Source organism: Butyrivibrio sp. XB500-5, from assembly GCF_003625505.1.
GTDB lineage: Bacteria > Bacillota > Clostridia > Lachnospirales > Lachnospiraceae > Butyrivibrio.
Genome location: NZ_RAIS01000001.1, coordinates 1 through 230,686, shown reverse-complemented (window position 1 = coordinate 230,686; position 230,686 = coordinate 1). Strand labels below are relative to the sequence as shown.

The 230,686-nt window shown below is 40.9% G+C and carries 209 protein-coding genes, 1 tRNA gene, 1 riboswitch and 1 other annotated feature (1 of these 212 cut by a window edge); of the genes, 151 read left to right on the top strand and 59 right to left on the bottom strand.

Annotation, left to right across the window (positions count from 1 at the left end; genetic code table 11):
• On the top strand, nt 1-1,054 hold the 3' portion of the coding sequence (locus tag D6856_RS01050; protein ID WP_243113981.1) for a peptidoglycan D,D-transpeptidase FtsI family protein. The gene continues 449 nt to the left of window position 1, outside the view; 1,054 of the gene's 1,503 nt are visible here — the last part of the coding sequence; the start codon falls outside the window, past its left edge; its stop codon occupies nt 1,052-1,054.
• Nucleotides 1,055-1,059: 5 nt separating this feature from the next.
• Here D6856_RS01050 and D6856_RS01045 read toward each other — a convergent pair whose 3' ends face one another.
• On the bottom strand, nt 1,060-2,124 hold the full coding sequence (locus D6856_RS01045) for an HD-GYP domain-containing protein (protein ID WP_158588788.1): 1,065 nt from the start codon (nt 2,122-2,124) through the stop codon (nt 1,060-1,062).
• A 158-nt stretch (nt 2,125-2,282) separates the two neighbouring features.
• Here D6856_RS01045 and D6856_RS01040 point away from each other — a divergent pair, with 158 nt between their 5' ends.
• The 17 genes from D6856_RS01040 (at nt 2,283) to D6856_RS00960 (ending at nt 20,025) form a co-directional block, all read left to right on the top strand.
• Nucleotides 2,283-2,612 carry a hypothetical protein gene (locus D6856_RS01040; protein WP_120685370.1) on the top strand — a complete coding sequence of 110 codons (330 nt, stop codon included), beginning with the start codon at nt 2,283-2,285 and terminating at the stop codon, nt 2,610-2,612.
• Between the two features lie 24 nt (nt 2,613-2,636).
• Nucleotides 2,637-3,596, top strand: a complete 960-nt coding sequence (locus D6856_RS01035) for a hypothetical protein (RefSeq protein WP_120685369.1) — start codon at nt 2,637-2,639, stop codon at nt 3,594-3,596.
• Nucleotides 3,597-3,616: 20 nt separating this feature from the next.
• The gene (locus D6856_RS01030) at nt 3,617-4,015 is read left to right on the top strand and encodes a GerW family sporulation protein (RefSeq protein ID WP_120685368.1); all 399 of its coding nucleotides are present in this window, start codon (nt 3,617-3,619) and stop codon (nt 4,013-4,015) included.
• A 24-nt stretch (nt 4,016-4,039) separates the two neighbouring features.
• Entirely contained in the window at nt 4,040-4,576 is a 537-nt protein-coding gene (locus D6856_RS01025; protein WP_092243523.1) for a hypothetical protein, read from the top strand.
• 232 nt (nt 4,577-4,808) lie between these two features.
• Nucleotides 4,809-5,873, top strand: coding sequence for a recombinase RecA (gene recA / locus D6856_RS01020; protein ID WP_120685367.1), 1,065 nt, complete (start codon nt 4,809-4,811; stop codon nt 5,871-5,873).
• Entirely contained in the window at nt 5,870-6,493 is a 624-nt protein-coding gene (locus D6856_RS01015) for a regulatory protein RecX (RefSeq protein WP_120685366.1), read from the top strand. Before recA ends, D6856_RS01015 begins: the two co-directional genes overlap by 4 nt.
• A gap of 204 nt (nt 6,494-6,697) precedes the next feature.
• Nucleotides 6,698-7,390, top strand: a complete 693-nt coding sequence (locus tag D6856_RS01010) for a hypothetical protein (RefSeq protein WP_120685365.1) — start codon at nt 6,698-6,700, stop codon at nt 7,388-7,390.
• A gap of 26 nt (nt 7,391-7,416) precedes the next feature.
• Nucleotides 7,417-7,971, top strand: a complete 555-nt coding sequence (locus tag D6856_RS01005) for a hypothetical protein (protein WP_120685364.1) — start codon at nt 7,417-7,419, stop codon at nt 7,969-7,971.
• 232 nt (nt 7,972-8,203) lie between these two features.
• The gene (gene rny / locus D6856_RS01000; RefSeq protein WP_120685363.1) at nt 8,204-9,751 is read left to right on the top strand and encodes a ribonuclease Y; all 1,548 of its coding nucleotides are present in this window, start codon (nt 8,204-8,206) and stop codon (nt 9,749-9,751) included.
• An 80-nt stretch (nt 9,752-9,831) separates the two neighbouring features.
• Nucleotides 9,832-10,215, top strand: coding sequence for a metal-dependent transcriptional regulator (locus tag D6856_RS00995; protein WP_330392936.1), 384 nt, complete (start codon nt 9,832-9,834; stop codon nt 10,213-10,215).
• A gap of 81 nt (nt 10,216-10,296) precedes the next feature.
• Nucleotides 10,297-11,628 (top strand): RsmF rRNA methyltransferase first C-terminal domain-containing protein, encoded by a 1,332-nt coding sequence (locus D6856_RS00990; RefSeq protein WP_199704097.1) that lies wholly within the window; start codon nt 10,297-10,299, stop codon nt 11,626-11,628.
• A gap of 14 nt (nt 11,629-11,642) precedes the next feature.
• Nucleotides 11,643-13,367: an ABC transporter ATP-binding protein gene (locus D6856_RS00985; RefSeq protein ID WP_120685362.1), complete on the top strand. Its 1,725-nt coding sequence runs from the start codon at nt 11,643-11,645 to the stop codon at nt 13,365-13,367.
• Nucleotides 13,364-15,094, top strand: a complete 1,731-nt coding sequence (locus D6856_RS00980) for an ABC transporter ATP-binding protein (protein ID WP_120685361.1) — start codon at nt 13,364-13,366, stop codon at nt 15,092-15,094. The genes D6856_RS00985 and D6856_RS00980 overlap by 4 nt, the downstream gene beginning before the upstream one ends.
• Before the next feature lie 137 nt (nt 15,095-15,231).
• Nucleotides 15,232-16,473, top strand: a complete 1,242-nt coding sequence (locus tag D6856_RS00975) for a hypothetical protein (RefSeq protein WP_120685360.1) — start codon at nt 15,232-15,234, stop codon at nt 16,471-16,473.
• 107 nt (nt 16,474-16,580) lie between these two features.
• Nucleotides 16,581-18,227, top strand: coding sequence for a putative manganese-dependent inorganic diphosphatase (locus tag D6856_RS00970; RefSeq protein ID WP_120685359.1), 1,647 nt, complete (start codon nt 16,581-16,583; stop codon nt 18,225-18,227).
• A gap of 15 nt (nt 18,228-18,242) precedes the next feature.
• Nucleotides 18,243-18,548, top strand: coding sequence for a hypothetical protein (locus D6856_RS00965; protein WP_120685358.1), 306 nt, complete (start codon nt 18,243-18,245; stop codon nt 18,546-18,548).
• Nucleotides 18,549-18,585: 37 nt separating this feature from the next.
• Complete coding sequence (locus D6856_RS00960; protein ID WP_120685357.1) at nt 18,586-20,025, top strand: hypothetical protein; 1,440 nt, start codon at nt 18,586-18,588, stop codon at nt 20,023-20,025.
• 49 nt (nt 20,026-20,074) lie between these two features.
• Here the strand turns inward: D6856_RS00960 and D6856_RS00955 are convergent.
• Nucleotides 20,075-20,157, bottom strand: a tRNA-Leu gene (locus D6856_RS00955).
• 106 nt (nt 20,158-20,263) lie between these two features.
• Nucleotides 20,264-20,869, bottom strand: a complete 606-nt coding sequence (locus D6856_RS00950) for an NUDIX hydrolase (protein WP_120685356.1) — start codon at nt 20,867-20,869, stop codon at nt 20,264-20,266.
• Nucleotides 20,870-21,018: 149 nt separating this feature from the next.
• Here D6856_RS00950 and D6856_RS00945 point away from each other — a divergent pair, with 149 nt between their 5' ends.
• From D6856_RS00945 to mnmA, 21 genes are all read left to right on the top strand, one after another.
• Nucleotides 21,019-22,110 (top strand): HD-GYP domain-containing protein, encoded by a 1,092-nt coding sequence (locus D6856_RS00945; RefSeq protein WP_120685355.1) that lies wholly within the window; start codon nt 21,019-21,021, stop codon nt 22,108-22,110.
• A gap of 141 nt (nt 22,111-22,251) precedes the next feature.
• Entirely contained in the window at nt 22,252-22,575 is a 324-nt protein-coding gene (locus D6856_RS00940; protein WP_092243479.1) for a zf-HC2 domain-containing protein, read from the top strand.
• A 26-nt stretch (nt 22,576-22,601) separates the two neighbouring features.
• Complete coding sequence (gene polA / locus D6856_RS00935) at nt 22,602-24,791, top strand: DNA polymerase I (protein WP_243113980.1); 2,190 nt, start codon at nt 22,602-22,604, stop codon at nt 24,789-24,791.
• Nucleotides 24,778-25,407 (top strand): dephospho-CoA kinase, encoded by a 630-nt coding sequence (coaE, locus tag D6856_RS00930; RefSeq protein ID WP_120685354.1) that lies wholly within the window; start codon nt 24,778-24,780, stop codon nt 25,405-25,407. The genes polA and coaE overlap by 14 nt, the downstream gene beginning before the upstream one ends.
• On the top strand, nt 25,407-27,578 hold the full coding sequence (locus D6856_RS00925) for a cell division protein FtsA (protein WP_120685353.1): 2,172 nt from the start codon (nt 25,407-25,409) through the stop codon (nt 27,576-27,578). Before coaE ends, D6856_RS00925 begins: the two co-directional genes overlap by 1 nt.
• 15 nt (nt 27,579-27,593) lie before the next feature.
• On the top strand, nt 27,594-28,391 hold the full coding sequence (locus tag D6856_RS00920) for an MBL fold metallo-hydrolase (RefSeq protein WP_092243470.1): 798 nt from the start codon (nt 27,594-27,596) through the stop codon (nt 28,389-28,391).
• 18 nt (nt 28,392-28,409) lie between these two features.
• On the top strand, nt 28,410-28,682 hold the full coding sequence (locus D6856_RS00915) for an ACT domain-containing protein (protein ID WP_092243467.1): 273 nt from the start codon (nt 28,410-28,412) through the stop codon (nt 28,680-28,682).
• A gap of 24 nt (nt 28,683-28,706) precedes the next feature.
• Nucleotides 28,707-30,071, top strand: coding sequence for a PFL family protein (locus tag D6856_RS00910; RefSeq protein ID WP_092243464.1), 1,365 nt, complete (start codon nt 28,707-28,709; stop codon nt 30,069-30,071).
• Nucleotides 30,072-30,195: 124 nt separating this feature from the next.
• Complete coding sequence (locus tag D6856_RS00905; RefSeq protein ID WP_092243460.1) at nt 30,196-30,582, top strand: GntR family transcriptional regulator; 387 nt, start codon at nt 30,196-30,198, stop codon at nt 30,580-30,582.
• On the top strand, nt 30,579-31,484 hold the full coding sequence (locus tag D6856_RS00900) for an ABC transporter ATP-binding protein (protein WP_092243457.1): 906 nt from the start codon (nt 30,579-30,581) through the stop codon (nt 31,482-31,484). Before D6856_RS00905 ends, D6856_RS00900 begins: the two co-directional genes overlap by 4 nt.
• On the top strand, nt 31,456-33,639 hold the full coding sequence (locus D6856_RS00895; RefSeq protein WP_120685352.1) for a DUF6449 domain-containing protein: 2,184 nt from the start codon (nt 31,456-31,458) through the stop codon (nt 33,637-33,639). Before D6856_RS00900 ends, D6856_RS00895 begins: the two co-directional genes overlap by 29 nt.
• The gene (locus tag D6856_RS00890; RefSeq protein WP_243113979.1) at nt 33,636-34,568 is read left to right on the top strand and encodes a carbohydrate ABC transporter permease; all 933 of its coding nucleotides are present in this window, start codon (nt 33,636-33,638) and stop codon (nt 34,566-34,568) included. The genes D6856_RS00895 and D6856_RS00890 overlap by 4 nt, the downstream gene beginning before the upstream one ends.
• A gap of 4 nt (nt 34,569-34,572) precedes the next feature.
• Entirely contained in the window at nt 34,573-35,505 is a 933-nt protein-coding gene (locus D6856_RS00885; protein WP_243113978.1) for a carbohydrate ABC transporter permease, read from the top strand.
• Nucleotides 35,502-37,025: an efflux RND transporter periplasmic adaptor subunit gene (locus tag D6856_RS00880; protein WP_092243452.1), complete on the top strand. Its 1,524-nt coding sequence runs from the start codon at nt 35,502-35,504 to the stop codon at nt 37,023-37,025. Before D6856_RS00885 ends, D6856_RS00880 begins: the two co-directional genes overlap by 4 nt.
• Nucleotides 37,026-37,030: 5 nt before the next feature.
• Nucleotides 37,031-38,308, top strand: a complete 1,278-nt coding sequence (locus tag D6856_RS00875; RefSeq protein ID WP_120685351.1) for an ABC transporter permease — start codon at nt 37,031-37,033, stop codon at nt 38,306-38,308.
• Between the two features lie 4 nt (nt 38,309-38,312).
• Nucleotides 38,313-40,889, top strand: coding sequence for an ABC transporter substrate-binding protein (locus tag D6856_RS00870; protein WP_120685350.1), 2,577 nt, complete (start codon nt 38,313-38,315; stop codon nt 40,887-40,889).
• A gap of 93 nt (nt 40,890-40,982) precedes the next feature.
• On the top strand, nt 40,983-43,331 hold the full coding sequence (locus tag D6856_RS00865) for a hypothetical protein (protein ID WP_120685349.1): 2,349 nt from the start codon (nt 40,983-40,985) through the stop codon (nt 43,329-43,331).
• A gap of 57 nt (nt 43,332-43,388) precedes the next feature.
• The gene (locus D6856_RS00860; protein WP_147367789.1) at nt 43,389-45,653 is read left to right on the top strand and encodes an ABC transporter substrate-binding protein; all 2,265 of its coding nucleotides are present in this window, start codon (nt 43,389-43,391) and stop codon (nt 45,651-45,653) included.
• A gap of 117 nt (nt 45,654-45,770) precedes the next feature.
• Entirely contained in the window at nt 45,771-46,259 is a 489-nt protein-coding gene (gene mscL / locus D6856_RS00855; RefSeq protein WP_092243439.1) for a large conductance mechanosensitive channel protein MscL, read from the top strand.
• 58 nt (nt 46,260-46,317) lie between these two features.
• A complete protein-coding gene (locus D6856_RS00850; RefSeq protein ID WP_120685347.1) occupies nt 46,318-47,784 on the top strand; it encodes a cobyric acid synthase in 1,467 nt (488 codons plus the stop codon).
• A gap of 60 nt (nt 47,785-47,844) precedes the next feature.
• The gene (gene mnmA, locus D6856_RS00845) at nt 47,845-48,930 is read left to right on the top strand and encodes a tRNA 2-thiouridine(34) synthase MnmA (RefSeq protein ID WP_120685346.1); all 1,086 of its coding nucleotides are present in this window, start codon (nt 47,845-47,847) and stop codon (nt 48,928-48,930) included.
• Nucleotides 48,931-48,997: 67 nt separating this feature from the next.
• Here mnmA and D6856_RS00840 read toward each other — a convergent pair whose 3' ends face one another.
• Together D6856_RS00840 and uxaC are read right to left on the bottom strand one after the other, a co-directional pair.
• Entirely contained in the window at nt 48,998-50,008 is a 1,011-nt protein-coding gene (locus tag D6856_RS00840; protein WP_120685948.1) for a LacI family DNA-binding transcriptional regulator, read from the bottom strand.
• A gap of 11 nt (nt 50,009-50,019) precedes the next feature.
• Nucleotides 50,020-51,438, bottom strand: coding sequence for a glucuronate isomerase (uxaC, locus tag D6856_RS00835; RefSeq protein WP_120685345.1), 1,419 nt, complete (start codon nt 51,436-51,438; stop codon nt 50,020-50,022).
• 187 nt (nt 51,439-51,625) lie between these two features.
• Between uxaC and D6856_RS00830 the strand changes: the two genes are divergently transcribed.
• The gene (locus D6856_RS00830) at nt 51,626-53,128 is read left to right on the top strand and encodes a UxaA family hydrolase (RefSeq protein ID WP_120685344.1); all 1,503 of its coding nucleotides are present in this window, start codon (nt 51,626-51,628) and stop codon (nt 53,126-53,128) included.
• Between the two features lie 56 nt (nt 53,129-53,184).
• Here D6856_RS00830 and D6856_RS00825 read toward each other — a convergent pair whose 3' ends face one another.
• Entirely contained in the window at nt 53,185-54,864 is a 1,680-nt protein-coding gene (locus D6856_RS00825; protein WP_120685343.1) for an alpha-glucosidase, read from the bottom strand.
• 114 nt (nt 54,865-54,978) lie between these two features.
• On the opposite strand from D6856_RS00825, the gene D6856_RS00820 reads away from it, so the two are divergent.
• The 5 genes from D6856_RS00820 (at nt 54,979) to D6856_RS00800 (ending at nt 61,198) form a co-directional block, all read left to right on the top strand.
• The gene (locus D6856_RS00820) at nt 54,979-55,986 is read left to right on the top strand and encodes a LacI family DNA-binding transcriptional regulator (protein WP_158588787.1); all 1,008 of its coding nucleotides are present in this window, start codon (nt 54,979-54,981) and stop codon (nt 55,984-55,986) included.
• Nucleotides 55,987-56,125: 139 nt separating this feature from the next.
• Complete coding sequence (locus tag D6856_RS00815) at nt 56,126-57,805, top strand: glycoside hydrolase family 13 protein (protein WP_120685341.1); 1,680 nt, start codon at nt 56,126-56,128, stop codon at nt 57,803-57,805.
• Nucleotides 57,806-57,861: 56 nt separating this feature from the next.
• The gene (locus D6856_RS00810) at nt 57,862-59,187 is read left to right on the top strand and encodes an ABC transporter substrate-binding protein (RefSeq protein WP_120685340.1); all 1,326 of its coding nucleotides are present in this window, start codon (nt 57,862-57,864) and stop codon (nt 59,185-59,187) included.
• Between the two features lie 77 nt (nt 59,188-59,264).
• Nucleotides 59,265-60,332 (top strand): carbohydrate ABC transporter permease, encoded by a 1,068-nt coding sequence (locus D6856_RS00805; RefSeq protein WP_120685339.1) that lies wholly within the window; start codon nt 59,265-59,267, stop codon nt 60,330-60,332.
• Nucleotides 60,332-61,198 carry a carbohydrate ABC transporter permease gene (locus tag D6856_RS00800; protein ID WP_120685338.1) on the top strand — a complete coding sequence of 289 codons (867 nt, stop codon included), beginning with the start codon at nt 60,332-60,334 and terminating at the stop codon, nt 61,196-61,198. Before D6856_RS00805 ends, D6856_RS00800 begins: the two co-directional genes overlap by 1 nt.
• A 92-nt stretch (nt 61,199-61,290) precedes the next feature.
• Here D6856_RS00800 and D6856_RS00795 read toward each other — a convergent pair whose 3' ends face one another.
• Both D6856_RS00795 and D6856_RS00790 read right to left on the bottom strand, forming a co-directional pair.
• Nucleotides 61,291-63,408 carry a Crp/Fnr family transcriptional regulator gene (locus tag D6856_RS00795; RefSeq protein ID WP_120685337.1) on the bottom strand — a complete coding sequence of 706 codons (2,118 nt, stop codon included), beginning with the start codon at nt 63,406-63,408 and terminating at the stop codon, nt 61,291-61,293.
• Between the two features lie 70 nt (nt 63,409-63,478).
• Complete coding sequence (locus D6856_RS00790) at nt 63,479-64,744, bottom strand: nucleotidyltransferase (RefSeq protein ID WP_120685336.1); 1,266 nt, start codon at nt 64,742-64,744, stop codon at nt 63,479-63,481.
• 93 nt (nt 64,745-64,837) lie between these two features.
• Here D6856_RS00790 and D6856_RS00785 point away from each other — a divergent pair, with 93 nt between their 5' ends.
• From D6856_RS00785 to D6856_RS00610, 36 genes are all read left to right on the top strand, one after another.
• On the top strand, nt 64,838-66,031 hold the full coding sequence (locus D6856_RS00785; protein WP_120685335.1) for an acetate/propionate family kinase: 1,194 nt from the start codon (nt 64,838-64,840) through the stop codon (nt 66,029-66,031).
• A gap of 12 nt (nt 66,032-66,043) precedes the next feature.
• Nucleotides 66,044-67,744, top strand: coding sequence for a hypothetical protein (locus D6856_RS00780; RefSeq protein ID WP_120685334.1), 1,701 nt, complete (start codon nt 66,044-66,046; stop codon nt 67,742-67,744).
• Nucleotides 67,745-67,770: 26 nt separating this feature from the next.
• Nucleotides 67,771-68,631, top strand: a complete 861-nt coding sequence (locus D6856_RS00775; protein ID WP_120685947.1) for an AraC family transcriptional regulator — start codon at nt 67,771-67,773, stop codon at nt 68,629-68,631.
• A 132-nt stretch (nt 68,632-68,763) separates the two neighbouring features.
• On the top strand, nt 68,764-68,946 hold the full coding sequence (gene rpmF / locus D6856_RS00770; RefSeq protein ID WP_092243392.1) for a 50S ribosomal protein L32: 183 nt from the start codon (nt 68,764-68,766) through the stop codon (nt 68,944-68,946).
• A gap of 125 nt (nt 68,947-69,071) precedes the next feature.
• Entirely contained in the window at nt 69,072-70,082 is a 1,011-nt protein-coding gene (plsX, locus tag D6856_RS00765) for a phosphate acyltransferase PlsX (protein WP_092243389.1), read from the top strand.
• A 59-nt stretch (nt 70,083-70,141) separates the two neighbouring features.
• Nucleotides 70,142-70,378 carry an acyl carrier protein gene (acpP, locus tag D6856_RS00760; RefSeq protein ID WP_092243386.1) on the top strand — a complete coding sequence of 79 codons (237 nt, stop codon included), beginning with the start codon at nt 70,142-70,144 and terminating at the stop codon, nt 70,376-70,378.
• A 74-nt stretch (nt 70,379-70,452) separates the two neighbouring features.
• On the top strand, nt 70,453-71,148 hold the full coding sequence (gene rnc, locus D6856_RS00755; RefSeq protein ID WP_120685333.1) for a ribonuclease III: 696 nt from the start codon (nt 70,453-70,455) through the stop codon (nt 71,146-71,148).
• Nucleotides 71,148-74,705, top strand: coding sequence for a chromosome segregation protein SMC (gene smc, locus D6856_RS00750; RefSeq protein ID WP_120685332.1), 3,558 nt, complete (start codon nt 71,148-71,150; stop codon nt 74,703-74,705). The genes rnc and smc overlap by 1 nt, the downstream gene beginning before the upstream one ends.
• A complete protein-coding gene (gene ftsY / locus D6856_RS00745; protein ID WP_120685331.1) occupies nt 74,705-75,619 on the top strand; it encodes a signal recognition particle-docking protein FtsY in 915 nt (304 codons plus the stop codon). The genes smc and ftsY overlap by 1 nt, the downstream gene beginning before the upstream one ends.
• A gap of 47 nt (nt 75,620-75,666) precedes the next feature.
• Nucleotides 75,667-76,893 (top strand): threonine ammonia-lyase, encoded by a 1,227-nt coding sequence (gene ilvA, locus D6856_RS00740; RefSeq protein WP_199704095.1) that lies wholly within the window; start codon nt 75,667-75,669, stop codon nt 76,891-76,893.
• A 7-nt stretch (nt 76,894-76,900) separates the two neighbouring features.
• The gene (locus D6856_RS00735) at nt 76,901-77,776 is read left to right on the top strand and encodes a YitT family protein (RefSeq protein WP_092243373.1); all 876 of its coding nucleotides are present in this window, start codon (nt 76,901-76,903) and stop codon (nt 77,774-77,776) included.
• Between the two features lie 2 nt (nt 77,777-77,778).
• The gene (locus D6856_RS00730) at nt 77,779-78,864 is read left to right on the top strand and encodes a glycoside hydrolase family 25 protein (protein WP_120685330.1); all 1,086 of its coding nucleotides are present in this window, start codon (nt 77,779-77,781) and stop codon (nt 78,862-78,864) included.
• 2 nt (nt 78,865-78,866) lie between these two features.
• Complete coding sequence (locus D6856_RS00725; RefSeq protein ID WP_092243368.1) at nt 78,867-79,715, top strand: AraC family transcriptional regulator; 849 nt, start codon at nt 78,867-78,869, stop codon at nt 79,713-79,715.
• A gap of 87 nt (nt 79,716-79,802) precedes the next feature.
• A complete protein-coding gene (gene ylxM / locus D6856_RS00720) occupies nt 79,803-80,150 on the top strand; it encodes a YlxM family DNA-binding protein (protein WP_120685329.1) in 348 nt (115 codons plus the stop codon).
• A 3-nt stretch (nt 80,151-80,153) separates the two neighbouring features.
• The gene (ffh, locus tag D6856_RS00715) at nt 80,154-81,530 is read left to right on the top strand and encodes a signal recognition particle protein (protein ID WP_092243362.1); all 1,377 of its coding nucleotides are present in this window, start codon (nt 80,154-80,156) and stop codon (nt 81,528-81,530) included.
• Nucleotides 81,531-81,627: 97 nt separating this feature from the next.
• A complete protein-coding gene (rpsP, locus tag D6856_RS00710) occupies nt 81,628-81,873 on the top strand; it encodes a 30S ribosomal protein S16 (RefSeq protein WP_092243359.1) in 246 nt (81 codons plus the stop codon).
• Between the two features lie 197 nt (nt 81,874-82,070).
• Nucleotides 82,071-82,298: a KH domain-containing protein gene (locus D6856_RS00705; RefSeq protein WP_092243356.1), complete on the top strand. Its 228-nt coding sequence runs from the start codon at nt 82,071-82,073 to the stop codon at nt 82,296-82,298.
• A gap of 81 nt (nt 82,299-82,379) precedes the next feature.
• A complete protein-coding gene (gene trmD, locus D6856_RS00700; protein WP_092243353.1) occupies nt 82,380-83,162 on the top strand; it encodes a tRNA (guanosine(37)-N1)-methyltransferase TrmD in 783 nt (260 codons plus the stop codon).
• An 11-nt stretch (nt 83,163-83,173) separates the two neighbouring features.
• On the top strand, nt 83,174-83,683 hold the full coding sequence (gene rimM, locus D6856_RS00695; RefSeq protein WP_120685328.1) for a ribosome maturation factor RimM: 510 nt from the start codon (nt 83,174-83,176) through the stop codon (nt 83,681-83,683).
• A 69-nt stretch (nt 83,684-83,752) separates the two neighbouring features.
• Nucleotides 83,753-84,529, top strand: a complete 777-nt coding sequence (gene udp / locus D6856_RS00690) for a uridine phosphorylase (RefSeq protein ID WP_092243842.1) — start codon at nt 83,753-83,755, stop codon at nt 84,527-84,529.
• A 47-nt stretch (nt 84,530-84,576) separates the two neighbouring features.
• Nucleotides 84,577-85,797 carry a BMP family lipoprotein gene (locus tag D6856_RS00685; RefSeq protein ID WP_120685327.1) on the top strand — a complete coding sequence of 407 codons (1,221 nt, stop codon included), beginning with the start codon at nt 84,577-84,579 and terminating at the stop codon, nt 85,795-85,797.
• Between the two features lie 131 nt (nt 85,798-85,928).
• The gene (locus tag D6856_RS00680; protein ID WP_120685945.1) at nt 85,929-87,443 is read left to right on the top strand and encodes an ABC transporter ATP-binding protein; all 1,515 of its coding nucleotides are present in this window, start codon (nt 85,929-85,931) and stop codon (nt 87,441-87,443) included.
• Nucleotides 87,443-88,573 carry an ABC transporter permease gene (locus D6856_RS00675; RefSeq protein WP_120685326.1) on the top strand — a complete coding sequence of 377 codons (1,131 nt, stop codon included), beginning with the start codon at nt 87,443-87,445 and terminating at the stop codon, nt 88,571-88,573. The genes D6856_RS00680 and D6856_RS00675 overlap by 1 nt, the downstream gene beginning before the upstream one ends.
• Nucleotides 88,573-89,514 (top strand): ABC transporter permease, encoded by a 942-nt coding sequence (locus tag D6856_RS00670; protein WP_092243342.1) that lies wholly within the window; start codon nt 88,573-88,575, stop codon nt 89,512-89,514. Before D6856_RS00675 ends, D6856_RS00670 begins: the two co-directional genes overlap by 1 nt.
• Before the next feature lie 14 nt (nt 89,515-89,528).
• Nucleotides 89,529-89,951 carry a cytidine deaminase gene (locus D6856_RS00665; RefSeq protein WP_120685325.1) on the top strand — a complete coding sequence of 141 codons (423 nt, stop codon included), beginning with the start codon at nt 89,529-89,531 and terminating at the stop codon, nt 89,949-89,951.
• A gap of 104 nt (nt 89,952-90,055) precedes the next feature.
• Entirely contained in the window at nt 90,056-90,406 is a 351-nt protein-coding gene (gene rplS, locus D6856_RS00660; protein ID WP_092243338.1) for a 50S ribosomal protein L19, read from the top strand.
• A gap of 94 nt (nt 90,407-90,500) precedes the next feature.
• Nucleotides 90,501-91,106 carry a signal peptidase I gene (gene lepB, locus D6856_RS00655; protein WP_120685324.1) on the top strand — a complete coding sequence of 202 codons (606 nt, stop codon included), beginning with the start codon at nt 90,501-90,503 and terminating at the stop codon, nt 91,104-91,106.
• Between the two features lie 11 nt (nt 91,107-91,117).
• A complete protein-coding gene (gene ylqF / locus D6856_RS00650; protein WP_092243333.1) occupies nt 91,118-91,996 on the top strand; it encodes a ribosome biogenesis GTPase YlqF in 879 nt (292 codons plus the stop codon).
• Between the two features lie 41 nt (nt 91,997-92,037).
• Nucleotides 92,038-92,586 carry a signal peptidase I gene (lepB, locus tag D6856_RS00645; RefSeq protein ID WP_092243330.1) on the top strand — a complete coding sequence of 183 codons (549 nt, stop codon included), beginning with the start codon at nt 92,038-92,040 and terminating at the stop codon, nt 92,584-92,586.
• Complete coding sequence (locus tag D6856_RS00640; RefSeq protein WP_092243327.1) at nt 92,586-93,347, top strand: ribonuclease HII; 762 nt, start codon at nt 92,586-92,588, stop codon at nt 93,345-93,347. The genes lepB (D6856_RS00645) and D6856_RS00640 overlap by 1 nt, the downstream gene beginning before the upstream one ends.
• A complete protein-coding gene (locus D6856_RS00635; RefSeq protein ID WP_120685323.1) occupies nt 93,344-95,188 on the top strand; it encodes a flagellar hook-length control protein FliK in 1,845 nt (614 codons plus the stop codon). The genes D6856_RS00640 and D6856_RS00635 overlap by 4 nt, the downstream gene beginning before the upstream one ends.
• A 45-nt stretch (nt 95,189-95,233) precedes the next feature.
• Nucleotides 95,234-95,542 carry an EscU/YscU/HrcU family type III secretion system export apparatus switch protein gene (locus D6856_RS00630; protein ID WP_092243321.1) on the top strand — a complete coding sequence of 103 codons (309 nt, stop codon included), beginning with the start codon at nt 95,234-95,236 and terminating at the stop codon, nt 95,540-95,542.
• Between the two features lie 33 nt (nt 95,543-95,575).
• Nucleotides 95,576-95,947 (top strand): YraN family protein, encoded by a 372-nt coding sequence (locus tag D6856_RS00625; protein ID WP_120685322.1) that lies wholly within the window; start codon nt 95,576-95,578, stop codon nt 95,945-95,947.
• Between the two features lie 59 nt (nt 95,948-96,006).
• Nucleotides 96,007-96,840, top strand: a complete 834-nt coding sequence (gene pgeF / locus D6856_RS00620; protein ID WP_120685944.1) for a peptidoglycan editing factor PgeF — start codon at nt 96,007-96,009, stop codon at nt 96,838-96,840.
• Nucleotides 96,841-96,915: 75 nt separating this feature from the next.
• On the top strand, nt 96,916-97,611 hold the full coding sequence (locus tag D6856_RS00615; protein WP_092243313.1) for a response regulator transcription factor: 696 nt from the start codon (nt 96,916-96,918) through the stop codon (nt 97,609-97,611).
• Nucleotides 97,608-100,058: a sensor histidine kinase gene (locus tag D6856_RS00610; protein ID WP_120685321.1), complete on the top strand. Its 2,451-nt coding sequence runs from the start codon at nt 97,608-97,610 to the stop codon at nt 100,056-100,058. Before D6856_RS00615 ends, D6856_RS00610 begins: the two co-directional genes overlap by 4 nt.
• A 90-nt stretch (nt 100,059-100,148) precedes the next feature.
• Here D6856_RS00610 and D6856_RS00605 read toward each other — a convergent pair whose 3' ends face one another.
• Entirely contained in the window at nt 100,149-101,348 is a 1,200-nt protein-coding gene (locus tag D6856_RS00605; protein WP_120685943.1) for a ribose-phosphate pyrophosphokinase, read from the bottom strand.
• A gap of 128 nt (nt 101,349-101,476) precedes the next feature.
• Between D6856_RS00605 and D6856_RS00600 the strand changes: the two genes are divergently transcribed.
• The 24 genes from D6856_RS00600 (at nt 101,477) to D6856_RS00485 (ending at nt 124,652) form a co-directional block, all read left to right on the top strand.
• On the top strand, nt 101,477-102,835 hold the full coding sequence (locus tag D6856_RS00600; RefSeq protein WP_120685320.1) for a DUF512 domain-containing protein: 1,359 nt from the start codon (nt 101,477-101,479) through the stop codon (nt 102,833-102,835).
• 26 nt (nt 102,836-102,861) lie between these two features.
• Complete coding sequence (gene der / locus D6856_RS00595; RefSeq protein ID WP_092243302.1) at nt 102,862-104,190, top strand: ribosome biogenesis GTPase Der; 1,329 nt, start codon at nt 102,862-102,864, stop codon at nt 104,188-104,190.
• Complete coding sequence (gene plsY / locus D6856_RS00590; protein ID WP_120685319.1) at nt 104,190-104,846, top strand: glycerol-3-phosphate 1-O-acyltransferase PlsY; 657 nt, start codon at nt 104,190-104,192, stop codon at nt 104,844-104,846. Before der ends, plsY begins: the two co-directional genes overlap by 1 nt.
• Nucleotides 104,847-104,869: 23 nt before the next feature.
• Nucleotides 104,870-105,892, top strand: coding sequence for an NAD(P)H-dependent glycerol-3-phosphate dehydrogenase (locus tag D6856_RS00585; protein ID WP_120685318.1), 1,023 nt, complete (start codon nt 104,870-104,872; stop codon nt 105,890-105,892).
• Between the two features lie 205 nt (nt 105,893-106,097).
• Nucleotides 106,098-107,168, top strand: a complete 1,071-nt coding sequence (locus D6856_RS00580; protein ID WP_120685317.1) for an SseB family protein — start codon at nt 106,098-106,100, stop codon at nt 107,166-107,168.
• Between the two features lie 23 nt (nt 107,169-107,191).
• The gene (locus D6856_RS00575) at nt 107,192-107,470 is read left to right on the top strand and encodes a hypothetical protein (protein WP_120685316.1); all 279 of its coding nucleotides are present in this window, start codon (nt 107,192-107,194) and stop codon (nt 107,468-107,470) included.
• Between the two features lie 15 nt (nt 107,471-107,485).
• Nucleotides 107,486-108,169: a hypothetical protein gene (locus D6856_RS00570; RefSeq protein WP_120685315.1), complete on the top strand. Its 684-nt coding sequence runs from the start codon at nt 107,486-107,488 to the stop codon at nt 108,167-108,169.
• A 255-nt stretch (nt 108,170-108,424) separates the two neighbouring features.
• The gene (locus D6856_RS00565; protein ID WP_120685314.1) at nt 108,425-109,132 is read left to right on the top strand and encodes a hypothetical protein; all 708 of its coding nucleotides are present in this window, start codon (nt 108,425-108,427) and stop codon (nt 109,130-109,132) included.
• A gap of 28 nt (nt 109,133-109,160) precedes the next feature.
• Nucleotides 109,161-109,667 (top strand): DUF4309 domain-containing protein, encoded by a 507-nt coding sequence (locus D6856_RS00560; protein WP_120685313.1) that lies wholly within the window; start codon nt 109,161-109,163, stop codon nt 109,665-109,667.
• A gap of 93 nt (nt 109,668-109,760) precedes the next feature.
• Nucleotides 109,761-109,973, top strand: coding sequence for a hypothetical protein (locus D6856_RS00555; RefSeq protein ID WP_120685312.1), 213 nt, complete (start codon nt 109,761-109,763; stop codon nt 109,971-109,973).
• Between the two features lie 57 nt (nt 109,974-110,030).
• Nucleotides 110,031-110,135: riboswitch (THF riboswitch) on the top strand.
• Between the two features lie 63 nt (nt 110,136-110,198).
• A complete protein-coding gene (locus tag D6856_RS00550; protein ID WP_120685311.1) occupies nt 110,199-110,765 on the top strand; it encodes a folate family ECF transporter S component in 567 nt (188 codons plus the stop codon).
• An 88-nt stretch (nt 110,766-110,853) separates the two neighbouring features.
• Nucleotides 110,854-111,117 (top strand) — a binding site (T-box leader).
• Nucleotides 111,118-111,202: 85 nt separating this feature from the next.
• Nucleotides 111,203-112,423, top strand: coding sequence for a tyrosine--tRNA ligase (tyrS, locus tag D6856_RS00545; RefSeq protein WP_120685310.1), 1,221 nt, complete (start codon nt 111,203-111,205; stop codon nt 112,421-112,423).
• Between the two features lie 26 nt (nt 112,424-112,449).
• Entirely contained in the window at nt 112,450-113,967 is a 1,518-nt protein-coding gene (locus D6856_RS00540) for a glucosyltransferase domain-containing protein (RefSeq protein ID WP_120685309.1), read from the top strand.
• Between the two features lie 38 nt (nt 113,968-114,005).
• Nucleotides 114,006-114,971 (top strand): LacI family DNA-binding transcriptional regulator, encoded by a 966-nt coding sequence (locus tag D6856_RS00535; protein ID WP_120685308.1) that lies wholly within the window; start codon nt 114,006-114,008, stop codon nt 114,969-114,971.
• Nucleotides 114,972-115,195: 224 nt separating this feature from the next.
• The gene (locus D6856_RS00530; protein WP_120685307.1) at nt 115,196-116,416 is read left to right on the top strand and encodes an ABC transporter substrate-binding protein; all 1,221 of its coding nucleotides are present in this window, start codon (nt 115,196-115,198) and stop codon (nt 116,414-116,416) included.
• Between the two features lie 29 nt (nt 116,417-116,445).
• Complete coding sequence (locus tag D6856_RS00525; RefSeq protein ID WP_120685306.1) at nt 116,446-117,291, top strand: carbohydrate ABC transporter permease; 846 nt, start codon at nt 116,446-116,448, stop codon at nt 117,289-117,291.
• A complete protein-coding gene (locus D6856_RS00520; protein ID WP_243113976.1) occupies nt 117,291-118,139 on the top strand; it encodes a carbohydrate ABC transporter permease in 849 nt (282 codons plus the stop codon). The genes D6856_RS00525 and D6856_RS00520 overlap by 1 nt, the downstream gene beginning before the upstream one ends.
• Nucleotides 118,140-118,144: 5 nt before the next feature.
• Nucleotides 118,145-120,424 (top strand): glycoside hydrolase family 65 protein, encoded by a 2,280-nt coding sequence (locus D6856_RS00515; RefSeq protein ID WP_120685305.1) that lies wholly within the window; start codon nt 118,145-118,147, stop codon nt 120,422-120,424.
• 12 nt (nt 120,425-120,436) lie between these two features.
• The gene (pgmB, locus tag D6856_RS00510) at nt 120,437-121,093 is read left to right on the top strand and encodes a beta-phosphoglucomutase (protein ID WP_120685304.1); all 657 of its coding nucleotides are present in this window, start codon (nt 120,437-120,439) and stop codon (nt 121,091-121,093) included.
• A gap of 127 nt (nt 121,094-121,220) precedes the next feature.
• Nucleotides 121,221-121,976, top strand: coding sequence for a hypothetical protein (locus tag D6856_RS00505; protein WP_120685303.1), 756 nt, complete (start codon nt 121,221-121,223; stop codon nt 121,974-121,976).
• Between the two features lie 18 nt (nt 121,977-121,994).
• Nucleotides 121,995-122,372 (top strand): hypothetical protein, encoded by a 378-nt coding sequence (locus tag D6856_RS00500; protein WP_120685302.1) that lies wholly within the window; start codon nt 121,995-121,997, stop codon nt 122,370-122,372.
• 37 nt (nt 122,373-122,409) lie between these two features.
• Nucleotides 122,410-122,586 carry a homocysteine S-methyltransferase family protein gene (locus D6856_RS00495; RefSeq protein ID WP_120685301.1) on the top strand — a complete coding sequence of 59 codons (177 nt, stop codon included), beginning with the start codon at nt 122,410-122,412 and terminating at the stop codon, nt 122,584-122,586.
• Nucleotides 122,587-122,632: 46 nt separating this feature from the next.
• Nucleotides 122,633-123,733, top strand: coding sequence for a 16S rRNA (cytosine(1402)-N(4))-methyltransferase RsmH (gene rsmH / locus D6856_RS00490; protein ID WP_120685300.1), 1,101 nt, complete (start codon nt 122,633-122,635; stop codon nt 123,731-123,733).
• Between the two features lie 31 nt (nt 123,734-123,764).
• Nucleotides 123,765-124,652, top strand: coding sequence for a hypothetical protein (locus tag D6856_RS00485; protein ID WP_120685299.1), 888 nt, complete (start codon nt 123,765-123,767; stop codon nt 124,650-124,652).
• 7 nt (nt 124,653-124,659) lie between these two features.
• Here the strand turns inward: D6856_RS00485 and D6856_RS00480 are convergent, their stop codons facing one another.
• Both D6856_RS00480 and D6856_RS00475 read right to left on the bottom strand, forming a co-directional pair.
• The gene (locus D6856_RS00480) at nt 124,660-125,970 is read right to left on the bottom strand and encodes an MFS transporter (RefSeq protein ID WP_120685298.1); all 1,311 of its coding nucleotides are present in this window, start codon (nt 125,968-125,970) and stop codon (nt 124,660-124,662) included.
• Nucleotide 125,971: 1 nt separating this feature from the next.
• Nucleotides 125,972-127,036: a helix-turn-helix domain-containing protein gene (locus D6856_RS00475; protein ID WP_120685297.1), complete on the bottom strand. Its 1,065-nt coding sequence runs from the start codon at nt 127,034-127,036 to the stop codon at nt 125,972-125,974.
• A 210-nt stretch (nt 127,037-127,246) separates the two neighbouring features.
• On the opposite strand from D6856_RS00475, the gene D6856_RS00470 reads away from it, so the two are divergent.
• The 10 genes from D6856_RS00470 (at nt 127,247) to D6856_RS00425 (ending at nt 137,790) form a co-directional block, all read left to right on the top strand.
• Nucleotides 127,247-127,606 carry an ArsR/SmtB family transcription factor gene (locus D6856_RS00470; protein WP_120685296.1) on the top strand — a complete coding sequence of 120 codons (360 nt, stop codon included), beginning with the start codon at nt 127,247-127,249 and terminating at the stop codon, nt 127,604-127,606.
• Between the two features lie 20 nt (nt 127,607-127,626).
• A complete protein-coding gene (locus tag D6856_RS00465; protein ID WP_092249940.1) occupies nt 127,627-127,842 on the top strand; it encodes a cation transporter in 216 nt (71 codons plus the stop codon).
• A 66-nt stretch (nt 127,843-127,908) separates the two neighbouring features.
• The gene (locus D6856_RS00460; RefSeq protein ID WP_120685295.1) at nt 127,909-129,804 is read left to right on the top strand and encodes a heavy metal translocating P-type ATPase; all 1,896 of its coding nucleotides are present in this window, start codon (nt 127,909-127,911) and stop codon (nt 129,802-129,804) included.
• Nucleotides 129,805-129,844: 40 nt separating this feature from the next.
• Entirely contained in the window at nt 129,845-131,776 is a 1,932-nt protein-coding gene (locus D6856_RS00455; RefSeq protein WP_120685294.1) for a serine hydrolase domain-containing protein, read from the top strand.
• Between the two features lie 22 nt (nt 131,777-131,798).
• A complete protein-coding gene (locus D6856_RS00450; protein ID WP_092249949.1) occupies nt 131,799-132,629 on the top strand; it encodes a purine-nucleoside phosphorylase in 831 nt (276 codons plus the stop codon).
• 42 nt (nt 132,630-132,671) lie between these two features.
• Nucleotides 132,672-134,369, top strand: coding sequence for a MutS-related protein (locus D6856_RS00445; RefSeq protein ID WP_120685293.1), 1,698 nt, complete (start codon nt 132,672-132,674; stop codon nt 134,367-134,369).
• Nucleotides 134,369-134,857: a ribonuclease HI gene (gene rnhA / locus D6856_RS00440; RefSeq protein WP_092249956.1), complete on the top strand. Its 489-nt coding sequence runs from the start codon at nt 134,369-134,371 to the stop codon at nt 134,855-134,857. The genes D6856_RS00445 and rnhA overlap by 1 nt, the downstream gene beginning before the upstream one ends.
• Nucleotides 134,854-135,450 (top strand): metallophosphoesterase, encoded by a 597-nt coding sequence (locus D6856_RS00435; protein ID WP_120685292.1) that lies wholly within the window; start codon nt 134,854-134,856, stop codon nt 135,448-135,450. Before rnhA ends, D6856_RS00435 begins: the two co-directional genes overlap by 4 nt.
• Nucleotides 135,451-135,546: 96 nt before the next feature.
• A complete protein-coding gene (locus D6856_RS00430) occupies nt 135,547-136,860 on the top strand; it encodes a transglutaminase domain-containing protein (protein ID WP_120685291.1) in 1,314 nt (437 codons plus the stop codon).
• A gap of 120 nt (nt 136,861-136,980) precedes the next feature.
• A complete protein-coding gene (locus D6856_RS00425) occupies nt 136,981-137,790 on the top strand; it encodes a hypothetical protein (protein ID WP_120685290.1) in 810 nt (269 codons plus the stop codon).
• A gap of 164 nt (nt 137,791-137,954) precedes the next feature.
• Here D6856_RS00425 and fsa read toward each other — a convergent pair whose 3' ends face one another.
• Nucleotides 137,955-138,608 (bottom strand): fructose-6-phosphate aldolase, encoded by a 654-nt coding sequence (gene fsa, locus D6856_RS00420; protein WP_092249968.1) that lies wholly within the window; start codon nt 138,606-138,608, stop codon nt 137,955-137,957.
• 195 nt (nt 138,609-138,803) lie between these two features.
• Here fsa and D6856_RS00415 point away from each other — a divergent pair, with 195 nt between their 5' ends.
• From D6856_RS00415 to D6856_RS15280, 4 genes are read left to right on the top strand one after another with little or no spacing between them, the layout of a single operon-like run.
• Complete coding sequence (locus tag D6856_RS00415) at nt 138,804-140,351, top strand: sodium:solute symporter family protein (protein WP_120656512.1); 1,548 nt, start codon at nt 138,804-138,806, stop codon at nt 140,349-140,351.
• Nucleotides 140,352-140,372: 21 nt separating this feature from the next.
• Entirely contained in the window at nt 140,373-141,251 is an 879-nt protein-coding gene (locus tag D6856_RS00410) for an aldose 1-epimerase family protein (protein ID WP_120685289.1), read from the top strand.
• A 12-nt stretch (nt 141,252-141,263) separates the two neighbouring features.
• Entirely contained in the window at nt 141,264-142,109 is an 846-nt protein-coding gene (locus D6856_RS00405; protein WP_120685288.1) for an amidohydrolase family protein, read from the top strand.
• 12 nt (nt 142,110-142,121) lie between these two features.
• Nucleotides 142,122-143,009 (top strand): GNAT family N-acetyltransferase, encoded by an 888-nt coding sequence (locus tag D6856_RS15280; RefSeq protein ID WP_243113975.1) that lies wholly within the window; start codon nt 142,122-142,124, stop codon nt 143,007-143,009.
• A 78-nt stretch (nt 143,010-143,087) separates the two neighbouring features.
• Here D6856_RS15280 and D6856_RS00395 read toward each other — a convergent pair whose 3' ends face one another.
• The 4 genes from D6856_RS00395 to iorA all read right to left on the bottom strand — a co-directional run bounded on the left by D6856_RS00395 (nt 143,088) and on the right by iorA (nt 147,269).
• Nucleotides 143,088-143,525, bottom strand: coding sequence for an acetolactate synthase (locus D6856_RS00395; protein WP_092247129.1), 438 nt, complete (start codon nt 143,523-143,525; stop codon nt 143,088-143,090).
• Nucleotides 143,526-143,601: 76 nt separating this feature from the next.
• Nucleotides 143,602-144,903, bottom strand: a complete 1,302-nt coding sequence (locus tag D6856_RS00390) for a phenylacetate--CoA ligase family protein (RefSeq protein WP_120685287.1) — start codon at nt 144,901-144,903, stop codon at nt 143,602-143,604.
• A gap of 33 nt (nt 144,904-144,936) precedes the next feature.
• Nucleotides 144,937-145,509: an indolepyruvate oxidoreductase subunit beta gene (locus D6856_RS00385; RefSeq protein WP_120685286.1), complete on the bottom strand. Its 573-nt coding sequence runs from the start codon at nt 145,507-145,509 to the stop codon at nt 144,937-144,939.
• A 2-nt stretch (nt 145,510-145,511) separates the two neighbouring features.
• Nucleotides 145,512-147,269, bottom strand: a complete 1,758-nt coding sequence (gene iorA, locus D6856_RS00380) for an indolepyruvate ferredoxin oxidoreductase subunit alpha (RefSeq protein ID WP_120685285.1) — start codon at nt 147,267-147,269, stop codon at nt 145,512-145,514.
• A 124-nt stretch (nt 147,270-147,393) separates the two neighbouring features.
• On the opposite strand from iorA, the gene D6856_RS00375 reads away from it, so the two are divergent.
• The 5 genes from D6856_RS00375 to D6856_RS00355 all read left to right on the top strand — a co-directional run bounded on the left by D6856_RS00375 (nt 147,394) and on the right by D6856_RS00355 (nt 154,581).
• Nucleotides 147,394-149,028, top strand: a complete 1,635-nt coding sequence (locus D6856_RS00375) for a class I adenylate-forming enzyme family protein (RefSeq protein ID WP_120685284.1) — start codon at nt 147,394-147,396, stop codon at nt 149,026-149,028.
• A gap of 52 nt (nt 149,029-149,080) precedes the next feature.
• On the top strand, nt 149,081-150,646 hold the full coding sequence (locus D6856_RS00370) for a heavy metal translocating P-type ATPase (RefSeq protein WP_120685283.1): 1,566 nt from the start codon (nt 149,081-149,083) through the stop codon (nt 150,644-150,646).
• Nucleotides 150,595-151,032 carry a dUTP diphosphatase gene (locus D6856_RS00365; RefSeq protein ID WP_120685282.1) on the top strand — a complete coding sequence of 146 codons (438 nt, stop codon included), beginning with the start codon at nt 150,595-150,597 and terminating at the stop codon, nt 151,030-151,032. The genes D6856_RS00370 and D6856_RS00365 overlap by 52 nt, the downstream gene beginning before the upstream one ends.
• A gap of 104 nt (nt 151,033-151,136) precedes the next feature.
• Complete coding sequence (gene gltX / locus D6856_RS00360; protein WP_120685281.1) at nt 151,137-152,621, top strand: glutamate--tRNA ligase; 1,485 nt, start codon at nt 151,137-151,139, stop codon at nt 152,619-152,621.
• A complete protein-coding gene (locus tag D6856_RS00355) occupies nt 152,611-154,581 on the top strand; it encodes an ATP-dependent helicase (protein WP_120685280.1) in 1,971 nt (656 codons plus the stop codon). The genes gltX and D6856_RS00355 overlap by 11 nt, the downstream gene beginning before the upstream one ends.
• Here the strand turns inward: D6856_RS00355 and D6856_RS00350 are convergent.
• Entirely contained in the window at nt 154,515-154,874 is a 360-nt protein-coding gene (locus D6856_RS00350; protein WP_120685279.1) for a DUF1292 domain-containing protein, read from the bottom strand. The two genes, D6856_RS00355 and D6856_RS00350, sit on opposite strands and share 67 nt — an antisense overlap.
• A 157-nt stretch (nt 154,875-155,031) precedes the next feature.
• On the opposite strand from D6856_RS00350, the gene D6856_RS00345 reads away from it, so the two are divergent.
• From D6856_RS00345 to D6856_RS00235, 23 genes are all read left to right on the top strand, one after another.
• A complete protein-coding gene (locus tag D6856_RS00345; protein WP_120685278.1) occupies nt 155,032-157,017 on the top strand; it encodes an alpha-amylase family glycosyl hydrolase in 1,986 nt (661 codons plus the stop codon).
• Nucleotides 157,014-158,258 (top strand): peptidase T, encoded by a 1,245-nt coding sequence (pepT, locus tag D6856_RS00340; protein WP_120685277.1) that lies wholly within the window; start codon nt 157,014-157,016, stop codon nt 158,256-158,258. Before D6856_RS00345 ends, pepT begins: the two co-directional genes overlap by 4 nt.
• A gap of 2 nt (nt 158,259-158,260) precedes the next feature.
• On the top strand, nt 158,261-159,730 hold the full coding sequence (gene miaB / locus D6856_RS00335; protein WP_120685276.1) for a tRNA (N6-isopentenyl adenosine(37)-C2)-methylthiotransferase MiaB: 1,470 nt from the start codon (nt 158,261-158,263) through the stop codon (nt 159,728-159,730).
• A 78-nt stretch (nt 159,731-159,808) separates the two neighbouring features.
• The gene (gene mutS / locus D6856_RS00330; RefSeq protein ID WP_120685940.1) at nt 159,809-162,451 is read left to right on the top strand and encodes a DNA mismatch repair protein MutS; all 2,643 of its coding nucleotides are present in this window, start codon (nt 159,809-159,811) and stop codon (nt 162,449-162,451) included.
• Nucleotides 162,452-164,446, top strand: a complete 1,995-nt coding sequence (mutL, locus tag D6856_RS00325; RefSeq protein ID WP_120685275.1) for a DNA mismatch repair endonuclease MutL — start codon at nt 162,452-162,454, stop codon at nt 164,444-164,446.
• Nucleotides 164,443-165,381 (top strand): tRNA (adenosine(37)-N6)-dimethylallyltransferase MiaA, encoded by a 939-nt coding sequence (miaA, locus tag D6856_RS00320; RefSeq protein WP_092247082.1) that lies wholly within the window; start codon nt 164,443-164,445, stop codon nt 165,379-165,381. Before mutL ends, miaA begins: the two co-directional genes overlap by 4 nt.
• Entirely contained in the window at nt 165,374-166,669 is a 1,296-nt protein-coding gene (locus D6856_RS00315; protein WP_120685274.1) for a methionine gamma-lyase family protein, read from the top strand. Before miaA ends, D6856_RS00315 begins: the two co-directional genes overlap by 8 nt.
• 92 nt (nt 166,670-166,761) lie before the next feature.
• Complete coding sequence (gene radC, locus D6856_RS00310; RefSeq protein WP_120685273.1) at nt 166,762-167,475, top strand: RadC family protein; 714 nt, start codon at nt 166,762-166,764, stop codon at nt 167,473-167,475.
• 10 nt (nt 167,476-167,485) lie between these two features.
• Complete coding sequence (locus tag D6856_RS00305) at nt 167,486-168,490, top strand: rod shape-determining protein (protein WP_092247073.1); 1,005 nt, start codon at nt 167,486-167,488, stop codon at nt 168,488-168,490.
• Nucleotides 168,491-168,492: 2 nt separating this feature from the next.
• Nucleotides 168,493-169,359: a rod shape-determining protein MreC gene (mreC, locus tag D6856_RS00300; RefSeq protein WP_092247070.1), complete on the top strand. Its 867-nt coding sequence runs from the start codon at nt 168,493-168,495 to the stop codon at nt 169,357-169,359.
• Nucleotides 169,360-169,369: 10 nt separating this feature from the next.
• Nucleotides 169,370-169,894: a rod shape-determining protein MreD gene (mreD, locus tag D6856_RS00295; RefSeq protein WP_120685272.1), complete on the top strand. Its 525-nt coding sequence runs from the start codon at nt 169,370-169,372 to the stop codon at nt 169,892-169,894.
• On the top strand, nt 169,887-172,787 hold the full coding sequence (locus D6856_RS00290) for a penicillin-binding transpeptidase domain-containing protein (RefSeq protein WP_120685271.1): 2,901 nt from the start codon (nt 169,887-169,889) through the stop codon (nt 172,785-172,787). Before mreD ends, D6856_RS00290 begins: the two co-directional genes overlap by 8 nt.
• A gap of 12 nt (nt 172,788-172,799) precedes the next feature.
• Entirely contained in the window at nt 172,800-173,909 is a 1,110-nt protein-coding gene (locus D6856_RS00285; protein WP_120685270.1) for an FtsW/RodA/SpoVE family cell cycle protein, read from the top strand.
• A gap of 19 nt (nt 173,910-173,928) precedes the next feature.
• Nucleotides 173,929-174,324: a methylglyoxal synthase gene (gene mgsA / locus D6856_RS00280; RefSeq protein WP_092247058.1), complete on the top strand. Its 396-nt coding sequence runs from the start codon at nt 173,929-173,931 to the stop codon at nt 174,322-174,324.
• Nucleotides 174,308-175,276 carry a D-alanyl-D-alanine carboxypeptidase family protein gene (locus D6856_RS00275; protein WP_120685269.1) on the top strand — a complete coding sequence of 323 codons (969 nt, stop codon included), beginning with the start codon at nt 174,308-174,310 and terminating at the stop codon, nt 175,274-175,276. The genes mgsA and D6856_RS00275 overlap by 17 nt, the downstream gene beginning before the upstream one ends.
• Nucleotides 175,277-175,348: 72 nt before the next feature.
• Nucleotides 175,349-175,768 carry a twitching motility protein PilT gene (locus D6856_RS00270; RefSeq protein ID WP_120685268.1) on the top strand — a complete coding sequence of 140 codons (420 nt, stop codon included), beginning with the start codon at nt 175,349-175,351 and terminating at the stop codon, nt 175,766-175,768.
• An 87-nt stretch (nt 175,769-175,855) separates the two neighbouring features.
• The gene (locus D6856_RS00265; protein WP_158588785.1) at nt 175,856-177,535 is read left to right on the top strand and encodes an HlyD family efflux transporter periplasmic adaptor subunit; all 1,680 of its coding nucleotides are present in this window, start codon (nt 175,856-175,858) and stop codon (nt 177,533-177,535) included.
• A gap of 80 nt (nt 177,536-177,615) precedes the next feature.
• Nucleotides 177,616-178,140, top strand: coding sequence for a cell division protein SepF (locus D6856_RS00260; RefSeq protein ID WP_092247049.1), 525 nt, complete (start codon nt 177,616-177,618; stop codon nt 178,138-178,140).
• A gap of 77 nt (nt 178,141-178,217) precedes the next feature.
• Nucleotides 178,218-179,321, top strand: a complete 1,104-nt coding sequence (aroB, locus tag D6856_RS00255) for a 3-dehydroquinate synthase (RefSeq protein WP_120685267.1) — start codon at nt 178,218-178,220, stop codon at nt 179,319-179,321.
• 12 nt (nt 179,322-179,333) lie between these two features.
• On the top strand, nt 179,334-179,876 hold the full coding sequence (lspA, locus tag D6856_RS00250) for a signal peptidase II (protein WP_120685266.1): 543 nt from the start codon (nt 179,334-179,336) through the stop codon (nt 179,874-179,876).
• Between the two features lie 5 nt (nt 179,877-179,881).
• A complete protein-coding gene (locus D6856_RS00245) occupies nt 179,882-180,811 on the top strand; it encodes an RluA family pseudouridine synthase (protein WP_120685939.1) in 930 nt (309 codons plus the stop codon).
• A gap of 55 nt (nt 180,812-180,866) precedes the next feature.
• Nucleotides 180,867-181,508 (top strand): cytidylate kinase-like family protein, encoded by a 642-nt coding sequence (locus D6856_RS00240; RefSeq protein ID WP_120685265.1) that lies wholly within the window; start codon nt 180,867-180,869, stop codon nt 181,506-181,508.
• 199 nt (nt 181,509-181,707) lie between these two features.
• Nucleotides 181,708-182,724 carry a tyrosine-type recombinase/integrase gene (locus D6856_RS00235; RefSeq protein WP_120685264.1) on the top strand — a complete coding sequence of 339 codons (1,017 nt, stop codon included), beginning with the start codon at nt 181,708-181,710 and terminating at the stop codon, nt 182,722-182,724.
• Here D6856_RS00235 and D6856_RS00230 read toward each other — a convergent pair.
• From D6856_RS00230 to D6856_RS00220, 3 genes are all read right to left on the bottom strand, one after another.
• Nucleotides 182,721-183,839 (bottom strand): D-alanyl-D-alanine carboxypeptidase family protein, encoded by a 1,119-nt coding sequence (locus D6856_RS00230; RefSeq protein WP_158588784.1) that lies wholly within the window; start codon nt 183,837-183,839, stop codon nt 182,721-182,723. The two genes, D6856_RS00235 and D6856_RS00230, sit on opposite strands and share 4 nt — an antisense overlap.
• 136 nt (nt 183,840-183,975) lie before the next feature.
• Nucleotides 183,976-185,766 (bottom strand): methyl-accepting chemotaxis protein, encoded by a 1,791-nt coding sequence (locus tag D6856_RS00225; protein ID WP_120685262.1) that lies wholly within the window; start codon nt 185,764-185,766, stop codon nt 183,976-183,978.
• 108 nt (nt 185,767-185,874) lie between these two features.
• Nucleotides 185,875-186,294: a LysM peptidoglycan-binding domain-containing protein gene (locus D6856_RS00220; protein WP_158588783.1), complete on the bottom strand. Its 420-nt coding sequence runs from the start codon at nt 186,292-186,294 to the stop codon at nt 185,875-185,877.
• Nucleotides 186,295-186,460: 166 nt separating this feature from the next.
• On the opposite strand from D6856_RS00220, the gene lexA reads away from it, so the two are divergent.
• Nucleotides 186,461-187,078 carry a transcriptional repressor LexA gene (gene lexA / locus D6856_RS00215; protein ID WP_092247022.1) on the top strand — a complete coding sequence of 206 codons (618 nt, stop codon included), beginning with the start codon at nt 186,461-186,463 and terminating at the stop codon, nt 187,076-187,078.
• 85 nt (nt 187,079-187,163) lie between these two features.
• Here lexA and rsfS read toward each other — a convergent pair whose 3' ends face one another.
• The 30 genes from rsfS to D6856_RS00065 all read right to left on the bottom strand — a co-directional run bounded on the left by rsfS (nt 187,164) and on the right by D6856_RS00065 (nt 215,912).
• Nucleotides 187,164-187,529, bottom strand: coding sequence for a ribosome silencing factor (gene rsfS, locus D6856_RS00210; RefSeq protein ID WP_120685260.1), 366 nt, complete (start codon nt 187,527-187,529; stop codon nt 187,164-187,166).
• Between the two features lie 10 nt (nt 187,530-187,539).
• Nucleotides 187,540-188,127, bottom strand: a complete 588-nt coding sequence (gene yqeK / locus D6856_RS00205; protein ID WP_092247017.1) for a bis(5'-nucleosyl)-tetraphosphatase (symmetrical) YqeK — start codon at nt 188,125-188,127, stop codon at nt 187,540-187,542.
• The gene (gene nadD, locus D6856_RS00200; protein ID WP_092247012.1) at nt 188,124-188,732 is read right to left on the bottom strand and encodes a nicotinate-nucleotide adenylyltransferase; all 609 of its coding nucleotides are present in this window, start codon (nt 188,730-188,732) and stop codon (nt 188,124-188,126) included. Before nadD ends, yqeK begins: the two co-directional genes overlap by 4 nt.
• A 59-nt stretch (nt 188,733-188,791) precedes the next feature.
• On the bottom strand, nt 188,792-189,106 hold the full coding sequence (gene yhbY / locus D6856_RS00195; protein WP_092247005.1) for a ribosome assembly RNA-binding protein YhbY: 315 nt from the start codon (nt 189,104-189,106) through the stop codon (nt 188,792-188,794).
• Nucleotides 189,107-190,459, bottom strand: coding sequence for a GTPase ObgE (gene obgE / locus D6856_RS00190; protein ID WP_120685259.1), 1,353 nt, complete (start codon nt 190,457-190,459; stop codon nt 189,107-189,109).
• An 89-nt stretch (nt 190,460-190,548) separates the two neighbouring features.
• Nucleotides 190,549-190,836 carry a 50S ribosomal protein L27 gene (rpmA, locus tag D6856_RS00185; protein WP_092246998.1) on the bottom strand — a complete coding sequence of 96 codons (288 nt, stop codon included), beginning with the start codon at nt 190,834-190,836 and terminating at the stop codon, nt 190,549-190,551.
• 3 nt (nt 190,837-190,839) lie between these two features.
• Nucleotides 190,840-191,169, bottom strand: a complete 330-nt coding sequence (locus D6856_RS00180; RefSeq protein ID WP_120685258.1) for a ribosomal-processing cysteine protease Prp — start codon at nt 191,167-191,169, stop codon at nt 190,840-190,842.
• 20 nt (nt 191,170-191,189) lie between these two features.
• Nucleotides 191,190-191,498: a 50S ribosomal protein L21 gene (gene rplU / locus D6856_RS00175; protein ID WP_092246992.1), complete on the bottom strand. Its 309-nt coding sequence runs from the start codon at nt 191,496-191,498 to the stop codon at nt 191,190-191,192.
• 84 nt (nt 191,499-191,582) lie between these two features.
• Nucleotides 191,583-192,755 carry a ribonuclease E/G gene (locus tag D6856_RS00170; RefSeq protein WP_120685257.1) on the bottom strand — a complete coding sequence of 391 codons (1,173 nt, stop codon included), beginning with the start codon at nt 192,753-192,755 and terminating at the stop codon, nt 191,583-191,585.
• A complete protein-coding gene (locus D6856_RS00165; RefSeq protein WP_120685256.1) occupies nt 192,748-193,476 on the bottom strand; it encodes a TIGR03936 family radical SAM-associated protein in 729 nt (242 codons plus the stop codon). The genes D6856_RS00170 and D6856_RS00165 overlap by 8 nt, the downstream gene beginning before the upstream one ends.
• Entirely contained in the window at nt 193,476-195,350 is a 1,875-nt protein-coding gene (locus tag D6856_RS00160; RefSeq protein WP_120685255.1) for a TIGR03960 family B12-binding radical SAM protein, read from the bottom strand. The genes D6856_RS00165 and D6856_RS00160 overlap by 1 nt, the downstream gene beginning before the upstream one ends.
• A gap of 9 nt (nt 195,351-195,359) precedes the next feature.
• Nucleotides 195,360-196,649 carry a bifunctional phosphoribosyl-AMP cyclohydrolase/phosphoribosyl-ATP diphosphatase HisIE gene (gene hisIE, locus D6856_RS00155; RefSeq protein ID WP_120685254.1) on the bottom strand — a complete coding sequence of 430 codons (1,290 nt, stop codon included), beginning with the start codon at nt 196,647-196,649 and terminating at the stop codon, nt 195,360-195,362.
• A gap of 2 nt (nt 196,650-196,651) precedes the next feature.
• Nucleotides 196,652-197,242: an imidazoleglycerol-phosphate dehydratase HisB gene (gene hisB / locus D6856_RS00150; protein WP_120685253.1), complete on the bottom strand. Its 591-nt coding sequence runs from the start codon at nt 197,240-197,242 to the stop codon at nt 196,652-196,654.
• Between the two features lie 157 nt (nt 197,243-197,399).
• Nucleotides 197,400-198,689 carry a histidinol dehydrogenase gene (hisD, locus tag D6856_RS00145; RefSeq protein ID WP_120685252.1) on the bottom strand — a complete coding sequence of 430 codons (1,290 nt, stop codon included), beginning with the start codon at nt 198,687-198,689 and terminating at the stop codon, nt 197,400-197,402.
• Nucleotides 198,690-199,325, bottom strand: coding sequence for an ATP phosphoribosyltransferase (hisG, locus tag D6856_RS00140; protein ID WP_092246972.1), 636 nt, complete (start codon nt 199,323-199,325; stop codon nt 198,690-198,692).
• Between the two features lie 11 nt (nt 199,326-199,336).
• Entirely contained in the window at nt 199,337-200,446 is a 1,110-nt protein-coding gene (gene hisZ / locus D6856_RS00135) for an ATP phosphoribosyltransferase regulatory subunit (RefSeq protein ID WP_120685251.1), read from the bottom strand.
• 127 nt (nt 200,447-200,573) lie between these two features.
• Nucleotides 200,574-201,110 carry a Holliday junction resolvase RecU gene (locus D6856_RS00130; RefSeq protein WP_120685250.1) on the bottom strand — a complete coding sequence of 179 codons (537 nt, stop codon included), beginning with the start codon at nt 201,108-201,110 and terminating at the stop codon, nt 200,574-200,576.
• Nucleotides 201,083-202,105 carry an RluA family pseudouridine synthase gene (locus tag D6856_RS00125; protein ID WP_120685249.1) on the bottom strand — a complete coding sequence of 341 codons (1,023 nt, stop codon included), beginning with the start codon at nt 202,103-202,105 and terminating at the stop codon, nt 201,083-201,085. Before D6856_RS00125 ends, D6856_RS00130 begins: the two co-directional genes overlap by 28 nt.
• 8 nt (nt 202,106-202,113) lie before the next feature.
• On the bottom strand, nt 202,114-202,719 hold the full coding sequence (locus D6856_RS00120) for a hypothetical protein (RefSeq protein ID WP_120685248.1): 606 nt from the start codon (nt 202,717-202,719) through the stop codon (nt 202,114-202,116).
• 24 nt (nt 202,720-202,743) lie between these two features.
• Entirely contained in the window at nt 202,744-203,484 is a 741-nt protein-coding gene (locus tag D6856_RS00115; protein ID WP_120685247.1) for a pseudouridine synthase, read from the bottom strand.
• 3 nt (nt 203,485-203,487) lie between these two features.
• Nucleotides 203,488-204,540 carry an N-acetylmuramoyl-L-alanine amidase family protein gene (locus D6856_RS00110; protein ID WP_120685246.1) on the bottom strand — a complete coding sequence of 351 codons (1,053 nt, stop codon included), beginning with the start codon at nt 204,538-204,540 and terminating at the stop codon, nt 203,488-203,490.
• Nucleotides 204,541-204,650: 110 nt separating this feature from the next.
• Nucleotides 204,651-205,343, bottom strand: coding sequence for an ATPase (locus D6856_RS00105; protein ID WP_120685245.1), 693 nt, complete (start codon nt 205,341-205,343; stop codon nt 204,651-204,653).
• A gap of 18 nt (nt 205,344-205,361) precedes the next feature.
• Complete coding sequence (gene coaD, locus D6856_RS00100) at nt 205,362-205,847, bottom strand: pantetheine-phosphate adenylyltransferase (protein WP_092246949.1); 486 nt, start codon at nt 205,845-205,847, stop codon at nt 205,362-205,364.
• Entirely contained in the window at nt 205,844-206,401 is a 558-nt protein-coding gene (rsmD, locus tag D6856_RS00095; RefSeq protein WP_120685244.1) for a 16S rRNA (guanine(966)-N(2))-methyltransferase RsmD, read from the bottom strand. The genes coaD and rsmD overlap by 4 nt, the downstream gene beginning before the upstream one ends.
• Nucleotides 206,398-208,635 (bottom strand): DNA gyrase/topoisomerase IV subunit A, encoded by a 2,238-nt coding sequence (locus D6856_RS00090; protein ID WP_120685243.1) that lies wholly within the window; start codon nt 208,633-208,635, stop codon nt 206,398-206,400. Before D6856_RS00090 ends, rsmD begins: the two co-directional genes overlap by 4 nt.
• Before the next feature lie 30 nt (nt 208,636-208,665).
• The gene (locus tag D6856_RS00085) at nt 208,666-210,588 is read right to left on the bottom strand and encodes a DNA gyrase/topoisomerase IV subunit B (protein ID WP_120685242.1); all 1,923 of its coding nucleotides are present in this window, start codon (nt 210,586-210,588) and stop codon (nt 208,666-208,668) included.
• Between the two features lie 51 nt (nt 210,589-210,639).
• A complete protein-coding gene (locus D6856_RS00080) occupies nt 210,640-211,509 on the bottom strand; it encodes a DegV family protein (RefSeq protein ID WP_120685241.1) in 870 nt (289 codons plus the stop codon).
• A gap of 69 nt (nt 211,510-211,578) precedes the next feature.
• Entirely contained in the window at nt 211,579-213,648 is a 2,070-nt protein-coding gene (gene recG / locus D6856_RS00075) for an ATP-dependent DNA helicase RecG (RefSeq protein WP_120685240.1), read from the bottom strand.
• Nucleotides 213,649-213,738: 90 nt separating this feature from the next.
• On the bottom strand, nt 213,739-215,514 hold the full coding sequence (locus tag D6856_RS00070; protein WP_120685239.1) for a DAK2 domain-containing protein: 1,776 nt from the start codon (nt 215,512-215,514) through the stop codon (nt 213,739-213,741).
• 35 nt (nt 215,515-215,549) lie between these two features.
• Nucleotides 215,550-215,912, bottom strand: coding sequence for an Asp23/Gls24 family envelope stress response protein (locus tag D6856_RS00065; RefSeq protein ID WP_092246928.1), 363 nt, complete (start codon nt 215,910-215,912; stop codon nt 215,550-215,552).
• 209 nt (nt 215,913-216,121) lie between these two features.
• On the opposite strand from D6856_RS00065, the gene rpmB reads away from it, so the two are divergent.
• The gene (rpmB, locus tag D6856_RS00060; RefSeq protein WP_092246925.1) at nt 216,122-216,307 is read left to right on the top strand and encodes a 50S ribosomal protein L28; all 186 of its coding nucleotides are present in this window, start codon (nt 216,122-216,124) and stop codon (nt 216,305-216,307) included.
• 83 nt (nt 216,308-216,390) lie between these two features.
• Here the strand turns inward: rpmB and D6856_RS00055 are convergent, their stop codons facing one another.
• From D6856_RS00055 to D6856_RS00040, 4 genes are all read right to left on the bottom strand, one after another.
• On the bottom strand, nt 216,391-218,403 hold the full coding sequence (locus D6856_RS00055) for a right-handed parallel beta-helix repeat-containing protein (RefSeq protein WP_120685238.1): 2,013 nt from the start codon (nt 218,401-218,403) through the stop codon (nt 216,391-216,393).
• Between the two features lie 22 nt (nt 218,404-218,425).
• Entirely contained in the window at nt 218,426-219,295 is an 870-nt protein-coding gene (locus D6856_RS00050; RefSeq protein WP_120685237.1) for a carbohydrate ABC transporter permease, read from the bottom strand.
• 2 nt (nt 219,296-219,297) lie between these two features.
• Nucleotides 219,298-220,209, bottom strand: coding sequence for a carbohydrate ABC transporter permease (locus D6856_RS00045; RefSeq protein ID WP_120656632.1), 912 nt, complete (start codon nt 220,207-220,209; stop codon nt 219,298-219,300).
• A gap of 121 nt (nt 220,210-220,330) precedes the next feature.
• The gene (locus D6856_RS00040) at nt 220,331-221,773 is read right to left on the bottom strand and encodes an extracellular solute-binding protein (protein WP_158588782.1); all 1,443 of its coding nucleotides are present in this window, start codon (nt 221,771-221,773) and stop codon (nt 220,331-220,333) included.
• Nucleotides 221,774-222,139: 366 nt separating this feature from the next.
• Between D6856_RS00040 and D6856_RS00035 the strand changes: the two genes are divergently transcribed.
• Nucleotides 222,140-223,135, top strand: a complete 996-nt coding sequence (locus D6856_RS00035; protein WP_120685235.1) for an AraC family transcriptional regulator — start codon at nt 222,140-222,142, stop codon at nt 223,133-223,135.
• Here the strand turns inward: D6856_RS00035 and D6856_RS00030 are convergent.
• From D6856_RS00030 to D6856_RS00020, 3 genes are read right to left on the bottom strand one after another with little or no spacing between them, the layout of a single operon-like run.
• A complete protein-coding gene (locus D6856_RS00030; RefSeq protein WP_120685234.1) occupies nt 223,098-223,514 on the bottom strand; it encodes a hypothetical protein in 417 nt (138 codons plus the stop codon). The two genes, D6856_RS00035 and D6856_RS00030, sit on opposite strands and share 38 nt — an antisense overlap.
• Nucleotides 223,511-224,281 (bottom strand): hypothetical protein, encoded by a 771-nt coding sequence (locus tag D6856_RS00025; RefSeq protein ID WP_120685233.1) that lies wholly within the window; start codon nt 224,279-224,281, stop codon nt 223,511-223,513. The genes D6856_RS00030 and D6856_RS00025 overlap by 4 nt, the downstream gene beginning before the upstream one ends.
• Before the next feature lie 18 nt (nt 224,282-224,299).
• A complete protein-coding gene (locus D6856_RS00020; RefSeq protein ID WP_120685232.1) occupies nt 224,300-225,178 on the bottom strand; it encodes a hypothetical protein in 879 nt (292 codons plus the stop codon).
• A gap of 182 nt (nt 225,179-225,360) precedes the next feature.
• Here D6856_RS00020 and D6856_RS00015 point away from each other — a divergent pair, with 182 nt between their 5' ends.
• Entirely contained in the window at nt 225,361-229,611 is a 4,251-nt protein-coding gene (locus tag D6856_RS00015; RefSeq protein WP_120685231.1) for a 2-hydroxyacyl-CoA dehydratase, read from the top strand.
• Between the two features lie 99 nt (nt 229,612-229,710).
• Here the strand turns inward: D6856_RS00015 and D6856_RS00010 are convergent, their stop codons facing one another.
• Entirely contained in the window at nt 229,711-230,127 is a 417-nt protein-coding gene (locus D6856_RS00010) for an immunity 70 family protein (RefSeq protein WP_120685230.1), read from the bottom strand.
• A gap of 16 nt (nt 230,128-230,143) precedes the next feature.
• Nucleotides 230,144-230,686: hypothetical protein (locus D6856_RS15110; RefSeq protein ID WP_199704093.1), on the bottom strand; the 543-nt coding region annotated here is incomplete at its 5' end.

The window sequence follows — 230,686 nt, the reverse complement described above, 5'->3', positions numbered from 1 at the left end:
TTATGATACAAAGGGAATGAAGTACCCTGCTGACAACGTGACAACAACGCTCGATGTTCATCTTCAGGAGATTGCATATTCAGCGCTTTCTTCAAGAAAGGGTGCGGTTGTTGTTTCTGATCCAAAGACGGGTGAGATCCTTGCAATGGTCTCAAAGCCAGATTTTGACCCTAATACTCTGGAACAAGAGTGGGATCAGCTTATTCAGGATAAATCACCTGATGCTAAGCTCCTTAACAGAGCGACTCAGGGAAAATATCCGCCGGGATCGACTTTTAAGATAGTGACGGCACTTTCTTATTTGAAGGAGCATCCGACCGATTACATGAATTACAGTTTTAGCTGTGGCGGAAGATTCGACTATGAAGGAAACACGATTTCTTGTTATCATGGCGAAAAACACGGAACTCTCGATCTTGAGACCTCTTTTGCCAAGTCATGTAATTCATCGTTTGCCAATATCGGTGTGGGCTTAAAAGGAGAGACTGTTGACGCTGTACTTGACGATCTTATGTTTAATCAGGATCTACCTCTTGATTTTTGCAGATTTGCGGTGAGTTCTTCGTCTTATCCCAAGAATCACGATCCCAATGCTGTGATGCAGTTGTCCATCGGACAGGGTAAAACTTCAATTTCTCCCGAACACCTCAACATGATCACATGTGCGATCGCAAACGACGGTATGCTTATGAAGCCTTATGTTGTGAGCAATGTAAAGAGTGAGGACGGCAAGGAAATAAAGACATATTCTCCTGAGGAATACAAGAGGTTTATGAGCAGTGAGGAAGCAAGGATACTTCGCTCAATGATGGAACAGGTTGTTCAAAAGGGTACTGCGAGCAAATTAAAAGGCCTTTCCTACACTGCGGCAGGAAAGACCGGTTCTGCTGAATTTAATGATGTCAAAGATTCTCATGCTTGGTTTACGGGCTATGCCCCCGCTGAAGATCCGCAGATCTGCGTGACCATAATAGTTGAAGAAGCGGGAAGCGGCGGAAGCTATGCCGTTCCGATAGCAAAGAGAATATTCGATGCATATTTCGGAGAGGAATAAAGAGCTTAAAAGACCTGAGTGATCCTGATGTTTCTTTCTTTTGATAGGTCTATAAGCGTATTATCTTCGTTTAATTTGATGAGAGGGCGTGAGAGCGCCTTCTCATTTATTAATATTACGGTTCCGAGTCTCTCATTGCTGAGCTGCACATTAAAGCCAAGCTGTGAAGCTGCGATATGAGAAAGAATGGATTTTAGGGCCTGAACATCATATCTTTCAAAGCCTTCGTTTTCGTAGTTGGCAATGATCTGGAACGGGTGCAGCTTATTTCTGTAGGTTCTCGGTGAAGTCATGGCTTCATATGTGTCGATGATCGCAATATACTTGGCGAATTTATCGATCTCAGAGGAGGTCAATGAAGCAGGATAGCCTGTTCCGTTACATCTTTCATGGTGCTGAAGCGTTGCTCTTAATATGTGATGGTTAAAAGAGCCGACCTGCTTTAGGAAATCATAGCCTATTCTTGTGTGCTCCTGTACAAGAGCGTACTCTTCGGGAGTGAGTCTCTGAGGTTTCCATAGTATCTGATAAGGAATGCTGAATTTACCTATATCATATAAAAACGCACACTCGATAAGAAGAGTGCTGTCTTTGTTTGAAAGACCGAGCCATGTGGCAAATACACCCGCGATAAGTGCGGAGTTAAGACAATGGCAAAGTGTCATATCGTTTTCATCCGGAATAAGATTGTACAGATAGTCAAGAAGCTGTTCTCCGCTCTTAACACCGGCGATTATACTCTTATAGATCTCCATTAACTGCGAGAGGTTGATCTGCTGGCTTTTATCTACTGCACCCAGCATACATGTTTTGAAAACAGGGAAATATATGTTGTAGATTGATTCAAAGTTCTTGAATCCGTCTGTCATTCGCACTTTTTCAAAGTGAGTGGTGGAATAATCGATCTCTTCCTTGATCGGAACGGCGATGATGGACTGTCTTGCAAGCTTTTTGATGATATTGTCTGTGACTTTTGTGCCGGCCATAACAATGATCTCGTTTTTATAATTGAGAATGTCTTCTGCGATCACCATTCCCGGCTTTAATTCAATACGTGCAACTACCTTCATGTTAAGGACCTCCCAATTTGCGTCCCGTCGCAATTCCATAAACTTTTTTCATGTGTTAAAATGTTTGTTGAAGAAGTTTTGTATAACCCCTATATATCCTACTATACATAAACAGGAGCATGTAGGTCAATTCGATAATTGGGGAGAATTGTATTTTTATGAAAAAAAATGGATTCTGCACATTTTATAAGAATCTGTACTTTGGAAAAACAGTAAAAAGACATTCTCTTGTTAAGTGGAAGTTATACCATGGGAGCGGGCAGTTCACCATTTTTTGCCTTGTCAGGGCGATGAATGAGAATGATCAGCTTGAGATCATTCATTCCGCATTCCTTAAGCAAGCGTATTACAGAGAGCATCCTGCATATATATACGGAATTGCGGGAAGCTATGAAGAGGCGCTCGATATGGTCGTTGATATTTCCAACAGAGCTTGCGAGGCCGGAATGGAAGGGCAGCTCATTGAATATCTCGATAAGAATGCGTGATAAAGACTTAACTTGGGAGTATATATGTTGGCAGTGATTTTATCGGTACTTAAAATAGTTGGGATCACGATACTTGTTATTCTTGCCGTACTTCTTTTTCTCATCTTGCTATTGTTGTTTGTACCCATCAGATACAAGATTGACGGTGATGTTCCGACAATGAGATTCGGAGAAGATTTCGACAGCGACAGAATAGAGTTTGCGATCAGATTCCACTGGCTTTTACATATCCTTAGCGGCAAATATATTCATCATAAAGATGACACGTTTGTCATAAGGACTTTCGGTATCAAGGTCTTTCCGAGAAAAGAAAAACCTGAAAAAAAGAAAAACAAAGATCGAAAGAAAGATGAAGAGCCAAATTTCGAAGCATCGGAAGCAAAAATAGAAGATAAAGACGATCTTTCTTTTGAAATTAAAGAAAAAAAAGAGGACAAAAAGAGATCCGAGGAAGAAAATGACACAAGTGTCGCAGAAATCTCTTATTCGGAAGTAGTAGATGAAGAAAAAACAATCTTCGACATAGTGGAACACGTTATTTCTTTTATCATAAAGCTTATAAAAACGCCACAAAATGTGTTCCGAAAAATAAAATATACAATATCTAGAGTTTGTGGTAAGATAAATATGATTAAGTCCACCCTTGAGAGTGAAGTTTTCAAGAGGGCTTACAGCCTGGTTAAAGGCAAGCTTATAAGGCTTCTTAAGATGATAATGCCGGATAAAAGTAATTCAAGACTTTATCTCGGAGTCGGAGATCCCGCGTGGGAAGCCGATATCATGGCCGTATACGGAATGATGTATTCGTTTTTTCAGAATAAGCTTGTGTTTGTCCCTGATTTTAATGAAAAGATAATCGAAGCCGATATACATCTAAAGGGACACATAACATTATTTACTGTTTTATATTGTGTTTGCGTTTGCTATTTCAACAAGGATGTCAAAAAGGTTATTGCCAGATTTAAGAAGATATCCGAAAGATAGATTTAATCTTGGAGGTTTTTATGGGAGAGAGTAATTTTAACAGCGTAGTTGAGTCTTTACTTCATGGTATGAATTCAATCCTTGCTACCAAGACAGTTGTCGGAGAACCTACCAAAATAGAAGATACCATAGTGTTACCGCTTGTTGATGTATCATTTGGTGTCGGTGCAGGTTCCAACGACAGTGATAAAAAGAATGGCGGAGCAGGCGGATTCGGTGCCAGGATGTCACCGAGCGCTGTTCTTGTTATAAAGAATGGTTCTACCAAACTAGTTAATATCAAGAATCAGGATGTTGTAAACAAGGTTCTTGATCTCGTGCCCGATATTATGGACCGTTTTTCAGCCAAAAAAGAAAATTTTATGGATGATGACGATGCAGTAGAGATTGCTTTTCCCGATGAGGGTGAGGAGAAGTAAGTCGTCCAGAAGGTGAGGGGCCCAATGGAAGAAAAGAGAAACCTTGAAGAAATTATCTTAAACGGTACCGAGGATGAACTTAACGAGCTGAGGCTATGGCTCTTTAAGGAGAGTGTGAGACTCGAGAACCAGGAGAGTGCTCTTTCCGAGCGTTACGCCAAACTTGAAGCCGATGAGAGATCCTTTAAGGACCGTGTTGACGAAGCCGAGAAGAAGCTTGATACCGAGAGTAGAAAGCTTAATAACGACAAGGCTTTGTTTGATCAAAGACTCAAGATTCTCAACAATGGATTTGATCAGCTCAACAGCGACAAGAAAAAGCTCGAAGGAGAATATGTCAGACTGGAGCGTGAGAAAGCATATCAGAGAGAAAATGAGTATGATGCTCTGGATCTTCTGTTTAGAGGGGTAAACAGCGCTCTGACGCTTAAGAAACGCTACAAGGATCTTATGAAGATGTTCCATCCGGACAATGTCAGCGGTGATGCGGAGATGGTTCAGCTTATCAACGCCGAATACAGCTCTCTTTGCAGAGTGTATGACGTTACGATGATCAATTGATGAGATTTCGTCTTAAGAAAATCTTAAGTTGTTTATTTAAAACATATATGATAAGGTTATCAAGTCATTGTTCTTCATGAGCAATGACTTGTATGTTATCGGGGCGATTCTTACGGCGTTTCAGCCGAAGTTTCATTTATTTGTAAATTTATAAAAAAATATGTTGACATAATCGAACGTTTGTTTTAGTATAATTTATATACAGAACGGATGTTCTAAGAAGGAGATGTGTATGGAAAGAGAAGATAAGCAGAAAGCACTCGATGCGGCACTCGGACAGATTGAGAAGCAGTTTGGTAAGGGAGCTGTTATGAAGCTCGGTGATTCTACCGACACAATGAATATAGAGACTATCCCTACAGGTTCACTCAGCCTTGATATTGCTCTCGGCCTCGGTGGTATTCCCAAGGGAAGAATTATTGAGATATACGGACCCGAGTCCAGCGGTAAGACAACCGTTACTCTTCATATGATCGCAGAAGTTCAGAAGAGAGGCGGAATTGCAGGATTCATTGATGCAGAGCATGCTCTTGATCCCGTATATGCCAAGAATATCGGTGTAGATATTGATAACCTTTATATTTCACAGCCGGACAGCGGTGAGCAGGCCCTTGAGATCACTGAGACAATGGTTCGCTCCGGCGCTATCGATATAGTAGTCGTTGACTCTGTTGCAGCTCTTGTTCCCAAGGCTGAGATTGACGGAGACATGGGAGATTCTCATGTTGGTCTTCAGGCAAGACTTATGTCACAGGCTCTTCGTAAACTTACAGCAGTTATCAGTAAGTCTAATTGTACGGTTGTATTTATCAACCAGCTCCGTGAGAAGGTTGGAATTATGTTCGGTAATCCCGAGACAACCACAGGCGGACGTGCGCTTAAATTCTATTCATCGGTTCGTATGGATGTTCGTCGTATTGAGGCTATCAAGCAGAACGGCGAGAACATCGGTAACAGAACAAGAGTTAAGGTCGTTAAGAACAAGATCGCTCCTCCTTTCAAAGAGGCAGAGTTTGATATCATGTTCGGTAAGGGAATCTCTTCAACAGGTGATATTCTCGATCTTGCTGCCAATGTTGATATCGTTAACAAGAGCGGTGCTTGGTATCAGTATGAAAACGAGAAGATCGGACAGGGTAGAGAGAATGCTAAGTTGTATCTTGAGAACAATCCTCAGATCAAGGATGAGATCGAGGCTAAGGTAAGAGCACACTACGGACTTCAGTCAGACGTTAAGACCACTGCTCCCAAAGCAGATGACGCGGAGACACCTAAGAAAACGAAGGCTTCAAAGTGATAATATCAAGTATTGTAGAATTCGATAAAAAGAGAAATAAAATATTTATTGACGGTGAGTTCGCCTTTGTATTATACAAGGGCGAACTTCGTAGTTTTGGGATTAAAGAAGGTGAGGAAATTTCGGAAGAAACATACAATGAAATTACCGGATCTCTTTTACCCAAAAGGGCCACCAAGAGAGCTATGGAACTTCTTGTAAAGAAGGACTATACGGAGAAGAAGCTTAGGGATAAGCTTGCTGATGGCCTGTATTCCGATGATATCATTGATGCTGCGATAGAATACATTAAGTCATACAAATATCTTGATGATGAGAGATATGCGCGTGACTATGTTGCTTATAATATAGAGCTTCGCAGCAGAAATAGGATCAAACAGGATCTTATTTCGAGAGGAGTGCCCAAGGACATTATTCAAAATGTTCTTGATGAGTTTACATATGAAGAGGGCTGTGAAGCTGAGTTGGATCAGATTAAGAAGCTTCTCGTTAAGAAACATTATGACCCATCCATGGATTATAAAGATAAACAGAAGATAATAGCATTTTTGTTAAGGAAAGGCTATCCCATGGATGCCATCAGAGGTGCTATTAATAACGACGATATTTATTTTGAATAAGAATGTTGTTACGATTTGCGGGATGAATCGTTACGTGTTATAATACCGTAAGTTAACATGTTGTTGTTTTTGGGGAAGGACTATAGGTTGATTTACATAACTTATGGCCAATGAATAATAATTCGGATAAAAGTATGGGGCTTGTATATGCATACCCCATGCCTTTTTATATAACGCTTTATAAATGAAAGGAGAAATTTAAAAATGAAGAGAAGAGGAGTACAGATTGCTACAGGTCTTATTTTTGCAGGTATGCTTGCAATGACAGGATGTGGTAGCACACAGTCAACAGGAGATAATACAGCTCCCGATACAGTGGGGACTGAGACAGTTCAGGAAGTAGAAGTTCCTATGGAACAGAATGATTCATCTTTGTCTGATAGCGATTACAATGGAGAAATTGGTTATGTTTCTAATTATAAAAGTCTTGAGGAGGTAAGAAAGGCTTACAAAGAAAACGGCTTTAATCATTCTACATATGTTAATGTTCAGGGATGTAATATTATGGTTCTGGCAATAGCAATGGATGGAATCGCTAAAGATGGAAATGGTGGTTTTACCGCTGAAGATGTGCGATTCTTCACTCAGAAAGAGGATAGTGATAAGGTGTATCTTGCCGGCACGCTTGATGCACATGATCCAATAGCTATAACAAGTAATGGTGTTATTGTTGCTAATTCTACCCAGTTCACTTTTGAGACATATTTCTTATCGAAGGATGGAACAATGCTTGAGCACAAGGACTATATCGAGATTGACAACGGACAGAGCGGTAAAGTAATCCATTCATACAGAAGAAGTTCAAACAAGGATAATAGAGAGTATTATGATGGTACTCAGGAGGATTTACAGAATTATTATAATAATACCCGCGCTAAGGACATAATTTTTAAATGATGATAAAGTAAAGGCGGAAAAATGCTATGAGAAAGAGGCTTTTAACGGCAGGACTTACATGTGTTATATTGATCGCCGGCTGTTCATCTAATGATGGGGGAAATAGTAGTACACTTTCTTCTGATGATTCTATGTATGAGATTACGGAGGAAAGTTCGAATGATTCTACAAGTGAGTCTGACGTGGATATAATGGATTATACTGATAAGCTTACTTCTGAGTATGGAGGTGATCTTGAACAGGAACTTGCCAATGCTCTTAATACAACGGTTGTAGACTCTGATCAAGATGCCGGAACGTGCTTCTATCTTTGTGACGGCGCTGTAGAGATTTTAGGATCGGCTTACGGAGACGGTTTTTTTGTTACCCAGTTAAAGGAAACGGATAACTTTTCAATTTTCGGAGCTAGCGTGGGAATGTCTTATGAGGAAGCGGTAAAGGCTCTTATTGACAATGGTTTAAAGGAAAATACCCGTGTGTATTCAACTTATTATGCTATTAACCCTGAGGATTTCTATGTGGAATTAAAGAAGGAGGGTGGCAAAGTAACAGAAGTTATATATATAAAAATTGTCAGCTAAGCGGAAGATAAAATTATGAAAAAAAAGCACAATATTCATTTTCATTGATTAAACGTTTTATCAAATAGCAAGAAAATACTTAAAGATTCAGTTGGCAAGGCGTTTGACCTTGACACTGTTATTTATAAAATGTAAAATTTAAGTGTTGTAAAATTGTATATTAGTGCGAGTTTTTTATACCCACTATACAAAATATTGTACAATGAAAATTGAATAAGGAGGTGCTCCTGTAATGACCTATGTTGTTATTACTGCAGTAGTGACTCTTGTTCTTTCAGCTATTTTAACTTGGTTTTTGGCAACCGGTTATCACAAAAAGGTTACTGAGGGGAAGATCGGTAGCGCTGAAGAAAGGGCAAGAAAAATTATTGACGAAGCACTCAAAACTGCCGAAGAAACGAAGCGTGAGAAACTTCTTGAAGTAAAGGAAGAGGCACTGAAAACACGTAATGATCTCGAAAAGGAAGTCAGGGACCGAAGAAATGAGGTTCAGCGTACTGAGAGACGTATTCAGCAGAAAGAGGAAAACGTCGAGAAAAGGTCCGAAGCGATCGAAAGGAAAGAGCAAAGCTTAAACGCCCGCGAAGAGGCTTTGAGTAAGAAGAACGAAGAGGTTACGAAGCTTAACGAACAGAGGATACAGGAACTTGAAAAAATCTCTGGCTTAACCTCCGAGCAAGCAAAAGAGTATCTTTTAAAGATTGTTGAAGATGATGTAAAGCATGAATCAGCTGTCATGATCAAGACTATGGAAGCTGAGGCTAAGGAAGAAGCAGATAAGAGAGCTAAGGAAATTGTTGTAAATGCTATTCAGCGTTGTTCAGCAGATCATGTTTCCGAGACTACCATTTCTGTTGTTCAGTTGCCCAATGATGAGATGAAGGGCAGAATCATCGGTAGAGAGGGTAGAAATATCAGAACTCTCGAGACTATGACCGGTGTAGATCTTATTATTGATGATACACCTGAAGCTGTAGTTATTTCAGGATTTGATCCTATTCGTCGTGAAGTTGCACGTATAGCTCTTGAGAAGCTTATCGTGGACGGACGTATCCATCCCGCAAGAATTGAGGAGATGGTTGAGAAGGCACAGAAAGAAGTTGCTGCCAAGATCAAAGAAGAAGGTGAGAATGCCGCTATCGAGGCGGGAGTTCACGGCCTTCATCCCGAAGTTATCAAGATTCTTGGACGTATGAAGTTCAGAACCAGCTATGGACAGAACTGCCTTAAGCATTCTGTTGAAGTAGCACAGCTCTGCGGACTGTTGGCATCCGAGCTTGGACTCGATGTCAGAGTTGCTAAGAGAGCAGGACTTTTGCATGATATCGGTAAAGCTGTCGATCATGAGCTTGAAGGCTCACATATCCAGCTTGGTGTTGATATCTGTAAGAAGTATAAAGAATCTCAGGTTGTTATCAACGCCGTTGAGGCTCACCACGGTGACGTAGAACCGCAGTCACTTATCGCTGTACTTGTACAGGCTGCTGATACTATTTCTTCAGCAAGACCCGGTGCAAGAAGAGAAACATTAGAGACTTACACATCAAGACTTAAAGAACTCGAAGACATAACCAATAGCTTTAAGGGTGTTGATCACTCATTTGCTATTCAGGCAGGTAGAGAAGTCAGAGTAATGGTTGTTCCTGAGCAGGTTTCAGATTCAGACATGGTGCTCATGGCTCGTGATATCGCCAAGAAGATCGAGGACGAGATGGAATATCCCGGACAGATCAAAGTTAATATCATAAGAGAGAGCAGAGCAACAGACTTTGCTAAATAATAATGCTTAGCATTATATTTGGCCATCAATTTTGAAAATGTAGTGGAGAGGCCACTTTGCGATAAGCAAAGTGGCCTCTTTTGGAAAGGGTTAACAATATGCATGAATCCGGTGAAGATTATATCGAGACAATATACATTTTGAAGAAACGTAACGGCACAGTACGTTCTATAGATGTTGCCAATGAGCTTAACTATTCAAGGCCAAGCGTATCCAGAGCTGTCGGAATACTCAAGGATAACGGTCTTATTACAGTAGAAAACGATGGTGAGCTTGTTCTTACCGAAGAAGGTATGAAGACTGCCAAGGCTGTCTACGAGAAGCATACCAATCTTACCAAGTTTCTTATGCTTACAGCCGGTGTTGATGCTGAGACTGCCGAGACAGATGCTTGTAGGATTGAGCATATAATCAGTCCCGAGACTTTTAAGGGGATCAAGAAATATATTAAAGAGCACAAATAATAATGATATACGGGCTGCCTTTTTACGGGCAGCTTTTTTATCTTTTTGGAAATAAGCTTATTATTCTTTGGAGGTTGTTTATTGTTACCTGATAAGTTTAAAGAGAGGATGAAACAGTTCCTTGGTGAAGAAGAATATAATGCCTTTATTACGGCTTTTGAAGAGGATAGAAGATATTATGCGTTAAGAGCCAATACTCTTAAGTGCGATGTTTCTTTTATTAAGAACCTGCCCTATATAACAGGAAATATCCCGTGGGAAGAGACGGGATTTTATTATGCTGAGGATGCGACTCCCGGTAAGCATCCATATCATGAAGCAGGGCTTTATTATATTCAGGAACCGAGTGCAATGGCACCCGTAAGCTATCTGAATGTACAGCCCGGAGATAAGATACTTGATCTGTGTGCTGCTCCGGGAGGAAAGACCACGCAGATAGCTTGCAAGCTAAAAGGGCAAGGCCTTCTTGTGACAAATGAGATAAATAAAGACAGAGCCAAGATATTATCTCTTAATATCGAAAGGCTTGGCATCGCAAATGCTATGGTGCTTAATGAGACACCGCAGCATTTGTCCGAAGTGTTTGAAGGATATTTTGATAAGATCCTTATAGATGCTCCTTGCTCCGGCGAAGGAATGTTCAGAAAGAACGATAATGCCGCAGATGAATGGAGCGTTGACAATGTTCTTGCCTGTGCTAAAAGACAGGCAGAGATTTTGGATCTTGCATCCAAAATGCTTCTTCCGGGAGGGCGCATCGTTTATTCGACCTGCACTTTTTCAAAGGAAGAGAACGAAGATAATATATATGCTTTTGTAAACAGGCATCCGGATTTCAAGGAAGTGGACAGAAGGAGATTGTGGCCTCACAAGGATCATGGGGAAGGACATTTCCTGTGTGTGCTTGAAAGAGACGGAGAGCTTGTAAACGACGGAAACAGATATATCCCCGGTGGAAAGAATGTTCCGGTAAAAAAAGATGTCTTAAAGCCTTTTTATGCTTTTTGCGATGAGACACTTAAAAAAGGTGTTTTGGAAAAGCTCATGGAATCCAAGAATATAATCATGTTTGGCAAACAGCTTTTTCTTGAACCGACGTTTATGCCATCAGTAAATGGTCTTAAGGTATTAAGAACGGGCCTTCATTTGGGAGAGATAATAAAAGACAGGTTTGAGCCCAATCATGCGCTGGCTCTTTTTCTAAGAACTGAGGACGTTAATGCGAGCTTCGACTTACCTTCCGATTCTGCAGATATCAAGGCTTATTTAAACGGTCAGACACTTCGTATAACCGAAGATATCAAGAAAGGCTGGTGCCTTGTTACTACGGACGGTTACAGTATCGGATGGGGTAAAGCTTCGGGAGGGATGATCAAAAATCATTATCCTAAGGGACTTAGAATAAATTATTGATTTGGGGTGGAAAAGTGAAGAAACTTCTTGTTTATTTAAAGGATTATAAAAAAGAGACTATCCTCGGACCTCTTTTTAAACTTCTCGAAGCATCGTTTGAGCTTCTTGTTCCGCTTGTCATCGCTTCAATGATAGACAACGGAATTGCAAACGGTGACAGAGGATATGTCATTAAGATGTGTGCGATCCTCATTGTGCTTTGTGTTATCGGCTTTATAACTGCGATAACAGCGCAGTATTTTGCGGCAAAAGCCGCTGCGGGATTTGCCAGGAAGGTTAAGAGAGCTCTTTTTTCCAATATACAAAGTCTTTCGTTTTCCGATATGGACAGAGTCGGAATTTCCGCAATGATCACGCGTATGACAAGCGATGTCAATCAGGTTCAGCAGGGAGTCAATCTGACGATAAGACTTCTTTTAAGATCTCCTTTTGTTGTATTTGGTGCCATGATAATGGCGTTTACCATCGACTTTAGGCAGGCACTTATCTTTGTTGTTACGATCATACTTTTGTTTGCCGTTGTCGGAGCGATAATGGCGTGGAGCATTCCCGGATACGGGAAGATACAGGACGGTCTGGATACTCTTCTTAGGCTTACGCGTGAGAACCACACTGGTGTAAGAGTTATCAGAGCCTTTGGCCTTGAGAAAAGAGAAAAAGACGGATTTAATAAGAGTAACAACGAGCTGATGTCTCTTCAGGAGCATGTGGGCGGCGTAAGTGCGCTTATGAATCCTCTGACCTTTACGATACTTAATCTAGCGATCGCATATCTGATATATAAGAGTGCTAAGCTTGTAAATATCGGTGAGCTTTCACGAGGTCAGGTTGTTGCGCTATATAACTATATGTCCCAGATTCTTATCGAGCTTATTAAGCTTGCCAATCTGATCCTTACAATAACCAAGGCAATTGCATCGGGTAACAGAGTGCAAGAGCTTCTCGAGCTTAAGCCCTCAATGAAGGATGGCGAGTTGGATGTTTTTGATAAGACAGAGACTCATATTGTATTTAATGATGCATGTATGCGCTACGTCGGAGACAGCGAGGATTCGCTTGAGCATGTGAGCTTTGAGGTTAAAAGAGGCGAGAAGATTGGCGTCATCGGTGGAACCGGTAGCGGTAAATCGACGCTTATTAATTTAATCCCAAGATTTTATGATGTAAGAGAAGGAAGCGTTGTAATTGACGGAAAAGACGTCAAAGAATATAAGCTTGAGGCACTTCGCGAGAGAATAGGTATTGTTCCGCAGAAGGCAGTTCTTTTCCACGGTACGATCAGGGACAATATGCGCTGGGGTAACGCCGGGGCTACGGATGAAGACATTTATTACGCTCTTAAGATTGCACAGGCAGAAGAAATAGTTCGCGGCAAAGAAAGCGGGCTTGATCATATGGTCTCACAGGGAGGTAAAAACTTCTCCGGAGGTCAGAAACAGAGACTTACGATAGCGCGTGCGCTTGTAAAAAAACCGGAAATACTTATTCTTGACGACAGTGCGTCTGCGCTTGATTTTCTTACGGATAAAAATTTAAGACATGCGATCTCAAATATGGAGAACGCTCCGACGACATTTATTGTTTCTCAGAGAACATCTTCCGTTCATGACTGCGACAAGATAATAGTCCTTGATAACGGCGTTGTCGCAGGAATGGGAACGCATGATGAGCTCCTTACTTCTTGCGAGCTTTATAAGGAAATTTATGATTCTCAGTTTAAGCAGGAGGGAGCGGTATGAAAAAGAAGACACTTAAAAAAGTACTGCGACATGCCGGAAAATACCGCGGGCTCATTCTTTTATCAATGATATTGGCTGTACTTACGGCTACACTTTCTTTGTATGTTCCGATCCTTGCCGGTAATGCGGTTGATTGTATTGTCGGAAAAGATAATGTTGATTTTGAGGGAGTATCTTTTATTCTTCTCAAGATGCTGATAGTTATCGGAATTGTAGCTGCTTCGCAGTGGATAATGAATAAAGCCAATAACGCTATCACTTTTAAAGTGGTGAGAGATGTAAGAGCGGAAGCTTTTGATAAACTTCAGATTTTGCCTTTTGAATATCTTGATAAGGTTAAGACAGGCGATATTGTGAGTAGGATCATAGCTGACGTCGATCTTTTTGCCGACGGACTTTTAATGGGATTCACACAGCTGTTTACCGGAATAGTCACCATTGTCGGAACTTTAGTATTTATGTTTTATCTTAATTTCAGGATCGCGATAGTGGTAGTTGCGTTAACGCCGCTTTCACTTTTGCTTGCAAGATTTATTGCAAATAAGTCTTTTGAATTATTCAAAAGACAAAGTGAGGCTAGATCTGAGCAGACGGGCTTTATCGATGAAATGATCGGGAATCTTCCCGTGGTTAAGGCATTTGCGCATGAAGATGAAAACATGGAAGTCTTCGATGACGTTAATGACAAGCTTTTCGATGCTTCTGTCAAAGCTGTATTTGTTTCTGCCATTACCAATCCGGGAACCAGGTTTATCAACAATATAGTTTATGCGGCAGTAGCTCTTTTCGGAGCATTTGCTTGTATTACGGGAAGGATGACTGTCGGTGGCCTTACTATCTTTTTAAGTTATGCAACACAGTATACCAAGCCGTTTAATGAAATCTCCGGCGTTGTTACCGAACTTCAAAATGCGCTTGCTTGTGCCGAAAGAGTATTTGCTCTTATCGAAGAAAAACCTGAGATTCCGGATCCTTCCGATGCTCCGAAGGCGTTTGAGCCTAAAGGAGACATAGTTATAGAGGATGCAGCCTTTTCTTATGATAAGAATAAGAGTCTTATAGAAGACCTTGATCTTGATATTAAGAAGGGACAGAGAGTAGCAATCGTAGGTCCTACAGGAAGCGGAAAGACAACGCTTATCAATCTACTTATGAGATTTTATGACGTTGATAAGGGCAAGATCTGCATAGACGGAACAGATATAAGGGATATAAAGAGAGCGAATCTTAGAAATAACTTCGGAATGGTTCTTCAGGAAACCTGGCTTAGAAGCGGTACGATAAAAGAAAATATTACGCTAGGAAGAGACGGCTTTACCGATGAGGAGATAATAGAAGCAGCCAAGGCTTCGCATGCGCATAGCTTTATAAAAAGACTTCCGGATGGTTATAATACAGTTATTTCCGAGAACGGAGGTAATCTGTCTCAGGGACAAAAACAGCTCCTATGCATTACCAGAGTTATGCTCAACATCCCGCCTATGCTGATTCTTGATGAGGCGACATCTTCAATTGATACCAATACGGAGATGAGGATCCAGAAGGCATTTAACAAGATGATGAGCGGTAGAACAAGCTTTATTGTTGCTCACAGACTTTCGACGATCCGCGAAGCGGACGTTATTCTTGTAATGAAGGACGGACATATTATCGAGCAGGGCAATCACAAAGAACTGTTGGCCAAGGAAGGCTTTTATTTCGAGCTGTATAACAGTCAATTTGCATGATGAGCATCTGATGGAAGGTGATTTTAATATCACCTTCTTTTTTATTATAAAAATAACAAAATTAACATTTACTTCACAAAAGTGTCATGTTATACTTTGAAAAAAGAAATATATTATTATTGTTGAGGGAGTAAAAAATGAATAATCAGAATAATCCGCAGCAGGATACTGAAATGAGCCTTGAGGCTCTTGAAAAGAAGTATTCACAGATGAATGCGCAGCAGCGCATGCAGAACAATCCTTATGCGCAGTACATTCCTAACATGCAGAATAATGCGAATGTGCAGGTAAATGCCGGTGCGCAGACGAATGCAAATGCTCAGCCTAATGCCGGTGCGCAGACGGGCGCAAACGTTCAGCCCAATCCGGGAATGCAGAATAATGTAAACGTTCAGCCTAACGTTGGCGTTCAGCCCAATATGAACGTTCAGCCCGAACAGAATTTTCAGAACGATCCTTTCGGACAGATTAATCCGAATATGCAGGTTCCGCAGACTATGGGCGGAATTAACAAGAAATGGTTATATATTGGCGGAGCCGTTGTGGCGGCGCTTCTTCTTATTACGCTTGCCAATTACAAGATGACTCATTCACAGCCTGAAGATCCCACTATAGGAGTCTCTACAACTGAATATGCTTCACAGGATACTTCAACGGTTGTTGAAGAGAAAACTGAAGCAGTAGAAAAAGAGGATAGCGAAGTGGCCGAGGAAGTTTCCGATAAGTCCGATGAGGAAGCAAGTGATTCAAATAGTTCCGGTCACGACGTGCTTAAGGACAGAGCACCTTATGAGGTTCCCGAATATGACGGAGATACTTTTATCAGCCATTCAGTGGGCATTAAGTTTAACAAACCTTCAAATTATACATTTTTATCAAAAGAGGAGCTTGCAGGCGGTGATGGCTCATCATCCGATGATTTTGATAAAAAGCTCAAAGAAGATATTGATTCGAGTAAACCCAGGACTGAGATGCTCGCTGAAACCGAACTTACAGACGCCAATATCGGTATAACCCAACTTAGAGTAATCCGTAACATTGGCATTATATTCTTAAAATATGCCGGCAAAACCGAGGATGAAATAATTGAGCAGTTTTGCGAGAGCGAATCAAGAGAAGACCAGATTCAAAAAGATAAGGATTATTATTTGAGCACGTATGAGCAGGCAAAGGACGTAGATATAACCGTTTCCAAAGGAGAATTTTGCGGAAGGCCCGCTATTGTTAAAGATATACAGATTACTTTGTTAAATGGCGCCGGTGCCCATACGAAAGAGTTTAAGTTTATAAAAAATGATTTTATGGGATATGTCTCTGTTTTATGTATGTCCGAAAGCGATTGCGAAAAAACTATTGCATGTTATTCCGCTGTAGAGTGATCTCATAAATATCTTTAAAAACTATAGAAAATGTAACCATAAATGCGTTAATATTGTATATAACAGTATTAACGCATTTTTGCGTTTTCATTTTTGGGAGAACATGTATGGAAAAGCAGAATAGACCTGTAATTGTCATAGGACACAAGAATCCCGACACGGATTCGATATGTGCGGCAATAACTTACGCTAATCTCAAAAGTAAGATAACAGGGGATGAGTATATAGCGTGCAGAGCAGGACACCTCAATGAGGAAACTCAGTTTGTTCTGTCTCATTTTGGTGTTGAAGTACCGGCCTACATCAAAGATGTCAGGACGCAGGTGCGCGACATGGAGATAAGGATTCTTGAGGGAGTCGGCTCCGATCTTTCTCTTAAGAAAGCCTGGGCAAAAATGAGAGACGCCGAGGTTGTGACCTTGTGCGTCACTGAGAACGATGAACTTAGCGGTATCGTTACTACCAATGATATTGTAGAAACATATATGGATGTTATAGATCCGGGTATTCTTTCACAGGCTCACACTTCATATAAGAATATTGTTGAGACTATCGATGGGGAGCTCATCGTCGGAGATATAAGCGATAACCTTACAAAAGGAAAAGTAGTTATTGCGGCCGCAAGTCCCGAGATCATGGAAAATCTTATAAATGAGGGCGATGTAGTTATACTTGGAAACCGCTATGAGACTCAGCTTTGTGCCATTGAGATGAATGCGGGATGTATCATAGTCTGTGAAGGCGCCGAAGTTGCAAAGACCATTCAGACACAGGCAAAAGAGCATGGAACCAAGATAATAACAACGCCGCACGATACATTTATCGTCGCAAGGCTTATAAATCAGAGTATTCCGATTGAACATGTCATGAAAAAAGACAGTACCGTTCATTTCCACATGGACGATTACATCGAGGATATTCAGGATGTTATGGCGCAGACCCGTCACAGATACTTCCCGATCCTTGATAAGAGCAATCATTACATCGGAATGATCAGTAGACGTAACTTCTTGGGAGCTAAAAAGAAACAGCTCATCTTAGTTGATCATAATGAAAAAAACCAGGCAGTAAACGGCGCCGATTCAGCTGAAATATTAGAGATAGTGGATCACCACAGACTTCGTACGATCGAGACTGCAGGCCCTGTATTCTTTAGAAATCAGCCTCTTGGCTCAACATGTTCTATCATCTATTTGATGTATAAGGAAAACTGTGTTGATATAGATAAGACAACTGCAGGACTTCTTCTAGCAGCGATCCTTTCGGATACACTTATGTTCAGATCTCCTACATGCACTCTAATAGATAAGAATGCAGGAGAAGAGCTTGCCAAGATAGCAGGTGTGGATTTTGAAGAGTTCGCAAAAGAGATGTTCCATGCCGGATCTAATCTCAGCGGAAAGTCCGCCGGTGAGATACTTCATCAGGACTTTAAGAAGTTTACTGTAGACGATCTTACTATCGGAATCGGTCAGATCAATTCGATGAGCGCAGAAGAACTTGTTGAGATCAAAAAGAAACTTGAACCCGAGCTTTCCAATGTAGCAAAGGAAGACGGCCTTGATATGCTGTTCTTTATGCTTACGAATATCATAGAGGAGTCATCTGAGATCATATTTGAAGGCGCCAAGGCTCAGCATACTTTGAATAATGCATTCGGAATCAATGTGACAGGAGATACGGCGAAATTACCCGGAGTTGTTTCACGTAAGAAGCAGCTTCTTCCCGCAATTGTAGAGACAATTCAGCAGTAATATGAGAGGCAACCTATGGATGAACTTAGAAAGTTATTACTTCATGAAATAATCGGCATTTACGGCCCGACAGTCGGGCAGGGTATCGGATCGGTCATAATCCCGGCATTTATCGGAGATTTTAAGAAGATGCTCGAAGATTCCAAGGATAACAAGACTGTCTCAGAAGAATACATGACGGAAGATAAAAAAGTCCACCTTATCCTCAAGGGCAAAAAAGCCCTCGGAACAAGCGGAATGGACTACTTAGTTACCGGCTGTGTACTAAATGACAAAGATATATTTGCATATAGTGCCGACGTGGACATTGTGCAGATATAATAACGATGAAAAATCAATACTAGGAGGTGGATTTTTTATGAAAGGATATCTGGTAGCAGCAAAAATTATGAGTGGATTTGTTGTAGCAAGTCTTGCCGGTTCTCCGATAACCGTTTATGCAGGAACATCAGGGTATGTTGGTGAAGATACCAATGTATTTAATGATGATATTGATAGCGGCGAAGGCTTTACCTGGAGTTCGGACGATAGCAGACTAACTTTGACAGATAATGTAAATGGTAATGTCGTGGCTGATGATGATATTACTATTACAACAAATGATAATCCTGTTTCAGTTTCCGGAAACATCGAAGTAAGTACAGATGGCCCTTCAACCGATGCCGATCTGACAATTGATAATTCTAACATTACTACAAGCGGTTCTATTTCTGCTGATGGGGATGTGAAGATAATAAATTCAACTGTAGCAGCTGATGGCATAAACGGTGGCAAAGACGGTAAAGGAACAGAGGGAAATGTTATTATCACTGATTCGAATGTAACCAGTACCGATACTATTGCAGCCGGTAGTGTCGAACAGATATCTTCCCATGCCATGGGTGGATACGGAAATCATAATATTGTTATCAATAATTCAAATGTTACAGCTGATGCTAAGAACTACGATGCTACAGGATTTCATTCTCCTCTAGCTGCAGTTGGTGGAACAGTTACCATTAATGAAAGTTATATTTCATTACCTTCTGATGGCTCAATTCTTAATCAAGGTTATTATGGAACAGATATTCATTTTGGTGAAGTAGGAAGAATAGTAGATACATCTGCTGAAGGAGGATATGTATATAAAGGTAAAGTCATAATTACAGCCGGTGCAAAGCCTTCATCAGATTCAGCGTCTTCTGATACCAATAATAGCAGTAGTACATCATCGGACGCAGAGTCTTCCAGTACAAAGAGTAGTGCATCATCAGATGACAATAATTCGCAGGAAGCATATGTAACAACCACGACAGATTATGCTAATGTTTACAAATCTGATACATCAAACGCTTATTTTGCAGCTATATCCAATAATTCAGGTTCATCTAGTGTGTTAGTAAAAGATTCAAATGGAAAGTTAATGAAGGTTGCTGTTGATCTGAGTTCCGCAAGTGCTCCTAAGGGCTATTCATCCAAGATAACAGCAACAATTGTTCCTGCTCTTGACAGAAACGGAAAATCAATCAACGGACTTGATAAAATAGCACAGGCTCTTAATACAGCAATAACTGAGTCCGGGAAAACTCCGATTGAAGGTTCTCTCTTTATCAGAGCTTATGCAGCGGGAGTAAGCCTTACAAAACTGGAAACACCTGCTAAATACACATTTACTCTCGATAAGTCTTATGAAGGAAAGACAATAACAGTATATGTGAGAACGGTTACAGGTGAGGTCCATTCATATGATGCAGTAGTAACAAAGGGTAAAGTTCAGATAGCCACAGAATATTTAGGAACAGTTGCTTTTGCAATGTAATAGATAAAAAAAGAAAGCCTCTACCAAGTAAATGGTAGAGGTTTTTTACTGCCGGCAGTGGGACTTGAACCCACACGTGGTTACCCACAACAGATTTTGAGTCTGCATCGTCTGCCATTCCGACATGCCGGCTTTTACAAATATAATAAAATGATGCGAATGCATCGGCAATGCCGATTGCAGCACGCCTACATAATATATCACACGGGGAGCCTATTATCAAGGCTTATTTAATATTTCAATTGCACCTTTCTTTATAAAGATAATATGCAAGTACATGGAGAGCCTGCTTGAAATCACCGCCGTTTATCCTGTTCACAAGCTCTTTTTCATCAAGAAGCAGAACATCGAGGAACTCGGAGTCGTCAAGCTCCTGAGAAGCGACATGCTTGCAGTTTGCTGCAGCGTAAATATGTACATTGCTGTTGGATATTGTGGCATTGGATGGAAGAGTCAGAAGATGAGTCCATTCATCCGATGTATATCCGGTCTCTTCAATGAGCTCTCTTTTGGCTGCTGCGAAAGCATCGTCTTCGGTCGCGATTATGTTTCCTTTGGTAATATATGGAACATCACTCTTTTCCTTGTATTCGATTCCTCCAGCAGGGAACTCGGTGCAGATTTCATCAATGCCGTGTCTGTACTGGCGCACGCAGATGAACTTGCCGTTTTCGTCGGTGGCGACGATGAGAGAGAAGCTGTGCTTGGAAAAGTTGTAGACAGGGCCTATCTCTTCGTTATTTGGAAGTTCATAGATATTTTTCCTGAAATCGATCCATTCGTCTTGGATCACATGCTGTTCATCTTTTAATTTCCATCTGAGACTATCATCTTTTGCTGACATTTTTTATCCTTTTTATGCGTTTATGCAGCTGTCACACCGCAAAACTGTCATATCTTGCTAGATTTATTGCGAATATCATCATTTTATCACAAAAAATAAAAAATGCTGATATAATGATTCTATATCTCTTAATTTAGGTGGAAAAAGAAATGAAACTGATTTCAGTAGACAACCTTGAACCGGGCCTTATGGTTTCCGAGAATATCTATACAATCGATGACAGACTTGTACTTCCGAAAGGAACGGTGCTTGATGAGAATGACATTCATAGGATCAAGTCACATTCTCTGTACAATATTTTCGTAGAAGATGAGAAACAGCCGGTTCCCGACAAGAGCGAAGAGCAGGTACAGAAACAGCCTGACTATTCATATGCCGAGAAAATCCGCAATTCCGAGGCTTTCATTAAGTTCAAGCAGGATATTGAGAATAATGCGCGTCAGCTTGAAGAGTCATTTAAGCTTATTGTCAATGAGAAAATGTCTCTTGATATAGAGAAGCTGACAGAACCCGTTTATCATCTCTTTGTTGAGGCGGGCGGAACTGCAGGTGTTTTCGATATGCTTCATAACCTCAGAGACAACAGCGATGCTGTATATATGCACAGCCTTAATGTATCTCTTATATGCAATACCATCGCAACATGGATGAGACTCCCTAAGGAAAAGGTGCAGCTTGCTACCGCCGGAGGCCTTTTGCATGACATCGGTAAGGTTCTTATGCCACCCGATCTACTCAACAAGAGAGATGCGTATACCGAATACGAAGAGAGATTCATGAAAGACCATGTGGTTAAGGGATATGAGCTCGTCAAGGATAAGGATATCGATCCCAGGATCAAGAATTGTATCCTTATGCACCACGAGTACAGAGACGGCTCAGGTTATCCTTTCCACTTAAAGGGAGAGCAGATTGATGAGATAGCATCCATTGTTACGGTTGCCAACATCTATGAGGCAATGACTGCCAAGAAGACGTACAGAGCGCCTATCTGCCCGTTCACCGTAATCTCAAGATTTGAGGAAGAGGGCATCAACAAGTTTGATCCCAACGTTATCATGACCTTCCTTAGCAATATAGTTAATACATTTATCGCCAACAGGGTTATGCTCAGTACCGGTCAGACCGGAGAGATCGTGTTCGTTAATCCCGATCACCTCTCAAGACCCGTTATCAGATGCGGTGAGAATTTCGTTGACCTCTCTTCGAGAAGAGAAGTTTCTATCGTTGCCGTGATCTGATCCGGCAGTATTTACAATGCTCGGAATTATTGTAAATAACACTCTTTTGTAGTATTCTAGATGTTGTAGAGACAGATTGCAGCTGCACGTTCTGCCATACAACATGTTGAATGGTTAGTAATTTGACGTGCGGAGCTTTATATGACTTGTAAAGATGCTGAAAAGTTAATTCCATTATTTCTGGATGACGATCTCGACAATCGCGATCTTTCCGATTTTCTCAGTCATATGGAGAACTGCGCGGAATGCAAAGAGGAACTCACTATTCAGTTTCTTGTAAAAGTCGGCATGAAGAGACTTGAGGATGGTAATACCTTCAACCTTAAGAGGGAGCTCGACGGACTTTTATCTGAGGCGGGAAGAAGACTTAAAGTAAGACGTTCTCTGGTTCTTTTTAGCTATGTCCTCGAGGGCTGTGTTGTAGTCCTTGCTGCGACGGCATTTGTTCTTAATCTGTTTCTATAATCCATATTTGCCGGGGAATATATTCTTTGGATATCCTAACGATTAACGCATTTAATTTAATACATGACGCATATAACGCTATGCCTGCTTTTACGGACGCTGACGGACAATTCGTCAGCGGTATTTACGGTGCACTTTTTAAGCTTAAGAGCATTGTAAGATCCGGAGAACACAAGAGGCTTGGCGTTTTATTTGATTCTGATGATAGTGGAAAAGAGCCTTCGCCTGCCGTTGCATCTCAGACAGCAAGGTTAAAAGAAATATTGGAAATCTATACCGACAGTGCTTTGCTTGGCGCCGATGGCTGCGAATGCAACGATGCACTGGTTGATTTTTTGGAAAAAGAGATCGCGCAGGTATCTCCGCTTGGAAAAGCTGCCGCTACACCTGTATTTGAAGTCAAGACGGGCATGACATCAGATCTTTCGGAGGTTGAAGACCTATTTAATAAAGCCGCCAAAACAGGAACGGAATCATATGTGGGCTTTTATCCGATAATAGATACCGTTGACTCAAACGGAAGTATCAAGAAGAAAGATATCATCGGAATTTCTCTTTGCTTTGAAGATGAGACATCGGTTTATATCCCCATTCAGGGCTTTATAACGGGAGATTACCTCGGAGGTAAGCTTGCCGAGCTCAGTAAGAACAGTAATCTTGCGACATTTGATATCAAGAGCTCATACAATCTTTTCACTCCTTATGAAATAGAAAAAAGAGACTACGGCTACACTGAAGATGATACTTACAGCAAAGAGCCAAGGTGTTTTGATACTTTGATAGGTGCGTATCTTAACGATCCAAATAAGAACGATTACATGATAGAAGATATTTCCAAGGAATATCTGGGGATAAATTTTGAGAAAAGAGCAGATCTCTTCGGAAAAGAGCTTTTATCAAACGCCGACAGTAACGTGCTTTCGGCTTATGCAAGTAAGGCTGCTTTCATATGCAGAAAGGCTGCGCCTCTTATAAGGAAAAAGCTTGAAAAAGGCGGAATGGAAGCACTGTTTTACAATATTGAGATGCCTCTTTCATACATTCTTTTCTCTATGGAAAAAGAGGGTATCATCGCCAAGAGAGAACAGCTTAAGATATACGGAGATGAGCTCAAGGTTCGTATAGATGAGCTTGAAAAATCAATATATGACGCTGCGGGAGTTACATTTAACATCAATTCTCCCAAGCAGCTCGGAGAAGTCCTTTTTGAAAAGCTTGGACTTCCCGCAGAAAAGAAGACCAAATCCGGCTATTCTACCGCAGCGGACGTACTTGAAAAGCTTGCGGGCGAACACAAGATAGTATCGGATATTCTCGAATACAGGGGACTAGCGAAATTAAAGTCCACCTATGCAGACGGACTGGCCGCATTTATAGAAGATGACGACAGGATTCACACAAGCTTTAATCAGACGATAACGGCAACCGGAAGAATCAGCTCCACAGAGCCCAATCTTCAGAATATTCCGATGAGGACTGAGCTTGGAAGACTGATAAGAAAAGTCTTTGTTCCAAAAGAAGGTTATGTGTTTGCGGATGCCGATTATTCACAGATTGAGCTTCGTATACTTGCTCACATGTCAGGCGATGAAGGTCTTATAAAGGCTTATCATGACGGTGAGGATATACATGCAAGTACCGCATCCAAGGTATTTCACGTTCCTTTTTCGGAAGTTACTTCCGAGCAGCGAAGAAGCGCCAAAGCCGTTAACTTCGGTATCGTCTACGGAATCAGTGCGTACGGACTTTCAAGAGACCTTTCCATATCGCCTAAGGAAGCCAAAGAGTACATGGATAAATACTTTGAGGCATACCCGAGAGTTAAGGAATATCAGGAAAGAGTCGTCAAGGAGGCCAAGGAGAGCGGCGGAAGTATCACTCTTTTCGGAAGAAAGAGACCCATTCCGGAACTTAGAGCAAGTAATTTCAATATCAAGCAGTTTGGCGAGCGAGTTGCCATGAATGCTCCCATACAGGGAACTGCTGCTGATATTATGAAGATAGCAATGATAAATGTCTTTTTCAGACTTAAGAAGGATAACCTTAAGTCGAGACTTATCCTGCAGATTCACGATGAACTTGTCATCGAGACTGCGCAGGATGAGACGGACATTGTAAAAGAATTACTTACTAAAGAGATGGAGAGTGCTGTGACACTGGTTGTTCCCATGGAAGCAACCTGCCACACCGGAAACGACTGGTATGAAGCAAAATAAACTGCAAAAAGGAAAGACCAACATCATAGGAATAACGGGCGGCATCGGAGCCGGAAAGACCACGGTCCTTGAATACATTAAGAAGAACTATAATTGTAAGGTGGTGTATTCCGATGACGTTGCCAACGAGATCAAGATGAAGGGTTATCCCGCTTATGATGAGCTGGTAAATCTCTTGGGAAAAGAAATCCTGGGAGAAGACGGCGAGATAGACAGAGCCAAAATGGCCAAGGCTATTTTCGGAGATGAAAAAAAGCTCCGGGCAGTCAACAATATTTTGCATCCTGCAGTTAATACGTATATTATTAATATTATAGATGAAGAAAGGCTTAGAAATAGGCTGGACTTTGTTTTTGTGGAGGCAGCTCTTTTGATAGAAAACGGCTATGAAGATATAGTCGATGAGCTGTGGTATGTATATGCTTCCGAAGACGTCAGAAGACAGAGGCTTAAGGATTCACGCGGATACTCGGATGAGAAGGTCACGGATATCTTTAAAAAGCAGCTTTCTGACGATGACTTCAGAGAGCATTGCGATTTTGTTTTGGACAACAGTGGGGATCTTGATACTGTTGCGGATATTATCGGAAAGAAACTATTGGATTGGAGAAGATGATGGCAAGTTTAGAGCAATCGGATCAGAAGGTGGTATTTGGACTTGATATCGGAACAAGGAGCGTTGTAGGTACTGTCGGCTATATGAATGAAGGACAGTTCAATGTCATTGCTCAGAGCGTCGAAAAACACCAGACAAGAGCTATGCTTGACGGACAGATTCACGATATCGGAAAAGTCGGCGCCACCATCAAGGTAGTAAAAGAAAATCTTGAGCAGCAGACAGACATTCATCTTACCGATGTTTGTATAGCTGCCGCAGGTCGTGTTCTTAGAACGGTCAGGACCACATATGAATATGAGTATCCGGAATCTCATGATATAACGGATGAAGATATATATAATCTTAATTCCGCAGCCGTTGAGCAGGCTTATTCGGAATTCCTTAAGAATAATACATCCGACCTTAAGTTCTATCTGGTTGGATATTCTGTGATGCATTATTATTTGGACGGTTATCAGATTGCCAATCTTGAGGGACATAATGCCGGCAAGGTGAGTGTTGAGCTTATTGCGACCTTCCTTCCCGATGACTGCGTTGACGGTCTTTACAAGGCATGCGAGAGAGCGGAGCTTAACGTTGCCAATCTTACACTCGAGCCTATCGCTGCAATGATGGTAGCTATTCCCGACAGATTCAGAATGCTCAATCTTGCGCTTATAGATGTCGGTGCGGGAACATCCGATATCTGTGTGACCGATGACGGATCTATCACGGCTTACGGTATGCTTCCCATAGCAGGTGACGATATTACCGAGATAATCGCTCATCATTGTCTTGTTGACTTTAACCAGGCAGATGAGATCAAGATCGCGGCAAGCCACAACGACAGAGTTGAATATATTGATATCATGGGGCTTCGTAAAACTATAACAGCCAAAGAGATAGCTCGTATCATCAAGCCTCAGGTAGATATGATGGCACAGAAAGCTGTAGAAGAGATCAAGAAGCTAAACGGCGATAAAGCTGTCAGCGCTGTATTTGTAGTCGGCGGTGGCGGATGCGTGCCCGGTTATACCAAGGCTATAGCAAAAGAAATGGATATTCCCGAAGAACGTGTTGCTCTTAGAGGCGAGGAAGTAATGAAGAACATTACTTTCCTTAATAACGACGGAATCGAGAGAGATTCTCTTCTTGTTACACCGCTTGGTATCTGCATAAGCTATTATGAGGAAGCCAATAATTTTATCTTTGTTTCCTTTAACGGTATTCAGACCAAGATATATGACAACGGTAAGCTTCAGATCGTGGATGCCGCTATGCAGGCTGCATTTCCGAATGAAGATCTTTTCCCTAAGAGAGGTGAAGAGCTTAGATATACTGTCAACGGCAAAGAAAGAGCATCGAGAGGTGAGCCCGGCGAGCCGGCAGTCATCTCACTTAACGGTAAGCCCGCAGATATTCACACCAAGATCCATGCCAATGACATTATCGAGGTTGTTCCTTCAACAGCAGGAGCTCCGGGAGAAGCCGTTATCGAGAGTATCCCTGAGTTTAAGACCAAGTTCAATGTCAATGTAAACGGCAAGAATGTAGAGGCTTCACGATTTGCAACAGTTAACGGCGAGCCTCAGACTGCGCTTTACAGCATTAACTCCGGCGATGAAGTCAAGGTGCTCGATTACAATACAGCCGAGCAGATCGCTGCTCTTATGGACATTGAGATCAATGAAGATACAGTGATCATCGTTAACAACGAGCGCGGAGATAAGGACACGCCTGTCTATGAGAACTTCAAGATCGAGTTCAAGGCTCAGGAAGAAGCTATCATGGATTATTACAGGGATTTCCCGAACGCCGATGAAGTTGCGATCTCACAGGCTAATCAGGAGTCTTATGCAAACTCCGATGACGTCAAGATAATTGAGGGGAAGGACGGGCAGCTTTCGTTTGACGATCTTCCCGATGATGACGGCGAGTACAAGAAAAACAGCAGCGAGCAAGAGCCTGTAAAGAATATTCTTGCTCACGACTTACATATATTTGTAAACAACGACGCCGTGACTCTTCACGGAAAGGCTGATTATATCTTTGTAGATATCTTCGATGCCATAGATTTTGATCTTTCCAAACCCAACGGAAGAAGCATTGTAACAACGCTTAACGGTGCGACTCCCGATTATATGCAGGCCATTCATGAGGGCGATAAGATAGAAGTATATTGGAAGTAAGAGGTTTTTATTTATATGCGTTTTACCAGTATTGCCAGCGGCAGTAGCGGCAATTGTACCTACATAGGCTCCGACAACACACATATATTGATTGATGCCGGGACCAGTAAAAAGAGAATAGAAGAAGGCCTTAAGGGACTCGATCTTTCTTTTGACGATCTCGATGCGATCTTCGTGACACATGAGCACGTGGATCATATAGCGGCGCTTCACACCATTCTTAAAAAGCATGACATTCCGATATACGGAACCGCAGGAACGATAGACGGTATAATTAAGAGCGATAAAAAAGGCGAGATGGTAAATGCCTCTTTTAACAAGCTTCTTACAGATACATGCATCTGTGTCGGCGACATGACGATCAATCCCATGAAAATATCGCATGATGCCGCAGAGCCATGCGGATACAGAGTGTATATAGGCGATAAGAAAATAGGCGTTGCCACGGACCTTGGTTGCTACGATGATTATACTGTCAGTTGCTTATCGGGCTGCGACGCGTTATTATTAGAAGCAAATCATGATATAAGGATGCTCCAGACGGGACCTTATCCTTATATGTTAAAGACCAGAATAATGGGTGACAGAGGGCATTTATCCAATGAAAAGAGCGGAGAGCTCCTCTGCAAGCTCCTTAATGACAAGATAAAAGGAGTGTTCCTCGGGCATCTGTCCAAAGAGAACAATCTGCCGGAGCTTGCTTATGAGACGGTCAGACTTGAAGTTGATATGGGCGACAATCCGTACAGTTCATCGGATTTTCCCATTATGGTTGCTAAGAGAGCAGAGCTATCGCCTGTTATCGAGATATAATTATTTATCGGAGGACTTATGAAAAAGACTATCATTACAGTTGTTGGCAAGGACACAGTCGGAATTATCGCAAAGGTTTGCACCTATCTTGCAGATTCAAGCATCAATATTCTTGATATTTCACAGACCATCGTAGGCGGATATTTTAATATGATGATGATCGTTGATATGGCAGGCACTACCAAGGACTTTAACAGCGTTGCTGACGATCTTGAAGAGCTTGGTAAGAATATCGGCGTTGTAATTAAGTGCCAGAAGGAAGAAATCTTTGATTCCATGCACAGAATCTAATTGGTTTTTTGGGAGAAAAATATAATGATCAATACTAAAGAGGTCCTTGAGACCAATGAAATGATAGAGAAGGAAAACCTTGACGTAAGAACAATTACGCTGGGCATCAGCCTTCTCGACTGCATCAGCTCAGATCTTGAGCAGCTTAAAAAGAATATCTACAACAAGATCTACGATTCGGCCAAAGATCTGGTTAAGACCGGAGATCAGATTTCAAGAGAATTCGGTATTCCCATTGTAAATAAAAGAATATCCGTAACACCCATAGCTCTTGTCGGTGGCGCTGCCTGCAAGACAAAAGAAGACTTTGCGGAGATTGCAAAGACACTTGATGAAGTCGCCAAGAAAGTCGGCGTTAACTTTATCGGAGGATACTCAGCACTTGTAAGTAAGGGTATGACTAGTGCAGACAGACTTCTTATCGAGTCGATTCCTCTTGCGCTTTCTACAACCGATGTTGTTTGTTCTTCTATTAATGTAGGCTCTACCAAGACAGGTATCAACATGGATGCCGTAAGACTGATGGGCTCCATCGTCAAAGCTACCGCAGAGGCTACCAAGGAAAGCGATTCACTTGGCTGTGCCAAGCTTGTTATTTTCTGCAACGCTCCCGATGACAACCCGTTTATGGCAGGTGCATTCCACGGAGTGACAGAGGCTGATAAGATCATAAATGTCGGTGTCAGCGGACCCGGCGTTGTTAAGACAGCTCTTGAAAAAGTAAGAGGAGAGAATTTCGAGATCCTCTGCGAGACAATCAAGAAGACAGCGTTCAAGGTTACAAGAGTCGGACAGCTTGTTGCTAAAGAAGCTTCCGCAAGACTCGGTGTTCCTTTCGGAATAATCGATCTTTCACTTGCGCCTACACCCGCCATCGGTGACAGCGTTGCCGATATCCTTCACGAGATCGGTGTTGAGCATGCAGGTGCACCCGGAACGACCGCAGCACTTGCGCTTCTTAACGATCAGGTTAAAAAAGGCGGTGTAATGGCTTCTTCTTATGTAGGAGGACTTTCAGGAGCGTTTATCCCTGTATCCGAGGATCAGGGAATGATCAATGCCGTTGAAGCAGGCTGTCTTACACTTGAAAAGCTTGAGGCCATGACTTGTGTTTGCTCTGTGGGACTTGATATGATCGCGGTTCCCGGAGATACTAAGGACACAACAATTGCAGGTATAATAGCCGATGAAATGGCAATCGGTATGATCAATCAGAAGACTACGGCGGTAAGACTTATTCCCGTTATCGGAAAGACTGTCGGTGATACGGTTGAGTTCGGAGGACTCCTTGGATATGCGCCAATCATGCCGGTTAATAAGTTTTCCTGTGATGACTTTGTAAACAGGGGCGGAAGAATACCTGCACCGGTTCACAGTTTCAAGAATTAAAATAAATTTAATTTGGGGTATTTACTTTTTACAGTATATATCATACAATACAAGTGTACTAGTAAACATAGTACACTTGTTTTTTGTTACATATTGTTCACTTTTATTAATGAGTGGGAGCGCTATGAAGATTATTGATTACCAAGATAGCAGACCAATCTATGAACAAATAGCAGAGAGTTTCAAGATGCAGATTCTTAAGGGAATCCTGCAGGCCGACGACCAGATGCCGTCGGTGAGAAGTCTTGCTATGGAATTGTCGACCAATCCCAATACTGTACAGAAAGCCTACACAGAGCTTGAACGTGAGGGCTTTATCTATACCGTTAAGGGTAGGGGCAATTTTGTTAAAGGAGACGCACTCCTTAAGGACAACAAGAAAGTTGAACTTATAGAGGAGATTGCAGGTCTGTTCAAAGAAGCAGAAGAGATAGGTATAACTTTTGACGAGATCATTAATGAAGTAAAGATGTACCTTTCCGGAATGATCAAAGGAGGAGGAACGACATGATCGAATTAATTGATCTTGAAAAATCTTTTGATGAAATCAAAGCCGTTAATCGTGTTTCACTGAGTATTAAAGATGGGGAAGTTTTTGGACTCGTTGGAACAAACGGTGCAGGAAAGAGTACAATCTTAAGAACTATTTCGGGAGTTATAAGACCGGATCAGGGAGTCGTTCTGGTTGATAAGAGACCGGTTTTCGACAATCCCGATGTCAAGAAGGATTTATTCTACATCTCGGATGAGCAGTATTTCCTTCCGAACAGCACACCCGAAGAGATGGCTGATTACTATGAAGGAGTCTATGCAAACTTTGATAAATTGCGATTCTTCAAATTGGCCCAGGGGTTCGGACTTGATGTAAAGAGAAAGATAGTCAATTTTTCAAAAGGTATGAAAAAGCAGGTTTCCATTTTACTTGGAATCTGTGCGGGGACTAAATATCTTTTGTGCGATGAGACATTTGACGGTCTTGATCCTGTTGTAAGACAAGGCGTTAAGAGTCTATTTGCTGCCGAGATGGCAGACAGAGGACTTACTCCCATCATAGCTTCTCATAATTTAAGAGAACTTGAGGATATATGTGATCATGTAGGACTCCTTCATTTGGGCGGAGTGATCCTTTCTGAGGACATCGCCGATATGAAGGTTGGCATGCAGAAGGTTCAATGCGTATTTGAGTCTGAAGACAATGAGAGAAATGCTCTTGAAGGACTCGATGTAATGCTTCATGAGAAACGCGGACGCCTTCATACACTCACTATAAGAGGTGAGAGAGAAGAAATCGAGAATGCATTTAAGAGAGGAAATCCGATTTTCTTTGAAATACTGGCACTTACATTGGAAGAGATCTTTATTAGTGAGACGGAGGTAGTTGGATATGACATCCGTAAATTTATCCTTGAGTGATAGGATCAAGAACAGAAAGAATTACATAAACAGAACTCTGTGGACGTCACTTATCGCATTACCGCTCATGGCAATTTACTATATTTTCGGTATGGTCTTGACTATCACAAGGACCATTAACTATGCCGAAGTATCCGGACAGAGTGCGGAGAAGTTTTATAACTCCAAGCTGGACGCGGTCATTGTGGTTATGGGCTTTAAGCAGATAGGATGGCTTCTTGCAATGTTTGTTGCCATTATGTTTGCATATCAGGGATTTTCATATCTCTTTTCACAGAGTAAGCTTGATTTTTATTTAAGTCAGCCAACGACAAGGCATCAGAGAATAAGAAAGAACTTTGCCAATGCGATCGGTACATTTACACTTATGTACATTGCGGTAGAGGTTATTGGACTTATTGTTGCCGCATGCTTTGGCGCGGTAAACGGACCGGTGCTCCTTAATGTGTTGGTTGAAACAATCCGCACGATAATAACGTTTGTTGTAGTTTATTCGGTTACTGTACTCGCTATGTTTCTTAGTGGTAATTTCCCGACTGCGATCCTACTTACGGGATTCTTTGCATTCCTTCCGGGTATTATCAGCTTAGAGCTTGTTCAGTTAAAGCAGATGTTTTTCGCGACCTTCTCGAGTGAATCCGAGACCAATGTATATCTGTCACCTTTGGCCGACAGGGTATTCTCTACGAGTGCAGCTCATGATTATATTGAGAAGCTCAATTACAATCAAAACTGCAAAGCGGTATTTGAGTTTTTGAAAAGCAACATGATTCGCGATCTGGATACTATTTTGGTCGGTATTATAGCGATCGTTTTACTCATATTTGTCAGCAAGGTAAGAAAAGCCGAAGATACCGGAAAGAGTATTATCTTCAGACCGTTCAGATGGTTTGTAAAGATCTCTATATGTGTGGTATCAGGACTGTTCGCTATATCCTTAATGACTAACATTGCCTTTTCCAAGCAAAATACAAGAACATATTTGCTTATGTGCGTGATCATGGTAATAACCGCTGTTATAGTAGGATGTATTGTTGAAGTTTTGTTTGATAACAATAACATCAAGAGCTTTAACAAGGGAATTGCTCAGACACTTATGGCTGTTGCCGTTTTATTCCTTATTTTTATGATCCACAAGGGTGATCTGTGCGGCTTTGACAGCTATATACCCAATACAGATTCAATTGAAAGTTGTGCATTCCTTGACGGTCCGATCTCATATGAGTACTACGAAAATAATGGAAATATCTATTCGGACTATGCCGAAGAAAATATGCGCATTACCGATGTAGATCTATTTGTTGATATCGCTAAGATCGGAATGGCAACAATTAAGAACACCAAGCAGGAAATGAATGAATCCGGAAGGTATCGAGATAGCGGATGGAACAGAACAATTCTGTACAGATTGAAGAACGGAAAGAAAGTATACAGGGAGATAACAATCCCTTACGATATCGATCCTGAGCTCATGGACAGAATGGTTTCCGGAGAAGAGTTTATAAAGGGCGAGTTCCCTTGTTTTAATGACGATCGTTTCAGAGCTCTTGATAAGGAAAAGGATAATCGTACCGTTGAATATACCAATGGATTGGAAGCAGCATCTACTACCAAGCTTAGTTATGAGGAAATAAGCGATGCTTACAGAAAAGATCTGCTTGAGAATTACAGCTTTACACTGTGCAAAGAAGAACTTCCTATCGGACAGATCGTATTTTCTTCCACAAGCAAGAACTTTTTTGCCGATGCGCGCTTTGATGTGTATGCGGGCTTTACCAATACGATAGAAGCATTGAAGAAGTATGAAGTTTTTGTTCCTGCAGAATATGATATTTCCAAGATCGATTCCGTTACGGTTTACAACTATTATTCGGGATTTGACGTTGAAAGTATGACTCAGGAAGAAAGAGACAAACTTATCGCCAATCAGGTAAAGGTTACATATACGGATAAGAAACAGATACAGCAGATATTGGATTCAATGTTTAATTATTCATTCCCCGGTGAATGGTATAACCATGGATCATATTTCTCACCGCAGTATTCGATTGATATAAATAGCGGAAGGACAGTATACGGCGGTTACGGAAACGGATTTTTCAGTTTTAAACCCGGCGAAGTACCGGAATTTGTAGTTAAGGACACCAATAAGTGAAGTTAGGCAGCATTTTTAAGAAACAGAATATAGTCAAAAGAGATGTTTTTAAAAAGAAAAAACTGACGGCAAATGATAGGAAAAGCCTTATTTCCTGGCTTTTCCTGATGCCTTCGCTACTGGGCGTACTTTTATTCTTTGTTGCTCCGTTCTGCGTGGTTATATATTATTCCTTTATCAATAACCCGATCCAAAAAGTTTTTGTTGGTTTTAGCAACTACGCAAATGTATGGAACAATGAGGCGTTTGGCGCCGCAGCAATGAACACCCTTAAGTTTTCATTTACAGCCGTCCCGTTGGCAGTTGTTTTTTCACTGTTTCTGGCGGCTGTAATGGAATCGAGGATTCCTTTTAAAAGTTATTTCAGATCTTTTTTCCTGAGCCCTCTTATGGTACCGACGGCTTCCATAGTACTTATTTGGCAGGTAATGTTTAATTACAACGGTATTGTCAATAAGTTCCTTATGGTATTCGGAAACAATAAGATTGATTGGCTTAAGTCGGATCAGGCACATATAGTTATAGTACTTCTTTTTCTTTGGAAGAATCTCGGATATAACATGATTCTTTTTATGTCTGCACTTGCAAGCATTCCAAAGGACCTGTTGGAAGTTGCTGCCCTGGAGAATGCCAATAAGTTACAGATATTCTGGTATATCAAGATCAGATATATGTCTTCGACAATTCTCTTTGTAGCGATCATGTCGCTAATCAATTCCTTTAAGGTTTTCAGGGAAGTGTATTTGATGACGGGAGATTACCCATATCGTTCAATGTATATGCTCCAGCATTTTATGAACAATACATTTGCTTCGCTTGATTATCAAAAGCTGTCATCGGCGGCAATCATAATGTTTGTTGTAGTGAGTATACTTGTCTACTTCATGTACAAACTAGAGGATAGATACGGCAAGGACATTGAAGGTTAGTAATATGGAAAACGTCATTCAGAAGAAATATTTTGAAAAACTTCATAAGAGACGGGAAATGTCCGATAGGACAAAAACAATTTTGGTTACTGTCTGTGCGATCGTGTTTGCATTTATATTTTTGCTTCCGATCATATTGACCGTCAGCAATTCCTTTATGGAGCCGACGGAGATCAAAGCCAATTACGGAAGCATATTTGAGACTTCGGAAAAAGGCGGAAAGACCTTTGTTTCCAAGACGGTAAACCTTAAGCTCATTCCGGATATGGTTACATTTTCACAGTACTATATAGTACTTTTCAAGAGTCCGGAATACTTACTTAAATTTTGGAATTCGGTTATATATACAGTTCCGATAGTTGTTATACAGCTACTTATAGCGACGCTGGCTTCTTATGGATTTGCGCGGTATGACAACAAAATAAAATCGGCTCTGTTTTTTGGATATATTACATTGATGTTGATGCCTTATCAGGTAACACTTGTTCCGAACTTTTTGGTATCCAAATGGCTCGGAACCTATGACACAATATGGGCTATATTGCTTCCGGGATTCTTTTCCCCGTTTGCGGTATTTCTTTTGACCAAGTTCATGAGAAGGATACCCAAGGAAGTAATTGAAGCCGCGGCTATAGACGGAGCGGGAGAATGGGAAGTGTTTTCAAAGATCTGTACGCCGCTCTGTAAAGGTGGAATAGCGTCGATTGCGATCCTGTTATTTTTCGATTACTGGAACATGGTTGAACAACCGCTGATCCTGTTAACGAATACGGATATGCATCCGCTGTCGGTGTTTTTGTCAAAGATCAACGAAGGTGAGATAAGCCTTGCCTTTGCTGTTGCAGTTATATATCTTGTTCCTCCGTTACTAATATTTTTATACGGAGAGGACTATTTGGTTGAAGGAATATCATACCAAGGAGGAATTAAGGGATGAACGAAGTTATCGAGAATCAGAATAAAGAAAAAGCATCCAGAAAAGACATTATCAAGAACGTTGCAATTGGCTTCTTGTCCGTAATGCTTGTTCTTACATTCTTTTCCAATACGATCATGAATTATTCGCTTCCGCAGGTCGCATCACAGCAGATCTCAAGCGGACCTGTATCACCGCAGGTAAGAGGAACGGGCGATGTTAACGCCGAGGATCCTTACAATGTCACGGTAAAAGAGACCAGAAAGATCTCCGGTGTTGCCGTAAAGGAAGGCGATCACGTCGAAGAGGGCGATGTTATCTATTATCTTGAGGATAAGGAATCGACTGAGCTTGCAGAAGCAAAGACACAGCTTGACGAATTCGAGCTTACTTATGAACAGGCTCTTTTTTCGGGAGATATTCCCGACGAGGTTATCTCAAGTGTCAGAAACGGAAAGAAATCCAGCTATGATTCATTTCAGGCTGAGCTCAAAGCTGTAAAAGATACATATGAGGCAGCGCTTGATGCCGATGAAGAAGCTCAGGCTGTTGTAGATTATCTTACACAGAAAAAAGCTTATGATGGCGCAGGAACGGCTTATAATGCGGCCACACCGAATTATGAGCTTGCACAGGCACAGGCCGATCAGGCGGGAGTTGATCCTGAAGATGAGGATCGTTCCGAGGATCTTGAGAAAAAGATTGCAGAGCTTGAAAAGAATGCAGCTCAGCTCGGAACATACGGAGATCAGCTTTCATTTAGCTACGATCAAAAGCTTGCCATGGCACAGGATAACAAGAATAAGACAGCCCAGGCACTTAAGGACGCCGAGAAGGATAAAGATGAGCTATTAAAGAGTATCAATACAGAGATCAGCTTAAGTTCACTTCGCGACAAGATCGCAACTCAGAAGGAAAAAGTAGATAAGCTTGAATCAGACTCCGTAGGTGCTTCGGTTAAAGCTCCTGTTGCCGGCGTTATTTCATCACTTGCCAAAGCTTCCGGAGAGTCAACCGCAGCCGATGAAACAATTGCAGTCATCCAGGTTGACGGCAAGGATATGACAACAAGCTTTTCTGTTCCCAACAATCAGGCTCAGAAGCTTAAGGTCGGAGATGCGGCTAAGCCTCAGAATCAGTGGCAGTTCGGTGATGACTTCAAGGCAACACTTACTTCAATTAAGAATGACAAGACTGATCCTGCAGGTAAAAAGGTGCTTACTTTCAAGATTGAAAGTCCCGAGGTTCAGCCCGGTCAGAGCATTGCACTTACTATCGGAGAAAGATCTAAGGACTACGATATGATCGTTCCAAAGAGTGCGATCAAGTCTGACTCAAACGGTAAGTTCGTCCTTGCCGTTGTGGGTAAATCAAGTCCTCTCGGAAACAGATATATTGCAACCAGAATTGATGTTAACGTAGAAGCTGAGGATGATAAAAACGCTGCCATCACAGGTTCACTTGAGGGAAACGAATATGTCATCACAACAGCAACCAAACCGGTTAAAGCAGGAGAACAGGTAAGACTGGCAGACGAGTAATAGTAATGAAAACCGATAAAATATTAGCGTTTATAAACAGAATAAAGGAAAAAGCATTAAAGTCAAAAAAGATCGTGCTTCTGGTTATTCTTTTGCTCCTTGTGGATATTATTTTGGGACTTATCTCAAGGTATCTTACGGGGCTTTTACCGGAGCAGCACGAAGCCGAAAGATGGTCCGAAGACAGAAGAATGGCTCAGGTGTCAGTCTTTTTTACGGAGGATCAGCTGATAGATCAGGACTTCATCAAAAAGATGGAATTTAACTTTGGTCAGATGCTTGTTAACGACGGAATAGTATCCGAAGAAGATGCGGCAAGCGGAAAGTCTGCCAAGCCTCAGATCGTTGAGACAATAGATGTTTCCAAAACAGGCGAAGAAAATGCTTCCTCAGGGGAAGGAGCTTCTAAGAATGAGGCGTGTCTTTTTACAAGTTGCTATTCGGCGCAGGGAATTACAACAATGTCTTTTGAAAAGAAGACTGCAGAGAATGTTACGACTATAGGAGTCGGCGGAGATTTTTTTCTCTTTCACCCTCTTGAACTGGTGAGCGGTCAGTTTTTTGGAGCAAATGACCTTATGCAGGACGGCGTTGTTATAGACGAGGATCTTGCATGGCAGCTTTTTGGTTCCAATGATGTTGCGGGACAGATGATCACCATAAATGAAGTTCCGCATTATGTCACCGGAGTTGTCAAAAGACAAGAGGGAAAGATGAGTGAGGCTTCAGGCCTTAATGCATCTATGGCGTACATATCGTATGACAGTTTATGTAAGTACGGTACGATCCTGAGCGGAAGAACCAAAAATGTTCAGCTTTCCGAGGATGGCAAGTCTGCCAATTTCGGTGGGATCAATTGCTATGAGATAGTTTCTCCCAATCCCGTAGACGGACTTGTTAAAAAAGATATTACCGAGAGTACCGGACTCGATCAAAGATATATTTCCGTAATTGATAATACGGACAGATTTACTTTTTTTTCACTGATAAATGTAATTTCAACTTTTATCACAAGAAGTATGTGGAACAAAGCTATCTTTTATCCATACTGGGAGAATGCTGCCAGAGGGTATGAAGATATATTGGCTCTGATTCTTTTGATCAGACTTATCTGCAGAGCCACGCTCATATTGATGGCCGTGATCTTTATTGTCAATCTCTACAGACATAAGACATGGACTGTATCGGGGGTAGTAAGCTATCTTTCTGATAAAAAATATGATTACGAAGTAAGACGCAAAGAAAAGAAAGAAAACAAACTTAAGGAAAAAGAAGAGGAATGAGATTATGAAAATGAAGGGGATCTTGAAAAAGTCTGTTACGGTAGCTCTTATTACCGTAATGACTGTAGCAGCTGTTACAGGCTGCGGAAAAGGAAAGAAGAAAAACGATGACAGTATCCTGAATGAGGCCGTTAACGGTTCTAAGGATTATGTTTATAAGGTTGAGGATATCGATATCGGCGATAAAAAGATCAATGGATATCCTACCGGAATTGATGTTATCGGTGACAAGGTATATATTGCTACCGGAAACTATGATGAAAACAACACTCAGATCATTACCTTTAATACAGACGGAAGCAATGTAGAGTTTATTGATATTCCGACCAATAAAGGTGAGTATTATTCAAGTTTTGCATTTCTTCCCGATGGAAGCTTTTATGCATGTCTTTCAATCTCATCATATGATGAGGAGGAAGGACAGCCTCAGACTTTAGAGGGCGGTGAGGCTTCATCTGAGGCATCCGTTGATGAGGCAGCCGAAGAAAGTTCCAAGGATGCTTCAAAAGATGATGCAGCTGCCAAGGATGCATCTAAAGAGGATGAAAAGACAGATTCCAAGAAGGCTCCTGCGGACGCTGCATCAGAAGCTTCTTCCAAGGATAAGGACGATGCTGCCAAAGATGCATCTAAGGATGATGCGACAGGTGATGCTTCAGCTGAAGGTTCTTCCGAGGAAGGCTCAGAGGTACATGAAGAAGGAATGGGCTTCTACGAAGGCGGAGAAGAGCAGATATTCCTTGTTAAGTTAGATAACAAAGGAAATGTACTTGATAAAGTTGATATTACTTCAAAGGGTGGCGATGACGGATATTTCAGCATAAGATCCTTACTTGTATTGGATGACGGAAAGCTCCTTATTTCATCAACCAAGGGTATTGAGACATATTCAGACGGAGGAGACTTTAAGTCACTTGTGTCTGTCGATAACGGCAACGATCCTTATATGGATTCATATGCTCTTTATAAAGGAGCTAACGGCCAGATTTATGCCCAGAATTATGGAGATACCGGCGTCAATATTCGAAAGTTTGATCCGGAAAACGGTGAATTTTCAGATCCTATTGAAAGCTTTACCAAAGATTATGGTTATGCTTCAAATCTTTTTGGCGGAAAAGGATACGATATCTATCTGGCAACCGAGAATGCTTTCTGCGGTTATGACGCAAGCAAAAATGAGATCGTTAAGCTTATGGATTACATCGACTCCGATATTGAAACCGATTACACTATTCCCGCAGCTTATGCTATAAGCGATAAAGAATTCATATCTGTTATACCCGGATTTGAAGACGATTATAAGCTTGTAAGACTTACCAAGATTCCCGCAGATCAGGTTAAAGATAAAAAAGTGATCACGATCGGCGGCGTATATATTGATTACAAGTTCAGAGAGAAGGTGGTTAAGTTCAATCAGGCAAGCGATGAGTATAAGATTAAGCTTGTTGATTATTCCAAGTTCAATAGTGATGAAAATTGGAATGCCGGATATCAGCAGTTTGATATGGATATCGTATCGGGAAATGTACCTGATATAATTGCTCTTTCTTCGGATCAGCCTATTGAAAAGTATCGTAATAAAGGTGTGTTTATGGATCTTAAGCCTTTATTTGATAAGGATGAAGATCTAAAAGGAATTGAGATTCTTCCCAATATCCTTAAGGCAATGACTACCGGAGATAAGATGTATACGGTTATTCCCGAATTTATGGTAGGAACTATGATAACCAGAGCCAGATTCGCTGAGGGAAAGAACAGCCTTACATATCAGGACTGCGAAGATATCATGAAGCAGAATAATGTAACTTATCAAACCGCATATGGCCTTACCGATAAGAAGACTGCACTTGGAATGGGCATTATCTTTGCCGGTGATAAGTATATGGATACTCCCAATAAGAAGTGTTCATTTGAATCGGATGGATTTATAAAGCTCCTTGAGTTTGCAAATAACTTCCCTAACGAAATGGATTATGAAAAATACGATGAATATGAGGGCTACTATAAAACCAACAAGGCTCTTTTCGCATTTGCCGATTTTTCACGTTTCGGAGATTATAAGAGATATAAGCAGGGAATCTTCGGAGATGATATAGCATTAGTGGGACTTCCCAACGATGAAGGAGTTAACGAGGCAGCTATTTATCCTACAGGAATGTATGCGATCAGTGCGCAGACTAAGTATCCTGAAATTGCCTGGGATTTCGTAAAATCATTCTTTACGGATGAGTACCAGAATAACATAGAATATGGCTTTCCTATAACTAAGTCAGCTTTTGAAGAGGCCAAGAAAAAATCATTGGAAAGACCTTACAAAATGGTTGACGGTAAGAAAGAGTATGAAGATGACATTTATTATATAGACGGTAAAGAAGTAACTCTTTCACCTCTCACACAGGAAGAAGCGGATATCGTAGCTGATTATGTTCTTTCCATAGATAAGTTCTATGACTATAACACGGATGTCCATAATATCATAACCGAAGAAGCCGAAGCATATTTTAGCGGTCAGAAGAGTGCCGAGGAAGTGGCTAAGATCATTCAGAGTAGAATCAATATTTACATCAATGAGAATAGCTGATCCCGACTGATATTAATACAAATGTCATGGGGGACGCCCCATGACATTTGTGATTTATAGATACGTTTGTAAAAGGAAAAGAGGTGTGTATATATGAAGATAAAAGGTATCTTAAAAAGAGGCCTTAGCTTTGCTATGGTCTTTTCTATGGCAGCATCGGTACTTGTCGGCTGCGGTAATTCCAAAAAGAAAAACGAAGAGAGCGTTCTTCAAAAAGAAAGCTCCGGTTCAAAAGAATATGTTTATAAGACAGAAGACATTAATCTTGACGGTATAGACTTTGAAGGGGCAAATATTTGCGGCCTTAAATCTGTAGGGGATAAGATTGAGCTGGTCGCCACTTACAAAGACGGTAATGCAAAAGTTGTCACTTTTAATCCTGACGGTACAGACGTCCAAAGCAGCGATTTCTCTATAAACAAAGATGAGGAACTGTCATACGTGACTATAGATAATGACGGCGGCTTCTATGCTTTAAGAGAGGCTCCAAAAGGAGGCGATGCTTCATCCGAAGCTTCAACGGATGAGGATCTTCCTACGGCATCTGATAAGTTTTCGGTTGAAAACAAGGATCTTTTTATTGAGCAGTATGATGCTTCGGGAAAGGTTGTAAACAGTTTCGCTTGTCCCGATAAGTCTGCCGGCGGATATAATTTCAATGTTTTTAATCTTGCAATTTCCGGTGACGGTAAGCTATATGTTGCCGATACAGAAGGAATTCAGGAGGTTTCTTTTGACGGAGGCTTAAAGACCGTTATTGATACTCAGAAATCCGACAGCCCTTATAAAGAAAGTTATTTTAGGATATATGACGGAAAAGACAATCAAATCTATGCATATGATTTCGGCGGTACAGACAACGTGTTTAAGTTTGATCCCGCCAAAGGAGAGCTTTCGGAGCCTCTCGAAGAATTGAATGAAGTAACGGATTTCGGTATTTCTTTCTTCGGAGGAGCAGGCTATGACCTTTATATTTCGACAGGCGAAGCGATTTACGGTTATAGCGCTGAAAAGAAAGAAGCAGTTAAGCTTATCAATTATATAGACTCAGCGATAGAGCTTGATTCCGGTATTTCTACAATGACAGCTGTCGGTGACGGTGAGATTGTTGGAGCCATTCCGGGATTTGATTATAAATACAGTCTGGTCAGACTTACCAAGGTTCCTACTGATCAGGTAAAAGATAAAAAGATAATTACCTTGGGTGGTATCGCTATTGACTGGAGAGTAAGTCAGGAAGCCATTAAGTTTAATCGTACCAATGATGAATACCAGATAAAGATCGTTGATTATTCAAACGGTGAAAACACTGTTGACGGTTCGCACGATGAAGCCATCCAGAAATTTGATATGGATATCGTATCGGGAAATATTCCCGATATCATGGTGTTCTTTGATGAACAGCCATACAAAAAATATCAGAATAAAGGTCTTTTCTATGATTTAAAACCTTTGTTTGACAAGGACGAAGACCTTAAGGGGATAAAGTTCCTTCCTAACATGGAAAAGGCAATGATGACCGATGACGGTAAGTTATATTCGGTGTTTAATGAGTTCCTTATCGGAACAGTTCTCGCAGGTCAGAAAAATACCGGCGACAAGAAGACTTTATCATACAAAGACTGTGATGACATTATTTCTCAGACGGGTAATAAGTACGATCTTGCATTCGGACCGATGGATCAGAACACCGCACTTGAATACGGAATATTCTATGCGGGTGATAAGTTTGTTGATGTACAGAATAAGAAATGTGCTTTTGACAGTGATGAATTCAAGAAGCTTCTTGAATTTGCGGCTAAGTTCCCTGCGGAAATAGATTATGAAAAACTTGGGGAGGATTCATATAGCAATTACGGAAGCGGACAGTCGCTGTTTATGTATAAGCAGCTTTCCGGATACACCGATTACAGAACGCTTAAACGTGCTATTTTAGGAGATGAGATTTCATATATCGGTTGTCCCAATGATGAAGGCGTTAATGAATCGGTTATCATTCCCGATTGGAGATATGCGATCAGTGCCCAGTGTGAGTGTCCTGAAGTGGCATGGGATTTCCTCAAGAGATTTTGGTATGATGATTTCTATGCAAAAAGAAATTATGAATACGGTTTTCCTGTTACGGAAAGCGGACTAAAATTTGTTGCGGATAACTCTATGGATAATCCTTATACTATAAATGAAAGCGGAGAGAAAGAATACTACACTGATTCTTATCCTATAGGCGGTACGGATGTTAAGATCACACCTCTCAAACAGGAAGAAGTTGATTACCTTACCGACTTTATTCTTTCGGTAGATAAGGTTGATGGCAATGATCCCGAGATAAAGAAGATAGTTACGGAAGAAGCTGCAGCTTTCTTTAGCGGTCAAAAGAGCGCTGATGAAGTTGCAAAGATTATTCAGAACAGAGCTTCAATATATGTAAATGAAAGCAATTGATAGGGGAACCGATTGCCGATAAAAAATGTTTATAAAAGAAAGAGAGAAAACAACAATATGAAGGGGATTTTTAAAAGAGGCATAAGCATTATTATTACAGCGACAATGATAATGTCTGTTCTTACAGGCTGTGGAAAAGGAGGAGCCGCTAAGGGCTCTTCCGATTCCAAGGATGAAAACATTCTTCAAGAGGCAAGCACTCAGAAGAAAGACTATGTATTTAAGAGTGAAGACCTTGTTGTTGAAGGTCTTGAGCTTAGTCCGGAAGATTTTGTATCTGATATTTCATACATTGGTGACAGGATTTATTGTTCGATAATATCCGGACATTCAAGTTATAAATATGTATCTTTTGATACTGAAGGCGGTAATCTCACGAGCTTTACGCTTCCTACCGAAAATGCTGATTTCTATAAATATGAAAGTTTTATTTCTGACGGTAGCGGTGTGGCTTGCTATTATCAGAAGCAAAATGAAAATGATACTGCAAAGCAATCGATCGTCAGCTTTGACAATAAAGGAAACATAACTCAGACATATGATTGTTCTAAAATGCTGGAGGAGGATGATTCCTTTTTTGTAAATTCCTTGATCGAATTGGAGAACGGAACCATTTTGGCTATATCCGACAGAGGTCTTGAGACCTTTTCTTTTGATGAGGGATTTAAGAACGTAATAGAGATCGGAAAGCCGGGAGTTGAATATTTAAGTGATTATTCTCAGCTTCTTAAATCTGCGACAGATTGCGTTTTTGTTTGTTCTCAGGTAGATAATAAATTCTATGTTCAGATTTATGATGTCGAAAAAGGAGAACTATCTCCCAATGATACTGCCGAATTACCGGGCGTTGAACCCGGAACATTGTTATTTGCGGGAGCGGGACATGATTTTTATTTAAGTTCAGAGGATGCAATATCATGTTATGACCGTGAGCCTCACAAAATCGTTAAGCTTTTGGATTATTTGGATTCAGATCTGGGAATTAAAAATGCTCTTGATGCGGTATGTGCACTTAGCTATGATGAATTTATTACAGCCATTCCCGATAGTGCCGGCGGTGTTTCGATCAAGCGACTTACCAAGGTCCCTGCTGATCAGGTTAAAGAAAAGAAAATACTTACACTTGCAAGCACTGCGGTTGATAATACGATCAGTAGTGCAGTGACCAAATTCAATCAAGAAAATGATGAATATAAGATCAATCTCGTAGAGTACGTAGAGATGACCGATGAAGACTGGAGCGTCGGAATGCAGAAGCTGGATAAGGATATAGTTTCCGGTAATATTCCCGACATTATGGCATTTGGCACACAGCCGATCGAAAAATACAGTGATAAAGGACTTTTCGTCGATCTAAAGCCTTATTATGAAAAAGATAAAGATAAGATTGAGCTTCTTCCAAATGTTCTTAAGGCAATGACAACCGGAGATAAGATGTATGCTCTTATTCCTGATTTCACGGTGGGAACCGTCGTTACAAAGAAGAAATTTACAGACGGAAAAGATGTTTTGACTTTAAAAGACTGCGACGATCTGATCAAGGCTAAGAATACTTCTTATGAGATCGCATTCGGTTTTGCCACTCCGGAAGATATTCTGGGACTTGGACTTACTTGTGCTACGACCAATTATATTGACCTTGAAAACAAGAAATGTAATTTTGATTCCGATAGTTTTATTGAACTTCTTGAGTTTGCAAACAGATTCCCGAAGGAATTAAATTATCAGAAGTATGACAGTGAATCTGAAAAGTGGTTCAGACCGGATGTAGCTTTGTTCGAACCTCTTACTATTTCCGGATTTGATTATTTTAGGGCACATAAACAGGCGATTTTTGGTGAAGATATTGCATTCATAGGTTTTCCAAATGATGAAGGACAGAATGAGTCTCTTATCTATCCCGGTTCAAGGATCGCTATCAGTGCAAAATCACCATATCCCGATGCTGCATGGGAGTTTTTGAAGATACTACTTGATGATGAATTCCAAAACAATAAATATTTTTCATTCCCTTCAACAAAGGCAGGATTTGAAGCAGATGCCAAAAGTATGCTTGAACAGCCATATGATGATTATACCGGTGAAAAATTGGTTTGGACTATCGGCGATGTGACGACAGAGATCAAACCTCTTTCGCAGGAGGAAATTGATGAGCTTACCGATTATATATTATCTGTGGACAGAACGACGATCTATGATGGGGAAATTGCAACAATAATCCTTGAAGAAGCTGCGGCTTACTTCGCAGGTCAAAAGAGTGCCGAAGAAGTCGCCAAGATCATACAGAGTAGGACTCAGATCTATGTCAGCGAGAATGGTTGATTATTTTAGCTAAAATGGGCTAAATTGTATTTACAACTATTTCATTTTAACTGAGATGTGCTATAATTTTGTTTGTAACTGAAACCGCGAAGTATTGTGGAATGGGAGATTGAAGGTATGAAAGACAAAATTAGCAACGTAGCAGGTAAAGGAAAGGGTTTGGCAGCCGAATTCAGAGAGTTTATCATGCGCGGCAATGTTCTGGACATGGCAGTCGGTGTTATCATCGGTGGCGCTTTCCAGAAGATCATTTCATCACTGGTTGACGACATCATTATGCCTTTTATCAGTATTATCACAGGTGGAATCGACTTCAACAACATGTTCTTCACACTGGATGGAGGAACATATGCTACACTTGAGGCAGCTAAGGAAGCCGGTGCCGTAACCGTTAATTACGGAACATTTATTACCGTAGTTATCGACTTCTTACTTATGGCTCTTGTTATTTTTGCTCTTGTTAAGTGCATGAACAACGTATCCAATAAGTTCAAGAAGGAGCAGGAAGAGGCACCTGCAACAACAAAGATATGCCCTCGCTGTAAATCAGAGATTGCTATCGACGCTACAAGATGTCCTCATTGTACATCAGAGCTTACAGAGTAATATGGACTATATAGAAAGGCAGCATGAAAGTGCTGCCTTTTCTTTTTAAGGAGCAACAATGGCAAAAGTCATAATGGTTCAAGGCACCATGTCGGGTGCGGGAAAAAGCTTAATAGTTGCCGGCCTTCTCAGGATATTTAAGAAGGACGGCTATTCCTGTGCGCCTTTTAAGTCGCAGAATATGGCTCTTAATTCATTTATTACCAAAGAAGGCCTTGAAATGGGTCGAGCCCAGGTGATGCAGGCCGAATGCGCGGGAATCGAACCCCTTGTGTGCATGAATCCGATTCTTTTAAAACCTACAAGTGATGTGGGTTCGCAGGTCATTGTAAACGGTGAGGTCATAGGAAACATGACCGCAAGAGAGTACTTTGATTATAAGAAAAAACTTTTGCCCGATATAAAGAAGGCTTTTAAAACTCTTGCAAAACAGGTTGATATCATAGTTATCGAGGGCGCCGGAAGTCCTGCGGAGATTAATCTTAAAGACAACGATATCGTTAATATGGGGATGGCGGAGCTTGTCGATGCTCCGGTCTTACTTGTCGGAGATATAGACAGAGGCGGTGTCTTTGCTCAGCTCTACGGAACGACCATGCTTCTAGAGGAAAAAGAGAAAGCAAGGATAAAGGGCTTTGTCATCAATAAGTTCAGGGGAGACGTTACGCTCCTTGATTCCGGTATTGATATGATCACGGAAAAAACAGGCATCAGAACAGCAGGTGTTGTTCCGTATATGAATATCAAAGTTGATGATGAAGATTCACTTACCGAGAAATTTGAAAATAAGAAATTCGGATCTGCAAACGGACTTGATATAGCTGTTATAAGGTATCCCAGAATCTCTAATTTTACGGACCTTGGAGCCTTCGATATGCAGGAAGGCGTTAATGTCAGATATGTTGACAGCGTCTATGAGCTTGACGATCCCGATATGATAATCCTTCCAGGAAGCAAGAATACCATTATGGATATGAAATGGCTTCGCGAGAGCGGCTTGGAAGCTAAGATAAAGCGTTTTGCGCTCGATAAGCCGGTGTTTGGAATCTGCGGCGGATTTCAGATGCTCGGAAAGAAGATACGTGACGCCGCAAATATAGAATCCACGGTTAATGAGATCACAGGTCTCGGACTTCTTGATATTGAAACTGAGATAGGTGATGACAAGATAAGAAAACAGGTGTCAGGCACAACCACTTTTCCCAAGGGTATTTTTGAGAGCATAAAAGATAAGGAATACAGAGGCTATGAGATACACATGGGCATCACCATAGGAGACAGCGATAATGTCTACGGCGATGTGATACTCAGTGATGGCGGAAATGTCTACGGAAGCTATGTTCACGGCCTCTTTGACGAGGGCGGTATTGCAGCAGCTATCACAGCTTATTTTGGCAAAAATGTAAGTTCCGGTCTTTCATATGCACAGTTTAAGGAAAGTCAGTATGATATCCTTGAAAGTACTTTGAGAGCGCACATGGATATGGATTATATTTATTCGTGCTTGTCAAAAGCAAAGGTTTGAGATTATCATAGATTGACCGCATAACTTATATGCGGAATATGCCGTGATACGGAGAACGAAATGAGTAATAACAAGAAAGCTCTTATTGCAATGAGCGGAGGTGTTGACAGCTCAGTCGCAGCCTTTGAAGTTGTAAAAAGAGGTTACGAGTGCATGGGATGTACCATGCGCCTTTATGAAAACGACATAGTGGGGATGGACCTTTTGGGAACGTGCTGTAGCATAAATGATACAAACGATGCGAGAGCAGTCTGCGACAAGATAGGCATTCCTTATAACATATATCATTACGAAGCTGAGTTTAGGCAGAAGGTAATAGAGCCTTTCATTCACAGCTACGAGGTTGGAGAGACACCAAATCCCTGTATCAGATGCAACAGATATCTTAAGTTCGACAGCCTTTACAATAAGGGCAGAGAGCTTGGATATGATTATATCGTTACGGGGCACTATGCAAGGATAGAAGAGAGGGACGGTCATTTTTATCTCCTTAAGGCAAAAGATCTTAATAAGGATCAGAGCTACGTTCTTTACGATCTAACCGAAGAGCAGCTTTCACACACTCTTTTCCCGCTTGGCGAGTTCACCAAAGACGAAGTTCGTAAGATTGCGGAACGAAACGAATTTGTGACATCGCACAAAAGCGAGAGCCAGGATATCTGCTTTGTCCCCGACGGAGACTACGCCGGCATGATAAAGAGATATACAGGTAAGACTTATCCCAAGGGAAAGATCGTGGATACCAAGGGTAATGTTCTTGGTGAGCACGACGGACTTATCAATTATACGATCGGTCAAAGAAGAGGACTTGGCGTTCCCGCAGACAGAAGACTTTACGTTAGTAAGATTGATGTTAAGAACAATCAAGTTGTCTTATCGGATAATGAAGAACTATTTGAAAATGAGCTGCTTATACGTGATTTTCACTGGATCACAGGCGAAATGCCGACTACAGAAATAAGATGCAGTGCCAAGATCCGCTACAGACATAAAGAGCAGCCTGCAACACTTTATCCTCCCGAGAAAGAGAACGGCGTAGCAAGGCTTGTTTTCGATGAGGGTCAAAGAGCCATAACTCCCGGACAATCTGCAGTATTGTATGACGGAGATGTTGTTCTCGGCGGAGGAATAATAAGTAACAGTTGATGGATGCTGCTACGACAGATTGTGGTTACAAAAGATAAAGGTATCCGGGATTAAACCCGGATACCTTTTAAAATTTCGTGGAACCTCTTTTTATAAGTTCACCTGAGAATATCGTCTTTTGCGGCATTTCGCTTCCGCTAAGTGTTCCTGTTAGTGTCTTTACAAGCTGAATGCACATATCTTCAAGGCGATTGTCTACGGAAGATATGTTGGGCTCCGAACAATGTGCAAGGATTGAATTGTTGTAGCCGATTATCTGAAGTTCACCGGGAACCTTGATCTTATTTGCTTTGGCAAAGTTCATGGCACCGACGGCGAGGAAGTCTTCGCTTGTAACGATGCCGTCAAAACGAATTCCCTTATCATATAGCTTTTGAACAAAATCTTTTACCCCGTCTATATCTTCACGACTTCCGTTAAAGCATTGGATAAGCTCTTTTCTAAGAGGTATGTCACCTGTAAGAAGAGCGTTCTGAAAGCCTGCGAGCTTCTTTTGTCCGCTGTATGATTTGCTGTTGTATAAATACAGGATGTCTTTTACTCCGGATTCGATCATCTTCTCGGTTACATCCGATGTTGCCTTGTAGTCATCGCACAGAGTGCAGTATACGTTGGGGCAATCAAAGTCTGCATTAAGCAGCATGATCGGAACGGAAGCTGCCGCATCAATGATGTAGCGATTATCTTCCTGTTTATTCATCAAAAAGTTGGAACCGACCATTATGACACTGTCTACGTGCTGTGAGAGCAGAAGATTAAGCGAATTCTTACGTGATTCAATCTCATAGCCGGTACAGCATAGGATCGAATTATATCCGCTTTCTCTTAAATTCCTCTCGATAAAATAAATGGCCTTGGCAAGGTAAAGGTCCGATGCATCAGCACAAAGCAGGCCGACGGTCTTCATGGAATTAAGGCCAAGTCCTCTTGCAAAAGCATTGGGTTTGTAGCCGCATTCCTCTATAACGTCCATTACCTTCTTACGGGTTTTGGCCTTAACATTGGAACTTCCGTTAAGTACACGTGATACGGTGGCTATTGAAACACCTGCTTTTTTGGAAATGTCGTAAATGGTCATTTTACTCATTCTTATCTCGTTTCTAAAGGAAATTTGAAATACCTTACAGCATTATTGTATGAAATATCTTTTACAATCTCACCGAGAATATCCATATCTTCCTCAGGGTATTCGCCGTTATCAACGAGTGAACCAAGATAGTTGCAGAGGATTCTGCGGAAGTAATCATGTCTTGTGTAGGAAGTAAAGCTTCTTGAATCCGTGAGCATTCCTACGAAACCTGACAGGTTACTTGACTCGGCAACAGCCTTTAAGTGCTGTTCCATACCAAGCTTGGTATCGTTGAACCACCATGCGCTTCCCTGCTGGATCTTGGCAACATTTGGAGCCTCGTTGAAGCAGTTTAGCATAGTGTTGATGATCATAAGATCATTGGGGTTAAGACTGTAAAGTATAGTCTTGGGAAGGACATTCTTCTGTGCAAGAGCATCAAGGTAATCGGCAAGCTCGCCCATAGGGTAGTAAGCATCGATCGCATCGTATCCTGTATCGGGACCGATCTTGTTAAACATTGCTGTATTGTTATTGCGCTTGCAACCAAAGTGAAGCTGCATCACCCAGTCTCTTTTACCGATCTCTTCACCTTCAAAGAGAAGGAAAGCTGTCTGATACTGAAGCTCTTCTTCTGAAGTAAGCTCTTCACCGCGCATTCTTTTAGCAAAGATCTCTTCGATCTTATCGCCGGAAGCGGGATGGTACATTACGTATGAAGGTGCATGGTCAGTGACATTGCAGCCCTTTGAAGCAAAGTAATCAAGTCTGATCTTGAGAGCTTCCTTAAGTGACTTGAAGGAATCAATCTTGATACCGCTTACATCGGAAAGTGTCTGCATATAGCTGACGAACTCGGGCTTAGTGATGTTCATAGCCTTGTCGGGACGCCAAGCGGGTAATACCTTAACATCAAAAGAAGCATCTTCTCTGATCTTGTCGTGCCATTCAAGTGAATCAACCGGGTCGTCTGTAGTACAGATGAGGGTTACATTTGACATCTTAACGAGCTTACGGGCACTCATATCGGGATCCTGAAGCACTTTGTTGCAGATATCATATACTTCCTCAGCTGTCTTATCATTCAGGATTCCATTATAACCAAAATATTTCTTTAGTTCCAGATGTGCCCAGTGGTAAATGGGGTGTCCGACTGCTTTTCCCATACATTTGGCAAACATGAGGAATTTATCTTTATCGGATGCATCTCCTGTTATGTACTTCTCATCAATGCCGAAAGATCTCATGAGACGCCATTTGTAGTGGTCTCCGCCGAGCCAAACCTGAGTTATGTTCTCAAAGTGACGATCCTCGGCTATCTCTTTGGGACTGATGTGACAGTGGTAATCGAGAATAGGCATGTTTTCTGCATAATCGTGATACAGAGTCTTGGCAGCCTCGCTCTGTAAGAGGAAATCCTTGTCCATAAATTTCTTCATTTAGTAATAACCCTCCGCTTTTAATTATAGTGTTTTTTATAAAATTATGTAAGCCTTTACATTAATTATCAGGAATATTATACAAGTGGTATTTATTTAAAACCATTGCAAAACTTGTTGACGATGTAGGCACGAAAATATAATATAAAAATGTAAATGCTTACATTTATGTATGAAGGGGATTTATATGGCTAAAACATTACAGATTCATTCTGCCGACAACGTTGTTGTTTGTCTTGAATCTATAGTAAAGGGTGAGGTCGTACTTGTTGAGGGAGTTGGCGAGATAACAGCTCTTGATAAGATCGAACCCGGTCACAAGATTGCGATAAAAGATATTAATAAAGGCGAAGACGTAATTAAATACGGTTATCCGATAGGACATGCGACCGAGGTTATCAAAGCCGGAAGATGGGTTCATACGCATAATCTTGCTACTAATCTGGAGGGAATCCTTGATTATAAATATAGTCCGGAAAAGGCCGATATCGAAGAAAAGCTTTCAAAGATGTCTTCAAAAAGAGCTACCTTCAACGGCTATGTCAGAAAAAACGGCAAAGTAGGCATTAGGAATGAGATCTGGATAATACCTACAGTTGGATGCGTTAACAATATTGCGACCAAGCTCGCCAAGATAGCCGGCAATTATATAAAAGGCAGCATAGACGAAGTAGTCGCTTTTACTCATAATTACGGTTGTTCTCAGACCGGCGACGATCAGGAACACACAAGGATTATATTAAAAGACCTTATTAAGCATCCAAATGCAGGAGGTGTGCTGGTTCTTGGACTTGGCTGCGAGAACAGCAATATAGATGTCCTTAAGCCTTATCTTGGAGAATATGACAGAGAAAGAGTGAGATTCCTTGTCTGCCAGGATTCCGAAGATGAGATGGAAGAAGGACTTGTTTTGTTAAAAGAGCTGATTGATGCGGCTTCGGAGGATGTAAGAGAAACAGTCGATGCTTGCAAGCTTACGATAGGACTTAAATGCGGCGGAAGTGATGGCTTTTCCGGAATTACGGCAAATCCTCTTGTCGGAAGAATCTCCGATAGGATAATAGAGCATGGAGGAGCTTCGATATTAACAGAAGTTCCCGAGATGTTTGGAGCCGAGACAATACTTATGAACAGATGCAAAGACGAGACTATATTTAACGATACAGTCTCGATGATAAACGGCTTTAAGGATTATTTTACTAAGCAAGGTGAGCCGATCTATGAGAATCCGTCTCCGGGAAATAAGCAGGGCGGAATAACGACTCTTGAAGATAAATCACTTGGATGCACGCAGAAATCAGGCGGGTATCCCGTTATGAATGTCCTTGAATACGGCGAAGTTACTGAAAAGACAGGTCTTAATCTGTTGTGCGCTCCGGGAAACGATCTATGTGCCGCAACGGCATTGGCGGCATCGGGGGCTCAGATAGTTCTTTTCACAACCGGAAGAGGAACACCATTTGCCTGTCCCGTACCTACTCTTAAGATAGCAAGCAATAACACACTTGCAGAGAAAAAGAAAAAGTGGATCGATTACAATGCAGGCAAGATCCTAAACGGCTGCTCATTTGATTATCTTACGGATGAGCTTTTTGTTCAGATTCTTCGCGTTGCATCGGGAGAAAAAGTAAAAAGCGAGATAGCAGGTTTCCACGATATGGCGATCTGGAAACGTGGAGTGACGTTATAAATATAATAAAAAAGGGGCTGATCATTCAGCCCCTATAATAATGCATATTTTTGCTCTTAAACTTCCGCTACCACAAGATCATATCCGTTCAGATGCAGTTCTTTTTCATTGAAACGCACTTCTTTGCTGTTTGAAAGAAGGATCGTCTTGATAGGTGATTCAAGCTTAATATCAATTTCTTTTGCCTGATAATTGGTATAAATAATAATAGTCTTATTACCGGTGCGCTTGTAGCAGATAAGATTATCCATGTCGGTATACATGGGTGTAAATTTGCCATAAACAAACGTATCTGTGTATTCCGGGTCTTTTCTTAAAGCTATCAGTTCTTTGTAGAAATTAAATACAGAATCATCGTCTTTTTTCTGGGCTTCCAGGTTTATCTTCTTATAATTTGGATTAACCAAAAGCCAGGGATTGGCGGTACTAAAGCCTGCATGAGCTTCCGATGACCACTGGAAAGGTGTTCGCGCATTGTCCCTGGAGTGCTTGATAAGTACATTAAGAGCATCTTTTTCCGAAAGACCGGCGTTTATAGCAGTGTTGTAAATATCTGCATTGGCGCAGTCATCAAGCTTGTCTGTGCTGTCTATATCGGAAGTTTTAAGGTTTTCCATTCCAATTTCCTGACCCTGATAGATAAAAGGAATTCCGGGTAGAAGGAAATAAATTCCGGCAAGGGCTTTTTTACTGTGCTCCGATAAGTCGGAAGTTTTGATATATCTTGATACACCTCGCGGCTCATCGTGGTTTTCGATGATGTTTGACAGATAGCCTATGCCTTCAATTCTTTTGTGATTTGCAAAAATCGCATCTCTGTATTCGTTTGCGGTTATTTCTTTTTCCTCGTATCGAGTTTTGCTTTCTTCATCAAGATGTGTCGTCGAGAAATCAAACATGGATGAAAAATAGCCGTTCTCGCCGATGAAAAGAGGAAGCTCGGAATCCTTCTCGTTAAAGACTTCGCCGACAGAAAAGGCGTCATACTTTCGGAAGGTTTCTCTTGCCATCTCGCCTAGGAATTCACCGATGCCGACAGCTTCCTTAAGCATGTTGTCCATCGAGGAAAGCCCATCGTCTCTGTCCGCGGGATAATCGGAAAAAGGGAGCTTTTTCTTGATGTTGATGATTGCATCGATCCTAAAACCGGCAATACCTTTATCGAGCCACCAATTGATCATCTTATAGATTTCCTTGCGAAGAAGGGGATTTTCCCAATTTAAGTCAGGCTGTTTTTTATGAAATACATGGAGGTATATCTTGTCATCGTGGCCAGGGAGCTTTTCCCAGCATGAACCGCCGAAGTAGCTTCGCCAGTTACAGGGGAAGGGCTGACCTTCTTTATGATCCTCGATATAAAAGAACTTTCCGTAAGGTCCGTCGGGATCTTCACAGGCTTTTTTAAACCACTCATGCTCATCTGAGCAGTGATTTACGACAAGATCCATAACGATGCCGATCCCTAGCTCTTTTCCCTTTGCGATAAGCTCATCAAGATCCTCCATGGTTCCAAAGCGAGGGTCAATATCGTAGTAATCCGAGATATCATAGCCCTGATCTGCAAGGGGAGACTTATAGATCGGAGAAAGCCATAGGATATCTATTCCAAGCTCTTTAAAATAATCCAGTTTACTTATAATACCTTTGATATCGCCGATTCCGTCACCGTTAGAATCCATGAAGCTCTTGGGATAGATCTGATATGCGATTTTGTTATGCCACCATTTGCGTTCCATAGGATTAACCCCCGTTATTTATAAAATACAGTTTTATTTTAATTTGAAAGTATCACAGAAAGCTTGACAGGTAAATAGGTTATGCGTATAACTAAAAACAGGAGGGTTATAGTAATGGTTCGTATCAAGGATATTGCGGAGAAGTGCGGAGTCAGCACTGCCTCCGTTTCTTATGTTATACACGGAAGAACGGATAAGGTTTCTCCTGCGGTCAGAGAGAAGATTGAAAAAGAGATAGCTTCAAGCGGATATGTTTCCAATCAATCGGCGATGTCTCTTGTAAGCAGAAGCTCGGGACTTATCGGCGTTGCGGTCGCGAACGGGCAGGATAAGAAGAACATTCTTTCAGACCCTTATTTTGGTGCATTTTTTGCATATCTTGAAAGTGAATTCAGAAAGAATGATAAATATATATTGATCATATTAAACCAGAAATCGGATGAGATTCTAAAGGATGCTATGCGTTGGAATCTTGACGGACTTATCCTTTGTAATCATCACAAGGATGTCATGGTAGATATATCAAGCCAGTATCTAAAGCCCGTTGTCACTATCGATGCCTCTTTTGTCTATGAATACAATAAGCTGGTTCAGATCTTTGTGGATGATTATAACGGCGGTTATATAACCGGAAAGTTTTTGGCAAGCGCAGGGCACAGAAATGTTGCCATGATAGACGATACCGATTATGAGGCTGACAGGCACAGATGGAGAGGCTTTCGTAAGGCTTTTGAAGATGCCGGAATACCGATCGATGAAAAATCCCATTTTATAATAGATATCCAAAAAGAGGAGATGACAGAGGGGCTTAACAGGATGTATCCATTGATGCTCGAGAAAACTGCCATTTTCTGCGTTTCGGATTTCTATGCTCTTCAGGTCATAAATTTCCTTCAGAGTAAAGGTGTGAGAGTTCCCGAGGATATATCGGTTTCGGGATATGATAATATCAATTATTCAACAATCTGTACTCCGAAAATAACAACAGTTAGTCAGGACATCGAGAAGAAGGCTAAATATGCCGTAGATAGCATGCTTAGAATGATCGAAGGAAAAGAAGTTGAACATAATATAAAGATGCCGGTTGAACTTGTTATAAGAGAATCAACAAGGGCATTGTGAAAAATGTCTAAAAATATCCTCCATAACATGTATAGCTTTAATAGTTATGCGCATAACCGTTGACATGGTACAATGACTGAGTTACCTTGAATTTAGATAGTTATTCGCGTAACTAAAGCGAAGTGCTTTGGAGGACAACATGGAAAAGAAGTGGTGGAAAGAGAGTGTTGTATACCAGATCTATCCGAGAAGTTTTTGTGATTCCAACGGAGACGGTATCGGTGATCTAAACGGTATCAGAAGTAAACTTGATTATCTTCAGAACCTTGGTATCAATGTTATCTGGCTAAGCCCTGTCTATAAATCACCTAACGATGATAACGGATACGACATATCCGATTATCGAGATATCATGGACGATTTCGGAACTATGGATGATTTCGACGCGCTCCTTAAGGAAGCGCATGAACATGGTATCAAGATCGTTATGGATCTGGTTGTAAATCATACATCCGATGAGCATAAATGGTTCATAGAGAGCCGCTCATCCAAGAACAATTCCAAGAGAGATTATTACATATGGAGAGAGCCAAGGAACGGCAAAGAACCCAATAACTGGGGAAGCTGTTTTTCCGGAAGTGCATGGCAGTTTGATGAGACAACGGGGATGTATTATCTTCATTGTTTTTCCAAAAAGCAGCCCGATCTTAACTGGGACAATCCCAAGGTAAGAGATGAAGTATTTGACATGATGACCTGGTGGTGCGATAAGGGAATCGACGGATTTCGAATGGATGTTATTTCCATGATCTCTAAAGTTGAGGGGCTTCCCGACGGAAAGGTTTGGCCCGGAAGTAAATACGGAGATCTTGCCAATACTACTAACGGACCGCATGTACATGATTATCTGAAAGAGATGAATAAAAGAGTTCTTTCAAAATATGACATCATGACTGTCGGAGAATGCGCAGGAGTTACGATAGGCGAAGCCAAGAAGTACGCTTCTGACGATCAGACTGAGCTTAATATGGTATTTCAGTTTGAACATATGGGCCTTGATTATGATGAAAACGGTAAGTGGACAACAAAGAGATTCTATTTACCCGATCTTAAGGAAAACCTAACCAAATGGGAGTATGAGCTTGAAGGAAAGGCATGGAATTCTCTTTACTGGGATAATCACGATCAGCCGAGAATAGTATCCAGGCTTGGAGATGAAACACCTCAGTCCGCAAAGTGTATCGCTACAATTCTTCATATGATGAAAGGTACACCTTATGTATATCAGGGCGAAGAGCTTGGTATGACCAACTGCAGGTTTGGAAAGATCGATAACTGCAGAGATATCGAAGTGATAAATGCATATAAGGACATAGTCGGTTCGGGTAAAAGAACCGAAGACGACTTTATGAAGGCGGTAGAAGCAAAGGGCAGAGATAATGCCAGAACGCCCATGCAGTGGGATTCATCCGAGAACGCCGGTTTTACAACCGGAAAACCTTGGATCATGGTCAATCCCAACTACGAGAAGATTAACGCCAAGGCAGAAGTTGATGATGAAGATTCAGTATATAATTATTATAAAAGACTGATTAATATTAGGCGTAATAGCGATTGGTCAGATATAATAGTATATGGTGAATATGAATTATTAGATCCGAAAGACGAAAATGTATTTGTTTATCTCAGAAAACTGAATAATAAAACATTGTTGGTGATATGCAATGTAAGCAGCAAGGAAACTGAATACAGAGTTCCTGTGGATTTTAAAGATGAAGCGGCTTTATTGATCTCTGATAATGAAAATGTAAAGCTTCAAAAAGATATAAAGCTTCCACCTTGGTTTGCCGGAGTTTGGGAAATCAATCTGAACAAATAATTTAGTTTGGTAGAGTCTTGGCTCTATAAATAAATGTATTAAAGGAGAGGAAGATTATGAGAAGAAGGTTATTATCACTTATGGTTGCAGGGTTTATGGCAATAAGCCTCGTGGGATGCGGAGGTGCCGAGAGCGGCGCAACAACCGATTCCACAAGCACAGGATCAGCCGGAGCGGCAAGTGCATCATCAGGAAAATCAATCCGCGTGGTTAACGGAAAGATTGAGGTTGATTCACAGCTCAAGAAGCTCGCTGAGATGTATGAGAAGGAATCAGGCGTCCATGTTGAGATTGAGTCAATGGGCGGCGGTATTGATATTCAGGGGGAGCTGAAAGCTTACTATCAATCTGACAATATGCCTGACGTTTTTGTATGCGGTGGAGAAGCTGATTTTAACAACTGGGATGGTTTGCTTCAGGATATGAGCGATCAGGAATGGGTTAAAGATACCGATGCCGCTTATGTAAGTGCTGACGGAACCGTTGGTTTCCCTTACACAACAGAGGCTGTAGGTCTTGCTTATAATGCAGACATTCTTGAGAAAGCAGGCGTTGATCCCGCTTCGATCACAAGTCCCGCAGCGATGAAGGCTGCTTTTGAGACTCTTGATTCCAAGAAGGATGAGCTTGGTCTTACAGCTGTAATCGGATATTTTGCTGAGCCCGTTAACCTTTATTGGTCAACCGGTAACCATCTCTTCGGAACATATCTTGATTCCGGATTAAAGAGAGAGGATACAACTTACATTGACATGCTTAACGACGGCGGAAAACTTGATGAGAAGAGATTTGCTGATTTCGCTGATATGGTTGAGCTTTTCAACAAGTATTCAGATCAGGCACTTCTTGTTTCGGGTACTTACGATCAGCAGATCCTCAACTTTGCATCAGGTAAGTATGCATTTGTTACTCAGGGATCTTGGATTGGTGCGACAATGACTACAGATGATAAGGATGCATATGCACAGGCTGGAAACTTCAAGTGCGGAATGGCTCCTTATGCTTTCGAAGACGGTATGGATACAATCCTTACAAATTCACCTTCATGGTGGGCAGTTTACAAGGATGGTAATGTTGCGGAGGCAGAGGCTTTCTTACAGTGGCTTACAACTGATCCCGCACAGGAAGTTCTCGTTATGGAAGCAGGCTTCATCAGCCCCTTCAAGTCATGCACATTTGTTGCCAACGATCCTTTTGCTCAGACCATTTCTGACTACACAGCTGCAGGAAAGACTTCCGCATGGCACTGGCTTAACATGACAGACGGCTATGCACAGAATTACACAGGTCAGGTTTTTGCAGACTTTGCTTCGGGAACAATTGATAAAGACGGATTCATCCAGATCTTTAAGCAGGTAACTGAGCAGGCATATGCTAAGTAATCTTAAACTATAAACTTTGAGGATGGGTTGCCATATGACAGCCCATCCTATGTTTATAAATAAAGGGGGTCTACCTAATGAAAAGCAATAAGTCGGCTCGGCTTGTCACATCGATACTTGTGTTATTGGCAGGACTTTCAAGTATTGTTGTTTCTTTGATCATTGATATATTACGTATAGATTTTAGCTTCAGGGGAGCAATGTTGATCCTGGGTATCATTTTGTTTTTTACAGGGCTATATTTTATTCCGACTCAAAAGCATCATAAAGCAATAATCAACGTTATATTTTTATTCCCGTTATTATTTTGTTTTGCCGTTACCGTTATAATTCCGTTTGGTCTCGGACTTTTTTATTCCACGACCGATTGGAACGGAATCAGAATGACAGGTTTTGTGGGGCTTAAGAATTATACGGATATGTTCAACGAACCAAGCTTTCTTTGGTCACTTATCATAACTGTGGTATTTGTAATTATCAATATGATCGCCGTAAATGTTATCGGCCTTGTTTTAGCGGTTTTATGTACGAGTAAGATACGTGCGGTGGGATTCTTCAGAGCCGCATATTTCATTCCCAATCTTATTGGTGGTATTGTACTTGGCTATATTTGGCAATTCATATTTAACAATGTAGTTCTCAAGTGGACATTAGATGCATTTAACTATAACAGTTCAATGCTTTCAAAATATAATACAGGTTTCATGGCTATTGTTCTGGTTTATATCTGGCAGTATGCCGGCTATATAATGATGATCTATATCACGGGACTTACAACCGTTCCGACAGATGTTATAGAAGCTTCGGCTATTGACGGAGCCAATGCGGTCCAGACATTCTTTAGGATCAAGCTTCCGATGATAGCTTCGACTATTACAATATGTACATTCTTAACGCTGCAGTCTGCTTTTAAACAGTTTGATGTAAATATGGCTCTTACAAACGGAACCGGATCAGTGCAGGATTTTATGGGGCAGTATCTTTCAAACGGTACGCAGATGCTTGCGCTTAATATTTACAATACTGCGATTACCAAGAACAACTACGCAATGGGTCAGGCCAAGGCTGTTTTGTTCTTCATCATCCTGTCGATAGTTTCGATCATACAGGTGCGAATTTCTAACAAGAGGGAGGTGGAGATGTAATGGTAAAAAAGCTTACACCTTTGGGTATTTTGATAAGGTATATATTCCTGATAATAGCGATATACGTTTTATTCCCGTTTGCGCTTGTTGTCATAAACGTATTCAGAAGCGCCAATGATATAGTGGCAAATCCTGTAAGCGTATCAGGAATGTCATTAACTAAGCTGCACAACAATCTTGTTTCTGTTATAAACAATTCAAACTTCAGCTTTTGGTCGGCTTTCATGACATCAGCTGTAGTTACGATAGTTTCGCTGGTTCTTTTGGCTCTATTCGGAGGAATGGCAGCATGGGTAATCTGTCGCAATAAGACAAAATGGTCGACATTTATCTACATGACTTTTATTGCGTCAATGATCATTCCGTTCCAGGTAGTTATGCTTCCTCTTATCTCTACATTCAGAGATGTCGGAAAGTTCCTTGGTATAAGCATGCTTCAGTCATTTCCGGGAATCATATTTGCATATCTTGGATTTGGTGGTGCCATGACGGTATTTATCCTTACCGGATTTATCAAGACAGTGCCGTTTGAGCTTGAGGAAGCTGCATCCATCGACGGCTGCTCACCGGAGAGGACATATTTTAATATTATTCTTCCTCTTTTGAAGCCGCCTGTTGTGACGGTTACCATTCTTAACGGTATGTGGATATGGAACGATTACCTGCTTCCGTCACTTATGCTTGGTCACAACGGAAAGGTCAAGACGCTTCCCGTGGCGGTTCAGGCTTTTGTGGGTTCTTACGTTAAGCAGTGGGATCTTATCCTGACCGCAGCGCTTCTTGCAATAATACCTATGATCATTCTGTTCTTGTTTGCGCAGAAGCAGATCATGGGCGGACTTGTTGACGGCGCTATCAAATCCTAAAATAAAATAACAAATATAAAGGCTGTTAATAAACTTCCCAATAAAGTGGGAGCTTATTAACAGCCTCTTTTTTATATTTAATGTGCAAAATATTATCTGCTTTCCAGATATTCGATCTGTCCTGAAAGTACCTCGGGAACCTGGATACCGTCTCGGATAAGCTTGTTCTTAAGATTAAGAAGCGGCTTGGAAAGATTAGAATTATGCGAAGCCAAGTGATTTATAAGATCTCTGTACTGCGGATTCTCCGCGATCGCATCTCTTATATCTTTCGAGAACGGGCAGAACGTAAACAGGATCTCACGACTTACCTTGTTAAGTCTGGGCGATCCGGCGGATTCGTACTTTACATAAGCAAGGTAATCCGCGATAAATACGTTCTTATAATTATTGCTGAATTTCTTAAGGTCGAGCTTAAGCTTTTCTTTTACCTCAGGTGAGAGAGAGGAGTTCTTTTTAAAGAACTGCAGGTAATCGCAGTACATTGATGTGAGCGAAGGATCTGTCACATCGTTCCAATGTACGCCCTGCTCGGTCTTACACATTTCCCATCTGAACTCGCCAAAGAGCTTGATCATGCACTCCTCGGTATTTTCTGTATTGAATATGGAAACAAGCATTCTGGCTTTAGTGCTTCTCTTTTTACCCTCGATTTCCTGCCACAAAGAAGCTCGGCTTCCGATATTGGGCATGAGGATCATATACGGAGTTACATCTTCTGCGTAAAAGAGCTGAGTGATACCGATCTCCGGGTTGGAGTAGAGCGCCTGTCTGCAGAATACGCCGTAGTCTATGTTCCTTATATAGCTATAGAATTCGTTTATCTTGGATGCGGTAATATACGCCATATCCAATGGCCTTAACACATTCATTGAATCAAATACGGGCACGAAAGAAGATATACGTCCGAAAGTCATACGATTTCCGAGACTAAAGAGGTTATTTATCTCGAACTCAAGTCTGCTCAGCGGATCGTCCGTCATCGCATCGATCTGTGCCTGATTGAGATTTCCCGTTGCCTTTTGTTCTCTTAGATATGTAGGCCAATCCTGGTCGAATTCGTTTCTGGAAGGCTCAACCTCAAGTGCATATACTTTCTTAAGCCATTCATATAACAGAAGGACATTGCCTTCAGGATCCGGAACATATGCCCTTGCCATGTTGCAGAGAATCCGGGTGTTCTTATCACCGGCAAGCTCTTCATCGACAAAGCCGAACATAAAGAACATCTTTAGCTCTATCGGTATGTCGTTGTCTTCAAGGCTGTGGAGAAAGGCACCTTTAAATACATCATAGAAAGAGGAAGAGAGCTTCCTTCTAAGACTCCTTGCTTCATCAGCGGAATCATAGCGATTATCGTTAGCTTTGAATTTATGTATCCGATCCTCAAATTTTGCGGCAATCTCCGGAGCAACCTTAGAGTAGCTAATGATCGTGCTAAGAGCATTTACGATCACGATATCGGATGAACCGCCTTCTGAGTCGGAAGAAGCCATGTTTTCAAGCTTTCCGTTGATCATTTTCATTGTTGTTGTAAAGTCGGTTGTATTTCTCTTAAGCTGTTTTCTGTATGCGACAATAAATCTTGAAGCATCAACAATAAGCCTGCAGCGTTCCAGCGCAAGCATAACGACACCGATACAGATATCAATATTAAGAGGGTAAAAGAACTTTTTTAGATTGACCTCCTGTTCTTTAAGACTCTTAACCATATTGAATTCCCATTCGGAGACCTTATCGGTTCTTTCGGGTGGAATAAGAAGATCTATCTTTTCAAAAGAGATCGGAGTTTCACCTGCTTTTATGCATAAAACAGGGTAGTCTGCGTAATCTGACTTTATCTTTTCATACTCAGCGAGAGCATCATCGTAGAGCTTATCGTAAGCGTTAAAAAACTGATATACGCTGTCGGAAGCCTGTGATGAAAGTATCGATGCGATCTTTGGATTGGACCTGATCACGACTTCAACGTCTTCATCCGAATTGAAAGGGTAGGAGTATACGGCGCTGTCCTCAAGAGCCTCATAGGTAAACGAATATTCTTTTCCCGGGATCTCGGTAATGCCCAAAAGTCCACCGACGGTAAGTACGACTTGTGAATACTGATCGTATACCTTGAATTTACCTTTGACAAGGACTTCTATGGTATTAACGCTGTCATTTCCCGCTTTGTGAAGAATCTGCCCCTTGGCTATCGTTTGAAGACCCATTTTATCCTCCGAAATTTACTGATTTAAATTCCCATAGATTAATGTTATCACGATAATAAAACGGCTGCAATCACATGATTACTGGCTTTAAGCGATATTCGTTTTTGTAACCTTGCTTATTTACTATGTTGTAAATCCTTCCTGCATTAAGAGACTCCTCAAAAAGCCTCATCTGAAGCGTGTTTAGCTTATGCGGAGCATCTTTTAGTCTGTTGAGTACAGGAAGCTTGGTTTTCTTATTTATTTCTGACAAAAGATCTTTTGCGGACGCCTTTTGTCCCAGGATCCTGACATATCCCGTATAAGAATCACCGGCGTATTCATTCATGGCGTCCTTTTTGATATCAAGCAGGATATGTATTAAGATCCGGCTTATCCTTGAATATGTGATGTCTTTTGACTTTATCTTCATGCAAAAGCTTTCAAAATCCACATATTCATCGAGATTCTTTATGATCTTATTTGAGATATCCTCTGTTACATCAACGTATTCTTCAAAACCTTTATCAGCATTTTGAAGCAGTTTATAGCGCATGATATCGGAGAAATCGTTGCTGCTTACAAAACCTGTTTCTTTTGATAAAAGCAGTTCAAGCGCTTCTTTGGGTATAGAAGCTTTGAGCATTTTCTTAAGCTCTTTTTTATTAGAAATATCATTAAATATGGTATTTCTGATAGCCATCGCACTCGGAATCTGTGAGAGCGCCTCTGACTTGTAGTCGTCGCCTTCTCTTTTTATCGTAAATGGCTTTATCTTACTTTTAAAAAGCTTAAGAGCACGCACGTATTCGATGGCCAGAATGTTATTGGGGGAAGAGATTATTTCTTTTAACTTGGTCGTGGAAAGCTTTATGGGATTCTTTTTTGTAAAAGACTCATCTTCAAGAACGGATAAAAGAGCTTTCTCCCGCGCCGAAGCAAAGCTGCTTCCTTTCTTTAGTTCTTTTGACAGAGCTTCTTTATAGATACGAGGCTCGGCGCTTAATATGCCGGCAATTATGCTTACCGCGTCTATATCACCGCATTCGCTTCCAAAACATAGGTAGTCGACTGCTCCCAATTTATCAAGGATAGAAACTGCGCCTCTTGCAAAGTATTCAGCGCTTCCGGTAGCGTAATAAACAGGAAGCTCAAGAACGAGATCCGCACCGCAGGAAATCGCTGTTTTGGCTCTTGTGAATTTGTCTGTAAGAGCGGGAGCGCCTCGCTGAACGAAGTCGCCACTCATTATAACTATGCATTTATCGGCACCCGTCAGCCTTTTGCACTCGTTTATAAGATGCAAATGCCCATTGTGAAAAGGATTAAATTCGGCTATAATTCCTATTGTATTCATGTGAAAGCGCTTTCAGTGAATATGATAATGATACGATATCTAACTATTATGATATCATAAATAAAAAATGTACGAAAAGAGGTTACGCTAGTTATGAAAATCCTGGTTATCAATTGTGGAAGCTCATCACTTAAGTTTCAGCTTATAGATTCAGCTTCCGAAGATGTTATCTGCAAAGGTCTTTGCGAGAGAATAGGTATTGACGGAAGTCGCATAGTTTATACTCCCGCAGGTAAGGACAAGATTACAAAGGAATCACCTATGCCCGACCACAACAGAGCTATCGAGCTTGTTATCGAAGCTCTTACAAATAAAGAAGACGGTGTTGTTTCACTCGATGAGATCGGCGCTGTCGGACATCGTATCGTTCACGGCGGAGAGAAGTTTACCAAGTCTGTTGTGATAGATGATGAAGTTATCAAGGCCATCGAGGATGTGAGCGATCTTGCACCTCTTCACAATCCCGCCAATCTTATCGGAATCAGAGCATGTCAGAAGGTTATGCCCGGTGTTCCCATGGTTGCGGTATTTGACACGGCTTTCCATCAGACAATGCCTGAGGAGGCTTATATCTATGGTCTTCCTTATTCATATTACGAAAAATACGGAATCAGAAGATACGGCTTCCACGGAACAAGCCATTCTTTCGTAAGTAAGAGAGCGGCTGAGATTCTTGGCAAGAATGCTGTGGATCTTAAGGTTATTGTTTGTCACCTTGGAAACGGTGCTTCACTTTCAGCAGTTGACGGCGGTAAGTGCATCGATACTTCAATGGGACTTACACCTCTTGAGGGGCTTATCATGGGAACCAGAACGGGAGATATCGATCCTTCTGTAGTTGAATTTATTATGAAAAAAGAGAATTCAACCGTTGCCGACGTTATGAATCTTGTTAATAAGAAGTCCGGCGTGTTTGGACTTTCGAACGATCTTTCTTCTGACTTCAGAGATCTCGAGGATGCATACGTTGCCGGAAATCCCGCAGCTAAGCGTGCTGTAGATGCTTTCGTATACAGAGTGGTTAAATATATCGGATCTTATACGGCTGCCCTAGGAAGAGTAGATGCTATCTGCTTTACAGCAGGTGTTGGCGAGAACAGCGGCTTTGTTCGTAAGCTCATCTGCGATAAGTTACAGTTTATCGGAGCTACTCTCAATGAAGAGGCCAATAAGGTTCGCGGTAAGGAAGAGATCATTTCCGGTGCAGACAGCAAGGTAACTCTTATGGTTGTTCCCACAAACGAAGAGCTTGCTATCGCAAGAGATACCTATGCACTTTGCAAATAATACGGAGTTTTTATGAGTTTAAAAAAGAAGAGATATCTTTCGATCTCGCTTATAAGCCTTGTTTTCTTCCTTGCTTGTATTATTCTCGGAAGACTTAAATATTCTACCAATGACGATACGATCATGAATCTTATCGCCGCAGGGGCTTTTGGCGAGAGCTCGCAGTATCTTGTCTATAACAACATTATATTCGGATATGTATTAAAGGTTCTGTATACCGTAATCCCCGGTGTTAACTGGTATTTGTGGTCATATCTTATCTTTAATCTGTTTTCCGTGATAGTTATAAGCGCAGTACTTACGGATGGATTTTCTCTTCCTGTAACCGCGTTTATAACTTCGGCGCTTAATCTTTTATTTGCCTATGATTTTTATACCGAGATACAGTTTACGCAGAATGCGTCTTTTTATGCCATAGCGGGCTGTGTGCTTCTTCTTTCTCTTGTTCTGAAAAGAAAGAGAAGCATTTCCGGTATTGTTATTGCGACACTGCTTATTTCGATGGGGGTTATGGCAAGAGCAGTCGGAGCGGGTATTGTTCTTCCGTTCCTCGGAACAGTGATGCTTTTTATTCCCTGCTTTTTCAAGAAAGAGCTTAAGAATGCACTGATCACATTTGTGGCTCCGATCGCAGCGGTTTTGATATGTCTTTTGGCCAATTACTGGGCTTATTATATGAATCCCGATTGGAAGTATTTCATGGAGTGGAATACTATCATGGTCGAGAAATGCGATCACGGTAACTATAATTTTAATTGGGACAAGGAAGCATATCTTGAAGCCGGTTTTACGGAAACGGATTTCCAGCTGCTTGACCAGTGGGTGTGGAATGATACCGAGTACTTCAACCTCGATAAGTTAAGGACTATGCAGAAGATCGGGCAGGGAACGAGAAAGGATAAGCTAAGACTCGATCCCGAGGTCTTTAAATACACCTTCCAAAAGCTTGTTGAGACACCAAAGTACGGTGCGAGCAGTGTTGTTTTTGTTCTATTATTATTGTTCTCTTTACTGTTTCTTAAAAAGAGATACAAGCTGCTTTTGGTTATCCAAACGGCTTGGATATTTGTTTTATATTATGTTCTTACCTGTTCAAAGAGGATAATGTGGCGAGTTGAGAGCGGAGTGTGGCTTTCGGCGATTCTTACTACGGTTACATTTATAATATGTACCGGAGCTTATAAGGATAATGCGCTGTACAGATTATATGAAAAGCGCAGAAAAGGCTTTTCTATTGCAGCTGCGATGATTGCTGTTCTTTCATGCATCGTATTCGTGTGCGGACAGTATAGCTTCTTTATTACAGAGAAGAACGGACATGTTGTATATGATCCCGATTTTACCTATGAGAAGGTTAAGGCTATAACCGAAAGAGACGGCTTTTATATTGTTGATGTCGATACTACGTACGGTGATCTGTGCGGAGCCAAGAATATTTTTGATATGGACAGAAAGTATCTTGATTATTATGCGAATTTCTGTCAAATAGGCGGTTGGATCCAGCCTTCACCTATCGGGCTTTATCACGCCAATGTCAACGAGATAGACAATCCCATGAAAGCACTTGTGGACAGGGATGATGTCTTTTATATAGGCGGCGGTGAGAGAGCCGGATATGTATATGTTTTCTTAAACGAGAAGTACGGACCGGGCATCAACATGGAAATGGTTGATGAAGTTTGCGGGGCTCCTGTCTGGAGATATTATTGGTAAAGAGTTTTTGTTTTTGGTATTTTATTATGAAGGAATTAAATTCATGTAAGGCCGCTATGGCCGAAAGTATTGCGAATAAGTATTTTAGCGTTGCTCATCTGTATAAAGATGAAAAAGCTATGGAAATGCATATTCACGACTGTTATGAGGTTTACTATTCGATATCCGGAGGAAAACAATTCCTTATAGATAATAAGCTTTATGATATTGAGCCTGGAGATATCTTCCTTATAAGTCAGTATGATTCGCATTATCTTACTCAGATAGACAAAGAGCTTCATGAGAGGATCGTTATCATGATCGATCCTGAATTTATGAAGAGCATATCCAGTAAGGAAACGGATCTTGATGCTTGTTTTCATAACAGAAGCGAAGGCTTTTCACATAGGATAAGACTTACACAGGAACAGCAAACGAGATTTCTATATTTTATTAATAAGATAGTTACCAGCAACGGCTTCGGTCATGACCTGCTTGAAAGAGCTACCTTTACCGAGCTCTTTGTTATGATAAATCAGATAGTAAGCGCAAGAGACAACAATTTTTCCGAAGAAAAGCTTGCCACTTATAACGAGCAGGTGGATGCGATCCTTTCTTATATCAATAACAATATTAATGAGCCTATCAGTATCGGGGACCTTGCAAAGCAGTTCTATATCAGTGAATCCTATATATGCAGGATATTTAAGTCCGCGACGGGAACAACTATAGGAAAATACATGACGGCCCGTAGGATATCTATCGCAAAGTCGCTTCTGGCCGATGGAAGAGGCGTCAGTGATGTGTGTGAAGAATGCGGATTTTCCGACTACAGCAATTTCCTTAAAGCATTTACCAAATCGGTTGGTATCTCACCTAAGAAATATTCGCAGAACTGCAACAGATAGCGCGAAAAAAACTGTTGACAAATCTATTTCGCATAAGTATACTACTTAGGTATGCTAATGAATAAACGTAAACAATTGCCTTAAAACATAGGCAGTTTCTTATACGGTTACTGGTAAGGAGGTGTTACTCAAATGTCAATCTGCCCTAAGAATAAATCATCAAAAGGCCACAGAGATCAGAGAAGAGCTAATTGGAAAATGACAGCTCCCACTTTGGTTAAGTGCAGTCATTGCGGAGCTCTTATGCAGCCTCACATGGCTTGCAAGAAGTGCGGCTATTATAACAAGAAGAGCATCATTGAAGCTGAGGCTTGATTACTTTTGGTACAACCTCAAATGTGCGTAATTTAAAGGCTTTCCGGCATTGTCGGAAAGCCTTGATTTTTGTATTTTACTCTAGTATATTAGAATAAGTCTATAAATGATGGGAGGTCCCGTATATGTCGGAACTTATTAGAGTTGCGGTCGATGCTATGGGAGGTGATAATGCACCTTTTTCCACAGTCAAAGGAGCCGTAGATGCGCTTTCTGAGGCTGATAACCTTAAGGTTTTTCTTGTAGGTAAGGAAGAGGTCGTTAACAAAGAACTGGCTAAGTACAGCTATGACAAGAACAGACTGGAAGTAATCAATGCGACGGAAGAGATAGAGATGGCTGAGCCCCCTGTAATGGCTATCAGGACCAAGAAGGATTCATCGATCGTTAAAGCGATGTATATGGTCAACCACGGTGAAGCCGATGCGTATGTATCAGCAGGCAGCACAGGAGCCACACTTGTCGGAGGACAGGTTATTGTCGGAAGACTTAAGGGCGTAGACAGAGCGCCGCTTGCACCTATTATTCCCACTGAGAAAGGTAATTCGCTCCTTATTGATTGCGGAGCAAATGTAGATGCAAGATCCAATCATCTTGTACAGTTTGCCAAGATGGGAACCGTTTACATGGAGAACATCATGGGCAAGAAGAATCCTACGGTTGCCATTGTTAATATAGGTGCCGAGGAAGAAAAGGGCAATGCCCTTGTAAAAGAGACTTTCCCGCTTCTTAAGAACTGTCCCGATATCAATTTTATCGGCAGTATCGAAGCAAGAGAGATCCCCGCAGGATATGCGGACGTTATCGTATGCGAAGCTTTTACGGGTAACGTTATTATCAAGATGTACGAGGGAGTTGCGAAATCCCTTATGCACGTGCTCAAGAAGAGCCTCATGTCCAATCTTAAGACCAAGATCGGAGCTCTTTTGATCAAGAAGGATCTCAAGAAGGCTCTCGGTAATTACAGTCTCGATCAGTACGGCGGAGCGCCTATGCTGGGACTCAAGGGACTTGTGGTCAAGACTCACGGAAGCAGCGGCCCTGTAGAGATCAAGAATTCAATCTTACAGTGCGTTTCATTCACGGAGCAAAAGATAACAGAAAAAATCAGTGCTAAGCTTTCGCAAGAAAATTGACGCATTGGTCAAATATATGCTATATATTTAATACTGCTGAGCAGTGGAGGTAGGAATTTATGGAATTTGAAAAGTTGAAAGAAGTTATTGCCAACGTACTCAATGTTGATCCCGAGGAGATCAAAATGGAGACAACATTTACAGAGGACCTTGGGGCTGATTCCCTTGATCTTTTCCAGATCATCATGGGACTTGAGGATGAATTTGATGTTCAGATAGATCCTGAGAAGACAGAGAATATCAAGACAGTCGGTGAAGCCGTAGAGCTTTTGAAGGCAGCCATCACTAGTAAATAAGCTGCAAAACAATATACCGGAGTTTAGTGAGGCAGATGTAACTGCCTCACTTTTGTTAAGTGGGTAATATATTTATGTTGAATGATAATGATATTAGTAAGTTTGAGGAAAAGATAGGATATGTTTTTAAGGATAAGGATCTTCTGATACAGGCATTTACTCACAGCTCTTTTGTCAATGAGCAGCGTATCAACAAAAAGCCTGATTATGAGAGACTCGAGTTCTTGGGAGATGCCGTTCTTGAGATGGTTTCCAGTGAATTTCTTTATAAGACATATCCCGATAAAAAAGAGGGTGAGATGTCCAAGATACGTGCTTCGCTTGTATGCGAGCCGGCTCTTTCATCAGATGCGGAACAGCTTGAGCTCAAAAGCTATATTCAGCTTGGAAAAGGCGAGGAACACACGGGCGGACGTAATAAGGATTCTATAATAGCCGATGTTATGGAGGCTGTTATCGGAGCTCTTTTCCTTGACGGAGGACTCCCTGTAGCCAAGCGCTATATAGATGATTATATTCTTACAAACACCGAGAGTTTGGAGAAATACAGGGACAGCAAGTCTCAACTTCAGGAACTTGCCCAGAGCATGAAGCATAAAGAAATAAGGTATGAAATTTGTGGCGAAGATGGTCCCGAACATGATAAAATATTCAAGGTGCGCGTCTATGTCGCAGATAAGATTATGGGAGAGGGGACAGGAAAAACCAAGAAGGCTGCCGAGCAAAGCGCGGCTTACCAGGCTATTCTTGTTTTACGCGATTCAAAATAATGTATTTAAAAAGTATTGAGATTCATGGCTTTAAATCTTTTGCCAATAAAATAAAATTCGATTTTCATAACGGCATTACCGGTATCGTCGGACCTAACGGTTCAGGTAAGAGTAATGTTGCCGATGCAGTCAGATGGGTTCTCGGTGAGCAGCGTATCAAGCAGCTCCGTGGAGGATCCATGCAGGATGTCATCTTTTCGGGAACAGAGCTAAGGAAGCCCCTTGGCTATGCTTATGTTGCCATCACATTGGATAATTCCGATCATTCTCTTGCAATTGAATATGATGAAGTAACCGTTTCGAGACGTTTGTATCGCTCCGGTGAGAGTGAATACATGATCAACGGTGCTGCGTGCAGGCTCAAGGATGTGAATGAGCTCTTTATGGATACCGGTATCGGTAAAGAGGGCTATTCCATTATCGGACAGGGTCAGATCGATCAGATTCTTTCAAGTAAGCCTGAGGACAGACGTAACCTTTTTGATGAGGCTGCAGGTATCGTTAAGTTCAAGTCCCGTAAGGAAACTGCGATCAAGAAGCTTGAGGAAGAGAAGATCAATCTTACAAGACTTTCCGATATCTTATCCGAGCTTGAGAAGCAGATTGCGCCTTTGGAGAAGCAGTCTGAGGTTGCCAAGGAATATTTGAAGCACAGAGAGAGACTTAAGACTCTCGATGTTAACATGTTCCTTTTAGAGAATAAGAATCAGAAGGATCAGCTTGAAGAAGCGGGCAAGAACCTCGAGATAGCGACAGAATCTTTGACAGAGGCCAAGGACAGCTATCAGAAGGCTAAGGATGAGTATGAGAATCTCCAGAAAGAGCTTGAGAGATTGGACGCCGAGATCGATGAGGCCAGAGCCAAGATCACGGATTCATCCGTTAAGAAAGAGAAACTTGAAGGACAGATAGGTATTCTCAATGAGAAGATCAATTCTGCCTCTGTTAACGATGCTCATTTCAAGACAAGAATGAAGGATGAGCAGGCCAAGATAGACGAAAAGAACAAGGAAAAAGATAAGTATCTCGAAGAAAAAGAAGAGATAGATAAGGAAGTTAAGGCTCTTTTGGAAGACAGAGACAATGCCAAGAAAGAGCTTGATAACATCTTATCCAAGATTACAGAGATCAACGATAATATCGAGGAATGTAAGAGCACAATTATCGAGACTCTTAATACAAGAGCCAATATCAAGTCCAAGCTCAGTTCACTCGAGACCATGAAGGAACAGGTCAATATCAGGAAAGCTGAGCTTACCGGTAAGCTTGTAAGAGCACAGTCCGATGAGTCCAAGCAGGAAGAGATCATCAAAAAGCTTCGCGAAGAGTTCGATAAGATCACAGCGGAGATTTCCGAGATGAACAAGAAACAGAAGGCTTGCGAGCAGGAAATTGTCAGCCTTCGTGAGAATATGTCCCTTAAGGATACCGAGCTCCGTAAGACACAGGGACTTTATCAGCAGGAGAAATCCAGACTTGAAGCTCTCGCCAATCTTACAGAGAGATATGAAGGATACGGCGGCAGTGTCAAGAAAGTAATGGAGAGAAAAGACGACACCAAGGGAATCATCGGTGTTGTTGCCGATATTATCAAGACCCAGCCCAAGTATGAGACCGCAATCGAAGTAGCACTTGGCGGTAATATTCAGAACATCGTTACTGACGATGAAGAGACAGCCAAGAAGATGATCAAGTATCTTAAGGATTCCAAGGCGGGTAGAGCTACATTCCTTCCTCTTACATCGCTTGATAATCCTCCGGAGCTTAAGGCAAAAGAAGCCCTTAATGAGCCCGGCGTTCTCGGTATGGCCGATGAGCTTGTAGACACAGATCCCAAGTACAAGAAAGTTGCCAAGGCTATGCTTGGAAGGATCGTTGCGGTTGATAACGTGGATAACGCCGTTAAGATCGCAAGAAAATATAATTACACTGTTCGTATGGTTACTTTAGAGGGTGAGCTTCTTGTTCCCGGCGGTGCCATAAGCGGTGGTGCATTTAAGAACAATTCCAACCTCCTCGGAAGACGTCGTGAGATGGATGAGATGGAGGCCAACGTTAAGAAGTATAAAGAGCAGATGGACGAGCTCCAAAAAGAGATCGAAGATTCCAAGAAAAAGCGTAACGAACTTCGTGAAGAAGCCGAGGAACTCAGAACAGAGCTTCAGAGTAAGTTTATTGCTCAGAATACCGCTCGTCTTAACGTAGAAAACGAAGAGAGCCGTCAGGAAGAGCAGAAAGGCAATTATTCAGACCTTAAGGCTGAGAATGACGAGATTGAGAGCAAGATCCTTGAGATCGCTTCAGAGAAGGAAGAGTCTGAGGCAGCTCTTGTAGAATCCGAGAATATTGAGAAGACCTGCACAGAGAAGGTTGAGAAGTTCAGAGCAGAACTTGAAGGCCTTCATGAGATAGAAGAACAGGAGAATGATAAAGTCTCCAAGAAAGAGATCGAGTACGAGAAAGCTCATCAGAAGCAGGAATTCTTCAGACAGAATATCGAGCGTGTGGATGAAGATATAGAAACGGAAGAGAAGGCTCTTGCCGAGATTATGGAATCCATGCGCGAGAATGAGGAGAACCTCAATCAGAGCAAGAAGGACATCGAAGAGATAAGGCTTACGATCGAGGCTTCGCTTGATGTGCAGTCCGATGCGACCAAGGACCTTGAAGCCAAGAAAGAGCAGAAGAATAATCTTGCCATTTCTCAGAAAGAGTTCTTTGGTAAGACAGAAGAGCTCAATAAGACAATGTCCGATCTTGAAAAAGAAGTTATAAGGCTTACATCACGCAAGGAAAAATGTGAGGAAGCCATTGAAACACAGATCAATTACATGTGGAATGAGTATGAGATCACACTTTCCGATGCAGCCGAGCTTCGCGACGAAGAGATGAACGATGTTCCGGCTATGAAGAAAGAAACTTCACAGCTCAAGGATGCTATCAGAAAGCTTGGTGATGTCAACGTCAACGCTATTGAAGATTACAAGAATCTCATTGAGAGATATACCTTCATGAAGACTCAGCATGACGATCTTATAGAAGCCGAGCAACAGCTCAAAGAGATCATTAAAGACCTTGACGAGTCCATGAGAAAGCAGTTTATGGAACAGTTCAAGCTCATAAACATCGAGTTCGACAAGGTATTTAAAGAGATGTTTGGTGGTGGTAAGGGAACTCTTGAGCTTGCCGAGGATGAGGATATTCTCGAAGCGGGTATCAGGATCAACGCTCAGCCGCCCGGAAAGAAGCTTGTCAACATGATGCAGATGTCCGGTGGTGAAAAGGCACTTACCGCGATAGCTCTTTTGTTTGCCATCCAGAACTTAAAGCCTTCACCGTTCTGTCTTCTTGATGAGATAGAGGCTGCGCTTGATGAAAATAACGTAGTTCGTTTTGCCAAGTACCTTCATAAGCTTTCAAGTACTCAGTTCATTGTAATTACACATCGTCGTGGTACAATGGAAAGTGCCGATAGATTATACGGTATTACAATGCAGGAGAAGGGTGTATCCACTCTTGTAAGTGTTAATCTTATTGATAAGGAGCTTACGAACTGATGGCCAACAGCTTTTTTGCCAAATTACAACAGGGCTTGTCCAAGACAAGAGAAAATATCGCCAAGGGAATCGACAATGTTTTTTCCGGCTTTTCGGGAATCGATGACGATTTATATGAGGAGCTCGAAGAGACTCTTATCATGGGGGATATCGGTATCAATGCAACAAGCCGTATTATAGACAATTTAAGAAAACAGGTAAAAGAGAGACATATTTCCGATCCTGCCGAGTGCAAGGAGCTTCTTATTCAGAATATCAGAGAGCAGATGAGCATTGATGAGCATGCTTATGATTTTGAGGATAAGAAAACGGTTATCTTTGTAATCGGAGTTAACGGTGTTGGAAAGACAACTTCCGTAGGTAAGCTTGCATCTATTTTCAAAAATAAAGGAAAAAAAGTTCTTATTGCAGCTGCAGATACTTACAGAGCCGCTGCTACTGAACAGTTAAAAGAGTGGGCTGACAGAGCGGGATGTCCAATTATTACCGGAAGAGAAGGCGGAGATCCCGCGAGTGTTATTTATGATGCGGCCTTTGCTTTTAAATCAAGAGACTGCGATATTTTGATAGTTGATACAGCCGGAAGACTTCACAATAAGAAGAATCTTATGGAAGAGCTTGCCAAGATGAACAGGATCATCGATAAGGAGCTCGGGGATATCTGCAGAGAGAACTTTATCGTTCTTGACGGAACGACGGGACAGAATGCTATCATGCAGGCGAGAGAATTCGGTGAGGCTGCCGATCTTACGGGTATCATTCTTACCAAGCTTGACGGAACTGCCAAGGGCGGAATTGCCGTAGCTATAGTTTCGGAGCTTAATATTCCGGTTAAATATATCGGAGTCGGAGAAGCTATCGACGATCTTGAGAGATTTAACTCTGATGAGTTTGTCGATGCACTTTTTAGCTAATACACTGCTTTTGCGGTATAAATACAAGTTGGGAGATAGGAAAAGAAATGGCTGACGAGAATAAGATGACACTGGAGAAATTTGAAGAAGCATATGAGGACGTCAAAAAGGTAACTCTTGAGACTAAGCTCATATACAGTGATTACTGGAGCAACAACACAGGCAATAAAGTATATTTAAAGCCCGAGAACCTTCAGAGAACAGGTGCTTACAAGGTTAGAGGCGCTTATTACAAGATTACGACTCTTACAGATGAAGAGAGAAGCAAAGGGCTTATAACCGCTTCAGCCGGCAACCATGCGCAGGGTGTTGCTTATGCGGCTAAGCAGTACGGAGTTAAGGCTACGATCGTAATGCCTACTTCAACTCCACTTATCAAGGTTAACAGAACCAAGGCACTCGGAGCCGAGGTTGTTCTTCACGGTAATGTTTATGACGAAGCTTACGAGCATGCATGCGAGCTTGCCAAGGAGCACGGATATACGATGGTTCATCCTTTTGATGATCTTGATGTCGCAACAGGTCAGGGTACGATCGCAATGGAGATCATCAAAGAGCTTCCCACAGTTGATTATATTCTTGTTCCCATCGGAGGAGGCGGACTTGCAACCGGTGTATCAACACTTGCAAAGCTCCTTAATCCCAAGATCAAGGTAATAGGTGTTGAGCCTGCGGGCGCAAATTGTATGCAGGAATCAATAAAGGCAGGACACGTTGTAACACTTCCCGGAGTTAACACAATTGCTGACGGTACCGCCGTTAAGACTCCCGGAGAAAAGATCTTCCCTTATATCTCCAAGAACATTGATGACATCATCACTGTTCCCGATGAAGATCTTGTTGTATCCTTCCTTGATATGGTCGAGAACCACAAGATGGTTGTTGAGAATTCAGGTCTTTTGTCAGTAGCTGCACTTAAGCAGCTTGACTGCAAGGATAAAAAGATAGCATGCGTACTTTCGGGTGGAAACATGGATATCATCACAATGTCATCCGTAGTACAGCAGGGACTTATCATGAGAGACAGAATCTTTACCGTTTCTGTACTTCTTCCCGATAAGCCGGGCGAACTTTCGAGAGTATCAGGCATAATAGCTGATGTGAGCGGTAATGTTATCAAGCTTGAGCACAATCAGTTCGTATCAATAAACAGAAATGCAGCCGTTGAGCTTAGGATCACACTTGAGGCGTTCGGAAGTGAGCATAAGGAGCAGATCCTTAATGCGCTTGAAGAAAACGGCTACAAGCCAAGAATAGTAAGGACAAATATTTAAATAAAATATGAGCAAACCGGTAACTATTAAAAGAAGGTGCTTTGAGTACCTGATAATAACCTTTGCGGCAATACTTTACGGAATTGGAACGGCTCTTTTGATCGATCCCAACAATATCGCCCCGGGAGGACTTACCGGACTTGCCATTGTACTTAACAGAATCTGGGGCATCGGAACAGGTATGTGGTTCCTTATCATGAACATACCGATACTGATCATCGCCATATATAAATTCGGTATCAGATTTACGATATCGACCATATATGCTACGGGACTCATATCGTTTGCAACTGATTTTTGCTCCAAGTATTTTATTCAATACGCAATTTATGATAGGCTTCTGGCGATCACGTTCGGAAGTGCGACAACCGCAATTGCGATAGGCCTTTTGTTTAAGTGCCATACCACGAGCGGCGGAACTGATGTTATCATCAAGCTTCTCCGCATCAGGTATCCGCATATCAAGACCGGTATTTTGTATATGTTGACCGATATATTCGTGCTGATCGCTGCTACGTTTGTATTGCACGACATTACCGTTGCGCTTTATTCGTTCCTATGCGTTATCATCACTTCACTTATTCTTGATCTTGTTCTATACGGAAGAGATGAAGCGAAGCTTATCTACATCATATCCGACAGACCGGATATCATTACCGCAAGGCTTTTGGAAGAGCTTGATATCGGCGCCACCCATGTTTTCGGACAGGGCGCTTACAGCGGTGAAGAGAAAAAAGTAATTCTCTGCGCCGTTAAAAAGAGATTATCTCCACTTGCGGAGGATATCGTAAGAGATGAGGATCCGAATGCGTTTATGATAATCACAAGCGCAAGTGAAATCTTCGGTGAAGGCTATAAGAGCTATTTTGATGAGAGAATGTGACTATGAAAACTAACCTTCAGGATATAAGAGAAAAAAGAGGCGTCAGAAATTCTCATAATATTGTTTCCATAATATTTTTGAGTCTTGTTTCTATTATGGCGCTGTCTTTTAGTATCTTTCTTCTCGTTAAAAATGCATCACTTCAAAGACAAGAGGCTGCTTTCAGAAGCGAGCTTGATGCGATAACAAGTGAAGGCTATTATACCGCTACAGAGGCGCAGCGTCTTATTGATGAGGCTTCAAATGAAGCGGAGCAGCGCACCAAGGCTTCCATAAGGGAGACTTTTCGTAGGAAGCTTGAATCGGGAGAAGGAGCCATTTCGGCTGTGAGAACTCTTTTTCCGGATCAGATTGTTGTGTCCAGTTCGGGAAGATACTTTTTCCTTCCTATTTCCGATGAGATCGAACATCACGGTTTTGACGAAAATGACTTTGAGTTTACCGACAACGGTTTTCTTAAATATATAGGAAACGATGATATTTATATCAAACAGGGTGTTGATGTTTCAAGATTTCAGGGAAATATTGACTGGGACAAGGTTGCTGCGGACGGCATTGACTATGCCATGATCAGAGCCGGTTACAGAGGAACGACTGAAGGTAAGCTTCTTCAGGACGATAAGTTCATCGATAACATTGAAGGTGCACTCGCAAGCGGACTGGATGTCGGAGTTTATTTTTATTCACAGGCTCTGAATAAAAAAGAAGCCATTGAAGAGGCACAGCTTTTGCTTGATATGATAGAGCCTTATGATATCAAGTATCCCGTTGTTATAGATATTGAATCGGCTGAATCCGACGAAGCACGTACCGCAACGCTTTCTTCCGATGTATATGAAGAAAATGCCAAGGTTTTCTGTGATACCGTAAGCGCTGCAGGTTATAAACCCATGATCTACGGTAATGTTAAGTCGTTTGCTCTTTTGATGGATGCCGTGGATGTGGATGATTACGATATTTGGATCGCTTATTACGGCGCTCCTTTGTATTACCCTTATCATTTCAACATGTGGCAGTATACATCTGCCGGAAAAGTGAACGGAATAGACGGTAACGTTGACCTCAATGTCTGCATAACAGAGTACTGAGCATGAATATTAAGGATAATCTCAAGGAATATGAGCAGAAGGGATATCTGAATAAGGATTTTCGTTTCTTTCATATTTCAGACAAGGAAGAACTGGATATACCGTATCATTATCACGATTTCCATAAGCTGATACTGATACTTGACGGTAACGTTAAATATATGATCGAAGGACGGGAGTATGAGCTTTTGCCCTTCGATTTTGTGCTGGTTAACAGGTTCTATATTCACAGACCGGTTGTATCAAGTGACGGTGGAACATATGACAGGATTATCCTGTATCTGAGCCATAGTTTTCTTGAAAGCAACGGCCTTTTGGATGCATTTAATATTTCTGCCGAAAAAGACAGTCATGTTGCGCGATTTTCAGCCAATATCAGCGCGGAGCTTCTTGATATGCTCAAGCTGATAGAAGATGATATGGCAAAAGAGTCTTCTGAATATGCGGGTGAGCTTACGACAAGGCTTGATGTTCTTAAGATGCTTATAGCTTTTAATAAAGCATGTATTTCGGAAGAAAGAGCCTTTGGTGCTGAGGCACGCTACAACAGAAGAGTAATAGAGCTTATAGAATATATCACGGATAATTTGGGCAGTGATCTTTCGATAGATCTTTTGGCAGATAAATTCTATATGAGCAGATATCATATGATGCGTACGTTTAAGAAAGAAACCGGATATTCGATTCACAGATATATTTCGGAAAAGAGAATACTTAAGGCAAGAGATCTGATCATATCCGGAATGCCGACGACAGCAGCCTGTATCGAGAGCGGATTTAAAGACTATTCGTCTTTTAGCAGAGCGTTTAAAAATCAGCTTGGAATTCTTCCTTCCGACGTTAAAATCTAAGCTTCGAGGTGTCAAGAAAAAATACTTGACACCTCTTATTTATTTGTTTATTATATTCAATGTGTCTTAATGACCAAAGGATGGTATATGGAAAAAATCGTAGAGCAGGGCTTGTTGTATGATTTTTACGGCGAGCTTCTTACAGAGCATCAAAAGAGCATATATGAAGCTGCCGTTTATGAGGATATGTCCCTTACAGAGATTGCCGATGAACACGGTATCAGCAAGCAGGGAGTTCATGACCTCATCAAGAGATGTACCAAGACATTGCAGAGTTACGAAGACAAGCTTCACATGATAAGACGATTTGAAGCAATCAAATGCAGTGCGGAAGAGCTTTTGCAGCTTTCCGATTCCGCGGATTCTTTATCCACGGATGAACTTAAGAAGAGCACCAAAGAGATATCAAGTCGCATTATAGAGGAGTTAACATAATTAATGGCTTTTGAGAGTCTTACAGATAAATTACAAAATGTATTTAAGAATCTTAGAGGAAAAGGACGTCTTTCCGAAGAAGACGTAAAGGCAGCTCTTAAAGAGGTTAAGATGGCCCTTTTGGAAGCTGACGTAAGCTTCAAGGTTGTAAAGCAGTTCATCGGTTCCGTTCAGGAGCGTGCTGTCGGAGAGGATGTTCTTAACGGACTTAATCCCGGACAGATGGTCATCAAGATAGTTAATGAAGAGATGACTGCCCTTATGGGTTCCGAGACTACCGAAATCTCGCTGCTTCCTATAAACGAGATCACAGTCATCATGATGTGCGGTCTTCAGGGTGCAGGTAAGACAACCACCGCAGCTAAGATTGCCGGCAAGCTTAAGATGAAGGGCAGAAAGCCGCTTCTTGTTGCAGGCGATATTTACAGACCTGCCGCTGTCGATCAGTTACAGATCAACGCAGGCAAGCAGGAAGTTGATTTCTTCTCAATGGGCACGGATGTTAGCCCTGTTGAGATTGCTAAGAATTCGATAGAACAGGCTCGTAAGAACGGCAACAATGTTGTTATCTTGGATACAGCAGGCCGTCTTCAGATAGATGAAGAGATGATGAAGGAGCTTACGGATATCAAGGAAGCCGTAACCGTTCATCAGACGCTCCTTGTTGTGGATGCCATGACAGGTCAGGATGCGGTTAATGTTGCATCGCAGTTCGACGAGAAAGTCGGAATCGACGGTATCATCCTTTCCAAGATGGATGGTGATTCCAGAGGTGGTGCGGCTCTTTCAACCAAAGCAGTTACGGGAAAGCCCATTCTTTTTGTAGGTATGGGTGAGAAGCTCTCAGATCTTGAGCAGTTTTATCCCGACAGAATGGCAAGCCGTATTCTTGGTATGGGCGATGTCTTAAGTCTTATCGACAAGGCAGTTGAAGCCAATGCCGAGCGAGACGCCGAGAAGGACAGAGAGATGGCGTCCAAGATGAAGAAGGGTAAGATCGATTTTGAGATGTATCTCGAGAGCATGAAGCAGATGCGCAACATGGGTGGCCTTTCTTCAATCATGGGTATGCTTCCCGGAATGGGTAAGGTGAGCGATGACATGCTCCCCGATGAAAAGAAACTTGCCAAGATGGAGGCTATCGTTCTTTCGATGACTCCCGAAGAGCGTAAGAATCCCAAGCTTATGTCTCCTCAGAGAAAGCACAGGATCGCTAAGGGTTCAGGTAATGATATTGCCGATGTAAACCGCTTTATCAAGCAGTTTGAGCAGATGCAGAAGATGATGAAGCAGATGCCGGGACTTATGGGCGGCAAGCGCGGAGGCTTTGGCAGAATGGGCGGCCTTGGCGGAATGTTCGGCGGAAACAAGTTCTTTTAACTAATAATTATGATATGTCATGCAGCACACAGCTGTTTCACACATATAAAAAGACAATTTATTATCTATCTTATTTATTAAATGGAGGAAAATTAAAATGGCAGTAAAGATCAGATTAAAGAGAATTGGTAAGAAGAAGGTTCCTTTCTACAGAATCATCGTTTCTGATTCTAAGTTCCCTGTACAGGGTAAGTTCATCGAGGAGATCGGAACATACGATCCCAACACAGATCCCAGCACAGTTAAGGTTGATGAGGAGCTTGCAAAGAAGTGGATCGCTAACGGTGCACAGCCTACAGAGTCTGTTGCTAAGTTGTTCAGACAGGCCGGCATTAGCAAGTAATTGAATGATATAGGTGTCACAAAGTCGAAAATGCGTTCATGTTTACATGATAAGCATTTTGAATTTGTGACCCGAACAAACATGAGGAAGAAGCATGATAATGCGAATTCCGAATGTTTGCAGGATTGCGAGAACAAAGTGGAGCAATCCGTATATCATGTCATATACATATAATTACTTACGCCGGAGGTAAAACAATGAAAGAATTAGTTGAAGTAATCGCTAGAGCGCTTGTAGACAATCCGGATGAAGTTGTTGTTTCCGAGAAGAAAGACGGGCGCAATTATATGATCGAGCTTCATGTTGCACCTTCTGACATGGGCAAGGTAATTGGCAAACAGGGACGTATCGCAAAGGCTATACGAGCTGTTGTTAAGGCAGCATCTACCAGAGAGAATATCAAGGTTGATGTGGAGATTGTTTAAGACTTATTTACGAACAATGAGCCGAATAGGGGAAACTCTTATTCGGCTCTTTTTTACCTCTGAATTTATAAAAGGATTATTATGAATTTTCATATTATGACTTTGTTTCCCGAGATGATCGAACAGATTCTTTCAACGAGTATTCTTGGAAGAGCCATTAACAAGGGACATATTTCCTTTGAAGCGGTCAATATCAGGGATTATTCCAATGACAACAAGCATCACAAGGTTGATGATTATACATACGGAGGCGGTGCGGGCATGCTTATGCAGGCACAGCCTATTTATGATTGTTATCTTGCAATAAAAGATAAGATCGAACAAAATAAAAAGAGTGATACCAAGAACCCCAGAGTCATATACGTCACTCCGCAGGGCAAGGTCTTTGACCAGAAGCTTGCAAGCGAATTGTCCAAGGAAGATGACCTTATCTTTTTATGCGGACATTATGAGGGCGTGGATGAGAGAGTTCTTGAAGAGATAGTTACGGATTATATTTCAATTGGAGATTATGTGCTTACGGGCGGTGAGCTCCCTGCTACAGTCATGATCGATGCGATCGCAAGGCTTGTTCCGGGCGTTCTTAATAATGATGAATCCGCGATGACGGAGAGCTTTAGCAATAATCTTCTTGAATATCCCCAGTATTCAAGGCCCGAAGAGTGGATGGGGAAGTCGGTTCCACCGATTCTTTTATCCGGAGATCATAAAAAAGTTGATGAATGGAGACTTGAACAGGCTATAATAAGAACTAAGGAGAGAAGGCCGGATCTCTACGAGAAATACATTGAAGAGAATCCTCCCAAGCCTCCCAAGAAGCCAAGAAGAAAGAAAAAGAATCCGGATTCGGAACAGAGTATTTGACGGAGAATTGTATGACAGATAGATTTCAGGTTGGTGTTGTTGCTTCAACACACGGTCTTCACGGTGAAGTTAATGTATTTCCCACAACGGAAGATCCCAATAGATTTAAAAAACTTAAAAAAGTAACTCTTCACACTCAGAGAGGCGAAGAGCTCTTGCTTGACGTTCAGAGCGCCAAGTTTTTTAAGAAATTTGTGATAGTGAAATTTAAGCAGTTCGATAAAATCGAGGATGTAGAGAAATTCAGAGGTTGTGAGCTTACTATCGACAGGAAAGATGCCATTAAGCTTAATCCCGGTGAATACTACATTGCCGATATGCTGGGACTTGATATTGTCGATGAAGATGACAACAAGCTGGGCGTTCTTACGGATGTTATTCAGACCGGAGCCAACGATGTATACGAGATGGAGACAGGTGACGGCAATAAGATTTATATCCCTGCCATCAAGGATTGCGTGAAAGAAATAGATATAAAAAACAAAAAGATCATTATTCATGTCATGGACGGACTTCTGTGATATAATTATTATTAGTTATATTGTGATTAAACTATTGCTAATATCAATATTTAGCGGTTAGGAATGAATATGGTCGATTATACTGAGGGTGCGGGATATCAATATCATACTCATGTTAAACCCGGAGACGTAGGAAGATACGTTATTTTGACAGGCGATCCCGGAAGATGTGAGACTATTTCCAAGCTTTTTGATAATCCTGAATTTATTGCTTATAATAGAGAATATAATACTTATACGGGAACCTTGGACGGAGAGAAGGTTACCGTTATGTCACACGGTATCGGAGGCGCATCTACCGCGATCGCTGTAGAAGAGCTCAGGAAGTGCGGAGCCGATACTTTCATAAGGATGGGTACCTCGGGAGGTATGCAGGAGGATGTTATCGGAGGCGACATCGTGATCGCATCCGGCGCTATTCGTGCGGAAGGAACATCCAAAGAGTATGCCCCCATTGAATATCCTGCAGTTGCAAGCTTTGATGTTGTTAGTGCTCTTGTAGAAGGCGCCAAGAAGGCCGGAGCAAATTATCATGTCGGTGTTGTACAGTGTAAGGATTCATTCTTTGGTCAGCATGAACCTGAGACCAAGCCTGTAGGACCCGAGCTTTTATACAAGTGGGACGCATGGATCAAATGCGGAGCACTATGTTCTGAGATGGAATCATCCACATTATTTGTAGTAGGAGACTATTTAAGAGCAAGAACGGGAGCTGTTATGCTTGTTGTTGCCAATCAGGAAAGAGCCAAGAAGGGACTTCCCAATCCACAGGCTCATGACATGGAAGTGGTGTACAAGACCACCATTGAGGCGGTAAGACGCCTTATTGCATCGGATAAAGCCTAAACGGTTTTATTATACAGTAGTACATCATAAAATAATGGAGGACAATTATGAAAAAGAAACTTTTTGCAGTAATTATGGCTGCATCAATGGTAGCTTCTCTTGTTGCCTGCGGTTCTAACAATACAAATACCGCTACAACATCAGAACCTGCACAGACTACTGAGACTACTGAAGCTGCTGACGCTACAGAGGCACCTGCCGCTGAAGAGACAGCTGCTGCTACTGACATGAGAGTTGCAATGATCACTGACTACGGTGACATTACAGACCAGTCATTCAACCAGTCAACTTACGAGGCATGTAAGGCTTTCTCAGAGGCTAACGGATGTGACTTCACATATTACAAGCCCGAAGGCGATTCAGACGCTGAGAGAGTAGCTATGATCGACAAGGCTGTAGCTGATAACTATAACGTAATCGTTATGCCCGGCTACGCTTTTGCAGGAGCTATCAAAGAGACAGCTGACATGTATCCCGATGTAAAGTTCGTTGCTCTTGACGTTTCAGAGTATGATCTTGAGGGCGATGATTCAGATTTCAACAATGAGACATATGCTAACGTATTCTCTGCAGTATACCAGGAAGAGCTTCCCGGATACATGGCAGGCTACGCAGCAGTAAAGATGGGCTTCACAAAGCTCGGATTCCTCGGTGGAATGGCAGTTCCCGCTGTTATCCGTTACGGTTACGGATTCGTTCAGGGTGCTGACGCAGCCGCTAAGGAAGTAGGCGCTGACGTAACACTTAACTACGCTTACGGTAACCAGTTCTACGGCGATGCTGATATCACAGCAGCTATGGATACTTGGTATCAGGGCGGCACAGAAGTTGTATTCGCTTGCGGCGGTGGTATCTTCACATCTGCAGGTGAGGCTGCTGCTAAGGTTGGCGGCAAGGTAATCGGTGTTGACGTTGACCAGGCTCCTACAATCGACGGAATGTATGAGAAAGGCATGACAGTTACTTCAGCTATGAAGGGACTTCAGGCTACAGTTAACACACTTCTTTCAGCAATCAGAGACGGACAGTGGGATAAGTTCGCAGGAAAGATCGAGAATCTCGGTCTTGTATCAGGCGATGACACATCACTTAACTATGTAGGACTTCCTGAGGATTCAACAGTATGGAACGATACATTTAGCAAGGATGATTATCTCAAGCTTGTTGCTGATATGGCAAGCGGAACAATCAAAGTTTCCAACGACACATCAGCTGAGAAGCCTTCTGCTGAGAACATTAAGGTTAACTTCCAGGGCAACATTAAGTAATTTTGCTTTTAACAGCTATTAAGCTGATAGGGACCGGCAGATTCATAGTCTTCCGGTCCTTTTTACCAATTAGGTACATTAAATTTATGGAGGAGACAAAAGTGGCAGATAACAGCGAATATGCTATTGAGATGCTTGGCATAACTAAACGTTTCCCGGGTATTATCGCTAATGACAATGTTACCATTCAGCTGAAAAAAGGCGAGATCCATGCTCTTTTGGGTGAGAACGGAGCAGGTAAATCTACTCTTATGAGCGTGCTTTTTGGCTTGTATCAGGCTGAAGAAGGTGTTATCAAGAAGGACGGAAAGGAAGTACAGATTAACAATCCCAATGATGCCAATGACCTTGGTATCGGAATGGTTCATCAGCACTTCAAGCTCGTTCAGTGCTTTTCTGTTCTCGATAACATCATTCTCGGTGATGAGACGGTTAAGCACGGATTCCTGCAGAAGGACGTGGCTCGTAAGAAGATTCTTGAGCTTTCCGAGAAATACGGACTTAAGGTTGATCCCGATGCCAAGATCGAGGACATCACGGTTGGTATGCAGCAAAGAACCGAGATCCTTAAGATGCTTTACAGAGATAATGAGATACTTATCTTTGATGAGCCCACTGCGGTTCTTACACCCGCTGAGATCGATGAGCTTATGCAGATCATGAAGAATCTTGCAAAAGAGGGCAAATCAATTCTCTTTATTTCTCATAAGCTTGCTGAGATCATGGCAGTTGCCGACAGATGTTCGGTTCTTAGAAGAGGTAAGTACATCGGTACGGTTAATATTTCCGAGACCAATCAGGAAGAGCTTTCAAGAATGATGATCGGTCGTGACGTACAGCTTGTAGCTACCAAAGAAGATAAGGAGCCCGGCAAGGTTATCCTTCATGTTGAAAATATGACGGTTCCTTCCAAGCTTCATCATAACAATGCCGTTAAGAACGTCTCTTTCGACGTAAGAGAAGGCGAGATCGTATGTATTGCCGGAATCGACGGAAACGGTCAGACAGAGCTTGTTTACGGATTATCCGGACTTGAGAATATTACAACAGGTAAGATCGAACTTTCCGGAAAAGATATTACTCATGCTTCCATCAGAGAGCGTTCAACAAGCGGTATGAGCCATATCCCCGAGGACAGACACAAACACGGCCTTGTACTTGATTATTCACTTGCATATAATCTCGTGCTTCAGAGATATTTTGAGCCTGAGTTCTCTACAGGAGCAGGCTTCCTTAAAAAGAACGAGATCAACAAATATGCAGATAAGCTTATTGATCAGTACGATATCCGTTCCAGCCAGGGCGCTGTTACATCGGCGAGAAGCATGTCCGGTGGTAATCAGCAGAAGGCGATCATTGCAAGAGAGATCGACAAGAATCCCGATCTTCTTATTGCGGTTCAGCCCACCAGAGGCTTGGACGTAGGTGCCATCGAATATATTCACAAACAGCTCATCGCTCAGAGAGATTCGGGACATGCGGTTCTTCTTGTTTCGCTCGAGCTGGAAGAAGTTATGAGCATTTCAGACAGAATCCTCGTAATGTACGAGGGAGAGATCGTAGGAGAGTTCGAACCTAAGAAGACAACTCCCGAAGAACTCGGACTTTACATGGCCGGAGCCAAGAGAAAGGAGGTAGGTGCATAATGTCTGCAGAAAATAAATCGACTGAAAAAATAAGCTTCTTTGCAAGACCTGCTGTGCAGTCAATACTTGCATCACTTCTTTGTATCGTATTTGGTCTTTTGATCGGTTATATCGCACTTCTTTTTATCAATGCAAAGGGTGCGACAGAAGCTATTATCACTATCATAAAGAACTATTTCACTTATCCTACCAAGGCAGCTGCACTTAAGTACTTTGGGAATACACTTGTTAAGGCTGCGCCTCTTCTTATGTGTGCGCTTTCAATCCAGTTCTGTTATCAGGCAGGCCTTTTCAATATCGGAGCTGCAGGACAGTACGTAGCGGGCGCCGGAGCATCTCTTTTCTGTGCTCTTAAGCTCGGCCTTCCTTGGTATGTATGCCTTATCGCCGCATTCGTTGCAGGCGGTATCTTCGGTGTCGTTGTAGGTATCCTTAAGGCATATCTTAACGTTAACGAAGTTATTTCAGGTATCATGCTTAACTGGATAGGTCTTTATACGGTTAACATGCTCCTTTCAGGGGTAAAAGAAACAGCGAGCCCTTATACGGTAACTCTTGCAAGCACAAACAAAGCTGCTGTTTTACCTTCAATAGGACTTGAGAAGTTCTTCTCAAACAATAAATACGTTACTATAGCGATCCCGCTTGCCATTCTTATAGCTGTGCTTCTTAAGGTAATCCTTTCAATGACAGTATTCGGCTATGAGATCAAGGCAACCGGAATTGCCAAAGATGCTGCAAAGTATAGCGGAATGAAAGAGAAGAGAAATATTATTCTCACACTCTTTATCGGTGGTGCTCTTGCGGGCCTCGGTGCCGCATTCCTTTACCTTACGGGATATGAGCAGTGGTCCGTAACACAGTCATCCGTTCCGGGAATGGGCTTTAACGGTATCGCAGCTACGTTCCTCGGAGGACTTGATCCTATAGGAACAATCTTTGCTTCGTACTTTATACAGCACATTACCAGTGGAGGATCTTATCTTGATAAGAATATCTATCCTTCACAGATTTCCGATTTCATTTCGGCGATCATCATCTATCTCTGCGGTTTCGTACTGTTCTTTAAGTACTTCCTAAACAGCAGGATCAGAAATAAAAAGAATAATGCAGAAGGAGGTAACAAATAATGGTATTACTTCTTCAATATACACTTTTGTTTGCCTCGGTTTTGATACTGGTTGCTCTCGGCGGATGCTTCTCAGAGCATTCGGGTGTTATCAATCTCGGACTTGAAGGAATAATGGTTATAGGAGCTCTCGGTGGAGCACTTACCCTTAAGTACATCAATCCTTCACTTCCCAAGCTTTTGATCGTACTTGCGGTACTTGGTACTTCAATATTGTGCGGTGTTATCTATTCAATGCTTCTTGCATTTGCCTGCATCAACTTTAAGGCAGATCAGACACTTGTAGGAACCGCTCTTAACATGCTTGCCGCTGCGGCTGCAACCGTTATTGTTAAGTCGATCAACATCGCTGAGAATCCCGACAACGTTTCTTCAACTGTTCAGTATGTAACATCTAAGAAGGCACTTGTCGTAAATATCGGTAAATTCCAGTTCAACTGGTTTATGCTTGTTGCTTTGATAGCACTTATCGCTTCATACATCGTGCTTTACAAGACAAGATTCGGACTCAGACTCATGGCCTGCGGTGAGCATCCTCAGGCAGCCGACAGTGTAGGTATAAATGTATATACAATGCGCTGGGCGGGAGTGCTTATTTCCGGACTTCTTGCAGGTATCGGCGGAATTGTGTACATAACTGCCGGTGTTAGTGAGTGGAAGTTTGAAAACGGTGTTGCGGGCTTTGGTTTCCTTGCACTTGCCGTTATGATCTTTGGTCAGTGGAAGCCTGTTAATATCGGACTTGCTGCACTTTTGTTCGGATTCTTCAGGGCACTTTCCAACGTATATTCGGGCTTTGATTTCCTTGCAGCCCTCAATATACCCGGATCTGTATACAATATGATGCCTTACATCATCTCGCTTATAGTTCTTGCACTTACATCTGCCAATTCAAGAGCTCCCAAGGCTGAGGGTATTCCTTACGACAAGGGCTCCAGATAATCGAGGTATTATGTATGGATGAGCAAAAGATAAAAGAGCTTATAACTTATGCTTGTAATATGAGAGCTTTTTCTTACACGCCGTATTCGCATTTTAATGTCGGAGCAGCACTTCTTGCGGGCGATGACAAGGTGTATACCGGCTGTAATATAGAAAATGCCTCTTATACACCCACTATATGCGCTGAGAGAACTGCTTTTTTCAAGGCCGTCAGCGAAGGTGTTAAGGATTTTAAGGCAATAGCCATTGTCGGAGGACATAGTGCCGCTGATGAACTTGATTATTGTTTCCCATGCGGTGTTTGCAGACAGGTTATGAGCGAGTTTTGCAGGGACAATTTCCTTGTTATAATCGCGAAATCGGTAGACGAATATAAGACATTTTCCCTTACGGAGATACTTCCGGAAAGATTTGGGCCGAAAGATCTTTTGTGTTGACGAATAGGCTGTTTATGTGTTATATTAGTGTACGTTGTGATAATCAGACGGTCCTCTGTTACAGATAGTGTATTAAGAACGTCCATTGAATAGGAGAAATATATATGAGTACAATTATCCAGGAGCTCGAGAAAGAGCAGCTGAACGCTAATGCGCCTCAGTTTAGCACAGGTGATACTGTAAGAGTACACGCTAAGATCAAGGAAGGAAACCGTGAGAGAATTCAGGTTTTCGAAGGAACTGTTAAGAAGATCCAGGGCGGTAGCAACCGTACAACTTTCACAGTAAGAAAAGAGTCTTACGGTGTTGGCGTTGAGAAGACATGGCCCCTTCACTCACCTATCGTTGAGAAGGTAGAGGTTGTTAGAAGAGGTAAGGTTAGAAGAGCTAAGCTTAACTACCTTAAAGGTCTTACAGGTAAGAAGGCTAAGGTTAAGGAGCTTGTTACCAGATAATTTGCTACAAAAGGCAGTTACTTTTCACAGTAATTGCCTTTTCTTTATTATCGAGGAATTTGTGATATTATTTGTTTAACCTTAAGGGGGAACAATGTTTAGGAGAAGACGTCGTAACAGCTTATATATTTATCATAAAAAGAAGACATTTTCCGGAGCGCTTATAAGAGAGATCTTTTCATGGATCGGAGTCACGGCCTTTGCTGTTTTTTGTGCGGTCGTTTTTATGACTATCTTCGGCCTTCAGGTCGGTACAATCGGGGATTCAATGGAACCCATGCTTTATAACGGACAGAAAGTACTTGTAAACAAGCTTGCTTACATGATACTTAGTCCCAAGAAGGGTGACGTTATCGTTTTTTTGCCTAACGGTAATACCAATTCACATTATTATGTAAAAAGAGTGGTGGCTGTTCCCGGAGAAAAGGTACAGATCATCGACGGTTCTCTTTATATTAATGGCAGCTTACAGGAAGACGACGACAGTTTATATGATAAAATGGAAGATGAAGGAATCGCATCCAATGAGATAGTTCTTGGAAAGGGTGAATTCTTTGTCCTTGGAGATAACAGAAACAGCTCTGAGGATTCGAGAAGTGCCAATATAGGCCCCGTCAAGACCAATATGATCGTTGGAAAGGCTTGGTTTAAGATAAGAAGCGGCGATAACAAGTCAGGTTTTATATTTAGGAAAAAGTAAGTGGTGAATTTATGAATTTTCAGTGGTATCCCGGACATATGACCAAAGCGATCAGAATGATGCAAGAGAACATCAAGCTGATCGATATAATTATAGAGCTTACAGACGCCAGGATTCCCGCATCAGGGAGAAATCCTGATATAGATGAGCTCGGAAAGAATAAGTATAGGCTTATTCTTCTTAATAAGGCCGATCTGGCCGATCCTTCAATAACCTCTAAATGGAAAGAGTTTTACAAGAACGAAGGCTATTTTGTGCTTGAGATGAACTCAAAGACCGGAAACGAGGCAGGAAAGGTTAAGGATCTCATTCTTAAGGCATGCGCCGACAAGATTGAGAAAGACAGAAAAAGAGGAATAGTCGGAAGACCCATAAGAGCAATGGTTGCAGGCATTCCCAATGTCGGAAAGTCTACTTTTATCAATAAGCTTGCAGGTAAGGCTTCCGCAAAGACCGGAAATAAGCCCGGTGTTACCAAGGGAAAACAGTGGATCTCTCTTGGTAAGAATATGCAGCTTCTTGATACTCCCGGTATCTTGTGGCCTAAATTTGAGGATGATACGGTCGGTCTTCATCTTGCACTTATCGGTTCCATGAACGATGAGAATCTTGATACAACGGAGCTTGCGTGTGAACTTATTAAACTTCTTGAAGAGAATTACGCAGAAGCCATTCCTTCGAAGTATAATATAACCAAGGAACAGGTTGATGAGCTTGAGGAAGTTCCTTATTCCACGCACCTTAGCGCTGTACTTTCTGCAATTGCCATTAACAGAAAGTGTTTTAAGCAAGGAGCTGAGCCTGATATTTCAAGAGCTGCAGCAATGCTTCTTGATGATTTCAGAAACGGAAGACTTGGCAAGATTACTCTTGAAAGACCTAATGAGTAATTTCTTTTTACCAAAATACATTATATAAGGACAGTCATAATATGAGTAAAGAATCTAAAAAAAGCATAGCAAGAGAAATATTGGATACACTTATTTATCTTGCGGTGGTCTTTGTTTTGACCCTTCTTTTCATAACCTTTGTTGCACAGAGAACACAGGTTATCGGTTCTTCAATGAATCCGACGGTATACGATTCGGAATCGCTTATACTTGAAAAGGTTAGCTACAGATTCCACGATCCCAAGAGATTTGATATTGTTGTTTTCCCTTATGAGCATGGAAACAAACAGAACTTTATCAAGAGAGTTATCGGTCTTCCCGGTGAGAAGGTAAGGATCGATTACGATGGCAATATCTATATTAACGGTGAGATCCTTGAAGAGAATTACGGGGCTGAAGTTATTCAGGATCCGCAAAGAGCGGCTGAGGAGATAACTGTTCCCGAGGGAGAATTCTTTGTTCTCGGAGATAACAGAAACCACAGTATGGACAGCAGGGATGAATCCGTAGGAACAATTAAAAAGAGCCGTATCATGGGAAGAGCCGTATTTAGAATTTTTCCTTTGAACAAATTTGGGGGAATTAAATAATGGAATCAATTTCTGCTATCAAAGATATCTTTCAGAATCTTGACAGCGTTGATGGATATAAGGTTTTCATTTCTGAGTATTCCGGCGATGACAGAGCAGGTGTGCAAAAGCTTGTTGAAAATGCCGGTAAGAAGATCGATGCGATCGAAAAAGAGATCCGTCGTACATATGAGATGAAAAAATATGAGAGGGAGAATGAGTCTTTTGGCTTATTATGCGGCATTGATGAAGTAGGAAGAGGGCCGCTTGCGGGACCTGTGTATGCAGCTGCCGTTATCCTTCCCATGGATGCTGATATTCTCTATATTAATGATTCTAAGAAATTATCCGAAAAAAAGAGAGAAGAGCTTTATATCGAAATAATGAATAAGGCTCTCGCAGTTGGCATCGGTCATGTCTCAAATGAGAGGATCGATGAGATCAACATACTTCAGGCTACTTTTGAAGCTATGACTATGGCTGTCAACGAACTTTCGGTCAAGCCGGGAGCTCTTTTGATAGATGCTGTGCATATTCCGCAGCTTGAGAAGTATAAGCAGATATCTATTATTAAAGGTGATGCAAAGAGTATCTCGATTGCTGCTGCCAGCATAATTGCTAAGGTTACAAGAGACAGGGTGATGAAGGACTATGCGATCAAGTATCCCGAGTACGGATTTGATTCCAACAAGGGTTACGGAAGCGCGGAACATATAGCGGCTATCAAGAAATACGGTCCTTGCCCGATTCATCGCAGAAGCTTTATAGGTAACTTTATATGAGCATCATTCAGAATGTATCACAATTAGGTTCGGCGTATATAATTGACGGCAAGACTTTGAATACTCCGGAAGGCGTCTCTAAGCCTCTGGAGCTTAAGGCGGGCTCATCTATCCAGGGTACGGTTATTTCTGTTACCGATGTTGACGGAGAGAAGGTCGCCAATATAAGTGTGGGCGATAACGTGATCTCTGCCAAGCTTTCTGATGAGATGGGGCTTAGGGAGGGGCAGACACTTAATTTTGCGATCAGGTCCACGGCAAACGGTAAAGTCGCCATAACGCCGTTGTACGAGAATACAGCGGTTACAGAGAGTACATTAAAGGCGCTTAACGCAGCCGGAATCGAAGTTACGCACGACAGCGTCGAAATGGTCAAAAATATGATGGAAGCAGGTCTTCCCATTGGAAGAGATGCGCTGCTTGCCATGAACAAAAATCTTACCATGTTTCCGAATTCTTCCATTTCTTCTATGGTGGAGATGAAGAGTCTCAATATTCCAATAAGCGAAAACAACATTATTCAATTTGAGAGCTACAAAAACTATGAGCATCAGGTCATAGGCCAGATAAATGAGCTTATGGATGAGCTTCCCGCCGCATTTAACGAGCTTTCCGCTAACGGCAACGAAGAAGGTGCCATGAAATTATACGGAGCTTTGTTAAAAGAGCTTTCGGAAGGCGCTGTATCTGCAGGCGATTCCACTGCAGCGCAGGCGGGTGAAACAGTAGAAGCTCAAGCGGGCGAAACAGCAGCACAGGCCGGTGAAGTTGCATCACAGAGCGGAACTGTCGCCGGACAAGCCGGAATCACGGGACAAACGGGGGCTGACGGTACAATCGAGGGTGCATTAGGGCAGGCAAGCGCAGAGGCTTCAGAACAAACTGACGGTACTATCGCGGGTGCTGCAGTAGCCGCAGGTAAGGCAGATGAGGCCGTGGCAGATGACAAAAGTGCATCCGTTTCTTCCAATGCAGGTGCACAAGACGCTGCCGGAAACGTTGAAGGCGGGGCCGGAGCGTCCAATCTTGATGCACTGCGCAATAATTTGAAGGCTCTGAACCTTTCGGATGAAACGATAAATAAATATATTGAGACCTCAAAGACAGATGCGGGCGAAGCTGCGAAAGTTCTTTTAAAAGAGCTTAATAACAGTTATGCTTCCGCGGATCTTTCCGATAAGAGCCAAAGCGCGGCTTGGAAGAATCTTTTTACAAGTAATGACTATAATAAGGTTCTTAAGGATGCCATGTCATCGGAATGGCTGTTAAAACCGGGTGACGTTCAAAAGAAAGAGAATATCGACAATCTGTATCAGAGACTGAATTCTCAGATGAAGGGCTTGTCGGATGCAATAGTGAATACCGTCGGAGCCGATTCGAAGCTTGGGCAGGCGGTAAGTAATATTCAGAACAACCTTGATTTTATAAATCAGCTTAATCAAATGTTCCAATATGTTCAGCTTCCTCTTCGTATGGCGGGGCAGGATGTTCACGGAGATCTTTTTGTCTACAGAAATAAGCATAAGAAGCTCTCGGAAGACGGATCTGTCAGTGCGGTGCTTCATCTTGATATGGAAAACCTCGGCCCTGTCGATGTTTACGTTAAGATGCTTAATACCAAAGTTACGACGAATTTCTATGTGGCTGATGATTCTGTGCTTGATCTTATAAATGACAACATCCACATTCTTAATGAAAGGCTTGAAAAGAGAGGCTATTCGATGCAGGTCAACATGATGCTTCATGATGAAAAGGACGGTGAAGACGCAGCTGTTGACGAGATGCTTAATGTATCGAGAAATACGCTTATCTCTACGGCTTCCTTTGATGCCAGAGCATGACGGAAAGATGGTTTTGGCATAAACTTTTTGCACGAGGAAATGACAATGGCAAACAATGGCAATAATGACAACGAAAAAGTGAAAACCGCGGTCGCGCTGGCCTATGACCCCAATGAAGACGGTGCCCCCAAAGTCGTTGCATCCGGAAAAGGAGCTCTTGCCGAAAAGATCATCGAAAAGGCTAAGGAGAGCAAGGTTCCCGTTCATGTAGACGACAAGCTTGCCGACACCCTTTCAAGGCTTGAGATCGGTGAGATGATCCCTCCCGAACTTTATGAGGTTGTGGCTGAGATTCTGGTATTCGTCGATGCGATGGATAAGATTAAGGCAAAGGACAAGACGAGAAGGCATTAAGAAATAGTAATACAATAGAAAGACAGTTAAGTGATGGAATTAAATAAAAGAGTTTTAGGCACCGCGCTTGAAGATGTTGCGACTGATCACTTATGCGACAAAGGTGCAAGCATTATAGAGAGAAATTTTCGTTGTAGGAGCGGAGAAATCGATATAATCGCGCGCGATGGAAAATACCTGTGTTTTATAGAAGTTAAATACAGAAAGAGTGTTAAATACGGCAGTCCCGAGACTGCCGTAGATTATTCTAAAAGGAAAAAGATATCAAAGGCATCTCTTGTTTATCTTAAATGCAAAAATTTGTCTGAAAATACACCTATTCGCTACGATGTTGTCGCAATTTATGGCGATGAAGGAGAATATAAGATAAAATGGATTAAAGATGCGTTTGAATACGTATATTAAACATTTGGAAGGAAAGAAATTTGGATACAATAATAAAACGAACCGGCGATGAAAGAACGATGGAGCTTCGGGAGAAAAACGGCGTTAAATACCTTGTTTTCCCAAGACTTGAAAGTATAGATTTTATAGACCATCTTTTCAGTACAAGACTTGGAGGCGCTTCTAAGGGCTGCTACAGTGAGATGAACCTAAGCTATACAAGAGGCGATGATAAGGAAGCCGTAGATGAGAACTACAGAAGAATAGCAGATGTAATGGGACATGGAAAAAATCTTGATGATTTTGTATCGACGTTCCAGACTCATACCACCAACATCAAGGTTATCACCGAAGAAGACAGAGGCAAAGGACCTGCAAAGTCAAGGGATTACACCGATATAGACGGACTTATAACAAATGTTCCGGGTATTATCCTGTCGACATTTCACGCAGATTGCCCTCCCATATATTTTATTGATCCTGTAAATAAGGCTATCGGACTTTCGCATTCGGGCTGGAAGGGAACTAAGGGAGAGATTGCTGCAAGGACAATAGAAAAGATGTCTGAGAATTACGGAACGAAAGCATCAGATCTGATCTGTGCGATCGGCCCGTCTATCTGCGGCGAATGCTATGAGATAGAAGAAGATGTTGCCACAGAGTTTTCCGAGAATTACACGGAAGAAGAATTAAAGAACGAAAAGATACTGATAAAGTATCCTAAAGGCAAGTACAGATTGTATCTGTGGAATGCCATTAAGCTGACTCTTTTAAAAAAGGGAGTAAAGAAGGAAAATATAATTGTCACCGATATATGCACCAGATGTAATCCTGATCTTTTGTTTTCTCACAGGATTCATCACGATGATAGAGGTAATCTTGCTGCATTTTTATCGATAAAAAGAGATTCTTAAGAAATCTTAAGAATTTTCTACAGCAAATCTTAAGATTTATCTGTTTTAATATTAATTAGGGATTGAGAGGATAGTATGGAAAATATTCTTGTATGCGATGATGATAAGGAAATAGTAGATGCGATCGAGATCTATCTTGAGCAGGAGGGTTTCAAGATTTATAAAGCCTACGATGGCATCGAAGCGCTGGAAGTTCTTAAGAGTGCCAAGATTCAGCTTGCGATTGTCGATGTAATGATGCCGCGAATGGACGGTATTCATTTTGTGAGGGAACTAAGAAAATTCAGCACTATTCCTGTTGTCTTTCTATCAGCTAAATCCGAAGATTCGGACAAGATATTGGGACTTAATATCGGTGCGGATGATTATATCACCAAGCCTTTTAACCCACTTGAGCTTGTAGCCAGAGTTAAGTCCAATATCCGCAGATTTATGACACTTGGTAGTGTTGAAGACAAGGAAAATGTATATTCTACGGGCGGTCTTGTCATTGATGACAATTCCAAGGAATGCTTTGTCTACGGAGAGAGCATTAGACTTACGCCCATTGAATACAATATTTTGGCGTTTCTTGTTAAGAACAAAGGCAAGGTATATTCGATCAATCAGATATACGAGCAGATCTGGAAGGATTCAGCTGTTCGTGTTGATAATACCATCGCCGTACACATCAGGCATATAAGAGAAAAGATTGAGATTAATCCGAAGGACCCCAAATACCTCAAGGTAGTTTGGGGAGTCGGATACAAGATTGAGGATGAGGTTATATGAAAGATAATCGACTTGGGAGAATTAACGTACGAAGTGTTATACAGCATTTTCTGGCGGCTTTTATCGTTCTTATACTCTTATTTTCCATGCTTGGAACCAATATCCTTATAAACGGCGTAGGCGGAGATATTTCATACAGCCTTCATGAAGCCGATAAATCCAGACCTTATGAGGAATCTTATCTTTTCAATAATATTCTTGGGAATAACATATCCAATGTTCTTAGGTTGGTTGCTCAGCGAAGCCAGCTTGAGATGGACGGACAGTATGACGGTGACAAGATAATTGACGTTACCGCATACGTTAACAGAGGTTCGGTTCTTTTGGGCGGTTATATAACTGCTCATTACCGCCTTTCAGATCTTTTAAAATGGGCTCAGAACGGTTTTGAGACTGAACGAAAGGATATGACCGCAGAAGAGTGCGAAGAGTTTCTTGCGGAAGAAACCACATACACTCATCTAAAAAACAATATTGTTTCCGGAGGAATGAACTCATACTTAAGTTCTCAGCTTGATCAGAACAGTATCACTTCAACCAAGCCCAGAGACTATGAGTTTCAAGACGGTCAATATGATATTCTTAAGTGCAGATATCAGACCGCTGACGGTAAGAACATTGAAGAGATCGTTTCAAATTGGGATGAATACAATACTTTGCGCCAGTCTGTCGAGAGCGCTTCTGTAGCTTTGCTTAGCAGCTACAATGAGTATGTAAATAACATTTCTTATTACAGCTATCAGAACACCAATTTAAGATATTACGTTTCAAGAACCATAAACGACAAGACTGATATTTATACTAATGTCCGTATTGAAGACGGTGAAAACATTCTTGATAAATTCAAAAAATACGGAAAATACATCTATTATTGTCCAAATGAGCTTTCGTATGAAACCAATACGCTCATTAAAGAGAATATAGTAAGATCGATGATCAAGAATTACAGCTATGCTTATCCCGATCAGATTAAAGTTTACATTGGTGTTGATACGAATGCTTATCCTTGCGAGGATGATTTCACGCAGGGTAAAGCCGGTTTCACCAAGTATAGCCCATACAGATCACAGCTTTATTTCTTCTGTGCTATGTGTGCGTTTATATATATCCTTCTTTTGATCGTATCTATTTCTCAGATTTCCGTTATACCGGAAACGACCGAGAACAGAACGGCGACAGAGCTTATTACTCTTAGAGGACTTGCTATAATGGCGGTTCCTTTAGGAATAACATATCTGGCTTCCATGACTTATAAGGGAAGCATGGACAGACTTTTAGAGAATCCGGTTGTCCTGATACTTGTAGGAATTGGCGTATTTATCGCGGATATCGGACTTCTTGATCTTATATATAACCTTACAGAAAAAGGAAAGAGCGGTCTTTTATGGAAAGACAGCCTTATCAAGAAGCTTGTCTTCGGTGCGAAGGATGTTGTTGTAAATACAACAAATAACGCCAGCGTAATTGTGCGCACATGGGTTCCTTATGCGATCTTTGTTGTGATCAATATTCTTCTTGTGCTTATTGGTATTCCCGGCATCGTTATTGCGGTGATCATGGATATAATGATCGGAGTATTCGTATACAGACAGAATCTTGACAGAGATAAGATCATCCATGTAATTGAGAATATCAAAAACGGGGATGTCAGTGCCAAGGTTGATGTGGAGAATCTTCGTTCCGACAACGTAGCACTTGCCGAAGCCGTTAATTCAATCGGTGACGGTATTAAGATGGCTGTAGATACCAGCATGAAGGATGAGAAGATGAAGGCGGATCTTATAACCAATGTCTCACATGACATTAAGACGCCTCTTACTTCGATCATCAATTATGTTGATCTTATAAAAAGAGAAAAGATTGATAATGACAAGGTTAAAGAGTATGTAGATGTCCTTGATCAGAAATCTCAGAAGCTTAAACAGCTTACTGAGGATCTTGTTGAAGTAGCCAAGATCAGTTCGGGTAATATCAATATTAATCTTCAGAGAACCGATTTTGTAGAGCTTGTTAATCAGACTATTGGCGAATTCTACGAGAAATTTGAGGACAGTAAGCTTACTCCGATATTTAAGCATGAGGCTGTCAGCATGTGTATTACGGCTGATGCACATCATCTTTGGAGAGTTATAGAGAATTTACTCAACAATGTTTGTAAATACGCGCTTTCCGGAACAAGAGTATATATGGATATGAAATACGTTCCCGGAAAAGACAACAGAAACAACGTTGAGTTTTCCATAAAAAACATTTCCGCTACTGAGTTAAATGTTGATGTAAGCGAGCTTACGGAGAGATTTATAAGAGGAGATGTATCGAGAGCGACGGAAGGAAGCGGACTTGGATTATCAATAGCCAAGAACCTCACCGTGGCGCAGAACGGAAGCTTTGATATAAAGCTAGACGGAGACCTGTTTAAGGTTGTTATCAGCTTTGAGGCTGTTTAACAATACATAAAGGGAAAGAGAAAAGAGAGGGAAAACGCCTTGACAAGTTACGACTTGCCAAGGCGCTTTCTCTATATTATAAGTATTATTTTAATCAAAAAGCTCTGTCGGTGTCTTGCAACCTGAGTTATATTTCTCAACGATCTCGTGGATCTTGTCTGTAGGCATGTTAACCGTTGACATTGAAGCATCGTGATTTAAGAAGTTAATGATGGTTGCAAGGAATTTACCCATATCTGCGATGAAGATATATTCTCTTTTGGTAATCTCTTCATCCATATATGTGAGATTTGTTGTGATAACGGCGTCGAAGTATCCCTTTTCATAGCCTTCATCAAACTTGTCCATTCCGTCGGTGAAAAGACCGAATGTAGTACAGATAAATACGCGCTTGGCACCCATGTTCTTGAGCTGTCTTGCGGTATCTATCATACTCGAACCTGAGGAGATCATATCATCGATTACGATAACATCTCGTCCTTTTATATCGGAACCTAAGAATTCGTGAGCAACGATTGGGTTGGAACCGTTAACGACATGAGCATAATCACGTCTCTTGTAGAACATACCGGTATCTGCGCCGATAACGTTCGCAAAATAAACGGCTCTGTCAAGAGCACCCTCATCGGGAGAGATAACCGTCAGATGATTCTTATCAACGATAAGGTCATCGATATGTGACAGAAGGGCCTTCATAAACTGATATGAAGCCAGGAAGTTATCAAATCCTCCGAGAGGCTTAGCGTTGGATATTCTTGGGTCGTGAGCATCAAAGGTGATGAAATTGGAGATTCCCATGTCATAGAGCTCTTTAAACATCTGAGCCGCATCAAGGGATTCCATTCCGTTTCTCTTGTGCTGTCTTCCTTCATAGAGGAAGGGCATTATTACGTTAATTCTTTTGGCTTTGCCTGTAAGGGCACCGATAACTCTCTTAAGATCCTGATAATGATCGTCGGGAGATTTGTGATTAACGTAGTTGTACATCTTGTAAGTAATGCTGTAATTGCAGATATCCGTAAGGATATAGACATCGTTACCGCGGACACTCTCGTTAATGGTGGCCTTAGACTCGCCGCTTCCGAATCTGTCCATGGTAAAGTGGATTTTGTAGCTGTCCTTAACATAACCGTGAAATGCGGGATCGTTACCCGGCATTGAATAGAGCTCGTGTCTGAACTGTGAAATGTAAGAATCTACGCTGTTTCCCAGTTCCAAAGCAGACTCCATAACGATAAGATTAAGAGGCGCTACGGGAATAGTACCTTCCAAAAGGTGAAAATCAGGCATAATAATTCCTTTCATATGGTTTGTATTTCTTCCATATATTGTTTTATCATCATAATTACTGACACGTCAAGGAAATTCATGTATAATAACACCCGGGAGTATTAGCTTAAAAGAGGTAATAATATTAGATGAATTCAGAAAAAGGTCATCTTATCGGCAACGTTGTAGAAGGAAGTATTGCCGAAGAAATGAATATTGAGCCGGGCGACAGACTCCTTAAGATCAACGATCAGGATATCGGGGATATCTTTGATTTTCAGTATCTTGTTCAGGATGAGCATCTTGATGTACTTATTCTTAAATCAAACGGAGAAGAGTGGCTTCTCGACATCGACAAAGAGTTCGATGAGGATCTTGGCATAGAGTTCGATAACGGACTTATGGACAATTACAGGTCCTGCAGCAATAAATGCATTTTCTGTTTTATAGATCAGATGCCTAAGGGTATGCGTGATACTCTGTACTTTAAGGATGATGACTCAAGGCTTTCTTTTTTGCAGGGTAACTATGTAACTCTTACCAATATGTCCGACAAGGACATAGACAGAATCCTTAAATATCACCTTTCGCCTATCAACGTATCTTTTCAGACCACTAATCCCGAGCTTCGTTGCAAGATGCTTGGTAACAGGTTTGCGGGCGAAGCACTTAAGAAAGTCGACAGGCTCTGTGCTCCGGGTACCGGAATAGAGCTTAACGGCCAGATAGTTCTGTGTAAGGGTGTTAATGACGGAAAAGAGCTTGAGAGGTCGATACGTGACCTTGCCGGGTATATCCCCAACCTTCAGAGCGTTTCAGTTGTTCCCGTGGGACTTTCCAAGTACAGAGACGGGCTTTATCCGCTCGAGCCTTTTAACAAAGAGGATGCCGAGCAGGTCATCGATCTTATAGAAAGCTGGCAGAAAAAGGTATATGCCGAGCACGGGTTCCATTTCATTCACGCTAGTGATGAGTGGTATTTCCTGGCGGGTAGGGATTTTCCCAAGGCAGAGACATACGATGGCTATATTCAGCTTGAGAACGGCGTCGGTATGATGAGACTTCTCATAGATGAATATAATGAGGCGCTTGAAGTTATTAAGAGCGAACATGCACAGCATCTTTTATCTGTTAAAAGAAATATCTCCATAGCAACGGGAAGACTTGTTTATCCTTGTATCAAAGCTATGGCAGATAAGGCCATGGAACTGTGCGAGGGTCTTAAAGTTAATGTTTATGAGATAGTAAATGAGTTCTTTGGTGAGAGGATTACCGTTTCGGGGCTTCTTACAGGTCAGGACATTATTAAGCAGTTAAAAGAAAAAGAGCTTGGTTCTATGCTTTATCTACCCGAGAACCTGCTTAGAAGCGGAGAGGATTATTTCCTCGATGATCTAAGGGTTTCGGATGTGGAAAAAGAGCTTTCGGTAGATATTGGGATATCCAAGTGCGACGGACATGAGCTTGCAGCTCTTTTGTTTGATATTCCGGTTGAAGAAACTTATTAATTACAGTCTTTTATAAAGGAAAAAATATGAGTAGAAAAAATATAGTTGCAGTGGTCGGAAGACCAAACGTCGGTAAATCCACGCTTTTTAATGCAATGGCAGGTAGCAGGATCGCTATCGTTCAGGATACGCCGGGCGTTACAAGAGACAGATTATATCAGGATGTTGAGTGGCTTAATCACAACTTCACCCTTATCGATACAGGCGGTATTGAGCCCGATTCCAAAGATATCATTCTTTCTCAGATGAGAGAACAGGCTCAGATAGCGATAGACACTGCCGATGTTATTATTTTCATGGTCGATGTCAAGCAGGGACTAACGGATTCTGATTCCAAGGTTGCCGATATGCTCAGAAGATCGGGTAAACCTGTTGTTCTGTGCGTCAATAAGGTGGATAACTACACAAGAGATTCACTTGATGTTTACGAGTTCTATAATCTTGGTATCGGCGAGCCTTTCCCTATTTCAGCCGTTAACAAGCAGGGAATCGGCGATCTTCTTGAAGAGGTTGTAAGCCATTTCCGCAAGGATTCGATCAATGATGACGAGGACGACACCACCAAGATCGCGATAATCGGAAAGCCCAATGTCGGTAAGTCTTCAATTATCAACAAGCTTATCGGTGAGAACAGACTTATTGTGTCTGATATTGCGGGAACTACACGTGATGCCATCGATACCGAGATCAAGTATAACGGCAAGAACTATACATTTATCGATACAGCAGGACTTAGGCGTAAGAGTAAGGTCAAGGATGCGCTTGAGCACTACATGATCGTAAGAACCGTAGGAGCCGTAGAGAGAGCCGATGTAGCTATCCTTGTTATTAACGCTGAGGAAGGTGTTACCGAGCAGGATGCCAAGATCGCCGGTATTGCACATGAGAGCGGCAAGGCAGTCATTATCGCGGTAAATAAATGGGATCTTATTGAGAAAGACAATCATTCGGTAAAAGAGTTTACGAAGAATATCAGAAATACGCTTCCGTTCATGAACTATGCGGAGATAATCTTTATATCCGCAGAGACCGGACAGAGACTTGTTAAGCTCTATGACCTCATAGATATCGTTAGCGAAAATCATTCGATGAGAGTTGCAACCGGTGTTCTTAACGAGATCATGACGCAGGCCGTTGTTATGCAGCAACCGCCGAGTGATAAGGGCAAGATCCTTAAGCTTTATTACATCACGCAGGCATCCGTTAAACCGCCGACCTTTGTTATTTTTGTAAATGACAAAAAGCTGATGCATTTCAGCTATACAAGATATATCGAGAATCAGATAAGAGAGGCGTTTGGCTTTAAAGGTACGCCGCTACGATTCATCATCAGGGAGAGAAAAGAGGATAAGTAATGTTAGAAAGAGTATTGTGTTTGGTTATCGGTTATGTATTTGGCATGTTTCAGACCGCTGTTTTGTACGGCAAGATGAAAGGAGTAGACATCAGAAGCGTCGGAAGCGGTAATGCAGGTACGACCAATACACTGAGGGTTATGGGAACTAAGGCAGGTCTTATCGTTCTTTTGGGAGATATGCTTAAGTGCATACTTGCTATTGTTGTTACATTTTTCCTTTTTACAAAAGGAAATCCTGAGTATAAGTACCTTTATATGATCTATACGGCTGCAGGCTGTGTACTTGGTCATGATTTTCCGTTCTTCCTTAAATTTAAAGGCGGAAAGGGAATCGCATGTACTGCAGGCTATATTATTTCTATGGGATGGAAGTTTGTCGCTGTCGGCCTTCTTGCGTTCTTTATTCCTTTTAACATTACGCATTTTGTCTCAGTCAGCAGCCTTTGTCTCTACACTGTATTTTTTATCCAGACAGTTATTTTCGGACAGATGGGGCTTCTCGGAGCACTTCCTCAGAGTGAGCTCAATGAGATCTATATAATCGTTGCTGTATTAACAGCGCTTGCTTTCTATCAGCACAGAGGAAATATCAAAAAGCTCATATCGGGTACTGAGAGAAAGACTTATTTAACTAAGAAAAATAAGATAGACTAAAATATATTTTTGGAGGACCTGATTTGGGTACACAAGTTGGCATAGTAGGTGCGGGAAGCTGGGGTATTGCTTTGGCGCACGTGCTTTCAGGTAACGGACATGACGTAACGGTATGGTCAAGGAGTGAAGACAGCGTTTCCAAGCTGCGTGCGTACAGAGGAAACGAAGAAAAGCTTCCGGGTATTAAGCTTCCCGAGAGCGTTAAGTTCACTTCGGATATGGAAGAGACAGTTAAGGATAAGGATATAATCGTTGTCGTTGTTCCTTCGGCACATATGCGCGAAACGATTAAGCGCATGAAGCCTTTTATAAACGAGAGCGAAGAACATAAGCAGATAATCGTTAATTGCAGTAAAGGTATTGAAGAAGAATCGCTTATGGTGATGAGCGACGTTATTCTTGATGAGCTTCCGGGCTGCCATGTATGCGTATTGTCCGGACCTTCTCATGCCGAGGAAGTCGGAAAGAGTATGCCTACCACAATAGTTGTAGGTGCTTTTGATAAAGATATCGCTAAATACGTTCAGAATATCTTTATGAACGATTATTTCAGAGTATATATAAGTCCGGACATGCTTGGAATAGAGATCGGAGCGGCTCTTAAGAATGTCGTTGCTCTTGCAGCAGGTATTGCGGACGGATTCGGCTGCGGTGATAATGCCAAGGCTGCGCTTATTACAAGAGGAATTACCGAAATCTCAAGACTTGGAATGGCTATGGGCGGTAAGTTCGAGACCTTCGCAGGTCTTTCCGGTATCGGTGATCTTATCGTTACTTGCGCATCCATGCATTCCCGTAACAGACGCGCCGGAATCCTCATCGGACAAGGCAAGACATATCAGGAAGCCATGGACGAAGTTAAGATGGTCGTAGAGGGCGTCTACAGCGCCAAGGCAGCTCTTAAGCTTGCTGAGAAGTACGATGTTGAGATGCCAATCATCAAGGCCGTTAACGATATCTTATTTAGCGGAAAGTCTCTTCAAGAAGCTGTTAAAGATCTTATGTTAAGAGATAAGAAGATAGAAAATAATAACTTGGAGTGGTGAATTAAGATTGGGACATAATGAAACGACTGCAGGAACTTACTGTTCTTGCAGTCGCTTTTTTATTGCAACATAATAAGAGGAATAATTGTGTTATATATAGAGAAACGGTTGTTTTATTAATAGACGGATATTATAATGTTAAGCAAAGAGTTACATTATATAATATTCTATAAAAAAGTATTTGTTGGAATGGAAGGGGAAATAAATGACTAGAGAAGAGAGAACACAGCATGCATTTGATATAAGTAGTAAGTATGTATCCCGGATAAGCCCTGAGAATACTGAAATCATGCAAGAAATTAAGCAATTGCCTATTCAGGATATTATTACTATATATTCAAATGCTCGCTATGCTTTTAAAAATAATTTGTATGTGGGTATTAATCTTGAAGCATATGAGAATCGTGAATATGATGCGGTTGTATTCGTAAAAGCAATTGATTTTTTAAAAGAAATAATAATTGATAATCTTAAAGATGCTAAGTGTCTTTGGACAATCACGGATAAAATAACTCGTTCGCCTTTTTTAAATGATAATGACGGGGTATGGCTTTTTACAGAAAAAGATTATGCCGACGAATGCGTTGATTATTTTATGCAACGATACAGAACGACTTTTGAAGTGGCAGAAATACCGCATGAAAATATATATAAATTTATGGGTACAACAGCATATATGAAAGGAGCTCTATTTTTTCATGTGGATGAAGGAGCTTATGCCAATATAGAATTAAAAAACAGCGATGTTGTCACTCCACCTGATTTTAGTAATGTTCCAATGATCAATCGTCCTGTTATGAATCCCACTTATTATAGAGCTTTAGCTAAATTTCAACAGGAACGATTTTACAGAGCTGATTATGATGGGAAGAAAGATAAACTTCGTAAGTTAGAAGATGATATGATTAAAACCTTCTGTGAGGCCAGATTCCTGATCCCTGTAAAAGGAATGGATCAACTTAAAAAGAATCCAGAATCAACAGATTCCGGTAATGGTGAAGCGGTATTAAAAAAAGGAACTACTATAACAATTCCATCTTTAACTAAGGGAGAAGGTGAAACTTTTACCAAAGCCACGCCGGTTTTTACTGACTGGGAAGAGTTTAATAAAGTGTATTCACAGGATGAATGGGGAGGATGGATATGGAAAGCGTCCGATCTGGCAGGAGCGCCTGATGATTTTGTTGTGATAAATGCTGCTTCTTTAGGCTTTGAAATGTCAAAGAAAATGATTGAACAATCTTTTGATATATATGAAAAAGAGTTTAAATCCTAAGTTTTTAAAGGAACGATGATATTATGATAAGGCATAGGAGATATATTGATTATACGATTTATGAAAGCAGCAAACTTGCAACTTTGATAAGTGCTATCGGGGCGACGGCTCTTGAAGTGGGGATTCCTGTTTTATTATTTATAGTGGTACTAATTTCGCAAGGTGTTAAAGACGATGAAGCAATGATATTTCTTCTTGTTTCTATTGTGCTTGTAATCTTCGGTGCGCTTTGTAAATTTAAATGGGCTGAAAAAATAGCTGATAATGCGATAAAAAATTCAAATAACCAAAGAAATACATAGCGCGGGTGTAGAAAAATGTGTGAAAAGATAATTCGATGTCATAAATGTGATAAAGAATATAAGATAAAAAATAAAAATCATTTTATCTGTATATGTTCAGAATGTATGACTGGTTATACTATTGAGACTTTAGATGAAACTAAGATGGATTATGATATTTTTCTGGATGAGAAAAAAGTAGGATATATAGAAGAAAGAATCAATCCTGTTGTTAAGAGCCATGTGGCTCGAAAGATACACTGTTTAGGCGAATGCGTCAGGACTGAAAGTAAAGATGTAAATGAGATAATTGATGAAATCATAAATGCTATAAAACAAGCTCATGAAAAAGAAGTAATAAATCAAGATAATAAAAAGACGCTTATTGAAAAGTATTGTAAAGATTATAACGGTCAGGATGTCTTGCTATATTCTCATGATTATTTGGGATATCAGGAATCGCAAGTGGCTTTAAGAAATTTAGGACAAGGACAATGGTTGATTGATGAGAAATACTTTTTAAGCGGAGAATTTAGATTCGAGAGAGAAACCGAGATTTTTGAAATTATCAATTCTTTTGAAGAGTTTAGGATTTGGATTACTAAGTTCGTAGAAGCTTATTTTGATGAATTATATAATCATCTTTTTAATGAGCGCGAAGGATTGCCTCATATAGAAGAATTTGGAAAAGTTATAAGAATTAAAAAGGAACTACAATAGCGATTCCATCTATGACTATAGGAGAAGGAGAAAACTCGGTTAAATCTACGCCTTTTTTACCGACTGGGAAGATTTTAATAAAGTATATTCATAAGATGAGTGGGGAGGATGGATTTGGGATGCATCACAACTAACCAGTGCTAAGGATGATTTTATAGCCGTTAACGCCGGATCTTGTTGTTTTGTAATGTCAAAGGATCTGATTGATCAGTCAATCGATATATACGAGGTTGTGCGCAATGCAGAGGGTACGGAATGTTTGAGAAAAAATCCATAAGAGATCTCACATATAAAGAGCAATACAAAATCTACAAAGTTAGCTATATATATAAACACTTTATGCGACGTTTAGATGACTTGAATTATCCTAATATTCATATATCTACGACTTCATTGTCTCAAGAACCTGTGCAGTCCTATCTTGATGATGGCTGGATAGATTCAGGCTATGATTGGTATAATGCCGAATATTATTACCATAAAACTGTCGATATTAGAGATAATATCACCGGTTTAGAAGTTCTGTTTATAAAGAAAACTGATGAGAGAGACAAAGAAGTATTTGGATTTAAGGCCAAGACTTTATTTGGTGGATATCATTATCCGATACCGGAAGTATTAAGAGAAGATATTTGTAAGTTTATTTATGATAATGGATGTAAATCACGATTTGATTTTAAAGGCTTTCCGGATGATCTTAATCAAAAAATAGTAGATGAAGTAGCACAAAATATTATAGAAGAAGAATTCATAGCTTTGAAAGAGTATAAGATTTCGCTTAGAAATGCTTTTAATAATTCAATTGATAAGGTTTTATCTAAAAAGGAACAGTTGCACGCTTTTGTTGAAGCTGCAAAAAAAATAAAAAATCCGGCTGATATTAATTTATGTGAATCTCGAAGTAATATCGTATATGATTATATTTTGAATAATGTCTGTGAACAGGTAGGAATAACGCTTTAATGAGTTTTTAAAGGAAGGAGTAAATATCATGAAAACTAAACTAATCGGAATGATATTGATTTCATTATTAACCGTATCAATTGTTGGTTGTGGCATTGGCGGATCAAAAGGAGCTTCTGCAGATTCATCACAAGATGCTGCATTTGAATATAACGGAGTTACTGTGTCCATAAAGGATGAAAACATGGATAATGTTTTTGAAGCATTTGGACAGCCCGAGACCAAGGAAGGTGATAAACCGGGATTTTATTATACTTTCGATTCGGGTCTTGTTGGGGTGTCATCATATATCATAAACGAGATTGATGAAGAAAAAAGACAGGAATTTCCCGATATGATCTCTATTAAAGATGAGAATATCAAGACTTCAAAAGGAATAAGTGTCGGAAGTACAGAAGAGGAAGTTAAGGCCGCATACGGAGAAACTCAAGGTGTGTCTATAGATAGCATGAATATTTTAACTTATTCATTTGATGATTACACGATCTCTTTTGTGATCGATCAAACCGTCAGCGAAATAAAATATACGGGCTGATGTAAAAAAATATAATTTTTGCAACGTCATATCTTCTGTAATTGTGTATTATATAGTTGGTTAATATATACATAAATATAGGAGGTATGAAAAATGCGTATTTTTATTAAGACTTATCCGGATGATAAAAAGGCGACGGCAGTGAATATTTTGGGGAATATTGCTTGGTCAGCATTGTTTGCATGTGGTTTTGCCTACAAAATCATCCCCTCTGATGGACTCTATATGATCCTTGGAATTATCGGATGGGCAGTCGGATCATTCATTATCAAGGAAATCACCGATAAGATGGCCGGTGAAATGTAATAGTTGCAATTGAATAAAAGCGATGATATTATTTCTTTTGGAAAAAATATTATGAAGTGCAGAGTAGACGTTAGTGCGTTAAGTGCTCGGTGAACAGGGAGTTGTCATCGGGACGAAGGATCTTTTTCATGATCCGCGGTACTAATATCGCATCCCGCTGCTACATCGCTTGAGAATAATTATGCCTCCGGTGTGGTTAAAGGAAACTGCAAAGGAGGTAATTTTATGTCTGATTTTACAAACGAAACATTCAAAACAATCAAAACAAATCCCATCTCAAAATTCAAAGAAGTGAAAGTTATGACTTTCTGCGGACTCATGGCGGCGCTGGCCATTGTCCTTGGTAAAGTAGCCACAATCAAATTCGGTCCGTACATTAAAGTCGGATTCTCAGGGCTTCCGAACAGAATTGTTGATTACTTATTTGGACCTATTATCGGCGCGATTTTAGGAGGTTCACTTGATATAATCAAATGGTTTTTATCAAGTGACGGAAACTTCTTCTTTGGATTTACTGTTACTGCAATGGTTGCTTCTGTGATCTACTCATTTTTCCTTTACAAGAAGCCTGTTAAATTATGGAGAGTTGTAGCCGCAGAGCTTTGCGTAAAAATATCTTGTAATGTCGGCCTTAATACGTTATGGCTCAACATGCTTTACGGAAAGGCTATTTCATCAATCCTTCCCGGAAGAATCTTGTCCAATTCGATAATGCTTCCGATTGACAGTGCGATCTTGTTTATGATGCTCACGGTTATGAGCAAAGTTGTAAAGCCGTATTTTGAGGATTGATCGGTTATACTGACGGTATAAAGCATTTTGACTTTAATAGCTTGACATAAACGTGATATTTCACTAAAATTTGTTATCATATAAAACATAAAAGGCTGTGACCGGAATAAGTAAGAATCGCAAGCTGACAACAGAGAATTGCCGGGTGGTGAGAGGCGTAAGTTAAGGGCGATGATGAATACCTCCGTGAGCTGCAGAGCAGAAGATCATGTTTGATTTAGTAGGCTCTGACGGGACTGACCGTTATATCGGAAGAGTATCGTTCGTGATATTTCGCGGATCGTACTTGCTGAGGCGTATGGCGTGAGCTATATGTGAATGAAGGTGGTAACACGAATTATTCGTCCTTCGCAATCAGATTTGATTGTGAGGGGCGTTTTTTTTACAAAAAATAAGATCCTTCGCAATCGTGTATTCATTATCAGGAGGAAAAAGATATGAAGATTTATGAAGAGTTACAGGCCAGAGGACTGATCGCTCAGACAACTGATGAAGAGAAGATCAGAGAGCTTGTAAACGAAGGAAAGGCAACATTTTACATCGGCTTTGACTGTACAGCTGATTCGCTTACAGCAGGTCACTTCATGGCACTTACACTTATGAAGAGACTTCAGATGGCAGGAAACAAGCCTATTGCACTCATCGGTGGCGGTACAACAATGATCGGTGATCCTTCGGGAAGAACCGATATGCGTAAGATGCTTACAAGAGAAGACATCGATCACAACGCAGCATGCTTCAAAAGGCAGATGGAGAAGTTCATTGAGTTTGGCGAAGGCAAGGCAATGATGGTAAACAATGCGGATTGGCTTCTTAACCTCAACTATGTGGATCTTCTTCGTGAAGTTGGTGCTTGTTTCTCAGTTAATAACATGCTTAGAGCAGAGTGCTACAAGCAGAGAATGGAGAAAGGTCTTTCATTCCTTGAGTTTAATTACATGATCATGCAGTCATACGACTTCTATTACATGTTCCAGAAGTACAACTGTAATCTTGAGTTTGGTGGAGACGATCAGTGGAGCAATATGCTTGGCGGTACAGAGCTTATCAGAAGAAAGCTCGGTCAGGATGCTCATGCCATGACTATCACACTTCTTACCGATTCACAGGGCAAGAAGATGGGTAAGACTGCAGGTAACGCTGTATGGCTCGATCCTGAGAAGACATCTCCTTACGATTTCTACCAGTACTGGAGAAATGTATCTGATGCAGACGTTGATAAGTGCATCAAGATGCTTACATTTATACCTATCGAAGAGATCCTTGAGATGGAGAAATGGGATCCCTCAAGAGTAAATGAAAAGAAAGAGATCCTTGCTTTCGAGCTCACATCACTTGTTCATGGAAAAGAGGAAGCTCAGAAGGCTCAGGATGCTGCGAAAGCTCTTTTTGCAGGCGGCGGAGATATGGCTAACGTTCCTTCTGTTGCTCTTAAAGAAGAGGACTTTAGAGACGGCGTTGTTGATGTTCTTCAGGTACTTGTTTCTGCAGGACTTTGCGCAACAAGAAGTGAAGCTAGACGTGCTGTTGAGCAGGGCGGCGTAACTGTAGCCGATGAAAAGGTTACTGACGTAAAGACAACATACAACAAAGATTATTTCGCAGATGGCGTAATGGTAAAGAAGGGTAAGAAGTCTTTCAAGAAGGTAACTGTTTAATAAGTGTATAATCTTGTGAGGTGTGGATGACTAGCAATATAAAAAAGCATTGGAAGTTAGTATTATTGTCACTTGCATTTGTTATATCAGTAATACCAATTTTTGTTCTGGCAAAATATGACTGTGCAAGTGGCGATGATTACAATTATGGAGCATTAGCGCATCAGGCATTTTTGTCTACCGGATCTGTTTGGAGTGCTGTGGTTGCTGCAGTAAAAACAACTATCGAGACATGGTATTCTTGGCAGGGTACATGGTTTGACTGTTTTGTATTTTGCTTGCATCCGGAGGTCTTTTCGGATAAGTTTTATCCAATTGTTCCTTACATTTTTGTAGTGGCACAGTTTGCGGCATTTAGCTTATTGGGATATCATTTTTTAAAAGAAAGATGGAAACTTCAAGGTTATAGCTGGTTAGAAATAACTTTAGTGTTTCTGCTTTTTATGTTTCAACTTGTGCCATCTCAAAAGTCAGCTTTTTTCTGGTGGGTAGGTAGTGTGCATTATGCTATGCCGATGTGTCTTTCAATTGTTGGAATAGTTTTGGCGGATCGTTTTCTTAGTGATCATCACATGAAAGATGTTATCGTATTATCAATAGTTTCCGCTTGTATTGGTGGAGCTACATATCCTGCTGCTATACTGCTTTTTGTAGTGATTTTTGTATTGTGGCTCGTGGAAGTTGTTATAAAGAAAAATAATGATTCCAGAAATTTCTTTTTATTGATACCTTTTGCATTAGAATTTGCAGGTCTTTTTATAAGTTTTATTTCTCCCGGAAATGCTGTTAGGAGTGCGTCAGATATTAGTGATGGAGCAAAACCGTCCGGTGGAGTTGTTTCTACAATCATTAGTAGTATCCGTTATTCATTTACAGATGCTTGGGATAGCTTTATAAGTGAAAAAACCTTTATATTGATTGCTATTCTTCTGATCATAATACTTATAAAGACTCCGCTGATTGAATCTAAGGAAAAAGATGAAAAAACCTTTGCTAAGCGATTTGAACATCCGCTTCTTTTTGTTGTTACAGCTTTGCTTATAAACGCAGCTATTTATACACCCAGAATGTATGCCGGTAACATGGTTTCTTCAGGATACTTTAATTTTAATTTTGAGGTTTTCTTCTTGTGTATTGTTGGTTGTGTTATATACATTGAAGGATGGGTGATTTCGAAAAACATTGTTTTAGATTCGCTTAAAAGAAGAGTATTAGTTATTGCAACAATAATCGCAGCTATTATAATCGCTTTTGTCGGTAGACATGGTGTAAAGAAATATACTGGTTATGTTTGTTTGGAATATTTTCTTAGCGGTCATGCAGATGATTATCTTGAGCAGATGGATTTGCAAAGATGTTTAATGGAAGATGATGCTGTTCAAGAAGTAATTGTTCCACAGATCAATAATGAACAAGGTCCGCTTATGCATATGCCTATAGTTTCAGACCCTGACAACATTAATAATATTATGACAGCAAGGTTTTACGGAAAAAAGAGTTGTATATCAATATCAAGAGAAGAATGGATGCAAAAGTATCGATAAGGAACTATTTTATCTTATTAAGACTATGAGGTATCGATATGGCCGGAATAAAAGATGTAGCAAAGGCTGCGGGGGTTTCTGCCTCTACGGTTTCCAATGTACTTAACGGTAGAAGCAATGTCGGAGCAAAGACAAAAGAACGTGTTCTCAAGATATGTAAAGAGCTTAATTACGAGCCGAATATCATCGGTAAGAGCCTTAAGACCGGAAGTAACAGGACTATCATGTTTTCTTTTTCCGATTTTGACAGAATGTTCTATCTGTCAATAATAAGGGGCATATCCGACTACGTTAAGGCTAAGGACTATGATCTTATCATCTGTACCAATAAGAGTACGGATAAGTTCATGAACAAAGCATTTACCAACGGCTGTATCCTTCTTGACAGAAGATGTTCGGATTCAATGCTTCTTAAGAAAGCAGAAAAGAATTATCCTATCGTTGTCATGGACAGGATCATAGAGGTTCCGCACATAAAGAGTGTTGTTATCAATAACTATGCTGCAGAGAGAACGCTTATGGAAGGACTTGTTTCATGTAAGTATAAGCGCTTTGCTTATCTCGGCGGTTTTGAGAGTGAGGACAACAGTGCGAGATACAAGGCTTTCAGAGATGTGCTTGAAGAAAACGGCATCAAGTTTAAAAAGGAAAACTACTTCGATGGCGATTATACCGAGAAGAGTGGCTATCAGATGGCGAGACTTATCATGCTTTCCGAAAAGCGTCCGGACGTTTTAGTCTGTGCCAACGATGAAATGGCGATCGGTGCAATGCGAGCTTTTCATGAGAACGGCATAAGAGTTCCGGAAGATATTGCGGTATGCGGCTTTGACAATACAAGGATGGCTGTTGAAAAGGGCGTGACGACCGTGGATATACCAAATTATGAGAGAGGTTATCTTGCTGCGCAGTATCTGATCGAAATGATAGAAGGCAATGATAATTACGAACCGTTTCTTATTTCGACCAATGTAAAGTGGCGATCATCTACAAAAAGACCATAAATAACATAACGTTTTACAGGTAAAATTTAAGCTGTTTTAGTAAAATAATTTCACGTTTTACTAAAACAGCTTTTTATATTGAAAATATCACACAAAACGCCATATCAAAATCGTTATAAAAGCCGAAAATTTCGCGTTATATTGACCCTAAATATCGTACAGTTCTAGAATAAAAATGTAACGATTTACTATTTCGAAAGAAATGGAAGGAGAAGGTTTTTATTATGAAAAAGAACAAGGTTATAGCACTAACACTTATAGCAACAATGATAACAGGACTTTGCTTAACCGGTTGTGGGGCAAAAGGGGCAGCTGCAAAGGGCAGCGGAAAGATCACGATCTTCCAGTCAAAGACTGAGATCATGACTGATCTTAATCAGCTTGCAAAAGATTATCAGGCTGAAACCGGCGTAGAGGTTGAGGTTTGGGAGACAACAGGCGACAGCTACTACTCAGACCTTAAGACAGGTTTATCAACACAGGCGGGAGCAACACTTTTCTCACTTCAGCCCGGAGCTGAGTCAAGAGAGATGGCTGACTATCTCGCAGATTTAAGCGATCTTTCTTTCGTAAAGAAGATCGGTGCCGGTATGGCTGATGAGATTGACGGTAAAGTAGTCGGAATTCCTTACACTGTTGAAGGATTTGGACTTGTATATAACAAAGATAAGGTTGATGCATCCAAGATCACAACTACTGCAGATCTGATCTCTTATCTTGAGAGCAGCGATGCCGAGAATGCACTTGGACTTTCACAGGAAGATTATTTCCTTATCGCACATATTCTTAACGCACCTTTTGCAGTTCAGCAGGATCCCGACGGATATCTTCAGAGCGTACTTAATAGTGAAGTAAGGATGAACGACAGCAAGGCTTTCCAGGAATTTGCACAGATCATGGAAGCTATCAGAGCAAACTGTAAGAATCCCGTTGATATCACATACGATAACAACTGCGGTGACTTCGCAACCGGTAAAACTGCAATGATCCATCAAGGTAACTGGTGTACAGGAATGTTCGCTGATTACGATGTTACTTTTGATATGTCACTTGCACCCGTTCCCGTTGAAGGAAACAAAAAGCTTTCAGTTTCAGTTCCGATCGCTTGGTACGTAAATACAGATGCTTCCGAAGAAGATCAGAAGCTTGCAAAAGACTTCCTTGAGTGGCTTTACACATCCGAGACAGGTAAGTCATACATGATGGATAAGTTTAATTTCATTCCTGTAGTTGAGGGTATGGAGAACAATAATCTCGATCCTATCAACCAGGCTGTATCTGAGGCTGTTATCTCAGGAAATACTATTCCTTGGGTAATGAGCGATTGGCCTGCAGGTATCGTTACAACAGATCTTTCACCTATCACAAAAGAGTTCTTTACTACTGATATGACAGGGGCTGAGCTCGTTGATAAGCTCAATGATGCTTTCGTGGCAGCAAAATGATCAGCACATAATTTTTTTGGAGGCTTCGGATGAAAATAGGAAAAGGGTGGTACGCGCTGTTTACTGCGCCTCTCATGATAATATTCATGATCGTTGTGGTCATACCGTTTGTTATCGGTATAGGTTATTCATTCTTTGAGTGGGATGGACTGGCAAAGCACGCCGCAACATTTGTGGGCTTTAGTAATTATATTGATGTATTTAAGGATCAGCAGTTTTTAAACGCAACTGTAAGAACAACTATATTCACACTTATCTCTGTAGTAACTGTGAATCTTTTGGGAATTATATTTGCGCTCATAGTTACCACCAAGCTCAGAGTAAGAAACGTTGCAAGGACAATGCTTTTCATGCCTTACCTTATAGGCGGACTTATCTTGGGTTATATATGGAAGAGCGTATTCCAGGAGTTCTTTTTATCAATTGAATGGGGCAATTGGCTTACAGATCCCGTTAAATCAATAATTGCGATGATCGTTGTTACGACATGGCAGCTCGCCGGATATGTGATGATCGTCTACATTACCGGAATCATGGCTATTCCTGCGGACGTTCTTGAGGCAGCACAGGTTGACGGTGCTAATTACATGCAGACTCTTTTCAAAGTAAAGTTTCCGATGCTTATGCCTTCGTTTACGATATGTCTTTTCTTATCGTTGTCAAATTGCTTTAAGATCTACGACGTAAACATTTCACTCACAGGTGTAGGCCCCAATTACCAGTCGGAAATGTTCTCGCTCAATATCTACAACGAAATTTTCAGCTTGAGTAACTTTGGATACGGCCAGGCTAAGGCTATCATATTCTTCCTTATCATCGCCGTTATCACGCTTATTCAGGTCAGCATAACAAAGAAGAGGGAGGTGACACTGTAATGATGTATTATTCAAAACCGTTTAAAACATTTTTAAATGTGATCACCGTTCTCTTCTGTGTATTGTATCTTTTTCCTATTTATCTCATCCTGACCAACTCCTTTAAGAGCAGGTCTCAGATGTATGAGAACATGGTCGCGCTTCCAAAGAGCTTGTCACTTCAGTATTACATGAGTGCTCTTGAGAAGATGAACTTTTTTACATCACTAAAAAACTCATTGATCCTCACAGTTGTTTCCATAACAGTGATCGTGATATTTGCTTCTATGACGGCGTGGATGTTTGTAAGGAGTAACAATAAACTTTCAGTGATCTTATTTGATCTGCTTGTTGCGACAATGCTCATTCCTTTCCAGACGATCATGATGCCTCTTATGCAGGAGATGAACTGGTTTGGAAATACACTTGGTATCAAGATGACCGATACCATTCCGGGACTTATCTTTATGTATCTCGGATTCGGAGCGGGCATGGGCGTGTTCCTTTATCACGGCTTTGTTTCTTCTATACCTGTATCACTTGAAGAAGCTGCGACGATCGATGGTTGCAACACATGGAAGACCTTCTGGCAGATTGTTTTTCCGATGCTGAAGCCTACGACAATGACTGTGATAATTCTTGATGTTATCTGGATCTGGAATGACTATCTTTTGCCTTCACTGACTCTTAAATCAACGGCAAACAGGACCATTCCGATCTCGACAGCCAAGTTTTTCGGGCAGTATACGATCAGCTGGAATGAAGCTATGGCAGCACTTGTTGTCACCATCATTCCTGTAGTTATCTTTTATCTGGCTTGTCAGAAATATATTGTAGAAGGTGTAGCGGCAGGTGCCGTTAAGGGATGAGTTTTATGGGAAAGACATTTCAAAAGAATATCAAGGCGCTATCGAAAAAGGATAGCTTTCTTTACGAGACTCTTTTTCATAACGCCAACGGATATATCGGAGTCAGAGGAACGCTCGAAGAAGGCGTTCCCGCTGATTACAACACGATGAGAGGAACTTATATCAATGGTTTCTATGACATCGTTGACATGAAGCAGGCTGAGAATCTCTGCAATTTTATCGAGAAAAAAGAAACTATGCTGAACATTGCGGATACTCAGACCGTTTACCTTTCCGTTAACGGCGAGTCTTTTAACATGGCGCAGGGAACAATCGTTAAGTGTAAAAGAACTCTCGATATGGACAGAGGATTCACCAAAAGAGATGTAGTCTGGAAATCTCCAAAGGGAGATAAAGTCGAGATCAGCATTAAGAGAATGACTTCGTTTGAGGAGCTGTCTCTTTTTACCATCGAATATCAAGTTACCGCGCTTTCCGGAAACGTAAGTCTTATGTTCTCATCCAAGCACATCCCTGAGGTTTCCAATTACAGCGATCCGACGGATCCCAGACTTGCGGCTGAGAGTCCTAAGTTTATAAGTGTTGTTGACGACGGAATAAGTGATGGGATAAGCTATGCGCTTTGCGAGACCTCAAGAAGCAAGCTCAAATGCTGTTCTGTTGTAGGTCATGAGATCACCGATAAAAAGGCTAGGCTCTGCACTGCAAAAGGCGAAGACGGTGCAATGACCTGCGATGTCATGAGTGATCTTAAAAAGGGCGAGAGCGTAACACTTATTAAGTATTCGATCTTTACGGACTCTCTTAGATGCGATGAGCCTTTGACAGCAGCAAAAGAGAAAATGAAGAAGGTACTAGGAAACGGTCTTGATTATTATTACAAGAAACAGGCTGAGTATCTTGAGAATTTCTGGGGTGGTTCAATGCTTGAGATACACAACGATCCCAAGATGAACGAGGCGGTAAATTTCAATATGTATGAGCTTCTTTGTTCGTCCGCGAAGGATAGCTTTGGAAACATTGCTGCAAAGGGACTTAGCGGTGAAGGCTACGAGGGGCATTATTTCTGGGACAGCGAGATGTTTGTGATCCCGTTCTTTGTTCTTACGGATCCTTATCTTGCAAAGATGCTTATTTCCTACAGATACAGGACTTTGGAAAAGGCAAAAGAAAATGCGAAGTTACTTGGACATAAGAAGGGAGCTCTTTTTCCTTGGAGAACTATAACGGGTGTTGAGTGTTCAGGTTATTTCCCTTCCGGAACCGCGCAGTATCACATTGTTGGAGACATTGCATATGCGATAGTAAATTATTATCTTTCGACGGGTGATCTTGAATTTATCAAGGAATGCGGCGCAGAGATCCTTATTGAGACTGCAAGGCTCTGGCTTGATGTCGGAAATTATGTAAATGACACCTTTAGGATAAATGACGTATCAGGCCCCGATGAATATACGTGTATGGTCAACAACAACTATTACACGAATCGAGTTGCTAAGTATAACCTGATCTGGGCGGTCAAGTTCTTTGAAAAGTTAGAAGAGTTTAATATGGCAAAAGAGCTTTCTTCAAAGCTTAAATTTTCGAAGAACGAGCTCGATGAAATGAAAGAAGCCGCAGAGAAGATGTATTTCCCTAAGATCGGAAAGGATGGAGTTATCCCTCAGGATGATTCCTTCTTTGATAAGCCGGTATGGAACCTTAAAGCGACGCCAAAGGATAAGTTTCCGCTTCTTTTAAATTATCATCCGTTACATCTGTACAGATATCAGGTTTGTAAGCAGGCCGATACGGTTATGGCGTTCTTTCTTTTTCCTGATGCGGTTGAGAAGAATACGCAAAAAAAGAGCTTTGAATATTATGAGAAGATCACGACGCATGATTCGTCTTTATCAAAGTGTGCTTTTAGTATAGTCGCATCAAAGCTTGGAATGCAGGATAAGGCATATAAGTATTTTGGAAATTCTGCGGAGTTTGATATTAGAGATCTTCACGATAATACTTCTTACGGGATTCATACCGCAAATATGGGCGGTTCGTTTATGGCTGTGGTTTACGGCTTTGCGGGATTGGCCATCACCGAAAAGGGAATATCGATAGCGCCTTTTGTTCCGGGGAAATGGTCCGGTTACAGCTTTAAGATCAGATTTATGGGAAGCAGAATACGCATCGATGTTACCAAAGAAGAAGTGTCTGTGGTCTTAGAAGAGGGAGAGGCTTTTGCCATGAAGATCTATGGCAAAAAGACAAAGATCACTAAGAAAAAAACTGTTGTAAAAGTATGAGGTTTATTTGGTATGTTAAAAGCTGTTGTTTTTGATCTTGACGGAGTTATTACCGACTCCGCCGAGTATCATTATGAGGCGTGGAGTATAATTGCGAAGGAGCTTGGGATCTCATTTGATAAGGATTACAACGAGAAGTTAAAAGGTGTATCCAGAATGGAATCTCTTAATCTGATCCTGGACAACGGTCCCGGAAGGTATTCGATGTCCGAAGATAAGAAAAATGAGATTGCGACTAAGAAAAATGAGATCTATAAGGAGCTTATAAAAAAGATAACTCCGGACGATCTGCTTCCGGGAATCCTTCCTAGTTTGAAAGCTTTAAGAGAAAAAGGAATTAAGGTCGCACTTGCAAGCGTCAGTAAAAATGCACCTTTTATAATCAATAGACTTGGTGTAAAAGATTATTTTGATTATATAGCGGATGCAGCAAAGATTGAGAGAAGTAAGCCTTTTCCTGATATCTTCCTTGATTGCATAAATTCTTTGGGAGTTGCTCCCAATGATGCGATCGGAGTTGAAGATGCCGAAGCCGGAATCGCAGCGATCAAAGCCGCCGGAATGAAAGCTGTCGGAGTCGGAAGCTCCGCGCAGATGCATGAAGCAGATGTGATCCTTGGAAGTACGTCAGAGCTTTCGATGGAAGTGTTTGAAAAGTTGATATCATGAATTTGAACATAAAAATTGAGTAGAGAAGGATCGGATGAAAATCCGATCCTTTTTCTATGTACGGTGTTGAGCGGCTTAGCTATCGCTGATATACTAACAATGATGCTTATAAATACGGGAAGGGGTAATGCGTGACAACGCAAGTGATTTTTCTATGAATAAGTTTAAATTTAACAAAAAACCAATGTTAATAATTGGTGTAGTAGCCGTTATCTTAGTGATGCTTGTTGCTATTATTCTTCACACATGTAAGCCGGGGAAAGCTAATGTCGAAGAAACTGAGCAAGAGGCTCAAGAGTCAGCTATTGATAAAACAGATGAGAGTGAAGTTGGCATATCTCAAGATGCTGAAACCGAAGATTCTAAAGATGCCGGTAATAAAACAGACACCGAGGAAGAAGTGCTTGGAGAATTTATGTTCGCCACGAATGAATCCGGTGATCTATATGATGAATTTCTGGCAGGAAAAGGCACGATTAGCTTTTCAAATTATATAAAGGATACAAATAAAGCTACATACTCATGGAATGATGGTGGATTGATTAATCTTTTGCCAAAACAGGATGTCACACTTGAGCAATTGGTAAAGGAAATCAATGATGCTTTTGCGCCATCTGATGAGGAACATGAGAGAAATATCAAAGTTGAGTCGGTAAGCTATTCGTTTATTGACTGCGGTATGGATGGAGATCGCGAGCTTGTATTAAGTATAGATTGTACAACCACACCTTTTTATGATTCTAAAATGGTGATAAAAGACATTGATAGTAGGTTGCAGGTAGTTTTTGCATGCTATTGTCAGGGCGAGCGTTGGGATGTTGATCTTAACGAGTATGGAGGTGTTAGAAACTCGGGAGTCCCTGGAAATGCTGCGTGTATGTAGTATGATGCTTATTATTTTATGGATAATACCGGTGAGATAAAGCCGATTTATGACATTGAAGCGGTACGTAGAGATGGGCTCGGTGAGGCAATGCCATCACTGCAGGAGCTTGATGAAAAATACGTTGTTACCGAATACTCATTAAGCTATGATACCCAAAAGTATCACACATTTGGTTTCTATAATCCTGATAAAGACATTGATGAGGATCCTGACATTCCTAATCTTAAAGAATCTATCGACAAATGTTTTGCAACCGAATCTTTATCCATTGATGAGTTTGATAAGATGAAAAAGAAGAGGTTAGAAGAAGTTGGTGTATCCGAAGAAGTAGTTGATGACGAGGAGTTCGAGAAGTTAGAATACACTCAGATTTATATAGATAAAGCAAAGTGATTTATATTTATGTATTATTGATTTTTTTATAGGCTATATGGTCGGATGTAAGGGCGATGCATACACGGCGGAAGGATGCCTTAGCAGAGAACAATCATCCGAATTTCATAGATGGGAGCTTGATGCGGCCTTAAAAGAAAACATTGATTTTGTCTACGCCGCGCTTATGCCAAGTCTTGATGAAGCGCTTGGAATAGCTGATATTATTTACTGAGGGCATTGTCGCGATAATATAATTACGCATTATGAAAGGTTATAGAATGGAAGAGAAGCAGCACAAACGAAGGGTACATTATTCAGGTAAATACCCAAAGAAGTTTGAAGAAAAATATAAAGAACACAATCCTGAGAAGTATGCGGATACCGTTGCGCGAGTAATCTCCAAAGGATCTACTCCTGCGGGAATGCATATTTCCATTATGGTAAAAGAAATACTTGATGTGTTAAAAATAAAGCCGGGAGAGCAGGGGCTAGACTGTACGCTCGGATACGGCGGTCATGCACGTAAGATGCTTGAGCAGCTTGTAGGTGAATCAAAGGAAAACACCGGTAGTGAAGCTTGCACCACGTCAGGAGGAGACCATGGCAAAGGCTGCATCTACGGTCTTGATGTTGATCCAATTGAATCCGAAAAGACAGTAAAACGCCTTAGGGATGCTGGATTTTCTGAGGATGTCTTTAAGTTCAGACTTACCAATTTTGCCAATATAGATAAAGTCGCAGATGAAGTCGGTAAATTTGATTTTGTACTTGCGGACCTTGGTGTATCTTCGATGCAGATAGACGATCCGAGCCGCGGCTTTTCTTATAAGATTGACGGACCACTTGATCTTAGGCTTGATCCGACAAAAGGAGATTCTGCAGCCGAGCGCCTTCATAATATCACAAGAGATGAGTTTGTAGGCATGATGATAGAAAACTCGGACGAACCCTATGCGGAAGAGATTGCGGATAAGGTATTTAATCTGATGAAAAAAGGCGATCCGATGGACAGTACAACTTCGCTTCGTAAAGCTATAGAAGATGCGATGTGGAAGGTTCCCAAAGAAGAAAAGAAAGATGCTATAAAAAAGAGCTGTGCAAGAGTTTTTCAGGCTCTTAGAATTGACGTTAACAGCGAATTCGAAGTGCTGTATACATTTCTTGAAAAGCTCCCAACAATTCTTAATACCGGAGCGAGAGTTGCAATTCTAACATTTCATTCGGGAGAGGACAGACTTGTAAAGAAGGCGTTCAAGGAGGGACTGAAAGCCGGGCTATACAGTGATATATCATCCGATGTGATTAGACCCTCTGCTGAGGAATGCAGAGTTAATCCAAGAAGTAAATCGACGAAGCTTAGATGGGCAATCAAGGCATAAATAATAAGTGAAGGAAAGAGAACGACCTACAATGACAGAACTACTGGATAAATGCGGAATAAGTTTTAATAAATTAGAGACAAAAGACGGGTATTTTATTATTGATAAATCTATTGAAGATATCTGTAAAGACGCCGGAGTCGATCATGAAAGATTTGATTATATTGGTTTAGATGATTGGTATATCACAGGTTTAAAAATAAATGACGGAAGTATTGTTTATTCGATGATAAAAGTAAGAGAACCGATGGATGAACAGAAGAGTAAAGCTACTGCCGTTGTCTTTAATTCAATAGATCTTAGTTTTTTTATAAAGATAATATCCGATTCTAAAGACGGAAAAGAAATAGATGAAGAAATTTCCGCTTCCGCTATGGATCAGATCAATAAAATGATCCATGCAGAAAAGTTTTACAGATGTAACGATAAAGCCATATTAAAATATTTCTGCGATTCTAAGAGCGATGGAAGTTATCTGATCGCAGATTTTGCTATTGATAAAGTTGCTCATGATGATGTCTTTAAAAACGGCGCCGCATATAAACTACCTTTTAAGTACAAAGAGTTTGATGAGTACGGCGGTAAGAAGACGCTTGAGTATCTTTCTACTGTCGGCGTTTATAACAAAAAAGATCACACCATGACGATCAAGGATCCGGATCATCTGACAGAAGATGAAAAGACAGCTCTTTTGCTTATTCAGACAGGGGATAAGGATAAGTATGCTTATGCTGCGGAGAATCAGTTTCATGCAAGAGCATACAGTAATCCGCTGTTTTTTCCATGGAGAGACAGGGCTATCAAATCAGATGCAGGTGTCGGAGAATCAGGCGGATTGCCATATGAAAAGCTCTTTAAAGAGGGCGGAATATTCGGTATAGATTACAACGAACAGTATAGAGCGCATAAGCCCAAATAATGTGCTCTTAGAATTCGTTTATATCTTTGTTTTTTATCAAGAACAGGGCTGTTAATGTAAAACCCACGGAACAGAACATCAATAAAGATGCACTTCCCATATACTTTAGGATCAAACCTGCAAGCACGCTTGCGATAGGGACCATTCCCTGAGCACCTATTGACGTGATGCTGCTGACTTTTCCCATCATGTTTTTATCTACCATGCGCATGAGAGCGGTAGTAGTCGGTATGTTTACGCATGCGATCAAAGTTCCGAGTATTATTCCGATAAGGCATAAAACAGCCAAAAACGCATTAAGCGAAACACCTGTTTTTACAAGTGCGATATAACTCACAGTCATTGAAAGCATTACGATTGCGATCACGCATATTCTGTGTGCTGTTTTCTTTCCGCATTTTTCATCATGAAATCTTGTGCTTAATACAGCGGCGCCTACAAACGAACTAAGTCCGTAGCACAGATTAAATGCAGATGACCACATCTCAGGCTTTAAAAAACTGTCAAACAGATACGAAGGAGCGTAGGCAACATCGGTTTTGATGAAATAAGGAATTAAGTTATTCATGACCGGTGCGAAAAAGAAATTGATAAACAGCATAGCTACAAGTAATACTGTGATTCCCTTCTTCGTTCTTATGTAATCAAATCCCGTCTTCATATCCTTTAAAGCGATATTTACTGTGATCTTTTCTTTAATAACTTCTTTTTTATATTTTATGAACATCTCGGATTCACCCGATATCACATAGCAAAGTCCTACTATAAAGAACAGTATGTGAATGGGGAGTATTGAATACAATATTCCTGCAAGGACGATTCCGATGATACCTTCAAAAGCGGTTTTCATGGCATTGTATGAGTTGGCTTGCTGAAGCTGTTCTTCCTTTACGATAATAGGTAAAAGAGATTCAGCAGACGGAACGAAGATTCCGCTTATTACATTTCCTATCATTCCAAGAACAAAAAGAATTGCAACGTGAGCACCGGCATTTTTAAAAATAAGCATCAAAACAGTAGCAATGATTATTGTTGCCCCTCTTAAGTAGTCGCAGATATACATTATGCGAGCTTTGTTGTATCTATCGCTGAAAACGCCTCCAAAAGGAGTTGCAACAAGCATGGACAGTCCGCTGACCGCCAGATACAATCCTTGAATAAATGCATTGTTTCCTGTTATTTCCAAGATATAGAATCCGACCGCAAAGTTATAAAGGACAAAGCCAAGCTCTGATACAAGCGCGCCCAGAAATGCAAGGAAAAAGTTTTTATTATGAAATACATTTTCTTTATTTGTACTTATTACTGCCGGTTCCAAATTAAATTAACTCCTTACATTTTATGATGAGATCATCGTCATCAAGTTTGGTGAAAATCTTTAGAATAGATTCGGTTGCGGTGACTCCGAAAACATCATATACGATAATATCTTCATCGTTTTCTATGAAACGCGCCGAATTCATGCTGTATTCCGGATTTGAATCAAATCGCTTAGCCATTTCGATTGCTTCCTTAAATGTTTGTTCAGATTCTTTTTTCTTACCGGATTTCTTTTGAACATAAGAAAGAGTGGCAAGAAGTTCTGAGTGTATCTTATCAAGTGAATTGAATCCTTCATCAGACTTTAAGCCTTTTATCAAAATGATAGCGTAGTTATTTATATCTATCGCTTTTTTCCATTCTTTTTTATGACAGAAATAGAAGATAAATCCTACGATTGAAGTAGTCATTCCGGAAAAAGCTCTTGCAAGACCTTGTGAAAGATAAGAAACGGCTTCATCTTTATTATCTGTAAAAAAGGCTATGTAGGAACCTATAACGCTGCTAAACATACCTGAGGCGTTATATTTTTTCAGAATTTCAAGTCCTTTATCGGTCTCACCAAGCATGAAAAGGATATTAGCCATGTGTCCTCTTATCGTAGCTTCGCTTATGTTTGGATCTTTGTTTTGAGGAAGCAATAAGATCACTTTATCGTAAAGATCGAGTGATTTACGCATCATTGCGCAGTCGCGTCTGGTTATACCATAGTATCCATATGTTTCTGCACCGATATTAAGGACCTCAAATGAATTGGGATATTTAACCAAGGCTTTGTCCACTTCGGTAATAGCTTCGTTATCAAAAGACATACAGAGCTTGTTTATGTTTTTTATGATATGATCGACACGATTATTTTTCATCTTATAACCAAGAAGAACATCTACCGATGTATCGAAAAGATCAGCCATTTCAACTATAAGAGAAAGTTCGGGAGTGGAGAGCCCCGATTCCCATTTGTACACGGCGCCAACTGTAACACCGAGAGCTTCGGCGAGTTTTTCCTGGGTCATTTTTCTTTCTTTTCTAAAGCTTTTTATGTTTTCAGCAAGATTCAGTTTCATGAGCGTTTCCTCCTATAAATCAGTTTCAGGTCAATAAGATTATATATTTTGAAGATCTATATAAACAGATACCGGTAATACGAGTTGTATTAAAAATATTATACCAACAGTATGGGTTGTTTTTATAATTATTTTATTGACAAAATAAAGAAGTGGTTTTAATATAAACATATGAACAGTTATTCATATGTTTAAATGAAAGGGAAAGAAATGGCTTTAAATGATGTAGAACACTGCGAATTACATGATGTTCATTTAGATCTGGTTAGTAGGATCAATAAAGAAATGCCTTCAGAAGATGAGCTTTACGATCTTGCGGAGCTTTTTAAGGTATTCGGCGATTCAACAAGGATCAGGATATTGTTTGCTTTGTTTGAATCCGAGATGTGTGTGTGCGATATTGCCGAGACTCTCAAGATGACTCAGTCGGCTATTTCACATCAGCTCAAGATACTTAAGCAGAGTAAGCTTGTCGGAAACAGACGTGAAGGTAAATCAATTATCTATTTTCTTGCCGATGATCACGTGCGTACCATTATCGATCAGGGCATAAATCATATAAATGAATAAATAGTGAAAGGATAAAGATTATGAAGAAGACATTTAAGTGTGAAGTAGATTGTGCAAACTGTGCAGCAAAGATGGAGGATGCGGTTAAAAAGGTTGAAGGTGTTATAAATGCCAGAGTTAATTTCATGACTCAGAAGTTTTCTCTTGAAGCCAATGATGATGTTTTTGATTCCGTATTTGAAAAGGCTGTAGCAGCCTGCAAGAAGGTTGAGCCCGACTGCGAGATCGAGGCTTGATATAAAAATCGGGGAGTGATGTTTGAGGAGACTTAAACTTCATTCCCTTTTTTAGAGGTAAACATTATGACGAAGAAACAAAAGAAAATGAGAAACAGAATACTGGTTGTTCTTTCGGTATTCTTTGTACTTTTGATCTTGGAAAAAACAGGAATGCTTGATAATGTTCCGCTACTTTTGAAGATTATCATCTTCCTTATCCCATATATTGCAATAGGTTACGATGTTATCAAAAAAGCTGCGATAAACATCAGGCACGGACAGGTTTTTGATGAGAATTTCCTGATGATGATCGCAACATTCGGGGCATTCGGAATCGGCGAGTATCTTGAGGCACTTGCGGTTATGCTCTTTTACCAGATAGGAGAGCTCTTCCAGGGTGTTGCCGTAGGAAAGTCTCGTCAGGCGATCACCGATATGATGAGCATTGCTCCCGAATATGCCAATATCATCGGTGAGGACGGACAGGTAAGGGAAGCCGATCCCGAGGACGTTAGTGTCGGAGATATCCTTCTTATCAGAGCCGGTGAAAAGATACCTGTAGACGGCGTTGTTGTGGAAGGTGAGTCTTTCATAGATACTGCGGCTCTTACAGGAGAATCCGTTCCCAGAAGAGCTTCTGAAGGAAGCGAAGTAATAAGCGGTTGTCTTAACGGTGAGGGAGTTCTTAAGATCAGAGCAACTAAGGCATATGAGGACAGTACGGTTGCCAAGATCCTTGAGCTTGTAGAAAATGCGAGCGACAAGAAATCAAGGATGGAGAATTTCATCACGAGATTTGCAAGATACTATACTCCCGTAGTTACGATAGGTGCGGTTCTTCTTGCTTTATTGCCGCCGCTTTTCGGTCAGCTCTCTTTTGCCGATTCGATTAAAAGAGCTTGTATATTCCTTATAGTTTCATGCCCTTGCGCACTTGTTATCTCGGTTCCTCTCGGATTCTTCGGTGGAATCGGAGCTTCATCCAAGATCGGTGTGCTTGTTAAGGGAAGCAATTTCCTTGAGGCTGCCGCAGGAATAACAAGAATTGTTTTTGATAAGACCGGAACGCTTACAAAGGGCGAGTTTGCTGTAACAGAAGTAAATGTAGATACAGGCGCCGGAATAAGCGAGAATGAGCTTGTGACGATGGCAGCTGCAGGTGAAGCAAGCTCCAATCATCCGATAGCTCTTTCAATTATGAATCATTACAAGAAGGTTAGCGGAGACACAGACGTTGACAGATCTCTTTTGTCCGATGCAAAAGAAATAGCGGGGCACGGAATATCTGTTAATTACAAGGGAAAAGAGCTTCTTGTCGGAAATCAAAAGCTTCTAAATGAAAACAAGATTTCTTTTACCGAATCTGACAGTGCGGGAACCGTTGTATATGTTGCTTATGACGGCAAGTACATGGGCTGCGTTGTTATCTCTGACATCATAAAAGACGGCGTTAAGGATGCTCTTAAAGCGATGAAGTCTGCCGGAGTAAAGAAGACCGTTATGCTTACTGGTGACAGACAAAAAGCTGCTCTTTATGTTGCTAATGAGATAGGAATTGATGATGCTCTGTACGAGCTTCTTCCTGCCGATAAGGTTGACAGGGTTGAAAAAATGCTTTTGGAAGGCGATAATGGTAGTAAGCTTGCGTTTGTAGGTGACGGAATCAATGACGCGCCTGTTCTTATGAGAGCAGATGTCGGAATTGCTATGGGTTCACTTGGAAGCGATGCCGCCATTGAAGCTGCGGATATCGTCATTATGGACGATGACATTTCCAAGATTCCCACTGTTATCAGGATTGCACGCAAGACTCTTAGAATAGTAAAAGAGAATATTACTTTTGCTCTTGTGGTAAAGGCTGCCATTCTTATTCTCGGAGCGCTTGGACTTACTACCATGTGGCTTGCGGTATTCGGTGATGTGGGTGTTGCGGTGATCGCAATTCTTAACTCCATGAGAGCACTTAAGATTGATAAATAAAGTAAATCTTTTTTGTGCTTGTCGGAGGAAATAAAATAATATGGCAAAAGCAGGACTGGACGTTGGAGAACTTCTCTTAAAGATCGTAACCGGTGAGACCGGCGAGATCAGCAAAGTTGACTATGCTCCTCAGAAACCGGATTTTATCGAGAATCCGGCTTTTGTGGATGAGACACCTTTGGAGAGGAGTTTACCTGAAGAGGAAGGCGTCGGTTCTGCTTTTTTTACGTCTCTTATAAGGCGCCTTTCCGAAAATAAAGATTGTAAGATGCATAAGGTTATGTTTCTTCGTCACGGAAAGGTTATAGCCGAGAGTTCTTTTACTCCGTATGCTCTTGATATGTGGCATGTCTCTTATTCAATGTGTAAGAGCATAGTATCGATGGCTATCGGAATTCTTGTATCAGAAGGGAAACTCACCGTTGAAGATAAGTTAAGCGATATCTTCAGTTCGAGGATGAATCCTTTCGCATTTCGCAAAAAGACTATCAAGGTTAAGCATCTTTTGAATATGTCGAGCGGAGTTGATTTTAACGAAGCCGGTGCGCTTAGCGGAAATGACTGGAGAAAGGGCTTTCTTGAAGCAGGTTCCAAATTTGAGCCCGGAACACAGTTTGAATACAACAGCATGAATACTTACATGCTTTCCGCGATAGTTACCGAGATTACGGGGCAATCATTGTTTCAGTTCTGCAGAGAGAGAATCTTTATCCCGATGGGTATTAAAAGAATTTTCTGGGAGAGTTGTCCGCAGAATATCACCAAAGGCGGATGGGGACTCTTTATCCGTACGGAAGATATGGCTAAGTTCGGTCAACTTTATCTGCAGAACGGTAAGTGGAACGGAGTACAGCTTATTCCCGAGGAATGGGTAAAAGAATCTGTTTCTCATCAGATTGAGACAGGAAAAGACGATAATGAGCACTACGGATATCAACTTTGGATAAATGATGACAGACCGGGCTCTTATGCATTTAACGGAATGCTTGGACAGAACGTTTTTGTTTATCCCGATATCGATATGATCGTAGTTACAAACGCGGGAAACGCAGATCTTTTCCAGACTTCGCCCATGGCGATTATGATAAGAAACAGCATGAAAGAAATTGAAGTTTTTGATCATGCTTTGGAAAAAGATTTTAAGGCAGAGTCTGAGTTGCATGCTCTTTGCAAGTCACTTAGCGGAGAGACAAGCTCTTTTCCCACAATAAAGGCAGGCGGATGGAAGAAACGTACGGTTGCGATGACAAGCGGAAGGACCAAAAGAAAGGTCGCTGAGTTTGAGTCTAAGAGAGCTAGCTTTAAAGCATCCGTTGCGTCTTATAATGTCCGAAATGAGAATATGCTTATTGCGACCTGGCTTCATAAGCTAAACGGCAAAGTATATGAGCTTGAAAATAAAACCTTTGGTATTTTTCCTATCTTGATGCAGGTTGTGCACAACAATTTTACCGACGGAATATCTAAGATTGGATTCAGACTTTTTGACAGCAATTTCTTTTTTATAGATATATATGAGGGAACGCAGATCTACAGCTTAAGATGCGGCTTTGGCGGGAAAAGATATGTAAATACCATAAACATGCACGGCGAAAATTATAAGGTATCCATGACCTCTTTTTGCACGACGGATGAGTACAACAGGCTTGTTATCCGTAATGAGATAAGCTTTCTTGAAGAAGCTTGCGTGCGCACTTTTAATATTCATTTTGAAGACAGTGCTTACGACAGAGAGGACAAAAAGGGCACGTTTATCCATCCTTCCGTTCCTACGGGTATCGAAATCAGATTAAATGAAACGCCGGGCTGGGATATTTTGGTCGATGGGATGAATAACATAGCACCTGAAGGACTTGGCGGCATGCATGGTATGATCTTTAACAGGATAATAAAAGGCGGTGTTAAGGACGTATTGCTTGAAGCTATAAAGAATTCGATACAGCCCGTAATACATGGTATACTGATTAAGTAATTTCAAAAAGGAGGCTTATTTTATGGCAAATAAGTTATATGATAAATTGGTCGCATGCAAAAATGCAGTGAGAGAAAAGACATCTTTTGAACCCGATGTTGCGCTTATCCTTGGCTCGGGCCTTGGAAACTATGCCGAGAACATTAAGGTTGAGACAGAGATTGAATATAAAGACATTCCGGGATTTCCCGTTTCAACGGTTCCCGGTCACGCAGGAAAGTTTATTTTCGGATATGTGGGCGATGTAAAAGTTGTCTGCATGAAGGGAAGAGTTCATTTTTATGAAGGATATGACATCAGTGATGTTGTTCTTCCCGTCAGACTTATGGGTATGCTCGGAGCAAAAATACTTTTCCTTACAAACGCATCAGGCGGACTCGGAGAAGGCTTCAGAGCAGGTGATCTTATGCTTATTACGGATCATATTTCATGCTTTGCACCCAATCCGCTTATCGGACCTAATCTTGATGAGCTCGGACCAAGATTCCCCGATATGTCCGAGATTTATAAAAAAGATCTTCAGGCTGTCATCAAAGAAGCTGCAAAGGAGAACGGTATCACTCTTAAAGAAGGCGTATATTGCCAGTTTACAGGCCCTTCATTTGAGTCACCTGCAGAGATACAGCTTCTTGCTAAGCTCGGAGTTTCAGCTGTCGGAATGAGTACCGTTAACGAAGCAATCGCTGCCAATCATATGGGACTTAGGGTTTGCGGCGTTTCCTGCATTGCAAACCAGGCATCGGGATTATCGGATACTCCTTTGTCACATGAAGAAGTTCAGGAGGCTGCAGATAAGGCTGCGCCTTTGTTTACCAAGCTTGTTACCGAGTCTATCAAGAAATTTAAGGCTTGATCATATTATTAAGAGACTAAAAATAAAAGGAACAGAGTTTACATGGAATCATTTACACTTTTGGTAGTCCTTGTTGGATTCGTCTTTGTTGCATATTTACTTGGAGTAAGAGACAGTATAGTCTCTGAAAAAAAGCTGACCGCATGGCTTAAAGAAAATTACGGTAACGCCCCTATGCGCAAGTATAAGGATTATGAGCTTGATCATATTAGGGGTTATTATGAAAATCATACAGAAGAATTTCAGATCGACGATATCACCTGGAACGATCTTAATATGGACGGTGTCTTTGCCAGGATGAATTATTGCCTGTCCGCTACGGGTGAAGAGTATCTATATTACATGCTCAGAACGCCACAGACCGGCGATGATTGCGAGTCTGTTTTCGATGACATGGAAAAAAAGATTTCTTTCTTTTCGGAAAACGGCGAAGCGCGTCTTAAGTATCAGCTTATTTTTAATAAGATTGGAAGAAAATCAAGGTATTCAATTTACGATTATCTGAAAGTTCTTGATAACAACATCGATTTCAGCAATAAGCGTCATTATCTGATGATCGTATTGATATTGCTTTCCATCGTCCTTTGCTTCTTTAAATTCGGACTTGGAATTATTCTTTTGCTTGCACTTACTGTGGGAAATATTGTCATGTATTTTGGGCAAAAGAACACTATAGAGCCTTATCTTGAGACCTACAGATATGTTCTTAAAGCGATCAATTCGGTAGCTCTTTTTTCTAAGAATAATTATCCCGAGCTTTCGGATGATATAGAGAAGCTTAAGAGTGCCGCCGATGAGCTTAAAGGTTTCGGACGAGGATCTTATATTTTGATGTCTCCGACCAGAATGAATTCTTCTGCGAATCTGACAGATCTTTTTCTTGACTATATCAGGATGTGGACGCATGTTGACATTATTAAATTCAACAAGATGTACAAGCTTATCCTGGAAAAGAGAAATGAGATGGATACCATTCTTACCATTCTCGGAAGATTGGATGCACTTATCAGTGTTGCATGTTTTAGAGCTTCTTTGCAAGGATGCGTATCTGTACCTGAGTTTACGACTGACGCTGATGGAATAAGATACAGTGCAAAAGAACTTATTCATCCCCTTATAGAGACACCCGTTCCAAACAGCATTAATACCGATAAGGGGCTGCTTATAACAGGCTCCAATGCTTCGGGTAAGTCAACTTTCCTTAAGACGGCCGCGATTAATGCCATTCTTTCGCAGAGCGTACATACAGCGATGGCAACGAGCTATAAGGCTCCTCTTTATAGGATATATTCCTCTATGGCTCTTAACGACAATATCCTTGAAGGCGACAGTTATTATATCGTTGAGATCAAGTCTATGAAGAGAATCATTGATGCTTCCAAGACTACGGGCGCGCCGGTTCTTTGTTTTGTTGATGAGGTACTGAGGGGAACCAATACGGTCGAGAGGATCGCTGCTTCCACTGAGATACTTAAATCTTTCGCGGACAGCGGAGTTCTTTGTTTTGCAGCGACGCATGATATTGAGCTGACAGCTCTTTTGAATAAGGATTTTAATCTATATCATTTTGAGGGAAATGTAACCGATAATGATGTTCATTTTGATTATATGATAAAAGAAGGCGCTGCGATCAATCGTAACGCTATTAGGCTTCTCGGTGTTCTTGCTTACGATAGCGGAATCGTCGACAGGGCGCAGAAGCTTGCTGATAAATTTACCGAAACAGGAGTATGGGCATAATGCTTGTAGAGATATTTACAGACGGTGCGGCAAGGGGAAACCCGGAGGGACCCGGAGGATACGGCGTTGTAATGCGCTACGTTGATGCCAAAGGTCAAGAACATATCAAGGAATTAAGCGCCGGATACGATAAGACTACCAACAACAGAATGGAGCTTATGGGTGCGATAGTGGGTCTCGAGAGCCTTAACAGGCCTTGCGATGTGATGCTTTATTCCGATTCTCAGTATGTTATCAAGGCATTTAATGACAAGTGGCTTGAAGGCTGGATACAAAGAGGTTGGAAAACAGCAGGGAAACAGCCGGTTAAGAATGTCGAACTTTGGAAGAGACTTCTTATGGCAGCCGAGCCTCATAATATTAAATGGAACTGGGTCAAGGGACACGCGGGACACCCTGAAAACGAAAGATGCGATGAGCTTGCAACATCTGCGGCTGACGCTGATGAAACAACATTACTTCATGATGATGGCGGTGATCTCAGATGATCTATTATATTGCGGATTGCCATTTTTTTCATAATGCACTTAATGAAAAGATGGATAAGCGCGGCTTTAAGAGCTGCGAAGAAATGAATGAGTATATGATCCGAAAGTGGAATGACAAGGTTACGAGAGCAGATACCGTTGTTATTCTCGGAGATCTTTCTCTTGGTAAGGTTGATGAGACCAACGAGCTTGTCAACAAACTTAAAGGTAAGCTTTGTCTGATCACAGGTAATCATGATAAATACGTTAATTCTCCGGATTTTGACAGAGACAGATTTGAATGGATAGATAATTATAGGGTTATCACTGATTCACAGAAAAAGGTTGTATGTTGCCATTATCCGATTCCTTTTTATGACGGGCAATATAGGAAAAGACATAACGGCGATCCGAAGACATATATGTTATACGGCCATGTCCATGATACAAGGGACGAGGTCCTTATGAAAAAGATAATAGAAATGATCGGAAGTACTCCGTATTATCCGATAGGAAGTGAGCATGAGAGTACGATTCCGTGTAATATGATCAATTGCTTTTGTATGAGATCGGATTACACGCCGCTTACTCTTTCTGAATGGATTAAATTATAATTTCACAGTTGTTAAATTTAATGTAATGTGTTAGACTGTCAAATAAGTAGTATTATTACTACTTATTTTTTTGCTTATAAACGGAAGGAGACTAACATGTTAATTTTGGTGCTGATTTTGGCACTTGTTTTTGGGGCAGTTCCCGAATCTGCTATATCCGAGCTGGGTTCGACACGGAACGAAAACAGTGCTTATGAGCAGACGCAGTACGATGCGGGATCCGATACCGAATCTGAATCGGAAACCGGATCGGAGACGGAAACGGAAACTTATGCAGAAACCGACTATGAAACATATGACAATGAGTATTCAGGTAATACCGGAACCCGGTTCTTTTATGAAATTGAGGAATACGAAGATAATCAAGATTATGAAGAATACCGGGATAATCAGAACTATGTAGAATATGAGAATAATCAGCAGGAACAGAATTATGAGGAAAATGCTTATCAGTTTAGTCCTAAGACGGGTTATGAATTTGGGCAGAATGTTGTAGACGGAAGATATGTATTTAATTCTCATGTATGTTCGGACAGAGACGTTCAGATGCTTGGGGAAGATAAACGCGAAGCACTATTTAATCTTGTTGATGCACTCATGGCAGGTAACGACACTTTTGAATGTCCCAACAAAGAGGCTTTAAAGTGGGCGACAAGGAAACAGTTTATAGATTATTTCTTCCCGCCGGCAAGTAATTGTATCAAGCCTGTCAGTTACAATGACGGTGTTGCTCAAATAGAATATCTGATTCCCGTGGATGAATTTCTAAACAGAGTAAATGAATTCCAATATCAGATAGAAGATGTATTAAATACAACTGTCAGACCTGAGTATTCGGACTTTGAAAAAGCACTTCTTTTGTATGATTACGTAAGTCAAAATTATACTTATGACTACGATGCTCTTGGCCTTGAGGATAGAAGCGGATTAAATCCCTATAGGGCGTTTGAAGCGAAAACTGGCATTTGTCTGGAGCTTAGCGGTTTGTATTCTTATCTGCTCTTGCAATGCGGAATACAGGCTGATTTTATGCGAGGCGGCGAGGGAATCGTAATTGAAACCGATAGGATCGGGCATCAGTGGAGCTTTGCCAGAATAAACGGTATCGATTATCATATCGATCCGACATACTCTTTACATAAACCGGATAAAGCCGATGACCACACAAGGCTTAATTTCTTCCTTATGTCTGATGATGCAAGACAGAAGAGGGGCAAATTCGATCCGGCCTACTACAAAATGAATGCAATAAAAGAAGATGTGAATGACAATTCTATGTATAAGGCTACAGATGAGAGATATGAAGAGCTTTGGCATGGATATTTTGTCGATCTGGATACGGAAAATAATATTGTTTATTATTGCGAATACAAAACAAACGAGGTCAGAGAGTTTTATTATGATGACTAATTGCAAATAAATGATTTCACAAAAAATAAACTATTGTTAATTCGCATGTAATATGTTATAATTCATCTCAGAGGGTTTGATAACACCCATTGACGCTTAATAAATGGAAGGAGAAATGAAATGTTTAAGTTTGTTTTTTTATCAAAAGCAGTGGCTTTTGTAATACTTAATGCCAGTCTGGCATTTTCGCCCTGCATGAAGATGCCTTTTAGATTTCCTGCAAAGCCTCCTGTAAAGGTGGCAGCTGTTGCAGAGCCTGTTGTACAGACTCCCGATGCAGAGAAGGATGACAAGGACGTTGAGGAAGACCTTTGCTCTTCAGAGGGTATCAACTATCCCGAGAACGATGCTGTTAATGCTGCTGAGATTCCTGACGGAATGGATGATCCTACAGAGGATACCGAGAGCGAGTCTGACACAGTAGAAGTTAAGATTGTAGACGGTAAGATTATTGAAGTAGGTTCTGATGACGCAGAGATTCCTGATGGAATGGATGATCCCACAGAGGATACCGAGAGCGAGTCTGATACAGTAGAAGTTAAAATCGTAGACGGAAAGATTATCGAAGTTGGTTCTGAGGATGATCTTGTAGCAGTTCCCGATGTCGATGATGAGGAAGAAAAGTTACATATGCTTGGTTCACCGGTTGTGTTTGATCAGGATGGTAATATGATAGTTGAGGAAGAGATGTCTATGTTAGGCTCACCTGTTGCATTTGATCAGGACGGCAATGTTATAGTTGAGGAAGAGATGTCAGCTGTAGGTACTCCGACAGTTGCTGCTGTTGGTACTCCTACTATAGCTGCAAAGGATGCAATTGTTGAGGATGATGAAGAAGATCTTTGCTCTTCTGAGGGTATCAATTACCCTGAGAATGATCAGGATGCAGAAGAAACTGATAATGCAGAAATCGATGATACCAATGAGTAATTTTTAATATTTTTAATTTGCGGGTGTTACTTAAATCTAATATATAGTTATTTTTACAAAACAGGTCGTTCATATTTTATGGGCGGTCTGTTTTGTATTTATGGGAAATAAAAAACGTCGAGGGCATAAGCCTTCGACGTTTTTGTATGCAATGAATGTAATAATTACTCGCCAAATACAGCGATGTAATCCTTCTGGAACTTCTCGATACCCTGATCTGTAAGAGGGTGATGTGTCATCTGCTCGATAACCTTGTAAGGAACAGTTGCGATGTCCGCACCTGCAAGAGCGCAATCGGTAACGTGCATAGGATGACGGATACTTGCTGCGATGATCTCTGTTGAGATGTTGTGTATGTTGAAGATCTCAGCAACTTCAGAGATAAGATCTGTTCCGCGAACAGAAATGTCATCGAGACGTCCAAGGAAAGGACTTACAAATGCAGCGCCTGCTCTTGCTGCAAGAAGAGCCTGGTTTGCTGTAAAGATAAGTGTCATGTTAACCTTGATTCCCTCGGCTGCAAGTGTGTGGCAAGCCTTAAGACCTTCTGTGGTCATAGGAATCTTAACAACCATGTTCTTGTGAATCTTAGCTATTTCACGGCCTTCGTTGATCATGCCCTCAGCGTCAACTGTTGTAGCTTTTACCTCTCCACTGATAGGTCCGTCAACGATAGAAGCTATCTCAGCAACTACCTGATTGAAATCACGGCCTTCTTTTGCGATAAGTGATGGGTTTGTTGTAACTCCGCAAATGACACCCATATCATTTGCTTTTCTAATGTCATCGACATTAGCTGTGTCAAGAAAGAACTTCATAATTTAACTCCTTGTTTTAATACATTAATACTTTTTACTACCAAACTAACACAACTTAAAATATAACACTATTTCGTAATTTTTCAATATGAAATTATTAGCTAAAATTGCCCAAATATTGCTATCTATCAATTGACTTTACCGGTTGAAAGTGTTAAAGTGTAGAAAGACTATTTGTATTAGAGGAGAGAAGGTATGATTATCAAAGTTTTAATGTTACTGGTTTTCTTTTCTGTAATGATCTACATCGGAATGATGTGCAGAAAGAACTCTACTGACGTAAGTGGTTTTGTATTGGGCGGAAGATCCGTTGGCCCCTGGGTTACGGCATTTGCTTACGGAACATCTTATTTCTCGGCGGTTATCTTTGTCGGATATGCCGGACAGTTCGGATGGAAATACGGTATTGCTTCAACATGGGTCGGCATCGGCAATGCTCTTATCGGTTCACTTCTTGCATGGGTTATCCTCGGAAGAAGAACACGTATCATGACACAGCATCTTGACTCGGCAACAATGCCGCAGTTCTTTGCCGCTAGATTCGGCGGAAGATCTCTTAAGATAGCAGCATCCGTTATCACATTTATTTTCCTTATTCCATATACAGCTTCATTGTATAACGGACTTTCAAGACTTTTCGGTATGGCTTTTAACATCGATTATTCAATCTGTGTAATTGTAATGGCCGTACTTACAGGTATATATGTTATCGCCGGCGGTTACATGGCTACAGCGATCAACGATTTTATTCAGGGTATCATCATGCTGATCGGTATCAGCGCAGTTGTACTTGCCGTTCTTAATTCACAGGGCGGATTCCTTGCAGCTATCGACGGACTTGCACGAATAAGCGATGAAACTGTTTCAACGACTCCCGGTGTTTTTGCATCATTCTTTGGACCCGATCCCATCAATCTTCTCGGTGTCGTAATCCTTACATCGCTTGGAACATGGGGACTTCCTCAGATGGTTCAGAAGTTCTATGCGATCAAGAGTGAGAGAGCAATCTCAAAAGGAACAATAGTTTCTACATTCTTTGCATTTATTGTTGCCGGCGGATGCTATTTCCTAGGCGGCTTCGGAAGACTCTTTTCCGATAAGATTGATATTGCGGCAAACGGCTTTGACAGCATCGTTCCTACAATGCTTTCGGGACTTCCCGATTTCCTTATTGCTGTTGTTGTAGTGCTTGTTCTTTCAGCTTCAATGTCAACACTTTCATCACTTGTTCTTACAAGTAGTTCTACTCTTACACTGGATCTTTTGAAAGGTCACGTAGTTAAGAACATGGATGAAAAGAAACAGCTCCTTATCATGAGAATCCTGATCGTTGTATTCGTTGGAATCTCTGTTGTTATCGCAATTGTTCAGTACAAGAGAAATGTAACGTTTATCGCTCAGCTCATGGGTGTTTCATGGGGCGCACTTGCGGGAGCATTCCTTGCACCTTTCCTTTACGGATTGTACTTTAAGTTCATCACAAAGGCAGCCGTTTGGGTTAACTTCGTATTTTCTACAGTAGTAATGATCGCAAATATGCTTGTAAGACCTAAGTTCCCTACACTCTTACAGTCACCCATCAATGCCGGTGCATTCTGCATGCTTGCAGGACTTGTGATTGTTCCTTTGATCTCTGCATTTACCAAGAAGCCTCCGAAGGATCTTGTGGACGGCGCATTTGCTTGCTACAACAAGGAAGTTCTTGTACATCAGAGCACATCACTTTCAGATGATTCTGAGTAATGTTTGTAAAAAGAGGTTTTTATGTCACTACACGTTTTAAAAAATAATGATATAGCAATTAAGGTTGAGGACCACGGCGCAGAGCTTAGATCTTTGACCAAGATTGATTCCGGAAAAGAATTTATGTTTCAGGCTGATCCCAAGTACTGGGGAAGAACTTCACCGGTTCTTTTTCCTATAGTAGGTGGACTCTGGGAGAATAAGTACATCTATGACGGTGTCACTTACGAGCTTCCCAAGCATGGTTTTGCAAGAGACATGGATTTTAACTTGGTAAAAGAAACTTCTGATGAGCTTTTATTTGAATTAAAAGATACAGAAGAAACTATGAAAGTTTATCCGTTTAAGTTTGCATTGCAGATAGGATATAAGCTTGAAGGAAGTAAGGTTACCGTTACTTATAACGTTAAGAATGACAATGACGGAACTTTTTATTTCTCAATAGGTGCTCATCCGGCATTTACTTGCGATCTTAACACCGATGAGCTCTTGTTTGAAAAAAACGGAGCTGCGGTAAAAGATACGCTTAAGTCAGGTGTTATCGATATGAGCAGCGGATGTCTCTCCGAAAAGGTAATAGATGTTAAGACTACCGAAGGAGTTCTTGCGCTCGAGCCAAAGCTTTTTGATGAGGATGCACTTATATTTGAGGACAGACAGTCAGATAGCGTTACGATCATTCGTAAGGACGATGCGGATAAGGTGAAGGTCAGCTTTGATGCGCCTTTATTCGGTGTTTGGTCTCCCGATAAAAAGAATGCGCCGTTTGTATGCATCGAGCCTTGGAACGGAAGATGCGACAGAGTTGGCTATGGACACGCTCTTGAAAAAAGAGAACACGGCAACAGATTAGAAAAAGGAGAGAGCTTCAACACAGCTTTTTCTATAGAGATTTTATAAAGGTTTGAATATATGGTTATTGATTTTCATACCCATACATTTCCCGATTCTATTGCGGCGCGGGCTGTAGATAGCCTTAGTAAAGAGGCTCATATTGTGGCTTACACGGATGGTACGGTTTCGGGACTTATAGATTCGATGGATAAGGGCGGCATTGATATGTCCGTCCTTTTACCAGTTGCGACAAATGCATCTCAGGTTGAAGGCATTAATGATAAGGCTTTACGTGTAAATGAAAAGTATCATGACAGACTTATTTCTTTTGGCTGCATTCATCCTGAGTACTCGAGGTACAAAGAGGAGCTTAGACGCCTTAAGAATGAAGGTATAAAGGGGATTAAAATTCATCCGGTTTATCAGAAGGCTGACATAGATTCCAAGCCTTTTCTTGATATCATATATGCCGCGTGTGAAAATGATCTTATTGTTATAACTCATGCGGGTCTCGATATCGGCTTTCCGGGAGTTGTAAACTGTTCTCCAAAGATGTGCAGAAATGTTATCAACACCATCGGGGAATTTAAGTTTGTTTTGGCTCATATGGGTGGTTGGCGCAATTGGGATGAAGTTCCGCTTTATCTTCAAGATACTTCCGTATATCTTGATACGTCTTTTTCATCGGGAAGAATACAGGCTCTTTCTGACGGTTACTGGGATAATAAAGACAAAGCTATGCTTGATAAGGACGGCTTTATCAAGCTTGTTACTGCATTCGGAAGCAGAAGGATATTGTTTGGAAGCGACAGCCCTTGGTCATCACAGAAAGAGTCGACGGAATATATTAAGTCGCTTGGCTTTAGCGACGATGATCTTGAAAAGATCATGTCAGACAATGCACGTGATCTGTTAGGCTTATAAAAGGATAAACAAATGAAAAAGATAAAAAAGTATTTGGTTGAAAACGGCTATACGCCATTAGGGTTATATCATTCATTGCATATACTTGAAGTGTTTATAGGTGCTCCGATAGCGTTTTTGGTTTATTTGATCATGGGTCACTTTTATGATGATGCATTTACGATTATATTGGCTGTATTAGTCGTAGTGGTTTTAATTATTATATTCACCGAATGTATAACTTATACATTGTGTAGGTGCCCGGGATGCGGAAGAGGTTTGAGAATAGAGAGTATGTTCCAAACTCATTGTATGTACTGCGGTGAAGATTTAGACGGTGAATTTCATTGGCAATCCGAGGTCATGGCTGAACAAATAAGAGAAGATGCTGAAAAAGAGGAACAAAAAATAGAGGAACAAAAAGAAGAGCATAGATCTTTGGATACCGTAAACGTAATCGTCAGAAGAGCTACCGTTAAGGATATTCCGTTTTTGATTACCCTTCTTTCACAGGTCCTTGAAGTTCATGCAAGCATCAAGCCTGATTATTTTGTATCCGGATATACTAAATACAACTCAACCGAGCTTGAAGATATACTTGATGATGAGAGTAAGAGAGTGTATGTCGCAGAAATCAACGGAGCAGCCGTGGGATATGCTTTCTGCGATATTAAGGAAATGCCTGCTAAGCCGTTCGTACAACATTTTAAGTACATGTACATCGATGATATTTGTATCGATTCCAATTTCAGGGGAAAAGGTGTTGCAACGAAGATATTTGAACATGTCAAAGAAGAAGCCGGAGCGCTCGGCTGCAGAGAAATAACCTTAAATGTCTGGACAGGCAATCGAAGAGCTTTTGCTTTTTATCAAAAGATGGGAATGAAGCCTCAGAAGACAACGATGGAGATAAAAGTATAAAATTCAAAGAGCTGTGAATCATAAGATTCACAGCTCTTTTTTGACGCCAAACGGCGTATTATTTGTTTTTGCTAAAAATCAGATCTGTTCAAGATCTTCCTGCGTAAGCATCTTAATAGATTTATTAGCGGCAAGCTTAGCTTCGGCGTTCTTGGTATCGCTTACTCTGAAGATCATGTAAGCGTGATCTTTGTTGGAACCGCCGGAGAAAGCGTACATGTACTCGATGTTTACCTTGGCTTCATCGAATACTGTAAGAAGTTTATCAAGTCCGCCCATTTCATCCGGTATCTCGATTGCAAGAACAGGAGTGAGGCTTGCAACGAAGTTATTCTCCTTAAGAGTGTTAACAGCTGACAGAGCATCGTCTACTACAAGCCTTGCGATACCAAAGTCCTTGGTCTCTGCAAGAGAAGTAGCACGCATGTCGATCTTATTGGCTGCAAGGACACCTGTCATCTTCTTTAAGGTTCCGGGTTTATTTTCAAGAAATACTGAAATCTGCATAACGCTCATAGCTGTATCCCCCTTGTCTTTTTATATTTATATTATATATGATTTTGCAGTTAAAATCTCGGTTTAAAGACTATTATCAAATCTTTCTGTTATCGATAACTCTTACGGCTTTTCCTTCGCTTCTTGCGATTGACTTGGGAGCGAGGAGAGAAACCTTGGCTTTGATGCCGAGCATTGACTTAAGGCCTTCTACAAGCTTCTTCTGACGTTCCTCAATCTCACCGACGTTATCTGTGAACATCTCGGGAGTCATCTCAACCTGTACATCAAGAGTATCTGTGTTGTTAACTCTGTCTACAACAATCTGATAGTTAGCTGCATAGCCGTTGTTCATAAGAACAGTTTCGATCTGGCTGGGGAATACGTTTACTCCGCGGATGATAAGCATATCGTCTGAACGACCCATAGGCTTAGCCATACGTACGTGGGTTCTTCCGCAAGAGCATTTCTCTCTTGTGAGCTTACAGATATCTCTTGTGCGATATCTGATCATGGGGAATGCTTCTTTATCTATAGCAGTAAATACGAGCTCACCTTGTGATCCTTCGGGAAGAACTTCCTCTGTATCGGGATCGATGATCTCAGCGATAAAGTGGTCTTCATTTATATGCATTCCGTTTTGTTCAGAACATTCAAATGCAACACCGGGGCCTGAGAGCTCTGTAAGTCCGTAAATGTCGTAAGCCTTTATTCCGAGAGTTTTCTCGATATCGGCACGCATTTCTTCGCTCCATGCTTCAGCACCGAAGATCCCGGCTTTAAGAGGAATATCATCGGGACCGTAGCCCATTTCTTTAAAACGCTCAGATAAATAAGCTGCATAGCTTGGAGTACAGCAGAGGATAGTAGCACCAAGATCATTTATGAACATAATCTGTCTGTCTGTATTTCCCGAACTGATTGGTATAGTAAGAGAGCCTACCTTGTGTGAACCGCCGTGAAGTCCGGCACCGCCAGTGAAAAGACCGTATCCGTATGCAACATGAACGACGTCTTCATCAGTTCCGCCTGCAGCCATGATTGCACGGGCACAGCAGTCTTCCCAGAGATCAAGGTCGTGCTGAGTATAATAAGCAACAACTCTTTTACCAGTAGTTCCGGATGTTGAGTGGATACGTACACATTCCTTTAAGGGTTTACCGAGAAGTCCGTAAGGATATGCATCTCTTAAATCTTTTTTTGATAAAAAGGGAAGCTTATGGAGATCGTCAACTGACTTGATATCATCAGGTGTAACGCCTTTTTCTTCCATTTTTTTGCGGTAGTAGGGGACATTATCCCATACATGCTTAACCTGTTTAACTAGTTTTTCTGATTGAATCTTGCGAATTTCCTCATAAGGGGCGCATTCGATTTCTTTCTGATAATATCGCTCCATGTCTTTCTCCTTTGTTGTTAATATGAGTAATGCTTACTGATTCTTACCAAGCTCGAAAGCTTTTTTGTTCATCTCAAGGAACTTGGCGGGTACATTGGCTTCAAGAGACTTCATCCAGGCTTCTTCCGGGAGATCGAAGTAGTGTGAGAGTCTTCCTAAAAGTACGATATTTACAGCCTTGGCTGAACCTGCCTGCTCTGCAAGTGAAAGGCAATCAAGAGCATCAACCTTAGCTCCTGAAGCTTTTAACTTGGATACAAGATCTTCCGGGTACTCTGCAGCACCTGTAATTACAGGCATAGGATCGATCTGCTGAGTATTTGTAACGATCTGTCCGTCCTTTTTAAGGAAAGGAAGCCATCTTGCTGCTTCAAGTATCTCGAATGAAACGATGTAATCTGCCTCACCCTTGTCGATAACGGGAGAGTAAACCTTATCACCGTATCTTACATATGTAACAACGGATCCGCCTCTCTGAGACATACCGTGAACTTCGGACACCTTAACGTCATAGCCCTGTGAAAGAAGGAGATGTCCCAATAATTTGCTGGCAAGAAGTGAACCCTGTCCACCAACGCCGACGATCATAATATTCTTAGTTTCCATTATCAGGCCTCACTTTCCGCAGTGCTTTCAAATGCACCAACAGGGCACATCTGTGAACATACATTGCATCCTACGCATAATGTGTTATCTATTGTAGCCTTACCGTTCTTCATAGAGATAGCAGGGCATCCGATCTTCATACATGACTTACAGCCAACACACTTGTCGGTATTAACCTTAAGAGGTTTGTTGTGCTTAACGTATTTAAGAAGTGCACAAGGTCTTCTTGAAATGATAACTGAAGGAGCTTCAACATTGAGCTCTTCCTTGAGTACCTCATCACACTGATTTAAGTTATATGGATCAACGACTCTTACGCGCTCAAAGCCCATAGCTTTGCAAAGAGCTTCAAGGTCGATCTTTCCTGCAGGGTCACCCTTGATGTTATATCCTGTAGTTGGGTTCTGCTGATGACCTGTCATTCCTGTAATTGAGTTATCTACGATAACGATAGTTGAATTGGACTGATTATATGCAACATTGGCAAGTCCTGTCATACCGGAATGCATGAAAGTTGAATCACCGATAACGGCAACAGTTTTCTTCTCGCTTTCAGCGCCGCGGACCTTGTTAAATCCGTGTACGGCACCGATTGATGCACCCATGCAAAGAGTCATCTCGATTGCTCCGAGAGGCGGAACTGCGCCGAGTGTATAACATCCGATATCACCAAGAACGGTGCAATTATTCTTTTTAAGAGTGTAAAAGAGTCCTCTGTGAGGGCAGCCTGCACACATAACGGGAGGTCTTGCGGGAATCTGTTCATCAATTGCAAAGCTGTCATCCACATCCTTGCCGAAAGCCCTTGCAAGCAGATTCTGAGAGAACTCATCACAGATAGGAAGAAGTTCTTTTCCGGTAACTTCGATTCCAAGAGCCTTAACGTGATTTTCGATAATGGGATCAAGCTCTTCAACAACAAAGAGCTTATCAACTTTAGCTGCGAAGTTCTTAATAAGATCGCAGGGAAGAGGATTGGTCATTCCAAGCTTAAGAACACTTACGGAATCACCGAAAACTTCTTTTACATATTGATATGAAGTGGAGCAGGTGATGATACCTATTTCAGTACCGCCTATTTCAACTCTGTTTATAGGATTCTCCTCGGCGAATGCGATAAGATCCTTGGTACGCTGTTCAACGATGGGGTGACGCTTCTTGGCATTACCGGGCATCATAACGTACTTTGCGATATTCTTTTCATAAGGCTTATCGGGAACTACACGTTCGCCGGGTACTACGATTGACTGAGAATGAGCAACTCTTGTGCACATCTTAAGAAGTACGGGAGTGTCGAATTTCTCTGAGATCTCATAAGCAAGCTTGGTGTATTCAAGTGCTTCTTTGGAATCCGAAGGCTCGATCATGGGAACCTTGGCAGCGATAGCATGGTGACGTGAATCCTGCTCGTTCTGAGAAGAGTGCATTCCTGCATCGTCTGCAACGACTATAACAAGACCGGCATTAACGCCTGTGTAAGACATTGTATAAAGAGGGTCTGCGGCAACGTTGAGTCCAACGTGCTTCTGAGCACAGAATGCTCTGCGACCTGCGAGTGATGCACCGAAAGCCGATTCCATAGCAACTTTCTCGTTCGGCGCCCATTCGCAATATATTTCATCATACTTGGCAGCTTCTTCGGTAACTTCGGTACTTGGAGTTCCGGGATAGCTGGAAATAAAGCAGACTCCGGCCTCATAAAGACCGCGAGCAACTGCCTTGTTGCCCAGCATGAGCTGCCCGTTCTTTGTTTGATCCATGGTAAAAAACCTCCTACAGAATAAATATACCAATTTAACGCGATAAAGCTAATATATCATATTTGACCTTTAAATAAAATATGTTTATACTTTACTTTATCACTTTAAAGTGGAGGATTTCTTTATGCCAATAACAGATTTACTGGAACGCAACAGCAAGTTGTATGGGGATGAGGTTGCTCTTGTCGAGATCAATCCTGAGATCAAGGAAGAGCAAAGGGTTACATGGAAGGAATATGAGCTTATTCAGCCGACTTCCACAGCATATTACAGAAGACAGATCACATGGTCTGTATTTGATGAAAAGGCAAACAGAGTTGCCAATATGCTTATAGAAAGAGGGATTAAAAAAGGACAGAAATGTGCGATCCTTCTTATGAATTGTCTTGAATGGCTTCCCATTTATTTCGGAATACTTAAAGCGGGAGCTATCGCAGTGCCTCTCAATTTCAGATTTGACGCGGAAGAGATAGATTATTGTCTTAAAGCTTCGGATTCGGATGTTCTTTTCTACGGTCCCGAATTTATCGGTCGAATCGAGGATATAGCCCAGAAGATCAAGAAAGAAACTCTTCTTTTCTTTGTGGGAGATCAGTGTCCGTCCTATGCGGATGATTACTACAGACATGTTTCCAACAGTTCATCCGTTGCTCCAAGGATCCTTATCGAGGACAAGGATGATGCTGCAATCTATTTTTCATCGGGGACGACAGGCTTTCCCAAGGCTATTTTACATATTCACACAGCGCTTATGCAGTCAGCCAAGATGGAAGCAATTCATCATGAGACAACTCACGAGGACAATTTCCTTTGCATTCCGCCTCTTTATCATACCGGCGCCAAGATGCACTGGTTCGGTTCATTATACACAGGTAGCAGAGCTGTATTGTTAAAAGGAAACTCGCCTGAGGCGATTTTCAGAGCCGTTTCTGAGGAAAGATGCACTATTGTATGGCTTCTTGTTCCGTGGGCTCAGGATATTCTTGCAGCTTTGGATTCCGGAAAGCTCAAGATTGAAGACTATCATCTCAAACAGTGGAGACTTATGCACATCGGTGCTCAGCCTATTCCGCCGAGCCTCATTAAGAGATGGCTTCAGTATTTCCCTAATCATAAGTACGATACCAACTACGGACTTTCTGAATCAACAGGTCCCGGTTGCGTACATCTCGGTGTTGAGAATGTAAGCAAGGTAGGTGCTATCGGAATTCCGGGCTATGGCTGGAAGACCAAGATCGTCGACGAAGAGGGCAAGAACGTTAAACAGGGTGAAATCGGAGAACTTTGTGTAAAAGGTCCCGGAGTCATGGTAGAATATTATAAGAACCCCGAGGCAACAGCCGAGATTTTAAAAGACGGTTGGCTCTTTACGGGTGACATGGCACGTCAGGACGAAGATGGATTCATCTTCCTTGTTGATCGTAAGAAAGACGTTATCATTTCCGGCGGTGAGAATCTCTATCCCGTACAGATTGAGAGCTTCCTTATGAAGAACGACAAGATTCACGACGCTGCCGTTATCGGACTTCAGGATGACAGACTTGGTGAGATCGCTGCTGCGATCATACAGGTTAAAGAGGGCATGACTCTTACAGAGGATGAAGTTGAGCGCTTCTGCGTTGATCTTCCCAGATACAAGAGACCCAGAAAGATCATATTTGATAAGGTCCTTCGTAATCCCACAGGTAAAATCGATAAGCCCAAGCTTCGTGAGAAATACTGCGGAGCACATCTTGTGGAACGACAGAATCAGTCATGATGTATAAGTTATAAACTTATGTAAGTATGCATTGAACATAAAGGATGGAGATATGGATAAGAATGCCGTAGCAGTAGTCCTTCAGATGCTTCTGTGCATCGCTGTCTTAATATTAAATAGGAAAATCTTTATAAGCGGCTTCAAAGGGCTTTTGGACAGAGTACCCAACAGGTACAGTCTTATGGCCCTTGGAAGCGTCGCTTCTTTTATTCAGGGAATCTTTTTAAGGTCGTTTTTAAAGACCGCGATCATCATAACTTTATTCGCTATTTTTAATTTAATAATCGATTATTTGATCCGAGAATACGATGGCGATTTGCTTAAAGTAAACGCACCTATTGTTCTGTCTTATAAAAAACAGGCAGAGTGCTTTGTGTTTATAGTGATCGGAATATCCGTTATTACTTTTATGATATGGATGATCGCAGGGGCACAAATTGGGACGGCGTTAGATAAAGCATGTTCTGTACTTATTTGTGCTTGTCCGACTGCTTTGTTTATCTCAGCCTCTCTTTATTTTAAATCGGCTAGAAAACTTAGTGAAAAGAATGAGATTCTTTTTAAAGACGATGCAATTATCGAAAATGCCGCTGATGCAGACATTTTACTATTTGATAAAACTGGTATCATAACAAAGGGTGAACCTGTTGTGACGGAGGTCTTTTCTTCAGATTCACTTACTAAGAGTGGTTACAGTGCGCTGAAAGCCAATCCTTCGGAAGATGAGCTTATAAGACTCGCGGGAATAATGGAATCACACAGTAAGCATCCGATAGCAAAGGCTGTTACCGAATATGCATATAACCGCTGCGAATTTGAAAGTAACGAAGTGTCAGGTTTTATCAAGTTTGAAGGCAAAGGCCTTGAGGGTAAGATTGACGGAAATATTATCAGGTGTGGAAGTCATGATTTTATAAGTAATCATGCTATCATCCCGGCTGAGATAGAAGAGCGCGCCCAGATGTTTTCTTCACTTGGTAAGACTCCCATTTATTATTCCAAGGACAATAAACTTCTTGGGATAATTGCTGTCTCTGACAATATAAAAGAAAATACTCAAAAAGGTGTTATTGAGCTCAAAAACATGGGAATAAATCCAGTGATGTTAACCGGAGATAATGAAAAGACGGCAAAGACAATCGCCGAGCAGGCGGGCGGTCTTGAAGTTGTTTCCGGAATAATAGCAGGAGAAGAGCGGAAAATTGCAGATGATTATATGGAAAAGGGCAGCTGCGCGATTGTTTTGAATGATAATAACGACGATGAACTTATAATTCCCGAAGGCTCTGCGTCCATGCTTGCTGCGGCTTTCAGGCTTTCAAAAAATACACTTTTAAATATTCGTCATAGTTTTTTGTGGTTCTTAATATATAATATAATAATGATTCCGATAGCAGCGGGATGTTTGGAAGTTATCTTCGGAATACTTATAAGCCCGTTACTATTTGCGATAATTATGTGCTTTTCTTCAGTTCTTTTTACGGCACATGCTCTTACTACCGGGGAAAAAGATATTACTGATTCAAGTAAAGACAAGAAATTACAAAGCATAAATTGGAGGAGAAAATGGAAAAAAAGATCAAGATTAAATACTTTAACGATAAGCTTGAAAAGCTGACTTATATTGACGGAAAATCAGACTGGATCGATCTTAGAAGTGCTGAGGATATTGACCTTAAGCAGGGAGAATTTAAGCTTGTTCCTTTGGGAATAGCAATGGAGATCCCTGAAGGATATGAAGCACACATTGTTCCAAGAAGTTCTACATTCAAGAATTTCGGCGTTATTCAGGCCAATCACATGGGTGTTGTCGATCATTCATATTGCGGAGACAACGATCAGTGGTTCATGCCTGTTATCGCAATGAGAGATACACATATTGGTTTTAATGACAGGATCTGTCAATTTAGGATTATGGAGAATCAGCCTGCAATAGTATTTGACGAGTGCGATCACCTTGAAGGTGCCGACAGAGGCGGCTTTGGTTCTACAGGAAAGAACTGATGAAGTATCTTTTGACCTATACGTAGTATTGAAAAAATAGTATTCTGTGCTACAATAATAAATCGTTTGAATAAAGAAAATACTTAATAAACAGAGGTTTGAAAATGGCTAAAATTCGTACAAGATATGCGCCGAGCCCGACGGGACGTATGCATGTCGGAAACTTAAGAACAGCTCTTTATGCTTATCTTATAACAAAGCATGAGGGCGGCGATTATATTCTCAGAATTGAAGATACAGATCAGGAGCGCTATGTTGAGGGTGCTACGGAGATCATATACAAAACACTTAAGGATACGGGACTTATCCATGATGAAGGCCCCGATGTAGGCGGAGATGTCGGACCTTACGTTCAGAGTGAGAGACAGAAGGCCGGTATTTATATGACCTATGCAAAAGAGCTTGTGGAGAAGGGTGAAGCTTATTATTGCTTCTGTGACCAGGAGAGACTTGCTTCTCTTGTTCAGGTTGTTGAGGGAAAAGAGATAAGCGTTTATGATAAGCATTGCCTTTCTCTTTCAAAAGAAGAGGTTGAGAAGAACCTTGCAGAGGGTAAGCCTTTTGTTATCAGACAGAACAACCCGACTGAAGGAACAACAACCTTCCACGACGAGCTTTACGGAGATGTAACGGTTGATAATAAAGAGCTTGATGACATGATCCTTATTAAGTCGGACGGCTATCCTACATACAACTTTGCCAACGTTGTTGACGATCATCTCATGGGAATCACACACGTTGTAAGAGGTAACGAGTATATCTCTTCATCACCTAAGTACAACAGACTTTACGATGCTTTCGGATGGGAGATTCCCAAGTACATTCATTGCCCTCTTATCACTGATGAGGAGCACAAGAAGCTCTCTAAGAGAAGCGGACATTCTTCATTCGAAGATCTTATCGAGCAGGGCTTCCTTCCAGAGGCAGTTGTTAACTTTGTTGCACTCCTTGGATGGTCACCCGAAGATAACAATGAGATCATGAGCCTTCAGGAGCTTATCGAGAAATTTGATTACAGACGTATCAATAAGTCACCCGCCGTATTTGATTACACTAAGCTTAAGTGGATGAACGGCGAGTATCTTAAGAAGATGGACGAAGATGAGTTCTTTAAGACAGCTAAGGCTTATATTGTCGATGCACTTAAGGAAGAGGGCGACAGTGTTATTTCAGCTGATGAAGCCAAGCTTAAGCAGATATCTAACATGGTCAAGACTCGTATCGAGATCTGGCCCGATATTGCTGATATGGTCAAGTTCTTTGCTAAGCTTCCCGAGTACGACACAGCGATCTACTCACACAAGAAGATGAAGACCAATGAGGAGACTTCACTTGCGGTTCTTAAAGAGGTTCTTCCTTTGCTTGAGGGTCTTGATGAGAAAGATTATGTAAACGATACGCTTTATGCACTTCTTTCGGATTACATCAAGAACAAGGAATACAAGAACGGATATGTTCTTTGGCCTGTAAGAATCGCCGTTTCCGGTAAAGAGATGACTCCTTGCGGAGCAACGGAGCTTATGGAAGTTATCGGTAAAGAAGAGACAATCAAGAGAATCAAAAAAGGAATCGAGTTACTTGAAAAATAAAATCCTTAATTTTAAGGATGGCAGTGTTACATTAAATGCCGCGCAGTATGAGGCGATAACTCATAAAGACGGCCCTGCAATGATCCTTGCGGGGCCGGGAAGCGGCAAGACTTTCGTTATAGTTCACAGGATCAAGTTCTTAATTGAAAATCTTGGCGTAATGCCGTCATCTGTTTTAGTTATCACATTTACAAGATCAGCTGCCTATGAGATGCAGCAAAGATTTATGAAGATCACGGATAGTTCTTATCCCGAAGTGTCGTTTGGCACTTTTCATTCCATCTTTTATCAAATGCTTATAGACCTTAGATCAAAGCCGGGAAAAAGGGTAAAGCTAGAAGTTGCAAGCGAAAGCTTTAAACTCAAGATAATGTGCGATATTCTGCACAGAGTAAATAACCGCGTTTACAGTGAACAAAAGAATGAAAAACTCACTGATCCTGAGATTGTCGATGCATCTAAAGACATTCTTTCTGAGATTTCAAGGCTTAAAAATACGGGCTCTAAAAACACAGAAAACAATGCCAATAATACAAACAACAGCAACATCCCTTTTCATGAGTATTTCCGGGAAATTCAAGATGAGTATGAACGTCGCTTAAAAGAATTTGGGAAGATAGACTTTGATGATATGATCGTTGAAAGCTGCAATGAATTATCAAGACCGGGAAATCCGTATTTGAATAAATACAAGCATATCCTCATCGATGAATATCAGGATATTAATCCTATGCAAAAAAGAGCAGTTGATCTGCTTAAAGGAAATAACGGAAATCTCTTTATTGTCGGTGATGACGATCAGTCTATATACGGTTTTCGAGGATCCAATCCCGGTCTTATGAAGCTCTTTTATGAGGAAAACATGGATGATCGTTTGGCTCTTATTAAGCTTGAAGCCAATTACAGATCGGGAGATAAGATAATCGGAGCATCGAATCTTGTAATAGATGAGAATAAGCTTAGGTTTAAAAAGACTGTTTATGCCGCTGATAAAAGCTTGAGAGGTCATGTTTATGCAAGAGCTTATCATAATAAAAAGCTTCAAGATCTGGCAGTAGTATCTTTTATCTCTTCTTATAAAGGAAATCTTTCCGATATCGCGATCATATTCAGAACTAATTCGGAATGCTTGAATATAGCCGAAATCCTTAAGAGTTATAAAATACCGACTAATCTTGAGAATCTTATCGGAAGAAGAGGGATTGATGATGCGGTCTTACTTTGTCTTTCATATATGGAGTTTGCTTATCTTGGTAAAAAGAGAAGCGATTTTCTTAAGATAATGAATAAGCCTCTCAGATATATATCAAGGGATGCCGTATTAAATGAAATGGTCAATGAAGCCGATGTTCTTAGGTATTACAAGGGAAACAAAGAAAGATGTAATGAGATAAAACGGTTGTTTGGGCATATAAGCATGATCGCACACTTAAGACCCGGGCTGTGTGTCAGATATTTGAGGAAACAGGTCGGAATAGATAAGCTTTATCCGGGATCGCAGAGCGCTCTTGATATCTTTTCTAAAGAAGCTTGCGACTATGAGGATACACATAAGTTTATTGAAGATTATAGGAGAAAACATGAAGATAACACTTCGGAAAAAGAGCATAGAACGCGGCAAAGCAATTCAAACTGCATTAAGATCTATACGATGCACGCATCTAAAGGTCTTGAGTTTCGATATGTGTGGCTTCCCAGCTTAAATGAAGGAATAATTCCGTCAAGAAGTGCGGTTTCGGACGAATCGATAGAAGAAGAGCGCCGAATGCTGTATGTCGGGATGACACGTGCAAAAGAGGCGCTCATAATGTCATATATTACCGGTGATGAAGATAATAAGATGCTTCCGTCACGGTTTTTAAAACCTATAAAAGATCTGTGGATATCAAAGAATTATAAAGACTCAGAATCTTCTTCGGGAAGTTCAATAAGCTCATCAAATTCTACATCGTCGAGATAAAGGTTAAATGCTTCGGCAACAGCTTCGTACTCTGCATCATCATATATGTAGCCAAGTTCAGGCTCCTTATCGTCTCCTTTGTAGATGAATTCATAGAACCAAACGTTTCCGTCGTTGTTCTGGCCGTTTTTATCAAGAGGCAGAAGAACGATATAATCCTTTGCATTGACGGTCAATACGATTATGATGGCACATGTGACAATTTTGCCGTCATCAAGCTCGATATCAACAGTCATCTGCTCATCGTTTTCTATTTTGGTATTCATATCTGTAGCAATCTTGGAAAATTCCATCAAAGTTCCTCCTGAAATACTTATCTTTAGACTATATCATGATTATAGCATACTTCGAGTGCATATAAACTGATTATGTGATAAAATATTAGGGCTTATGTAATGCAAAAAAGTAAGCATTTTCAGCTCTTAAAATCTGTCACGAAAGGAAGACTGTATGTCTTTAAATTATGTGATACACAAAGAAAAACCTTATCCGCTCGGATGTTATATAGATTATGATAAAAGTCTTGTTGTCAGAGCAGTCTTTGAGGATGCGGATAAATGTGGTTTAAAGCTTTACAGCGAGGATAAGCTTAAGTCCTTGAAAGCTAAGAAAAGCAAAACTCTTAAGATAGAGCTCCCTAAGGATGTAAAAAGAGGTGATATCTATTCTGCCAGGATCAGCGGTATCGACAATATAGATGAGTACACTTCATATAACTTCTTTTCCGATGATGATTGCTTCTGCGATCCATACGCTGAGCATATCCTGGGACTGGAAGGCTTTGGCAAGGATGTTGATCCTTCCGATATCAGAGCGGTTCTTAGGAATAAATCTGTTTCCGGAAATTCATTTAACTGTTTTGATTGGGGCGATGACAAGAATCCCTGCATTCCTTATAACGAGAGTCTTATATATCTTATGCATGTAAGAGGTTTTACAAAGAGCCCATCAAGCGGTGTTTCTGCGTCGCTTCGTGGAACGTATAAGGGAATCCTTGAAAAACTTTCTTATATTAAATCTCTCGGAATCACAACGATAGAGCTTATGCCTTGTTATGAGATGGATGAGCTTGATAAACCAAAGAAATCCAAGGGACGCGGAAGTGATAATGAAGTTCCGGGCAATGCAAAAGAACTTGTTTATTCAAGGGACGGAAGTATTGTCGGGAAGAATATGATAAAGCACAGGCTCAATTATTGGGGCTTTAAAAAGGGTTATTACTTTGCGCCCAGGACTTCTTATTGTGCCGTTCCTACAGAAGCCGAGGATGAAGTAAAGAGCTTTATTAAGACCATGCATGAAAACGGAATCGAAGTAGTTCTTCAGTTTTATTTTGAAGAGGATGAGAGCGAGAGCCTTATTATCGATGCCCTTAGGTTTTGGAGATGCTCATATCATGTAGACGGTTTTCATATTAAGGGAGCAAGTATTCCTAAGAAGCTCATCTTTAAGGATCCTCTTTTTACAGATGTTAAGATCTGGTACGACTGGTTTGATTACGAGGATTACCATACGGATCTACCAAAAGAAGAGAAATATCTTGCAAGCTACAACACCGCATTTTTATATGCTTCAAGAAGATTTTTAAAGGGTGATGACAATAGTTGCGGTGATTTCTTAAAGGCTATGGTTTTAAATAATCCGGAGTACGGTAACGTTAATTATGTCTGCGACTACGAAGGATTTAGACTTGCAGATCTTGTTGCTTTCGAGCACAAACACAATGAGGAGAACGGTGAGAATAACAAAGACGGAAGTGACAATAATCTTTCCTGGAACTGCGGAATCGAAGGTAGGACCAAGAAACGCAGTATTTTGGAGCTTAGGACCAGTCAGATGAAGAACATTATGACGATGCTTCTTTTATCTCAGGGAACTCCTATGATCTTTTCGGGAGATGAATTTGGAAACTCTCAGAGCGGTAACAATAACCCGTATTGCCAGGATAATGAGATCGGCTGGGTTGATTGGAAGGCTCTTGACAAGAACGCCGAATTGTTCGATTATGTTAAGTCGCTGATAGCCTTAAGGAAGAAATATAATATTCTTCACAGTAAGGATGCTTTCAGGCTTATGGACTATATATCTTGCGGCTATCCCGATCTTTCGTGCCACGGAAGAGAAGCCTGGAGACCCGATCTTTCGGGACATTCACATATACTCGGAATGCTTTACTGCGGCTTATATGAAAAGGATAAGAAAGAGCCGTTTATCTACGCTTGCTACAATATGCATTGGACTGATGCGGAGCTGGCGCTTCCAAAGCTTCCCGACGGCTATGAATGGGAGCTTATATCGGATACGGCGGCAAGTAATAAGGAACAGCCCATGGATGCGGTTATGCATACTTTGGCTTCCAGATCTGCAAGGATCTATATTAGCCGCTTTAATGAAAATGCCAAGAAGAAAGGTAATAAAAAGGCAAAAAAGAAATGAATAAACCTGATGTTATTGAGAAATTTTTACGATATGTGAAGGTTGATACACAGTCAGACCCGGATTCAGGTACATCACCGTCAACCATGAAACAGCATGATCTTGCCAAGCTCTTGAAAGCAGAGCTTGAAGAGATCGGTGCAAGCGATGTTTATTATGATACGGAGCATTGCTATGTGTATGCAAAGATACCGGGAAATATTGATGACGGTAAGGACAGACCTGTTATAGGTTTCGTTGCACATATGGATACTTCCGATGAAGTAAGCGGCAAAGATGTAAAGCCAAGGATTGTTGACGGCTATGAGGGAACCGATATTCTTCTTGATAAAGAAGGAAAGATCGTTCTGTCGCCCAAGGATTTTCCGGAGCTTTTAAATCATATCGGAGAAGACCTGATCGTGACCGACGGTTCAACACTTCTCGGAGCCGATGATAAGGCGGGCGTTTCGGAGATCATGACGATGGCGGAATATCTTTTGAATAATCCCGATATCAAGCATGGCGAGATAAGGATAGCGTTTACTCCCGACGAAGAGATCGGTGAAGGAACAGCATTCTTTGATATTGAGAGATTTGGCGCCGATTATGCGTACACCGTTGACGGCGGTAAGCTCGGAGAGCTTGAATATGAGAACTTTAATGCAGCTGAAGGCATTATCAAGGTTAACGGCAGAAGCGTTCACCCTGGTGATGCCAAGAACAAGATGGTTAACGCATCGCTTATCTGCTATGAATTCCATTCTCTTTTACCCGAGTTTCAAAATCCTATGTACACAGAAAAAAGAGAAGGCTTTTTCCATCTGATAGGTGTTGAAGGAAGCACTGAGAGTGCGACTGCAACTTACATCATAAGAGATCATGATGAGCATCTATTTAACGAAAAGAAAGAGCTCTTTGCAGCAGCTGCCGATTTCCTTAATAAAAAATACGGCGAAGGAACGGTTGAAGCGAGCGTTAAGGATCAGTACTACAACATGATCGAGAAGATCAGACCTCATATGCATCTTGTTGAGAATGCTAAGCGTGTGATGGAAGATCTTGATATTATTCCGATAGATTCTCCGATCAGAGGAGGTACGGACGGCGCAGCTCTTTCTTATAAAGGACTTCCTTGTCCCAATCTGTGCACAGGCGGATATAATTATCACGGCAAATATGAATATGCATCTGTTCAGGAGATGAGAAAGGTGGTTGACATCCTTCTCGGAATAGTGGATGCATACGGAAAAGAGTTTTAATAATGGCAATAAACAAAGAAAAGAACAAGATAAATATTTTAAATTCTTGCAGGGAAGAGATTACAGACGAAGAAAGCATAAGGCAGCTTGATTATATCGATAAGGCAAGGAGCATTGTCTCCAAATTTGAAAAAGAGCTTGGAAGAAAGCCAAGAGCCTGCGTTGTGACCTTTGGTTGTCAGATGAACGCAAGGGATTCCGAAAAACTTCTTGCGGCTCTTAAGCTTGTCGGCTATGAAGAGACTGATTCAGAGGATGCAGAGTTTGTTATCTACAATACCTGTACAGTCAGAGACAATGCGGACCAAAGGGTTCTGGGTAGGCTCGGCCAGTGCAGCAATTTTAAGAAAAAGAATCCTTTCATGAAGATTGCTATATGCGGCTGCATGATGCAGGAGCCCGGTGCTGTTGAGAAGATCAAAAAGAGCTACAGATTTGTGGACCTTATTTTCGGAACACATAATATCTATAAATTCGCCGAGCTTTTATATCAGACACTTTGCGCTGATAAGATGATCATAGATATTTGGGAGAAGACGGACAAGATCGTTGAGGATCTTCCGGTTGTACGTAAGTATGCTTATAAATCCGGCGTAAACATTATGTTTGGCTGTGATAAATTCTGCACTTACTGTATCGTTCCGTATGTAAGAGGACGTGAGAGAAGCAGAAATCCCAAGGATATAATAAGAGAGTGCGAGAAGCTAGCTGCTGACGGCGTTAAGGAGATCATGCTTCTTGGTCAGAATGTCAATTCATATGCCAATGACCTTAGGAAAGTTGATAAAGACGCAATGTCTTTTGCTCAGCTTCTTGATGAAGTAGCTAAGGTTGAGGGTATTGAGAGAGTTAGATTTATGACTCCTCATCCGAGGGATTTTAAGGATGACGTTATCGATGTCATTGCAAATAATCCCAAGATCGCGCGTCATATCCATCTTCCTCTTCAGTCGGGAAGTTCCAAGATACTTAAGAGGATGAACAGAAGCTATACTAAGGAAGAGTTCCTTACTCTTGCAGCTAAGATAAGAGAGCGTATTCCCGATGTTGCGATCACAACGGATATCATCGTCGGCTTCCCCGGTGAAACGGCATCCGATGTTGATGACACCATCGATGTAGTGAATAAAGTAAAGTTTGATAACGCTTTTACTTTTATATATTCAAAGAGAGCAGGCACTCCCGCGGCTAAATTCGAGGATCAGGTTCCGGAGAAGGAAGTTAAGGAGAATTTCGACAGACTTCTTAAGGTTGTTCAGGAAACGGCCAAGGAGCAGGCTGCAAAGCTTATAGGCAGATGTGAAGATGTACTTGTTGAGGGAGTTAACGAGCACGATTCATCACTTATGACGGGTAGAATGTCCAATAATACTTTGGTGCATTTCCCTGGAGGAGAAGAACTTATCGGAAGCTTTGTGAAGGTTAAGCTTATCGAATGTCACGGGTTCTATTATTTTGGCGAAAAAATCTAATGCAGTAAGGGGAACTATGCCGTGGAAAATACCACGAACTTCAATTATGATAATGTTGATATAGAAAAAGTATCACCCATGATGCAGCACTATCTTAAGACTAAGCTTGAGAATAAGGACTGTATCTTATTTTACAGACTGGGTGACTTTTACGAACTGTTTTTTGACGATGCGATCGTTGCTTCAAGAGAGCTTGAGCTTACACTTACGGGTAAAGCATGCGGACTTGATGAAAGAGCGCCGATGTGCGGCGTGCCGTTCCATGCGGTGGATACTTATCTTACCAAGCTTGTTTCAAAAGGTTATAAGGTTGCTATCTGTGAGCAGACCGAAGACCCTAAGCTTGCCAAGGGCATCGTAAAAAGAGAAGTTACCAGGATCGTTACTCCGGGTACCAATCTTAATATGCAGTCTCTTGAAGAGACCAAGAACAATTACATCATGAGTATTTTTTACTCATCCGATATTACCGGTATTTCCATTGCCGATGTTACAACAGGCGATTACTTCCTTACTGAAGTTGATACACTTCGCGGTGTTATGGATGAGATCGGTAAATATATGCCGACGGAGCTTATCTGTAATGATGCCTTTAATCTTAGCGGTATCGATATGGATGAGATCAAAAACAGGATGAATGTCTTTGTCAATTCGCTTGAATCAAGGTATTTTGACGATGATATGTCCAAGAAGCTTCTTCTTAAGCATTTTAAAGTTTCATCACTTATAAGTCTGGGCATAGATGATTTTCCTTGCGGTGTGATCGCGGCGGGAGCACTTCTTCAGTATCTTACGGACATGCAGAAGGCGGAGATAACAAATATCACGCATATCTATCCGTATCTTACAAGTAAATATATGCTTCTTGACGGCTTTACAAGAAGGAACTTAGAGCTTGTTGAGACATTAAGAGATAAGCAAAAAAGAGGAACGCTTCTTTGGGTTCTTGATAAGACCAAGACCGCGATGGGTGCAAGAACGCTTCGTTCGTTTATTGAGCAGCCGCTTATCGATAAAGAAGAGATAATAAAAAGACAAGGTGCGGTTGAGACTCTTGTAAAAAATGTAGTCACGAGAGAAGAAATAAGAGAGTATCTCGGTCCTGTGTATGACCTTGAAAGACTGATGTCCAAGATAATATTTAAGACCGCCAATCCAAGGGATCTCTTGGCTTTTAGAAATTCAATCGCAATGATCCCCGCCATCCTCACATCTCTTTTGGATGTTCAGGATGATAACGAGTTAAAAGAGCTTACGAACAAGCTGGATCCTCTTATAGATATTCACGATCTTATCGACAGTGCGATCGTTGAAGAGCCGCCACTTACGATAAAAGAGAGCGGAATAATAAAAGAGGGCTTTGATAAAGATATAGATCATTTCAGAGAAGCCGGATCAAACGGAAAGAGCTGGCTTGCTGAGCTTGAGGAAGAAGAAAAAGAGAAGACGGGAATAAAGAACCTTAGAATAAAATACAGCAATGTATTCGGTTATTCTTTTGAAGTTACCAATTCCAACAAGGATATGGTTCCCGATTACTTTATTAGAAAACAGACTCTCACAAACTGCGAGAGATATACTACACCCAAGCTTAAAGAACTTGAGGATACCATTCTTAATGCTCAGGATAAGCTTAATAACCTTGAGTATGAGATGTTTTGCAAGATAAGAGATTCTATTTCTCTTGAGATAGACAGGATACAGACGACTGCTAAAGCCCTGGCACTTCTTGATGTTTATGCTTCACTTGCGTATGTTGCAGAGAAGAATCATTACGTTAAGCCTACAATAAATGAAAAAGGCGTTATAAGCATTAAGAACGGCAGACATCCTGTTGTAGAGCTGATGCTTGATGCGTCGGATATGTTTATCTCAAACGATACTTATCTTGATAATAAAAAGCATTGTATATCCATTATTACCGGTCCCAACATGGCAGGTAAGTCAACATACATGAGACAGACAGCGCTTATTACTCTTATGGCGCAGATAGGAAGCTTTGTCCCTGCTGAAAAAGCGGATATGTGTGTAGTTGACAGGATATTTACAAGAGTAGGTGCTTCGGATGACCTTGGCAGCGGTCAGTCCACCTTCATGGTTGAGATGAACGAAGTCGCCAATATTTTAAGAAATGCAACGCCCAACTCCCTTCTTATCCTTGATGAGATCGGAAGAGGAACTTCTACCTATGACGGACTTGCGATCGCGTGGGCTGTTACCGAGCATATCAGTAACCGTAAGATACTCGGAGCCAAGACGCTTTTTGCGACGCATTATCATGAGCTCACTGAGCTTGAAGGTAAGATGGATAACGTCAATAACTACTGCATTGCCGTCAAGGAAAACGGAGATGATATAGTCTTTCTTCGTAAGATCATAAAGGGCGGTGCGGACAAGAGCTATGGTATTCAGGTTGCCAAGCTCGCAGGTGTGCCCGATATGGTTATAGACAGGGCCAAGGAGATTGTTACAGAGCTTACGGACAATGATATAACCGAGAAGGTTCAGTCAATTGCCAGAGAAAACAAGAGCGATAAAAAAGTTAAAGTAACGCATTATGACGATGTCGATATTGATCAGATGTCACTTTTTGATACCGTAACTGATGAAGATGTGCTTAAGAGACTACAGGAAATCGACATAACGACTCTTACGCCGATGGACGCTCTGAATACACTTTATAAGCTTCAGAGCGATTTGAAAAACAGGTGGAAAAACTAAATGGCTTTCATAAATGAACTGGACAAAAAGACTATTGATCAGATTGCTGCGGGTGAAGTGGTTGAGAGACCTGCAAGTGTCGTAAAAGAACTTGTTGAAAATGCGATTGATTCCGGCGCGACTGCCGTTACCGTTGAGATAAAAGGCGGCGGCATCGATATGATCCGTGTTACGGATAACGGGTCCGGAATCGAGAAAAGCGAAATAAGAAAAGCATTTAAAAGACATGCGACAAGTAAGCTTAAGACCATAGACGATCTTTTTTCAATACATTCTCTTGGATTCAGAGGAGAGGCGCTTTCAAGTATTTCTGCGGTCGCTCAGGTTGATATGATAACCAAGACCAAGGATTCTCTTGAGGGAATTAGATATTGCATTAATGGCGGAGAGGAAGCTGCTTTTGAAGAAATCGGAGCTCCCGACGGTACTACGCTTATTGTGAGAAATCTCTTTTACAATACTCCCGCGAGAAAGAAATTCTTAAAGACACCGCAGACGGAAGGAAGCTATATAGGTGATGTTATGGAGCATCTTGCTCTGGATAATCCCACAGTTTCTTTTCACTATATCAACAACAAGGACGATAAGTTCAATACTTCCGGAAACGGCGATCTGAAAGAGATAATCTATAGAATTTACGGAAGAGATATTTCTGTAAGTCTTGTTCCCATTAACGTTACAGAGAATGGGATCACACTTGAAGGATATCTGGGAGAGCCTTCGATAAACAGGTCCAACAGAAACTTTGAGATCTTCTTTGTAAATGGAAGATATGTAAAGGATAAAGTGATCTCAAAAGCGCTTGAAGAGGGCTATAAACAGTATCTTATGATGCATAAGTTCCCGTTTGCGATTTTGCATTTAAGACTTGATCCTTCACTTGTTGATGTCAATGTACATCCTGCAAAGCTTGAGGTCAGATTCAACAATCAGACGGCACTTTACGAGTTCATAAGAAAGAATGTTGAAGAGACGCTTCGTAATCATGAGATGATACCTGATGCGCTTCTCGGTGACGATCTTAAGGATGCCAAGAAGGCTGCGGATGTAGAAGCTACGGAAGAAGAAAGCTCTTTTGACAATAAAAAAGAGACTTCCGGTGATCCGGATTCAAATAAAAAGGAGGATAAACAGCACGCTCCCGAACCTTTTGAAAAGTCTAGGTTCGAAGAGAACAAGGTGAATGAGGATGTGCCTGTTTATGCAACAGGTGTCAAGGAAGAACCCATAAGGATTCAGGACAGCAATAAATCCGCTGTTTGGACGAGGATATTCGGGGACTCGGACGGAAGCATTGCAGAGAAAAACGAAAGGCCTTCTCCCATTATTAAATCAGATGAGGCGATTATTGTTGAAAAGCCGGTTCAGCTTGATCTTTTTGAAGAAAAGGTTCTTACCAAGGACAACGTTAAGGAATACGAGATCCTGGGACAGATTTTCGGGACATATTGGATCATCGGCTTTAAGGATAAGATGTTCCTAGTCGATCAGCATGCGGCTCATGAGAAGGTTAATTATGAGAGAATGCTGGCAAGATATAAGTCGGGAGAGATGCTTTCGCAGATGGTAAATCCTCCTGTGATCATAAGCCTTTCATCGGCTGAGGAAGATATATTCTTACATTACAGAGAGTATTTTGAAAAGCTTGGTTTTAACATTGAGAACTTCGGTGGCCATGAATATGCCATGAGAGCCATTCCGATCGATCTTTTCGGATGTTCGGATGAAAAAGAGATGTTCGTTCAGATACTTGACGAACTGTCTCATGAGACCAATCTTGACAGGACACCCGATGTGATAAATTATAAGATTGCAAGTATGGCTTGTAAGGCTTCCGTTAAGGGCAACACCAAGATGACCAAAGAGGAGATGGAAGCTCTTTTGGATGAGCTTCTCACACTTGATAATCCGTATAATTGCCCTCACGGAAGACCGACAATTATATCCATGACGAAGTATGAGATTGATAAGAAATTCAAACGAGTGGTGGAATGAGTAAACAAAAGCTTATAGTATTAACAGGTCCGACGGCTGTCGGAAAATCAAAATTATCAATAGAGCTTGCTAAGAGAATAGGCGGAGAGATCATCTCCGCTGATTCTATGCAGGTCTATAAATATATGGACATCGGTACCGATAAGATTTCGACCGAAAAAATGGAAGGAGTTCCGCATCATTTGATCGATATTCTGGATCCGTCCGAGAATTTTAATGTCTTTTTATTCCAAAAGCTTGTAAAAGAGGCTATCTGTGATATTTCCGGAAGAGGCAAGATTCCTATTATTGTAGGAGGAACCGGATTTTATATTCAGGCTGTCCTTTATGATATCGACTTTACCGAGACCGATGAAGATACATCGATACGAAATGAGCTTGAAGAAAGGGCAAAAAACGGCGAGACGGAAGCTCTTTTTAATGAGCTGAAAGAAATAGATCCAAAGTCGGCAGATATCATTCATGCCAATAATGTAAAGCGCGTGATAAGGGCACTTGAATATTATAAAAAGACAGGAAGACCTATCTCAGAGCACAACGAGGAACAGCATCAAAGAACTTCGCCTTATGATTTTAAGTACTTCGTGCTTACCGATGACAGAGAGGTTCTTTATTCGAGGATAGATAAACGTGTTGACTTGATGATAGAAGAGGGGCTTGAAGAGGAAGTGAGAAAGCTTCTTGAAATGAACATAGACAGGTCAGCGACTTCTATGCAGGGGCTTGGCTACAGAGAGATGTTAGGCTATCTTGACGGCGAATACGATCTTGAAAGAGCCGTTTATCTTATAAAGAGAAATACAAGGCACTTTGCAAAGAGGCAGCTTACCTGGTTTAGAAGAGAAAAAGATGTTCGTTGGATAGACAAAAGAGAATTTGGCAGAGACGATGAACGAATCTTGGAAGAAATGATAAGGATATACAAAGATGAATAATACAGCAAACAATGAAATGTACAAAGCTCTTGGGATTTCCGAAAAGGTATATGACTTTGGCGAAAAGATCTTAAAAGATCTTGAGGAGCGTTTTAAGAAAATAGATGAAACCGCAGAATATAACCAGCTTAAGGTTTTGAAAGCGATGCAGGATAACAAGGTTAGCGAAGCATGCCTTCTCGGAACAACCGGCTATGGTTATAACGATATGGGAAGAGAGAAGCTTGAAGCCGTTTATGCTTCTGTTTTTCATACTGAGGATGCACTTGTAAGACCGCAGATCACATGCGGAACTCACGCGCTTGCGCTTGCTCTTATGAGTAATTTGAGACCTGGAGACAGGCTCTTTTCACCTGTTGGCAAGCCTTATGATACTTTGGAAGAAGTTATCGGGATAAGACCTTCCAAGGGATCGCTTGAGGAATACGGCGTAAAATACAGCCAGGTGGATCTTTTACCTGACGGAAGCTTTGATTATGATAATATCAAGAAAACTCTTTTGGATAATGATGATATCAAGCTTGTTACCATTCAAAGATCAAAGGGATATCAGACCAGACCCACTCTTTCTGTTGAGAGAATAGGAGAGCTGATCTCTTTTATCAAGGGAATTAAAAAGGATGTTATCTGCATGGTAGATAACTGCTACGGCGAGTTTGTTGAGCGTATTGAGCCAACAGATCTCGGAGCAGATATGGTTGTCGGTTCTCTTATAAAGAATCCCGGTGGCGGTCTAGCGCCTATCGGCGGATATATCGCAGGCAAAAAAGAATGTGTTGAAAATGCGGCATACAGACTTACTTCACCGGGACTCGGAAAAGAGGTCGGTGCTTCACTTGGAATTCTGCCTCAGTTCTATCAGGGATTTTTCCTGGCACCTACTGTTACGGCTTCGGCGCTTAAAGGAGCCATCTTTGCGGCAAATATTTATGAAAAGCTTGGTTTTGATGTTGTTCCGAATGCTACGGAGGACAGACATGATATTATTCAGGCGGTTACTTTCGGAAAGCCCGAAGGTGTAATTGCTTTTTGCCGTGGAATTCAGGCTGCGGCTCCCGTAGATTCATTTGTTGATCCCGAGCCTTGGGATATGCCGGGGTACGATTCACAGGTAATCATGGCTGCAGGCGCTTTTGTATCCGGTTCTTCAATAGAGCTTTCGGCGGACGGACCGATAAAAGAACCTTACTCTGTTTTCTTCCAGGGAGGCCTTACATGGCCGCATGCAAAGCTTGGAATATTAAAGAGTTTGCAAAATCTTGTGGATAGTGGCGTTGTGATGTGTTAAACTATAATCTGTATGAGTTTGGTTGTTTGAAGTAACAACCGTGTAAGAATTCCTTTCTGTCGCCCGGAAGCGATCTTATCGGAGGGAATCTTATGAAAACAAATACATTTGATAATAAAGGTGCGAGCGCGTCTTGTGACATGCTTCCTTACGAACGTTTTATGCGATTCGGTGCACAGTCGCTTACCGATGCGGAACTTCTTGCGATCATTATCAGGACGGGGAGTAATACTTCTTCGCCTATCGATATAGCAAGAAATGTTTTGGCACTCGGAAGAGGCAAGGAAAAGGGACTTAATTGTTTATACGGAGTTTCTTTGGATGAGCTAAAGCGTATAAACGGTATCGGGGAAGTCAAGGCAGTTAAGCTTAAGTGTATAGCCGAGATGGCTATGCGCATGTCCAGGAGAAGCGCATCACTTTCGCTTGATTGTTCCAAACCTTCCGAGGTTGCGCTTAGCTATATGGAAAAGCTTAGACACGAGGAAAGAGAAAAGGTTATATTATTATGCCTTAACAATAAGCTGCGGCTTATTGAGGAATGTCTTTTGTCTATAGGAACAGTCAATTCAGCATCTTTATCACCGAGAGATGTATATATGCATGCTCTTAAAACAGGTGCTTCGGGTATAATTCTTATTCATAATCACCCGGGCGGCGATCCGACCCCCAGCAGGGCGGATGTTGCTATCACCAACAAGATCCGCGAATCGGGCATTATGCTTGATATCGCACTCAGAGATCACATAATAATAGGAGATAAGTCATTTTACAGCTTTGAAGAAAAAGGGCTGTTGTGGCAATAAGGAGGAAGTTTTGAGTAATATTTTTGGAATCGACCTTGGAACCAGTAACATCAAGATTTATAACAGAGATGCGGATGGTCTGACAGTTGAAAAGAATATGATAGCTATCGAGAATAAGACTAATGTTTTCGCTTACGGTAATTCCGCATACGATATGTATGAGAAGGCTCCCGATAAGATCAGGATCTCTTATCCTTTGAACAGTGGTGTTATCGCTGATATCGAGCACATGGAGACTTTGGTCAAGCTCTTTATCACAGATCAGATGAAAGGTTCTGTTAAGCCTTGCGAAGTTTATATCGCCGTTCCCAAGGATGTAACAGAAGTTGAGAGACGTGCTTTCCACGATCTTATCAATGACGCCGGAATTAAAGCAAAGAAGATCATGATGGTCAAGAAGCCTCTTGCAGACGGACTCGGAATGAATATAGACGTTATGAATTCTCAGGGTGTACTTGTTGTCAATGTAGGTTATGACACTACAGAGATCTCAATTCTTTCACTCAGAGGTATCGTTGTCAGCAAACTTATAAAAGTAGGCGGCAAGAAGTTTGATGAGTCCATCAGAAATATCGTTCGTAAAGAGTACGGACTTCTTATCGGAGAGAAGACATCAGAGAACGTTAAGATTGCTCTCAAAGATTTTGAGAAAGAGGGTAAGGATGCTGTCGTTTACGGAAGAGACATCGTTACAGGTCTTCCCGTTGAGAGACAGATTCCTACAGAGCTTATTAACAGCGCGCTTGTTGAGAACTTCAACCAGATTCTTGATAACGTAAAGGCTACACTTGAGAAGACTCCTCCGGAGCTTGCAGCCGATATCTTTAAGCACGGTCTTTATCTCACCGGCGGTGCTTCACAGGTATGCCACCTTGCGCAGAGACTTTCTAACGGCGTAGGTCTTAATGTTAATATTGCCGAGAATCCCGTTGGATCTGTTGCTCTTGGTCTTGCCAAGATCATCAAGGAGGATCAGTACAAGGTTCTTGCTTACGGAATTGAAGAGGATAAGTAATAATGAGTCCCATAATCAAAAGAAGAGGAGAAGAATTTACTCTTCCGAGTAAATATCTCCTCTTTATTTTAACAGTGCTGTGTTCCGCACTTATATTGATCACATTTAATACAAACCTGTTTTCCGGACCGCTTAATTCGTTTGCAGGTGTTTTTGTTGTGCCTTTCCAAAAAGGAATAACAAAGGTTGGAACTCATATCAAAAATACTACGGACAGACTGGAATCAATAACCAAGCTTCTTGATGAAAACGAGAAGCTTAAAGCGCAGATTGATGATCTTACCAAAGAAAACACACTTCTTTGGCAGGAAAAATATGAGCTTGCGCATCTTCGCGAGCTTTTTGAACTCAAAAACGAGTATGCTGAATATCCGATGGTCGGTGCAACGGTTATCGGTAGTGATCCGGGTAACTGGTATAAATCTTTTGTTATCAATAAAGGTTCCGATGACGGCCTTTCGGTTGATATGAACGTTATCGCAGGAAGCGGACTTGTCGGAAGGATCATAGAAGTTGGCCCTTCATGGTCAACCGTCGAAACTATTATCGAAGATAAAGCCGCTGTCAGCGGTATGGTACTTGCAACAGGCGATAATCTTGTTGTTGAAGGTGATCTTCAGAGGTACAAAGACGGTGTTATTCGTTTTTCTTATCTTCATGATGACGGAGATGAAGTAACTACCACCAATAAGGTTGTAACATCCAATATAAGTTCCAACTACGTTCCCGGAATTCTTATCGGATATATTGAAGATATACAAGATGATTCAAACAATATTACCAAGTCGGGAACAATAAGACCGGTTGTTGACTTTGAACATCTCAGTGAAGTACTTGTGATTACAGAATTAAAAAAGAAAGCGAATTAATGTAAGGCTAATGAATATCAGACGAGTTATTGTTAACTTCATATTCTTATTGGCATCTTTTATCTTACAGTCGACCGTATTTCGGGCTCTGGATTTTGGCGGTATTGCTCCTAATTTACTATTGATATTCACCGCATCATTGGGATTTATAAAAGGAGACAAGGCCGGATTGTTAGCCGGCTTTTTTTGCGGACTTCTGTATGATGTGTTTTTTGGTGCTTATTTGGGATTCTATGCACTTATCTTTATGTATGTGGGATTCCTTATCGGCAAGCTCCATGAGATCTTTTTTTCAAATAACGTAGCTATTCCGATCACTTTTATCACAATTGCTGATTTTGTTTACGGATTTATATGTTATGTTCTTTTATTTATGTTTAGAAATAGGTTTGATATTAAGTTTTATATGATGAACATAATCATTCCTGAAGTTGTTTATACAGCCCTTGTAGCGATTATTTATTATCCTATCATCTTAAAGGTCAACAATAAGATTGATGAGATAGAACAAAGGAGCGCAAAGAAATTTGTTTGAGAATATAAAGGATGAATTTATAAAGTTCATAACATCCAGAGCCGTTATTGTATGCGGTTTAATTGTTTGTCTTGCCGGTATTATGATATACAGGCTTTTTTGGCTGCAAATAGTTAATGGTGATTATTATCTTGATTCATTCCAGCTTAAGATCACCAAAGTTAAGACCATTCAGCCTGCAAGAGGTAATATCTATGATGTTAACGGCAATCTTCTTGCTTATAACAAGGACGCCAATTCTGTTACCATTGAGGACGTTTACAAGTCCGGTAAAGGCAAGAACAAAGCTATTAACGATACCCTTAACGGACTTATCGATATTATCGAAGAGAACGGCGACAGCGTTGATCAGGACTTTAATATAATCATAAACGGAAGCGGAAACTATGAATACAATGTCACCGGTTCCGCACTTATCCGTTTTCTTGCTGATGTATACGGTCATGCCAAGACCGATGAGCTTAAATACGAGGAGAAGACCAAGACTGCCGAGGAAGTAATAGAAGATCTGTGTAAGAAATTCGAGATCGGTGAAAAAGAAGGCTCCGGTATAAATGCCAAATTTATTGCCGGAAAAGGTTATTCCAAGGACAGAGTTCTTAATCTTGTTATCGTAAGATACAAGATGTACAACAACAGTTATCAGAAATATATTGATACAACCGTAGCTTCTGATGTTTGTGAGCAGACAGTTGCCGATGTTTTGGAAAATGCCAGTATACTTGACGGTGCGGATATAGAACTCAGTACTGCCAGATATTATCCCGATTCCGAGTATTTCTCACATATTCTCGGATATACCGGTAAGGTTACTCCCGATCAGCTTGCCGAGCTTAAACAGGTTAACAAAAACTATGATTCCAACGATATTGTAGGTCAGTCGGGTATTGAGGAATCTATGGAGAGTGTACTTCAGGGAACAAAGGGTAAGGAGACACTTTCGGTTGATAATACGGGACGAGTTATTGAAGTTAACAGCTTTGTTGACTCTATAAGAGGTAATGACGTTTGGCTTACGATAGACAAGGATCTTACAGAAGCATGCTATAAGATCTTGGAGCAGTCTCTTGCAGGTATTCTTGTAAGAAAAATCCAAAACATCAAGGCTAATCCAGACAATGCGGATCTAGGTTCAAGTAATACGCCTATTCCGATTTATGATGTGTATTTTTCTGTGTTTGACAATGCCATTGTAGATATATCTCATTTTGATGATGAGGATGCAAAAGACACTGAGCAAAAAGTGTACCAGGCATGGCTTGCAAAGAAGGAAGAGGTTATTAACGGAATCAGGGTTGAGCTTAATGAAAAGCAGACACCTTATAAAGATCTTTCAAAAGAATATAAATGGTATATGACGCATATCTCCGATATGCTTGAGAGTGAGATTTTTAATTCCGATAAAATCGACAAAGAAGATGAGATGTACAAGGCTTATCATCTTACCGAGGAAATATCGCTTACAGAATACCTTAAATATACATATGCCAAGGGGTGGATCGATGTTTCAAGACTTAATCTTGACAATCAATATGCTTCTTCGGAAGAGGTTTTTGCACAGATAGTTGATTATATCGCCGGAGAACTTGGCGGCGAAAAGGTTACAAGTGAAGGTGTTGAATCTAATCCCGATCTTGATTTTGATGCAAGGCTTTATAAATATCTTTTGCTCGAAGATAGGATAAGCGGAACACAGGTCTGCAATCTTTTACTTGAGCAGGAGGCTGTTTCACTTGACGATGAGGAACGCGGACTCTGGGAAAGAGGAGGCGAGTCTTCATATACCTTTATGAGAAACAGGATTGAAAAACTTGATATCACTCCCGCGCAGCTTGCGCTTTATCCTTGCACAGGTTCTATCGTTATTACTGACGTTAATACGGGTGAAGTTCGTGCTCTTGTTTCGTATCCGGGATATGACAACAACAAGATGGCTAACGGCGTTGATGCCGCATATTATGCTAAACTTCGAAGTGATAAATCCAATCCTTTGTTTAATTATGCGACTATGCAGAAAACTGCGCCCGGATCTACTTTTAAGATGGTTTCCGCTACGGCCGGACTTAGTGAGAATGTTATTACTACGAGTTCCACTATCCATTGCGGAGGTATATTTACAAAGCTTGATGATAACAAGCCGCCCAGATGTTGGATACATCCGGGAAGCCACGGAGACCTCAATGTGACAGGCGGAATTAAGAATTCATGTAACGTATTTTTCTATGAAGTTGGTTACAGACTGGGTATTGTTGACGGAACCAATTCCTATTCATCGGATATAGGTCTTCAGAAGCTTGCCAAGTATGCGAGTCTTTATGGTCTTAATGAAAAGTCGGGTGTTGAGATAACTGAGTCAGAACCTCAGATTTCCGATAAGGACTCTGTTCGTTCCGCAATCGGTCAGGGTAGTGCCAACTATACGACCGTCAGTCTTGCAAGATATGTTACAACCGTTGCCAACAGCGGTAAATGTTTTAATCTGACTTTAATAGACAAAACGACAGATTCTAATGCCAATGTACTTGAGGATTACAGTGCAGATGTCAGAAATGAGATAGATATGCCTTCTGCATATTGGGATGCTATACATCTCGGAATGAGACAAGTTGTTCAGTCCAAGAAGATATACGATAATTTCGGTGTAAATGTAGCAGGTAAGACCGGTACTGCACAGCAGGAGGGTAAACCCAACCATTCGTTGTTTGTTTGCTATGCACCTTATGAGTCACCTGAGATCGCTGTTGCTACACGAGTTGCTAACGGTTATACATCCAGTTACGCAGCAGAAATCACAAAGAGAGTACTTGAATACTACTATAATCTTAAGGAAGACGAAGAGATCCTTTCAGGTACAGCTCAGACATTGCAGGATGGCGCAGCAAACGCAGATTAAAAGGAGATTTTAATGTTCAAGAAATACAAATTAAGTGAATATGACTTTTTCCTGGTACTTTGCGTTGTCGCGCTTACGATATTTGGATCCATGGCCGTAAATTCAGCAAGTCCCTCCACTATTTACAAGCAGATCGGTGGATTGGCTTTCGGCTTGTTCCTTATGATAGGTATCTCGCTCCTTGATTACAGCTTTATCCTCAAGTTATATCCGCTTTTTTACATGGTAAATGTAGTTGTTCTGGGCCTTGTACTTTCACCTTTGGGTAAAGAGCTCAATGGTTCACAGCGATGGATAGACGTGCTGGGAGTGCGGTTTCAGCCTTCGGAAGCTGCTAAATTATTATTGATTTTATTTTTTGCGCAGTTTATCATGAAATATAAAGATAAAGTTAAATCCTTTGGCTTTATCGTGATATGTCTTATACTTCTGGGACCGCCGGCTTTACTGATTTATAAGCAGCCCGATCTATCCACATGTATTATGATATCGCTTATTTTTTGCACGATTATCTTTGTTGCGGGGATCGATTGGAAGATTGTCGCAGCAGTTTTGGGTATTTCTGTACCCGCAGCACTGTTTGTAATCTACAATGCTATACAGGGCAGTAGCTTTTTGCTCGGTGGTTACCAGCAGAGACGTATTCTCGCTTGGCTTCATCCTGAGGATTACGCCAACCAAGAGGCTTATCAGACGCTCAATTCTATGATGGCCATAGGTTCAGGGCAATTGTACGGTAAAGGATACAATACCAATGAGATAACATCTGTACTTAACGGCGGATTTATTTCCGAGTCGCAGTCAGATTTTATATTTACGGTTATAGGGGAAGAGTTTGGTTTTATCGGAGCATGTTTTGTAGTCTTAGCTATTCTGATGATATCGATAAGATGCTTTATGATTTCGATGAAAGCCAGAGATAAAGCGGGTGAGCTGATCGCAGCCGGCGTAGGAGGATGGATAGGATTCCAGGGCTTCCTTAATATCGGCGTTGCTACCGGCGTTTTACCTAATACGGGTATTCCGCTTCCTTTTGTCAGTTCAGGACTGACTTCACTTCTTGCTACTTTTGCGGGAATAGGCTTTGTATTAAATATCAGACTACAAAGTAACAAGTATTAATCGGGGAGGGTGTAAATAGATGAATATTGCACTTATAGCGCATGACGCTAAGAAAAAACTAATGCAGAACTTTTGCATTGCTTACAGAGGTATCCTCAGTAAAAACGATCTGTATGCCACCGGAACAACCGGCAGACTTATCGAAGAGGTTACCAACTTAAGCATTCACAAATATCTTGCAGGACACTTAGGTGGTGCTCAGCAGCTTGGTGCAGCAATAGAGCATAATGAGATCGATCTTGTTATTTTCCTTAGAGATGCTCTTACTGTTAAGTCCCATGAGCCGGATATCAACAATGTTATGACTTTATGTGATATGCACAATATTCCTGTAGCAACCAATCTTGCTTCTGCGGAGCTTTTAATTAAATCTTTGGACCGAGGAGATCTTGAGTGGCGTGAGATGTACAAGTAAGCGTATTTCTTGTTGTGTACTTGTTCTTGCGGTTCTTTTGACGGGATGTAAAGGCGTATCTTATTCAGCCAAGTATTCTATTGACGAATCGGTATCGGGTAAAAGAGATGAGAATGTTTATCCTACATTTGCTTCAGATCTTTGTGTAGCCGATGAGGATAAGAAGCCCGAGGATTCCAAGCTTGAGATATCCGATAAGGCAAGTGCCGGTCTTTTTGACCTTACAAGAAAAGAAACCATATATGCCAAGAATATCAATCTAAGAGTCATGCCTGCCAGTTTAACAAAGGTTATGACTGCTTATGTTGCGCTTAAATATGGTTCGCTCGATGATGTTCTTACCGCAAATTCCGATGTCTATGTCAACGAGAGCGGTGCGCAGAAAGTCAATGTCAAAGAAGGAGATAAGATGACCCTGGATCAGGCTCTGCATCTTCTTTTGATCTATTCAGCCAATGACATAGCCAATCTTATAGCTTCAAATATCACAGGTCCTTCGGGAGAGGACTTTGTCACTCTGATGAATCAAGAGGCTAAAAATATCGGAGCTACCAATTCACATTTTGAAAATCCACATGGCCTTACCTCAGATGAACATTATGTCACTGCATATGATATGTATCTGATATTTAATGCTGCAATGCAGTACGATACGTTCAGTGAGATAATCAATATGACGGAGTATACAACCACTTACCAGGATGGCAAGGGCGGCACCAAGGATATTTCCGTTAAGAACACCAACGGTTTCTTATCGGGAGCCAAATCCGCTCCGAAAGGTGTTACCGTTATAGGCGGTAAAACAGGTACGACCAATGCGGCCGGTCATTGCCTTATCTTACTTGCAAGGGACGTTAATGGGGACCCTTACATCTCAGTAATCATGCGTGATGAGGACGCCGGAATTCTTTATACTGACATGGCTCGTTTGCTCGAGGAAATAGTAGGTTAAGGTTGTCTTTTAACGGGTAATATTTTATAATTAATTCATCTATAAAATTCTTACTTGCAGGAGGGTATGCCGATGGTTCAGTTAATTGTTGGGAAAAAGGGTAAAGGAAAGACCAAATGCTTATTGGACAAGGTTAATACCGAGGTTAAGAATGTTCTCGGCTCAGTAGCCTTTCTTGATAAGAACACCAAGCACATGTATGAGCTTAATAACAAGATTCGCCTCATTGTAGTACCGGAATTTATGATTTCTAATTCTGATGAATTTATTGGCTTCGTAAGTGGTATCATATCTCAGGACCACGATCTCCAGCAAATGTATTTTGACAGCTTCCTCAAAATTTCCTGTTTAGAAGGTCAAGATATCAGTAATACTATTGATAAGCTTGAAACTCTTAGTGAGAAGTTTAATATTGATTTTGTTCTCAGTCTCTCAATGGATGAGTCTGAGCTTCCGGAAGGTGTCAAATCTAAAGTTGTTATTTCACTTTAATTAAAGTATCAGTATATAAGCCGCGGAAAACTACCGCGGCTTATACATTTGTTTATTGCTAAAAATTATTCGTAAAGGTTGTGCACGATGGCTGATAATGGTAGCCGTAAGATTACAAGGTATCCCAAAAATCTGAATAACATCAACATTGGTATGATAATTTTTGCCGTAATGGCTCTTTATATCATTATCAGTGTTATTACCTACATGCGAAAAGACCATATTATCGGATATCAGGTTAATGAAGGGTCTTTGTCCACCAACAACATTTATGAAGCTATAGCTATAAGAGAAGAAAAAATAATCGCTTCCGATGCAGCCGGTTATGTCAATTATTTCCAGACTGAAGGAAGCAGAGTTGCGGTCGGAAATCTTGTATATACACTTGATGAATCCGGACAGCTTCTTGAGTATCTTAAGTCTCAGGGTTCCGAAGAGGTTTCGTTAAGTGATGAAGATCTGGCCGAGCTTAGATCACAGATAGTTAACTTTGATTCTTCTTTCGATGTTCACGATTTTTATACTGTATATGATTTTAAGATAAGCCTTGACGGTACGGTTCAGAAGCTTGCAAACGGAAGTATTCTTGAGAACATCCAGTCTCTCAATGAAGGCAGCGGTTCAATTAAATCGATCAATTATAAGAATTCTCAAGATACAGGTATTGTTGTTTATTCCGTTGACGGTTACGAGGATCTTAGACTTGATGCGATGACAGCCGATAAGTTTGATCAGACTCAGTATGAAAAGAAGCAGCTGATCAATAACAATCTTGTTAAAGCGGGAGATCCCGTATATAAGATCTGCACTTCGGAAGATTGGTCGGTTATAATTCAGGTTAAGGATCAGGATAAGTTTGAAGAGATCAAAAAGAAGGAAGAAGAGAGCGGATATATAAAGGTCAGATTTATTAAGAATCAGGACGAATCCTACGGTAAGGTCTCCACATTTACCAATTCTGACGGTGATAATTTCGTTATGTTGACCTTCACCAATTCGATGATCACCTTTTGCCGTGACAGATTCCTGAATATCGAGCTTATAACAGAGGATGAGAAGGGCCTTAAGATTCCCAATTCATCTATAGTAAATAAGAGCTTTTTCATTGTTCCGAAAGACTATGTGATCAAGCATAATGACGGTAACTTTGATGTTCTTAAAGATAAGTATGATGAACAAGGAAATGAAACATCTGAACTTGTGAATATATCAATCTATAATGAGACTACATCGGAGTATTATATTGATAATGAGGTTCTGAGAGCCGGTGATATTTTGATAAAGCCCGATTCCAATGATAGATATACAATTAGCAAGACAGATAGTCTGATCGGAGTTTATAATATAAATAAAGGTTATCCCGATTTCAGACAGATCAAGATCTTATATCAAAATGATGAATATTCGATAGTTAAGTCCAATACTATGTATGGACTTAATGCTTATGACTATATTGTTCTTGATTCCGCTACCGTTGATAAGAACGGTAAGAACGGAAAGAGCGATGAATCGGATAAATCCGATTCTAAAGAAGCTTCAAGCGAAGAAGATTCGACTGCGGTAAGCTCCGAAGCGGATTCAGGCGATTATTCCGATGAGGCTGCGGAAGAAAAATCCGAAGAAGCTTCCTCAGATAGTTCTGAAGCTTCTTCCAAGGATGAAGCTTCAGCAAGTAAATCCGGAGAATCTGCTGCTGATTCTTCATCGTCGGCTTCTTCAACAGAAAACAAGGCTTCGGCTGAAAAAACCAACGAAAAAACACAATAAGAATTTGACATTTTATGTAAAACTACGTTAATATTAGATGGGATTTTGTTGGGAATAATAAGAGTTAGGAGTTTGATATTATGAACGTAATGGACAAGTTTTTAAAAGCAATTCAGCTTACTGGGGATGATGAAAGCGGATATTACGATTCGGACGACGGCTACTATGATGGCGGTTCGAAAATTGAATCTTTAAGTAATTCAGCTCCGATAGGGAAGGACGATCCGAGCATAGAAATCTCGGAAGAGAAGGTAAAAAAGGTCGCTCCTAAGGTTGTACCTTCCAAGAGAAAGAATTTAAGCGGCGCAGGAATGGAAGTTTGCGTTATCAAGCCTACAAGCGTAGAGGATGCAAGAGAGATTACAGAGACTCTTTTGGCAAATCGTACGGTTGTACTTAATCTTGAAGGTCTTGATGTTGATATTGCGCAGAGAATCATCGATTTCACTTCCGGTTCCACATTTGCCATTTCCGGAAATCTGCAGAAGATTTCAAGATACATTTTCATCATCACACCGGCATCCGTTGATATTTCAGGTGATTTCCAGAATTTGCTTAGCGGATTCGGTGGCGGCATTTCAGAAGGACCACAGCAGATTGATTAAGTCAAGACAAGGCTGTTGACGGATGATTTCAGTCAACAGCTCTTTTTTGTATTTTTTACACGAAGGAGTAAGACATCATGGAGAAGTCTCTTACAGTTAATTATCAGGAAAAGCCGTGCTATGATATCATTTTTGATCGTAGCTTTGACGGCCTTTCGGGAGCGATAAAGAATCTTGGCTTTGAAAACAGAAAATTTGCCATTGTTACAGATTCAAATGTCGATAAGCTTTACTCAAAAGAGGTTGAGAATATCATTTCAGGAATCTCCGGTAAAGTTATAAAATGTGTGATCCCTGCCGGAGAGAGCAACAAAAATCTCTCAGAGATTGAGAAAATATATGAACAGCTTATACTTGAGCATTTTGACAGGCATGACCTTATCATTGCTTTGGGAGGCGGTGTTGTAGGTGATATGGCAGGCTATGCGGCTGCGACTTACCTTAGAGGAATCTCTTTTATCCAGATTCCCACTACATTACTTGCTCAGACCGACAGCAGTATTGGCGGTAAGACAGGTGTAGACTTTAAAGGCTATAAGAATATGATCGGCGCTTTCCATATGCCGAAGCTTGTTTATATGAATCTTTCTACTTTGAAAAGTCTTGATGAGCGTCAGTATATATCAGGCTTTGCTGAGGTTATGAAGCACGGACTTATTAAGGATGCTGAGTTTTACACATGGCTTATCGATAATCTCTATGAGATCTGCGAAAGAGATATTGATGTTCTTTCAGAGATGGTTCCCAGAAGCTGTGATATAAAGAGAAGAGTAGTGGAGAAGGATCCAACGGAAAAGGGTGACAGAGCGCTCCTTAACTTCGGACATACTCTGGGACATGCCATCGAGAAAGCCAAGAACTTTGAGCTTATGCACGGTGAATGTGTTGCTCTGGGCTCTGTAGCTGCAGCTTATATTTCCTGGAAGAAGGACATGATCTCGATGGAGGAGTATTACGAGATCAGGGATATGTTTGTTCCGTTCGGTCTTCCAATCTCTGTTGAGGATATTGACGTAGATGAGGTTATAAAGCTCACTAAATCCGATAAGAAAGCTGATTCTGATAAGATCAGGTTCATCCTTCTTAAAAAGGTGGGTAAAGCAGTTACAGATACCACTGTGACGGATGATGAGATGAAGGCAGCTCTTAACGAGATCCTTTATGTTGAAAATAATGATTAAAGAGGTTGATGTATGAATACTAAAATGTCTAAAAAGAAAAAGATATTTCTTTTGGCTGATTATCTTATGATCGCGCTCTTTGTATTTTTGGACCAGTTTACCAAGCACCTTGCTGTTAAACATCTTCAGGATAAGCCGTCGTTTAAGATTATTGACGGTGTTTTTGAGCTTAATTTTTTAAAGAACAGCGGAGCGGCTTTCGGTGTATTGCAAAATCAGAAGGTTTTCTTTATTCTGATCGCACTTATGATACTTATAATCATTTCATACGTTCTTTTCAGAATGCCTGATGATAAGAAGTATAATATCATGCACATTTTGCTGGTGCTTATTGCCAGCGGAGCTGCCGGAAATATGATAGACAGAATAAGATACGACTATGTTGTGGACTTTTTCTATTTTGTTCTTATCAATTTCCCGATTTTCAATGTAGCCGATATATATGTGACGGTTGCTACATTTCTTTTTGCAATTCTGCTTCTTTTTTATTATAAGGAAAATGACTTTAGCTTTTTGAGCTTCAGACAGCAAAAGAAGTTTAAGGAATTCAAATAATGAACATGGAAGAAAATAATAGTTTTGAGTATGTTGTAACCGATGAGTATGAAGGTATGAGAGTCGATAAGCTTATAAGTGAGCTTATTGACTCCTTTTCGCGTTCATACATAAAGAAACTGATAGATGATAAAAAGGTTGTTTGCAATGACAAGACGGTAAAAGCGAGTTTCGTTGTAAGTGAGGGTGACCATATTGTTATGGAAATACCTCCGATAGAGGTTCCGGACATATTACCGCAGGATATTCCGCTTGATATTTTGTATGAAGACGATGACGTACTGGTTGTAAATAAGCCTAAGGGGATGGTTGTTCATCCTGCTGCGGGTCATTATAAGGATACGCTTGTAAATGCCGTTATGTATCACTGTAAGGATAAATTATCGGGTATAAACGGCGTTATGAGACCCGGAATTGTTCACAGAATAGATAAAGATACCACGGGCTCCGTTATAATCTGTAAAAATGACAATGCACATCAGAAAATTGCGGATCAGCTTAAGGATCACACCGTAAATCGTGTATATCACGCAATTTGCTATGGGATCATAAAAGATGATGAGGGCGATATTGAGACTCTTATAGGGAGAAGTCCTTCTGACAGAAAAAAGATGGCTGTTGTCACATCGGGTGGAAAGTTTGCATCTACTCATTATCGTGTTTTAAAGCGCTTTGAAGGCGATAATTATACCTATATCGAGTGTAAGCTCAAAACAGGTCGAACACATCAAATTAGGGTCCATATGGCTCATATCGGGCATCCTCTTTTGGGAGACGATATTTATGCGCTTTCCAGGAAAAGCAAGTTCAATACGCAGGGACAGTGCTTGCATGCAAAGATACTAGGCTTTAAACATCCCACAACAGGAGAGTATATCGAGACCGATGCACCTCTACCTGAGTATTTTAGCCATTTGCTTGATGTTCTTAAATAATGTAAAATAAAAATACAGAGAAGTTCTTATATTATGCAAAAAAGGGGTGAGCAATATGAATACAGTGATCACTATCGGAAGACAGTTTGGTTCGGGCGGAAGAGAAATAGGAGAGATGGTTGCTGACCATTTTGGGATTAAGTGCTATGACAAGGAGCTTCTTTCAAGAGCAGCAAAAGAGAGTGGTTTTTGTGAGGAGATGATCCAGAATCACGACGAACGTCCCACTAATTCTTTTTTATATAATCTTGTAATGGACACTTATTCATTCGGCTATAATTCTTCAAGCTTTGTTGATATGCCGATCAGCCACAAGGTTTTTCTTGCACAGTTTGATACTATCAAAAAGATTGCTTCCGAAGGACCTTGCGTAATAGTAGGAAGATGTGCGGATTACGCGTTAAGTGAGTTTGCTAATGCGATAAATCTCTTTATCTACGGAGATGAGGACGCCAAGATAAGACGTATCAGAGAGCGCTTTGACGATATTAAATCCGACGATAAAGCCAGAGATATGATGAATAAGAAAGATAAGCAACGTCAGAGCTACTACAATTACTATTCTTCCAAGAAATGGGGAAGAGCCGACAGCTATGACCTCTGCATTAATTCAAGTAAGCTCGGTATCGAAGGTACTGTAAAATTTATCATCCAATATGTTGAAGATTTTGAGCAGGTTATGAGCAATAAAGCTTGATAATAATATGGATTCAAAAGGCATTTTGCTTATATGTAATAAAGATCATATGAGAGAATGCCTTTTTTGAGTAGATATACTTTTTCGCAAAATTCTAGTTTTACGAAAAGATAATATGTGATATAATGCCATTATAGACAATATATACGGTTTTAGCGTTTTTTTTCTATAAATGCTTTAGTTTTTGGGGGTTAATCCTATGCCTGCTTCTAAGATGAATTATTCCGACAAGATTAATGAGCTTCTTGCTCAGTTGCCTGATTTTGTATCCGACTTTATCTATAACTTCGGTCGTGTTGAAAATTATGCGACTAAGCTCGAATATTGTCGTGACATAAAAACGTATCTTGAATTTATCACGAATTTTCTTCCAAAATACTGTGATAAATCCATCAAAGAAATCACTCTTAAGGATCTTGGCGAAATTGAGGTCCTTGATATCAACAGATTTCTTACAACGCTTGCCGGTAATCACAAAGAAACTACTGTTAAAAGAAAACGTGCTTCGCTATCAAGTATGTACGGATTCTTCGTAGCTACAGGCAAATTATCAAGAAATCCCATAGCCGCTACCAAGACAATTAAAATCCCCGAAAAGGATGTTATATATTTAACAAACGATGAGCAAAGGATTTTGCTTGATACTGTTCGTCACGGTACACATTTGCATGATTCTGTCGCAAAAGTCCATTATATCTATGCTGACAGGGATTCTGCGATGTTTATATTATTATTGGATACGGGGCTTCGTGTATCTGAGATGCTTGATACGGACATTATTGACTATAATCTTGAGGATTGCAGCGTTGTTGTGACGCGTAAAGGCGGTGATACTCAGGTTATTTATTATTCAGATGAATGCAGGGATTATCTTGATATCTACTTCTCTTCTCAAAAAGCTAAATACGGTCTATCCAACTCTTCTCTTAAGTTTCCCGCTTTTACAACAACAACGGGTAACAGACTTGGAGTAAGGGCTGTTGAGATGCTTGTAAAGAAGTATGTATCTGTTTGTTTACCGGAAAAAACAAGGATAATATCGCCGCATAAGCTGCGTTCAAGCTTTGCAATGAGCTTTTATGCAGCAAGCGACAATAACATATTATTACTTAAGAAAAAGATGAATCATAAGAGTATACAGACCACCAATATCTATGCGAAAGCGTCTGATACAGCGATGAAGGATTCGAGATCTCTTTTGCAGGGACTACGTTAACTAGTATAATTGGAATAAATATCCACATGATCGTAAATACATCTCCAAGGGCTATAACTGTCTGCTGTGACACAGATATAGTGATTGCCGTTATTTGAAACCTGATAGCTGGCACCACAACAGCCGGACTGATTAACAAAGCCTGTCTTGGCACCTGCTACTTGTCCGTGGGTGTCCTTATCTTCTATCCTACGTAAGAACCAATTTGATATGGTAATTCCTTCCGGATGTTCGGAAGTCGGAGAAGTGACATAGGTTCTGGTATTAAGGATCTCATGACATAGTTCGTTCTCTTCCGCTGCCTTTAAGATCATTGCCATGTCCATAAGAGTACAATAATGATCTTCGTCATAGATACCTATACAATTGGTAAAATGCGCGGTGTCTGAAAGGCCGAGTTCATCAAGCTTCTCATTCATAAGCTTTACGAATTCTTCCTGTGAACCTGCGACGTACTCGGCAAGACACATGGACGCATCTGCGCCTGAAGGAAGTATCGTTCCGTATAATAAATCCCTGATAGTAAGCGTATCACCAACTTTAAGTCCAACACAGCTACAATCGTTGCTGTAAACGTAATTCCCGATTTCCTGAGTCATAGCAAAGGTATCATCAAGATTATCGATATGCTCAACAGCAACAAGAAGTGTCAGTATCTTAGTCATTGATGCGGGATTGATCTTAACATTCCCATCCTTGGAAGCAATAACCTTACCGTTATCAAGATCAAGCAAAAGTGCGTAGGTGCTGATCGTGTTCTCACTCGAAATATAAGCGGTATCATCGCTTAATGAGACTTCATAGCCTTCAAAAAAAGATGATGCATCTTCAGATTTTTTTAGAAAAGGGTTCTCTTCTTCCTTTTTTTCTTCTTCTTTTACTATAGTATCAACAACAGTCAGTTCTTCCGTAGAATTATCGGGAGGAACAACTTCTTCTTTTTTGTGTGTGACTTTTTTTATAAGTAAAACCAATCCGATTATACAAAATAAGAGAATTGCGATAAGTAATATAAAATGTAAGATGATCTCTTTTTTGCGACGCGCTTTATATTCAGAAGCGGATAATCTTTCTCCGTTTCGTTTTCTGTAATGTGCTTTTCTATAATTTCCCAATATAAACTCCACCCTAATATAAAAAATACAACGGTACAATAGTATCATCTATCGACCGTTGTATTCAATATTGAAAAGCAACAAAATTATATAACTAAAATTCTATAACAAAATTAAGTCCACAGACTTGAAAAAATTACAAGTTCGTGAATTTCTTGGTACTGTCGCTAAGTTGTTCGGTAACCTTGTTGTTTTCGCCCATTGCTTCACTGATACCCTGAATCTGTCCGACGATCTCAGAAGAATTGGCAGCTGAAAGGTTGATAGCCTGAGTACTTTCCTTAACGGAATCAGTGATGGATACAACAGATTCAGCCATCTTATCCATGATATTGTTGAGGTTATCGGCTTTCATATTGAATTTCTCAAGGATATCATCCATAACTACAGCTGTATTCTCATACTTGTCACTTGTCTCTACGAATGTATCATAATCATTTAATACGTCATTATTGATGAATTCGATAACGTCCATAGCATTGGTTGAGAGTGAATTAACAGCCTCGGTAACCTCATTACTGATTACCTGGATGTTGCCGGCTGTCTGTCTGCTGTTTTCAGCAAGTGCGCTTATCTCCTCAGCAACAACCGCGAATCCCTTACCTGCTTCACCTGCTCTTGCAGCCTCAATCGATGCATTAAGAGCAAGGAGGTTGGTCTGTGATGCGATATCAAGAATAACCTTGGTAAGTTCGTTGATCTGTGCAACCTTCTCACTATCTTTAACGGATTTCTCAAGAACTGCGCTGAGTTCTTCGACTTTGACTCCTGTATTTTCTTTCTTTTTGAGTGCTTCGTTCTTAATATCATCAGCTTCACGCTTGATGTTCTCAGCAGTCTCTGCACCGTTGGCAGCTTCCTGTCTGATCTCATCTGTAGCGGTCTTGACTTCATCAAGTTTTCCGGAAATCTGATCAGCAGTTGTTGAAACGGTATCCATACTTGCTGACAACTCCTCAAGAGCAGCCGATGTATTGGTGATATTATCGCTGGCCTTTTCAATCTTAAGGGTCATGGAATCGGATGAAGATGTAAGAACATTGGATCCGTCCTTAACTTCCTTGATAACTCCCTGAAGGGTTTCGATGAAGTTGTTAATACCGCTTACAATAAAGCCAAGTTCTGTACTGGTCTTGGTCTTAACTCTGGAGGTAAGATCACCTTCATTATCATTGATTCCTTTAATGATCTTCTGAAGTTCACCGACAATGCTTGTGATCTTCTTACTGATTCTTGTTTCGCTAAGGATAACGCTGATAATAATGATAATAACGAATATAACAACAAGAACAATTGTCTTGCTGAATGCCTGCTGATATAGCACATTTAGATATATTTCAAGCTGAGCAGCCAATTGTGAAATTGTTTCTTCAGCAACATCATATGCTGCATATGTAGCTTCCTGAGCAGCTAGATATTTATTTATATATATATCCATTGATTTAGCGGCATCAGCAGCTCTAAGTGCAACGATCATTTCATCAACGACGGCACGATATTCTTCCGTTGACCTTCGAACTTCAGCCATCTGCTCGGGACCGTTGGCTGCTTCACTTACGAATATACTTTCCTCCATGAATTGTAATTGGCCATCAATCTTACCTTCTACAGCATCAATATTCTGAAAATATACTTCGTAATTAGCCGGATCGTTGGTACCCATTGATACCGCACCCAATAGTGCGGATATATTACCATCTATTGTTATAATACCCTCACGGAGTTGTGCTTCATTACTCAAAAGCTCTATTTCTCCGATACTTGCGTTATTTGCAATATGAATAATGTTTTTCATATTGCTGTCCATAATGAATATAGCAATTATGAACATAACAAGCATAACGATATTAACCGCTAAATTTTGGAATCCGATTCTTTGAAAAAACTTAAGTCCTTCTGTTTTTGCTTTTGCGCTATTCTTCTTCACGTTAATGCACTCCTTTCCTCATAAAAGAAAATACACTTCATGAAATAATTATAGCGCAAATAGAATGTACAAAAACACGTTTTAGCGATAATTAAGAGAATTAAGAAATTATTTATAATCGCAGGAATAATAAGGTATTACGAGTGATTCTCCGGCGTATAAAATTGTATCGCTATCAAGTGAATTGATCTTACAGATTTCTGAAATATATGATTCGATATTCTTGTAATGATCTTCATTATATTCGCTTGAAGCTAGCTTCCATAGTGAATCACCGGAATGAATCGTTATCGTCTTATAATACTTATACTCCGGAACATATGAATCCGACTGAGCTGATGCCTTGAATGAAAAGATATTAAAAACCGCAACGAACATAACGACAAAAACAATTGCTGATATAAGCATATACTGTCTTCTCACAATCTTCTGTCTTCTGAGCTTATTGTTCCTGATACGGATCTCGCTCTCACTGTTGAATCTCGGATTGTTGTATAAACTTGCTGCTATTGCCATCGCTTCACTCATAACGCACCTCACATAAATACAAACATATGTTACGAACAACTGTTCTAAAAATAATATACCGAACATATTTTCGTTTGTCAACAAAAATCGAACAAATATTCCGAACAAATATTTGCTTTTTTATATGTGGGTATGTTATACTGTTAAAAAAGATAAGGAGGATTATATGGAAAAAGGCAATATTTCTCGTAAACAACAGGAGATTCTTGACTACATCAAAGAACAGACATTATCCAGAGGATTTCCTCCTTCTGTAAGAGATATTTGTGCAGCGGTTAATCTTAAATCTACTTCTTCTGTCCATGCACATCTTGAGACTTTGGAAAAGAACGGATATATCAGACGTGATCCCACCAAACCGCGTGCTATTGAGATATGCGATGACGGCTTCAATATGGTCAGAACCGAGATCGTAAGTATTCCGGTTATAGGTCAGGTTGCTGCCGGCACTCCCATTCTTGCGGAAGAAAATATAGATTCTTATATCCCCATTCCGGCCAGTATGTGCCCCAAGGGAGCCGATGCGTTTATTCTTAACGTTAAGGGCGATTCTATGATAAATGCAGGTATTTTCAATGGTGACAAGCTTTTTGTTCAGGTTTGCAATACTGCAAAAAACGGCGATCAGGTAGTTGCGCTTATTGATGATTCCGCTACGGTCAAGACCTTTTACAAGGAGAAGGATCATATAAGACTTCAGCCTGAGAATGACAATATGGATCCGATCATTGTCAGTGACTGCACTATTTTGGGTAAAGTTTTCGGTATAATGCGTTTTTATTGATTATAGCTATCCCAAATACTTGCTTATGTAATATAAAAGCGTACAGATAAATGTATCTGTACGCTTGTTTTATTTACTATGTATTTTATTTGCTTAATTCATCTTTTACGATTAGCTTTCCGTCTCTCCAGATTCTCTCAAGATCGTAGAATAAACGATTTTCACTATCAAATACATGAACTATGATATCGCCGAAATCAAGAAGGATCCACTTTCCTGTATCATAGCCTTCGACATTTTTGGTCATATGTCCGGCTCTTCCGAGTACATCCTGAACATTGTCTGCAAGTGCCTGTACCTGGTTGATGTTGGTTCCGCTTGCTATTACAAAGTAATCTGCAATTGTTGAAATGTTGCTGATATCAATTGTATGAACGTCCTCTCCTTTTCTGTCTTCGAGAGCTTCTATGGCAAGTGCCGCCATCTTCTTTGAAATATCTATATCTGACATAGTCACCTCTTTACTTGTAGTACTTTTTATAAAAAAGATAGGCATCCATGGTGGAGTTATCTATCTCTTTTCCGATAGTCTGTAAATATATCACCGAATCATGAAGTATATGAGCAAGACACTTATCAATATCTGTAAAAGCTTCTTTCCTGATCTCATCCATTCCTTCAAGCGGTTTACGTGAAGGTTCTATAAAATCAGCAATATATATGATCTTTTCCAGTAAAGACATATCTTCTTTTCCGGTAGTATGCCATCTTATGGCATTAAGTATTTCTGTATCATATACATCGTATTTGGTTCTTGCCAAATATACTCCTGCTTTTGCGTGTAGCAGCGAATGATTCTTTTTTTCGGTTTCCGAAAGTTCGATATTATTCTTTTTGCAGAGCTTGATCTGATCTTCATGTGACATACATTTCGCACAATCATGAAGAAGTCCGGCAATAAGAGCTTTATCAATATCAGCACCGAAGACCATTGCCATACTTGTTGCGGTATATGCAACACCGAGTGTATGGGTGAATCTTTCGGGTTTAAGTTCTCCCTCCAGTGTTTTTCTTATCTTTTGCACTGTATCATTATCTAAAGTCTTCATTTATAAAGTCCTTTTATGCAGATATATTCAATACACTCATCCGGAAGCATGTATCTTACAGATCTTCCCATTCTTATCTTTTGTCTGATATCGGTAGCGGAGATATCAACTCTGTTAAATGCAAGGAGTCTTATATCCGCACCATATATCTTGGCAAGTTCTCTTCTCTTTTTATCAAGGGCGGGAAGATCGTCTTCTTCTCTAACCGCTGCAAGTATAATGCATGATTGTAATAGGTCTTTGAACTTATACCAGGATTCTATTCCTATTACTGAATCACCACCGAGGATAAGATATAGCTCATCTCCTGGGTACATGAGCTTTAGTTCTTCGATCGTATTGTATGTATAGGTTCCGTTTTCCTTATCTATTTCTATTCTGGAACAAGTAAAATACGGGTTGTCATTGATAGCCATTTTGACCATCTGATACCTGGTATCACCGTCTGACACCTCTGTTCTGTTTGGCATATGCGCCAGATTACCCGGGATATATATTACTCTATCCAAAGAAAACTGCTCTCTGGCAGCTTCTCCCAGTAAAAGGTGTCCGTTATGAATAGGATCGAATGTTCCGCCAAGTATACCAATTTTTCTGCATTCCATAAATATGCCTCCATATGGTATTGATTTGATAGAACTAAATAAAGATAAGAATACTCTGATTAAGCATTAGCCTTTTTGGCCTTTGGAAGAATGATCTTAGGCTCATCCTTAAAGGGTTTGTATAAAACGATCTTTCTTCCGATTACCTGGATAAGCTCGGAACGTGTTCTTTCCGAGATCATGATCGCTACATTGGTTACATCTTCTATGCAATTCTTAAGAACAGTTATCTTAACGAGCTCGTGTGTATTAAAAGTCTCGGCAATGGCATCTGTAATTTCGGGAGTAACAGTAGCTTTACCGATCTGGAATACAGGTTCAAGCTCTGAAGCAAGACTCTTAAGATAAGCGCGTTGTTTACTTGTAAGGTTCATTTAAATATCATCCTCTTCGTTATCAATATCATCATCTACCGGCTGTGTGTCGGCATTTCTGTAATATTCAAAGCTATATCCGTACATTCTTACGGTATCGCCTTCGTTTATATGAAGCTTTTCAAGCTCGTCCAAAATACCGTTATCTGCAAGGAATTTCTGGAAAAATGCGAAACCTTTCTCGGAATCCAGGTTGGTATAACCAAGCATCTTCTCAATCTTAGGTCCTTCTATAACGTATTCGCCGGCATCCGAATCATATTCGACTGTAAATGCTTCATCCTGTTCACGAGCCATTGTCTCGGGGAAGAATTCCTGCTCGAATACGATTTTCTCCTTAGGCATCTCAGATATCGTCTTACTTACATAGTATAACAATTCTTTAATACCTTTTCCAGTTAGTGTTGAGGTCGCAAACACTTTGACGCCCATGGGTTCGTACTTTTCGCGGATTTTACAAATGATCTCCGCATCCTCACCGTCAGGCAACATATCGATCTTGTTGGCTGCAATAACCTGAGTTCTCTTTGAGATATCTGCGTTATATTTAGCCAGCTCAGCGTTGATTGCTTCGATATCTTCTATAGGATCACGTCCTTCTGTTGATGCCGCATCTACAACGTGTATCATCATGCGTGTTCGCTCGATATGACGCAAAAACTCATGACCGAGGCCTGCTCCGTCAGCTGCACCCTCAATAAGACCGGGAATATCGGCAACTACAAATCCGGGTGCGTCGTTAAGATCAACAACTCCGAGCATTGGAGAAAGTGTTGTGAAATGATAATTGGCGATCTTGGGCTTGGCATTTGATACTTTTGAAAGGAATGTAGATTTTCCGACATTAGGGAATCCAACAAGACCTACGTCTGCAATTACTTTAAGTTCCAAAAGAACTTCAAGAGTTATTGCGGGCTGGCCGGGCTGTGCATACTTAGGGGCCTGCATTGTTGAGGTTGCGTAGTGCATATTACCGTTACCTCCGCGTCCGCCTTTAAGTATTACAGCTTCTCTGTTATCGCCGCTCATATCGGCAATTACCTTGCCTGTAACCGCTTCTTTAACGACAGTTCCTTCCGGAACCTTTATATAAAGATCCTCGCCATTTTTACCATGGCAACGTCTCTTATTTCCATCCTGACCGTTCTCTGCTTTATACTTTCCGCCGTAGTGAAAATCGGCAAGCGTATTAAGGCCTTCATCGACAACGAAGATAACATCGCCGCCTTTTCCGCCGTCACCGCCATCAGGGCCGCCGTTCGGCACATATTTTTCTCTTCTGAAAGAAACATGACCGTCGCCGCCTTTTCCGCTTTGTATAAAGATCTTGGCTTTATCTACAAATACAGGCATCTTTTTACCTTTCTTATAATAAAATATGCGAATATATGCGCTGTGAAAAAATGGGCTCCAAACACTAAGTTTGAAGCCCGATTAAATAATTACTTATTCTCTACAGGATGAACGCTGGCCTGCTTTTTATCTCTGCCCTTGCGCTCAAATCTAAGAACACCATCAACAAGTGCAAACAATGTATCATCTTTACCGATTCCTACATTAACACCGGGATGAATGTGTGTTCCGCGCTGTCTGTATAAAATATTACCGGCCTTTACGAATTGTCCGTCAGCTCTTTTTGCTCCAAGTCTCTTGGATTCTGAATCTCTACCGTTCTTGGTTGATCCAACACCCTTCTTATGAGCAAAAAATTGAAGGTTCATATTCAACATGACTTATTCCCTCCTAAATTTAATGTTCAAAAATTTCTTACCGTATTGCCTAGAAATGCTGTCTATTCCGAGTTCGTAAGACTGAAGTAGAATATCTGCTTCCTTGGAAGGATTGCCTTCAAAGGAAAGTCTTATCAAACCTTGTTCTTCATCCTGATCGACAGAGATCTTATCATCTGTCAGCTTATCAATCGAATTTATAAGATTGATGGTAAGTACAGATATCGCCGAACAAACAATGTCATTGCCGTAATCGGCAAAACCTGCGTGTCCGAGACATTCTATACTCTTATATGTATCATTGGATGATTTTGTAATCGTAATAGTTGTCATTGCTTTGGCTTATAAATCAATTACAATGTGATCTTTTCGATCTTTACAGTTGTGAAAGGCTGTCTGTGGCCATTCTTCTTGTGATAGCCAGTCTTTCTCTTGTACTTGTAAACAACAACCTTCTTAGCACGTCCCTGCTCAACAACAGTAGCGCTAACCTTAGCCTTGCTAACATCGTCAGCAACCTTAAGTTCCTTGTCATCGTTTACTGCGATAACATTATCAAATGTTACCTTTTTTCCGGGCTCTACGTCGAGCTTCTCAACTCTGATCTCGTCGCCCTCGGAAACTTTGTACTGCTTACCACCAGTTACAATAATTGCGTACATAAGTTACCTCCTTCTTCAAAAAAACTCGCTAACTTTGGCGGGATAAATCCACTTAAGCCTAGTTATGCGGCATACCAAGATATATTAACATTGATGTTTGCTGTTGTCAACAGCTTTTTCTACATCCTTTAATATTTCTTTTAATGATTTATCGTTTTTATTTCTTATGAGTTCCATGATGCCAAGGCCCGTAATATCAATAAAGGATGTGTGTATGGGATCTTGCTTGCATAATTTTTTCACTTTATCGATAAGTTTTTGCCTTTGTTCTTCATCATTCATATTTATAAAATCGATAAGTATCATGCCTGTAAGATTGCGAAGTCGTATCTGTCGCATTATTTCTACAGCCGCTTCATTATTAACAGCTTCGCCTATATCCTTGCCTTTGATGGCTTTACCGGTATTAACATCAATGGCGTTAAAGCTTTCCAACTGTTCGATGATAATAAAAGCGCCGCTCTTGAGCCATACTTTGTTTCTGCATAGTTCTTCGATCTTGGAAGGTATACCGTATATACATGAGTCTTCTATAAGATTGATATCTGAGATCCCACGGTTTTTAATAAAAGCAGTTGCTTTTTTAATATGGGTGTCCAGATCGTTGTTATCAGCCTTGTACATCAATGAGTATATGGTGCGATTTCTTGATAACTTTAAAATATTACATAGTATATCGGCCGTTTCCTTACAACTCTCCAAAACTTCATCTTTTAATACTTTTTCATCAAGCTCTGATGCTTCTGTTCTTATAATAAGACCGATATCGGAATCATATAATGAATCACGTATACCATTAAGAAAACCAAAATAATCATCTCTTACAAGCTCTGTGTACTTATATCTGAGAGAATCTGAAAGCTTGACCGAGGCTCCTATTCCGGTTTTACCAAGTGTCAGAACGGCATATTTACCGGGAATGGAAAGATTGGTTGTAAGTTTTGTTTTCTTGGTCTTTACAGCTTCGGATTCAACCTGGACGAGAACAATGTCTCCGTTACAAAGCTTATCACCCGTAGAATACTTCTTATTTAGAACGCAAGCGCTTGTTATGTTTTTGAGGGGGAGATATCCAATCTTATCTTCCGCATACTTAACAAAGGCTGCGTCGATATTCTTCACAATGTGATCGACACGGCCTACATAAATATTATGAATCTCACTGTCTCTTACAAAGGATAAAAACTCAAGCTTGTTATCGATAAACGTTGTAACAACAGGAGTTTCTTTGTAGCTTGAAACAATAATCTCAGCCATTTAGTATGAACCTCGTATTGATATCATCTGTAATGAATGGCTCGATGTATTTAACATCGCCATCTTCCGCATATTTGTAAATATCTATTCTGTGTACATCCAAAGCGTTGGTTGAAAGCTCTTTGTTAAGTGAAGCAAAGAATGCACCAAATAAAAGAGCCGGTTTTAAAGTAGCTGCGCTGCTCATGCTAAGAAGCAGTGTAACACTCTCTTTTTCTCTGTCAAAAGAGTATTCAAAAATAAGAGGCTTCATATCAATCTCTTTTTCGCCGCTCTTGGTCTTTTTCATGGCAGGAAGTCTGTCATTTTGAAGGTATTTTTCAAATTCCTCTATCCAGTTAAAATCAGGCTTTAGACTATCTCTGAATTTTATTCTGTACTTTGCGGCGAAAGCTGCGGTCATTGCCTTTTCTTCGCGTTCACCGAGTTCTCTTATAGCAAGAATCTCGATTCCTTCGTTCATTACAGCGTTAATTCTATCCATAACATCTGATGTGCTAACCATTGAATTAACGGTCATATCAATATATTCGCCATCACTGGTAGCACCTACGGAAAGGGGCTGCGCAAAAGAAATTACCTGATGCGGACTGAAGCCTTCGGAGTATTTGATGTCTATCTCCGCTCTTCTTATTGCCTTCTGGAAATAGCGCATTACATCAAGGTGTCCTATGAATTTAACCGGGCCGTTTTTTGAAAATTTCAAGCGTAATTTATTCATTATGTACGCTCCTTAAAGCAAACACCAACACCGTACGATGCAGCTCCACATCCAAGACATTGTTGTCTGCAGTTACTTGATTTTTTACCTGAAAGGGCTGTCTTCCACTCTCTTAAGAGGAAAGCTTTGGTCACGCCGGGATTGATGATGTCCCAAGGGAATATTTCGTCATCTTCTCTTACTCTTGTCGTATAGAAGAACGGATCGACGCCGCATTCCTTAAATACGTCCATCCAAACGTCAAACTTAAAGTATTCTCCCCAGGCATCAAATATGCATCCTCTTTTATATGCTTTCAGAATGACCTCATTAAGTCTTCTGTCGCCTCTTGCAAGAACACCTTCCATCATACTGGCATCAGCTTCGTGCCAGTTGTATTTAATGTGCTTTTGATTGAGCTGAGCCATAATGCCTTTTCGTGTTTTATCCGCTTTATCAAGGAACTGCTCTTTCGTGTTCATGGGAGCCCACTGGAAAGGAGTGAATGGCTTGGGAACAAAGAAAGATGTACTTGCAACAATATCTATCGTACGACCGTTTCTCTTTTCCTTTGGTACCGTCTCAAAATATTCAACTGCAACTTTGTTGGCGATATCACCGATACCGAGAATATCATCATCTGTTTCTGTGGGGAGACCCAGCATAAAATAAAGCTTAACCTTATTCCAGCCGCCTAAAAATGCTTCATGAGATCCTCTTAAGATATCTTCTTCCGTAAGGCCTTTGTTTATAACATCGCGCATTCTCTGTGTTCCTGCTTCGGGAGCAAATGTAAGACTGCTTTTTTTGACATCTTGAACCTTGCTCATAACATCCAATGAAAATGCATCGATACGAAGCGAAGGAAGCGAAATATTAACCTTCTTCTCATTACAACTTTTTATCAGGAAATCAATAAGCTCGGAAAGCATGGTGTAATCGCTTGAGCTAAGCGAACTTAATGATATTTCTTCATATCCTGTGTTCTTTAGAGCCTCTATGGCAAGCTCTTTAAGATGCTCAACGTCTTTTTCCCTGAGAGGTTTATAAAGCTGTCCCGCCTGGCAGAATCTGCAGCCTCTGATACAGCCACGCATGATCTCCAAAACGACTCTATCTTGTGTGATCTTTATATACGGAACCACCGGCTTTGTCGGATAAAAGGTTTCATTGAGATTAAGGCACATCTCTTTATAGATAACTTTAGGAATGTCATCATAGATAGGAAGCATGGAAAGTATTGTTCCGTCTTCCTTATATTTTACATCATAAAAAGCGGGAACATAGATGCCTTGAAGCTTGGCACATTCATGTAAAAAGTCAATCCTGGACATTCCGTCTTTTCTGGCTTTTTTATAAATATCAAAAATCTCTCTGTACTTAGTCTCGCCTTCACCAATATAGAATATGTCAAAGAAATCCGTTATGGGCTCGGGATTATAGGTACATGGTCCTCCGCCTATGACAATGGGATCATCCCATGTTCTGTCTTTTGCTAAAAGAGCTATCTTGGAAAGATCGAGTATCTGCAGGATATTTGTGTAACACATCTCATACTGGAGTGTGAATCCCAGAAAATCAAAGTCTTTTACGGGATCTTGTGATTCTAACGCAAAAAGAGGAATGTTCTCTTTTCTTAAGACAGCGTCCATGTCGGTCCAAGGAGAATAGACACGTTCGCACCATACGTCTTCATAAGAATTGAACATTCCGTAAAGTATTTGAATTCCCAAATGAGACATTCCAATCTCGTAAACATCAGGGAAACACATGGCAAATCGGATATCAACGCTCTCTTTATCTTTGGTTACGCTGTTAACCTCATTGCCTATGTATCTCTCCGGTTTCTCTATACTTAGAAGTATCTCATCCGGCAGGGCTAAATTATAATTCATATTATTTCCTTATCTTCTTGACAGTTCGTCTGTAACGTCCTCCCAATTGACATTCTTTTCTGCCATGAGGACCATCATATGATACAGGAAATCAGATAATTCGTAAACAATTTCGTTCTCATTGGGATTCTTGGCTGCGATAACGATCTCTGTAGCCTCTTCTCCCACTTTCTTAAGAATCTTATCTATTCCCTTATCAAAAAGATAATTTGTATAAGAGCCTTCTCTCGGATTTACTTTTCTGTCTTTGATAACGTTAAAGACACTGTCCAAAACCTTCTGAGGGTTCTTTTCATTGTAATCCTTGCTTGCAATTTTATTAAAGAAGCATGAATAGTTTCCGGTATGGCAAGCAGCTCCTATCTGTTTTACCTTTGCAAGAATTGTATCATAATCACAGTCTGCGTACAAAGCCTTTACATACTGGAAGTGAGAGCTTGTCTCGCCCTTAAGCCAAAGGCTCTGTCTGCTACGGCTGTAATACGTCATCTTCCCGGTCTCGAGAGTCTTGTTATATGCTTCTTCGTTCATATAAGCAAGCATAAGCACCTGATCGGTTCTGTAGTCTTGAACAATAACGGGAACCATGCCATCTGAATTTTTTTTAAGATCTGCCCATGAGAACTTTGCTTCAAGTTTGCAGATAGGTATGTTCTTGGAATTACATACCGCTTTCCATTCATCTATCTTAGCGCAGTTATCATTAACGGCATTTCCGCTAATACCGGATACTTTACCTTCCGAAAAGAGCTTTTCAACATCTTCAATGCCTGCGGCCTTTTTAAGCACGATGATGGGAAGCTCTGTAAAGGTAACATTTGTAAGATCTTCATCTGCAATATTTATAAGTTCGCACGCATAAGTATTTACAAGCTCTTTATTATCATAAATCTGTCCGTTGTTGCTGTAGCAAACACAGATCTTATCCTTGCCGAATTTATCGGATACTTCCTTGATGATCTCAACATTTCCCTGTTTTGAGAAATTAAGACAAGCCTTTTTGCATCCCGCATAGAGAAGCTTTTTGATATCTTCCATACGCCTAACGTTTCCGGCACCGATAACATCGGTATCGACAACCTTACATATCTTCTTAATGATATCAAGAGCTTCTTCATGCTCCTTATCGTTTCCTTCGGTCGAAAGGTCAAATATGATTATTTCATCGGCACCGCAGTCGGAATAACGAGAAGCAAGCTTTACCGGATCGTCAAACAAAGCATTTGACTTATTAAAATCCAAATATGCCTTTCCCTGAAATAGATAAATGCATGGTATAAATTTCTTGTTATAATTCATTCTCAAAGAGCTCCTTTTGTGCTTAAAACATCGGTTATTCTGGGATCATAAGTCGTAGCTTCATCCAAAGCTTTTGAAAGAGCTTTAAACATAGCTTCTATCTTGTGGTGATCGTTGAAGCCTGTAATAACACGAAGGTGTAGATTCATCATTGCCGCGTAAGAGAATGAATAGAAAAACTCTCTTACAAGCTGAGTATCAAAATCACCTACCATGGGTGACTCAAAACCTGCATCCATTACAAAATACGGTCTTCCGCAAAGATCCACGGCACTCATCACAAGTGTTTCGTCCATAGGAAGAATCATGTTTCCGTATCTTTTGATCCCTTTCTTGTCACCGATAGCTTCGAGAAAAGCCTGACCAAGCACAATTGCTGTATCTTCCACTGTGTGGTGTCCGTCGACATTAAGATCGCCTTTCACTTTTACAGTCAGATCAAACAGACCGTGTTTGGCAAATCCTTCAAGCATGTGATCGAAGAAACCTATTCCTGTAGAAATATCACCTGTTCCTTTTCCATCAATATTGATGGTTACAGTGATATCGGTCTCTTTAGTCTTTCGAGTAACACTTGCAATTCTATTTTCCATAACTTGTGTCTCCTTATTGTCGATAACAATATATGGTGTTATTTTATGTTAAAAAACTATAAAAATCCGATAAACTTGCAGTTTATAGACTTTTTGGAAAGAAAACTTGCAAAATCTTATGTTTATATCCAATCAATTAAGAACTGATCATTTCTTTTTACTCAAATCTTACAGCGATTGAATTGGCGTGAGCCGTAAGTCCCTCTTCCTTGGCAAAAAGCTCGATGTCTTCGTGAACCTTAGCAAGAGCATCTCTGGAATATGCGATGATGCTTGTCTTTTTCATGAAATCATCAACATTAAGAGGTGAGAAGAATCTTGCTGTTCTGTTTGTGGGAAGAATGTGGTTGGGGCCTGCAAAATAATCTCCGAGTGGTTCTGAAGAATACTCTCCAAGGAAAATAGCGCCCGCATTCTTGATCTTGGTCATTACCTCATAAGGATTCTTTGTAATTATCTCAAGGTGTTCAGAAGCTACTGCATTGGCAGCATCTATTGCATCTTCCATATTATCTGCCACAAACATATAGCCGTAATTATCAAGTGATTTCTTGATAATATCAGCTCTTGAAAGCTCTTTTAAGAAGCCGTCGATCTCTTTTGCTACGTTATCAGCAAGTTCTTGAGATGTTGTGATAAGAATGGCACTTGCCATCTCATCGTGCTCTGCCTGAGATAAAAGATCTGCAGCAACATATCTTGGATTGGCTGTCTCATCTGCAAGAACAAGTATCTCACTTGGACCTGCTATTGAGTCAATTGATACATGTCCAAAGCAAGCTTTCTTGGCAAGGGCTACGAAGATATTGCCGGGACCTGTGATCTTATCAACCTTGGGAATACTCTCTGTTCCGAATGCCATAGCTGCGATAGCCTGAGCTCCGCCAACCTTGTATACCTCTGTAACACCTGCAATATCGGCAGCTACAAGAGTTCCGGGATTGACATTTCCGTCCTTTCCGGGAGGTGTGCACATAACGATGCGCTCTACACCTGCCACTTTGGCGGGAACAACATTCATAAGAACACTGGAAGGATACGCTGCTTTTCCGCCGGGAACATATACACCGGAGATCTCAATGGGGAGGATTCTCTGACCGAGAATGCTTCCGTCTTCCTTGGTATCTATCCATGTGTTTCTCTTTTGCTTTTCATGGAATTCTCTGATGTTCTCAGCGCTCTTCTTCATGACTTCAACAAACTTTGCATCAAGAAGTGAATATGCTTTTTCAATCTCTTCTTTTGTAACTTTAACGCAAGATGAGTCAATATCGCATTTATCGAACTTGGCAGTATACTCGAAAAGAGCCTTATCGCCGTTCTTTTTTACATTCTCAATAATGTCACTTACGATTGTTTCGTATTCCGTATAGCTACCGGGATTTCTGTTAAGAAGGTTTCCGAGAAGCTGTTCTTTTGTTTCTTCTGTAAGCTTTAACGTCTGCATTTATAAATTCTCCTTCATAGCTGTGATCAGTTTTCTGATCCTTTCAGTCTCCATCTGCATGCTGACCTGATTTACGATCATTCTGGCAGATAATGGACAGATCTCTTCCAATACTTCGAGACCGTTCTCTTTAAGAGTAGAGCCTGTTTCTACAATATCAACGATAACATCCGACAGATTAACGATAGGTCCGAGCTCAACAGAGCCGTTAAGCTTAATGATATCGACAGTCTGATGCTTCTTGTTAAAGAAGTAGTCTTTGGCAATATTGGGATACTTGCTGGCTACTCTGATAAGCTCTCTATGCTCAAGAAGTTCCTTGGCATCATGAGGGCCGCAGACGCACATTCTGCATTTGCCGAATCCCAGATCGAGAACCTCATATACTCTTCTGTTTTCTTCCATAATTGTATCGGCACCGACAATACCGATGTCTGCAGCGCCGTATTCAACGTAAGTCGGAACATCAGGACCCTTTGCCAAAAAGAACTTAAGACCAAGCTCTTCATTGGTAAATATAAGCTTCCGTGTTTTTTTATCTAAAATCTCTTCGCATTCGATTCCGCATTTATTCAGAAGTTCCATGCAAGAATTAACAAGTCGGCCTTTTCCGAGCGCAAAAGTAAGATATCTCATAATTCCTCCGATTATTTCGCTTTTAAAACGACATGCGTGCCGTTTTTACGAAGTTCCTTAGCCTGCTTAAGAGCAGCTTCAAATGTATCAGGTGTATAATTTACGACAGCAATGTCAGATTCGTGTTCTACATCGGCATTTTGTCTGTATAATGCGGACATCAAGTCGTCAATAACAATAGAAAAGCCGATAGCGGGAGCTTTTTTACCGTACTTACCCGTAAGATTGTCGTATCTTCCGCCCTTGGCAATGGCATCACCGACGCCGTATGTATATGCACTGAAGATCACACCCGTATAATAATTGAATTTACTTAAATTACCCAGGTCAAAAGATATGTATTTCTCAACACCGTAATTTGTAAGAACCTTATAAAGATCCTTAAGCCTCTTAACGGCATCAAGCGATCTCTTATTGGTCACCATGCTCTGAGCCATATCAAGTGCTTCATCTGAACCGATAAACTCAGCAACGTTGACAATAAGCTTGGAATGCTTGGGCGAAACTCCGCTCTCATTCAATATATTCTCTGCAGCATAGTAATTCTTCTCTGTAATATAGCCTCTTATCTTCTCTTCGGTCTCTTCATCAATTCCGGCTTCCTCACAGATTCCTTTATAGAAATCGGCATCTCCTATGCTGATCTGGAAATCATTGAGTCCCGTTGATTTAAGAGCTTCTACCAAAAGAGCTATCACCTCGGCATCGGCGTATACAGATGAATCATTCATAAGTTCCACACCGATATTGGAGTTCTCTTTGAGCTTCCCCTGAAGATTGGATGTATTAAGGAAAGTCTTGCCCTCATAGCAAACTCTCACAGGCTCATTATCTTCTAGCATTACCTTTGAAGCGCATCTAGCGATCGACGGAGTAAAGTCGGGACGAAGAACGAGCGTATTGCCTTCCTTATCAAAGAATTTAAAAAGCTCTCTAGCGTCGCTTGCATTTATTTCTTCAGCAAATACATCAAAAAACTCAAAAGTCGGAGTATCTATATCAAGATATCCGTAACTCTTCATTACTTCATGGATCTTACCGGCGAGGATCAATCTGTCGCTGCATTCAGCGCCGTATATATCGCGCACGCCGTCAGGTGTATGTAACAGTACTTTATTCATAATTACCTCATTTAATATACTTTAGCATGGTACAGTGCTACTCTAATAATTCGTTACTATATTAGAGAGTTTAACATTCATTTAATTACATTGTCAAGCAAAAAGCCTTTACAAGTATAAACCGTGTTTATCTTTGTTCTAGGTCTTTCTGAATTGCATCGAGATAAGGAATAAGTATTCCCTGTTCTCCCGGAGAAGGAATTATAAAAGAAAGGTCGAGCTCATCATGTCTAAAGCTCTTTCTGCCTCCGTTTTCGGCTCTGTCCCAAAACTCTTTTAATTTCCTGTAAGGGAGATAATAAAACTCGTTTCTGGCTGTATAGTAGATCAAAAAGAATGCAAGTCCGTCCTGTTTTTCAAAACTGTCCATGAACGCGACCTGGTGTGGATGAATGTTTTCAAGAGTAAAAGTATCATAAGCACACTCTTTTGCATCAAAGCATACAGGAATCCCCTGTACTACGCCGATGTAATCGACTGTACTCTTCTGATCGAAATAAGCAAGCGTAATATGCCTGGTTTCTTTATCGATGTTTATCGGAGTTATAGGTGTCGGGATCTTTTGAATAAGCGCAAGTCTAAGCTCACTGTACCTTTCGTTCGAACGGTTAATGAGCTCCTCAAGCGTAGAACCTCTCAGTCCCCTTGTTTTCCATGTAGGCATAAATCTCCTCCACTACAAAATAAAGCAAATTCAGCCGGTAACGGAGCTATAAATTCTTTTCCGCTTAGATCGCATAGTGTATCCGGCATATTTTCGGGAAAAGAAATCTTGTAGCTGTGCAGTAACTGTCTGCCAATGCCTTTTACTTTTCTTCCGCCGTATTTGGAATCTCCTATAATAGGGTGCCCCGTCTTAGACAGATGCGCTCTTATTTGATGAGGCTTTCCCGTAATAAGCTTGACTAAAAGAACTGTCGTATCCGAATCTGAATTATAATTAACGGGAGTAAAATATGTTTCTATATAAGAATAATTACTATCATTCGGATTTTCTTTAAGAATATCAACCTTGTTTAAATCCGTATCTTTTTTCAGATAGCCTTTTAATAACGAATCTTTTTCGATTAAACCCGAAACTACGGCAATATAATACTTATCCAGAGCTCTGTCCGAAAGCATCGTATTCATGCAGCGCGCGCCGACAAGAGATTTAGCGCAGATTACCATTCCGCTTGTGTTCCTGTCGAGTCTGTTGCATATAGAAGGTCTGTATGTATCAAGACTTTCCGGCGTTATCTTTTTATTCTTTAAAAGATAATCGATAAGAAAGTCGTTAATGCTCATATCATTCGCATCCGCTTTTTGAGAAAGAAGACCTGCCGGTTTTGAAGCAAACAAAACATGGTCATTTTCAAACAAAACAGATACATCGCCGTATTTAGAAAGATCTATTTTCTCCGTATCAAGATTGTCTGCTCTACCGTTAGCTGTGGATTCGCCTTTGAATTTCATTAGAGTCTCATCGGAAAAGAAGATCTTGATGGAATCTTCTTTGGCTAGTTTCTCAAGCCCATCAGCTTTTTTGTCATTCAGCGTGATATTCTTTTTCCTAAGCATCTTATAAATGAAGCCCTTTGAGGCATTGGGAAGATATGACTTTAAAAATCCATCCAGTCTCTTACCCTCTTCATTTACGCCGACAATAATTTCTTTCATATTATTCCTTAAAGTGAAATTGATAAAAGAATGCTCGCAGGAGTCTGCGCTGTTCCGGGTATCCAGGCATCTTCGATAGCCAAAGGATCGATACTTTTATCGCTTCTAAGCTTATCGAGCTGAATCAGTCTGTCGCAGAACTTATCGATATCCGTGAATATCTTGATGCTGTAACTTGAATAACCGCCCTGTGCCATCATTTTCTTGATGTGAGCTTCGCAATCCGAAACATCAATGTCTTCATCGGCCGAATAACAGCATATGTTTTTATCAAGAACTGTAGATGCATTCACATAATAGTTTTTATCATATGAAGTGATCACATGGTCATATCTTATAAGAAGACCGCCGCGACAGTTTTCAATTCTTTTATGATCATCCGGGCTGCATGCTTTTGCTCTGATAAACATGATCAGATTAACGGCACACCAACCTGTCGGAAGGCAGCCGAGCGCAGCTATGATACTAAATGCCGACTTAGGGCTTTTGTACATAATAATTCCGGTAAGGTAAATTCCTACAGTTATAGCCAGGCTGATAATCGTTATTAAAAGAGCCAGCTTCTTTCTGTATGAAATATATCCGTATTCACCCTTACTTACTTTTCCAAGCATTATAAAACCTCTGAATTAAAACTTTTATTTTATATTAAGAGCACGTTTCTCTTCTGTCGTAAGCTCTCTGTATTCACCGGGATTAAGCTCCGGATCAAGCAAAAGACTTCCCATAGAAAGCCTCTTTAAAAACAGTACTTCGTTACCGACAGCTTCGAGCATGCGTTTTACCTGATGGAATCTACCCTCGTGAATCGTAAGCAAAATAACGGGATTACCGTTCTCGTCGCGTTCAGAACCCTCTTTGAAAGAAATCTTTGAAGGAAGCGTAAGCTTTTTTGAACCGTCGTCATTCTTATCGCCGATATCGACGCCCTCTTCCAAGAGCTTTATATCATCATCCGAAAGCTCATGACTTATATGAACCTCATAAGTCTTATCAACGTGCTTTTTGGGTGATAACAGCCTGTGAATAAGCTCTCCGTCATCAGTTAAAAGAAGAAGTCCTTCCGTATCAATATCAAGTCTTCCGCAAGGATTTAAGCCCTTTACATTCTCATCTTTAAAAATATCGATAACGGTCTTTTGCTTTTTATCGAAAGTCGCGGAAACTACACCAACAGGCTTATTAAGCATATAATAATGATTCTTGCTGTAAGATAAGACCTTTCCGTCAAAAGAAATCTCATCCGAGTTTTCATCAATATGTATGTCTGCTTTAAGAACGGGATTGCCGTTTACCGAGCATCTGCCGTTTTTGACATATTCTTTTATCTGTTTTCTGGTGCCTATATTGTGGTCACCTAAAAATTTATCTAGTCTCATCAATTACTCTAAGCCTGTAACCGCTACCTGATTACTTTCTTTAAAGAGCTCATAGTTGTTATATGCTTTGCATACGATAACGGGATTTTTGCAGCTCTTTGGAACAGTAACATTAAATGACTGTGTTTCCTTGGATCTGTCCCACATCTGAAGATAGCTGTAGGTCTTACCGCCATCATAGCTGTAAGAGAAATAGATAATGGGACTGTTGCTATCTTTGGCTGTCATTTCAACAAGTACGTTACCGCTTGCCTTATCGGTACCAAGAACACTTATCGAGCATACTTCAGGGTCTGTATTGTCCTGACCTACAGCTCCTTTAGGTATAGCAACCGAAGGATTCTTAATTCCCGAATAATCAACTCCCAATGTGGTTGACTTAAGACCGAAGTACTTGGCAACGGAAGTTGCATCAACTACGCCAAGCTTATTAATGAAATCTGAGTTCTTAACCATAGGAAGATCATATCCGTGATCAAGATATGCATGCTCAATGATAACGCAAGGCATATTCCTGGCAACACTTGCTCTGATTATTCCGTAGTAATCCTTGCCTGAGGATCCGAGTTTGGTCTTAACGCCCTTTTGATAAAGACCGAGAGCAGCAAGCTCATTAGATTCAATATTACCGAAGTTGGTGCCGGCCTGGTAATACTTATCAAAAGCAGATGTCCAAATTTCTGAACCATAGAAAAGATGCTCTGCCGAAGCGTTGAAATGAATACTGAAAACAAATTCTGCGTTAACGCTCTGAGCAAAAGCGGCTCTGTCTTCAAGTGATATAAATCTGTCGTCTGTTCTTGTAAGATAAACAGTCACGTTTTCATATTTTTCAAGCTCTGTCTTCATTACATTGGCAACCTGCAAAGTAAGAACTTTTTCAGATAATCCGTTATACTGTGCTCCGAGATTTCTGTCGCCGAATCCGCCGTGACCCGGATCGATAACGATAACATGCTGCTTTTCGGCAGCGAAAACCTCGCTTCCGCTAACAGGGATTATTCCTGAAACGGCTAATGCAATTGTAAGTATCAAAGCAAAAATCTTCTTTTTCATGAAAAACTCCTTTTATAATGCGAATAATGCATGATAATTGATGTTTATATTTGATATACGTATAAAAAGCTGTCGCAGTCGCGGCAGCTTTTATTCCGTTTGTCGGTTAATCAGATCATATCAAGGTTGAGTGCGTCCTGCTGAGAAATACCACCTTCGGCAACAGGTGCCTGTCCGTCTACAGGAATCGGAGCAACCTCAGGCGGTCTTAAATCCGCTCTATTGGATTTAATGACTTCACTATACTGAGCAAATGCAGAAAGTACAGTGTCTGTGCTGGCTGTGATATCCTTGACCATATTGACACTGCTCTGCTTGATGCTCTCGATGATCTCGTCATTACTCTTTGTAGTCGCATCGATAGACTGAGTGATGATATCCTCAACTCCTGCAAGAAGCTGGTCGGTATACTGAACTGCAGCGGCCTTCATGTTGTTTGCTTCCAAAGTAGCGTTATCCAGGATCTCTTTTGCCTGCATAGCTGCCTGAGAAACAACTTCATTGGCCTGCGCATAAGCCTGCTGCATGATCTCGTGCTCGTTAATAAGCTCGTGAGTCTTGATGGTAGCCTGATTTACTATATCCTCGGCCTTCTTACGAGCATCATTTAAAATAGCCTCTTTATTGCTTATGATCTTTTGATATTTCTTGATCTCCTCAGGAGTCTTGGATCTAAGTTCCCTGAGAAGTTCGTCAATCTCTTCTTTGTTAACGACAATCTTGGTCTGAGAAAGAGGCTGGGGTTTACAGTTGTCAATGTAAGTCTCGATCTCGTCAATCAGCTGTTCAATTCTGCTGGTCATAGTAGGATCCCCCTAACTTTATCTATTTCCATACTTGTCCTTAAGTGCCTGTTCTACATGCTCGGGAACACAAGGAGAAACGTCTCCGCCGTAGCTTGCAACCTCTCTTACAACAGAACTGCTAAGGTATGAATACTTAAGGTTCGTTGTAAGGAAAACGGTATCAACCTCGTTGTGAGAAAGTTCCTTGTTGGTCTGAGCAATCTGAAGTTCGTACTCGAAATCAGTGATAGCTCTAAGCCCCCTAATGACAATATGGATATCTTCTTTTTTGCAATAATCTATAAGTAGTCCGTCAAAAGACTCAATAACAGCATTATTAACGCCCTTTAAAGACTCTTTTAACATTTTAACACGTTCGTCCAGCGTAAACAATGGAGTTTTGGCAGAATTACACATCACAGCCACTATTACCTTATCAAACATTGTGGACGCACGCTTTATTATATCGAGATGACCGTAAGTAACAGGGTCAAAACTTCCGGGATAAACCGCTACCTTCATGCTTTGTCCTTTCTATACAGAAATACATGCTTATTATTCTTGTATTCCTTCTCTCTTCTGACTTCAAATCCGTAATCCTCGGCAAAAGAAAAATCGAGGTCAACGGGGCTCTCGGCAATGATCATAGTATTTTCTGTCACATAACTCATTGCCTGTAACTGAGCGAGAGTTCTTTCATATAGATCTCCGTGATACGGAGGATCCATAAAGATGATATCAACTTCTTTTTCGTGTATATTTCTAAGAGCTATAACCACGTTCTGCTTAAAAACAGTGGCATCTTCCTCGAAGTGCGTTGTCTTAAGATTGGCAAGGATGCATTTGTACGGCGCTGCGGCATTCTCGACAAAATATGCTCTTGTTGCGCCTCTCGATAAAGCCTCTATACCGATACCTCCGCTTCCGGAAAACAGATCAATAAATACCGATCCCGGAACCTGATTCTGTATCATATTAAATAATGTCTCTTTTATCCTGTCTTGTGTAGGTCTGGTATCATTTCCTTCAGGAGTGACAAGTTTTAGTCTTCTTGCCGAACCTGCAATTACTCTCATAATCTCACCTTCGTGCCTTTTGTATCTCTGCTTGTGATCTTAAGATGGCTAAGCTCAACCTTTTTATCGTTATGCTCAACCTGCTTCTCTTCCATGTCATTTAAATAATAGACATCTCTGATGAAGTCATTCTTTCCAAGTCTCATTCCTCTTACGCCGACAGCAGCCTTCTTTTTCTCAGGTATAGTCTCAACAAAAAATCTAAGGAAGAAACCTTCGTTTGATTTAAGTATAACAGTTTTTTGCTCATGTAGTATCTCTACACTTACAACTTCATCATTATCATTTAATTTGGTCGCAGCGACCGTTCTCTTAGAAACATCGAATTCACCGCCGTCTACAACCTTCATCATTGCAGTTTTGGTTGTGAAAAGAACTCTGTAAAGATTAAGGTCTGACTGACTTGATGCAAGAACGATAGTCTCTTTGGAAGTATCAAAATTGCTGACGTTGTCAATCGGCACACCCTTGTCTCTCATCTTGCCCTGAGGAAGATCTGTAGCCTTTACCGTATGCAGATTACCTGTATTGGTAAAGAAGCATACCTTACCTGTATTCTTCATGATAAATGAGAACTTGAATTCGGCTTCAATAGTCTCTTTATTCTTTTCATATGTTGTTGCGTCGATAGTCTTTGCATATCCGAACTTATCCATAATAAACGCAACATCCATCTCTTCGATTGGCTTTTCTTCGTATACGGCAGTCTCACGATTCTCGATAAGTGTCTTACGTTCTGCCTTATACTCTTTTTTGATCCTGTTAAGATCATTCTGGATAACCATGGACATTGATTCGTGGCTGTCCAGGATATCCTCGTATCTGTAGATATTGGCTACAGTCTGCTCGTGGTCTTTGATCAGAGCGTCAAGTTCAAGTCCGATGAGCTTATATAATCTCATCTCAAGAATTGCATCAGCCTGCGGCTCAGTAAAAAGAAGCTGTGCGGCCATTGCTTTGGATTCTCTGGATTTAAAGTTTATCCCGTCCGTAACACCGTTAACAAGACAGTTCTTAGCCATTGCTCTGTCTTTGGAGCCTCTTAGTATCTCAATAACAAGGTCGATTACATTACAAGCCTTGATAAGGCCTTCCTGTATCTCTTTTTTCTCCTGCTCTTTCTTTAAAAGAGTCGTATATTTCCTTGTCGCAACTTCAAACTGGAAATCTGCGCATGCACGCATGATTTCTCTAAGAGACATTGTTTCCGGTCTTCCGTTGTCGATAGCGAGCATGTTTACACCGAAGGTATCCTCAAGCTTGGTCTTCTTGTAAAGAAGATTGGTGAAGTTCTCAACATCGGTGTCCTTCTTAAGTTCGATAACTATTCTGATACCTTCTTTGGAAGACTGGTTGGAAATATCGATAATGTCATTGGTGATCTTCTTCTCGGCCAGCTCGGCAACATCTGCCATAAACTTACCGATTCCGGCACCGATCATTGTATAAGGAATCTCGGTAATAACAAGATTTATATGACCGTTCTTACCCTTCTCTGTTTCAACCTTACCGCGAACTCTGATCTTACCTGTACCTGTCTCATAGATATCTTTAAGTTCGTCTTTATTAATAACGATACCGCCTGTGGGGAAATCGGGTCCCTTTATGTATTTCATAAGATCAGCGGTTGTAAGTGTATCATCCTGAATATATGCGATCTCGGCATCGATAACTTCAGCAAGATTGTGAGGCGGCGTACTTGTAGCCATACCAACGGCGATACCTTCCGATCCGTTTATAAGGAAATTCGGTATCTTAACGGGAAGAACCGCAGGTTCTTTCTCGGTCTCATCAAAGTTGGGAAGAAAATCAACTACGTTTTTGTCCAGATCTTCAAGGAAGTTTTCCTGTGTTATCTTGGAAAGTCTAGCCTCTGTATAACGCATTGCGGCAGCGCCGTCACCCTCGATGTTACCGAAGTTACCGTGACCGTCGACAAGAGGAACGATCTTCTTGAAGTCCTGTGTCATTACAACAAGACAGTCATAGATTGAACTGTCGCCGTGAGGATGATATTTACCCATCGTATCACCGACGATTCTGGCACTCTTTCTGTAAGGCCTGTCATATCTTATTCCGAGCTCATACATATCGTAGAGAGTTCTTCTCTGAACGGGCTTAAGACCGTCTCTGATATCGGGAAGCGCACGCGCAACGATAACGCTCATCGCATAGTCTATGAATGACTTTTGCATTATGTCCGAATATTCGGTTCTGATAATTCTGTCTTCCATAAATCACTCCAAATTATTGGTCAAAAAATCTTAAATATCAAGCTCTGCGTCTGTCGCATGCTGATGAATAAACTCTCTTCTGGGTGGAACGTCAACGCCCATCAAAAGCTCTGTCATATGAGAAGCCATCTTGGCGTCCTCAATTTCAACAGCCTTGAGAAGTCGTCTTTCGGGATCGAGTGTTGTCTCCCAAAGCTGCGCGGGATCCATCTCACCAAGACCCTTATAGCGCTGAAGTGTAAAGCTGCCTTTATGAGCATTTCTGTACTTGGCAAGAGCATTGTCGTCATACAGATACTCTTCCTTGCCTTTTGAAGGCATAGCTTTGTAAAGAGGTGGCATGGCGATATATACATGCCCCTGATAGATAAGCTCCGGCATAAATCTGTAGAATAAAGTCAAAAGAAGTGTCGCGATATGTTCACCGTCGACGTCGGCATCGGCCATGATGATGATCTTGTCATATCTTAGCTTGTTAATATCAAAGTCATTGCCGTATCCTTCGGAAAAACCGCATCCGAATGCATTGATCATGGTTTTGATCTCGGCATTAGCAAGAACCTTGTCGATACTTGCTTTCTCGACGTTAAGAATCTTACCTCTGATGGGAAGGATTGCCTGATAATTACGATCTCTTGCCATCTTGGCGCTACCACCCGCGGAATCTCCCTCTACGATGAAGATCTCGCACTTGGAAGCATCTTTACTTATGCAGTTTGCAAGCTTGCCGTTTGAGTCAAAAGAATACTTTTGCTTGGTAAGCATATTCGTCTTGGCTTTTTCTTCAGTCTTTCTGATCTTTGCTGCCTTTTCTGCACAGCCGATGATAGACTTAAGGCACTCCAAATTACGGTCAAAAAATCTTGTAACCTCATCATTGGTTATCTTGGATACGATCTTGGCTGCATCCTGGTTATCAAGCTTGGTCTTGGTCTGACCTTCAAATCTTGGATCGGGATGCTTGATCGAAATAACCGCGGTCATACCGTTTCTAACATCGGTACCGGTAAAGTTGGCATCCTTATCTTTTAATATATTAAGCTCTCTTGCGTACTGATTGATGATATTGGTAAACATTGTCTTAAAGCCGGTAAGATGCGTACCGCCTTCGGCATTATAGATGTTATTACAAAATCCGAGTACATCCTCGTGGAATTCATTGACGTACTGGAAAGCAACTTCTACTTCTACGCCTTCGCTCTCTCCACTAAAAGAAACAACGTCGCACACGGCTTCTTTGGATTTGTTCATATCCTTGATAAAGCCTGTGATTCCGTCGGGTTCATGGAATTCAATGTATTCCTCGACACCGGGTCTTTTGTCTTCAAAAATAATAGTAAGTGAAGGATTGAGATAAGAAGTCTCGTGAAGCCTTGATTTTATATCATCTTCTTTGAATCTTGTCTTTTCAAAAATAGTGTCATCGGGAAGGAAGTTGATGGTTGTTCCCGTTTCTTTTGTTGTTCCGACAGGATCGAGAAGTCCCTTATTAAGTTTGGTTGTGGGAATTCCTCTCTCATAGCTGTCTTCATAGATAAATCCGTCTTTTTTTATCCTGACACTCATTCTTGTAGAAAGAGCGTTAACTACGGATGAACCTACACCGTGAAGACCTCCGCTTGTTTTATATGCATTATTATCAAACTTACCGCCGGCATGAAGCATGGTAAGAACAACACGCTCTGCTGTTATGCCCTTAGCGTGCATTCCAACGGGAATTCCTCGTCCGTTATCTTCTACCGTGGCTGAGCCGTCGGCTTCCAATGTTACATGGATCTGTGTGCAGAAACCTGCAAGATGTTCATCAACCGCATTGTCTACAATCTCGTAAACAAGGTGATTAAGGCCTCTTGTGGTCACGCTTCCGATGTACATACCGGGACGCTTTCTGACCGCTTCAAGACCTTCTAAGACAGTGATACTGGAAGCATCATATTGTTCGTATGAAGCCATTTGTGTAAACCCCTTTGCAAAACTTTAATATCAAAATAATCTATTACCGCATCAAAAATGCAGTTTTCTTGTGACCGCAAGAGCAAGCGCTCCGGGTCCTATATGACATGAAACAGATAAAGATAAGGGATCCATATGAACCTCGTGGCCGGGGAATGCAGCCTCTACCTCTTTTTTCCATTCATTTGCAGCCTCAGTGTCATGAGAATAGGCTATTTCTATCCAGAAGTCGCCTGCCTCCATACCGCCGAATCTGTTCTCAATATCGTTCTTAACGGCTGTAAGCATAATGTTCTTACCTTGAGAAGTTGTACGAGCTTTGGCAAAAGCATCGAGTTTCTCACCCTGGATCTGCAGAACGGGCTTAAGTCTTAAAAGCGTTCCGAGCGCAGCCGCTGCGGGTGTGATCCTTCCGCCCTTTTTAAGATAATAAAGAGTATCGAGCATAATATAAATGCTGGACTCAAATTTGGTATCAAAAAGCTTTTTGGAAATCTCTTCAGCAGAAAAGCCGGCATCAGCCATAGCCTTGGCATCTATTGCGGACTGTCTCTGTGTCACGGATATTCTCTGATTATCAACAACAAAGACCTTACCTTCATATTCCTCGCCGGCAAGCATAAATGCACTCTGACAAGAACCCGAAAGTCCGCTGCTCATAGGGATATAAACTATCTCATCGTATTCTTTGAGAAGCTCATCCCAAAGTGTCATAAGAGAATCGGGTGTGGGCTGACTGGTCGAAACCTCAGCGTTACCCGTGAGTTTCTCATAAAACTGTTCCTGAGTAAGATTGATATCTTCGAAAAACTCTTCGTTATTTATCATAAAGGGCATCGGTACAACATATATGCCAAGTTCCTTAGCCTGTGATTGTGTAATTCCACTGTTACTGTCCGTAACTATCGCAACTTTAGCCATTCTAGCAATTTCGACAAAAATGCCGATAATCCTCCTATTTTCATCCTGTTTAATAAAATAAGTTTACTTTTATAGCGTTGTAAAGTCAATAAAATTTGCAGATTTTGTGCTTATCTTATTCTTTAACACACTATGTTGTGGAAGAGACAATTCCGGATCGCTTGCCAAAATTCTGTCCGCATCCATCGCAGCTTCTTTTACAAGATCGCTGTCATGATAGATATCACCAACTCTAAAACACAGTTCACCGCTCTGTCTTACGCCGAAAAGATCTCCGGGACCGCGCTGCTCCAGATCCTCCCTTGCAATCTCAAAACCGTCATTAGATCTGTTCATAATATCCAGTCTTTTCTTGGTCTCATCCGATTCAGAAGTATTGATAAAGATACAATATGATTGCGCATCTCCTCTTCCGACTCTTCCCCTTAGCTGATGTAGCTGAGATAGGCCGAATCTTTCGGCATTTTCGATCATTATTACAGTAGCGTTGGGAACATCGATTCCGACTTCGATAACCGTTGTTGAAACCAAAACATCGATGTCCTTCCTTGCAAAAGACTCCATTATCTCATCTTTTACAGCGGGTTTCATCTTACCGTGAAGTATTCCCACCTGTATGTTTGAAGGAAGCGCGGAGCGAAGTTTTTCCGCATATTCCATGACATTTTCCGCACCGTTAAGCTCGCCCTCTTCGATCATCGGGCAGATGACATAAGCCTGGTGCCCCTCTTCCACCTGTTTATTTATAAATTTATAGGCGGTATCTCTGTAATCGGTTCCTACAACGCAGTTCTTGATCGGAAGGCGTCCTTTCGGAAGCTCATCGATAACAGAAATACTCAGATCTCCGTATAAGATGATCGCAAGAGTACGTGGAATCGGAGTCGCGCTCATTGCAAGAACATGCACGTTCTCACCTTTTCCGGCAAGAGATTCTCTTTGTCTTACGCCGAATCTGTGCTGCTCATCGGTAACGACCAAAGCAAGGTTCTTATAACTGACTTTTTCCTGAATAAGCGCATTGGTTCCGATGATACAATTAACTTCACCGTTTGCGATAAGTTCTTGTGCGTTTCTCTTATCTTTTGCGGAAAGAGATCCTGTCAAAAGAATCGGTTTAAGCGCAGTAATCTTGTATTTATCTATCATCTTTTTGAAATTCTCAAAATGCTGCGCTGCAAGTACTTCCGTCGGTGCCATTATAGCGCCTTGATATCCGTTTGCCGCAGCTGTCAAAAGAGCCATAAACGAAATGATAGTCTTACCTGAACCAACATCACCCTGAATAAGCCTGTTCATCACTTGTTTTCCCGAAAGGTCGTTTAATATATCATTCCATGCTTTTTTCTGTGCGCCGGTCAGATCATAAGGAAGCTGTTCCAATAATCTGTTTACATCAGATACTTCTATCATGGGAAAAGAGTTAAGAATCTCTTTTTGCGACAACTTTAAAAGTCGAAGCTTTAAAATAAATAAAAGAAATTCATCATAAGCAAGCCTTCTTCGGGAATCCTCAAGTTCTTTTGAATTCTTTGGGAAATGGATTCCGTATGCAGCTTCTGAATAAGATACAAGATTAAGCTTATTTATCAAATCTTCCGGAAGATATTCTTCAAGCTTGCCGGCGTTTATAAAGGTCTGTTCTACAGCCTTGGTCACTGCATTGTTGGTAAGTCCTTTTACAAGTGAGTATTTCGGTCTCATACTACCCGATAAAGCAGCATATTCCTCAATCTTGTACATCTTTGGCTGATCCATGTAAAAGAAATTGCCCTTTTTACGGGTGATTCCTCTGAAAATATGCGTTGTTCCGGATTTTAGACTATTAATAAGATAAGGCGCGTTAAAATATGTCATCTTAATCTTGCCGGTTTGATCCGCGGCTTCAAAAGAAAGAATTGAAAGATTACGAACACGTCTTTTTGAAACAGAACCGACAATGGTGAGCTTCATTGCGCACATCTGTCCTTCCGAGGCATCGCAAGCGTTTTTGACATCACCGAAATAGTCATAATCTCTCGGAAAATAGGTCAAAAGATCCCCACATGTATAAATTCCGCACTTATTAAAAAGCTTACCTGTCTTGTCGCCGACTCCTTTAAGGTCGGTTATAAGCTCGGAAAGTTCTCTTTCTCCCATAACAAAACCTCATCTGCTGATTACTTATTAAAATATAAGCCGGGTAAAAATAAACCCGGCTTATAAGAAAATCGATATTTAAATTATACCTTATTCTGCAGAAACAATGTAGTAGTAAATAGGCTGTCCGCCAAACTGAAGTTCAACATCACATGAAGGGAATTTCTCGGAGATTCTCTCTCTGAGAGCTTCTGCGTCCTTCTCGTCAACTTCATCACCGTAATATACACTGATAAGCTCAAGATCATCGTCCATCATCTTATCGAGCATATCGAATGTAACATCGGCTATCTCGCCGCCGACAGCAAGAATACCGGAATCTCCGATACCCATGTAGTCACCCTGCTTGATCTGAACATCATCTATAACCGTATCTCTTACGGCGTAAGTAACTTCACCTGTATTAACTGTTCCGAGAGCCTCTGTCATAGCCGCAACATTGTCCTCGACAGGAGTATCGGGCACATAGTTGATGATCGCTGTGATACCCTGAGGTACAGTCTTTGAAGGAACTACAACAATCTTCTTATCGGAATCATTGTCTTCCGACATGATAGCTGCCTGATTTGCCGCAAGAATAATATTCTTATTATTAGGAAGTACAATAACGGTATCGGCATTGACCTTATCAACAGCATCGAGAATATCAGCTGTAGAAGGGTTCATTGTCTGACCACCCTCAATAACGTAATCTACACCAAGTCCTCTGAAGATATCGGCAAGTCCGGAACCTGCGCATACGGTTACAAAGCCGACTTCCTTGTGAGGCATCTCAGGTTCAGCAGCCTTGGGAGCTTCTGTTTCAACCTTCTTTCCGATAGGAATATCATCACCGGGAAGATATGTGGGTGTAAGCTCTGCAGCTCCGTTAATCTCTGTCTCTATCTCAGCCCATGATCCGTCATTGTTCTCATGGAAAAGCTTCTCTCTGTGCTCCATTCTCATGTTGTCAATCTTCATGTTTGAAAGCTGACCGTACATGAGAGCTCTCTGGATCGCAAGTCCGGGATCGTTGGAATGAACGTGCACTTTACAGATCTCATCATCTGCAACCATAACAATCGAATCACCGATGGATTCAAGGAAATTCTTGAAATCAATCTCCTGCTTAATATTAAGAGGCTTAGAAAGAAGAACAATAAACTCTGTACAATAACCGAATTTGATATCCTCTTCCTTGGGCTCTCCCATTGTCTTGGCACCGGGAGTAACCTGCTCTTCTGTAATGGTAATATCGATCTCTTTGCCGAGATATCCGTCAAGAGCACCCTTAAGAACCTGTACAAGACCCTGTCCGCCGGAATCCACAACACCTGCCTGTTTAAGAACAGGAAGCATATCGGGAGTCTTGGCAAGAACTTCGTCTGCGTATTTAATGACTTCGCTGCAGAAAAACTCGATATCTTCAGTACCTTCTACAGCTAGCTCGTGTGCTTTCTCGCTTGCGCCCTTGGCAACGGTAAGAATTGTACCTTCCTTGGGCTTCATAACTGCCTTGTAAGCAGTCTCTACAGCTTTATCAAAAGCTTCGGCAAGAATACTTACATTAACTTCGTCGTGCTCTTTTACAACCTTTGTGAAACCTCTAAGCAACTGAGAAAGGATAACTCCGGAGTTACCTCTTGCTCCGCGAAGAGATCCTGAAGAAATCGCTTTGCATATTGCAGACATATCTGCGTTGTCGCCAAGAGATCCAACCTCTTTGGCTGCTGACATGATGGTCATTGTCATGTTGGTACCGGTATCGCCGTCGGGAACGGGGAAAACATTAAGTTCGTTGATCCATTCTTTCTTAGCTTCGAGATTCTTGGCACCGGTCAAGAACATTTTTGACAACATCTTAGCGTCAATTACATTATTACTCAAAACAAAAATCCTCCTAGAACTTGCAGTCGATAGAATTAATCAATTACGCGGACACCCTCGATATAGATGTTAATCTTCTCGATCTCAAGTCCAGTAAATTCTTCTACTTTATATTTAACATTGTCTATAAGGTTATCAGACACTGCCGAAATACTAACACCATAAGCAACAATGACATGAAAGTCAAGTATAAGCTTATTATTGGAATCAAGAGATACGTTGATACCCCTTGTCATAGAATCGATCTTTAAAAGGCTGACAAGTCCGTCCTTAACATTGACATTGGCCATACCTACGATACCAAAGCATTCCATTGCAACAGCACCTGCGTACTGAGCTATAACCTCGTTATCGATTGATATACTACCCATGTGAGTGTTCATAGAAGAAGCCTTCATATTATTCCTCCTTAATGCGATAGCCCATGGGACCACCGTTTTCGCATACATATAGTATTATAATAGCAGTTCTCCAAAAAATAAACTACAAATTTTGCATATTTTACTTGCATTCTGTATATGTTTCTGCTAATATATCAATGTTGCGAACAAAGCAGCACAATATTGCTATAGAATTTGATTACATGGCTTATAAGGAGGTGTCAAAATTGGCTAAATGTGATATTTGTGGCAAGGGCGTTCATTTCGGTAACAACGTAAGCCATTCTCATAGAAGATCTAACAGAGTTTGGAAGTCTAACGTTCAGCACGTTGCAGTTAAGGTAAACGGCGGAACAAAGAGAATGCATGTATGTGCAGCTTGCCTTAGATCAAACAAAGTTGAGAGAGCTTAATCTCTTATAAACATGAATTTAAAGAGCGGTGATTTACTCACCGCTCTATTTTTATGCTCTATAATCTTTTTATTCAACAGGCTTTACTCAATCGAAAGCTTTCCGTAAAGCTCTTTCTTAGCATCTTCCGCTGTTGCAAAAGGCCCGGGAATAACTTCTGCTCTGCGATGTTCTCCGAGATAATCACTGTCAAATGTGATCGGTGTTCCGTCGGGGTTTTCAAACTTTTGCGAAGGTTCAAACGCTTCACCCAGAGTTTCTGTTGATATCATGTCTATCTTAAAGCCCTTAAGAACATCATAGATATTGGTATCAAGGAAGTACTTTCCGTCCTTTTCAATAACATCCACATGAACTTTTCCGGAGTTATCGGTAAATGCATTCTTTTCTTTTATATAACCGGTAGCACCCTCAAAATAAGCATTTCCGTCAATCCATACAGGTAAGTGACCGAAATGAGCGGATTCATGCTTTCTCATATTGGGATACTCTTCTTCCATATCAAACTGCAGTATCCACTCATCGAAAGTTGGATACTCATCAAAACAGTATGTTCCGACCTTTCTGTTTTCAGTATACTTATCCTCAGGTCTTGAATCGTTTCCTACAACCCAGTCTTCCGAAGGCCATTTCTGTATGAAGATATTATTATAGAAGCGGTCGTCTCCGTGAAGAATGGTCATAAAGCCCATAACTTCCGTTCTATGAGGCATATGATAAGGAGTATATCTCCATGTTGTTCCGTCTCCTACGAAGGTAAAAGAACCTGCGCAAAGATTATGCACCATCGCAACGCCTTGAGTGGCAATTCGAAGTGATACATCGGATAAAAGAATATTGTTATCTATAAGCGTCGGTCCATGGCTTACTTCTACAAATATATCCTGACATGTCATTCCGCCCTCAAGCTGTGTGGCAAATGAAGGGCGCTCATTATCATGTAAAAGATTCTGCGTAATTCTTGTACCCTGTGCTTCCCAGTCACACCAGATTCCCATTGTGCAGTGATGAATATGATTTCTTCTCATTGTAACATCGATGGCTGCATGCATCTTAATGCCGGCAATCTCTGCTCCGCCAAGCTCCATCATGTTGTTGATATGATGAATGTGATTATCTTCAATGGTACTGAAAACACCACCCATACGGCCGATAATACCGCCCTGCTCACAGTGATGAATGTTGTTTCTTCTGATAATATGTCCGCCTATCTTTCCTTTGATCCAACCATAGAATTGACCGCGGCAAACAGAATCTCTCTCCATCTGAGTGGGACTCTTTACATGCTTGGTTGTATAGAAATTGCTGTTTTCAGGATCATAATAGCGTCCAAGACAGATTCCGGCGCATTTACTTCCCCATATCTCACAATCTTCAATAATCCAGCCTCTGCTCCAATGAGGGCTGATCATACCGTCCTGATATGCTGCGGGCGGTGCCCATGTTGTTGCGGCTTTATTGATATTAAAGCCGCTAACGGTGATATATCCGATTCTTTCTTTGCTTGGCATAAAGCATTCACGTCTGACCGTGATTTCAACATTTTCTTTGTTGGGATCTGCGCCGCCGAAATTAGCATAGAAAATAGTTTCATCGGTTTTAGAATCCTGCTCTGCATACCATTTTCTCTTTGAGTTCTCGGGATCCCATGAGCATTCATATACTTTGGCTTCAAGACATTCATCGATGCTCAAAGCCTCATAAAGTGCTTCATCATTTAACCAAACACAACCTGTGTGTTTATTCGGAGTAGCAAAATACCAATCTCCGTAAACAAGCGTAGTATATGGATTGTATTCTCCAAAGATACTGTTCTTAACTTTGGTTACCCAAACATCACCCTTAAATTTGGTCCAATTCGTCAACTTTTCCGCTCCTGTGATAATTGCACCGAGCGGCTCACTGCTCTTATAAACTATACGCTCCTCTTCCGTTCCCGCGTTTATGGGATTGACATATTCTCTGTAAACTCCCGGAGCAACAAGTATCTCATCCCCCGGTTTCGCAATCTTGGCAGCTTCATTAATTCTTTTAAACGGAAGATTCTTGCTGCCGTTTCCATCGTGTAAAGCATTTACATCTACATAAATAACCATAAGAAAGCCCCTCTTTCTGTTATTAACCCTTAACAGCGCCTGCCATCATTCCTTTAACAAGTTTATCCTGGAAGATGATAAACAAAGTAATCATAGGAAGAACCGACAAAGTCAGAACTGCAAGGATAATGGGAATATCAAGCGAATGTTCACCTTTGAACTGTCCGAGCGCAAGAGGTAATGTCTTTTTTGCCGGAGTAATGATCAAAGTGTTTGCAAAAGCGAATTCATTCCACATTGATACGCCGTTATAAATAGCAAGTGTAGATAATCCCGATTTAGATAAAGGAAGTATCATCTTAAAGAAATTCTGATAGCGATTGCAGCCGTCGATTTCAGCAGATTCCTCTATCTCCTTGGGAATAGTCTTCATAAATGCAGTAAGTATAAATACCGACATGGGAAGCGCAAATGCTACATATGGTCCGATAAGTGACCAAAGTGAGTCATAGAGCCCGAATGTCTGAGTAAGTTTGAAAATAGGTATCAAAGTTACGTGCATCGGAACAGACATCATTGCAACTATAAGCGCATATATATACGGATTTAATTTAAACTTCATTCTCGCAAGCGGATATGCGGCAAATGATGATATTGCAAGCATAAGAACCAGAGATACTGCCACTACTATCACTGAGTTAAAGAAATAGCTGAAGAAACCGTGAGTTACAACATCTACGTAGTTCTTGAAATACCATGGATCCGGAAGGTGGAATACACCTTGCTGAAGCATATCAAACTGCTTACGGAATGAATTTATTATCATAAAGAAGAAAGGAGTAAGCGTAAGGGCAACCTGAACGCACGCAAATAAAATTGCAATTGTCCATGCAATCTTTGATTTTATCTTGGCCTTACGAAAATCCGAATCATCCAAATAGCCTTTTTCCATAATCAATACTCCTCCTTAACCTTAAATACCTTATTGAATAACAGTGCAATGGCGGTTATAAGCAAGAACATTCCCGCTGCAACCGTTGAACCGTAACCCATGTTGAACTGCTGGAACGAAAGCTTATACATATAAGTAGCCATAAGTTCTGTTGAACCCGCAGGTCCGCCCTGTGTCATGTTCCAGATCATATCAAAGTACTTAAGTGAACCTATAAGTGACATCGTGCATGCTGTCTTGAAGATAGGTCCCAAAAGAGGAATTGCGATATGTTTAATATACTGCCATCTTGTCGCACCATCGATAATGGCAGCTTCATAGATTGATGTGTCGATATTGCCGTAACCGGCTATAAAGTAAACCATATAGAAGGGAGTGAACTGCCAAGCCATAACACCTATGATCGTATATAAGGCATTGGGAGCCGTTCCCAAAAGATCTATGGTTGTTTTTTTACCTTGAATAATGCTTGCAAGCGAAGAAACAATACCTCCGTTGGTTGCAAGTGCATATACAAAAAGGAATGCGATAGCTACAGAACTCATAAGATACGGCAAAAACCATATGATCTTAAAAATATTGAATTTCTTGCCTCCCGCATCCAAAAAAGTAGCAAGAAGCATACCTAAAGGAATTTGTAAAAGAATGGAAAATACCATAACAATGAGATTGTGCCGGAAAGATTTCCAGAACATTTCATCTTTGATAAGTGCTTTCCAGTTGTCTAATCCGATAAATACTCTATCCGCAGAAATACCATTCCATCTGTTTCCGCTGATCGCAAAAGTATCGATTACAGGATAGATTATAAAAATCGCTATAAGCAAAAGCGCCGGTATCAGAAACACCGTTGCCGCTCTGGCTGTACTTCTCGCCTTAGCCTGAGCAAGGCTGACATTCTTCTCTTTTTTCACGTTATCTCCTTCCCGCCGCGTTCATTTAGTTAAAAGCTGCCTACAGGAATATTTATCCCTGCGGGCAGCTTTATTATCACTTTAGCCGCAGCGTATACTATCGTATACTCTTATAGCTTAATTACTGTTCAGCAATAGCTTTTTTCATTGCCGCATCGTGTTCTTCGCCTATCTCCTTAGGAGTCTTCTCAAGTCCGAAGAGCTCAGTCATGCAGTTCTTGTGTACTTCCGTTACAGAAGCGGGAAGATACTGGTCATACCAAAGCTGTACGTTTGAAGCGTTGAAGAATACATCAGCGATAATCTTCATGTTGGGATCGTCGATGTTTTCTTCCATTCCCTTGATTGAAGGCTGTGTTCCGCTTGTCATCTGATCGTTGTTATAAGTATCATCGTTGAAATACTGTGTTGCAAGAACATAGCAAGCATCAAGCATATCTTGGTCAACAGAACCGTCTTCCTTGAAGCAGTTGAATGACATACCCATACCGATTGCTGTGCCGATCTCAACGTCCTGAGGAACTCCCTTAGCCTTAGCTTCTGAATCTTCAGGGAAACGGAATACACCGAGATTCTCGTTGTACCACTCTTCACTGTCGTTCTTGATACCGGAAACCTGCCAAGCGCCATGAAGCATCATAGCTGCAGATCCGTCATAAAGAAGTGCTCTGTCCTGGTTGTCATCGGCTGAAAGTGAGTTAACACCGTCAGGGAAATATCCCTTCTTAACCCAATCCTGAATCTTTGTGCCTGCCCAGATAAATGCATCACTGGTAAATGTTCCGCCGTTCTCCTGTGTGTAAGCTGCATCAAATTCAGCATTTCCTGAATGACGAGCTACAAGGTACATATAATACATTGAACCTGTCCACTTTGATGCGTTTGCAAGTGTGAAAGGAATAATATTGTTCTCTTTAAGCTTCTCGCATACTGCTTCAAGCTCATCGATTGTTGTGGGAACTTCAAGTCCGAGATCCTTGAATATTGTCTTGTTATAGAAGATATCGCAGCCTGAAAGTCCGCCGAAAGGAATGGCAAGCATCTTGCCGTCATATGTTGACTGAGCTACAGCTGCATCAATAAATTCGGGATGATCATACTTTGCATACATTTCTGTAAGATCATTGGCATAGCCTGATTTATAATACTCAGCCATAGGGCCGCCACCCCAGTGAACGTAGATGTTTGGACACTGTCCTGAACTCATTGCAACTACAAGTTGCTGCTTATAGTTATCGTTCTGCTGATGTACCTGATTGATCTTGATGTTGGGATAATCTTTCATGAATCTCTGAACAGCACCTTCCTGTGTGCTCTTGGAAGGATCCTCTGTAGCGATATCCCAAAGTGTGATCTCCATAGGCTCTGTTGTAAGCGTAGGAAGATTCTTTCCGTCCGTCTGCTTTCCTGCTGAATCGGAAGCCTGTGCCGCGTCACCTGAAGCTGCGGGTGCGTTAGCATCAGAACCGCCCGCTGCGGGTGCTGATGAACTACTGCCACAACCTGCCAGTGTTGTTACAGTTAAGACTGTAGCTAAAATACTAGCCAATACCTTTTTATTCATACACTGTCCTCCTTTGTATGGATCGGATATTTTAGCGTCGTAAAACATCCATATTTTGAAACATAAATGTTTCCTACTTAGGACATACTATAAATGAACAGGATAATTATTGCTTATAAAAAGTTGCTATATAATATACCAAAATTGCTATTTTATCAGTGCGATTTTTTGTGCTAAATAAATTTTTGTGATTTTTACTATACAATATGTCGCTTTTTTGGGCATTATTTTATTTTGTATATGTTATAATTACTATTAGTTAAAGATAAATCTAAAATACTTTATGATTAACCACTGTTTTTAAAGCAATTTTATACTTATATCTAAAATAAAAAATTGCTTATTATAAAAAGGAGTTTTTGGGGGATGAAAAGTAGGATCGCCAGTGCTAAAGAAACCGTACAACACAAGATAAACACAAGCCTTCGAATGTATATCAACAAAATGCATTCGGATTATCCGCCGCACTGGCATACTGATATAGAGATTATCTGGCCCAAGGAAGCTCCGTACAAGATAATCTGCGAAAGTAAAACATATAACGTTGAAGTTGGCGACATTTTGCTTATCTGCCCTTCCGTTCTGCATGAGATCTTTTCGCTGTCTCCGGGTTCACGAATATATATCCAAGCCGATTTTTCGAGATTTACAGCCTTAAAAGAAATTGATAAGGCTTTCCGTCTTATGTCTCCTGCTCTTCATATCAAGAAAAAAACATGTCCAAGGGATATCTATGACCAGCTATGTGAATGGCTGATCAAGATAATGAACATAAACTTCGGGTCGGATCCTTCCCTCGACATGCATTACGACGATTATGACGAAAGTCTTATGGCTTATACCGAGCTTGCGCCATATGGTGAGCTTGAGATTTATTCCATTCTTATGCAGTTTATCGCGCTTTGCGGAAAAAATATAAATCTTATCAAAGATTCTGATTCGATTGCTACTTCTTCCGCTTTTAAAAATAGTATATCTCTTAGCAATGTATGTACTTATCTTTCGGAAAATTTTACTGAGGATATTTCTCTTGAGAGTGTTGCTGCCTTTGCGGGCTTCAGCAAATATCATTTTGAAAGAATATTTACGGAATATACAGGTATGACCTTTTATCAATACCTACAGAAAATGCGCATAAATTATGCGCAAACGCTTTTGTCAAACCCGGAACTGTCGATCACTGACATTTCCTATCAGGCAGGCTTTGCGAGCAGTACAGCGTTTACGCGTGCATTTAAGAAAACAACCGGCTATCCGCCTTCAAAGTTTAGAATGCTAAATGAGGAACAACACCCGCTTAGTGTGAACCGTCATTTTGCTAATTTCAGACCTGAAAACTCCAAAGACCGAGTTTTGAAATGATCAGCTCTCTGACTATCATTCCGAGCTTTTCTTTATCTTCGGTCGAGATTTTGGCAATCTCTTCTATTTTGTAGATCTTTTCTTTGAATCCTTTATCTTTTTTATCGGGATTCTTGTATATTGAGGTGCGAACTCTGCACCTTAATTGCTTTAAAACCTTATAATCGTACGTCTCTCTTGTAAGATAATAGATATGACTTTCAAGCGTATTAGAAAGATCGATATCATCTTTTATATACTTGGTTATAACAGTCTTAAACTTAAAAGGAACAAGTTCGTTCTGCAATAGTTCATTGTAATTATAGCGGGCTCCGAAGTAATATCTTTCGATATCCTGCATATAATATTTGAAATCATCTTCATTTATTATATTATTCATTTCTTTTTCTTGTCTGCTCCGCTATCAAGATCTTCGATATTATCAGCGCTAAATTCAATGGCTGTTCTGATCTTTTCTTCATCCCAGCCTGTTTCATCCATAAGCTCTTTTACAGTAACCTTTCTGCGAAGATCGTCGGCAAGTTCCTTGGCTTTATCGGCAACCTCCTGAACAAGCTTAAGAACCTTCTGTGCACCTGCATCTTCCGCGAGGTTGGCTTCAATGATGTTTTCCATTGCATCAAGCATGAGATTATAAAGAAATCCTTCAACTTCCGAAGGCTCTCCCACAGCATCAAGCATGGTCACACCTTTGGTAAGAGCAACATTTCCTTCTCCGATAAGGTCCTCGATAAATACGCCCTGATCCGCATACATCTTGGCTACATCAACGACAATAGGAAGATATATCTCTATAAGTTTGTTCTGAGCATTCTTATCTCCGGCAAGTGCGGCAATTGTCGTAGCTTCTTTTTCACCGTCGGAAACCTTGGGAAGAGCTTCAAGACTCTCAAGATAATCATTCAGATAATTGGATTCGTCTTCGGTAAGGTCTTCCTCGGAAAATACAGCTTCTTCATCGACACCTATCTTATGATTCTTAAGATAATCAAGCACCATTGTAAGCTGCTTATCATCAAGGTCAAGTTCGGAAAAAGCCTCAATTACTTCAGCTTTTGATATTGTATTTCTGTTTTCGCGGGCTGTTCTTGTAACACTCTTAAGTATCTCCGCAAATTCTTTTTCCTTATTATCTATGTTTCCCATCATGTCTCCTTATTGACATTATTTAACATGCTCATGTGTAAAAAGATGATCCTGGCAATATTCATAGTTGCCGTTACACTTGGAACAAAATCTGAACTCGAGATTCGGATCGTCCTCTTCCGTTCTGCCGCATACCGCGCATTTATGCCTTGTTATCCCTTTGGGTCTCATCTGAGTATTTCTCTTAAACTCGGTTCTTCTCTTTACTTCCTTGGGGCGCATATGATTGAGCTTACCAAGGCTTAAGTAAAAGAGCAAAAGATTGATCGCCTGCGAAAGAATCGCGAAAAACAGGAAATAATTAGAGCCCTTAACAGCCATGAAACTATTGTAAGCAAGTACCAGTCCGTAAAAGATTCCAAGCCACTTTACCTTAAGAGGAATAAACAGCATAAAAAGAACTTGCATATCCGGATAGCATATGGCAAAAGACAAAAATACCATCATCTGGATGTAATATGTACTGAATGCAGGTGAGTAAAGATTCATTATTGCGGCGAGCTGCTCCGAATTAAGCCCTAACACTTTGCTGTAGACAAGCAGTGTTGCAAAAGAAGCCACTATCATAAGGAGCATTCCGGTAAAGATAAAAAGATTATATCTAAAGCTACCGAGCGTCCTCTCCATAGTCGTTCCGACAAAATAATAGAACAACAATGTAATGATGATCAAAAGATCAAAGCTTCTCGGCGGAATAAGTACCCATGTGACAAGTCTCCATATCTGTCCCTTCAAGACAAGATACGGATCAAGAGATAAAAATCTCGTGATGTTTGCACTTGCAGGAGCAAACTGAAGTATGTAGCCGACAACATAAAGTCCGATTATATATTTGGTAAGGTTAACTATCGCATACCTTCCGATTTTTCTTTCCATTTTATCTATAAAATTATTCATAAGCATCCTCGATTCCTAAACTAAGCTGATCATTTGATTTTATCATCGCCCGAAGTTATTGTAAACATCGCATTCTTGAATGAGCCAAAGCCCTTTTTACAACTCTTTCGTAATTTGATTTTTGGGTATCCGTGCATTATAATTATTAAGCTTGTCTACTTATTATATAAGTGAGGTTTTTTATGATTTCTAAGGATTACACATTAGGCATTGATATTGGCTCAACCACGGTCAAAGTAGCTCTTCTTGACTGTGAGAAAAATATTGTTTTCTCCGATTACAAGAGACATTTTGCCAATATCCAGGAAACACTTGCAGAGCTTCTGTCAGAAGCAAAAGAAACTGCGGGAAATGTTACTCTTCATCCCGTGATCACAGGTTCCGGCGGACTTACACTCGCTAAACACCTTGATGTTCCTTTTGTTCAGGAAGTTATAGCTGTTTCCACTTCGCTTAAAGAGCTTGCGCCCAAGACTGATGTAGCTATCGAGCTCGGCGGTGAAGATGCCAAGATCATATATTTCGAAGGCGGAAACGTTGAACAGCGTATGAATGGTATCTGTGCCGGCGGTACAGGTTCTTTTATCGACCAGATGGCATCTCTTTTGCAGACTGATGCTTCCGGTCTTAATGAATATGCCAAAGATTACCATTCTCTATATACTATCGCCGCAAGATGCGGAGTATTTGCCAAATCTGATATTCAGCCTCTTATCAATGAAGGCGCTACCAAAGAAGACCTATCGGCTTCTATTTTCCAGGCTGTTGTCAATCAGACTATCTCAGGACTTGCCTGCGGTAAGCCCATCAGAGGACACGTTGCGTTTTTGGGTGGTCCCCTACATTTTCTTGACCAGTTAAAAGAAGCTTTTATAAGAACACTTAAACTTGATGAAGAACATACTATAAATACCGATAATTCGCATCTTTTTGCCGCTATCGGTTCTGCTCTTAATGCAAAAGAAGACACATTCTATACAATGGATGATATGGTATCCAAGTTATCTCACAAAATCGTTATGGATGCCGAAGTTGCAAGACTTGATCCGTTATTTAATAACGAAGATGAATATAAGTCATTCAGAAACCGCCAGGATCAGTATAAGGTTAAGACCAAGAAGCTTGATGATTATAAAGGAAATGCATTCCTTGGAATCGATGCGGGAAGTACAACGACAAAGTGTGCTCTTATCAGTGAAGACGGTGATCTTCTGTATTCGTTCTATTCAAGCAATAACGGAAGTCCGTTAAAGACCGCTATTTCTTCTATTCAGGAAATTTATAAGCTTAAGCCTGAAGATGTTCATATTACGCGTGCTTGCTCAACAGGTTACGGTGAAGCGCTTCTTAAGTCTGCGCTTTTACTTGATGACGGCGAAGTTGAAACAATCGCTCACTACAATGCTGCCGCTTTCTTTGACCCGGAAGTTGACTGTATCCTTGATATCGGCGGTCAGGACATGAAATGCATTCATATCAAGAATCAGTCCGTTGACTCGGTTCAGCTTAACGAAGCATGTTCATCGGGTTGCGGTTCATTTATCGAAACTTTTGCAAAATCACTCTCCTACAGTGTTCAGGATTTTGCCAAGGTTGCACTCTACGCCAAGTCTCCCGTTGACCTCGGAACAAGATGTACCGTATTTATGAATTCAAGAGTTAAACAGGCCCAAAAGGAAGGCGCCGATGTTGCGGATATTTCATCGGGTCTTGCATATTCCGTAATAAAAAATGCTCTGTTTAAGGTTATCAAAGTATCCGATGCCAAGGATCTCGGAAGCCATATAGTCGTTCAGGGCGGAACCTTCTATAATGATGCAGTGCTTAGAGCATTTGAGATTATTTCCGGCGCTGAGGCCATTCGTCCCGATATTGCAGGAATCATGGGTGCTTTCGGTGCGGCTCTTATCGCGAGAGACAGATTTAACGAGGATAGAAGTTACAAGACAACAATGCTCTCTATCGATCAGATAAACAATCTTGAATACAAGACCAGCATGACAACATGCCAGGGATGCACGAACCACTGCAGACTTACCATCAATAAGTTCACAGGCGGTCGTCAGCATATTTCAGGAAACAGATGTGAAAGAGGTATCGGTAAGGTCAAGAATGCCGACGGTATCCCCAATCTCTTTGAATACAAATATAAAAGAATGTTCAGATACGAGCCTCTTACTCCCGATAAGGCAAAAAGAGGTACTGTCGGCATACCCAGAGTTCTTAATTTCTATGAGAACTATCCTTTCTGGTTCACATTCTTTACAGAGCTTGGATACAGAGTTGTTCTTTCACCAAGATCAACTCATCAGATCTACGAACTTGGAATCGAATCAATTCCAAGCGAATCAGAATGTTACCCTGCCAAGCTCTCACACGGACATATCGAGTGGCTTATCAAACAGAAGGTTGATTTCATCTTCTATCCAGGACTTTTCTATGAAAGAGAGGAAGTTCCGGGTGCTACAAATCACTATAACTGCCCTATCGTCACTTCGTATTCCGAAAACATCAAGAATAACGTTGAGGCAATAACAGACGGTGATGTTAAACTAAGAAACCCTTTCATGGCTTTCACCAATCTTGAAGTTGCCACGAAGTCACTTGTAAAAGAGTTTTCCGAGATCCCTGCGGAAGAAGTTATAAAGGCTTCCAAGCTTGCCTGGGAAGAAATGGACAATATGAGAAAAGATATTGCTCATAAAGGCGAGGAAACTCTTCGTTGGATGAAAGAAAACAATAAACACGGTATTGTTCTGGCAGGTCGTCCTTATCATATCGATCCCGAGATCAATCACGGTATCCCTGATATGATCTGCTCTTACGGTGTTGCGGTTCTTACAGAAGACAGTGTTTCACATTTGGGAACACCTGACAGACCTCTTATCGTATCAGATCAGTGGATGTATCATTCAAGACTGTATGCTGCGGCTTCATTTGTAAGAACTAGAGAAGATCTGGATCTTATCCAGCTCAACTCATTCGGATGCGGACTTGACGCCGTTACTACCGATCAGGTCAACGACATCCTTTCTGGTTCAGACAAGATCTATACCTGCCTTAAGATTGATGAAGTCAACAATCTCGGAAGTGCAAGAATCCGTGTTCGTTCACTTCTTGCCGCTATACGTGTAAGAAAACAAAAGAATAAGATCCGAGATATCAGATCTACAGCCAATAAGAGAGTTATTTTCACGGAAGAAATGAGAAACAGATACACTATTCTGTGCCCTCAGATGTCTCCCATTCACTTTGATCTGTTAGAGCCGGCATTCTCATCCTGCGGATATAACTTTGTCGTAATGCAGAACGATAACAGACATGCGATAGATATGGGACTTAAGTACGTCAATAACGATGCCTGCTACCCTTCTCTTTGGGTTGTCGGTCAGATTATGGATGAACTTAGCAGCGGCAAATATGATCTTAATAAAGTTGCCGTTATCATGTCTCAGACAGGTGGCGGATGCAGAGCGACCAATTATATCGGCTTTATCAGAAGAGCTCTTAAAAAAGCCGGTATGGAGCAGATTCCCGTAGTATCACTTAATCTCTCTAAACTCGAAGCCAATCCCGGCTTTAAGATTGATAAGAAGATGTTCGTAAAAGCCGCTTACGCTGCTATTTTCGGCGATATATTCATGAAGTGCGTATACAGAATGAGACCTTATGAACAGGTTCCCGGTTCTGTTGATGCATGCCATCAAAAATGGCTCAAAGTATGCGTGGAATTCTTAACCGCCAAGCATAACAATATATTTAAATTTGAAAGCTTGTGCAGACAGATTGTTGAAGACTTTGATAAGATACCGATCACGGATGAAGTTAAGCCAAGAGTCGGCGTAGTTGGCGAGATCCTAGTAAAATACGCTCCGGCAGCAAACAATCACCTCGTAGAGCTACTCGAAGCAGAAGGTGCCGAAGCAGTTGTTCCCGAACTTATCGGATTTATGCTCTACTGCTTCTACAACCAGATTTATAAGGCAAAAGAGCTTGGAACAAGCCCTGTAACAGCGACACTTTGTAAGCTTGGAATATGGGTACTTGAAAGACTCAGAAGCGGAGCAACAAACGCTTACAAAAAGAGTGTTCACTTCACTCCTCCTGAGCCTATATACAAACTGGTTGAATACGCCGCTCCTATCGTAGATATCGGAAATCAGACAGGTGAAGGCTGGTTCCTTACCGGTGAAATGGTTGAGCTCATCAAGGAAGGGGCTTCAAACATCGTATGTACGCAGCCTTTCGGATGCCTTCCCAACCACGTAGTGGGTAAAGGCGTTATAAAGAAGATGCGCAACATGTATCCCGGATGCAATATCGTAGCTATCGATTACGATCCCGGTGCATCTGAAGTTAACCAACTTAACCGTATCAAGCTTATGCTCTCAACAGCTCAGAAGAAAGTTGATGATAACAGAAAACTAAGTTAGTATTATTTTTATATTAAAAAGCCCTATAAATGCTTTCTTTTTTATTCAGAAACCAAGCATTTATAGGGCTTTTTCATTCATTTTTTTCCAAGACAATTATTATAGTTTTGAAATCTTAACACTTTCCTTTTTTTCTATACCTGTCTCTAAAGCTCTTTTTAATACTTCAATTAAATCTTCACCATCGCTTGTCACAAAATAATTTGATAAATCTGTAATATCATCGCTAATATTATCTTCCCATGGTGGTTGCTTGGATAAATCTTCAATATCCCATACAACTTTATCAGGTGAGAATCTAGATAATTCATGTCTTATTTCATCTAATTCATTTATAGCATTATGAATATTTTCATATTTTAATTCTCCAGAATATAATTCATTCATAATAGTAGGAAATTTACTTCCCCAGTTCTTATCTTCTAAATTATACGCAATAGTTGAAAAAAAAGAATGTAAAAAATCTCCTGTTCCAACTTGAAACCAATAAAATTTGACTGTAAATCCTACTGACATATTATATCCCTCCAGATTATTTCTTAAAGTAAACCGTTATTCCTTCTTTAGTTCTTTCCATAATATCATTATATAAGCTTTCTAATTGCTCTTCAGTTACATTCTGACCACGTATATCTATTTGTACAGATTGTTTTGTACCAGCAGGTAATTCTTTTATTCGCTGATAATATTGTTTTTCTATATTTCTAGCTAGATTTGTTCTTCCACTCTGGCTTGTAAGATTGTAATTCTTGACATCTATACTACTACCTGGATTATAGTAATCTGGTCTAACACTTCCTTTAGTACCATATGGAACTTCTTCTCCATTTTTGAAAGAAACCTGCTCCTTATAATTAGGATAATCTTTTGCTGCATCTATTTCGGACTGTCTCCAAGAAGGACGTTTACAATCTTCAGATGCTGCTTTTGTAGAATTATTAGCTGTTTCCGTTAATTCTTTTACTTCTGCTCCATCTTTTGCGGCCTCAGCGGCATTACCGGCCTTCTTGACAACAACAGGATCCACCGCATATTTAGCCTTGCAGATATCCACAAGTTCGTTGAGCTGTGAGAA

Coding starts and splice junctions, on each gene's coding strand:
- D6856_RS00125 (WP_120685249.1), bottom strand. CDS start 202,105: ATGAAAGAAATTATTGTCGGCGTAAATGAAGAGGGTAAGAGACTGGAT.
- D6856_RS00495 (WP_120685301.1), top strand. CDS start 122,410: ATGGTCGGATGTAAGGGCGATGCATACACGGCGGAAGGATGCCTTAGC.
- D6856_RS00450 (WP_092249949.1), top strand. CDS start 131,799: ATGGCAAATAAGTTATATGATAAATTGGTCGCATGCAAAAATGCAGTG.
- plsX (WP_092243389.1), top strand. CDS start 69,072: ATGTCGGAACTTATTAGAGTTGCGGTCGATGCTATGGGAGGTGATAAT.
- D6856_RS00885 (WP_243113978.1), top strand. CDS start 34,573: ATGGAAAACGTCATTCAGAAGAAATATTTTGAAAAACTTCATAAGAGA.
- D6856_RS01005 (WP_120685364.1), top strand. CDS start 7,417: ATGAGAAAGAGGCTTTTAACGGCAGGACTTACATGTGTTATATTGATC.
- mutL (WP_120685275.1), top strand. CDS start 162,452: ATGGCTTTCATAAATGAACTGGACAAAAAGACTATTGATCAGATTGCT.
- ylqF (WP_092243333.1), top strand. CDS start 91,118: ATGAATTTTCAGTGGTATCCCGGACATATGACCAAAGCGATCAGAATG.
- pepT (WP_120685277.1), top strand. CDS start 157,014: ATGAATAAACCTGATGTTATTGAGAAATTTTTACGATATGTGAAGGTT.
- miaB (WP_120685276.1), top strand. CDS start 158,261: ATGGCAATAAACAAAGAAAAGAACAAGATAAATATTTTAAATTCTTGC.
- hisZ (WP_120685251.1), bottom strand. CDS start 200,446: ATGAATAAAGTACTGTTACATACACCTGACGGCGTGCGCGATATATAC.
- D6856_RS00945 (WP_120685355.1), top strand. CDS start 21,019: ATGAAACTGATTTCAGTAGACAACCTTGAACCGGGCCTTATGGTTTCC.
- D6856_RS00670 (WP_092243342.1), top strand. CDS start 88,573: ATGGTATTACTTCTTCAATATACACTTTTGTTTGCCTCGGTTTTGATA.
- rpmA (WP_092246998.1), bottom strand. CDS start 190,836: ATGTTGAATATGAACCTTCAATTTTTTGCTCATAAGAAGGGTGTTGGA.
- D6856_RS00025 (WP_120685233.1), bottom strand. CDS start 224,281: ATGGGAAACATAGATAATAAGGAAAAAGAATTTGCGGAGATACTTAAG.
- D6856_RS00470 (WP_120685296.1), top strand. CDS start 127,247: ATGGCTTTAAATGATGTAGAACACTGCGAATTACATGATGTTCATTTA.
- D6856_RS00235 (WP_120685264.1), top strand. CDS start 181,708: ATGCCTGCTTCTAAGATGAATTATTCCGACAAGATTAATGAGCTTCTT.
- gltX (WP_120685281.1), top strand. CDS start 151,137: ATGGCTAAAATTCGTACAAGATATGCGCCGAGCCCGACGGGACGTATG.
- D6856_RS00615 (WP_092243313.1), top strand. CDS start 96,916: ATGGAAAATATTCTTGTATGCGATGATGATAAGGAAATAGTAGATGCG.
- coaD (WP_092246949.1), bottom strand. CDS start 205,847: ATGAAGGTAGCGGTTTATCCCGGAAGTTTTGACCCTGTTACTTACGGT.
- mgsA (WP_092247058.1), top strand. CDS start 173,929: ATGAATATTGCACTTATAGCGCATGACGCTAAGAAAAAACTAATGCAG.
- D6856_RS00500 (WP_120685302.1), top strand. CDS start 121,995: ATGGATAATACCGGTGAGATAAAGCCGATTTATGACATTGAAGCGGTA.
- mreD (WP_120685272.1), top strand. CDS start 169,370: ATGAATATCAGACGAGTTATTGTTAACTTCATATTCTTATTGGCATCT.
- D6856_RS00625 (WP_120685322.1), top strand. CDS start 95,576: ATGGAATTAAATAAAAGAGTTTTAGGCACCGCGCTTGAAGATGTTGCG.
- smc (WP_120685332.1), top strand. CDS start 71,148: ATGTATTTAAAAAGTATTGAGATTCATGGCTTTAAATCTTTTGCCAAT.
- D6856_RS00390 (WP_120685287.1), bottom strand. CDS start 144,903: ATGGAGCGATATTATCAGAAAGAAATCGAATGCGCCCCTTATGAGGAA.
- D6856_RS00085 (WP_120685242.1), bottom strand. CDS start 210,588: ATGGCTTCATACGAACAATATGATGCTTCCAGTATCACTGTCTTAGAA.
- D6856_RS00160 (WP_120685255.1), bottom strand. CDS start 195,350: ATGAATTATAATTTAGCCCTGCCGGATGAGATACTTCTAAGTATAGAG.
- der (WP_092243302.1), top strand. CDS start 102,862: ATGAGTAGAAAAAATATAGTTGCAGTGGTCGGAAGACCAAACGTCGGT.
- obgE (WP_120685259.1), bottom strand. CDS start 190,459: ATGCCTGTATTTGTAGATAAAGCCAAGATCTTTATACAAAGCGGAAAA.
- D6856_RS00010 (WP_120685230.1), bottom strand. CDS start 230,127: ATGTCAGTAGGATTTACAGTCAAATTTTATTGGTTTCAAGTTGGAACA.
- D6856_RS00270 (WP_120685268.1), top strand. CDS start 175,349: ATGGTTCAGTTAATTGTTGGGAAAAAGGGTAAAGGAAAGACCAAATGC.
- D6856_RS01035 (WP_120685369.1), top strand. CDS start 2,637: ATGTTGGCAGTGATTTTATCGGTACTTAAAATAGTTGGGATCACGATA.
- D6856_RS00385 (WP_120685286.1), bottom strand. CDS start 145,509: ATGGAAACTAAGAATATTATGATCGTCGGCGTTGGTGGACAGGGTTCA.
- D6856_RS00475 (WP_120685297.1), bottom strand. CDS start 127,036: ATGAAACTGAATCTTGCTGAAAACATAAAAAGCTTTAGAAAAGAAAGA.
- D6856_RS00260 (WP_092247049.1), top strand. CDS start 177,616: ATGAACGTAATGGACAAGTTTTTAAAAGCAATTCAGCTTACTGGGGAT.
- D6856_RS00110 (WP_120685246.1), bottom strand. CDS start 204,540: ATGAAAAAGAAGATTTTTGCTTTGATACTTACAATTGCATTAGCCGTT.
- rsmH (WP_120685300.1), top strand. CDS start 122,633: ATGGAAGAGAAGCAGCACAAACGAAGGGTACATTATTCAGGTAAATAC.
- D6856_RS00240 (WP_120685265.1), top strand. CDS start 180,867: ATGAATACAGTGATCACTATCGGAAGACAGTTTGGTTCGGGCGGAAGA.
- D6856_RS00530 (WP_120685307.1), top strand. CDS start 115,196: ATGAAAAAGAACAAGGTTATAGCACTAACACTTATAGCAACAATGATA.
- mnmA (WP_120685346.1), top strand. CDS start 47,845: ATGAGTAATAACAAGAAAGCTCTTATTGCAATGAGCGGAGGTGTTGAC.
- mscL (WP_092243439.1), top strand. CDS start 45,771: ATGAAAGACAAAATTAGCAACGTAGCAGGTAAAGGAAAGGGTTTGGCA.
- fsa (WP_092249968.1), bottom strand. CDS start 138,608: ATGAAGTTCTTTCTTGACACAGCTAATGTCGATGACATTAGAAAAGCA.
- ylxM (WP_120685329.1), top strand. CDS start 79,803: ATGGAAAAAATCGTAGAGCAGGGCTTGTTGTATGATTTTTACGGCGAG.
- D6856_RS00905 (WP_092243460.1), top strand. CDS start 30,196: ATGAAGATTATTGATTACCAAGATAGCAGACCAATCTATGAACAAATA.
- D6856_RS00735 (WP_092243373.1), top strand. CDS start 76,901: ATGAGCAAACCGGTAACTATTAAAAGAAGGTGCTTTGAGTACCTGATA.
- D6856_RS00910 (WP_092243464.1), top strand. CDS start 28,707: ATGATCAATACTAAAGAGGTCCTTGAGACCAATGAAATGATAGAGAAG.
- lepB (WP_092243330.1), top strand. CDS start 92,038: ATGAGTAAAGAATCTAAAAAAAGCATAGCAAGAGAAATATTGGATACA.
- D6856_RS00520 (WP_243113976.1), top strand. CDS start 117,291: ATGATGTATTATTCAAAACCGTTTAAAACATTTTTAAATGTGATCACC.
- D6856_RS00640 (WP_092243327.1), top strand. CDS start 92,586: ATGGAATCAATTTCTGCTATCAAAGATATCTTTCAGAATCTTGACAGC.
- D6856_RS00035 (WP_120685235.1), top strand. CDS start 222,140: ATGAAAAGTAGGATCGCCAGTGCTAAAGAAACCGTACAACACAAGATA.
- ilvA (WP_199704095.1), top strand. CDS start 75,667: ATGGCTGACGAGAATAAGATGACACTGGAGAAATTTGAAGAAGCATAT.
- ffh (WP_092243362.1), top strand. CDS start 80,154: ATGGCTTTTGAGAGTCTTACAGATAAATTACAAAATGTATTTAAGAAT.
- hisB (WP_120685253.1), bottom strand. CDS start 197,242: ATGGAAAATAGAATTGCAAGTGTTACTCGAAAGACTAAAGAGACCGAT.
- D6856_RS00635 (WP_120685323.1), top strand. CDS start 93,344: ATGAGCATCATTCAGAATGTATCACAATTAGGTTCGGCGTATATAATT.
- D6856_RS00900 (WP_092243457.1), top strand. CDS start 30,579: ATGATCGAATTAATTGATCTTGAAAAATCTTTTGATGAAATCAAAGCC.
- recA (WP_120685367.1), top strand. CDS start 4,809: ATGGAAAGAGAAGATAAGCAGAAAGCACTCGATGCGGCACTCGGACAG.
- D6856_RS00870 (WP_120685350.1), top strand. CDS start 38,313: ATGAAAATGAAGGGGATCTTGAAAAAGTCTGTTACGGTAGCTCTTATT.
- D6856_RS00455 (WP_120685294.1), top strand. CDS start 129,845: ATGGCAAAAGCAGGACTGGACGTTGGAGAACTTCTCTTAAAGATCGTA.
- D6856_RS00820 (WP_158588787.1), top strand. CDS start 54,979: ATGGTTCGTATCAAGGATATTGCGGAGAAGTGCGGAGTCAGCACTGCC.
- D6856_RS00535 (WP_120685308.1), top strand. CDS start 114,006: ATGGCCGGAATAAAAGATGTAGCAAAGGCTGCGGGGGTTTCTGCCTCT.
- tyrS (WP_120685310.1), top strand. CDS start 111,203: ATGAAGATTTATGAAGAGTTACAGGCCAGAGGACTGATCGCTCAGACA.
- D6856_RS01010 (WP_120685365.1), top strand. CDS start 6,698: ATGAAGAGAAGAGGAGTACAGATTGCTACAGGTCTTATTTTTGCAGGT.
- D6856_RS00875 (WP_120685351.1), top strand. CDS start 37,031: ATGAAAACCGATAAAATATTAGCGTTTATAAACAGAATAAAGGAAAAA.
- ftsY (WP_120685331.1), top strand. CDS start 74,705: ATGGCCAACAGCTTTTTTGCCAAATTACAACAGGGCTTGTCCAAGACA.
- D6856_RS00725 (WP_092243368.1), top strand. CDS start 78,867: ATGAATATTAAGGATAATCTCAAGGAATATGAGCAGAAGGGATATCTG.
- D6856_RS01025 (WP_092243523.1), top strand. CDS start 4,040: ATGGAAGAAAAGAGAAACCTTGAAGAAATTATCTTAAACGGTACCGAG.
- D6856_RS00415 (WP_120656512.1), top strand. CDS start 138,804: ATGATTATCAAAGTTTTAATGTTACTGGTTTTCTTTTCTGTAATGATC.
- D6856_RS00080 (WP_120685241.1), bottom strand. CDS start 211,509: ATGGCTAAAGTTGCGATAGTTACGGACAGTAACAGTGGAATTACACAA.
- lepB (WP_120685324.1), top strand. CDS start 90,501: ATGTTTAGGAGAAGACGTCGTAACAGCTTATATATTTATCATAAAAAG.
- D6856_RS01045 (WP_158588788.1), bottom strand. CDS start 2,124: ATGAAGGTAGTTGCACGTATTGAATTAAAGCCGGGAATGGTGATCGCA.
- D6856_RS00810 (WP_120685340.1), top strand. CDS start 57,862: ATGAGAAGAAGGTTATTATCACTTATGGTTGCAGGGTTTATGGCAATA.
- D6856_RS00975 (WP_120685360.1), top strand. CDS start 15,232: ATGAATAATCAGAATAATCCGCAGCAGGATACTGAAATGAGCCTTGAG.
- D6856_RS00675 (WP_120685326.1), top strand. CDS start 87,443: ATGTCTGCAGAAAATAAATCGACTGAAAAAATAAGCTTCTTTGCAAGA.
- rsmD (WP_120685244.1), bottom strand. CDS start 206,401: ATGAGAGTAATTGCAGGTTCGGCAAGAAGACTAAAACTTGTCACTCCT.
- D6856_RS00040 (WP_158588782.1), bottom strand. CDS start 221,773: ATGAATAAAAAGGTATTGGCTAGTATTTTAGCTACAGTCTTAACTGTA.
- udp (WP_092243842.1), top strand. CDS start 83,753: ATGGTCGATTATACTGAGGGTGCGGGATATCAATATCATACTCATGTT.
- D6856_RS00560 (WP_120685313.1), top strand. CDS start 109,161: ATGAAAACTAAACTAATCGGAATGATATTGATTTCATTATTAACCGTA.
- D6856_RS00805 (WP_120685339.1), top strand. CDS start 59,265: ATGAAAAGCAATAAGTCGGCTCGGCTTGTCACATCGATACTTGTGTTA.
- D6856_RS01030 (WP_120685368.1), top strand. CDS start 3,617: ATGGGAGAGAGTAATTTTAACAGCGTAGTTGAGTCTTTACTTCATGGT.
- D6856_RS00170 (WP_120685257.1), bottom strand. CDS start 192,755: ATGGCTGAGATTATTGTTTCAAGCTACAAAGAAACTCCTGTTGTTACA.
- D6856_RS00220 (WP_158588783.1), bottom strand. CDS start 186,294: ATGAGTGAAGCGATGGCAATAGCAGCAAGTTTATACAACAATCCGAGA.
- D6856_RS00580 (WP_120685317.1), top strand. CDS start 106,098: ATGACTAGAGAAGAGAGAACACAGCATGCATTTGATATAAGTAGTAAG.
- D6856_RS00430 (WP_120685291.1), top strand. CDS start 135,547: ATGTTAATTTTGGTGCTGATTTTGGCACTTGTTTTTGGGGCAGTTCCC.
- D6856_RS00830 (WP_120685344.1), top strand. CDS start 51,626: ATGGCTAAAACATTACAGATTCATTCTGCCGACAACGTTGTTGTTTGT.
- pgeF (WP_120685944.1), top strand. CDS start 96,007: ATGGAGCTTCGGGAGAAAAACGGCGTTAAATACCTTGTTTTCCCAAGA.
- D6856_RS00665 (WP_120685325.1), top strand. CDS start 89,529: ATGGATGAGCAAAAGATAAAAGAGCTTATAACTTATGCTTGTAATATG.
- rpmF (WP_092243392.1), top strand. CDS start 68,764: ATGTCAATCTGCCCTAAGAATAAATCATCAAAAGGCCACAGAGATCAG.
- D6856_RS00780 (WP_120685334.1), top strand. CDS start 66,044: ATGAGTTTAAAAAAGAAGAGATATCTTTCGATCTCGCTTATAAGCCTT.
- radC (WP_120685273.1), top strand. CDS start 166,762: ATGAAAACAAATACATTTGATAATAAAGGTGCGAGCGCGTCTTGTGAC.
- pgmB (WP_120685304.1), top strand. CDS start 120,437: ATGTTAAAAGCTGTTGTTTTTGATCTTGACGGAGTTATTACCGACTCC.
- miaA (WP_092247082.1), top strand. CDS start 164,443: ATGAGTAAACAAAAGCTTATAGTATTAACAGGTCCGACGGCTGTCGGA.
- D6856_RS00895 (WP_120685352.1), top strand. CDS start 31,456: ATGACATCCGTAAATTTATCCTTGAGTGATAGGATCAAGAACAGAAAG.
- aroB (WP_120685267.1), top strand. CDS start 178,218: ATGGAGAAGTCTCTTACAGTTAATTATCAGGAAAAGCCGTGCTATGAT.
- D6856_RS00345 (WP_120685278.1), top strand. CDS start 155,032: ATGTCTTTAAATTATGTGATACACAAAGAAAAACCTTATCCGCTCGGA.
- D6856_RS00425 (WP_120685290.1), top strand. CDS start 136,981: ATGTTTAAGTTTGTTTTTTTATCAAAAGCAGTGGCTTTTGTAATACTT.
- trmD (WP_092243353.1), top strand. CDS start 82,380: ATGAATTTTCATATTATGACTTTGTTTCCCGAGATGATCGAACAGATT.
- lexA (WP_092247022.1), top strand. CDS start 186,461: ATGGAAAAAGGCAATATTTCTCGTAAACAACAGGAGATTCTTGACTAC.
- D6856_RS00370 (WP_120685283.1), top strand. CDS start 149,081: ATGGATAAGAATGCCGTAGCAGTAGTCCTTCAGATGCTTCTGTGCATC.
- D6856_RS00570 (WP_120685315.1), top strand. CDS start 107,486: ATGTGTGAAAAGATAATTCGATGTCATAAATGTGATAAAGAATATAAG.
- D6856_RS00015 (WP_120685231.1), top strand. CDS start 225,361: ATGATTTCTAAGGATTACACATTAGGCATTGATATTGGCTCAACCACG.
- D6856_RS00865 (WP_120685349.1), top strand. CDS start 40,983: ATGAAGATAAAAGGTATCTTAAAAAGAGGCCTTAGCTTTGCTATGGTC.
- coaE (WP_120685354.1), top strand. CDS start 24,778: ATGAAGCAAAATAAACTGCAAAAAGGAAAGACCAACATCATAGGAATA.
- D6856_RS00980 (WP_120685361.1), top strand. CDS start 13,364: ATGAAAAAGAAGACACTTAAAAAAGTACTGCGACATGCCGGAAAATAC.
- D6856_RS00465 (WP_092249940.1), top strand. CDS start 127,627: ATGAAGAAGACATTTAAGTGTGAAGTAGATTGTGCAAACTGTGCAGCA.
- hisG (WP_092246972.1), bottom strand. CDS start 199,325: ATGAGATATCTTACTTTTGCGCTCGGAAAAGGCCGACTTGTTAATTCT.
- lspA (WP_120685266.1), top strand. CDS start 179,334: ATGAATACTAAAATGTCTAAAAAGAAAAAGATATTTCTTTTGGCTGAT.
- D6856_RS00460 (WP_120685295.1), top strand. CDS start 127,909: ATGACGAAGAAACAAAAGAAAATGAGAAACAGAATACTGGTTGTTCTT.
- D6856_RS00265 (WP_158588785.1), top strand. CDS start 175,856: ATGGCTGATAATGGTAGCCGTAAGATTACAAGGTATCCCAAAAATCTG.
- D6856_RS00825 (WP_120685343.1), bottom strand. CDS start 54,864: ATGGAACGCAAATGGTGGCATAACAAAATCGCATATCAGATCTATCCC.
- D6856_RS00605 (WP_120685943.1), bottom strand. CDS start 101,348: ATGCCTGATTTTCACCTTTTGGAAGGTACTATTCCCGTAGCGCCTCTT.
- D6856_RS00120 (WP_120685248.1), bottom strand. CDS start 202,719: ATGCTTGGAAAAGTAAGTAAGGGTGAATACGGATATATTTCATACAGA.
- D6856_RS00940 (WP_092243479.1), top strand. CDS start 22,252: ATGACTTGTAAAGATGCTGAAAAGTTAATTCCATTATTTCTGGATGAC.
- D6856_RS00485 (WP_120685299.1), top strand. CDS start 123,765: ATGACAGAACTACTGGATAAATGCGGAATAAGTTTTAATAAATTAGAG.
- D6856_RS00600 (WP_120685320.1), top strand. CDS start 101,477: ATGAATTCAGAAAAAGGTCATCTTATCGGCAACGTTGTAGAAGGAAGT.
- D6856_RS00550 (WP_120685311.1), top strand. CDS start 110,199: ATGTCTGATTTTACAAACGAAACATTCAAAACAATCAAAACAAATCCC.
- D6856_RS00435 (WP_120685292.1), top strand. CDS start 134,854: ATGATCTATTATATTGCGGATTGCCATTTTTTTCATAATGCACTTAAT.
- rnc (WP_120685333.1), top strand. CDS start 70,453: ATGTTGAATGATAATGATATTAGTAAGTTTGAGGAAAAGATAGGATAT.
- D6856_RS00610 (WP_120685321.1), top strand. CDS start 97,608: ATGAAAGATAATCGACTTGGGAGAATTAACGTACGAAGTGTTATACAG.
- plsY (WP_120685319.1), top strand. CDS start 104,190: ATGTTAGAAAGAGTATTGTGTTTGGTTATCGGTTATGTATTTGGCATG.
- mreC (WP_092247070.1), top strand. CDS start 168,493: ATGAGTCCCATAATCAAAAGAAGAGGAGAAGAATTTACTCTTCCGAGT.
- D6856_RS00090 (WP_120685243.1), bottom strand. CDS start 208,635: ATGGAAGACAGAATTATCAGAACCGAATATTCGGACATAATGCAAAAG.
- recG (WP_120685240.1), bottom strand. CDS start 213,648: ATGGGAGAAAGAGAACTTTCCGAGCTTATAACCGACCTTAAAGGAGTC.
- D6856_RS00850 (WP_120685347.1), top strand. CDS start 46,318: ATGGCAAAAGTCATAATGGTTCAAGGCACCATGTCGGGTGCGGGAAAA.
- D6856_RS00115 (WP_120685247.1), bottom strand. CDS start 203,484: ATGAGACTAGATAAATTTTTAGGTGACCACAATATAGGCACCAGAAAA.
- D6856_RS00880 (WP_092243452.1), top strand. CDS start 35,502: ATGAACGAAGTTATCGAGAATCAGAATAAAGAAAAAGCATCCAGAAAA.
- hisD (WP_120685252.1), bottom strand. CDS start 198,689: ATGCAGACGTTAAAGCTTACAGAAGAAACAAAAGAACAGCTTCTCGGA.
- D6856_RS00540 (WP_120685309.1), top strand. CDS start 112,450: ATGACTAGCAATATAAAAAAGCATTGGAAGTTAGTATTATTGTCACTT.
- D6856_RS00800 (WP_120685338.1), top strand. CDS start 60,332: ATGGTAAAAAAGCTTACACCTTTGGGTATTTTGATAAGGTATATATTC.
- D6856_RS00860 (WP_147367789.1), top strand. CDS start 43,389: ATGAAGGGGATTTTTAAAAGAGGCATAAGCATTATTATTACAGCGACA.
- D6856_RS00365 (WP_120685282.1), top strand. CDS start 150,595: ATGGAAAAAAAGATCAAGATTAAATACTTTAACGATAAGCTTGAAAAG.
- rimM (WP_120685328.1), top strand. CDS start 83,174: ATGACAGATAGATTTCAGGTTGGTGTTGTTGCTTCAACACACGGTCTT.
- D6856_RS00785 (WP_120685335.1), top strand. CDS start 64,838: ATGAAAATCCTGGTTATCAATTGTGGAAGCTCATCACTTAAGTTTCAG.
- D6856_RS00555 (WP_120685312.1), top strand. CDS start 109,761: ATGCGTATTTTTATTAAGACTTATCCGGATGATAAAAAGGCGACGGCA.
- D6856_RS00960 (WP_120685357.1), top strand. CDS start 18,586: ATGAAAGGATATCTGGTAGCAGCAAAAATTATGAGTGGATTTGTTGTA.
- D6856_RS00525 (WP_120685306.1), top strand. CDS start 116,446: ATGAAAATAGGAAAAGGGTGGTACGCGCTGTTTACTGCGCCTCTCATG.
- D6856_RS00795 (WP_120685337.1), bottom strand. CDS start 63,408: ATGGGTCTTCAAACGATAGCCAAGGGGCAGATTCTTCACAAAGCGGGA.
- D6856_RS00730 (WP_120685330.1), top strand. CDS start 77,779: ATGAAAACTAACCTTCAGGATATAAGAGAAAAAAGAGGCGTCAGAAAT.
- D6856_RS00245 (WP_120685939.1), top strand. CDS start 179,882: ATGGAAGAAAATAATAGTTTTGAGTATGTTGTAACCGATGAGTATGAA.
- D6856_RS00065 (WP_092246928.1), bottom strand. CDS start 215,912: ATGAAGGCTTCTTCTATGAACACTCACATGGGTAGTATATCAATCGAT.
- D6856_RS00165 (WP_120685256.1), bottom strand. CDS start 193,476: ATGAATAAATTACGCTTGAAATTTTCAAAAAACGGCCCGGTTAAATTC.
- D6856_RS00705 (WP_092243356.1), top strand. CDS start 82,071: ATGAAAGAATTAGTTGAAGTAATCGCTAGAGCGCTTGTAGACAATCCG.
- D6856_RS00405 (WP_120685288.1), top strand. CDS start 141,264: ATGGTTATTGATTTTCATACCCATACATTTCCCGATTCTATTGCGGCG.
- D6856_RS00395 (WP_092247129.1), bottom strand. CDS start 143,525: ATGAGCGTTATGCAGATTTCAGTATTTCTTGAAAATAAACCCGGAACC.
- D6856_RS00180 (WP_120685258.1), bottom strand. CDS start 191,169: ATGACAACTATTACGATTACAAAATCATCCAATGATACATATAAGAGT.
- D6856_RS00970 (WP_120685359.1), top strand. CDS start 16,581: ATGGAAAAGCAGAATAGACCTGTAATTGTCATAGGACACAAGAATCCC.
- rpsP (WP_092243359.1), top strand. CDS start 81,628: ATGGCAGTAAAGATCAGATTAAAGAGAATTGGTAAGAAGAAGGTTCCT.
- acpP (WP_092243386.1), top strand. CDS start 70,142: ATGGAATTTGAAAAGTTGAAAGAAGTTATTGCCAACGTACTCAATGTT.
- D6856_RS00575 (WP_120685316.1), top strand. CDS start 107,192: ATGATAAGGCATAGGAGATATATTGATTATACGATTTATGAAAGCAGC.
- D6856_RS00565 (WP_120685314.1), top strand. CDS start 108,425: ATGTTTGAGAAAAAATCCATAAGAGATCTCACATATAAAGAGCAATAC.
- yqeK (WP_092247017.1), bottom strand. CDS start 188,127: ATGAAGACTTTAGATAATGATACAGTGCAAAAGATAAGAAAAACACTG.
- D6856_RS00630 (WP_092243321.1), top strand. CDS start 95,234: ATGGCAAACAATGGCAATAATGACAACGAAAAAGTGAAAACCGCGGTC.
- rplS (WP_092243338.1), top strand. CDS start 90,056: ATGAGTACAATTATCCAGGAGCTCGAGAAAGAGCAGCTGAACGCTAAT.
- uxaC (WP_120685345.1), bottom strand. CDS start 51,438: ATGAAGAAATTTATGGACAAGGATTTCCTCTTACAGAGCGAGGCTGCC.
- D6856_RS00915 (WP_092243467.1), top strand. CDS start 28,410: ATGAAAAAGACTATCATTACAGTTGTTGGCAAGGACACAGTCGGAATT.
- D6856_RS00050 (WP_120685237.1), bottom strand. CDS start 219,295: ATGGAAAAAGGCTATTTGGATGATTCGGATTTTCGTAAGGCCAAGATA.
- rplU (WP_092246992.1), bottom strand. CDS start 191,498: ATGTACGCAATTATTGTAACTGGTGGTAAGCAGTACAAAGTTTCCGAG.
- D6856_RS00375 (WP_120685284.1), top strand. CDS start 147,394: ATGCCAATAACAGATTTACTGGAACGCAACAGCAAGTTGTATGGGGAT.
- D6856_RS00685 (WP_120685327.1), top strand. CDS start 84,577: ATGAAAAAGAAACTTTTTGCAGTAATTATGGCTGCATCAATGGTAGCT.
- D6856_RS00055 (WP_120685238.1), bottom strand. CDS start 218,403: ATGGTTATTTATGTAGATGTAAATGCTTTACACGATGGAAACGGCAGC.
- D6856_RS00315 (WP_120685274.1), top strand. CDS start 165,374: ATGAATAATACAGCAAACAATGAAATGTACAAAGCTCTTGGGATTTCC.
- D6856_RS00445 (WP_120685293.1), top strand. CDS start 132,672: ATGGAATCATTTACACTTTTGGTAGTCCTTGTTGGATTCGTCTTTGTT.
- D6856_RS00680 (WP_120685945.1), top strand. CDS start 85,929: ATGCTTGGCATAACTAAACGTTTCCCGGGTATTATCGCTAATGACAAT.
- rsfS (WP_120685260.1), bottom strand. CDS start 187,529: ATGTCAGATATAGATATTTCAAAGAAGATGGCGGCACTTGCCATAGAA.
- D6856_RS15280 (WP_243113975.1), top strand. CDS start 142,122: ATGAAAAAGATAAAAAAGTATTTGGTTGAAAACGGCTATACGCCATTA.
- hisIE (WP_120685254.1), bottom strand. CDS start 196,649: ATGAATTATAACAAGAAATTTATACCATGCATTTATCTATTTCAGGGA.
- D6856_RS00505 (WP_120685303.1), top strand. CDS start 121,221: ATGCGTGACAACGCAAGTGATTTTTCTATGAATAAGTTTAAATTTAAC.
- D6856_RS01040 (WP_120685370.1), top strand. CDS start 2,283: ATGAAAAAAAATGGATTCTGCACATTTTATAAGAATCTGTACTTTGGA.
- D6856_RS00410 (WP_120685289.1), top strand. CDS start 140,373: ATGTCACTACACGTTTTAAAAAATAATGATATAGCAATTAAGGTTGAG.
- D6856_RS00950 (WP_120685356.1), bottom strand. CDS start 20,869: ATGTCAGCAAAAGATGATAGTCTCAGATGGAAATTAAAAGATGAACAG.
- D6856_RS00285 (WP_120685270.1), top strand. CDS start 172,800: ATGTTCAAGAAATACAAATTAAGTGAATATGACTTTTTCCTGGTACTT.
- D6856_RS00130 (WP_120685250.1), bottom strand. CDS start 201,110: ATGCCTACATGGAAAACAAGGGGACTGAGAGGTTCTACGCTTGAGGAG.
- D6856_RS00925 (WP_120685353.1), top strand. CDS start 25,407: ATGGCAAGTTTAGAGCAATCGGATCAGAAGGTGGTATTTGGACTTGAT.
- D6856_RS00105 (WP_120685245.1), bottom strand. CDS start 205,343: ATGACCAGCAGAATTGAACAGCTGATTGACGAGATCGAGACTTACATT.
- rny (WP_120685363.1), top strand. CDS start 8,204: ATGACCTATGTTGTTATTACTGCAGTAGTGACTCTTGTTCTTTCAGCT.
- mutS (WP_120685940.1), top strand. CDS start 159,809: ATGATGCAGCACTATCTTAAGACTAAGCTTGAGAATAAGGACTGTATC.
- D6856_RS00815 (WP_120685341.1), top strand. CDS start 56,126: ATGGAAAAGAAGTGGTGGAAAGAGAGTGTTGTATACCAGATCTATCCG.
- rnhA (WP_092249956.1), top strand. CDS start 134,369: ATGCTTGTAGAGATATTTACAGACGGTGCGGCAAGGGGAAACCCGGAG.
- yhbY (WP_092247005.1), bottom strand. CDS start 189,106: ATGAACCTTACAAGTAAACAACGCGCTTATCTTAAGAGTCTTGCTTCA.
- D6856_RS00030 (WP_120685234.1), bottom strand. CDS start 223,514: ATGAATAATATAATAAATGAAGATGATTTCAAATATTATATGCAGGAT.
- D6856_RS00840 (WP_120685948.1), bottom strand. CDS start 50,008: ATGACCATTTACGACATTTCCAAAAAAGCAGGTGTTTCAATAGCCACC.
- D6856_RS00515 (WP_120685305.1), top strand. CDS start 118,145: ATGGGAAAGACATTTCAAAAGAATATCAAGGCGCTATCGAAAAAGGAT.
- D6856_RS00020 (WP_120685232.1), bottom strand. CDS start 225,178: ATGAATAATTTTATAGATAAAATGGAAAGAAAAATCGGAAGGTATGCG.
- iorA (WP_120685285.1), bottom strand. CDS start 147,269: ATGGATCAAACAAAGAACGGGCAGCTCATGCTGGGCAACAAGGCAGTT.
- D6856_RS00790 (WP_120685336.1), bottom strand. CDS start 64,744: ATGAATACAATAGGAATTATAGCCGAATTTAATCCTTTTCACAATGGG.
- nadD (WP_092247012.1), bottom strand. CDS start 188,732: ATGGAATGCAGAAAAATTGGTATACTTGGCGGAACATTCGATCCTATT.
- D6856_RS00775 (WP_120685947.1), top strand. CDS start 67,771: ATGAAGGAATTAAATTCATGTAAGGCCGCTATGGCCGAAAGTATTGCG.
- D6856_RS00920 (WP_092243470.1), top strand. CDS start 27,594: ATGCGTTTTACCAGTATTGCCAGCGGCAGTAGCGGCAATTGTACCTAC.
- D6856_RS00965 (WP_120685358.1), top strand. CDS start 18,243: ATGGATGAACTTAGAAAGTTATTACTTCATGAAATAATCGGCATTTAC.
- D6856_RS00350 (WP_120685279.1), bottom strand. CDS start 154,874: ATGGAATTTTCCAAGATTGCTACAGATATGAATACCAAAATAGAAAAC.